Consider the following 228870-nt stretch of genomic DNA (forward strand, 5'->3'; position numbering starts at 1 on the left):
CTTACGCAGCGCCTCGGTCGGCTCGGTGCCCTTCATCAAGGTGACGTAGGCGTAGATGCCCTGGCCCTTGATGTCATGGGGATAGCCGACGACCGCAGCCTCGGACACGGCCTCATGCGCGACCAGCGAGCTTTCGACCTCAGCAGTGCCCATGCGGTGGCCGGAGACGTTGATGACGTCGTCGACGCGGCCGGTGATCCAGTAGTAGCCGTCGGCATCGCGGCGGCAGCCGTCGCCGGTGAAGTACTTGCCCTTGTAGGTCGAGAAGTAGGTCTGCTCGAAGCGGGCGTGATCGCCATAGACCGTGCGCATCATCCCCGGCCAGGACCGGATCAGGCAGAGGTTGCCCGACGTCTCGCCCTCCAGCGTCTTGCCGTCGGCATCGACGATCTCCGGCACCACGCCGAAGAACGGCCGCGTCGCCGATCCCGGCTTCAATTTGGTCGCGCCCGGCAGCGGCGTGATCAGGATACCGCCGGTCTCGGTCTGCCACCAGGTGTCGACGATCGGGCAACGGTCGCCGCCGACCACGCGGTAATACCATTCCCAGGCTTCCGGATTGATCGGCTCGCCGACGGTGCCGAGCAGGCGCAGCGAGGCGCGCGAGGTCTTCTTCACCGGTTCGTCGCCGCCCTGCATCAAGGCGCGGATCGCGGTCGGCGCGGTGTAGAAGATGTTGACCTTGTGCTTGTCGACGACGTTCCAGAAGCGGGAGTTGTCGGGGTAGTTCGGCACGCCCTCGAACATCAGCGTGGTCGCGCCGTTGGCGAGCGGCCCGTAGAGAATGTAGCTGTGGCCGGTGACCCAGCCGACGTCGGCGGTGCACCAGTAGATGTCGCCGTCGTGATAGTCGAACACATATTGATGCGTCATCGACGCGAACACGAGATAGCCGGCCGACGTGTGCAGCACGCCCTTCGGCGTTCCGGTCGAGCCCGAGGTGTAGAGGATGAACAGCGGGTCCTCCGCATTCATCGGCTCGCACGGGCATTCCGAGGTGACCATCTTGGCGGCGTCGTGGTACCAGAGGTCGCGCGAGGGATTCATGTCGACCCCGCCGCCGGTGCGCTTCACCACCACGACCCAGTCGACGCCTCCGGTCTTGGCGATCGCCGCATCGACATTGGCCTTCAGCGGCACCTTCCTGCCGCCGCGAAGGCCTTCATCGGCCGTGATGACCACCTTCGAATCGCAGTCCTTGATGCGCTGGGCGAGGCTGTCGGGCGAGAAGCCGCCGAACACCACCGAATGGATCGCGCCGATCCGCGCGCAGGCCAGCATCGCGTAGGCCGCTTCCGGAATCATCGGCAGGTAGATCGTGACACGGTCGCCCTTCTTGACGTTCCGCGTGCGCAGGATGTTGGCCATCTTGCAGACTTCGTCGTGAAGCTGGCGATAGGTGATGTGCTTCGACTCCGAGGGATCGTCGCCCTCCCAGATGATCGCGGTCTGGTCGCCACGCTTCTCCAGATGACGGTCGATGCAGTTCCAGGCGACGTTCAGCTCGCCGTCCTCGAACCATTTGATCGAGATGTTGCCGGGCGCAAAGGAGACGTTCTCGACCTTGGTGAACGGCTTGATCCAGTCGACCCGCTTGCCGTGCTCGGCCCAGAAGCCGTTGGGGTCCGATACCGACCGCGCATACATCTCGCGATATTTGGCATCATCGATATAAGCGCGCTTGGCCCAGTCAGCCGGCACGTCATAAATCTTCTCGGACATCATTTCCTCCACTCATTGCCGATCGCAAACGACGCGGTGGCAAGCCGTCTTGATCATTGCCGTAATAATTATGCGTGGCCGCGTTCTGGCCGGGCAAGGAAAAAGGACTGTCACCTTTGTCGCGCAGTAGCCGTCAGGCGCGTCCCCGACGGCTTTTGCATGTGCTAAGACGGCTTTACCGTAATCCATCGACGAGAGAAACCTATGCTCCATCGCGTAGCCCGGGTCACTGGTCTCTTGGTCGTAGTGATGTCGCTGGCCGCACCGCTTGCACGCGCCCAAACGGCAGCGCCGGCGCCCTCACCGGAGGCGCTCGCCGTCGCAAGGGAATTGGTGACAACGATCCACATGATGGATCAGTTCAAGGCGCTGATGCCGGCCATCATGAAGAGCATGAAGCCCGCGATCGTCCAGGGCCGCAGCGACGTCGACCATGACTACGACACCCTGACGCCGATGTTGCTCGCCGGCTTCCAGGCGCGGTTCAACGAACTGTCGGAAGCCGTCGCCATCATCTACGCCAGCAACTTCACGCCGGACGAGCTGCGAGGCCTGATCACCTTCTACAAAACCCCGGTGGGCCAGAAATTCCTGCAGAAGTCGCCTATCGTGACGCAGCAATCGCTGCTGGCCGGCCAGAAGTTCGGCCAGTCCGTGGCTGCGGAGATGCGGCAACGGATCATCGAGGAACTGCGCAAGAAGGGGCATGACCTCTGACCCGATTTCCGGGTCGGTCGCCGGCTCGAAATCGTCCTGCCGCGCCGCCGTGGTGCGTGGCTCAGGCTGTCAATTTCGCGTGCTGCGGCAGGCTGACATCAACGTTATCGGGCGAATGGCACCTATGAAAGGTAATTAGGAACCGTTTTGGGTGATTCGCGACTCGCAATATGGGCCGGGACCGCCTAAATGGCGTCCCCGGGGCCGGTGGCCCAACCGGAACGAAGCCAGAAGAAACGGCATTGCCGGGAGAACAGGAAGAACGAGGCGTCTTGAGCAGATGATGGATCAGCAGAACAGTGCGGCTGTGCGGCCCGTTTCCGCCGATCCTGCTGTCACCTTGGCCAAGGCGCTGGGCCAGTGGCCACCCAAACCGCAAGCAAAGTTGTCGCTGCGGGCAAAGCTGCAGTCGCCGAAGATCAAGTTCGACGCGCCCGCCGCCATCAAGACCACAGTAGAAGAGCTCGCGCGCGACCTCGGCTTAAGGCTTGGCGACCAGAACGAGTTGACCATCCGCCGCATCAAGCGCGGAAACGGCTATTCATTCATTCGTGCCAACGGCACCCGGATCCGCGACGCCCGCACCATCCGGCGACTGCACGCAATGGCGGTGCCGCCGGCCTATCGCCACGTACGCTATTCCAGCGATCCGAGCTCGCATCTGCAGGCGGTCGGCCGCGATGCCGCCGGCCGGCTGCAATACCGCTACCACGCCGACTGGGAAAAGGTCCGCGAGCAGCGCAAGGCGCATCGCCTGGCCAAGCTGGTCGCGGCGCTGCCCAAGATCCGGCGCAAGGTCTCGGCGTTCCTGTCCGGCGACGAGCCGACGCGCGAATTCGCGCTGTCGGCGGTGATTGAGCTGATCGCGCGCACCGCGATCCGGCCCGGCAACGAATCCTATGCCCGCCTCAACGGCACCCGCGGCGCCACCACCCTGCTGAAGTCCAATGTCACGTTGGAGGACGATTCCCTGGTGCTCACCTTCAAGGCCAAGGGCGGCAAGGCCGTGCGCAAGGAATGCGATGCGGCCAAGCTCGTGCGCGCGGTCGGCATTTTGCGCACCGTGCCGGGCAAGCGCATGTTCCAGTACTACGACCGGTCGGGCGTCGTGCGCGCGGCATCGACCACGGCGGTGAACGCGTTCCTGCGCGAGATCGCCGGCATCAAGATCTCGCTGAAGGATTTCCGCACGTTGATGGCGTCCGCGGTCGTCGTGGAATCGCTGTCGCGGATCACGCCGGCCACCAGCCAGCGCGGCCGCAAGCGCCAGGTGCTGGAAGCGATCCGCGCCGCGGCCGATCAGCTCTCCAACACGCCGGCGATCTGCCGCAGGAGCTACGTCCACGACACCATCGTCACCGCCTTCGAGGATGGCATCCTCGAGCGCTTCGCCGCGACGATGAAAGGCTACCGCACCCAGTCCAAGCGCGAGCAATTGCTGGCGCAGGTCGTCATGGCGGCGGGGGCATAACAACGTCTCATCATGCGCGGGCTTGACCCGCGCATCCATCAAGAAAGAGTCGTTGAACGATGGATCGCCGGGTCAAGCCCGGCGATGACGACAGCCTAAAGCCCGCCCATCTTGCAGACGTGCTTCCATTCCTCTGTCGTCACCGGCTGCACCGAGAGCCGCGAATATTTCACCAGCGCCATGTCGGCGAGCGTCTTGTCGGCCTTGATCGCGGCCATCGTCACCGGCGTCTTCAACGGCTTGTCGGCCTTGATGTCGACGCAGACAAACTTGCCGGTCTTGTCGGTCGGGTCGGGATAGGCCTCCTTGATAACCTCGGCGATGCCGACGATCTCCTTGCCCTCGTTGGAATGATAGAAGAACGCCTTGTCGCCCTTCTTCATGTTCACGAGGTTCTGCCGCGCCGTGAAGTTGCGCACGCCGGTCCAGGCCTCGCCCTTCGCGCCCTTGGCGACCTGCTGGTCCCACGACCAGACCGAAGGTTCGGATTTCACCAGCCAGTAATTCATGTCGCCACAACCTCTTAGTCATGGCCGGACTTGCTCCGGCCATCCACGTCTTCCTTCCGTGCCATTATTCAAGACGTGGATGCCCGCGACAAGCGCGGGCATCCAGAATGGCGATTATTCCTCCGCCTTGAACGGCCGCGTCAGCAGGCCCTCAATTGCCGCATCGATCGTCAGCCTGTTGCCGAGGATCGCCGCGACGGCTTTTGACACCGGCATATCGACGTTTTGCGAAGCGGCGAGTTCGATCAGCACCGGCGCGGTGAACGCGCCTTCGGCGAGCTTGCCCACCGGCGCGGCTTCGCCACGGCCGAGCGCGCGGCCAAGCGCGAAATTGCGCGATTGCGCGGTTGAGCAACTCAGGAGCAGGTCGCCCAATCCCGACAGGCCGGCGAGAGTTTCGGCGCGCGCGCCGCAGGCGCGGCCGAGGCGAGCGAGCTCGCTGAAACCGCGTGTGGTCAGCGCGGCGAGCGCGGAGGCGCCGAGGTCACGGCCGACCACGATGCCGGCCGCGATCGCCAGCACGTTCTTCGCCGCGCCGCCGATCTCGACGCCGCGCACGTCGGTCGTGTGGTAGGGCCGGAATGTCGCCGAGCCGAGCGCCTGCACCAGGTGCCGCGCCAGCGCCTCGTCCCTTGCAGCCAATGTCACCGCGGTCGGCAGTCCGCGCGCGACGTCGTCGGCAAAGCTCGGTCCCGACAGGATGGCGGGTATAGCCTGAGGCGCGGCTTCCGCGACCACTTCGGTCATGAACTTGTGGGTGCCGTGCTCGATGCCCTTGGCGCAGGCGATCACCGGCGTGCCCGGCTCCAAATGTGGCGCAAGATGACTGACGGCCGCGCGCAGATGCTGGGCCGGAGTCACGGCCAGGATGATGTCGGCGCGCGCGGCGGCCGCGATATCGGATGTCACGGCGACGGCTGGATCGAGCCGGACGCCGGCCAGCCGTGGATTGACCCGCGTCGCCTCAATCTGCGCCGCATGCTCGCTATTGCGTGCATAGAGCGTGACGGAGCGTCCCGCGCGCGCCGCGACACCGGCCAGTGCGGTGCCCCAGGCACCGGCTCCGATCACGCTGACTGAACTATGCCCTGGCATTGGAACCCGAGCTCAGCTGCGCTCCCTCGCCCCGCTCTTGCGGGGAGAGGGTCGGGGTGAGGGACTGCATCCGCAGATACCGGGCTGTCGAAACTCCCTCTCACCCGGATTGCTGTGCAATCCGACCTCTCCCCGCAAGCGGGGCGACGTAAGAAGGAATCTGCGGTGCACGCGGTCGGGCATCGTTCAATATCCGGCGCGGCTATTGGCGTAGCCGGCTGGCGCCTTGGCGTTGGCGTCGAGCAGCCAGCGTGCGCGGGGCGGCGCCTCCATCGTGTCGGTCAGTCCGATCGCCATCCGCTCGGCGCCGGTCCAGGCGATCATCGCGCCGTTGTCGGTGCAGAGCGCCGGCGGCGGAATGATCAATGTGGTCTGCGCGCGTGCCGCGACATCCTGCAATGCGTCGCGGATGGCGTGATTGGCGGCGACGCCGCCGGCCGCGACCAGCGCCCGCGGCGTGCCGAATTGCTCCTGAAAAAGCTTCAGGCCGACGCTCAGCCGGTCAGCGGTCGATTCCAGCACCGCGGCCTGGAAGCTCGCGCAGAGATCGCTGATGTCCTCCGGTTCCAACGGCGTCAGCCGGCTGGCCTCGTTGCGGACCGCCGTCTTCAACCCTGACAGCGAGAAGTTCGCATCCGGCCGTCCGAGCATCGGGCGCGGGAAGGCGAAGCGCTTCGGATCGCCGCCTTCGGCCGCGCGCTCGACCTGCGGCCCGCCGGGATAAGGCAGCGACAGCATTTTTGCGACTTTGTCGAAAGCCTCGCCCATCGCGTCGTCGACCGTGGTGCCAAGACGCACATATTCGCCGACGCCGACCACGGCGACGATCTGGGTGTGTCCGCCCGAGGCCAGGAACAGGCAATAGGGAAACGCCAGCGCGCAGGTGAGCCGCGGCGTCAGCGCATGCGCCTCGAGATGGTTCACCGCGATCAGCGGGGTGTCGTGCACCATCGCGATCGCCTTCGCGGTGGTCAGGCCGACGATCACGCCGCCGATCAGGCCGGGCCCGGCCGCGGCCGCGACCGCCGACAATTGCGGGTAGCCGACGCCGGCCTGCTTCATCGCGCTCGCGACGATGCCGTCGAGCAGGTCGACATGGGCGCGCGCGGCGATCTCCGGAACCACGCCGCCGAAACGGGCGTGCTCCTCGGTCTGCGAGCGCACGACGTTGGAAAGGATCCGCCCCGAACCGTCGCCCTGGCGCTCGACCACGGCGGCTGCGGTTTCATCGCAGGTGGTCTCGATCCCCAACACCAGCATCGGTCGTTCGTTACTCAATTGCGGCCCTTGTGCTACGAGCATGATCCGGAAAGCCGGAACCGGTCTCCCGATCCAATCCTGCTCAATTGCAAAGAAATGTCCCTTTCGGGGTAGCATTGCGAGGTCTTGAAGTGCAATCGGTAGCGAATCTCCATTTCGCGCGGCTGGAGCGCTGAACCGTGGCTGTTCTCGTCACGCGCCCACATCCCGACAATGAGGCGACGCTCGCCAGCCTGCGGGCGCGAGGCTTCGATGCTCTGGCGGCGCCGATGCTGCGCTTCGAGCCGTTGCCGTTTCATGACGATGACGGCGCGCATTATGACGCAGTCATCCTGACGAGCGTCAATGCGCTGCGCGCGATCGATCTCGCCGGTAGCCGGCTGTTGCGATTGCCGCTGTTCGCGGTCGGAGCCCACACCGCCGACGCCGCGCGGGCGGCCGGCTTCGGCCAGATCCTCGTGGCGAAGGGCGATGCCGTCGCGCTGCGCGATCTCGTGCTGGCGCAGGTCGAAGCCGGAGCGTTGAAGACTGCCGCCACGCTGCTCTATCCCGCCGGCGCCGACCTCTCGCGCGATCTCGCGGGCGAGCTTGGCAAGAAGGGATTGACCGTCGTCACCCGCACCACCTACCGGATGGCGCCGGTCGCAAGCTTTCCGGGCGAGGTCAGAGAGGCGTTCCTGGCGAACCGGATCACGGCGGTGCTGCACTATTCGCGCCGCAGCGCGCGGGCCTTCCTGGACGCGGCGCGCGCCGGCGGGCTCGAAATCTCGGCTTTGGCGCTGCCGCAATGCTGCATCTCGGCCGCCGTCGCCTCGGTGCTGCGTGACGCCGGCGCCACCCAGGTGGCGGTGGCGACACGGCCGGATGAGAGCGCGCTGCTGGACGCGCTGGTCCGCGCCTTGCGATCCTGACCCGGCCTAATTCTTTCGTCTGGTCATGACGTTAGCCATTTCCCAGTTTTTCGGATCGTGCTCTGAGAACCCAAGCCGATTCTGCTAGAATGTGCCGTCATTCGTTTTTTGAGGACCCTGCGATGGCTGAAGAGAGGCCCGAGGATACAGCACCGTCGCCGGATTCCGCCCGGCCCAAGCGCGCGCCGCCGACCATTGAACTCGAGGCGACCGAGGTCTCCAGCGAGGCCCCGAAGACGGAGCAGCCCGAGGCATCCGCCGATACGGCTGCGCCCGAAGCCCCACCCCGGCCCGAGCCGCGTCCCGAGACCGCTTCGGAAGCGCCGGTGTCCGAGCCGCCGCGGCCGGTCTCGCCCTGGGTGGTCGCACCGGTCGCCGGTGCGGTGGCCGCCGCGCTGGTGATCGGCGTCGGCTGGCTGCTCGGCTGGCCACAGGTGCAGCCCGCGTCACAGCTCAACACCGCGGCAATCGACGATCTCAGCGCGCGCGTCGCCGAGCTGGAATCAAAGGTCAATAGGCCGCCGGCGGCCGATCCGCGCCTCGAGGCACTGGATAAATCGATCGCGGCGTTGCGCAGCGAGCTCGCCGCCACGCGGGCGCAATCCGACAAGCTGGCGGCCGCCGCTACCGGCGCGAAGGCGTTGCCCGATCTGTCGGCGATCACCGCGCGCATCGACCGGATCGAGGGCGCAGTGAAAGCGCAGAACGCCGAGATCGCCAAGCAGGACAGCAAGATCGCCGACACCCGAGCCGAGGCGAAGCCGGCCGATGACACGCCGTTGCGCCGGCTCGTCGCCGCATCTCTGCTCGACGTCGCGGTCCGCCATGGCGATCCTTTCGTCGCTTCGCTTGCGGCCGCGAAAGCGCTCGCCGACGACCCGGATACCCTGAAGCCGCTCGACGCCTTCGCGGCATCCGGAGTCCCAAACGCAAACAAGCTCTGCCGAGAATTGATCGAAATCGTCCCCAAGCTCGCGCCGCCGGCGCAGGATGCGACGACGGGTGCAGGGTTGGTCGATCGGCTGGAGGCCGGAGCTTCCAAGCTGATCCGGATCGAGCGGACCGACGGCACCGGCACCGGCACGGATCGCGGCAGCATCGTCGCGCGGATGACCTCGGCCGCCGTGCACAACGATCTGGCGCGTGCCGAACATGAATTGAGGTCGCTGCCGCCGGCCGATCGCACCGCGGCGCAAGCCTGGATCGAGAGGGTGGACGCGCGGCGCGCCGCGCTCGACTCATCGCGAAAGTTCGCCGACAACGCGATGGCGGCGCTCGCCTCGGTCAATCAATAGGCCCTCGATGATCCGGATCATTCTGTTCCTGCTGTTGATCGCGCTTGCTGCAGCGGGCGCGGCCTGGGTGGCCGACCAAACCGGCGACGTCGTGCTGTCATGGGACCGCTGGCGTGTCGTGACGACGCTGCCGGTGCTCGTGCTCTGCATCGGCATCGTCGTGGTTGCAGCGATGGCGGCGTGGACGATCCTGCGCGCGCTCTGGAAGATGCCGGAAGGCATCCGCCGTGCCGGCCGCGAGCGCCGCCGCGCCCGCGGCCGCCATGCCATCACGCAAGGCCTGCTCGCGATCGGCCATGGCGACGCCTCTTCTGCCCGCATGCATGCCGACGTGGCGCGCCGCCATGCCGAAAACGATCCGCTGACGCTGCTCTTGCACGCGCAGTCGGCGCAGCTCGATGGCGACCGTGCCGGCGCGCAGCGCGCCTTCCGCGCGATGGCCGAGCGCGAGGATACGCGGCTGCTCGGCCTGCGCGGCCTCTTCATCGAGGCGCAGCGCGCCGACGATCCGGTCGCGGCGGTGATGATCGCCGAGGAGGCGCTGAAAGTGTCGCCCTCGTCGTCATGGGCTTCGCACGCGGTGCTCGGCTTCTGCTGCGCCAAGGGCGATTGGGCCGGCGCGCTGGCGATCCTCGACAACAATCAGTCATCGGGATTGATCGACAAGGCGACATACCGGCGGCAGCGCGGCGTGCTGCTGACGGCGCGCGCGCTGGAACTGGAGACGGTCGATCGCGATCTGTCGCGCGAGAGCGTGATGGAGGCGGTCAAGCTCGCGCCGACACTGATTCCGGCCGCGGTGCTCGCGGCCAAATTCGACAGCGAGGCGCATCAGGTGCGCCGCGCCATGCGCCTCGTCGAAACCGCCTGGCTGGCGCAGCCGCATCCCGATCTTGCCGACGCCTATGCGCATGTGCGCCTCGGCGATTCCGCACGCCAGCGCCTGGTCCGCGTCGAGACGCTGGCGGCCAAGACGGCAGGTCACATCGAAGGCGCGCTGGCGGTCGCCCGCGCGGCGATTGACGCGTCCGAGTTCGCCAAGGCGCGGGGGGCGCTGGAACCGTTCATCGCGGCGCCGACCCAGCGCGTCGCGCTGCTGATGGCCGAGATCGAGCGCACCGAGCATGGCGACAGCGGCCGGGCGCGCGCCTGGACCCTGCGCGCGGTGCGGGCGCTACACGATCCGGCCTGGACCGCTGACGGCTACGTCTCGGACCGCTGGCGTCCGGTCTCGCCGGTCACCGGCCGGCTCGACGCCTTCCAGTGGCAGACACCGGTGGCGGCGCTGCCGTCGGACAAGCCCGGTCCTGTCGATACATCGGCATTCGAGGAGGCGATGCTGGCCCCGCGCCGGGTCGAGCCGCCGGCGGAGGCGGGCAACGAGCCACCAGCGCCAAGGCCGGTCGAGCCGATCGAGATGAAACCCGCCGCGCCGGCCGCCCCAGCCGCGCAGGACAATGCCCCGCCCATGCCGGAGACGATTGAGGCCGACCCGGCCCCGGCTGAGCCCGCGCCGCCCGAATCAGCCCCATCAGCGCCAGCCCCCCTGTTCCGGTCCCGTACCGACCTGCCCAAGGCGGCGCCAGCGCCAGTTCCGGCCGTGATCCCCATCGTCCGCGCCCCTGACGACCCCGGGGTCGACGAGGATGGCGCAAGAGACGAATTTGCCGAGCAAATTGGCCCGCCCAAGGCCCAGATGGGCGGCTGGCGCGGATTTCTGTCACGTTTGGGAAGCTAATTCGCGGTTAGATAACCGCTGTGCGGTTAAATACCCGCGTTTTCCTTGCCAATCGAGGCCATGCCCGATATCAGGTGGCTGCCCTTCAGGGCAGTTGCCGAACGGTCCGCCGCAATAGCTCAGTCGGTAGAGCACGTCATTCGTAATGACGGGGTCGGGGGTTCGAATCCCTCTTGCGGCACCAGTCCTCAGACTTGTCCAGCCCGGAGACGGCTGGACGCAGGCTACTTTGCGTGGGGTTGTTTTCCACATTTTGGTGGAGGCCGCAGCCCGCCGGGCACGACGGCGCCTTTCTCGAAGGCGAATGGGCCTTTCCAGGCTGTCGCTCAAATTCGCGGGTTTGGTCCCAGCAGTGAAGATTGACTGACACGCTCTCCGTCACCGCTCAAAAAGGTCGAACCCGGCCAAGGTCGTCCGGCCGTGTCGGACCAGCAGAAGGTGGCTGTGATCAGAAAGCGAAAGCGCCCCCTGGATCGGATCCAGGGGCGCTGTTGCGTTGAGCGGATGGTCCTTGCGAACCGGTCGCCTTACTCCGCGACCGTCTGCACGACGTTGCCGATCGGGCGACCCGATGCGGTCGGTTTCTCGAGCTTGGTCATCATCGCATCGTATTCGGGCAGCGTTTCGAGCTGGGTCTTGGGCTTCATCCAGACCACCTTGTAGCCGCCCGCCTTCAGCCGGCGCAGCAGCGTCGGCAAGGCCTGCGCGGTGTGCTTCTGCAGGTCGTGCATCAGGATGATGCCCTTGCCCTGCTTCTCGAGCTTGGTCATCACATTCTGGATCACTTCGTCCGCACTCTTGGACTTGAAGTCGTTGGAATCGACGTCGACGGAGAACATCGCGATGTTGCGGGAGCCGAGATAGGCCGTGGTCGCCGGCGTGTGCGCCAGTGCCGGGAAGCGGAAGAACGGCGCGGGGGCGGTGCCCAGCGCGATCTTCACGGCGCTGAAGCCCTTCTCGATCTCGTCCTTGGCCTGCTGCTCGGTGATCTTCTTGCTCGCAAGATGCGCATGCGACCAGGTGTGGGCGCCGATGGTGTGGCCGGCGGCCAGGACCTGGCGGAGGATATCCGGATGATAGGTGGTGTGCAGGCCGATCGGGAAGAACACGGCTTTGGTGCACTCATCCGCCAACGCCTTGAGCACGGCGGGCGTGGTCGGCCACGGACCGTCGTCGAACGTCAGCACGACCTCCTTGTCGGTCAGGAAGTCGTACTGCTTGTATTGCAGGAAGCCGAAGCCCGGACCGCCTGACGTGTCGACCACGACAGTGCGGCTGACGCCGAGCGCGTCGGGATTAGTGCAGGCCTGCTTGCGTGCGGCCGCGACCGGTGCGGGCCCCGGCGCGGGCGCGGGGGCAGGTGCCGCCGCCGGCTGCGCCGCGGCGGTTGTGGCGTCGGCGCGCTTCGACAGCGCGGCGGTGACCTCGACATCGTCCTTGGCTGCCGCCTTCGCAGCCGCCGGCAGCGGATCGGCCGTGCGGGCAGCGACGGTTTGAGGGGGAGAAGCGTCGGCGCGCGGGGAGGAGGTCCAGAACCACACTCCGGCGATCGCAACCGCCGCTACAAGACTGGCCAGCATCAGGCCCAACGCATTACGCATTGCTACACACTTCCTAAGGACTCGGGATACGCCACAGCCGTAACGAGCGATTAATGCCAACAAGGTCTTAACGCGGTCCCAACAAGCCGCCGGGAGCGCAAGAAAAAGAGCGCCTTAGCCTTGCGTGATGATCGTCACAGTCGGGCGGCTGCCGCACGAGCAGGTTCGGACCGTCAAGCAAGGGGACCGCGCTTTGCGCCTGCGCCGCTTCAAGCTTCTTCGGTGCGTCGGAACGCTATAGAACCCAAGGCGTCGTATTCCTTAGAGGTTTTGAGAGATGACCAGATTTCTGCTTGCCTTCGTTCCGCTGGTCCTGATTGCGTCCGCCGCGTCGGCGCAGCAGGGGCATGATGCCTGCACGCGCGATGCAACCCGATTCTGCCGCGCCCATCTCAATGACGGCGATCAGGTCGTGCTGGCCTGCCTGAAGGAGCATCGCGGCCGCCTGACCAAGGCGTGCCAGCGGACGCTGGCCGAGCACGGGGAGTAACTGGTTCCGGGTTCATCGCTGACGCGATGCCCCGGAATGACGGCAGGGGGCTACGTACTGCTTCCCGCCGCGGTCGCGACCACCGGGATCACCTCGTTGGCGGCGCGGTCCGGCGTCTCCTCCTTCCAGCGCACCGATCCGAACGGACGCTCCAGCATCCGGCGCACCCGGATCGGCTCGGCGCCGATGTGGAAGCTGGCCGCCTTCTGGTGCAATTCGCGCTCGATCTGGGTGGCGCGGTTGCGCTGCCGCAGGAAGTCGAGCCAGGTCGGGCAGTGATAGCGCTCGGTCCAGAGCTCGGGATCGGCGATGTCGCGCGCGATCGACCAGCCATAGGCGCCGTTGCGCTGCCGGCTGAGCTGCACGTCCTGCATCACATTGTGGAAGGCGCGGGCGTTGTCCTGCGCCACGCGATATTCGATCTCGACCACCAGCGGCCCGCTGCGTCCGGTCAGTTGCAGACGCACTTCGGGATCGGCGAGTGCCTCGGTCGCATCTTCGTTGCGGGCGCCGACCGGCGGCATCCTGAGCCAGAGGCCGAGCAGCGGCGACAGCAGCATCAACCCGGCGGAGATCAATAGCGCGGTCTCGACGCCGGCCACGTCGGTGATGCGGCCCCAGCCCCAGCTTCCGATCGCGATGCCGCCGGCGATTGCGGCCTGGAAGGCGGCAAGCGAGCGGCCCGCGACCCAGCGTGGCGCCGAGAGCTGCACGCCGATATTGAACAGCGCCACCGCGAGCATCCATGCCGCGCCCGCGATCACCAGCGCGGCGGCCGTGATCACCGGCTCCTTGCTCAGCGCAACGCCGGCGATCGCGCCTCCCATCATCAGCGTGCAGGCGCGAATCGCGGCCTCGCCGCTGAGGCGGCGCCTGATCTCGCTGATGTTGAGCGCGCCGATCACCGCGCCCATGCCGAACGCGCCGAGCATGATGCCGTAGGTCTGCGCGCCGCCATGCAGGAGGTCGCGCGCGACCAGCGGCATCAGTGCGGAGACTGAGCCGCCGATGATGCCGGTGACCATGGTGCGGGTCAGCACGATCTTGATCGACGGCGAATTGGTGATGTAGCGCACGCCCGAGACGATGGCGCGGTTCAGCCGTTCGCGCGGCAGCCGCGACGGTTCGTTGACGCGATTCCACAGGAACAGCACGACCAGCAGCGGCAGATACAGCACGGCGTTGGCGGCGAACGCCGCAACGGCGCCGGCGGCCGCCACCACGATGCCGCCGATCGCAGGTCCGAAGCTGCGCGCGATGTTGTAGCTGATGCCGTTGAGCGCAACGGCGGCGGGCAGCGTTTCGGCCGGCACCTGCTCGCTGACCGAGGATTGCCAGGCCGGGCCGAACAGCGCCATGCCGCTGCCGACGACGAAGCACAGCGCGAGCAGGATATTCGGCGTCACCAGATTGAGCCATGCCAGCACCGTCAGCGTGGTGGCGCCGGTGAGTGCGATCGCCAGCGACACCAGCGCGACGACCCGGCGGTCATGCATGTCGGCGATGGCGCCGGCCGGCATCGAGATCAGCATCACCGGCAGCATCAGCGCGGTCTGCACCAGGGCGACCTTGTCGGCCTCCGGTGTCATCTGCGTCATGGCCCAGGCGGCGCCGACGCCCTGGATCAGGATGCCGAGATTGGAGAGAAGGCTGGCGAGCCAGATCCGCCTGAAGATTGAGTGCCGTAACGGTGCAGTGATACTGTCAGTGCGCGTCGACGGTGCGGTCATATCCGGTTCCGTTTGGCCTGCTATGGCTTGCTGATGATTCCGGCAGCATCAACTGATGCCTGCGAAAAGCGTGTCCTGTCCAGCAATTACGGTATCCATTGCGGACGTAAGGCACAGCTAAAGGCCTGAAAGGCTTGGGGAAGGGGACAATGGACCTGTCGCGGCGGACGATTCTGAAGGGGGCCGGCGCCCTGCCCCTGCTGGGGAGCTGTTTCGGTACCTCGGCCCTGGCGCAGACGGTGCCCGCGGCGCCGGGTGCCGATCTCCCACCGATCCTGTTCGTGCACGGCAATGGCGACCAGGCGCCGCTCTGGGTGACGACGATCTGGCGGATGGAATCCAACGGCGTGCGGCGCGAGCGGCTGCTCGCGATCAACTTCACCGATCCGCTGGCGCGCACCGACGACAAGGTCGAGCAGGCCAACCGCTCCTCGACGGACGACCAGCGCCGCGAACTCGGCGAGGCAATCAAGGAGCTGAAGCAGGCGACCGGCGCCGCGCGCGTCGCGCTGGTCGGCAGTTCGCGCGGCGGCTACGCGATCCGCAACTACATCAAGAATGGCGGTGGCGGCGATGTCAGTCATGCCGTGCTGTGCGGCACGCCGAACCACGGCGTCTATGCCTGGGACGAGGGGCTCGGCAACGAGTTCAACGGCCGCGGACCGTTCCTGCGCGCCCTGAACGACGGCGACAGCGAGGTGACCGCGGGCACCGCGTACCTGACGCTGCGCAGCGACGGGCTCGACAAATTCGCACAAGGCGACGGCCGCTTTGTCGGCAAGCCGGGTAAGCCGACCAATGTCACTGTTGATGGCCCGGCCCTGAAGGGCGCCACCAATCTGGTGCTCGGCGCGCTCGATCATCGCGAGACCGCGTTTCATCCGCGCGCCTTCCGCGAGATCTACAAGTTCATCGCGGGACGCGAGCCGTCGCGGATCGGCATCGTGCCGGAGGCGACGGTGAAGTTGAGCGGCCTCGTCACGGGCACGCCCGGCGGCGTGCCGACCAATCGTCCGGTGTCGGGCGCCTCCGTCGATATCTATCGTGTCTCGACAGAAACGGGCGAACGCATCGGCGGCCCGCTGCACAGCTCGCAGACGGGATCGGACGGTCGCTGGGGGCCGGCGCAGGTCGATCCCTCCTGGTTCCTCGAATTCGTGTTGACCTCACCTGATTCGGTGACGACGCACATCTATCGCTCGCCGTTTCCGCGCTCGTCGGACATCGTGCATCTGCGCGCGGCACGGCCGTTGCTGCCTGCCGATACAGGCGCAGGCGCCATCGTCATGATGTCGCGGCCGCGCGGCTATTTCGGCCTGCCGCGCGATGTCGTGCTGCTCGACGGCAAGGAGCCGTCGGATGTGAAGCCGGGCGTGCCGACGGATTCGGTGACGACGTTGCGGCTTCCGGTAGCCGAGGCCGGCCGTCCGGTGGTCGGCATCTTCAACGAGGAGCGGATCGTGGCGCGGGCCTGGCCGGCATCGGAGAACCGGATTGCGATCGCCGAGCTGACCTATTAGCTCTTGTTATGGTCCACGCCTTCACGGCGCCGGGATTGCGTGTCTGGATCTGACGTCGCGATAGACTGGAGCGAGGACCATGAGCATAGCCGAGGTCTACGACACGACAGTCACGCGGCGGCCGCTGGTGCCGCCGGCCCCGCCGCGCGCGCCCGACGACATGACCGCGTTCGGGCGGATGCGGGCGATGCGCAACTCGCCGATCGAGACCTGGGGCCGGCGCGCCTATGAGGACGACATCATCCGGGGCCGCTTCTTCGGCCGCAGCAGTTTTATTCTCAACACGCCTGATGCGATCCGGCATGTGCTGGTCGACAATTACGAGAACTACACCCGCACGCCAGCCGGAATTCGCGTGCTGCGCCCGATGCTGGGCGAAGGACTTCTGATCGCCGAGGGCCGCGCGTGGAAACATCAGCGTCGCACGCTGGCGCCGGCATTCACGCCGCGCGCCGTGATGACGCTCGCGCCCACCATGATCGCGGTGACCGACGAGACCATCGCCAAGCTGAAAGTTGCCAGCAGCGGCCCGGTCGATCTGCGCGAGACGATGCAGAGGATGACGCTCGAGATCGCCGGACGCACCATGTTCTCCTTCGGTATGGACCGTCACGGCGCGACGCTGCGTAACTTCGTGATGGAATACGGCGAAACGCTGGCCCGGCCGCACATGCTCGATCTGCTGCTGCCGCTTGGCTGGCCGAGCCCGCAGGATTTCCGGCGCGCCCGCTTCCGCAAGCGCTGGACTGCTTTCGTAGGCCAGCTAATGGCCGAGCGCCGCGCCGCCGGCAAGAACGACAACGCGCCGGCTCGCGACCTGTTCGACCTGATGGAGGCCGCTCGCGATCCCGAGACCGGCGAGGCCTTCACCGATGCGCAGCTCGGCGATCAGGTCGCGACCATGATCCTGGCCGGTCACGAGACGACGGCGACCGCGCTGTTCTGGGCGCTCTATCTGCTGGCGCTGGATCCCCCGACGCAGGAGCAGTTGGCAGCAGAAGTCAGCAGCGTGGCGGCAGCTGGCACGCTCGACATCGAGCGGCTGAAATTCACCCGCGCGGTGATGGACGAGACCATGCGGCTTTATCCGCCGGCCTTCCTGATCGCACGCGCGGCTGATGGTCCGGACACCATCTCGGGCCTGCCGGTCAGGAAGCATGACGTAATCCTGATCGCGCCGTGGCTGTTGCACCGGCATGAAAAGCTGTGGCGTGATCCAAACGCATTCGTGCCGGCGCGATTCATGACCGGCACGCCGCCCGATCGCTTCGCCTATCTGCCGTTCGGGGTCGGCGCGCGGGTCTGCATCGGTGCGCATTTCGCGCTGGTCGAGGCGACGCTCGCGCTCGCCAGGATCATCGGTACGTTCCGCGTCGCACTGGCGGACAAGGAGCCGGTGATGCCGATCGGCGTGGTGACGACGCAACCCAACCGCTCGCCGATGTTTGCGATCACGGCACGCTGAAAACCCTTGCGCGACACCTCCAAGATGCTCATCTAAGGCGCGATGAGTTCAGGTTGACCCGTCATCGTCTCCTTGCCTCCCTTTGAGCGCGTTCGTCCGGAAAGCCGCTTCGTATCTTTCCGGCTCATGCTTGAGGTCTCACCATGAGCGATACGCAGGCCCAATTCGCAGTCCTCAGGCAGACGGCCGATAGTGCCGTCGTCGATGCCATGCAGCAGCTGATCGCGGATGGTCATGATCGCGATCTCAATCGCATCAACCTGCTGGATTTCTCCCGCAGCACCGGACTTGATCAGGAGAAGGTGATCTCCGGCTTTCTGCATGCCTCGCGGCTCGGTCTGTTCGACATGAGCTGGAACGTGCTGTGTCCAGGCTGTGGTGGCGTGCTCGACGCCCACGCGACGCTGAAGTCGCTGCGCCACGACGACTACAATTGCGCGCTGTGCGCGGCGGGCTACGAGGCCTCGGTCGATGAACTCGTCGAAGTGGCTTTTACTGTCAGTCCGCGGGTCCGCCACATTGCCGCGCACGATCCCAATACGCTGCCGATCTGGGAATACTTCCGGCAAATGTTCTGGAGCTCGGGCATCGAGCTCGACGAGAGTTCGCTTTCGACGTTGATCAACGAGGTGACGCTGGAGGGGTTAGAGCTGCCGCCCGGTGAGAAGGCAATTCTGTCGCTCAATTTGCCCAACGAATTCGTCATTGTGTTTGAGCCGGTGACGCATTCGGCGCACTTCTTCGCCATTGAGGGCGAGCCCACCACCGAGCGTCAGCAGTTTTCGATCGCATTCAACAAGCTGCACGCACCGACCGGGACGTCGACGATGCGACCGGGGCCGCTGCGGCTCTCGCTGGAAAATCAGGCTGACGTCCGCGTGCTCCCGTCGGTCTGGATCGCAGGCGATCCGCTGCACAAGTTGCTGGGCAAGCGCAAGCCGATCCTCACGGCAAAGCGTATGTTGTCGAACCAGACCTTCCGCGACGTGTTCAAGGCCGACAATCTCAACGTGGACCAGCGGCTGAAAATCACCGCGCTGACTTTCCTGTTCACCGATCTCAAGGGCTCGACCGCGCTCTATGAGCGCGTCGGCGATCTCGCCGCGTTCGATCTGGTGCGCGCGCATTTCCATGCGCTGCTCGAGATCATCGCCTCCGAACACGGCGCGGTGGTGAAGACGATCGGCGATGCCGTGATGGCAACGTTCATCAAGCCCGAAGACGCGCTGTCGGCGGGCTTGCGCATGCGCGCCGCGATGAAGAAGCTCAATGCCGAGTGCGGCCGGGAGGACCTGATCGTCAAGATCGGCATTCATGAGGGCCCCTGCCTGGCGGTGATGCTGAACGAACGGCAGGACTATTTCGGGCAGACCGTGAACATCGCAGCGCGGGTGCAGAGCCTGTCGACGTCGCAGGAAATTCATCTGACCCAGCCGGTGATGGAATCGCAGGCGGTTGCCGGCATTCTGGATCGTGCGGCGATCAGGCCGATCCAGAAGGAGGCCGCGCTGCGTGGAATCGCCGACAAGCTCGTGGTGTACGAGATACCTTGAGCTGATTTTCACCGTCATTGCGGGGAGCGACCACGACGAATGGATTGCTTCGCTTCGGTCGCAATGACGGACACACTCGGGACATTGCCGAAACGTAATGCTTGTGCGGGAACCGGCGCCGATTGCGCCGGTTCTGTTTCCGCGCCATATAGTTTTTCATCAAGCCTATTCGACAGAGAGAGCGATGCTCGACGGACTCCGCCAATTCATTGCCGATATCGTGTCCCCCGACGCGCAGGCCGACCGGACCTTCGACGACAGCGACTACCGTCTGGCGGCCACTGCGCTGCTGGTTCACGTCGTGTCGCTGGACGGCGAGCCGACGGCGGTCGAGAAACGCAAGCTGCACAGCCTGATCGAGAGCCGTTTCCAGCTCGATCCCGGCACCGCCGACAAGCTGATCGCATCGGCCATGCGGGTCGAGGGCGAGGCCGTCGATCTCTATCACTTTACCAGCGTGATCATGCGCTCGGTGAACGAGGAGGGACGGCTGCGCATCGTCGAGATGATGTGGGAGTTGGTCTATGTCGACGGCCAGGTCAGCGAGTTCGAGGACAACGTGGTCTGGCGTGCCGCCGACTTGCTCGGCATTTCCTCGCGCGATCGCATCGATCTCAAGCATCGCGTCGCCGAGAAACAGGCGGCGCTGCCGAAGGGCCCGTGGGGCACGGCAGACGCGGCAACCTGACACGCCTATTGTGTCAACTCGGACATCATCACAGCAGCATCACAGATGACGAAACTTTAATGTCCGGTGTGATTTGCCGCGATCATGGGCGATCCGCTTGAAAATCCGGCGTTTCACTTGAAACTTGCGCGAGCTCCCTGTCGACAAGCTGACGGGCGGCTTGCTCCCACCGCATGCCTATGCTCTCGTCGCGACCGTTCGAGAGCTCTCTGCAATTTGAAATAAGAGTTTGGATCGTGACCGAGCGTGTGACGCTGATAACCGGGGCATCGGCGGGCATAGGTACCGAACTGGCGCGTGTGTTTGCATCGAACGGTCACCGTGTGGCGCTGGTGGCGCGGCGTGCTGATCGCCTGAAGGCGCTCGCCGACGAGCTCGGCGGCAAGGGCAGCGCGACGCCGATCGTGATTCCCTGCGACCTGCAAGAGAACGATGCCGGCGACAAGATCGCGGCGGCCCTGACCGAGGCCGGGGTCGAGATCGAATATCTCGTCAACAATGCGGGTTTTGGTCTGTTCGGCCTCGCGATCAAGCGCGACCGCGCCGAGCAGCTCAACATGATCGCGGTCAACGTCCGTGCGCTGACCGATCTGTCGTTGCGCTTTGCCGACCAGCTGATCCGTCATCGCGGTGGCATCCTCAATCTGGGCTCGATTGCCGGATTCCTGCCGGGACCCGGCATGGCCGTCTACTACGCCACCAAGGCCTATGTGCTGTCGTTTTCCGAGGCGCTGCGCCGCGAGCTGGCGCCGCAGGGCGTGCGCGTCACCGTGGTGTGCCCGGGTCCGGTGCCGTCGGAGTTCCAGGCGCGCGCCGGCTTTACGCCCGGATTCGATTCCGCCATCCTTGACGTTGCGCCGGCAGAGGTCGCCAGGCAGGCTTATCAAGGGCTGATGGCCAACAAGCGTGCCGTGTTGCCCGGACTCTTCATCAAGCTCGTGCCATTCCTGCTCCGCCTGTTCCCGCGCTCCTTCATCCTGACGGCTGTCGGCGGTTTTCAGCTCCGCAAGCGCTAGCCATCGTCGCGACGGTTATTCATGGCCCGCGACTTGCTTCGCGTGAGTGCGCAAGCTCACGCGATATTAAGAATTGCTTAGCTATGATCCTGCCTAGCGTGCCGAATCCCTAAGCAGAGACAATGTCGTTCCGGTCGGACCAAGCCAGTGTCGTGGTGCCCTTCGCAAATCGAAGGCCGGCCGCGGCCACGCCGGAGCCGGCCCCGATGCAGCCGATCCTGATCGTGCTGCACCAGGAGCCCCGGCCGGATCGGCAACGCCCTGCACGCGCTGGGCTACAAGCTGGACATCCGCCGCCCGCGCTTCGGCGACGCGCTCCCTGAGACGCTCGACGAGCACGCCGGCGCCGTTATCTTCGGCGGCCCGATGAGCGCCAACGATCTCGACGACTACGTGCGGCGCGAGATCGACTGGATCGGCGTGCCGCTGCGTGAGCAGCGGCCGTTCCTGGGCATCTGCCTGGGCGCCCAGATGCTGGCGCGGCAACTTGGCGCAAAGGTCGCGCCGCATCCGGAAGGGCGCGTCGAGGTCGGCTACTATCCAATCAGGCCGACGGCCGCGGGCCGTGCGCTTTGTCCAAACTGGCCGGCGCGCGTCTACCACTGGCACGGCGAGGGATTTCAATTGCCCGACGGCGCGGAGCTGCTTGCCTCGGGCGATGACTTTCCGATCCAGGCGTTCCAGTTCGACAATGCCTTCGGCCTGCAGTTCCATCCCGATGTGACCTACGCGATGATGCACCGCTGGACCACGCGCGGTTGCGTGCGCATGGATTCGCCGGGCGCGCAGCCGCGCCATCTGCATTTCGCCGAACGCGCGGTCTACGACGCCGCCGAGCGAGCGTGGCTGAAGCATTTCATCGACGGCTGGATCGCGGACACGCCGCGCACGATGATGCTGCAAGCCGCGGAATAGCCGCCGCGCGGAATATCGTATCGCGCATCGCGTGCGTTCTCATTCGACAGATGTGTTAGTGTTGCGCGCCGTGGCCGGTGTCGCAGCAATTCGCGCGTGCGCCGATAACAACAAACCACAGGGAGATCGCCGTGAGCTACGAACACATCCTCTACGACGTCAGCGACAGGATCGCGACCGTCACGCTCAACCGCCCCGATCGCATGAATGCGTGGACGGCGATCATGGAGCGCGACGTTCGCCGCGCGATGGAGGCCGCGGCTGATGACGACAATGTCCGCGTCATCGTGATCACCGGTGCGGGCCGCGCGTTCTGCGCCGGTGCCGACATGGAGGCGCTGAAGGGGATCGATCCCAACGAGGTCAGGCGCGGCGAGAGCATTCCGTTCGACATGAACCGTCGCGCCGACTGGCAGACGCGTTACGCCTATTATCCCGCGATTAAAAAGCCTGTGATCGCGATGCTCAACGGTGCCACCGCCGGCATCGGCCTGGTCCACGCGCTCTATTGCGATCTGCGCTTTGCGGCCGACAATGCAGTGTTCACGACGGCCTTCGCGCGGCGCGGCCTGATCGCCGAGCACGGCATCAGCTGGATGCTGCCGCACATCGTCGGCCACGCCAATGCGCTCGATCTGCTGATGTCCGCGCGGCGCGTGTCGGCCGAGGAGGCGCTGCGCATCGGCCTCGTCAACCGGCTCTGCACGCCGGACAGGCTGCGCGAGGAAACCTACGCCTATGCCCGCGATCTCGCCGATTTCGTCTCGCCGAGCGCGATGGCCACCATCAAGCGCCAGCTCTACGACGTGCCGTTCCAGACGCTGGCCGAAGCCACCATCGACGCCAACCGCGAGATGCAGATCGCGCTCAAGAGCAACGATTTCAGGGAAGGCGTCGCGAGCTTCGTGGAGAAGCGGCCGCCGCGGTTTACGGGGACGTGAGGGGAGGGGTCGAGAGCAGGAAGGCTTGCCTCGGCTCGCCGTCGCTCTGCGGGCCATGGCGGCCAGCGCCACGCGTTGGAGAAATGGAATGGGGGTGGTGAACTGGTCCGTCTTCGCCCTGCGGGCTACGCCGGACACCACGCTTCACCCTTCGGGCTCCGCGCGGCTGCGCCACGCGTAGCCCGAAGGGCGGAGCGTGGTGGAGCCAGGCGGGATCGAACCGCCGACCTCATCATTGCGAACGATGCGCTCTCCCAGCTGAGCTATGGCCCCATCGCAGCCGGGTTGTGCTGAGTATCCCGGCCGACAGTCGGGCGCCATTTACAGTCCGGCCCAAGGCCAAGTCAAGAACGGTTAAACTGCGGTTTTCGGCCCGGCGGCCGGGGAAGTTCCCTTGTTTGCGGGGGGATGAACCGATATCTAGAGCATGATCCGGACCCGGAAGGCCGCGCCAGCGCAAAATGCGTAGCGGTTTTCCAGAAAGATCATGCTCAAAAAAGAAGCGCGATGACGGTTCATTCCCAGTCTCGTCGTGCTTCAACTGACTGTCCCACCCGCGAGCCCCCACCACATGCGTGCTGTCCTCGACATCGTCATCATCGTCCTTGACCTCTATGTCTGGCTCCTGATCGCCTCCGCCATCCTGTCCTGGCTGGTGGCCTTCAATGTCGTCAACACGCGCAACCAGTTCGTCTCGGGGGTGGCCGAGTTCCTCTACCGGATCACGGAGCCGGTGCTGCGGCCGATTCGGAACGTGATGCCGAACCTGGGCGGGCTCGATATCTCGCCGATCATCGTGATCCTGATCATCATGTTTATCGAGCGGGTGATCATGTATTACATCTACCCGAACGTCATCTGACCCTTTTCGAGGGACCTCGTTGATGGACCCTTGGCGCTATTCCACCGAGGGCATCAGCATCTCGGTGCGCGTGACGCCGCGCGGCGGACGCGACGGCGTCGACGGGATCGAAACCCTGGCGAACGGCCGATCCGTGGTGAAAGTCAGGGTGCGCGCCATTGCCGAGGGCGGGGAAGCCAACCGTGCGGTGACCGAGCTGCTCGCCAAGGTGCTTGGCGTGCCCAAGGCCAGGGTGAAGATCCTGTCCGGCGCCACCTCGCGGCTCAAGCAGGTGGCCGTCGACGGCGACCCGAAAGAGCTTGGCGGGACCTTGCGGAAGGTGACCGCAACGCGAGAGACAAAGGACTGACATGACTGCCCGTATCATCGACGGAAAGGCCATCGCCGCCGAACTTCGCGCCCGTGTCGCTGACGAGGTTGCCCGGGTGAGGCGCGACCACCAGCTCACGCCGGGGCTCGCCGTCGTGCTGGTCGGCAACGATCCCGCGAGCGAGGTCTATGTCCGCAGCAAGCACACCCAGACCCAGGCCGCCGGCATGGCCTCGTTCGAGCACAAGCTGCCGGCGGATGTCTCGCAGGCCGATCTGCTGGCGCTGATCGAGCGGCTCAACCGCGATCCGCTGGTGCATGGCATCCTGGTCCAGCTGCCGCTGCCCAAATCGCTGCATACCGAAACCATCATCAATGCGATCGATCCCGCCAAGGACGTCGACGGCCTGCATCCGAGCAATGCCGGACGGCTCGCCGGCGGCCTCACGGCGCTGTCGCCCTGCACGCCGCTCGGTTGCATCATCCTGACCAAGAGCGTGCATCCGTCGATCGAGGGCATGAATGCGATCGTGATCGGCCGCTCCAATCTGGTCGGCCGTCCGCTGGTGCAGTTGCTGCTGAACCAGAACGCGACGGTGACGATCGCGCATTCGCGCTCGCGCGATCTGCCCGGGCTCGTTGCCCGGGCTGATCTCGTCTATGCCGCGGTCGGCCGGCCCGAAATGGTGCGGGGGAACTGGCTGAAGCCGGGCGCGACCGTGATCGATGTCGGCATCAACCGGCTTCCGGTGCCGGGTGGTAAGCCGAAGCTGGTCGGCGACGTCGCGTTCCAGGAGGCGCTCAATGTTGCCGGCGCGATCACGCCGGTGCCGGGCGGCGTCGGGCAGATGACGGTGGCGTGCCTATTGGTGAACACGCTGCGTGCAGCTTGCGCGATTCACGGCCTGCCCGCGCCGGCGGTGTGAGTGGGCTCCCTCGCCCCGCTCTTGCGGGGAGAGGGTTGGGGTGAGGGCTCTCTCCGCGAGCGGTTGACGGTTGAGGGACCTGTACCCCCTCGCCCGGATCGCATCTCACGATGCGATCCGACCTCTCCCCGCAAGCGGGGCGAGGTTCGCTACTTCTTCTTCGCCCGCTCAATCCCTTCCATGATCAGCTTGCAGGCTTCCTCGGCGTCGCCCCAGCGCAGCACCTTCACCCATTTGCCTTTCTCGAGATCCTTGTAATGCTCGAAGAAGTGCTGGATCTGCTGCAGCGTGATGTCGGGAAGGTCGCTGTAGCTCTTCACCTTGTCGTAGCGCTGGGTCAGCTTCGATGACGGCACAGCGATGATCTTCTCGTCGCCGCCGGCCTCGTCCTCCATCAAGAGCACGCCGACCGGGCGCACGCTCATCACCGCGCCGGGGACGATCGCGCGGGTGTTGATGATCAGCACGTCGCAGGGGTCGCCGTCGTTGGACAGCGTGTGCGGGATAAAGCCGTAATTGCCGGGATAGCGCATCGGCGTATAGAGGAAGCGGTCCACCACCAGCGTGCCGGCCTCCTTGTCCATCTCGTATTTGATCGGCTCGCCGCCCACGGGCACCTCGATGATGACGTTGACGTCGTGGGGCGGGTTCTTACCGGTCGATATGGCGTCGATACGCATGGATTGCTCCGCGTGGCCTTTTGGAAGTTGAGAACGTTGTGATTTTTTGTTTGGCGCAATCAGGGCGCGAAAGCAGCATGACCCCGGCTTGTCGCGGGGCAGGCTTTCGCGCGAAGCGCCCCGGCTGGTTTAGCCTTGCTGCAGCTGCGAGAGAAGCAGGATTTTCAGTTGGTCCAGGCGAAAGCGACCTTGTCGAGCGATTTGGGCCCGAATCGCTCCGATGAGCGCGCCACCATGCGGCCGCCCAGCGCACGATAAAACTCGGTCGCCGGCTCGTTGTCGGACAGCGCCCAGATCACCATGCTCTTCAGGCCGCTCTGGATCAGGTCGCGGCGCGCGGCGGTGAACAGGCGCCGGCCGAAGCCGAGACCCTGGAATTCCGGCCGCAAATAGAGCTCGTAGATCTCGCCTTCAAAGTGCAGGCTGCGGGCGCGGTTACGGCCGTAATTGGCGTAGCCGGCGATCTTGTCGCCGAACACCAGCACGCTGACGCGGCTGCCCTTGCGGATTGCGCTGTCCCACCATTGCGGGCCGCGACGGTTGATCAGCTTTTCGAGTTCGGCGCCGGGGATGATGCCCTGGTACGCCGAGCGCCAGGCTTCATCATGCGTAGACGCCACCGCGGCTGCGTCTGCAGCTTTGGCCGCCCGGACCTCGATCAGCGTTGTGCTCATGGCCATAATCAAAGCAAGTCGGACGGCCGCCTTCAAGGTCTATCCTTAATTATCGGTTAACCTGTGGGCTTTTTGCATCAGTGTCATGAAAACTTGTCTCGAAAGAGGACAGGGCGGCTGCCTCAAGCGACGGATTTGCCGATCCATCAACAGGCAAGGCGCGGCGGCGATGTATTGTGACAGCATCGGCGTTCGGGAAGACGCCACCGGACTGATTCGACGGCGGTATTTGCGCGGGTATCCGGCCGCTGCGGCGCGGTCGCACCAGTCAGCCGACGCTGCCATGGACGGCGCCGGAGTGGATTTCCGCGCGCGTCCGGCCTATGGGAGCCAAGTCCACCGGCTACCAGAAACGGGCGAGTGCTTGAAGTCCCAAGCATCCGAATTCGGGCGCGTGCCGCGTCCCGTCGCGAGCGGAAAACGATGACGCTCTATTTCCTGGTGAAATATCTCCATGTGCTCGGCGCCATCGTGATCCTCGGCACCGGGACCGGCATCGCCTTCTTCATGCTGATGGCGCATCGTTCAGGCGATGCCGCCTTCATCGCGCGCACGGCCGCGACCGTCGTGGTCGCGGACATGATCTTCACGCTGACGGCGGTGCTGCTGCAGCCGGTCAGCGGCGGACTGTTGATGATGCTGTCGGCAACGAGCCCGACCGAGCACTGGCTGCTGACGTCGCTTGCGCTCTACGCCGTGGCGGGGATGTTCTGGGTGCCGGTAATCTTCATGCAGATGGAGATGCGCGATCTCGCGCAAGCGGCGGTCGAGAAAGGTCACGCGCTGCCGCCGCGCTATTTTGCGCTCTTCCGCCGCTGGTTCCTGTTCGGTATTCCCGGCTTTGGCTCGGTGATGACTATCCTGTGGCTGATGATCGCGAAGCCGTTCTAAGCATGATCCGGAAATGTGTGCAGCGGTTTTCCGGACAGGATCATGCTCAAATGGGTTTTCCATGAGCGACCAGGCATCACGCAACATCCTCGTGCTTGGCGCGTCCGGCCTGATCGGCCGCTACGTCACGGATGATCTGAGAGCGCGCGGTTTCCATGCGGTCGGCGTCGCGCGGCATTTCTCGCCCGCGCAGAAAATGAGCGCGCTCGATCTCGAGCTGCCCGTGATGTCGATGGATTCTTCGGCGCTGGCGCAGCTGTTGCGCAGGCATGACGCCGATGTCGTCGTCAACTGCCTCGGCGTGCTGCAGGACGGCCCGCGCAGCGATACAAGTGCCGTGCATCGCGATTTCGTCGCGCGGTTGCTCGCGGCGATCCGCGACAGCGGGCGCGCCATCCGTCTCGTCCAGATCTCGATCCCCGGCGCAACCGATGAGGATCGCACAGCCTTCAGCACCACCAAGCGCGAGGCCGAACAGCTGATCGCGGCATCGGGAATTGCCTACGCCATCCTGCGGCCCGGCTTCGTGATCGCACCTGCGGCCTATGGCGGCAGCGCCATGCTGCGCGCGCTGGCGGCGCTCCCGGTCGACCTGCCGGCCGATAAGGCGGCGACGCCGTTTCAGCCGGTCGCGGTCGAGGACATCGCCGCGACCATCGCCTGGCTCGCCGCGCGCGATCTCGCGGATGAGCGCGTGCGCGCGGTGACATGGGACCTGATGCAGCCGCAGCCGATCTCGCTCGGCGGCGTGGTCGCGCAATTCCGCTGGTCATTCGGCACGGCGAAGCAGACGCGGATCGCGTCACCATCCGTCCTGATTGATCTCGGCGCCCGTCTCGGCGATCTCGCAAGCCGGCTCGGCTGGATGCCGCCGCTGCGGTCGACGGCGATCGCCGAGCTGCGCCGCGGCGTCAGCGGCGATCCCGCCGCATGGGCGACGGCGACAGGCATCGTGCCGAAGACGATCGCGCAAGGCCTCGGCGGACATCCTGCGACCATCCAGGACAAATGGTTCGCGCGGCTGTTCCTGATCAAGGCGTTGATCTTCGCAAGCCTCGTGCCGTTCTGGGTCGTCTCCGGATTCATCGCACTGTTCATCTCCTATGACGCTGCCGCCGGAATTCTGAACGCGCACCATTTCCCGCCCGTCCTGGTCGGGCCGATCACGGTGCTGACCAGCCTGATGGATATGAGCATCGGCGTCTTGATCGCCTTCCGGCGCACCGCGGCCTTCGGCCTGATCGCGGGCATCGTCGCCTCGCTCGGCTATATGGTGGGGTCGGCGATCCTGACGCCGGATCTCTGGATCGAGCCGCTCGGCGCGCTGGTGAAGACCGGCCCCGCGATCGTGCTGATGCTGGTCGCTTTGCTCATTCTGGATAGCCGATGACCGCCTGGCCCGACGACGACGTGATCCTCTACGACGGCGTCTGCGTCTTTTGCTCGCGCTGGATCCGCTTCGTCATCGCCCGCGACACGGCACGCCGCTTTCGCTTCACGCCGATCCAGTCCGACTACGGCACCCGGCTCGCCAAGGCTTTTGGCATCGACCCCGATGATCCCGACACCAACGCCCTGGTGCGCGGTGGCGTTGCGTATATGAAATCCGATGCCGCGCTGACCGTGCTGAGTCATGTGCCGGGATGGGAGTGGACACGCGTGCTGTTCGCCGTGCCAAAGCCGCTGCGCGATGCGGTCTACAGCCTGATCGCGCGTAACCGCTACCGTATCTTCGGGAAGTACGAGACGTGCTTCGTGCCGGATGCGGACATGCGGGCGCGGGTGCTGGAGTAGATTTCGTCGTTCCGGGGCGATGCGAAGCATCGAACCCGGAACCTCGAGATTCCGGGTCTGATCCTTTGGACCATCCCGGAGTGACGAGCGCAGCAACTATGATTTGCGTGGTGCCGCCAACACTTCCCTCGCCGCCCTCTCTCCGCTGTCCCTTGCCCCATGCGCGGTCGAGAAGAAGTGCGGCGAGGTCGCCTCGCCGGCGAAGAACAGCCGGCCGTCGAGCGGTGCGGCGAGCACGGCGCGCTTGTCGGCGTGGCCAGGCAGGGCGTGGGAATAGGAACCGCGGGCGAACGGGTCGTGCGACCAGCGGGATTCGCTGAGCGGCTTCAGCTTGCGGCGGAAGTCATTGCCGATGAAGGAGACGATCTCGTCGATGCTGTGCGCGGCGAAGGCGCCATCGCCAGCGTCTTCGAGTTGCTGCGCGAAGCGGCCGCCGAAGAAGCCTTCGATGCAGGGCTGGCCGAACGGGCGGATGTGATAAGTCCCCATCTCGGTGCGCATGGTGGCGCCGCGCAGATTGCCTTCCTTCGGCAGCGCCTCTGCGTCATCGAGCGCCACCGTCACCTTGTCGGCGAGACCGAGCGGCAGGCCGCGCGCGGCATCCACCTTGTCCGGCAGCGCGGGCGAGAAGCGGATCGCTTCGTCGGCGATCAAATTGGTCGGCACGGTGACGATCACTCTGTCGGCCTCGATCGTGCCGCGCGAGGTCTCGATGCGCACGCGCTTGCCCGCATGATCGATCAGCCTGACCGCACAATTCAGCGCCACCCGAACCTGCGCGCCATAGGCCGCGATCAGCGCGCCATAGCCGCGCCGTATCCGCCAATTGATGTTGGTGTCTTCGTAGGCATCGACATCGAGGATCGAGACCCGGTCGAGCTCGCAGCCGTTCACATAGGTCGAGATCGCATCGATCATCGGGTTCCAGCGGTTGCCGGGCTCGAGATAGATGTTGGCAGGCGCGTCCTTGCCGTCCTGCGCGGCCGCTTCGATGCGATCGTAGAATTCGTCGAGCGCAAGCGTGAATGCGTCGCGATCGGCCTGCGGAAACGCGTTGCCATAGGCGCGGTCGCGCCAGGGCGGCAGGTCCTTGTTGATCTCGAATTTGAGCCGCTCGGCTATACCGACGAAGCTGTTCTGGTCGGCCGAATGCAACCAGCCGCAGCCGACATCGAACACCACGTCGGGCGCGGCCTGAATCGTATAGGCCCGCCCGCCGACCCGGTCGCGGGCTTCCAGCACGATGGTGGAGAGGCCAGAGTCCTTCAGCGCATGCGCGGCGCCGAGGCCGGCGGCGCCGGCGCCGATGATGGCAACATCGACTGTGGAGGGAAGGGAACTCATGGTCCCGGCCTAGCACGTTCGCCGTCGGGCCAGAAGCCGTCATGCGCATGACTGTCATCACCCGCGCATGCGGGTGATCCAGTATTCCAGAGACAGCAAAGATAGGGCCGACAGGCCGCGGCGTACTGGATGCCCCGGTCAAGCCGGGGCATGACAGGTGTGCTTACGCCACCGCTTCCTTGGCCTTTTCCGCGCGCTTGCGGTCGTTCGGGTCGAGATGCTTCTTGCGCAGCCGGATCGACTTCGGCGTCACCTCGACGAGCTCGTCGTCCTCGATATAGGCGAGCGCCTTTTCCAGCGTCATCCGGATCGGCGGCGTCAGGCGCACCGCTTCGTCCTTCGAGGTGGTGCGGATGTTGGTGAGCTGCTTGCCCTTCAGCACGTTGATCTCGAGATCGTTGTCGCGGGTGTGCTCGCCGACGATCATGCCCTTGTAGACCTTCCAGCCCGGCTCGATCATCATCGGGCCGCGATCTTCCAGCTTGAACATCGCATAGGCCACCGCCTCGCCCTGATCGTTGGAGATCAGCACGCCGTTGCGGCGGCCCTGGATCTCGCCCTTGTAGGGGGCATAGCCGTGGAAGATGCGGTTCATGATCGCGGTGCCGCGGGTGTCGGTCAGCAGTTCGCCCTGGTAGCCGATCAGGCCGCGGGTCGGCGCGTAGAACACCAGCCGCAAGCGGTTGCCGCCGGAGGGACGCATCTCGATCATCTCGGCCTTGCGCTCGCTCATCTTCTGCACGACGACGCCGGAATGCTCCTCGTCGACGTCGATCACGACCTCCTCGATCGGCTCCTGCCAGCCGCCGGTGGTCTCGTCCTTCTGCAGCACGACGCGCGGGCGCGACACCGAAAGCTCGAAGCCTTCGCGGCGCATGGTCTCGATCAGGATCGCGAGCTGCAATTCGCCGCGGCCGGAGACCTCCATGGAATCCTTGTCGGCGGCCTCGACGACGCGCAGTGCGATATTGCCCTCGGCCTCGCGCAACAGGCGGTCGCGGATCATGCGCGAGGTCACCTTGTCGCCCTCGGTGCCGGCGAGCGGCGAGTTGTTGACGATGAACGACATCGACACGGTCGGCGGGTCGATCGGCTGCGCCGGCAGCGGCGTCTCGACGCTGGGGTCGCAGAAGGTGTCGGCGACGGTGCCCTTGGTGAGACCCGCGATCGCGACGATGTCGCCGGCCTCGGCCTCATCGAGCGGGGTGCGCTCGAGGCCGCGGAAGGCGAGGATCTTGGTCAGGCGGCCCTGCTCGATCAGCTTGCCGTCGGCGGACAGCACTTTCACCTGCTGGTTCGGCTTGATGCTGCCGGACGAGATACGGCCGGTGATGATGCGGCCGAGATAGGGGTTGGCTTCGAGGATGGTGCCGATCATCCGGAACGGACCTTCCTCGACCTTCGGCGACTCGACGTGGCGCACGATCAAGTCGAACAGCGGCTGCATGCCGAGATCCTTCGGCCCTTCCGGGCTGTCGGCCATCCAGCCCTGCTTGGCTGATCCATACAAAATCGGGAAGTCGAGCTGCTCCTCGGAGGCATCGAGCGCCGCGAACAGGTCGAACACCTCGTTGATGACTTCGGTCGGGCGCGCGTCGGGGCGGTCGACCTTGTTGATGACGACGATCGGCTTCAGGCCGATCTTCAGCGCCTTCGACACCACGAACTTGGTCTGCGGCAGCGGGCCTTCGGCCGCGTCGACCAGCACCAGCGCGCCGTCCACCATGTTGAGGATGCGCTCGACCTCGCCGCCGAAATCGGCGTGGCCGGGGGTGTCGACGATGTTGATGCGGATGTCTTTCCACTGCACCGAGGCGGCTTTCGCCAGAATGGTGATGCCGCGCTCACGCTCCAGGTCGTTGGAGTCCATGGCACGCTCGGTCACCTTCTGGTTCTCGCGGAAGGTGCCGGATTGCTGCAGCAGGCGGTCGACGAGGGTGGTCTTGCCGTGGTCGACGTGGGCGATGATGGCGACGTTACGAAGGTTCATGGCTCTTCTTCTGGTCGTGCAAAGGGTCGTGAGCGCGATCTCGCCGGACAACTCGGGCCGGCCGCTCGCAGACGTGGCCCGTCCGGGCCCGGATCACGCTCATACCTAAGAAATTTGACGGGGACGCATCGCCCCAAAAAGGAAGCCCGGCCAATGGACCGGGCACCTACCGCGTTGCGCTGCAATATAGTCAGAAAACGCTAAAAAACAACGGTTTGTTAGCGGTTCGGATGACTGAATTTCAAGACGGAACCGTGGATTTTGCGAGCTCCCCGGCGCGATTTTGGTGTCCCCTTGGGGCAGGACGCCCCCGCCGCTCCGAAAATGCCGCCCCACCGCGGGTTTCCAGCACGCCTTCGGCCTTGAAGCTCTGGATCGCCCGGCTGGCGTAGCTGCGGCCGGATTGTAGGGCTTCCGCTCGCAGCCGGCGCGTTCGTCGTCTACGATCCAAGCTGTCGGATTCGGCGAGGCCGAGGGCATCGGGAAGCCGCGATGGCGATCAGGACATCTGCCGCTGCGCCCGCAGCAGCGCTATCTCTCGGGCTGCTCCTCACGCCGCCGGTCGCAATGCATGCGATCGTCGATGTGGCTCTGTCGCTGGCCTCGGCCGCCATCAGTGATTTCGTGCCCCCAGCCATAGGTGAGCCGGTCGCACTCACGAGCAACCAATCGGCCGCACTCGAGACCTACGACAAGGCCCTGAAGGACTTCGAGTCGATCCTGCGCCAGCGCCGCGCACAGATCGATGCCAATCAACCGCTCCCCAACTTGCCGGGCCAGGCCCTCTACGTTGCCCGCATCGAAATGATGAGCGCATACAAGGATCTCACCGACGCGCTTCCGTCCAGAATCGGAAGGCCCAACAGATTCGGAATCCCCCCGGCATATTTTGACGCCGACAATGAGCCGCTGTTCGATGAGTACAGGAAGCTCTTTGACATCATGGAGGCCCCGCCCGCCAGCGCGCAAAGATCGGATACACCACTCAAGGACGTTGTCGATCTGGCGACTGCGATTGCGCGCGCCAAGGGCCTGGATACCGCGAATGCCGCCGCGGCGGGCCGTATCAGCCTCGGCCTTTTCTTTGCCGAGACGGGTGGCAAGCAAAATGCAGGAAATGCGCGCTCGAACACATACAAGGGGAGTCTGCAGACCGGTCCGTCCGAAGATCGAAGCGGTCGAAGGAAGTGGGCAGCCATAAAGGGATCAATCGCAGCCCTCGACCCTGCACTGAGCCGCCGCGACGACAAGGAAGAAGCGCGGGTCGGCAATCTGGATCATCGGTTCAATCACTGGACCGCCGTGCGAGACGCCCTCATGAACGCACACGCGGATATTTTCCCGGAGGTCCCGGCGATCCTGAAAGCCTTGCCTGACACGATCGATCAAATGAAGCTCTTTGAGCTTATCCAGATCATTCCCACGCCGACCAGGGCCGCACTCAGCTCGGGCAACCTCGTCGGCTACAGAATTTCCGATGCCAGGATCATGCGATACCTGCGGAACAACAGCATCTTCGCCTTCGGTCGGGCCGACAGGGCAAGGACATCCGCGACCTTCCGCGAAATCCTCGATGCCATGTGGCTTTTCAACGCCAAGTTTGAGCAAGCGCTTGCCAAATTCAAGGAGATCAAGGCGGGCAAGCAGGGCTGACATCGGCAGGTGCCAATCGGATCGCGTTTCGCTGAGGTGCTCGGGCGGTGCGTCACAGGGCGATCAGAGCGGGCCGAGGATGGCCCATCGCGGCTCGCAGAATTCCTTGACGGCGGCCGCGACGCTGCTGCTGATCATGTTCTGCCGTTCGGGCGAGTCCATCTCGAGCTCCTCGTCCCGGTTGATGATCGAGCCCGCCTCCAGCAACACGGCGGGCATCCGGGTCTTTCGCAGCACGATGAGCTCATCATAGCTGTAGACGCCGGTCTCCTTGTTCAGCAGCGGGTGCTGATAGCGACCCATGATGGGTTGCGTATATTGTTCGGCATAATGAAGCCCCTCGGCCTTTAATTCCTTGCCGATCAGTTCGGCGAACGAGAGGCTCGTCTTGAAGTCCGGATTGTCGCGGGAGACGAAGATGGAGTACCCGCTGAACCGATCGCTGTAATGGCTTTTCTTGCCCTCGAAATCCCAGTCCTCGAGCAATTTGTTGGGCACGGAGTCATGGTGGATCGACAGGAGGAGATCTGTGCGCAGATCATTGGCTGCGGCCACTCGTTTGAAGAGGCTGGGTCTGGCCTTGCCCTCAGTCACAAGGAGTCTGGTTTCGGCAAAGCCTTCGGCCTTCAATTTCTCGTCGATCAGCCGGGCAAGGCGCAGGTTGAAGATGTACTCGGCGACATTGCGAGCGCTGATCGCGCCCTCCGATTCAGCCGTATGCCCCACATCGAGAACCACCCGGAATGTCGAGGGATCGCATTTTGCCGAGGCCGGTTTGAGAGCGGAACGAGGCAGGACGGCCGGCCCGAGTGCGGCAAGCCGTGTAGCGTGGGGCTTTGGTGAGACGCTGTGCCTTGCCGACTTGGCCGGCCTTGCCGACTTCACGCGCTTTGGCGAGCCGGCGTGCTTTGACGAGCTCTTGAAGATACGCGGCAGCCAGCCGGCATCGCTGGCTTCGATCGGCAGCAGCACGAACACTGCTATGGCGACGACAATCAGGCGGCAAGGCCGAGATCCCGCGACGATGCCACCGAGCACACGAATGGACTCGCAGCGCCTCATGCTCCGCCCCTCCGGGCCCCCAGCATAACGGCTCTGATATCGATACCGGAACGGGCCGGTGACGTCCACCCCCGGTCAATCGCGTCGCCCTGGCCTTGGGTCAGGGCGTCCGGGAAAGGGCGCGGTTCCGTAGTGGATGCGAGCGGACTACACCGACTTCGGATCGAGCGTGATCGACCACAATTCGGCGTCGGCACGATCGCGCAGGCTCACCGTCATCTGTCCGCTCTTGCCGTCGATCTTGACGTGACCGAAGAACTGCATGCCGGCCGACGGCGGCAGGTTCTGGTTCGCTTCGCCCGGCGCCTTCACGAACTTCACTTCGGGGCCGAACGTGTTGTCGAGTTCGTTCGGACCGAACGTGCCGGCATGCAGCGGGCCGGAGACGAATTCCCAGAACGGATCGAACTCCTGGAACTGCGCCTTGTTCGGGTTGTAGTAGTGCGCGGCGGCGTAGTGCACGTCGGCGGTCAGCCACACCGTGTTGACGATTCCAGCGGTCTTGATGAAGCGCAGGATGTCGGCGATCTCGAGCTCGCGGCCGCGTGCCGGACCGTCGCCCTGCGCGAAGGCTTCCGAACCCTTCTTGTTGGCCGCGTCGTCATAGACGAGGAGGGAGAGCGGCATGTCGGAGGCGATCACCTTCCAGGTGGCGCGCGAGTTGAGCAAGCCGCGCTTCAGCCAGGCGAGCTGGTCGGGCCCGAGGAAATAGGCGTCGGGACCATAGGTCTCCTGCAGGTTCGGGCCGTTGGGGCCGCGATAGCTGCGCTCGTCGAGCATGAAGACGTCGAGCAGCGGGCCGTAGCTCAACGTGCGGTAGACCCGGCCCGGCTCGACGATGCTCTCGCGCATCGGATACATCTCGTGGAAGGCACGGGCCGAACGCGCGGCAAGCAGCATGATGTCGCGCTCCTTGTAGGCGTCGGGCAGTTGCTTCGACAGCGACCAGTTGTTCATCACTTCGTGATCGTCCCACTGCACGAAGATCGGCACTTCGGCATTGAAGGCGCGCAGATTCTCGTCGAGGAAATTATATTTGTGGGCGGCGCGGAATTCGTTGAGCGTCTCGGCGACCTTGGCCTTTTCCGGAATTGTGATGTTCTTCCAGATCTTGCCGTCGGGCTGCTTCTGCTCGGCCGTGACGATGCCGTCGGCATAGATGGTGTCGCCGGAATGCAGGAAGAAATCCGGCTTGTGCTTCTTCATGGCGGAGAAGGTGACCATACCGCCGTCATCGGGATTGATGCCCCAGCCCTGGCCGGCCACGTCGCCGCCCCACACGAAGGAGACGTCGCGGCGATCGCTTGGCGCGGTGCGGAAGCGGCCGATCACCGGCTCGCCTGCGATGTCGATGTGGGAGAGATCGCGGAAGCGAACGCGATAGAAGATGTCCTGGCCGGAGGGCAGGTTCTCCAGCAGCATCTTGGCGGTGAAGTCGCTCTCCGGCAGCGCTGCGATCGGCGGCAGCGTGCGCGCATCCTTGAACGATTCCGTGGTCGCGACCTCGACCATCATCTGCGACGGGCGATCGGCCCGGGCCCAGACCACGCCGCCGTCGACGCCGACGTCGCCGGACTGCACACCATGGGTGATCGCCGGCCGGTCGGCGCCGCGGGAGAGATAAGGCATCGCAATGACGCCGGCCCCGGTCGCTGCCGCGGTGGACAGGAAACGTCGGCGAGTGATCTTGCGCGAAAACCGGATCGTCATGGGGGCCTCCAGGAACAGGACGCGACACTGCGCCGCAAGCTGGCAAAGACCTAGAAAAATTCCATGACGGAGAGATTACAGGGAGTGGCTGCGCGCGGGAGAACTGCGACGTGCCTCGTGAGGTGAGCACGTCTGTCAGGCTCCCTCTCCCGCTTGCGGGGGAGGGTGGGGTGGGGGCTCTCTCCGCGAATGATGCCGCGGAGAGAGCCCCCACCCGCCGCGCTACGCGCGTCGGCCTAAGAGCGAGCTTCGCTCGTCTCGACCCCGCAAGCGGGAGAGGCGGAATGAGTTCGCGGAGAGGGAGTCGTCCCTTATGCCGAGCCCGCCGCGCGGAACTGGGTGGCGGCGCGCTGCAGGTTCTGCGGCATGCTCATCAACAGCGCCTTGCGGTCGGCGACCGCGTTGTGGAACTGCTCGAGCGCGATGTTGAACGCGGTCAGCGTGCCCTGTTCGATCGCGCCACGCTCGAAGCACACCAGCGTGTCGCGCAGGATGTCGTCGGCCTCCGCCTGCATCTGGTCGAGCTCATCGGTCGAATCGCTGCGCCGCGCAGCCTTCAGCATGTCCAGCAGGCGATCGCGCTGCGAGGTGTTGGTGTTGCGTTCGTCCTGCTTGAGATAGCCGGCGAACCACGCGCCGGCCGAGCCCATCGCCGAGAGCGCCATCAGGCTCCACCAGATGTAATCGCTGTAGCGGTCGAGGAAGGTCTTTTCCTCGCCATCGACGAAGGCGGCGGCGCCCGGATGCACCGGGATGACGGCGTCCTTGTCGGTGTCGGGGGTCTCGATCTTGGCGGCGAGCGGGAAATCGCTCTTCAGCGACTGCCGAATCGAGAACAATTGCCGCGTAAACGCTGCCACCGTCGATTCCGATAGGCCTTTGCGGGCGACGATGTGATGCGAGAAGCTGATGGTCTTGACCTCGTCCTCCGGCCGGTCGGCTGAGCCGAGCGAGCCGGCGGGGATTTCCGAGGCTTCATAGGCCGGATGGTTCTGCGCGATCGCCTCGGAGGCATCGATGGCGAGGAAGGTCGGCTCGTTGCCGTCATGGGCCGATGCCGCGATCGCGTCGATCGTGATCTTGCTGTTGGCGGGACCTGCGGCGAGATAGGCGTCGGCCTTCTGGTTGCGGATCGCCTCGACCGCCTCATTGACCGGGAACTGGACGATATCGACCTTCATCGGGTCGATGCCATATTGCACCAGGATCATCTTGAGCAGATTGACGTTGGCCTGGGTACGGCCAACGACGCCGATCTTGTGGCCGGCAAGCTGCGCGATCTTGGTGATCTTCGGGCCCTTCCGCCGCTTGCCTTTCGCCGCGGGTGGAACCCACATCACCACGACATTCTTGCGCAGCGTCGCAACCGCCTGCGCGTTCTTCGGCGCTTCGAGATCGCCGCGGATGATGGCGAGATCGGCCTTGCCGTCGGCGAGCACCTGCGCGCTCGCCGGAGCGCCATCGGTTTGCATCGGGCGAAGCTTGACCTGGCTATTCGCCTGGTTGTTGAAAGCCTGGGCCAGTGTCTGCACCAGCTTGACATCGTCGCTGTTGGGCGGGCCGACCGCGATGCGCAGCGTCACCGGCCGCATCGCGAAATAATAGCCTGCAGCCAGCGTGCCGATGATGGCGAGCACACCCGCGATCAGCACGAATGTCAGCCGTTGCCGCGCAGAACGGGGCGGCTTCGGCAATATGTCGGCGGGGCCAGTGCCGTTGGTCATCGATCTCGCAAACAAAAGCTTGGGGCTCAATCTCAAAAGGGCCGGCGCGCATACATCCCTGATTTGTAGCAAATTCCGGGGACGGCCGACGTTACATCTCCGTCATGGTTAGCAGCGGCGATAGGACGCAATTTCGGCCTTAATTTCGGCGTGGATCCCATCCCGCAGGCCGGCCGTTAGGTTAAGGTTGGGGCCAAACAGGAGGGCTGTCATGGTGGAATTGCTGTCGGCGGAAGCAAGGAAGGCCGCGCTCTGGGAATTGGCCGGCTGGGCGGAGATGCCTGGCCGTGCGGCCATCACAAAGACCTTCGTGTTCAAGGACTTCAACGAAGCTTTTGGCTTTATGTGTCGCGCGGCCCTGGTCGCGGAAAAGAACGACCATCATCCTGAATGGAAGAACGTCTACAAGACGGTCGAGGTCATGCTGGCGACCCACGAGGTCGGCGGGGTGACCAAACGCGACATCGAGCTCGCCAAGGCCATGAACGCGATCGCAAGGCAGCTCGGGGTGAGCTGACTTTGTCAGTCCTCATGGTGAGGAGCGCGGAACGCGCGTCTCTGGAGGATGCTGCACATCGCCAGGCGAACCATGAGGCCCAGGCCTGCATCCTTCGAGACGCCGCTTCGCGGCTCCTCAGGATGAGGGGTCAGGGCGTTGACGATGCAGCACGCCTTGCGGCGGCCGTCTGACATCACCAGATTCGCACCGAACGTCGCCCGACTGCTGCGCGGCGTCGAGGAGCCTTGCGATGGCATCGACCGAACACAGCGTGGGATTCGAGCCCGCCGATCGGCTGGCCCAGGATCGCGAAAGCGTGCGCCGCCGCTTCTGGATCAAGTTCAAGAAGGTGGTGGCGCGGCTGCCTTTCGCCGAGGATCTGCTCGCGGCCTATTACTGCGCCTTCGATCGCCAGACGCCGCGCCATGTGCAGGCGGCGCTGCTTGGCGCCATCGCCTATTTCATCCTGCCGTTCGACTTCATTCCCGACATGATGCCGATCCTCGGCTTCACCGACGATGCGGCGGTGCTCGCGACCGCGATCCGCATGGTGGCAAGCCACATCACGCCCGAGCATCGCGAGGCCGCGCGTGCCGCGCTGAAACGCGCCACGCTGAGCGAGGAGTAAGCGCCGCGTAGCCCGGATGAAGCCAACGGGGCGCGCGTTCGCGCGACCCGTTGGCTTTCATCCGAGGCTACGCGATCTCTTCTCAGCTTCCCGGATGCAGGATCACCTTGCCCATCGCCTTGCGGCCGGCGAGCACCTTCAGGGCTTCCGCGGTCTGCGACAGCGGGAAGGTGCGGTCGACATGCGATGAGATCTTGCCTTCCGCGGTCCACTGCACGAGCTTCTCGAGGTTCTTGCGGTTCTTCTCCGGATTCTGCCGCGCCCATGCGCCCCAGAACACGCCTCTGATGTCGCAGCCCTTCAGGAGCGCGAGGTTGAGCGGGATCTTCGGGATCTCGCCGGCGGCAAAGCCGATCACCAGGAAGCGGCCTTCCCACGCGGTCGAGCGCAGCGCAGCTTCGGCGTAAGCGCCGCCGACCGGATCGAACACGATGTCGGCGCCCTTGCCGCCGGTCAGCTTGCGCAGACCTTCCTTCAAATCTTCCTTGGCGTAGTTCAGCGTCAGCTCGGCGCCGTGCTGCTTGGCGAATTCGAGCTTCTCGTCCGACGAGGCGCAGGCGATCACCTTCAGGCCCATCAGTTTGCCGAGTTCGCAAGCGGCAAGTCCGGTGCCGCCGGCGGCGCCGAGCACCGCGAGCGTCTCGCCCGGCTTCGGGCTCGCGCGATCTTCCAGCGCATGCAGCGCGGTGCCGTAGATGATGATGATGCCGGCGGCGCGGTCATAGTCGAGATTGTCGGGGATCTTCACGATCGCATTCGCCGGCAGCGCGATCTTGTCGCGCGCGCCGTTATGGCCGCAGGACGCCACGACGCGGTCGCCGGGCTTGAGATCGGTGACGCCTTCGCCGACGCTCTCGATCACGCCTGCGACTTCCGCAGCCGGCGAGAACGGGAACGGCGGCTTGATCTGATACTTGCCCTGGATCATCAAGATGTCGAAGAAGTTCAGCGCAGCCGCCTTGATCGCGATCACGGCTTCGCCGGGACCTGCCACGGGATCCGGCACGTCAGCCAGCACGAGATCGTCGGGTTGACAGTATTGCGAGCAGAGGATGGCTTTCATGGACACACCTGATTTTCGGACACACAAAGGTTTCAGCGTTCTAGGCTGAGAGCTTCATGCCGGATTTACGGCGGAGCGACAATACAAGCGGAGGATCAAACTATGTTTGAAAAAGGCCTGCTGGCGAACAAGCGCATCCTGATCACCGGCGGCGGCTCCGGCCTTGGCGCTGCCATGGGGCGTCGCTTTGCCGAGCTTGGCGCCGAACTGATCATTTGTGGTCGTCGGCAGGAATTGCTGGAGGAGACCGCAGGAAAATTCCGCAGCGAATTTGGCGCGAAAGTCTCCACCGCGCGATGCGATATTCGCGATGGCGCGGCGGTTGAGGCGATGATGGACCAGATCTGGCAGGAGGCGCCGATCGACGTACTCGTCAACAATGCTGCCGCAACCTTCATCGCGCAGACCGAACATCTGTCATTCCGCGCGGCGGACGCGATCCTCGCTCCGACGCTGCACGGCACGCTGTATTGCACGCTCGCGGCCGGCCGCCGCTGGATCGAGGGCAAGCACAAGGGCGTGGTGCTCTCGATCCTTTCGACCTCGACCATCACCGGCCGCGCCTTCACTGTGCCGTCGTCGATGGCCAAGACCGCGGTGCTGGCGATGACCAAGAGCCTCGCGGTCGAGTGGGGTCCGAAGGGCATCCGCACGGTGGCGATTGCGCCCGGTGCGTTCCCGACGCCCGGCGCCACCGGACAGTTGCGTCCCGAGGGCCGCGGCGAGAGCTGGTCGCACCGCAATCCGCTTGGCCGCGCCGGCGAGCATTCCGAACTTGCCAACCTCGCGACCTTCCTGATCTCCGACCAGGCCGGCTACATCAACGGCGAGATGGTGGTGCAGGATGGCGGCTCTCACTTGCGCAGTTCCGGCGCGGAGGACCTGCTGCAATGGACCGACGCGCAGTGGGAGAAGCAGCGCGCAGCGCGCGCCAAGAGGTAACGCGCCGCTTCTGTGCCGCACGCTCGTCTCCTGGCGTAACTGCCTTCCCAAGAAGACGTTTCCCGGTTATCCATCCGAGCCGGCGGAGGGGAATCGCCGAGCCATCTTCCAGTCACAATGATGGGGGAACCAGTTGGCCGTGCGGCAAATACTGACATCGCTGGTTGCGGGTAGTCTGGTGTGCGGGATCATCTCGCTTGCACCGGCGCACGCTGCGCCGAAACAAACTGCGCCGAAGAAGGAAGCAGCCAAGCCCGCGTCGCCTGCCGCGGCTGCGGCCGGCGGTGCGGAGCCGACGCTGATCGGCCAATACGGCACCTGGGGTGCCTACACGGCTTCGCCGAACGGCAAGAAGGTCTGCTTCGCGCTCGCCAAGCCGTCGTCGTCGAAGACCAATCCGCCGAACAGGCCGCGCGATCCGGCCTATGCCTTCGTCTCGACCCGTCCGGCGGAAAAGGTCGTCAACGAAGTCTCGGTCATGATCGGTTACACGCTGAAGCCGGGCTCCGAATCGACGCTCCAGGTCGGCGGCGGGACCTACGCGATGTACACGCAGGGTGACGGCCTCTGGATCAAGAACGCGGCCGAGGAGGAGCGGATGGTAGAAGCCATGCGCAAATCGGGTGAGGCGACGGTGAAGGCTGTCTCGGCCAAGGGCACCGAGACCACCGATACGTTCTCGCTGAAGGGCCTGTCGCAGGCGCTCGACCGGCTGGCGCACGACTGCCGGCGCTAGAGCGTTTTCGAGCGAAGTGGACACCGGTTCGCGTGAAGAAGACGCGTCAAAACAAAAACCTAGAGCCTCGGTTCTGATCCAATCAGAACCGAAACTCTAGGCCGCCAGAGTCCGAATCAGCGTTGTTTATCGGCCGCAGAAGGCCTATTTGAGGGTTGGTTCCCCTCATGGGTGAGAAGGCATCAGGGCCATCTCAAGCCATGCGGCCCGGCCGATGGCCTCATTCTTCGAGACGCGGCGGAGGCGCCGCTCCTTAAGGGTGAGGATCGGAAATCCCACAAGCACAGACACGCGATGACCGCACAATCGATCGTTCAACATGCCACGGCCAATACGCTGGTCGAAAAGGTTCCGCTCGAAACCTATGTGCCGCCGGCCAAGCCGTCGCTGATCGGGTTGTCGCGTGCCGAGATCGCTGATCGCCTCGGTGAGGTCGGAGTTCCGCCGTCGCAGCGCAGGATGCGCACGCAGCAGCTTTGGCACTGGATGTATTTCCGCGGCGCCAGGAACTTCGCCGAGATGACCAACGTCTCGAAGGACATGCGCGCCGAGCTTGAGAAGCATTTTACCGTCGACCGTCCCGAGGTCGTCGCCGAGCAGATCTCCAATGACGGCACGCGCAAATGGCTGCTCAGGCTGCCGAGCGGCGACAAGCTCGAGAAGCCGCATGAGGTCGAGTGTGTCTACATCCCGGAGACCGATCGCGGCACGCTGTGCGTCTCCTCGCAGGTCGGCTGCACGTTGAACTGCGCGTTCTGCCACACCGGCACGCAGCGGCTGGTGCGCAACCTCACCGCCGGCGAGATCGTCGGCCAGGTGATGGTGGCGCGCGACCGGTTGAACGATTGGGCCGATCGCGAGAACGGCTCGCGCCTCGTCACCAACATCGTGATGATGGGCATGGGCGAGCCGCTCTATAATTTCGACGCGGTGCGCGACGCGCTGCTGATCGTCGCCGACAATGAAGGCATCGGCATTTCCCGCCGCCGCATCACTCTGTCGACCTCGGGCGTGGTGCCGAACATCAAGCGCACCGGCGAGGAGATCGGCGTGATGCTCGCGATCTCGCTGCATGCGGTGCGCGATGAGCTGCGCAACGAGCTGGTACCGCTCAATCGCAAATATCCGATTCAAGAATTGCTGCAGGCCTGCCGCGACTATCCCGGCGCGTCGAACGCGCGGCGCATCACCTTCGAATATGTGATGCTCAAGGGCGTCAACGATTCGCTCGATGACGCGAGGCTATTGGTGAAGCTGCTCAAGGGCATTCCGGCGAAGATCAATCTCATTCCGTTCAACCCGTGGCCGGGCACGGCCTACGAATGCTCGGACTGGGAGCAGATCGAGAAATTCTCCGAATTCATCTTCAACGCCGGCTATTCCTCGCCGGTGCGCACGCCGCGCGGCCGCGACATCCTCGCCGCCTGCGGCCAGCTCAAGTCGGAAACCGAAAAGCTCTCGGCGCGCGAGCGCCAGGCGCTGCGCGCGATGGCAATGACGGATTGAGCGTGTCCTCCATGCAATTCGTTATTGCGAGGAGCGAAGCGACGAAGCAATCCATGTCTCGGCAAGCTGTGCGATGGATTGCTTCGCGGAGCCTGTCATCGGGCGCGCGTTCGCGCGACCCGTTGGCTCGCAATGACGATGGAGGGTTGAGATGGCCCTGATCGGCCGCCTGTTCGTCGTCGCCTTCGCATTCCTGGTGGCTTGCCTTGCCGCCGGCATCATCGTGGTCGGCGCGGTGCTCTATCCCGAGATCAGCGATTTCGGCGCGCAGATCGACCAGAGCGCGATCAATATCGTGCTCGGCTTTGGCTTCATCTTCATTTCCGGTTTTGCGCTGCTGCCGGCGCTGATCATCGTGCTGATCACCGAGGCCTTCTACGTCAGGAGCGTGTTGGCCTATGCCGTGGGCGGCGCGCTGGTCGGCGCGGCCTGTTATCTCGGCCTGGTGCCGTTCGATCCCGACACTATGCAATTCCATGGCATCGTGCAGCGGCACATGGAGATCATGACCGGCGCCGGCATCGTCGCGGGCCTGGTCTATTGGCTGATCGCCGGCCGCACCGCCGGCGCCTGGCGCGAGCCGTCGCGTCCCTTGCCGCCGCCGCCGCTGCCGTCGCAAACGCCGCCGCAGCCGTGACCCACGTCCGGAGCTCATTCAACATGGATTCGAATCGGAGGGTAGCGGCTGAAATTCTCGAAAGCGTGCTGAACGCGAAGTCGGGCAAACTGTCCCTGTCGGAGCTCGAGAAGCAAATTCTCGCCCGTCTGCCGGCCGTTGACTCGACCTTCCCGAAAGCGACGCGCCAACTCCTGGATCACTTGGTGCCGAACGTCTTACGGACGCAGAACGAGAATGGTGCCGTAGCCCTCAATACTCCGCACCAATTTGACTTCGATGAAAATCAAGGTGTCGATGCCTTGTTTGACACGGCGGCAAATGCCCTTCGCACCTACTTGAAATGATTGCGCTACCTCATCCGCCTCGGCTAAACCGCGCGCCATGAACCGGACCGGACTTGTCATCGCGCTCGGGCTTGCGCTCGTCATCGGCCTCTTGTTCGGGATCTATCCTGAGCTCGACCTGAAGCTGGCGGCGCTGTTCTACGACAGCGCGCATAAGGCGTTCCCGCTAAAGGCAGACGGGCTCGCGGCGTTCGCACGCGATGCGGCGATGTGGATCGCCTGGGCGCTGGTGCTGCCGGCGATCGTGGCGATCGTGGCAAAATTCATCCGGCCGGACCAGCCAATGCTGATATCGCCCCGCGCGGCGGTCTTCCTGCTCACCACGATGCTGCTCTCCGCCGGCGTGCTCACCAACCTCACCTTCAAGAGCTATTGGGGGCGGCCGCGCCCGGTGGCGGTCGCCCAGTTCGGCGGCGAGCTTCCCTTTGTCGCGTGGTGGGATCCGCGCGGCGCTTGCGCCCGCAACTGCTCGTTCTTCTCCGGCGAGGGCGCGACCGCGTTCTGGACCTATGCGCCGGCGGCGCTGGCGCCGGCCGCTTGGCGGCCGCTCGCCTATGTCGGAGCCACCGTGTTCGGCGTGGTCACCAGCGTGCTCAGGATGGCCTTTGGCGGCCATTTCTTCACCGACGTGGCGATCGCGGGCCTTGTGTCCTTCCTGGTGATCTGGCTGTTCTATGCCCTGATCTACCGCTGGGCCGCCACTCGCCTGACCGACGAACAGGTCGATGCGGCGCTGACGCGGCTGGCCATGCCCGGCCACCGGCTGATGCAGCGCTGGCGCGGCCGCGAAAGCCGCGATTAAAGGCGTGCCCAGCCTTCCGAAATTTGATATTCGCCAGCTCCAAACACCCCTGATTTCGACCGATTGGACCGTTCCATGAGTACGATTCTGAAAAGCCTGCCCAAGGGAGAGAAAGTCGGCATCGCGTTCTCGGGCGGGCTCGACACCAGCGCGGCGCTGCTCTGGATGAAGCAGAAGGGCGCCCGCGTCTTCGCCTATACCGCCAATCTCGGCCAGCCCGACGAGGCCGATTACGACGCGATCCCGCGCAAGGCGATGGACTTCGGTGCCGAGAAGGCGCGCCTGGTCGATTGCCGCACGCAACTGGTCCATGAGGGCATTGCCGCGATCCAGTCGGGCGCCTTCCACATCTCGACCGGCGGCATCACCTATTTCAACACCACCCCGCTCGGCCGCGCCGTGACCGGCACGATGCTGGTCGCCGCCATGCAGGAGGATGGCGTCAACATCTGGGGCGACGGTTCGACCTTCAAGGGCAACGACATCGAGCGCTTCTATCGTTACGGCCTTTTGACCAATCCGAGCCTGCGGATCTACAAGCCCTGGCTTGACCAGCAGTTCATCGACGAGCTCGGCGGCCGCGCCGAGATGTCGGCGTTCATGACCGCGCACGGCTTCGCCTACAAGATGAGCGCCGAGAAGGCGTACTCGACCGACAGCAATCTGCTCGGCGCAACGCATGAGGCGAAGGATCTCGAGCAGCTCGACAGCGGCATCACCATCGTCAATCCGATCATGGGCGTGCCGTTCTGGCGGGCCGATTGCGACGTCAAGCCCGAGACGGTCGTCGTGCGCTTCGAGGAGGGCCAGCCGGTCGCGCTGAACGGCAAGACCTTCGCCGATCCGGTCGCACTGTTCCTCGAGGCCAACGCGATCGGCGGCCGCCACGGTCTCGGCATGAGCGACCAGATCGAGAACCGCATCATCGAGGCGAAGAGCCGCGGCATCTACGAGGCGCCCGGCATGGCGCTGCTGCACATCGCCTATGAGCGGCTGGTCACCGGCATCCACAACGAGGATACGATCGAGCAGTATCGCATCAGCGGTCTTCGCCTCGGTCGCCTGCTCTATCAGGGCCGCTGGTTCGATTCGCAGGCCTTGATGCTGCGCGAGACCGCGCAGCGCTGGGTGGCGCGCGCCGTCACCGGCGAGGTGACGCTCGAGCTGCGCCGCGGCAACGACTACTCGATATCAAACACCGAGAGCCCGAACCTGACCTATGCGCCGGAGCGGCTCAGCATGGAGAAGGTCGAGGACGCTCCGTTCACGCCGGCCGACCGCATCGGCCAGCTTACGATGCGCAACCTCGATATCGCCGACACCCGCGCCAAGCTCGGGCTCTACGGCAAGACCGGCCTGCTCTCGAGCGGCGAGGGCTCGCAGATCTTCCAGCTCGAAAGCGACAAGGGCTAAGGCGGCGGACACAAGCTCTCAGTCGTCCCTGCCTTCGCAGGGACGACAGCAGAGAGTTCGGCTACTTCACCCGCAGCGCATCCAGCAGCGAACGGAACGCGCGCGCGTAGTCGGTGCCGGCCTTGCCGATGTCGGGGCCGGCGGAGACGGCAACCGCGGCCTCCGTCACCGCCCCGAGCAGCAGCCGCGCCAGCGGCTCGATCGGCTGCTTGGCGATCACGCCGGCCTCCATCGCAGCAGTCAGCGCGTGCGGAAACTTGCCGCCGAAATGCTTGGCGTCGATCTCGCGCCAGCGCTCCCAGCCGAGCACGGCGGGGCCATCACGCAGGATGATCTGGCCGGTCGGGCCCTTGGAGCACGCCGCGAAATACCCTTGCGTGCCGGCCGCCATCGCGGCGAGCGGATCGTTCTCGGCGTGCGAGATGCGGTCGAGATCGGCGACGAGATCGACCGAGACCTGCTCGAACACCGCCTCGAACACCGCCTCCTTGGTCGCGAAGTGATGATAGACCGCGCCCTTGGCGACGCGCGCGCCGGCGGCGATGTCTTCCATCGTCGTCGCCGTAAAGCCGCGCTCGCCGAAGATGCGCCGCGCCGCCTTGACGATCGAAGCCCTGGTTTTCTCGCGCCGTTCGGCCTGGGTTGCCATGCTCTTTGTCTAGCGCAGTTCCAGAAACAAGCCAATTGACTTACCGACTATCAGTCAGTAAATACCGACCATTAGTCGGTAATTCGCGTGGTCCGGAGGCCGCGAACCGGTCTTCCTTCGCGACAGGCGCGAAGCGTTTGCGCGGCGACCATGCCCCGACAAACAGGGAGATCCCTCATGCCTTCACTCAAGACCTTGCAGGCCTTCGCCGATACGGTGGAATCCAACGATCATGTCGGCGCCATCACGAACTTCTACGCCGCCGATGCCCGCACGCAGGAGAATGACGGCGAATGGCGCGTCGGCCGCGAGGCGCTGGCGGCGCGCGAGGCCGCGGTGCTGGCGCAGGTCGCCGGCGTCAAGACCACGCGGCTCGGGCCGCTGCTGATCGACGGCGATCACTCCGCGATCTGCTGGCGGTTCGAGTTCACCGGCAAGGACGGCAAGGTCCGCAGCATGGAAGAGGTCGCCTGGCAGACCTGGCGCGGCGACGAACTGATCGAGGAGCGCTTCTTCTACGATCCGCAGCAGGTGGCGCGGTGAGGGGCCGCATCGGTGCTGCGCTCCCTCGCCCCGCTCTTGCGGGGAGAGGGTGGGGGTGAGGGGCTGTCTCCGCGAATATGGTGAGATAAGGACTCGCGGATAGTCCCCTTCCCCGGATCGCATCTACGATGCGACATAGCCGAAGCTCAGCTTCGGCGTTCTCTAGTGACGGCCGCCGAAGGCGGCCTATGCGTCTCCCCGCACGCGGGGCGAGGTAAGGAAAGCCGATTGCCTGTCGAGCAAACGTCTGCGCGCGAGCATCAAACAAAAAATGGCCGGGATCGCTCCCGGCCATTTCGCTTTGTTGCGCTTAACCGTCGGCTCAGCGCGGCGGTGCCGCGGCCGCTTGATCGCCGTTGAGCAGCGGGGTGATGCGGCGGACGGTGACGCGCCGGTTGATGCGGCTCGGTCCGTCAGTCTGCTCCTTCAGATACTGCTTGCCGTAGCCCTGCGACGTCAGGTTCTCCGCCGGCACGCCGAACTGCTGGGTCAGCAATTCGGCCGCGGCCTGAGCGCGGCGATCCGACAGCGACAGATTGTCGACGTCGTTGCCGACCGCGTCGGTGTGGCCCTCGATCAGGAACACCTCGCGCGGGTTGCGCTGGATCGCCCGGTTGAGGCCGTCGGCAATCACCTGCAGCTTCGCAGCCTGATCCGGCGGGATCGCCCAGGATCCGGTGTCGAAGTTGATGGTGTTGATGTCGATCGACGGCATCAACATGCGCACGTTCGGGCTGTAGCGGATCTCGTCGAGCGAATAACGTCGCTGGATCCGGTCCACCGGCGGCGCTTCCATGGTCTCGTAGATCACGTCGGGCGACGCATCCTCCGCGCTGACGATGTAGCGGTCATAGGGAATGCTGACCACCGGCGGCGGCGCGTCGACATAGAAGCCGCCGACCGCCTGCGGATCGCGGTAGGTGTTGTCGATGATCACGAGCTCACGCCCGCGGGGATCCCTGCGGATTCGCCGCAGCAGCTGACCGTCCGGACCGACCACGGTGATGATCTCGCTGCCGTCGGGACGGATCACGACGGTGCGGGTTTCGCCGCCGACGGTCTCAGTGCGGATGTCGCGGGCGCCGTAGCGGAAGCGATACAGATCGTTGCCGCGCACGTACTCCTGCCCGCTCGGATCGCGGATGATGATGCGGTCGGGCTCGGTGTAGATCGTGCGGCCGCCTTCGACGACCTCCTGCCGCTGATTGTGGAGGTCGGCGATGGTCGCGCCGATCACCGCACCGGCCACCACGCCTGCGCCGATGGCGAGTGGCGTCAGGTCACGCCGCGGCGGTGCTGGTGGTGGCGGTAGCGGAGCCGCAACCGCAGGCGCGGCCCGGAAGGCTGGCGCAACCGTCGGCGGGGCGTATTGCGCCCGGCCGGGCGGCGGCGCTGCGGCCGGAGAACCTGGGACGACAGTCGGGGCCGCGGCACCCGCCGGAAGCGGCGGCCGGGCCGGGCCGCCGGCCTGCGGGCTGGCCGGTGCCGTCGGCAATGCACCGGGACGCGCGGGCGGCGTCGCACCGGCCGCGGCCGGAGGCTGCGTGGGCAGGGTGCCCGGACGCGCCGGAGGCTGTCCGCCGGCAGTAGGCGGTGTCGTGGCCGAAGGTGTGGGCGCAGGCGCGGCTGCGGCGGGCGGTGTGCCCGGGGCCGGCCTTGCACCGGCCGGAGGTGCGCCCTGCGGGCGCGCGCCGGGGGCCGGAGCTGCCGGCGTCTGCGCGGCGGGCGGTGACGTCGGCAATGCACCGGGCCGCGCGCCAGGAGTCGCGCTTGGCGCCGGGCTCGGCGCGTGCGCCGGACCGGCCGCGGGCGGCGGCGTCGGAGCCGGCGCTGGCGGGGTCGGGCGCGCAGGCGCCGCTGCCGGCGGCGGTGTCGGAGACGGCCGCGTAGGTGCAGCAGCGGGCGGCGCTGGTGGGGTGGGATGTGCGGCCGCAGGCGGCGGGGTCGGAGCCGGCCGTGCCGGGGCGGCTGCCGGCGGAGTGGGGTGTGCGGGCGCGGGCGGCGTGGGGTGCGTGGGCGCGGGCGGTGCAGGCCGAGCGACCGGAGGTGCCGGCGGTGTCGGACGTGCCGGCGCGGCGGCAGGCGGCGGCGTCGGTCGCGCGGGGGCCGCGGGCGGGGGCGGCGCGGGATGCGGAGCCGCTGCCGGAGGCTGTGCCGGACGCGGTGCGCCGGCCGGCGGTGCCGGATGCGCCGGGCCGCCCGGTGTGGGGCGCGCCTTAGGCTTTCCGTCCGGTCCGACCTCTTCCCTCGGTTGCGCCTGCGCGACGACCAGCGGCGAGGTTTGTGCGTGCGACGCTGAGGCAGCGAACTGCATCACCGTCAGCGCAGTCGTGGCAAGCAGCACGAGACGAAGCTTTGTCATGTAGTGGAATCCCCGGCGAAAGGTCTGGGCAGGAAGGAAACGAGAGAGCCGAACAATTCGGCGGGACGATGAACGGCCAGCCGTTAGGCCGGATTGTGGCGGGCGACGAATCAGAGTCGAATTTTATTTCGACATCATAATGGGTTGCATGCGCGCTTGTTCATGGCGCATTCAGAAGAAACGCTCAGACGTATGAATATCCGCAACGGAACCTGGTCGGGCTGACGCTGCGCGGCGCTGCCGGTCGATCTGTCGCAGGCGGTGGGCTGGTCGGGCCGGGCGGCGTGGGGATCGGCAATTCATCAGGCATATCACCGGGAAGTTCGTCCGGCCGCGGCGGCTCGCCGGGCTCATGCACCGGCTCCGGCACTTCCGGGCGAGGGGTGCCGGGAGGGATTCCCGGCGGCGGTTCGCTCGGCGTGCCCGGCGTCGTCGGCGGGACCTCCGGCGGTTCGATCGGCGTCGACGTCGAGAGCTTGCGGGGATCGAGGGTGCCCGGTCGGCTCGTAGTCATCAATCGCTCCATGCATGTCGAAGCGACAACGGACGGCTTGCAGCGTCGTTCCTGATTCGTGCGGGGAACTCACTCCGGCATATGACAGACCGCCTCGATGTTGTGCCCGTCGGGGTCACGCACGAAGGCGCCGTAATAGTTGGGGTGATAATGCGCGCGAATGCCGGGTGGGCCGTTGTCCGTGCCGCCGGCCGACATCGCAGCCTGGTAGAACGCATCGACGGTGGCGCGATCCTTGGCCGATATCGCGATATGCACCGGCTTGTTCATCGCGCCTTCGCCGCCGATCCAGAAATCCGGCTTGCCGTCGGCGCCGAAGCCGGCCGCGGCATCGTGAACGGTCTGCTCCGCCGTCACTTCCATGATCAGGCTGTAGCCGAGCGGCGCCAGCGCGGTTTGATAGAACGCCTTCGCGCGCTCATAATCGGATACTGAAAAGCCGATATGGTCGATCATCGCGAGCCTCCCCTTGTTGTGGTGCAATTGCATCCTCGTTCTTGCTTCACCTCCCCTTGGAAAGGGGAGGTCGCTTTGCTCGTGAGAGCAAAGCTGGTGGGGATCTGCTCTCTCCGCAGACACCGTTCCCTGCGGCAGACCCCCATCCCAACCTTCTCCCTTTCAGGGGGAAGGAGAAGACAAGTCTGTCGTCCGGAGCGGGCCGACCTCGGCCGCGGGCAATCTCAGCTCCGCACCAGCAGCGTGTTGCTCCGCGTCCGGCCCTGTTCGACGTAACCGCGTGCGAGCATGTCCGCAACGCAGTCGCTGGTCCATTCATCCTTCGACAGATGCTCGATCACCACGGCGCGCGGCCACAGCGCCTCCGGGGCTTCCCGGAAGAAGCCGATGAGCACGCGGTCCTCGAAACCTTCGACGTCGATCTTGAGCGCGTCGACCCTGGTCGCGCCGGCCTCCTCGAGAATGCGTTGCAGCCGCAGCGACGGCACCTTGAATGCCTTGCCCGATGGGGTGCCGGTCACGATGTGGCTGGCACCGAGATTGTCGCCGTCGGTCTCGATCATCAGCTCGCCGTCGGTCGGACCGGCGGCGGCCGCAACCAGCCGCACCTGCGCGTAGCCCGAGGCCTGCGTGTTGAATTTGAGCCGCGCATGCGTCACCGGATGCGGCTCGATCGCGATCACCTTGCCCGCAGGCCCGACGTCGCGCGCCAGCGCCAGCGCGTAGGTGCCGACATTGGCGCCGAGATCGACGAAGGTGCCGCCCGCACCGACATGCCGGCGCAGGAATTCGAGTTCTTCAAGGTTGTAGTCCGGATTGAACAATGCGCCGCGCTCGGTCGCGCTTGCTTGGTGATAGAATCGGAACGATGCGCCCTGATACGGCACGTCGAGCGGCCCCGAACCGAACAGATTGACCAGCCGCGACAGCCAGGGGCGGAACGCGCCGCGTTTCAGTCCGGTGCCATGCGCCAGGCGGATGATCGCAGCCTGCGCCGCATTTGGCGCGAAGGCGCCGAACGGCGCGGGCGAAGTATCGTTGCTGGGGATCACGCGTGGCCCTCGTCAAAAGCGGCGCATGGATAGCCGGTTTTGGTCGCGACTCCAACGGCCGCTTCGCTTGACGGAGCCGGATGGAAGAGAAACAGCGTGCATGGGGGAGTTGACACCAGCGTTGTGCCGATTCACCTGTCATTCGGGGGCTCGACGCTACGTGTCGCCCGGAGTGACGGTGAGGTGAGCGCGTGGCTCAGGCTCCCTCCCCCGCAAGGGGGGAGGGAACCCGCCTGCCGGTGCCTTCCTGACATGCCAATCACTGATTTGCCCGACGGCGCAAGTCCCCGCATCGAAAATATTTCTGTTTTACAGAAATGCAACTCAGTCTATCATCCGCGCCGTCTCACCCGACACGAGGGGCGGATCGCGATCGTCACGAACGTGGTGTGGGATGCGGTGGACGCGGATTGCGCAACTGACGAGTGCGCATGAAGCGGACGGTGAAGTCGTGTGGTTCTGACGCCCCAGTGGCAGGTGTCTCCTCGCTAAGCACGCGAACGCGTCTTTGCGAAGACGGTGACAAAAAAGCCAAGTCTCGCCGGGGAGAGCACGAAGTAAGCCGTAAACCATCGTGCAGGGAAAGCCGGCGTGTTTTCCGGTTTCACCTGTGGTCCTACCCCCGGTGCTTTTTTTGTTGCACCGGGCCCATGGGTGCGATCGGCACCCGGCTTTCCCTGCGCCCTCTGGTCTTCAGGAGGGACGACGAGATGCAAGACTCGGACAAATCATGTCGCGAGAAGGTGGACGTATGACTCACAAGCCATGCAACACACGCGCTGTCGTCCCGGCCTTGCAAACCCCTCACGACGATGCAGGCGCCTGATCGCGCCGGACCGTCAGCGTTCGTCCGATCTTGTGCAGCATCTGCCTGAGCTGCTCGATCGAGTAGGGCTTTTGCAGCAGCTCGAAGCCGGAGCTGCCTTGCTGCGACAGCACTTGGCTGTAGCCGCTGGCGAGCACGATCGGCAGATTGAGCCCCAGTCGGCGGATTTCTTTCGCGAGTTCGATGCCGCTCATGCCGGGCATCACGACGTCGGTGAACACCATGTCGAAGCGGCTCGCGCCGGCCGCGAGTTCCTCCAGCGCGTGGACGGCGTTGTCGACCAGCACGGCGCTGCAGCCGAGTTGGGCCAGCGCGTCGGCGGCAAACTTTCCGACCTCGGGATTGTCCTCGACCACCAGCACCGAGGTGCCGTCCCGACCGGCCGGCGGTGCATCGTCAGCGAGCAGCGCTTGCGGGGAGCCGTTGCCGGTCACGCGCGGCAGGTAGAGCGTAAACGTGGAGCCCTTGCCGACCTCGCTGACAACGTCCACCTCGCCGCCGGATTGCTTGGCGAAGCCGAACACCTGCGACAGGCCGAGGCCGGTGCCCTGGCCGATCTCCTTGGTGGTGAAAAAGGGTTCGAAAATCCGTTCCAGCCGGTCCTGCGGAATCCCGACGCCGGTGTCGGCGACCGCCACTGCGACATGGCCATACGGACTGGCCGGATTCGTCGGGGCAGATGGCAATTTGTCCGCCTGCCGGACCGTGATCGTGAGCCGGCCGGCGCCATTCATGGCGTCGCGCGCGTTCACGGCCATGTTGATGATCGCGGTCTCGAACTGGCCGGGATCGGCGTTGACGAAATTGGGCTCGTCCGGCACCTGTGTGACGATCTCGATACGCGGCCCGATCAGTGCCGCGACCATCTCGCTGAGGGTCCGCACGCTCTGGCCGACGTCGAACATCTCGGGCTTGAGGGCTTGTCGGCGCGCGAAGGCGAGCAACTGGCTGGTCAGTCTGGCGGCGCGGTTCACGGTGTTGGAGATCGCATCGATGTAGCGCTGTCGCCGTGGCTCCGGCAGATCCGGCCGTCGCAACATGTCGACCGATCCACGGATGACGGTCAGCAGATTGTTGAAGTCGTGCGCGACGCCGCCGGTGAGCTGCCCCAGCGCCTCCAGCCGCTGACTGTGCCGCAGCGCCTCCTCGGCCTCGATGCGCCGGTTGGCCTCCTCGTACAGGCGCCGCGTTCGCCGCAAGGCGAGGCCGAGCAGGGCGAACAGCAGTGCAGTGGCCGGTACGCCGAAGATCAGATGCGGGGCCATGGTCGCGATCCAGCGCGCCCGGATCGCCGAGGTCTCCAGACCCGCGCTGACATAGACCGGGTATTCGGCAAGCCGTTGATAGCGAAGACGCCGCTCGATGCCGTCGGCCGGAGACTTTATCGTCATGGTGCCGGAGAGCGGGTGGGCGACGATGTGCTGCCCGAGCGGCCCGTTCGGCTCGTACCTGAAATCGTGGTGGACGGCGGGGAAGTGGGCCAGCACGGTGCCATCGATCCGGATCAGCGCGAGGAAGCTGCCGGGCTCGCGGCCAATCCGCGCATAAAAGTTCTCGAAATATTCGGGAAGGACCGAGGCCTGGATGATGCCGGCAAAACTGCCGTCGTCGTTGTTGCGGCCTCGGCTGACGCTGAAGAACCGAGATCCCTGGTAGGGCAGCCGCGGCGTCAGTACCTCGCCGATATAGGTGCCGATGTCGCCATCGGCATGCATCTGGAAGTAATCCCGGTCGGAGAAATCGATATCAGGGGGCGGGGTGACGAGGCTGTTGACCAGGGCATGGCCCCTGGCATCGAACACCCAGACCGATTTCACCTGGGGCAGCGTATCGGCGAGCCGGCTCAGCCGCTGGTGGAAACCCTGCTGATGCGCGACGATATCGGCATCGGACATGCCGCGGATGATCTCGGCGGTCTCGGACAGGCTGCGGTCGATGGTCTCGAACACCTTGAGCGCGTGCTCATGGGCGACGTCAAGCGTGCGCTCGATCTCCCGGTCGGCGGCCTCGTCGGTCGAGATCCAGGTCACCGCGGAAGCAAAAACAAACAATGCCAGCGGGAGGGCCAGCGACGCGGCCATCATCCATTGCAACAATCTCAGCGAATTGCGTTGTGCGGTCTGCAAGGGCGCTCCGGCTCCGCGCGAACCTTAACGCAAACCTTAGCGCGGGAGAACGACAAAACCCGACCCTCGGTTGCAGCCGCGCCGGTTTGTCGCCCTGCGACCGCGTACGGGGGCTGGAAATCGACGTGGATCGACAAATTGGTAGCCGATTTGCGTTCGCATCGCCCGGGGTGGTCGCGGATGGCGGTCGCGGGCGACGCGCTCGCCCCGCCAAGGTCGCACGGCGGGTGGTGCGCGCAGCCCTTCACGGCCCCGTTAGCCGTGGCCGGCGGCCCGGCGGTGAATCGACCGGGACGACGCGTATGGACGCAGTTTTTAGTGGTTCTAAAACCTGTCGCGGGCAAATGCTTGACCCTGTAACTACCTGCTGAAAAACAGGCCCCATGACACGCGATATGACACGTGATCCCAAAAGCTCCCACGACATCCGGCTCGGACGTGCAGGTCGCGGTTTTGTCGGCAAAATCATCAAGCTCGATGCCCCGCAGACCGGCTCGTCGCTCTCACCGCAGGAGCTGGAGCAGCGCCTGGTCGAGATGGGATTTGTGGAAGGCGCGCGCGTGGAAATCCTGCACGAAGGCACGATCCGGCGCGATCCGATCGCGGTGCGCGTCGACAACATCACGATCGCACTGCGCCGGAGCGAAGCCATGGCCGTGATCGTCGAATGACAACTGCATCCCTGCGCCTGGCGCTGGTCGGGGCCCCGAACACCGGCAAGACGTCGCTGTTCAACAGCCTGACCGGCAGCCGCCAGAAGGTCGCCAACTATCCCGGCGTCACCGTCGAGCGCAAATCGGGCAGCTTCGTCACGCCGGAAGGCCGCAGCGTCACCCTGCTCGATTTGCCCGGCACCTACTCGTTGCGCGGCCGCAGCCCGGACGAGGAGATCACCCGCGACATCGTGCTCGGGCGCTTCGAGGGCGAAGCGGTGCCAGATCTCGTGCTCTGTGTCGCTGATGCAACCAACCTTCGGCTGACGCTGCGGCTGGTGCTCGAGCTCAAGCGCATCGGCCGGCCGATGATCCTCGTGCTCAACATGATCGATATCGCCAAGCGCCGCGGCGTCGATATCAATCTGGAGCGGCTGTCGCAGGAGCTCGGCCTGCCGATCGTGACCTCGGTCGCCGTCCGCAAGGGCGGCATCGCCGACCTGCTCAAGCGGACCGACGAGTTCCTGGCCCGGTCGCATGAGACACACGCGGCCGGCCAATGGACCGCGCCCACGATCACCGACCTCAAGGCTGCGCAGCGCGAGGCGGACCGCATCATCGGCGCGAGCGTCAGCCTGCCGGCCAAGCCGGATACCCTGACCAACCGGATCGACGCCGTCGTGCTGCATCCGGTCTGGGGCCTGATGATCCTGGCGCTGATCCTGTTCGTGATGTTCCAGGCGGTGTTCACTTGGGCCCAGCCGGCCATGCAGTTGCTGTCGGATAGCTTCGCCGCGCTCGGGCAACTGATCCACGACGTGCTGCCCGAAGGCTGGGGTCTGTTCCAGAGCTTCCTGCAGAACGGCCTGATCTCCGGCGTCGGCAGCGTCATCGTGTTCCTGCCGCAGATCATGATCATCTTCCTGTTCATCCTGCTGCTGGAAGATTTCGGCTACATGGCGCGCGCCGCGTTCCTGATGGACCGCATCATGGGTGGCGCCGGACTGCACGGCCGCGCCTTCATTCCGCTGCTGTCTAGCTTTGCCTGTGCCATTCCCGGCATCATGGCGACCCGGGTGATCGACAATCGCCGCGACCGGCTGACCACGATTCTGATTGCGCCGCTGATGACCTGCTCGGCGCGGATTCCCGTCTACACCCTGATCATCTCCGCCTTCGTGCCGGCGAAGACGCTGTGGGGTTGGGTCAATTTGCAGGGGCTCGTGATGTTCGGCCTCTATGCCGCAGGCATCACCAGTGCGCTGACGGTGTCGGCGGTCGCGAAGTTCTTTCTGTGGCGCGACCATGCGCCGGCGCCGTTCATGCTGGAATTGCCCGACTACAAGGTGCCGCAGCTGCGCAGCATCGCGATCGGCGTGTTCACCCGCGCCAAGATGTTCCTGTATCGCGCCGGCACCACCATCCTCTCGATGATGGTCCTGATCTGGTTGCTGGCGTCGTTCCCGACCGCACCGGCCGGCGCCGAGGGGCCCGCGATCAATTACAGCTTTGCGGCGATGATCGGCCACGCGCTCGAGCCGCTGCTTCGGCCGATCGGTTTCAACTGGCAGATCGCGGTGGCGCTGATCCCGGGCATGGCGGCGCGCGAGGTCGCAGTGGCAGCGCTCGGCACCGTCTATTCGATCGAGGGCGGCAAGGAGGCGGCGGATGCGATCGGCCAGGTGCTGGCGCAGAAATGGACGCTGGCGACCGCGTTGTCGCTGCTGGTCTGGTACATCTTCGCGCCGCAATGCGCCTCGACGCTGGCGGTGATCCGCCGCGAGACCGGCAGTGCGAAGTGGATGGTGGTGACGTTCGTCTACATGCTCGCGCTGGCCTATGTCGCGAGCTTCCTGACCTTCAACCTGGCGCAGGCGCTCGGCCTCCATTAGGTAGGCAACCGAGTTCCGGCATCCGGCCCCGAGACCGCGATGGGTGCAGGCAGCGAAGCGAAGCAGTAGAATTCCTCCGAGGGCGTCCGAAGCGGCAGGCGCCTTCGCGTGTTCGCTGCGAGATCATGCAATGTCGACGTTTGGCCTGGAGCGGGTATTCTCGCCTCGAAATATCGCGGTCGTCGGGGGCAGCGCGCGCCCGTCGTCCCTGGGCGCGGCAGTGCTCAGAAACCTCAATGCAAGCGGCTTCGCCGGCGGGATCGCCATGGTCAATCCGCGGCATGCCGTCATCGACGGCGAACGCTCGTTTCCCGATCTGAAGTCGCTTTCCTTCGTTCCGGATCTCATCGTCGTCACGGCGCCAGCGGCGGCGATCCCCTCGATCATCGCGGATGCTGCCGCGGTCGGCGTCGCCGGCGCAGCGATCCTGTCGGCGGGCCTCGGTCACGGCGGGGGCTCGCTCGCCGAGACCGTCGCGCGGACGGCGCGCATGAGCGGGATGCGCCTGATCGGACCCAACTGCCTCGGCGTCATGGTGCCGCGCGCGAAGCTCAATGCGAGCTTTGCGGCGCACCGTCCAGCCGAAGGACATGTGGCCTTGATCTCGCAATCCGGCGCCGTCGCAGCAGCGATGATCGAGTGGGCGGCCGAGCGGCGGCTCGGCTTTTCCGGCATCGTCTCGATCGGCGACCAGCTCGACGTCGATGTCGCCGACCTGCTCGACTATTTCGCGCTGGATGACCACACCAGCGCGATCCTGATCTATCTCGAAGCCGTCAAGGACGCGCGCAAGTTCATGTCGGCGGCGCGCGCGGCGGCACGGTTGAAGCCGGTCATCGTCGTCAAGTCGGGGCGCATGGCGCACGGCGCGAAAGCAGCCGCGACCCACACCGGCGCGCTGGCCGGATCCGATGCCGTCTATGATGCAGCCTTCCGCCGCGCCGGTATGCTGCGTGTGTACGACCTGCGCGAGCTGTTTGATTGCGCCGAGCTGCTCGGTCGCGGCTTTGTGCCGCGCGGCAACCGTCTGGCGATCCTGACTAATGGCGGTGGTCTCGGCATCCTCGCGATCGATCGGCTGGCCGAGCTCGGCGGTGTTCCCGCGACGTTGACGGCGGAGACGATCACACGGCTCGACATGGTCCTGCCGCCGGGCTGGTCGCGCGCCAATCCTGTCGACATCTCGGGCGACGCCGATGCCGCTCGTTACGTGTCCGCGCTCGGCGCCTTGCTCGACGACGCGAACAGCGATGCCGTCCTGGTCGCGAACGTGGAAACCGCGGTGGCGCCGGTCGACGGAATTGCCGCGGCTGTGGCGCAGTGCGTTCGCGACCGCAGGGCAAAAAGAAGTGCCGTCGCCGCGTTGGTGCTTGCGGCGTGGGTCGGCGCCGATGATCGCACCGGGGCAACCTTCGAGGCCGCGCGCATCCCGCATTTCCCGACCGAGGACGACGCGGTGCGCGCCTTCATGTATCTGGTACGATATCGCGAGGCTTCCACGGCGCTTGCTGCAACTCCGCCGAGCATTGCATCGGTGTTCACGCCCGACACCTCGGCGGCGCGCCGAGTCGTCGCAAAAGCATTGTCGGAGGAGCGGGCCTGGCTCGATCCGGTCGAGATCGTTGCCTTGTTCGATGCCTACGGCATTCCGATCGTTCCAACGGTCGCCGCGCATGACCCCGAGGACGCAGCGAAGAAAGCAGCCCCGTTCCTGGCCAAGGGACTTGCGGTCGCGGTCAAGGTGTTCTCGCGCGACATCAGGCACACGTCCGATGTTGGCGGGGTCATCCTCGGCCTGCGTACGAAGGAAGCTGTCGTCGAGGCCGCCACGACTGTGCTGGCGCGAGCGCGCAGCGCGCGGCCGGACGCGAAGCTGCAGGGTCTCACGATCCAGCCGATGATCGTGCGGCGTGCGGCGCGCGAGCTGATTCTCGGCATCGCCGACGATCCGACCTTCGGTCCGGTGATCGTGTTCGGTCGCGGTGGCACCGCGGTCGAGGTGATCAACGACAAGGCGCTGGCGCTGCCGCCGCTCGACATGAATCTCGCCCGCGATCTGGTCGGACGGACACGGGTCTCGCGGCTGCTCGGCGCCTATCGCGGTGTGCCCGCCGTCCCGCCTGACGTCGTGCCGCTCACCCTCGTCAAGCTCGCGCAGATGGCCGCCGACATTCCCGACGTCGCCGAGCTCGAGATCAATCCGTTGCTGGCGGACGAGACGGGAGTGTTCGCGCTCGATGCGCGCGTGGCGATCCGCAAGCCTGCGCGACTGTTTGCCGGTCAGACCCGGCTGGCTGTCCGGCCCTATCCGTCGCAATGGGAGGGCGAGCTCGCGCTCAAGGACGGGTCGCGCGTCCTGGTGCGGCCGATGCGGCCGGAGGATGAACCCATGGTCCGGGCTTTCTTCAAGCGCGTGACCGCCGAAGACCTCAGGCTGCGCTTCTTCCACGCGATGAAGGAGTTCTCACATGCGTTCATCGCGCGTCTCACTCAGCTCGATTATGCGCGCGCGATGGCCCTTGTGGCGCTGGATCCGAACACCGGCGCGATGATGGGTGCGGTCCGGCTGCATTCGGACTCGCTGTACGAGAACGCCGAGTACGCCATCCTGCTGCAGTCCGATCTCAAGGGCAAAGGGCTCGGCTGGGCGCTGATGCAACTCCTGATCCACTATGCAAGGTCGGAGGGGCTGAAGCGTCTGTTCGGCCAGGTGCTGACCGAGAACACCACGATGCTGGGCATGTGCCGCGAGCTCGGGTTCACCGTCACGATGGATCCGGCCGATCACAGCATCGTCGATGTCATGCTCGATCTCGATCGGTTCATCGCCGATGCCGTCGGGGCGGACATCCTGATCCGATCCGGCGCGGATCAAAGCGGTGTGACGGCAACGGCCCGATAAGGATGTGCCGTCCGTCTCGCAGATGAAGACATATTCGCCGCGGCGGCAAAGACGGTGATGACAAGCTTTTTCCGTATCTTTCCTTAGGCATTTCGATCAACGCGAAGCCGCCTCTGGGCCTTCAACAGGACTGAAGAACTTCGTGTCAGGGTTTCTTCAGGCGAGCCGGATGCATCGATCCGGGGCCAGTCGAGCTGGCCGATGCTGTATTGTTCTTGCCGGGCGGCAACTTCACGCGTCGCGTCGGAAGCATCTGTGTCACGCGATGCGACTCGGTCGAGGCGGGTGGACAGATCTGCGTGCAGGAAGATCGGCCGAAAGTCGGCTTTCATCCTGCGCGCTTCCAGCTCGAGCGCGGACCGCTCGCTCTCGCGCAGGAAAGCCGCGTCAAGTATCACGGAGAATCCTTGCGCGATGATCTGCGCGGCGCGCTCGAACATCACCTTATAGACGCGTTCACTCACCTCGGCGCCATAGGCGCTCTCCGGCAACGCCGTGAGCGGGTCAACGTCGAACAGTTCCTTACGGATGACGTCCGAACGCAGGATGATCGCGTCAGGCGGCGGCTGCAAATGGCTGGCGGCGTCGCGCGCCAGCACGCTCTTGCCCGTTCCGGACATCCCTCCGATCGCAACCAGCGAGGGGCTTGCCGGGGTGATCAGCCGTTGTGCCAGCTCGAAATAGGATGTCGCCTCGGTCTTCCCCGCAACGTCGCGTGATTGTTCGCATTTGGTGAAGAGCACCTGGCTGCGAATCGCCGCCCGCATGGAAAGAAACAGCGAAAGCGATTGCAGCGCGGCGCCGTTGTCGCGCCAGGTTGGTTCGAGATAGCGATTGAACAGCCGGCCTGCTGCGCGCTGCGAACGAAAATGGATGAGATCCATCAGCGGGAAGGCAAGGTCGTAGAGAACGTCCGTGGTCGCCATCGCGGGATCGAATTCGATGGCGTCGAACAACACCGGCTTCTGGTTGATGAGGACGACGTTGCCGAGATGAGCGTCGCCATGACAGCGTCGGACGCATCCTGCTGAAGCCCGCCGTTCAAGCAGAGGCCGGCAGCTTGCCAGCCATCCATGGCTTCGTTCGTGCAACTGCTCGACGGCGCGACCTTCAAGTGTGGGCTGGCTGCGGAGCCTATCGGTGTTGCGGTCGATAATAGTGGCAATGGAGACAAGCCACGCGGCGCCGTCGGAAATCTCGGCGTTCTCATGCGATCGCTGGATCGTATCGGCCAGCGCATCACCGAGCTCTGGCCTGATCTCGCCGGCGGCAGCCAGATGATCGAGTGTGCAGCGTTCGTCGAACCGCGCCATCTCGACGGCCCACTCAAGCACGGGTCCGGCGCCGCCGATTTCGGGGCCGCTTGTTCCCTCGGTGATCGGGATGACCTGCCGGTAAAGCTCAGGAGTATAGCGCCTGTTGACGGCAAGCTCCGCCTCGCAGGCTCGCTTTCGCTTCTCCAGGGTCGAATAATCCAAGAACGGCAGTCGAACGGCCCGCTTGATCTTCAGAACGCGATCTGGCTCGAGGAAGACCACGGAGATATGGGTGTCGACCCGCTTCGCCGCGCCGCTACGAACGCGCTTGTCCATGAAGGCAAGCACCGCACGCTGGCCGTCCTCGCGGTCGTTTGTGCGGGTTGGCGCCGTCATGGTCGCAGCACAGCCGCGCCCACCAACCTGCCGTCGCGCAGCTGCGCCAGCGCTTCGTTGGCTTGATCGAGCGGAAAAGCCGTGATGTGCGTCTGGATATCGGCGTCGGCCCAGGCGCCTAGAAAATCAATGCCGTCCTGCCGTGTCAGATTGGCGACGGAGACGATCTGCCGCTCACCCCAGAGAATATCGTAGGGGAACGACGGAATGTCGGACATGTGGATTCCGGCGCATACCACGCGCCCGCCCTTGCGCACCGCGCGAAGTGCCTGCGGCACCAATGGTCCGACGGGCGCATATATGATTGCAGCGTCGAGCTCGACCGGAGGCTTGTCCTCCGACGCGCCAGCCCAACTCGCGCCCAAGGAAAGCGCAAGCGACTGAGCGTCATCGTCGCCCTTGCGGGTGAACGCAAAAATCGACCGGCCCTGCGACCGCGCGACCTGCGCCACGATGTGTCCGGCCGCGCCGAAGCCATAGATGCCAATGTTCTTGCCGTCGCCGGCCATCACCAGCGATCGCCAACCGATCAATCCGGCACAAAGGAGCGGGGCAAGAGCCGCGTCATCGCCACGCTCTCCGAGCGGGAAGCAATAGCGAGCGTCGGCAACGAGGTGGCTGGCGAAGCCGCCGTCGCGAGTGTAGCCGGTGAACTGCGGACGATCGCAGAGATTTTCCTGACCCGTGCGGCAATAGGGACAGACGCCGCACGTGCGGCCAAGCCACGGCACGCCGACGCGCATGCCGATCGCGAGCTCGGTGACGCCGTCTCCCAGCGCATCGATCCGGCCGACGACCTCGTGGCCGGGGATGATCGGGTAGGACAAATCAGGCAGCTCGCCATCGACGACATGGAGATCGGTGCGGCAGACGCCGCAGGCATCGACCTTGACGCGCACCTCGCCGGGGCCCGGAACCGGGTCAGGCCGCTCCTGAAGGACGAGAGGCGCACCGCGCGCCGCAAGCACCATCGCATACATAGCAACCCATCCGAAATCGTAATGGACGCAGTGTGAGCAGGCGATCGTCGCGAGCCTTGATCTCGGTCAAAACAGAGATTTTGGACCTCACCTTAAGGATATGGTCCATGAATTGGGTTCAGTCAGGAGAGAATGAATGACCGAAGCTACAGTTCCCGTTCACGTCGAACGTTCCGTGCCGCGCCAGTACGTCAGTCCGTCCGCGGTTCTGCGGCAGGAAATCGATCGGCTCTTCGACGGTTTAGTCGCAACCTTCCCGCGTTCGCCGGCAACAGCGTGCTGCCTCAAATGACGTTCGGCCTGCTGACGTAACCTGCTCTAACTGGAGAAGGCGCGGAACGCCGACTATTGAGCGGAGCCTGGTCGATCGATGGCCAGGCTCCGGCGCCTGCGGCAGGTCAGAGGCGGGTCAGATCTGCCGTTCGACCAGCTTGAACTTGAGCTCTGCGATCGCTTCCGACGGGTTGAGGCCCTTCGGGCACGCCTTGGCGCAGTTCATGATGGTGTGGCAGCGATAGAGGCGGAACGGGTCCTCGAGATTGTCGAGCCGCTCGCCGGTCGCTTCGTCGCGCGAGTCGGTGACCCAGCGGGTCGCCTGCAAGAGCGCGGCGGGGCCGAGGAAGCGTTCGCTGTTCCACCAGTAGCTCGGGCAGGAGGTCGAGCAGCAGGCGCACAGGATGCACTCATAAAGCCCGTCGAGCTTCTCGCGGTCCTCGTGGCTCTGCCTCCACTCCTTCTGCGGAGTCGGCGTGGTGGTCTTCAGCCACGGCTCGATCGAGGCATACTGGGCGTAGAAATTGGTGAGGTCGGGGACGAGGTCCTTGACGACAGGCTGGTGCGGCAGCGGGTTGACCTTCACTGCGCCGCCGGAGGCCACGTCGTGCATCGACTTGGTGCAGGCCAGCGTGTTCTGGCCGTCGATGTTCATCGCGCAGGAGCCGCAGACGCCCTCGCGGCAGGATCGGCGGAAGGTCAGCGTCGGATCGATGTGGTTCTTGATCCAGATCAGGCCGTCCAGCACCATCGGACCGCAATCGTTGACGTCGACATAATAGGTGTCGACGCTCGGATTCTTGCCGTCGTCCGGGTTCCAGCGATACACCTTGAATTCGCGCGTCTCGGTGGCGCCGGCCGGCTTCGGCCAGGTCTTGCCGCCTGAAATCTGCGAATTCTTCGGAAGTGCGAATTCAACCATGCTTGCTCGCCTTCGTTCTCAGTAGACCCGCGCCTTCGGCGGGATGTACTGCACGTCGTTGGTCATCGTGTAGTTATGCACCGGGCGATAGTCGATCGAGGTCTTGCCGCTCGGATCCAGCCACGCCAGCGTGTGCTTCATCCAGTTCTTGTCGTCGCGCTCGGGAAAATCCTCGCGGGCGTGCGCGCCGCGGCTCTCGGTGCGATTCGCCGCCGAGTCCATCGTCACGACCGCCTGCACGATCAGATTGTCGAATTCAAGCGTCTCGACCAGGTCGGAGTTCCAAACCAGCGAGCGATCGGACACCGAGATGTCGCCGACGCCGCCATAGACCTTGTGGATCAGGTTCTGGCCTTCCTGCAGCACCTCGCCGGTGCGGAACACCGCGCAATTGTTCTGCATCACGTGCTGCATGCTGTCGCGCAGCTTCGCGGTCGGCGTGGAGCCGGAGGCGTGGCGGAAATGGTCGAGCCGGCCGAGCGCGCGGTCAGCGGAATCCTTCGGCAGCTCAGCCTGCTTGGCGTTGGCGGTCAGCTTCTCGGCGCAGCGCAGCGCGGCCGCGCGACCGAACACCACGAGGTCGATCAGCGAGTTGGAGCCGAGGCGGTTGGCACCGTGCACCGACACGCAGGCCGCTTCGCCGATCGCCATCAGGCCCGGCACCACCGAATTGTCGTCGCCGTTGCGCTTGGTCAGGACCTCGGCGTGATAGTTCGTGGCGATGCCGCCCATGTTGTAGTGCACGGTCGGCACGATCGGGATCGGCTCACGGGTGACGTCGACATTGGCGAAGATCTTCGCCGATTCGGAAATGCCCGGCAGCCGCTCGTGCAGCACCTTCGGATCGAGGTGGTCGAGGTGCAGGAAGATGTGATCCTTCTTCTTGCCGACGCCGCGGCCTTCGCGGATCTCGATCGTCATCGCGCGCGACACGACGTCGCGCGAGGCGAGGTCCTTGGCGGACGGCGCATAGCGCTCCATGAAGCGCTCGCCCTCGGAATTGACGAGATAGCCGCCTTCGCCGCGCGCGCCCTCGGTGACGAGACAGCCCGAGCCGTAAATGCCGGTCGGGTGGAACTGCACGAATTCCATATCCTGCAACGGAAGACCGGCACGCAGCACCATCCCGCCGCCGTCGCCGGTGCAGGTGTGCGCCGAGGTACAGGAGGCATAGGCGCGGCCATAGCCGCCGGTGGCCAGGATCGTGGTCTGGGCGCGGAAGCGGTGCAGCGTGCCGTCATCGAGCTTGAGCGCGATCACGCCGCGGCAGACGCCCTGATCGTCCATGATCAGGTCGATGGCGAAGAATTCGATGAAGAACTCGGCCGCGTGGCGCAGCGACTGGCCATACATCGTGTGCAGCATGGCGTGGCCGGTGCGGTCGGCGGCGGCGCAGGTGCGCTGTGCCTGGCTCTTGCCGAAGTCGATGGTCATACCGCCGAACGGACGCTGGTAGATCCGGCCGTCCTCGGTGCGCGAGAACGGAACGCCCCAATGTTCGAGCTCATAGACCGCGTCGGGCGCGTTGCGCACCATGTACTCGATCGCATCCTGGTCACCGAGCCAGTCCGATCCCTTCACGGTGTCGTACATGTGCCAGCGCCAGTCGTCCTGATGCATGTTGCCGAGCGAGGCCGAGATGCCGCCCTGAGCCGCAACGGTGTGCGAGCGGGTCGGGAACACCTTGGTGATGCAGGCCGTGCGCAGGCCCGCTTCCGAGCAGCCGACCACGGCGCGCAGGCCGGCGCCGCCGGCGCCGACCACGACGACGTCGTAGGTGTGGTCCTGAATCGGGTAAGCCTTGCCGTTCGTGGCCGGGCCACCGTTGGTGGCCTTGCCGTTTCCTTCACCGGCCATGGGTTACACTCCCGACGACAATTTGAGGATTGCGTAGATCGAGGCCATCGCGACCACGAAGCAGAAGAAGTTGTTCGCCATCACGCTCGCGATCTTCAGCTTCTCGTTATGCACGTAGTCTTCGATCACGACCTGCATGCCGATCTTCATGTGCCAGGTGCTGGCGATGATGAAGAGCAGCAGGATGACTGCGATGGGCAGCGAGCCGAGGATTTGCGCCGCGCCGGCCTGGTTGCGGCCGAGCAGCATGATCACCACGACGATCACGGGGATGATCAGCAACGTCATGGCGACTGCCGTGAGGCGCTGACGCCAGAAGTCGCCCGTGCCGCTGTGCGAGGCGCCAAGGTTGCGGACGCGCGCCAGCGGCGTGCGCATCGAAGACGGGCCGCTCATCGTCCACCTCCGACAGCGTAGGCAATGATCCAGATGAGGACGGTGAGCGAGACGCCGCCGACCAGGGCGCCCCAGGTCAGCGCCTCGCGCTCATTGGCCTTGAACCCGTAGCCGAGATCCCAGACGAAATGCCGGATGCCGCTCAGCAGGTGGTGCATCAGCGCCCAAGTGTAGCCGAACACGATCAGCTTGCCGATGACGCTGCCGGTGAAGGCCTGGACGTTGGCGTAGGCGGTGGGACCGGAAGCCGCCGCAATCAGCCACCAGGCGAGCAGCAGCGTGCCGAAATAGAGCGCAATACCCGTGGCGCGGTGGACGATGGATAGCGCCATCGTCAGGCTCCAGCGATAGGTTTGTATATGGGGCGAAAGGGGTCGTTCGATCCTGGCGGTCATCGGCGGGCTTTATGTTGTGTGGGACCGCGGCCGGCCCATCGGGGAACGCGGTAGATAAATTCTATTTACGGAGTCGGACAGGTCCGTGCAACGCCCAAATAGCCTTCGGTCGAACCGAAGTTCATTGTTAGCGCAGCCGAAATCTGATTGATCCGCAGTCTGGTATACCAGTCCCTGTGTCAGGTGAACCAACAAATGAATCTAAATGTCTAAGCGCGAACCGGCGTGGATGCCCGGTTCCGAAGGCGTCGCCGCTCCGCCATCACTCGACCAGATAATCGACGAAAGCCCTGATCTTAGGCGACGCGAGCCGGGATGGCTCGAAGGTCAAATGCAGCTCCGTGGGCGCCGGTTCGTGCCCGATCAGCAGGCGTTGCAATCGCCCCGCGGCGAGATCGGACGCCACCTGCCACGACGGCACACGGACGATCCCTGCGCCGTCCCTCGCTGCGCAGGCCAGTGCATCCGGGCTATTCATCCAGAGCCCGGCGGATATGCGGATTTTGCGGCCCGCTGTGGTGCCGTCGGCGAAGCGCCACGCCGCGCTGCCGGGTGCGTCCGAGGATACGAGACAGTTGTGCCCGGCAAGATCGTCCGGCGTCTGCGGCGTGCCGCGCCGCCCGAGATAGTCCGGCGACGCGCACAAGATCATGCTGACGTCGCCGAGCCGGCGCGCGAAGATACCCTCTAATCCCCGAACGGGCTAATGCTCGCCTGGCCAGCCCTCGGGGCTGGCGCCCCAAGGATTGTGCGCCCCAAGGCTTGCGCCCTGTCGGCCGCAGAACAGTGAACGTTGCCCAAGGACATGATGGCCGGCCTCGATCCCAAGGAGCTTCTCGAACTCGCGCTGTTGCTGATCGCGGTGGGGGCGCTGTCCGGCTTTCTCGCCGGCGTGTTCGGTATCGGCGGCGGCGCGATCCTGGTGCCGGTGTTCTACGAGTGCTTTCGTCTCGCCGGCGTGCCGCTCGAGGTGCGGATGCCGCTCTGCATCGGCACATCGCTTGCGATCATCATCCCGACCTCGCTCAGTTCGTTCCGCGCCCATTATCGCCGCGGCGCGGTCGACATGGAGATCCTCAAGCGCTGGTGGCTGCCGATCGTGCTCGGCGTCCTGGCCGGCAGCGTCACCGCGCGCTTTGCGCCGGAGCGGCTGTTCAAGATCGTGTTCGTGATGGTGGCGTGGTCGGCGGCAGCGCGGCTGCTGCTGGCGCGCGAGACCTGGAAGTTCGGCGACGACGTGCCCAAGGGCTTTCTGATGCGGGTCTATGGATTCTTCGTCGGCCTGCTGTCGACGCTGATGGGGATCGGCGGCGGCCTGTTCGCGAACCTCCTGATGACCTTCTACGGCCGGCCGATCCATCAGGCGGTCGCGACGTCGTCGGCGCTCGCCGTGCTGATCTCGATCCCCGGCGCGCTCGGCTATGTCTATGCCGGCTGGCCCGTCGCGGCGCGCTTTCCCGACGTCGCCGCGCTGCAGCTGCCGTTCGCGCTCGGCTACGTTTCGCTGATTGGCACGCTGCTGGTGATGCCGACCACGCTCGTCACCGCGCCGCTCGGCGTGAAGGTCGCGCACGCGCTGTCGAAGCGGGCGCTGGAGGTGGCGTTCGGGACGTATCTGTTCATTGTCGGCGGACGGTTCGTGATCAGCCTGTTGAACGGTGCGTAGATGGGGTAACGGGCCGACGGATATAGCCGCCCGGCCGCTACGGCGCGATGTGGAAGCGCGCTCGCGTGCGGCTTTTCGGGCAGGCGGTCGTCCCTCAAACTGATGGTGTTCAAACGGAGTCGGGCGAGCCCGCTCCAAGCATCATTAAGGGACGACCATGTACCACTATGCAGGAATCGACGTGTCTTTGGAAAGCTCGAGCGTTTGCGTTGTCGATGGCGCGGGCAAGATTTTGCGGGAGGCGAAGGTTGCCAGCGAGCCGGAAGCGCTGATCGCCTGGTTCCGATCGCTGGGCCAGGCGATGGAGCGGATCGGACTGGAGGCCGGTCCGTTGTCGCAATGGCTGTACGCGGCGCTGCGCGCGGCCGGGCTTGCCGTCGAGCTGCTGGAGACCCGGCACGTCCGCGATGCCTTCAAGGCGATGCCGGTGAAGTCGGACCGCAACGATGCCCGCGGCATCGCCCAACTGATGCGGCTCGGCTGGTTCCGGCCGGTCCACTGCAAGTCGATTGAAGCGCAGGAGACGCGGGCGGTTCTGACGGCCCGCAAGCTGCTGCAGTCGAAGCTGCGCGACATCGAGAACAGCGTACGTGGCGTGCTGCGGGGCTTTGGCCTGAAGGTCGGCAAGACCACCGAGCGCACGTTCGCCAACCGGATCCGGGAGCTCGTCGCCGGCCACCCCGGACTTGAGCTGGTGGCGCAGGCCCTGCTCGAAGCCCATGCCGTGTTGCTGCGCGAGTTCAATGGCCTGGACAGACACACCCAGAGGCTCGCCAGATCGCATCCCCCGGCCAGGCTTCTGATGACAACGCCGGCCGTCGGCCCGATCGTGGCGCTCACCTATGCCGCCGCGATCGACGATCCGAACAGGTTCCGTTCCTCGAAGGCGACCGGTGCGCATTTTGGGCTCACCCCGAAGAAGTATCAGTCGGGGCAAACCGACTACACTGGCCGCATCAGCAAGATCGGCGACGCGTCGGTGCGGGAGGCGCTGTACCAGGCCGCCCACGTCATGCTGACCAAGCCGGTCAGGAACTGCTCGGCGCTGAAGAGCTGGGCCATGCGGCTTGCCAAACGTGCGGGCATGCGCAAGGCCAAGGTGGCGCTGGCGCGCAAGCTCGCAGTCATCCTGCATCGGATGCTGGCTGATGCGAAACCCTTCAATCCGATGGCCCACGCAACCTAACCAAGGAGCCTCAACCGATCTGGGCAGGCCACGACACCAGGCCTTCCCCGAGCGAAGTCCCTTTGCCGGGACGACGGATCCGGTCAGGCCGCCATCCGGGAAGTCGGTTCACAACCACGCTTCCGTAGATTGGCCGGCCGGCTCCTCAATGCACCCCATCAGGCGACGGCCACCGCGCCGATCCCGTACAGAAGCAAGTGCCCGGCAAGCGGACCACGCAAAAAGGGATTGACTAACCAAGGCCCGTTACAGAAGCCCGGATGGAGCCAACGGGTCGCGCGAATGCGCGCCCGATGACAGGCTCCGCGGAATCCGGGGTTCTCACGGATGGACAGGGCGGTCCCGGATTTCGCTTCGCTTCACCCGGGCTACGGCGCTAGTCCTTCAACCGCACTTCGCTGTGTCTCCACAACCGCAAATCGCCAATGCCTTCGATGCGATCGGAGTCGGAAAGCGCCCGGCTCCTCGCGGACGACCCGCGTCCCTCATGCCTTCGTGTAAATATCCTTATACTTATCGCGCAGAATGTTCTTCTGCACCTTGCCCATGGCATTGCGCGGCAATTCGTCCACGACGAAGACCCGCTTGGGCATCTTGAACTTCGCCAGCCGTCCGTCGAGCGCCTTCAGCACCGAGGCTTCGTTGACGTCGGCGCCCTTGTTGCAAACCAGGACGGCGGTGACGCCTTCGCCGAAATCGGCATGCGGCACGCCGATCACGGCCGATTCGACCACGCCCGGCATGGCGTCGATCTCGCTCTCGATCTCCTTCGGATAGACGTTGAAGCCGCCTGAGATCACCAGGTCCTTGCCGCGGCCGAGGATGTGGACATAGCCCTTGTCGTCGATCTTGCCGAGATCGCCGGTGATGAAGAAGCCGTCGTCACGGAACTCGGCCTTGGTCTTCTCCGGCATCCGCCAGTAGCCCTTGAAGACGTTCCGGCCCTTCACCTCGATCATGCCGATCGTCTCCGGCGGCAGCACCTTGCCGGTCTCGGGTTCGGTGACCCGCACCGAGACGCCGGGCAGCGCATGACCGACCGCGCCGGGTATGCGCTCGCCGTCATACGGGTTGGAGGTGTTCATGTTGGTTTCGGTCATGCCGTAGCGCTCGAGCACGGCGTGGCCGGTGCGGGCGAACCATTCGCGATGGGTGTCGGCGAGCAGCGGCGCGGAGCCCGAGATGAACAGCCGCATGTGCTTCGTTGACTGCCTGTTCAGGCCGGGATTCTGCAGCAGGCGGGTGTAGAAGGTCGGTACGCCCATCAGCACGGTGGCGCGCGCCATCAGCTTCAGGATCAGGTCCGGGTCGAACTTCGGCACGAAGATCATCGAGGCGCGGGCGAACAGCGTGACATTGCTCGCCACGAACAGGCCATGGGTATGGTAGATCGGCAGCGCGTGGATCAGCACATCCTTGTCGGTGAAGCGCCAATAGTCGACCAGCGAGTACGAGTTCGACGCCAGATTGTCGTGGGACAGCATCGCGCCCTTGGAGCGGCCGGTGGTGCCGGATGTGTAGAGGATCGCGGCAAGATCGTCGTTGCCGCGCTGCACCGTCGCGAAATCCTTGCCGGCCTTGTCGGCGGCCTCGGTCAGCGAGCCCTTGCCGCTGGCGTCGAGCGTCTCGACTTTGGCGCCGACCTTGGCGGCGATTGCCTTGATCCCTTCCAGCTTGGAGGGGTCGCAGACCACCACCGCCGGCTCGGCATCGGTGATGAAGTATTCGAGCTCGTTCAGCGTATAGGCGGTGTTGAGGGGCAGATAGACGCCGCCGGCGCGCACGGTGGCGAGATAGAGCACGAGGCCCGAAACCGATTTCTCGGTCTGCGCCGCGACGCGATCCCCCGGCTTGACGCCGCGTGACACCAGCACATTGGCCATCTGGCCGGCGCGGGCAATCAAATCGCCATAGGTGATGCGGCTGCCGTCGAGCTGCTCGATCGCAAGCCGATTGGGATCGTCGAGGCCGTCGAACAGGCGGGAAAACAGGTTGGCGTTGGCGGTCGTGTTCATGCAACATTTCCCGAGGGGCAAAGAGCCGGTAAATCACCAGTGCCGCCGATTTGAAGTTCCTAGACCGGGCGCCGCGAGTCCTAGCAGGAACTTCAAATCGATAAGCGGCACTAGAGTTAAATTAAGTTTGCTAGTGCCCCGTGAGCTTCCGAAGTTCGTGTCGGTGTTCGCCGCGGCGGATCACGAACTTCGGAAGCGGGGCACTAGATTTGGATTAGCAAAAACGCCCTTCGGAAAGCAACGGAGACAGTTTGCATGACAAAAAACGAGAAACGCGTGGCCTGGGTCACCGGCGGCGGCACGGGAATCGGCGAATCCGGGGCCGAATTCCTGGCTGCGGACGGCTGGACGGTGGTGGTCTCCGGCCGCCGCAAGGAAGAGTTGGACCGCGTGGTGACCAACATTACGAAGACGGGCGGCAAGGCGGAGGCCATCCCGCTCGACGTCAGCAACAAGGCCGACGTCAACAAGGCCGCCGAGGCGATCGTCGCCAGGCACGGCCGCATCGACCTCCTGGTCAACAGCGCCGGCATCAACGTGCCGAAGCGAAGCTGGGCCGACATGGAGTTGGAAGGCTGGGACAAGCTCGTCGAGATCAACCTCAACGGCGTGCTCTACTGCATGCGCGCGGTGTTGCCGACGATGCGCAAGCAGAAGGACGGCTGCATCATCAACGTCGCCTCCTGGGCTGGCCGCCATGTCTCGAAGATGCCGGGCCCGGCCTACACCACGACCAAGCACGCGGTGCTGGCGCTGACGCACTCCTTCAACATGGACGAATGCGTCAACGGCCTGCGCGCCTGCTGCCTGTCGCCGGGCGAGGTCGCCACCCCGATCCTCAAGCTGCGGCCGGTGGTGCCGAGCGAGGCCGAGCAGGCCAAGATGCTGCAGCCCGAAGATCTCGGCCGCACCATTGCCTTCGTCGCCAGCATGCCGCCGCGTGTCTGCATGAACGAGATCCTGATCAGCCCGACGCACAATCGCGGCTTCATCCAGACGCCGGCGAACCGGGATTAGGCGAGGCACCCTCACAACTTCGCAGCCGGATGGAGCTATTGGGCGTGTTCGCGCGACTCGCTGGCTCCATCCGGGCTGCAATCGGGTTCGGCCCCCACGATCACGCCTGACATTAGTTTCACGCATCACGATAAATTATCCGGCGAAACCGCTCGCAAAACCTCCCGTAGTTCGGGCCAACGACGACGCACTCGCCCATCACTCGTGTCGTCGTTGACCCTTTCATCCCGGCGGAGCCGCCGGTCACACCAATATCGGGAGACCTTCCATGTCCAAGCGTATTGCACTGTTCTCGGCCGCAGCCTTCGCCGCACTCGCGCTCACCGCAACCGTCGTCGTGCCGGTCAGCGCCGCGGAGAAGACCGTGATGGTCGGCGGCGCCGCGATGTTCCCATCGAAAAACATCATCCAGAACGCAGTGAACTCGAAAGATCACACCACGCTCGTCTCCGCGGTGAAGGCCGCGGGCCTGGTCAACACGCTGGAAGGCAAGGGCCCGTTCACGGTGTTCGCGCCGACCAATGCCGCGTTCAGCAAGCTGCCGGCCGGAACCGTCGACAATCTCGTGAAGCCCGAGAACAAGACGACGCTGACCAAGATCCTCACCTACCACGTGGTCCCCGGCAGGCTCGAGGCATCCGACCTCACCGACGGCAAGACGCTGAAGACGGCCGAGGGCGAGGAGCTCACGGTGAAGAAGCAGGACGGCAAGGTCTGGATCGTCGATGCCAAGGGTGGTTCTGCCATGGTGACGATCTCCAACGTCCACCAATCGAACGGCGTCATCCACGTGATCGATACCGTCCTGATGCCGGCGACGTAACACCCGACTGTCCTGTTTAATCCCGACAGGGCGTGTGGAACGGCGAGCCGGCGCCCCGCCCCGGCTCGCATTTTTGTGACCGTGATAGGCCGCGTACATCAAACTGATAACGCGCGTTTCTGTAACGGAGTGGCGGTTCCCGGCGTATAAGCCGATAATGACCTCGAGCAGAGAACCCCTAATGTCGAGCTTCGCCGTCACCGACGACCACGCAGACACCGCGGCGCCCGCGAAGGTCATCCAGCCCGTGTGGGTGCGCGTGCTGCACTGGATCAATGCGCTCGCCATGATCATGATGATCATGTCGGGCTGGCAGATCTACAACGCTTCGCCCTTGTTCAACTTCACCTTCTCCCCGAGCATCACGCTCGGTGGCTGGCTGGCCGGCGGGTTGCTGTGGCACTTCGCTGCGATGTGGCTGTTGATGGTCAACGGCCTGATCTATCTGATCCTCGGGTTCGTCACCGGCCGGTTCCGTCGCAAGCTGTTGCCGATCACGCCGGGTGGCGTGATTTCCGACACCAGGGCGGCGCTCACCTTCAAGCTGTCGCATGACGATCTCAGCACATACAATTACGTGCAGAAATTGCTCTATGCCGGCATCATTATTGTCGGCGTCGTGATCGTGCTGTCCGGCCTGTCGATGTGGAAGCCGGTGCAATTGTACTGGCTGTCGGTGCTGTTCGGCGGCTACGACATCGCGCGCTACGTTCACTTCACCTGCATGGCGCTAATCGTCGCCTTCCTGGTGATCCATGTCGCGCTCGCGGTGCTGGTGCCGCGGAGCCTGCGCGCCATGATCATCGGACGTTGAGGAGGACGTTATGGGTCGCATGCGCAAGCTTCTGATCCCCGGCGTCGACGAGAAACTGCTCGTCCGCGACGCCGTGAAAACCATGCCCGATCCGACGCGGCGCCGCTTCATCACGACCGGCGCGAGCTTCGGCGCGCTGACGCTGCTGACCGGCTGCGATGTTGTCGATTCGTCTTCGGCGGAGGAACTGCTGAAGAAGGTGTCGAAGTTCAACGACGCCGTGCAGGCCTGGATGTTTAATCCGGATGCGCTGGCGCCGACCTTCCCGGAGAGCATGATCACCAAGCCGTTCCCATTCAATGCCTATTACGATCTCGACGATGCGCCCGATATCGCGGGCCCGGACTGGAAGCTGGAGGTGCGCGGGCTGGTCGAGAACAAGAAATCTTGGACGATAGACGAGCTCTACAAGCTGCCGCAGGTCAAGCAGGTTACCCGGCTCATCTGCGTCGAGGGCTGGAGCGCGATCGGCAGCTGGACCGGCACGCCGTTGCGCGATTTCCTCAAGCTGGTCGGCGCCGACATGCGCGCAAAATATGTCTGGTTCCAGTGCGCCGACAAGGACGGCTACAATTCGCCGCTCGACATGCGCAGCGCGCTGCATCCGCAGACGCAGATGACGTTCAAGTTCGCCGACCAGATCCTGCCGCGCGCCTATGGCTATCCGATGAAGATCCGGGTGCCGACCAAGCTCGGCTTCAAGAATCCGAAATACGTCGTCTCGATGGAAGTCACCAACGACTACAAGGGCGGCTACTGGGAAGACCAGGGCTACAATTCGTTTAGCGGGAATTGAGGCGGCGAATAGCAAATGGGGAGTGGCGAATAGGAGACGCGTTTCTGTTCGCTACTCGCTATTCGCTGATTTCGGCCCGACCTTCCTCTGAAACGCGGACAACAGCGCTCCCAGCGCCAGCATCGCCGCCGAGACGTTCAGCGCGAATGACAGGCTGCCGACCGCATCGGTGATGGCGCCGACCACGATCGGGCCGAGTGTCTGGCCGATCCCGAAGGCGATGGTCATTGCGGCGATTGCCGTGGGCCATGCTTCCGGCGGGTAATTGAGGCGGACGAAGGCGGTGGTCGAGCTGACCACGGCAAAGAAGGCGACGCCGAACACCAGCGCCGAGATGGCGAGCAGCAGCGGTGAATGCCCGAAGATCGGCAGGCTGGCGCCGAGCGCGTTGACGCCGAGGATGATCGTGGTCGCGAGCCCGCCGCGGTCGAGCGCCAGCACGCGCCGCCAGACCCAGGGCGTCACGAAGGCGCTGACGCCGATCAGGCTCCAGAACGCGCTCTGCGCCACAGCGCCGCCGCCGCCGTCGCGGACGTAGGCGATCATGAAGGTCATGTAGGCGATGTAGCCGGCGCCGAACAGGAAATAGCTGGTGAGATAGATCAGGACCGGTGAGATCGCGAACTTCGTTCGCACGATGCCGCCGGCGATGGTGTCGGCGTGAAACGGCGCGAACCACAGCGGCAGGATCATGGCGACCCCGAGCAGCGTCATCGCCCACCATACGATCCACCAGGAGCCCGCGCCGAAGCCCTGCAGCACGAAGGGGGCGATCAGGCCGGACGACAGGATGCCGATGCCCGGTCCGGCGTAGAACAGGCTGATCAGGAAATTCGCGCGGTGCGGCCGCGATTGTGCGATGGTCGCCGCAAGCGTGCCGCCGCCGACAAAGCCGACCGCGGCGGCGAGGCCGAGCAGGAGGCGGGCGAAACTCAACACGACGAAATTGCCCGAGATGGCCGAGAGCGCCAGCGACAGTACGCAGGCGAGCGTCGACCAGCGCACCGATGTCGCCAGCCCGAAGCGCTGGATCAGGCGCGAGGCGAACAGTGCGCCGACCAGATAGCCGGCGGCGTTGATCGTGTTCATGAAGCCGGCGGCCGAATAGGACCAGGCCAGCGAGTCGCGCATGTCGGGCAGCACCAGCGAATAGGCAAAGCGGCCGATGCCGAGGCCTATGGTCGGTGCCAGCGACAAAATAAGGATCAGCCGCGCGGGATGCGCGTAGGATGGGGTGGGGGCTCTCACAAATCACTCCGGCAATGCCGGCATTGTGACAGGCCGCGCCGGTCCTGCCCAGCGCCTCGCGCCGCAACGGTGTGTTGCAGAACGGACAATCAGGCGACCAGCACCAGGGCCACGCCGATCACGGTCAACGCGGTTCCGGCGACGATCCGCATCGTGATCTCGATGTGCTTCAACGCCATCGCGCTCAGCGCCACGGTGACTAGCGGATAGACCGCGGCGAGCGGCGCCACCAGCGTGATCGGGCCGTTGCGGACCGCCGCGAACAGGCTGAGCGCGCTGAGCCCGTTGCTGATCCCGGTCATCGCGAACCAGAACCGGCCCTCGCGCGGGGCCTGCACCATGAAGCTGCCCTTGCGGATCCGCTGCACCATCAGCACCACCAGCGAGGACATGATGTAGCCGACCAGGCACGCCCAGAGCGGGCTTGGCCAGACCGCGAGCCCGAGCTTGGCGATCGGCGGCACGATTCCGCGCACCAGCGCGCTGGTGAGCGGCAGCAGCAGCGCCCAGCTCCGCCAATGGCCGAGGTCGCGCGGCCGGGTCACGGTGATGATCGCGGCACCCGCGACCGCGACGACGAGACCGATGAGCTGCTGCAGTTCCAGGGGCTCGTGCAGCAGGACCACGGCGGCGGTGACCGCGAACAGCGGCGCGAGATTGCCCAGCGTCGAGGAGGTGATGACCGGCCCGAGCGCCCGGTTCGACGCGAAGGTCAGGAACGTCAGCGACGCCGGGAAGAACAGGCCAATCGCCATGAAGATCGGCAAGCCGCGCCAGACCACCGGCTCGCCGTGCAGGATCAGCGGCGACAGCAGCACGAAGAGGAGGGTGAAGGAAGGCACGCTGATGGCGGCGCCCGACAGCGGCTCGACGGTGCGCAGGCCGAGTTGCGCCAGCACTACCCCGGCGCCGAGGAAAAGGGCCGAGGCAAAGGCGTAGAGGATGGCGGCGGTCATGAGGTCCGTCTTATTGGCTTCTTGGCAGGGCGCGGGTTGCTTCGGAGGCCATTTTGGCCCTGTACGGGGCGCCTTGCCAATCCGCGCGGGGCGTTTTAGCACTCGCGCCAGATTTTCTTTGCTCGTCATGCCCGGGCTTGACCCGGGCATCCATCTTCAAGGCTTCATCGAAGCGAGATGGATTGCCGGGTCATCTGTGCGAGGACGCGCTTCGCGCTTTTGCCCGGCAATGACAACAAACAGTTAGCTCGAGGTAACACCATGGCGACCCATAAACTGCTGCTTCTCCCCGGCGACGGCATCGGCCCCGAAGTGATGGCCGAGGTGCAGCGCCTGATCAACTGGCTGAACGCGCAGGGAATCGCGAAATTCGAGACCGAGCAGGGGCTGGTCGGCGGCTCGGCCTATGATGCCCACAAGGTGTCGATCTCGGAGGGCGACATGGCCAAGGCGCTGGCGGCCGATGCCGTGATCTTCGGTGCGGTCGGCGGCCCCAAATGGGACAGCGTCCCCTATGAGGTGCGCCCGGAGGCCGGCCTGTTGCGGCTGCGCAAGGACCTCGGCCTGTTCGCCAATCTGCGCCCGGCGGTGTGCTACCCGGCGCTGGCCGAGGCCTCCAGCCTGAAGCGCGAGGTTGTCGAGGGCCTCGACATCATGATCGTGCGCGAGCTCACCGGCGGCGTCTATTTCGGCGAGCCGAAGACCATCACCGATCTCGGCAACGGCCAGAAGCGCGCGATCGACACCCAAGTCTACGACACCTACGAGATCGAGCGCATCGGCCGCGTCGCCTTCGACCTTGCGCGCAAGCGCCGCAACAAGGTGACGTCGATGGAAAAGCGCAACGTCATGAAGTCGGGCGTGCTCTGGAACGAGGTCATGACCCAGGTGCACGCGCGCGAATACAAGGACGTCACGCTGGAGCATCAGCTTGCCGATTCCGGCGGCATGAACCTGGTGAAGGCGCCGAAGCAGTTCGACGTCATCGTTACGGACAATTTGTTCGGCGACATGCTGTCCGACATCGCGGCGATGCTGACCGGCTCGCTCGGCATGCTGCCCTCGGCCTCGCTCGGCGAGATCGACGCCAAGACCAGGAAGCGCCGCTCGCTGTTCGAGCCGGTGCACGGCTCGGCGCCCGACATCGCAGGCCGAGGCCTCGCCAACCCGATCGCGATGATCTCCTCGTTCGGCATGGCGCTGCGCTATTCCTTCGACATGGGCGATCTCGCCGACAAGGTCGATGCCGCGATCGCTGCCGTGCTCGCCAGCGGATTGCGCACCGCCGACATCAAGTCGGAAGGCACCACATCGGCAAGCACGGCGCAGATGGGTGAGGCGATCCTGAAGGAATTGCAGAAGCTGCACGCGTAACGGCAGTGTCGTCATTCCGGGTTCGATGCTTTCGCATCGCTGCGGAACGACAAAACCGAAATACAAAAATGGCCGGGGCAAGCCCGGCCATTTTCGTGTCAGCTGGTTGCTGAAATTATCAGTAGAGCGGGAAGGTCCGCGGATAGCCGCCGAGATCGGCCGGCGGGCTGAGCGGCTGGCGATCGATCGGACGGTTGTTGTTCTCGCGCGCAAACGACGGGTAGCCGACGTCCGGCGGGTACGCGTAGTCGTTGAATTTGCGGTCGCCCGGCAACACTTCGGTACCGGCATCGAGCCATGAGCGGGTGGTCACGTAAACGCGGGTGCGGGGGCCCTGCTGGTAGACTCGGTTCGGACCTTGCGGGCCGTAATAGTGGCGACCGTCGCGGTCATAGCGCTGCTGCTGACGCTTGGTCGGGGCCTGTGCGCTGGCCGAGGTCACGCTGAGCGCGGTTGCGGTGACGGCAGCCGCAGCAAGCAACACCACGAGCTTGTTCGCGGCAGGAAATTTCACGGTCATCGCATCCTCGTCATTGCGGCCCCGCTTGGGGCTGGCGCGTCGCCAAATCGATTGGAACACATTGTAGCCGCGATGGCTGGGCCGTCACTAGGTCAATTGCGCCACACCGTCAGACATAATGCGGACCGCGAGGCAAAAGTTTCATGAAAACCAGTGTCTTGCCACGGTGCCGCCATCAAAGCGCGCCGTGCAACCTCGGGTTTTCGCTGCCCATGACCCAGTCGGACGACAGGGCAGGCGGGCCGGAGGTAACGCAGTCGCTCCGCCTCAGCTCGGCATGCGCGAACAGCCCGGCGAGCTTCGGGTCGTTGCCCGCGGTCAGCAGGGTCAGCCGGTTCAGCATGCAGCTCACCACGGCGCGCTGGGCGGGCAGGCTGGCGCCCTGGCAGGTCCAGCCGGAGATCCGGACATTCGGCGCGTCGACCTGCTTGAGGAAGCCAAGGCAGGCGCGGGTGCCATCCTTCGGCTGGGGGCGCAGCAGCGTCACGCCGCCGAACTTGCTGTCGACGATGCCGGCGGCTGCGAGCCCGCGGTCGCCATTCGGGTCCAGGCGCGCCGCGATCCCGGCAATAGCCGGGTCCGCGACCTTGCTGCCGGCGCGGTAGACCTCGAGCTCGGCGACCGGCCTCTGCGCAGCATCGGCCCAGCGGAAAACGTCCTTGCGGCCGCCCTCGGGATGCCGGAAGACTTGGTAAGTCTCTGTTTTGTCAGGTGGATCGAGCCGGCTCATGGCAAAGGCCGGGGCCGATCGATCGGCCCAGCTCCAGCTCGCGGCCGCCGGCTCCATTGCCGTTGCGTCCGGCAGTTGCTGCCATAGATAGACGCCGAGACCACCGAGCAGGGCGAGTGCTGCCACATAGGCGAACAGTCGGGAGAGCGTGGCGTAGACCTCGTCGACGAAGCTCGTCAGTGCTGATGGGATTCCCGTATGATGGGGGGCGGCCGGATCGGCCCGAAACAAACGCATCAAAACGCTCAAACGCTACGCAAACGTTGTCTTGATGGGGTTTCTCGCATAGAAGCGCTGCCTCTTCCCTTTCCGCATGTAGCGTGGGAACGGGCATTTTTCGTCGGAGAGTGAACGATGGGTTACAAAGTCGCGGTGGTCGGTGCGACCGGCAATGTCGGGCGGGAAATGCTCAACATTCTCGACGAGCGCAAATTCCCTGCCGACGAGGTCGTCGCGCTGGCGTCACGCCGCAGCGTCGGCGTCGAGGTCTCCTATGGCGACCGCACCCTGAAGGTCAAAGCCCTCGAGCATTACGATTTCTCCGACGTCGATATCTGCCTGATGTCGGCCGGCGGTTCGGTCTCCAAGGATTGGTCGCCGAAGATCGGTGCGGCCGGTGCTGTCGTGATCGACAATTCCTCCGCCTGGCGGATGGACCCGGACGTGCCGCTGGTCGTGCCCGAGGTGAATGCGGACGCCGCGGCCGGCTTTACCAAGAAGCACATCATCGCCAACCCGAACTGCTCCACCGCGCAGCTCGTCGTCGCGCTGAAGCCGCTGCACGACAAGGCCACCATCACGCGCGTCGTGGTCTCGACCTATCAATCGGTGTCCGGCGCCGGCAAGGATGCGATGGACGAACTGTTCTCGCAGACCAAGGCCGTCTACACCAACGACGAGCTGATCAATAACAAGTTCCCAAAGCGCATCGCCTTCAACGTCATCCCCCACATCGACGTCTTCATGGAAGACGGCTACACCAAGGAAGAGTGGAAGATGATGGCGGAGACCAAGAAGATCCTTGATCCCAAGATCAAGCTCACCGCGACCTGCGTGCGCGTTCCGGTCTTCGTCGGCCACTCCGAAGCCGTCAATGTCGAGTTCGCCAATCCGATCACGCCGGACGAGGCGCGCAACATCCTGCGCAATGCGCCGGGCTGCCTCGTGATCGACAAGCAGGAGCCGGGCGGCTACGTGACGCCCTATGAGGCCGCCGGCGAGGATGCGACCTATATCAGCCGCATCCGCGAGGACGCGACCGTGGAGAACGGCCTGTCGTTCTGGTGCGTCTCGGACAATCTGCGCAAGGGTGCGGCGCTCAACGCGGTGCAGATTGCGGAAGTCCTGATCAACCGCAAGCTGATCAGCGCGAAGAAGAAGGCGGCGTAACTGGCGAACCCGTAGCAGCGAATGGACGTCTGCGCCACTCGCTGCTCGCCATTCGCTATTCGCCCCGCTCCAGCGCGTCGCGCACGCTGATGAATTCCTTCGCGACCCGGTCGAGCACGAACAGCGAACCCTCGGCGACGCCGAAATAGGCGCCGTGCAGCTGCATCTCGCCGCTCTCCACCCGGTCGCGGACGAACGGGAAGGTCATCAGGTTCTCCAGCGAGCGGAACACCGCGGCCTTCTCGATGCGGACAACGAAGTCCTGCATGCTTTCGTGGTCGCGTTGCTCGACCACTTCGCCCGGCTTGATGAACATCTGCATCCATTTGCCGATGAAGTCGCCAGGCGTGAGCGGCTTGATCTTGTCGACGAAGGCGCGGATGCCGCCGCACTGCGCATGGCCCAGCACCACGATATGCTTCACCCTCAGCACGGTCACGGCATATTCCAGCGCAGCCGAGACGCCGTGGGCGTTGCTGTCGGGCTGATAAACTGGAACCAGGTTGGCGATGTTCCGGACCACGAACAACTCGCCGGGTCCGGCATCGAAGATCACCTCCGGCGAGACGCGAGAGTCGCAGCAGCCGATCACCATAGTCTCGGGAAACTGGCCGCGTTCCGATAGCTCCCGGTATCGCGACTGCTCAGTCGGCAACCGCTGGGTCGCGAAGGTCCGGTAGCCGTCGATCAACTGCTTCGGAAAGAGCTTCATGCCCTCTGCCTAACCACATGGAGGTGACCGGAACAAGACTTTCGGTTGGGAGCCCGAAATGGTACGGCAGGGTTCAAACTACGACGCCGTGCAATGCCTAGACAGTAGTCTGTTGCCGAGCCAAAGCCGTCAGGAGATGCCGATGACCCGTCCGCGCCGCAGCCTGTTGTTCATGCCCGGATCGAACGCGCGGGCGCTGGAGAAGGCCCGCACCCTGCCGGCGGACGGCATTATCCTCGATCTGGAGGATTCGGTTGCGCCGGACGCCAAGGCCGTGGCCCGTGAGCAGATCGCCAAGGCGGTCGCCGCCAAGGGGTTCGGCAAGCGCGAGGTGCTGATCCGCGTCAACGCGCTCGACACGCCCTGGTGGGTCGACGACATCGGCATGGCCGGCAAGGCGCAGCCGGACGGCATCCTGGTCCCCAAGATCTCCACGGTCGACGATCTCAACGCCGTCGCCGGTCGCCTCAACGACGTCAATGCCCCGGCCTCGATCCGGGTCTGGGCCATGATCGAGACCGCACGCGCGGTGCTCGACGCCGACAAGCTCGCCGCGGCATCGAAGGATTCCGAGGTCAGGCTCGCGGGCTTCGTGTTCGGGCCCAATGACATCGCGCGCGAGACCCGGATCCGGATGAAGCCGGGCCGCGCGGCCATGATCCCGATGATCACGCATTGCATCCTGGCGACCCGCGCCCACGGTCTGGAAATCCTTGACGGGCCCTACAGCGACATCGGCAACATCGACGGCTTTGCCGAGGAGTGCGCGCAGGGACGCGATCTCGGCTTCGACGGCAAGACGCTGATCCATCCGAGCCACATCGACGCCTGCAATGCCATCTTCACGCCGCCCGAGGCCGAGGTCGCCGAGGCGCGCAAGATCATCGCGGCTTTCGAGAAGCCGGAGAATGCGTCGCGCGGAGCGATCCAGCTCGACGGCCGCATGGTCGAGCGCCTGCACGCCGAGATGGCAAAGCGCACCATTGCGATCGCGGACGCGATCACCGCGATGGGGCATTAGCCGATCGGTGATCTTGCCTTCTCACCTTGTAAGGCAGGGCAATCGCATATGCCGATCATGCTGCGCGCTCGGTGCGCGCGGCTTGGTCGGCCTCCCCACAAACTCGTCATGCCCGGGCTTGTCCTGGACAAGCCCGGCCATGACGATGTGAAAACTGCGCCGCGTTACACTCCGAACTTCTCCGTCGCCCAGGCATACAGGCTGCCGGGGCGCGGCGCCTGCTTGGCGCGCCCCTTGCCCGAGATGTGCAGGCCGATGATCTCCGGATCGTTCAGGTACCTGGAAAAATCCATCGGCTCGAAGAACAGTCTCGGCTCGGCGTGGACGGCGTAGAACGATCGCTTCGGCAGCGCATGCTGCAATTCGTTCTCGCGGCGCACCAGCGCGGTGAGCGCAGCCGGGCCGTAGATCGCAATGCGAATATCGGAGACGCGGTTCGATTTGCCGATCAGCCGGTGCATCGCAAAGGTCAGGCGGTGGCGCAGCGCCAGCCAGTCCGGCGTGAGTTCGTCCTGTGCCATCAGCGCTTCGAATGCGCGCACGATCGGATCGTCCGGCGGGAAATACAGCACGGAATTGCCGATCTGCCGCGGGCGTTCCCAGGCAAAATACGGCTTTGCAGGATCGAGCTCGACGGGTCTCAGCAACAGCACATCGGCGTCCAGCCAGAGGCCGGCGCGCTGTGTCATCAGCCGCATGCGGAAGAAGTCGCTGAATTGCAGGATGGTCCAGTCGCGCCATGAACCGTCAGGCTGCGGCGGGCGCAGCTTCTCGGCGAACGCATGCGGCAGCACCGCCTCGGCTTCGGCGTTGCCGATGCCGTCGGGCAGGCCGGGAATCGGATCGAAGCTGTAGACGGTGACCTTGTGCCCGGCCGCCAGCTGCGAGCGCAGGCAGGTCTGGCGCAACGCATCCATCGGGCCGTGCCAGAAGGTGACGACGTCAGGCAACATGTGCGGCAGCTATAAGCAGTTTTGCGTTGAAGACAAACCGACAAAGAAAAACCCCGGCGCCGACAGGCACCGGGGGCATGATGAAAAGGCCGCGCCTCAAGCCCAGGCGCGCTCCTTGAGCTTGGACTCGTAGGCGTCGATCGAGCTCTTCTTCTCCATCGTCAACCCGATGTCGTCGAGGCCGTTGATCAGGCAGTGCTTGCGGAACGGGTCGATCTCGAACTTCACCTTGCCGCCGTCGGGACCGCGGACCTCCTGGTTGGGAAGGTCGATGGTCAGGGTCGCATTGGCGCCGCGCTCGGCATCGTCGAACAGCTTGTCGAGGTCCTCCTGCGACACGCGGATCGGCAGGATGCCGTTCTTGAAGCAGTTGTTGTAGAAGATGTCGCCGAACGAGGTCGAGATCACACAGCGAATGCCGAAGTCGAGCAGCGCCCAGGGCGCGTGCTCGCGGCTCGAGCCGCAGCCGAAATTGTCGCCGGCGACCAGCACCTTGGCGTTGCGATAGGCCGGCTGGTTGAGGACGAAATCAGGGTTTTCGCTGCCGTCGTCCTTGTAGCGCTGCTCGGAGAAAAGCCCCTTGCCAAGGCCGGTGCGCTTGATGGTCTTGAGGTACTGCTTCGGAATGATCATGTCGGTGTCGACATTGATGATCTTCAGCGGCGCCGCGACGCCTTCCAGCGTGGTGAACTTGTCCATCGATGCACTTCCCGGTCAAAAAATGAGGGATACGGGCGGGATGTGTATCGCGAATGTGACAGCGGTAAAAGGGCCATTTCTGCAGGCCTAGCCCGCTTCCGCCTCAATCGCCTCCATATCGGCGTCCGACAGGCCGAAATGGTGGCCGATTTCATGGATCAGCACGTGGCGGACGATATGGCCGAGCGTCTCGTCATGCTCCGCCCAGTAGTCCAGGATCGGCCGCCGGTAGAGCCAGATCAGGTTGGGCAGCCGGGCGACGTCGCCAAAGCTCTGTTGCGGCAGGCCGACCCCCTGAAACAGGCCGAGCAGGTCGAACTCGCTCTCGGCCTGCATCTCGTCGAGCACCTCGTCAGTCGGGAAATCGTCGACGCGGATGATCAGGCCCTCGCAGAGGGTCCGGAACGTGTTCGGCAGGCGCTCGAAAATCTCGTGCGCCATCGCCTCCATTTCGGCGAGCGAAGGGGCTTTGGCTGTGGTCCACATGACACTCCTTTAGCGCGAGTGCCGCCGGCGGCGCCAGCGCAGTTGACCTTGGCGGCCCAATGGGAGACCGTGCGGCCCAATAACGGGGTGGCGTGATGAAACGGATCGTGGCGACAGCGCTGTTGGCGACATCAGTCGGGATTTGGCTTCCGGGAGCGGCGGCGCAAGCGCAGACCGCTCAGGCCGATGTGCGCGTGGCCCAAGCGGCGCCGGCGGCGGCGGGCAGCACAGTTGTCGTCGGGCGTCGCCGGCTGCGGCGCGTACCGATCTATCGGCCCGAGCATTGGGAACCGGATGTCATTCCACGCTACAATCCCGGTCCGAATGCCGTGCGCGAGTGTACGGCGACCTATGTGCAGGAATATCGGCCGAGCGGCACCGTGATCACGCCGCGCATGAACTGCTTCTGGCGGCCGGGCTAACGCGTCTTGGTGCGAGCCGGATACCGGCTAGCGCGATGATGCGAAAAATCATGCGTCCGTAAGGAACCCGCCTCGGGGCCGCGGCATTCATGATCGTGGCGCAGTCATTCATTCTCCATTCACGTCATCCGCACTCTGCTTGCGATCTGCGTCGCGGCAACGGGGCTCGATTCTATCAACTCCATCAGCGAATCGTCGTTGCAGGACGTGACATCCAGGAATCGAGGAGACAACTCATGAAGGTGACGAACGTTCTGGGGCTCGCGGCTGTCGGTGCCGTGCTGGTTTTGGCGGCGCCGACCGAGCGCGCGCAAGCGCTCACGCTCGCTACGCCAGGTGCGGCCGCAACGGTTCAGGACGACTCAAGCCAGATGACCACACAAGTGCACTGGCGCGGGCGCGGATGGCATCGCGGGTGGTATCGTGGGCATCATCGCGGCTGGTATCGTCGCCACTGGCGCCGCTGATCGCGCGGCGTATCAGCGCAGTTGAGACACGGGCCCGTGAGCAGCGGGCCCGTTGTCGTTCTCAGCCATGAAACCGGCAGATTCGAGCGACCCAGATGATGTTCATCGAAATCTGCAGGAGTTGATCATGATCAGATGGATCGGTGTTGCCGTTGTCGCAGGCGTGCTCGCGCTTCACGCGCCGGTATCGGCGGCTGCCGCCGCGCCAGCCAAGTCGCAACCGGCCGCGCAACAACAGGGTGCGGGCAAAGCGACGGACCTCAGCGCACAACGCCATCATCGCCGCTACCATCGCCACCACTTTCACGGCTACCGGCCCTATTATGACCGGCCGTACTACCGACCCTATTACCGGCCGTATCCTTATTACTACGGACGGCCCTACTACTATCGGCCCTATCCGTATGCTGCGCCGGCGCCGTTCACCTTCGGCTTCGGATTCGGCCCGTTCTGGTGATGCAGGCGCTATTGCTGCCTGCGTAGCAGGAGACGGAAGGCAGGAGCAGTTCCGTTCGATCGGAACTGCTCTTGCTGATCAAGATCGTTCGGCGAAGACTGAAGAAAGCCGGTGAATTGGATCAGGGCGTGAAGCCTTTGACCAGCAGCACCATAGCCTGCACGCCGGCTTTGCAGTTCCTCTCGGACTTTTCGTCGCACGCGCGTTCATGGCGCATTCACTTGGGCATTTCTAGCGTCACGGGAGCGACTGCAACGAACGCAATGAGACCGGCTGCGATGCGGCGCGGTTCTGATTGCTGTTGTCAGGGAGGTCCAGAGATGAGGGAGAGATATTTGCGGCGCGGATTGGTGCGCCGTCTCGGTGTCGCAGCGGCCGCGATCTTCACGTTGTCGATCGCCTCGCAGCAGCGCGCAGAAGCGCTGTCACTGGCGAGTCCAGGCACATCGCCCGCGGCGAAGTCTGCAGCAGACGGAACGACGATTCAGGTTCGGCATGGCGGCTTCCATGGCGGCGGAGGTTTTCATGGCGGTGGCTTCCGCGGCGGTGGTTTCCATGGAGGCGGTTTCCACGGTGGTGGCTTCCGCGGCTTTCACGGCGGCGGCTTTCGTGCCGCGCCGGCGTTCCATGGCGGCTATCGCTATGGCGACTTTCATCGCCACTATGGCGGCTACCACCGCTTCTACGGCGGCGGTTATCGCTACGGATACCGGCCTTACTATCGCCGGCACTTCCATCACCGGCGTTTCTTCTATGGTCCGTCCTACTACTATCCGGCCTACTATCATCACCGCCGTTGCCGGGTGATCTGGACCTATTACGGGCCGCGCCGGATCTGCCGGCCGTGGTGGTGGCATCGCCGTCACTATTGGCGGCCCTACGGCTATTGGTGAGGGTTGAAATGACAGCGGGCGCCAAACGGCGCCCGTCTTGTTAAGTCATGCGATCCGCGCTTAGTCCCAGTTCTTCAACTTCCAGGACTTGATCTTCCAAGGCGTCAGGTTTTCCATCCGCCACTGCGTCCAGCGCTCCGGCGGCCAGTGGCTGAGACGTGAGGTCTGCTTCACCTCAGGCAACGGATCGATGATGCGCGGCGCGGCGCGGCGGCGCTTCTGCCGCGTCGCCTCGCTGATCATATCGACGAATTCGCGCTTCTCGGCCACGTCCGGCTCCTCGCGAAGCTGATCTTCGCAAGGAGCCAGTGTGCGTAAGGTGCGTTAACGGGCCGTTTCCGAAACGGCTCCAGCTTGAAGCAAGAGCCGCAGCGAAACGCCAGCGTTTAGCGCCAGTCGCGGACGTCGACGAAGTGTCCGGCGATCGCGGCGGCGGCGGCCATCGCCGGCGACACCAGGTGGGTGCGGCCCTTGAAGCCCTGGCGGCCCTCGAAGTTGCGGTTCGAGGTCGAGGCGCAGCGCTCCTCCGGCTTCAGCTTGTCCGGGTTCATCGCGAGGCACATCGAGCAGCCCGGTTCACGCCATTCGAAGCCGGCCTTGATGAAGATCTCGTCGAGGCCCTCGGCTTCCGCCTGCTCCTTCACGATGCCCGAGCCCGGCACGATCATCGCGTTGACATTGGCGTTGACGGTCTTGCCCTCGGCGATCTTGGCCGCAGCGCGCAGGTCTTCGATGCGGCCGTTGGTGCAGGAGCCGATGAAGACGCGGTCGAGCTTGATGTCGGTGATCTTCGTGCCCGCCGTCAGGCCCATATATTTCAGCGCGCGGTGCTTGGAGATGCGCTTGGCCTCGTCCTCGATCTTGTCGGGATCAGGCACAAAACCGGTCACCGAGATGACGTCCTCAGGGCTCGTGCCCCAGGTGACGATCGGCGGCAGCTTTGCCGCGTCGAGCCGGATCTCGTGGTCGAAATGCGCGCCCTCGTCGGAGCGCAGCGTCTCCCAGTAGCGCATCGCGGCGTCCCAGGCCGCGCCCTGCGGCGCCTTCGGGCGGCCGCGCAGGAAGTCGAACGCCTTCTGGTCCGGCGCGACCAGGCCGGCGCGCGCGCCGCCTTCGATCGACATGTTGCAGACCGTCATGCGGCCTTCCATGCTCAGCGCACGGATCGCCTCGCCGGCATATTCCAGCACGTAGCCGGTGCCGCCGGCGGTGCCGATTTCGCCGATGATCGCGAGGATGATGTCCTTGCCCGTGACGCCATCCGGCAATTTGCCGTCGACGATCGCGCGCATGTTCTTCGCCTTCTTCTGGATCAACGTCTGCGTTGCCAGCACATGCTCGACCTCGGAGGTGCCGATGCCATGCGCGAGCGCGCCGAACGCGCCATGCGTCGAGGTGTGGCTGTCACCGCAGACGATGGTGGTGCCGGGCAGCGTGAAGCCCTGCTCCGGGCCGATGACGTGGACGATGCCCTGACGCTTGTCGAACTCGTTGTAATATTCGATGCCGAAGTCCCTGGCGTTCTCGGCGAGCGCCTTGATCTGTTCGATGCTCTCGGGGTCGGGATTGGGCTTGGTGCGATCGGTGGTCGGCACGTTGTGGTCGACAACGGCGAGCGTCTTCTCGGGCGCATGCACCTTGCGTCCGGAGACGCGCAGGCCTTCGAACGCCTGCGGCGAGGTCACTTCGTGGACCAGATGGCGATCGATATAGATGAGGCAGGTGCCGTCCTCGGCTTCGTGGACCAGATGGTCGTTCCAGATCTTGTCGTACAGCGTGGTCGGTTTGGACATGAGCGTCAGCTCCAAGGGCAACTCAGTGAGAAATTCGATGATGGGCGGCTTGAGCGCGGCGACGCGCGAGCAGGCGAAAGCGTCCGGCAGCGTTACGCTGCGGGCGTAAGCTCCGACGTCGCCGACGTTGCAAAGCGTCCGAAAAACCGGCCGGGCAGCCGCGAGCGATCGTCGATCACGACGCGCTGGCAGGGCTGGCTAGCTTGATCCGGAACCATTCTAAATTTCTAACACAGGGCAAAGCCCTGCGACAATCAATCGATGCGCGGGGCGCCCCTGTCGTCATTGCCGGGCTTGACCCGGCAATCCATCGATCCTGAGCACGGCGTTCTCATGATGATGGATGCGCGGGTCATCCCCGATCAGGTCGGGGACAGGCGCCCGCGCATGACGAGTTGGAGCTGTCCACCAGATAGGTATGCCGCAACAAAAAAGCGCGGGGTGAGCCCGCGCTTTTGATCACATCGGATTCTTGTTCTGACGCGTTTTCTTCACGCGAACCGGTACCCACTTCGCTCGAAAACGCTACGAGGCGGATGGATTACTCGTTGACGGCCGCGGCGCGGTCCTGCTTCTCGACGATGCGGGCCGACTTGCCGCGCAGGCTGCGCAGATAATAGAGCTTGGCGCGACGCACCTTGCCGCGACGGACCACCTTGATCGAGTCGATCATCGGCGACATCACCGGGAAGACGCGCTCGACGCCTTCGCCGTAGGAGATCTTGCGCACGGTGAAGCTCTCGTTGAGGCCCGAGCCGGAGCGGCCGATGCAGACGCCCTCATAGGCCTGCACGCGGGTACGCTCGCCTTCGACCACCTTCACGTTGACGATGACGGTATCGCCGGGTGCGAATTCCGGGATCTCCTTGGTGGCGGAGAGCTTGTCGAACTGCTCTTTTTCGAGCTGCTGAATAAGGTTCATTGAAATCTCCATCGGCGGCGCGCCCAGCCTTTGGCGGGCTGCGCAAACGTCCATCTATCCTGCGCGTGTGCGGATTTGCGCGCTCCTATAAGGCAAAGCACAGGGTTTGTCACCCGTCTGTCGTGCTTTTTGTCCGCCCCGGCGCGGCTTTTTGGCCGGCCTTTCTGGCCCAGAGATCCGGCCGCCGGGCCTGGGTCAGGGCCTCGGATTGGGCCAGGCGCCAGGCCGCAACCTTGGCGTGATCGCCGGAAATGAGGATTTCCGGGATCTGGCGGCCCTCAAACTCCTGCGGGCGGGTATATTGGGGGTATTCCAGTAGTCCTTCGGAGAAGCTCTCATCGGTTCCGGAGGCCTGCTTCCCCATCACCCCCGGCAACAGCCGAACACAGGCGTCGATCAGCGCCATCGCGGCGATTTCGCCGCCCGACAGAACGTAATCGCCGATCGAGACCTCCTCGAGGGCGCGGGCCTCGATGACACGCTGGTCGATGCCCTCGAAGCGGCCGCAGACGATCAAGGGGCCGGGCCCCGCCGCAAGCTCAATAATCTGAGCCTGGGTCAATGGCCGACCGCGGGGGCTCATCAGGATCCGCGGCCGGTCCGGCGTGACAGCGGCGGCATCGATCGCGGCGGCCAGCACGTCGGCGCGCAGCACCATGCCCGGGCCGCCGCCGGCCGGGGTGTCGTCGACGCTGCGGTGCTTGTCGGTGGCGGAAGCGCGGATGTCGCGCGCCTCCAGCGCCCAGAGGCCGCCGGCCAGCGCCCGCCCGGCCAGGCTCACGCCGAGCGGCCCCGGAAACATGTCCGGGAACAGGGTCAGCACGGTCGCGCGCCAGGGTGCGGGGTGGGATGTCATGGCCTCTGGTTACGGCACCACGGCTGTGAGGTCGAGGCTCTGCATCATCGCGGCCGCGTCTACCGCGCGGCGGAAGTCGGCGAGCTTGAACGTTGCTACGTTGATCTTGCGCAGATCCAGCAGGCCTTCGGCGGCGAGGCCAGCAAGCTGCCCCGGCGCGGTCCGGTCATACATGAACTGCCCGACCACTTCCCAGTCGTTGGCAAGCATCTCGCGGAAGGAGAGCTCGAGCGGCACCTCGGCGCTGCCCATCAGCACCATCCGGCCGCCACGACGCAGCGCGCGCAGGCTCGACAATGTGGTCGACGTGCTCTTGGCGGCGCCGAGCAGATCGAGCGCGACGTCAGCGGTGCCGCCCGCGGCGCGGCGGATGATCGGCAGGTCGCTTGTCGCGTCGCCGGTGACGACAGCGGGAATGACGCGCGGTCCGAAGGCATCGCGCAATTGATCGAGCGCCGCCTGCTTGCGTCCGACCGCAACGACGCGGCCCGCACCCATCGCGACCGCGAGCATCACGGCGCCCGAGCCGAAATAGCCGGTGGCGCCGTTGATGATGATGGTTTGCCCGCCGCGCAGGCCGGAGCGCTGTAATCCGCCGAACGGCACGATCAGCTTCGCCAGCCCAATCAGCTCGGTTGCCGGCTTGTCGTCGAGATTGGCGAGCGGCGTCACGCAGGCGGCCGGCCAATGCGCTGTTTCCGCGAACACGCCGTCGCGCCAGCGCGCCTGCAGCGCCAGCGCCTCCGGCGTCGTCACCGTCGCGGTGAGGCCGATCAGGATCTGCGGCGGATCGCGGTCCGGCACGTCGCCGCGCAGATGCGGGCTCAGGAATACACGGTCGCCGCTTTGGACATGCGTGACGTTCTCGCCGGTCGTGACGACGCGCGCGATCGCGTTGGTGCCGGGCACGAACGGCATCGGCGGCAGGCTGTAGGGCAAGGCACCCGACAGCAGTCTGTTGGTGTAGGACAGCACCATGCCGGCTTCGATGCTGACGACGACGCCGTCGGGCGCGGGCTTCGGCGTCGGGACGTCATCGAAGCGAAGATCATTGTGTGCGTGCAGCCGCCAGGCTTTGTGCGTGCTTGTCATTCTGGTGCGTTCCCGTTGCTCGTCCCGGGCAAGGGAGGCAGGACCCGGGACACATTGTCGCAACAGTCCATGTATGACGAAACCGGGACAGTGCCAGCCGGCGGGAGTTTCGTCACGCCGCCGACGGATCGTCGCCGTCGATTTCCTGCGGCAGCTCGATCACCACGCGCCCGCCGGCGAGATCGACGGTCGGCACCACGGCATTGGTGAAGGGAAGCAGCATCGTCGCGCCCTGCGGCGGGGCAATCTCGATGATGTCGCCGGCGCCGAAATTATGGATCGCGATCACCTTGCCGAGCGGCTGCTCCGCGGTCGTCACCGCGGCAAGCCCGATAAGGTCGGTGTGGTAATACTCGCCGTCGTCGGTCTCGGGCAACCGGTCGCGCGGGACATACAGTTCGAGGCCGTTAAGCCGCTCGGCCTCGTCACGCGTGGCGACGCCCTTCAGCGTCACCACCAGATGGTCCTTGGCTTCACGCACATGCGTGACCTCGAACTGGCGGGTGCCGTCTTTGGTCAGCAGCGGGCCGTAATCCTGCACGGCCAGCGGGTCTTCGGTGAAGGTCCATAGCCGGACGGCGCCGCGCACGCCATGCGCAGCGCCGATACGGGCGACGCAGACCGGTGCAGCCACCGCGGTCGCCGTTCAGCTTATGCCTTGGCGGCGGCTTCGGCCTGCGCCTTGCGCTCCTTGCGCGGCACGGCCTTCTCGGGGTTGTTGCGCGCCTTGCGCTTCACGACGCCGGCGGCATCGAGGAAGCGGGTCACGCGATCCGACGGCTGCGCGCCCTTGGCGAGCCAGGCCTTCACCTTGTCCATGTCGAGCTTCAGGCGCGCCTCGCTGTCCTTCGGCAGCAGCGGATTGAAGTGGCCGAGACGCTCGATGAAGCGGCCATCGCGAGGGAAGCGCGAGTCGGCGACGACGACGTGATAGACCGGACGCTTCTTGGTGCCTGCGCGAGCGAGGCGGATAACAACGGACATCTAGTTCTCCTTCAAAATACGATGTGTTCGTTTGATTGGCATTCCGCGTCGCGCAGGCCGCATGCGAACCGTCGCGACGAATTCCTCATTTCTTCTTGCCCGGGAAGCCGCCGAGGCCCGGCAGCGTCGGCTTGCCGCTGAGGCCGGTCAGTCCCGGCAGGTTCGGCAGGCCGCCGCGCAGGCCGGCGGGTAAATCCTTCGGCAGGTTCGGCAGGCCGCCACCGGCGCCGCCCTGCATCTTCTCGGCGAGCGCCTTCATCTCCTCGGGCGAGGGCGGCTTCATGCCGCCGCCAAAGCCCATCGCCTGCGCGATGCCGGCGAGCGGGCCGCGCTTGCCGGAGCCCATGGCCTTCATCATGTCGGCCATGTTCCGGTGCATCTTCAGGAGCTTGTTGACGTGCTCGACGCTCTGGCCGGCGCCGGCCGCGATACGCTTCTTTCGACTCGCCTTCAGGATGTCCGGGTTCTTGCGCTCCTGCCGCGTCATCGAATCGATGATCGCGACCTGGCGCTTGATGATCCTGTCGTCGATGCCGGCAGCGGCGATCTGGTTCTTCATCTTGGCGATGCCGGGCATCATGCCCATCAGGCCGCCGATGCCGCCCATATTCGCCATCTGCTGCAATTGCTCGCGCATGTCGTTGAGGTCGAACTGACCCTTGCGCATGCGCTCGGCGGTGCGCGCGGCCTTCTCGGCGTCAATATTTGCGGCCGCCTTCTCGACCAGCGAGACGACGTCGCCCATGCCGAGGATGCGGCCGGCGATGCGGCTCGGGTGGAAGTCCTCCAGCGCATCGGTCTTTTCGCCGGTGCCGATCAGCTTGATCGGCTTGCCGGTGACCGCGCGCATCGAGAGCGCAGCGCCGCCGCGGCCGTCGCCGTCGACACGGGTCAGCACGATGCCGGTGAGGCCGACGCGCTGGTCGAACGAGCGCGCGAGGTTGACCGCGTCCTGGCCGGTGAGGGAATCCGCGACCAGCAGCACTTCATGCGGATTGGCGGCGGCTTTGATCTCGGCCGCCTCCTTCATCATCTCTTCGTCGAGCGTGGTGCGGCCGGCGGTGTCGAGCAGCACCACGTCGTAGCCGCCGAGCTTACCGGCTTCGAGCGCGCGCCGCGCAATCTGCGGCGGCATCTGCCCGGCAACGATCGGCAGCGTCGGAATATCGAGATCGCGGCCGAGCACAGCGAGCTGCTCCATCGCCGCCGGGCGGTAGACGTCGAGCGAGGCCATCAGCACCTTGCGCTTGTCGCGCTGGACCATGCGGCGGGCGAGCTTCGCGGTGGTGGTGGTCTTACCGGAGCCCTGCAGACCGACCATCATGATCGGAACCGGGGGCACCGTGTTGATGTCGATGGTCTGTCCATCGGAGCCGAGCGTGGCGACGAGCTCGTCATGGACGATCTTCACCACCATCTGGCCGGGTGTCACCGACTTGACGACGGTGGCGCCGATCGCCTGCTCGCGGACCCTCTCGGTGAAACTGCGGACCACTTCGAGCGCGACGTCGGCTTCGAGCAGCGCGCGGCGCACCTCGCGCATCGCGGCATCGACGTCCTTTTCGGTCAGCGCACCGCGCCCCGTCAGACGATCGAGAATGCCACCAAGCCTTTCCGACAGATTGTCGAACAATGCCGTTGTCCTTTGCCTAAGCAGGCGCCCAGATCACATCATCGCCCGCGGGGGTGATGACGACGTAAGAGGTCTCGACGGATCGCCAAGGGGATTACCAAGCGGATCGTCAAGACGATGGTCCAAACACTTTCGCGCCCGAGGGCGCATCGCGCTGTCGGGCGTTGACCTCCGGCCTCCAGGACCGGTCGGCGGGTCGAAAAGACGGATCTTTCCGAGAAAGTGGCCGCGTTAAACGCTGCCGGGAGCGGAAAGTCAAGGAAAGTTTGCACGTCCACGGCTCGGGACAAACGATAAGGCACTGAAAACACGTTGTTTTCTTGCGCTGGTTCCGAATCCGGCATTGCCACCCATATAGACGGGGCCGCCCATCTGGCCATTTCGGAACCCCACTTGCCATCACCCGTCGCCGTCTTCTCGCTACCCTGACCGGAGCCGCCGCGGCGATCGGTGTTCCATCCATCTGGATCTCATCAATGAAAACCTATGACGGCCCCATCTCCGATCATTTTGACGGCCGGTGTTTCTTCGATCCCGACGGCGCGCCACCGAAGGCGCTCGGCGAGTTGCTGCGCTGGCAATTCGGCGGCGGCCGGCAGCGCTTCGTCTGGCCGGATTGGGTCCCGAGCCCCTACGCCGATACGCCGCCGCCCCGCGTCGATGGCGGCAAGGTGCGGTTATGCTTCGTCGGGCATGCAAGCTGGCTGATCCAGACGGGAGGCCTCAACATCCTGGTCGACCCCGTGTGGTCGATGCGCGCTTCGCCGTTCCGCTTTGCCGGGCCGAAGCGGCACAATGATCCCGGCATTGCCTTCCAGAAGCTGCCCAGGATCGATGTCGTGCTGGTGTCGCACGGCCACTACGATCATCTCGACGTCGCGACGCTGTCGAAGCTCGCCAAGACGTTCGGGCCCCGCGTGGTGACGCCGCTCGGCAACGACATCACGATGCGCGAGGCCGATGCCGCGATCAAAGCTGAAGCGTTCGACTGGCATCAACGCGTCGAGCTCGGCAACGGCCTTGCCGTGACCCTGGTGCCGACGCGGCACTGGTCGGCACGCGGCCTGTTCGATCGCAACAGGGCGCTGTGGGCGAGCTTCGTGCTGGAGACGCCGGCCGGCAAGCTCTACATCGTCTGCGATTCCGGTTACGGCGACGGGCGGCATTTCCGCCGCGTCGCCGAGGCGCACGGCCCGTTGCGGCTCGCGATCCTGCCGATCGGCGCCTATGAGCCGCGCTGGTTCATGCGCGACCAGCACATGAACCCGGAAGATGCCGTGAAGGCGCTCGCCGATTGCGGTGCCGCACAGGCGCTGGCGCACCACCACGGTACATTCCAGTTGACCGACGAGGCGATCGACGCGCCGCTGATCGCGCTCGGTAAAGCGCTGGACGCGGCAAAAGTGCCGCGCGAAAAATTCGCAGCGTTGAAGCCCGGGCAGGTGTTCGAGATTCAGCGCTCTATCGGATTAGATTGAACAGCGACTGCGAAAGCGCTGCGGCCCTTCTCCCGCTTGCGGGGGAGGGCTGGGGTGGGGGTCCTCTCCACGAGTCGTATCGTAGAGAGAGCCCCCACCCGGATCCCGCAAGCGCAGGGCAATCGCATATGCCGTTTATGCTGCGCGTTCGATGCCTGTGGCTTAGTTGGTCTACCCACAAACTCGTCATGCCCGGGCTTGTCCAGGCTTGTCCCGGGCATCCACGTCCTTCTTCACACGGAAAACCAAAGACGTGGATGGCCGGGACAAGCCCGGCCATGACGACGCGGAAACGCCCGCCCCAGAAGTGTGCGGAGGTCATATGCGATTGCCCTGCCCGCAAGCGGGAGAGGTGCAACGAGCCCGTGTCGCCTGGTCGATTCAACCAAACTCATCCCGCTCTAGCGTCGTCCCGGCCTGCACCGGCATTACGGGAATTACTTCTCCTTGATCGCCCAGGAAACGCTCACATTGACCGTGAGTGCTTCTTCGCCCTGCGCGACTGGCGTCGGTGCCGCGAACCCGGCCGTGGCCATCCTGGCGCGGAACGTCGGTCCCGGCGCCGAGCCGACTTCCGCGATATCCAGGGGTGCTCCGAGCGTGACGCCCGCGGCCTTGGCGTAAATCTCCGCTTTGCGGCGGGCGTCGGCGATGGCCTTTTCACGCGCCTCATCCCGCAGCTTCGAGGCCTGCGATACCGAGAAACTGAGCCCGCCGATGTCATTGGCACCGGCGCCGACCAGCACATCGATGATCCCCGCGACCTTGCTCACATCGTGCAGCTTGATCGTGACGCGGTTGCTCGCGTGATAGCCGACGATGCTCGGCGGCGTGGCCGGGGACGGCGCCGGACGGTTGGCGAATTGCGGCTGCAGCGACAGCCGTGACGTCTGATAATCCTTCTCCGCGATCCCGGCGCCTTTCAGCGCGGCCAGCACCTTGCCCATCGTGACATTGTTGGCCTCGGCGGCCTCGCGTGCGGTTTTGGCGTCGGTGGTGACGCCCGCGTCAAGCTGCGCCTGGTCCGGCGGGGCGGAGACGGTCGCCTCGCCGGTGACCGAAATCGCCGGCGGAAAGTCATTGTCGGCCAGTGCGGGCGCAGCCAGCAGCGTGGTCGCGATCAGGGTGGCAGCGAAGGGCAGGCGATGGGTCATCTGGCTCACTTTAGGGGTACGTAGACGTTGATCACAAGCTTGTCTTCGGCGGTCTTCAGGGGATCTGTCATATATTCTTCGATGAAGGTGTCCTTGGCTTCGAGCTTCTTGTCGTCGAGGTGATTGGTGATCGCCTCATAGGTGTTGTCCATGTTGTCGTAGGAGCCGCGATGCACGAACTTCAGCGACTTGCCCTCGGGTGAATTGCCCATGCTCATGTTCCTGCCCAGGTTCTTCACGTCCTGATCGACCGGAATCTCGGCGATGAAGGTGAAGCCGGTGTCGTCGGTCGAGGTGTAGACGATCATCGGATTGCCCGATGCCCTGACGCTCTGCTTGTCGAGCAGCGCGGTGAGGGTCTTGAAGGCATCGATCAGGGTATCGAAGGCCGAATCCCAGTTGGCGGTGCCCTTCAGCATGACGACCTTCTTCGGCTCCAGCGTGATCGGCTCGCCGAACGGGTCGGCGGTCTGTACCGGCGCGGCGGGCGGCGGCGCCGGAGTCTGGGAGGCGGCGGGGCTGTCAGCCGGTGATTTGGTTTCGGCCGGCGGCGGGACCGGGGTCGCCGGTGCGACCGGGGTCGCGGGTGCGACCGTGGTCGCCGAGGGCGCGGGGGTTGGTGCCGGGCTCGCCGCGGGCGCGGGCGTGGCCGCCGGCGACTGGGCGGGCGCCGGGCTTGCCAGAGCGATCGCGGCCAAAGGCAGCAGCGCGACCAGGGCCGCGCGGAACGTGCTGATACAGTTCATTCGGTATTCTCCATCCCCATACCCAGACGGCCGCTTGATCTGTCCCGGCGCACGGTCCGCAAGGTGCGGTATTCCTAACACGCAAGTTCTGCTTTCGTCCCATGACAGATGCGTCATAGGAGCTATCCATGCTGGTGCTCCAATTCCGAAGTTCGCAAGCATGTACGGCAGCCACTGTGCGAACTTCGGAATTGCAGGAGCACCAGCAAGCAATTGTTTCCAGTGCGGTTTCGAATTTGAAGCTCCTACCAGAGCCTGCGGAGCCACCGTAGGAGCTTCAAATTCGCCGCACTGGCCAATCAGCCACCACTCGCCATATAAGCGGGCAGAAATTGGGAAATTCCATGAGCGCGCTCGCCAACCACGTATTCGCCAAGATGAACGGCATCGGCAACGAGATCGTCGTCGTCGACCTGCGCGATTCCAAGGCGCAGGTTTCGGCGGAGGAGGCGCGTGCAGTGGCTTCGCCCTCCGGCGGCGTGCCCTATGACCAGCTCATGGTGCTGCAGGCGCCGCGGCTCCGGGGCACCGAGGCGTTCATCAAGATCTTCAACAATGACGGCTCGGAGGCCGGCGCCTGCGGCAACGGCATGCGCTGCGTGGTACGACGCGTGTTCGAGACAACCGGCCAGACCACGGCGACGTTCGAGACCCGCGCCGGCCTGCTCAATTGCTGGCAGGGCCCCGCGCCCGATCTCTACACCGTGGACATGGGTGCGCCGAAGTTCGGCTGGCAGGACATTCCGCTCGCCGAGGAATTCCGCGACACCCGCTACATCGAGCTGCAGGTCGGGCCGATCGACAATCCGGTGCTGCATTCGCCGTCGGTGGTCAGCATGGGCAATCCGCATGCGATCTTCTGGGTCGAGGACGTCAACGCCTATGACCTCGAGCGGTTCGGACCGCTGCTGGAAAATCATCCGATCTTCCCGGAGCGCGCCAACATCACGCTCGCCCATATCGTCGACCGCGACCACATCACGATCCGCACCTGGGAGCGCGGCGCGGGCCTCACCAAGGCGTGCGGCTCGGCGGCTTGCGCGACGGCGGTCGCGGCGGCCCGGCTGAAGCGCGCCAACCGCATCGTCGAGATCACGCTGCCCGGCGGCAAGCTCGGCATTGAGTGGCGCGAGCGCGACGATCACGTGCTGATGACCGGCACTGCCGAGTTCGAATATGAGGGCCGCTTCGATCCGGCGCTGTTCGCCGGCGTCGCCTAGAGCATGATCCGGAAACGTGGAAACCGGTTTTCCCTCGCGACAAACGCGAAGCGTTTGCGCGGAGATCCAGCTCAAACAGGGAGCTAAAGCGCGATGACAATTCAACTCAATCTCGTCGCGCTTTAACGGCCATGAGCGTCGACGTCGTCACCTTCGGCTGCCGTCTCAACGCGTACGAGTCCGAAGTGATTCGCCGCGAGGCGGAGCAGGCGGGTCTTGCCGACACCATCGTCATCAATAGCTGTGCCGTCACCAACGAGGCGGTGGCGCAGGCCCGGCAATCGATCCGCAAGTTGAAGCGCGAACGCCCGGCGGCGCGCATCGTCGTCACCGGCTGCGCGGCCCAGACCCAGGCCGAGATGTTCGCCGGCATGGCCGAGGTCGATCGCGTCGTCGGCAATGACGAGAAAATGCGCGGCGAGGCCTGGCGCGCGACGCGCGCGGCGTTCGACGCGCCGTTCGGCATCGAGAGAAGCGAGAAGGTCGCGGTCGCCGACATCATGGCGGTGACCGAGATGGCGCCGCATCTGCTCGACGGGTTCGAGCGCGGCCTGCCGCGGGTGTTCGTACAGGTGCAGAACGGCTGCGACCATCGCTGCACCTTCTGCATCATTCCCTATGGCCGCGGCAATTCGCGCTCGGTGCCGATGGGCGCGGTGGTCGATCAGGTCCGCGCGCTGGTCGCGCGCGGCCATGCTGAGATCGTGCTGACCGGCGTCGATCTCACGAGCTATGGCGCCGACCTGCCTGCTACACCCAAGCTCGGCCAATTGGTGCGGCAGATCCTGCGCCATGTGCCCGAGCTGAAGCGGCTGCGCATCTCTTCGATCGACTCGGTCGAAGCCGACCGCGACCTGCTTGACGTCATCGCCGATGATTCGCGGCTGATGCCGCATCTGCATCTGTCGCTGCAATCCGGCGACGACATGATCCTCAAGCGGATGAAACGCCGGCATTCGCGAAAGGACGCGATCGATTTCTGCGCGCAGGTCCGCAGGTTGCGGCCGGACATCGCGTTCGGCGCCGACATCATCGCGGGCTTCCCGACCGAGACCGAGGAGATGTTCACGCGCTCGCTCGATCTGGTCGAGGAATGCGAGCTCACCTTCCTCCACGTATTTCCGTATTCGCGGCGTCCGGGCACGCCGGCCGCGCGAATGCCGCAGGTCGACGGCGGCGCGATCAAGGAGCGCGCGAAACGCCTGCGTGCGGCAGGCGAGGCCGCGCTGCTCCGGCGGCTGGCGGCGGAGGTCGGCGCCACGCGCGACGTGCTGATCGAAAGCAACCGGCAGGGCCGCACCGAGCACTTCCTGCCTGTGGCGATCGACGGCGATGTGCCGGGCCTGGTGCGGCGGCTCATGATGACCGGTCACGACGGCGCGCGGCTCGTTGGATCGTGCGGCGACGATGAGGACGGGTGCGAAGCAGTACGTCTCGGAGCGCTCATGATAACAGGCATTGAATCAAACGAGGCGTGCGACGAACGGAGATCGCGCGAGAGGCATCAAAATTCGTTAAAATAGCTTGTGAAACGTTTTGTGACGATAGGTGCGGCAGGCCGTCACACGGCCATCGTTCTAATGAGCAAGTCTGGACCGTTGCTTGACGATGTCGAATAATTGGCCGTGATTTGGCGGTGGCCTCCCCGGTCCCCAGTCCTCTCACAAACGAGATCTACTCCCATGACACAGGTGGGTGCCTTCGCGCAGAAGGTCGGACGGTTTCTGCATAAGGATGTGCCGCCGACGCTGGTCAAGGAGCCACGCAATGATCAGGAGCACCGCACTCATGCGCAATCCCTCGCACAAGGGCTTGCCACCTGCGCCGGCCGCACAGCCGGACGATAGCTCGACTTCCGAGCGGCGCGCCGCCAATGTTGAGATGGCGCGGGTGCTCAAGACGAAGCCGCTTCGCATCGCCTCCGATTCCCAAAGCGGCGCCATCGCTTATTGGAAGCACGAGCCGCTGCACGACATCGTCGAACCCATGGCCGATCACGTCATCATGACTTATCCCGCCGGCTCACAGGCGCTGGAGCGGCGCACCGGAAAATCGGCTGCAACTGGAACGGCGCGTCCCGGCGTCGTGACGATCATTCCGGCCGGCTCTACTTCCCGATGGGACATTCACCGGCCCATCCATGTCGTTCAGCTCTACCTTCCGCAGAGGACGCTTCTGCGTATCGCCAGCGAAGCCAACACGGCAAGCCCTGGCGACCTCCTGGAAAGAACCGGGCATCCCGACGCCATCACGTCCCGCCTGCTCCTGAGCGCTGCGGACTCGCTCGAAGGCAACGCCACGCTGGACACACTGTTCAGGCAGCAACTGACGGATCTTCTCGCCACGCGCCTCTTGGCCGCTCATGCGGGCGTGCCGGCCACGCTGCAGCCGACCATCGGCGGCCTTTCGCCAGCGATCCTGCGCCGGGCGATCGAACGCCTGCGTTCGGACAGCGATGCAGATGTTTCGCTCTCAGTGCTTGCGTCCGACGCCGGTCTCTCGCGCTTCCATTTCTGCCGGTCCTTCAAGGAGAGCACCGGGCTCTCGCCGCATGCCTGGCTGCGCCAACACCGGCTCGAGCAGGCCATGAACATGCTGCGGGAGACCGACGAATCAGTCGTCTCGATCGCCGTGGCGCTTGGCTATTCCTCGCAGACCGCCTTCGCCGCGGCATTCAAGAAGCTGACAGGCGAAACGCCGAGCGATTGGCGGAGGCGCATGCGTTAGCAGCAATCTCTCTATAGGGACCGCAACCGCTCCGGGGCAGCCGAATATCTGGTTCGCTAAATATCGCAGTGTCGACACCATGCGGACGGAGACAAGCGATGGACTGGAAACACCTTGCAATTGCACCGCGACGGAAAGCCGTCGCGACGGCGCTCATGTACGGGCTCTCACTGACTATGCGTTTCACCTCGCCAACAGCCGAAGAAGCGCCGGCACAAACCGCGCCAAGCGCCAATCCGGCGACTTCAATCCTGATCAATCATGGTTGGCCCAGGAAATCTACGGTGCCGGTAGTCCTGCGCGGCTGGCCATTGGGCCCGAGAAGCTGTCACGCGGCATGTGAAGACCAGGCGCTGCTTTCCTCGCTAGCGAACTGCACCGCGCCGTAAGGATCCGGCGGTCTCGTTTCACCTCTTCGCGTCATCGTCGATCGCAACAGGCTCTGCCGACATAGGGCGGCGGCGATGACGCGCGTGCGTTCCGAGCAAATCAAACCCAGGAGTAAACCACATGCGACTGCTCATCATTGGCGCCGGCTTCGCCGGCATGTACGCCACCCTCTCCTCGGCCCGCCTGCGCGACATTCAGGGCGTTTCGCCGGAAGAGCTCGAGATCGCGCTCATCGCACCTGAGCCGATGCTGGTGGTCCGCCCGCGGCTCTATGAGCCGAAGCCGGAAACCCTGACGGCGCCGCTGCTTGATGTCCTCAAGGCGATCGACGTCGACTACATCCCGGGCAGCGCCGAGACGATCGACACCAAGGCTCAGTGTGTGCAGATCTCGACTCCCAAGGGCGCGCGAAAGACAATGTCCTACGACCGTCTGGTGGTCGCCACCGGCAGCCGCCTCTTCCGCCCCAACATTCCGGGCCTGGCCGAGCACAGCTTCAGCGTCGACTCGCTTGATGACGCAATCGCGCTCGACAAGCATCTGCACAGTCTGGCCGACCGCCCGGCCGTCAATGGGCGCGATACGGTCGTCGTCGTCGGCGGCGGCTTCACCGGCATCGAGGCGGCAACCGAGCTGCCCGCGCGCTTACGCGAAATCTTCGGCAAGGATGCCAAGACGCGCGTGATCATCGTCGACCGCAACAGCGCGATCGCTCCCGACATGGGCGAAGGCCCCCGCCCCGTCATCGAGGAAGCATTGCGCAAGCTCGGCGTGGAGACCCGGCTCGGGGCCGGCGTTGCCTCGCTCGACAAATCGGGCGTCACCCTGTCGACCGGCGAGCACATCGAATCCGAGACAGTGGTCTGGGCGGCCGGCATTCGCGCCGCGCCGTTGACGGCGCAGATTCCCGCCGAGCGCGACAATTTCGGCCGGCTGCTGGTGGATCGCGATCTGCGCGTGCTGGGTATCGCCGGCGTCTTCGCCACCGGCGATGCCGCCCGCGCCGCCTGCGACGACGACGGCAACTACGCACTGATGTCGTGCCAGCACGCCACGCGGATGGGCGCCTTTGCCGGCAACAACGCCGCAGCGGAGCTGCTCGGCGTTCCGACCAAGCCCTACCACCAGAAGGCTTACGTCACGTGTCTCGATCTCGGCGAGGCGGGCGCGCTGTTCACGCGCGGCTGGGAGCGCAATGTGGAGATGGTCGGCGACGTCGCCAAGAAGACGAAGCAGGAGATCAACACCGTCTGGATCTATCCGCCGAAGCCCGAGCGCGCCGCTGCGCTCGCGTCGGCTGATCCGGAGCGCGTCACCGATCTCTGAACACCAGCATTGACTGCGCTTCCCACGCGGGAAGCGCGGCCCTCCCTCCAAGATCGAACAGGAGTTTTCAAAGATGAATCAGATCATCCGCAACGCTCAACAGGAGAAAACCATGAGCCTGGAATACACCTCACGGCCCGGCAGACCGGGACTGGAAGAGTTGGTCCCGTCGCGCTACGCGCTGCGGGTCGGCGAGATTGACGTGCTGGTGGTCAGCGATGGCGTGCTACCACTCCCAACCGCAATGTTGGCACACAACGCCGACCCGGCCACCCGGGCGGCCTGGCTGAATGACATGTTCCTGCCGCCGGACGCTTTCGACTGGGCGCTGAACGCGGTCGTGGTGCGTAGCGGCGGTCGGACCATCCTCATCGACGCTGGACTAGGGGGCGACCCGGACTTGCACTTGCCGCGGGCCGGGCAGTTGATCAAGCGACTGGACGCCGCCGGCATTGATCTTGCGTCCGTGACCGACGTGGTGCTGACCCACATGCACATGGACCACATTGGCGGGCTGCTCGTCGACGGGGTGAAGGACCGGCTGCGTCCGGACCTGCGGATCCACGTGGCGGCCGCCGAGGTCAAATTCTGGGAGTCGCCCGATTTCTCCCACACCGCCATGCCGCCGGGGTTCCCGGACGCGCTTCGGTTGGCCGCCAAGCGGTTCGCGAAAGAATACCACAACCAGCTGCGGCAGTTCGATGAGGAGCACGAGGTGGCGCCGGGTGTCGTCGTCCGTCGCACCGGCGGCCACACCCCCGGGCACAGCGTGGTCCGCCTGGCGTCCGGCGGCGACGCGCTGACGTTCGCCGGCGACGCGGTGTTTACGGTCGGGTTCGAGCAACCCGACTGGCACAACGGCTTCGAGCACGACCCCGAAGAGGCGGCGCGCGTTCGGGTCCGTCTTTTGCGGGAGCTGGCGGAGACCGGCGAGATGTTGGTGGCCACTCACCTGCCATTCCCGTCTGTCGGTCGGGTCGCGGTGGACGGCGACGCGTTTCGTTGGGTGCCGGTCTTCTGGGACTACTGACCGCGCGTTGGGTTAGAGCCGAACCAGGGCGCGTACCCATGGCGTTAATGTGTTCACGCCCTGGTTCAATACTTCGCAACCACTGAGCCGATGAAATCGAAGCGATAGTTTGTGCCCGCTTTGACCACTTCGAACTTTACAGCGATAAGTCGAACCGACCATGCAGAACGAAAAAGTCGTGATCATAACGGGCGGCAGTTCCGGCATCGACCGAGCAGGCCGCACTCCGTTTCGCCAACCAGGGCGACCAGGTGCTCATTACCGGCCGCCGCGCCGGCCGATTGCGTGCGGTACGTCGACGACGAGCTTTTTAGTCTGCCTCTTAATGGATTTTTGTAGCTTGGCGCCACACAACTCCAGATATGACATTCGCGGAATTTCTCGCAGCGGCCTTTTGGCCCATGGTTGCGCTTTTTGCACTCCTGCTGACCGTGACCAAGGACCCCGTTCTGTATCGCTACATGTCGCCGCGCTCTACGGTTCTTGTGCGCTTGTGCGAGCGAAGACGAGACCTGCGACAAATTAACCCGACGGGCAAATTTCCGCTTCGCGATTGACCCAACTCAGCGGTCTAATGCCTCCATCTCACCCGCTTGAGGGGCGCTTCGCGATCGTCACGAGTGTTGCGGTGAGATGCGGTGGACGCGAAGCGTGCGATCGACGAACGCATGCAACGCGGACGGTGAAGTCGTGTGGTCTTGACGCCCCAGTGGCAGGTGTCTCTTCGCAAGACGCGGAACGCGTCTTTGCGAAGACGGTGACAAAAAAGCCAAGTCTCGCCGGGGAGAGCACGAAGTAAGCCGTAACCCATCGCGCAGGGAAAGCCGGAGTGTTCTTCGGTCTCACCTGTGGTCCTACCCCTGTGCTTTTTTTGTTGCACAGGGCCCATGGGTGCGATCGGCACCCGGCTTTCCCTGCGCCCTCTGATCAAGCGGGCGAAACGAAGAGCAAAACTCGGGCAAATCATGTCGCGAGAATGCGGCCTCACATCCTCTTAGTCGTCATGCCCCGCGCATGCGGGGCATCCAGTACGCCGCGGCCTCTCGGTTCAAGCCCTGACGTCTCTGGAATACTGGATCACCCGCATGCGCGGGTGATGATACTGAGCAAGCTGTTTGACAGTTGAATCAGAAACTCGCCGTCGAAGCCTTCGCGGAGCCTGTCATCGGGCGCGCATTCGCGCGACCCGTTGGCTCGCAACGACCGTGGAGAGAGCTGCGGATCGTACGCATCGCACCGCGAGAATGCGCGCTCGCATCCTCCCGGTGGTCATGCCCCGCGCACGGGGCATCCAGTACGCTGCGGCCTCTCGATCAAGCCCTGACGTCTCTGGAATACTGGATCACCCGCATGCGCGGGTGATGACACTGAGCAAGCTGTTTGACAGTTGAATCAGAAATTCGCCGCCGAAACCTTCGCGGAGCCGGTCATCGGGCGCGCGTTCCTGCAATAACGACAGTTGCAGTCGTTTTGGGTTCCTGCTGTCGCCGCAAGATCCGCCGGCGCAACGATCACTCCCCGTTCCAGCCGCAGGCCTTGAGCCGCTCGCGCATGTGCGCCGGCGCCGGCGCGACTACCTGCACTGGCTCCTTGTTCCTGGAGATCGGGATTCCGATCTCGCGGGAGTGCAGGTGCAGGATCGGCTCGCCGAAGCGCGGGCCGTTGCCGTAGATATTGTCGCCGACCATCGGCCAGCCTGCGGCGGCGGAATGCACCCGAAGCTGATGGGTGCGGCCGGTGACCGGCTCCATCGCGAGCCAGGTGAGACCCTCGCCGCGCCCCAGCACTTTCCAGTTGGTGACGGCCTTCTGCCCGTCCGGGTCCGGCTTCTGCCACCAGCCGCGCTCGGCGTTGAGTCTGCCGAGCGGCAGGTCGATGGTGCCTTCGTCTTCGGCGGGGCCGCCCTCGACCACGGTCCAATAGGTCTTCGAGATCTTGCCGTGCTTGAACAGCAGCCCGAGCGAGGCGGTCGCCTTGCGGTGGCGTCCCAGCACCAGACAGCCGGAGGTATCCTTGTCGAGCCGATGCGCCAGAACCGGCGGCCGCGGCAGGCCGAACCGCAGCGCGTCGAACGATGCCTCCAGATTGGGCCCGCCCTTGGGGCCGCGATGCACCGGCAGCCCGGCCGGCTTGTCGATGACCAGCATCAGCCCGTCACGGTGGAGCACCCGCGCCAGGATTTCTTCCGCGCTCAAAGAGGGAACATCGATCAATTCGTCGAGACTTTCGTTTGCGAGGCGAAACGGCTAACACACCTGCACCATGAACGATACTCCGGGAACAAAACTGAGCTGGTGGCAGCGGCTGAAGGGCGGCCTGAGGCGGACCTCCGGTGCGCTCGGGACGGCGGTCGCCGATCTCGTCATCAAGCGCAAGCTCGATCGCGCCATGCTCGACGACATCGAGGATGTGCTGCTGCGCGCCGATCTCGGCACCGAGGTCGCCGTGCGCATCGCGGATGCGGTCGGCAAGGGACGCTACGACAAGGCGATCTCCGCCGACGAGGTGAAGGAGGTGGTCGCGACCGAGGTCGAGAAGGTGCTGTCGCCGGTGGCGAAGCCCCTCGAGATCGACACCTCGAAGAAGCCGTTCGTCATCCTCGTCGTCGGCGTCAACGGGTCCGGCAAGACCACCACGATCGGCAAGCTCGCCGCGAAATTCTCCGCCGAGGGCCGCAAGGTGATGCTCGCCGCCGGCGACACGTTCCGTGCCGCGGCGATCGAGCAGCTGAAAGTCTGGGGCGAGCGCACCAAGTCGCCGGTCATCGCCGGCGCGCAGGGATCGGATTCGGCGAGCCTCGCCTTCAGCGCGCTGACCGCGGCGAAGGAGCAGCAGCGCGACGTGCTGCTGATCGACACCGCCGGGCGGCTGCAGAACAAGTCCGAGCTGATGAACGAGCTCGAAAAGGTCGTGCGCGTGATCAGGAAGGTCGATGCATCGGCGCCGCACGCGGTGCTGCTGGTGCTCGATGCCACGGTGGGACAAAATGCGCTGTCGCAGGTCGAGGCATTTCATCGTACGGCGGGCGTCACCGGCCTGGTGATGACCAAGCTCGATGGCACCGCGCGTGGCGGCATCCTGGTCGCGCTGTCGGAGAAACACAAGCTGCCGGTGCATTTCATCGGCGTCGGCGAAGGCGTCGAGGACCTCGCGCCCTTCACGGCGAAGGATTTTGCCAAGGCGATCGCCGGAATCGAGTCTTAAGGTTCCCCTCGTCATGCTACGCGGGGCGGGGCATCCAGCACGCCGCGCCGCGGACTGGAAACGAGGTCTCTCGGAATACCGGATCGCCCGTGGTCGCGGGTGATGACGGCAACAAAGGTTAGGTGATGGACAAGACCCAGCCGCATCCGCTGTTCAAACTCGCCACCGAACTCGGGCCGCTGCTCGTGTTCTTCATCGCCAACGCGAAGTACCATCTGTTCGTCGCGACCGGCGCATTCATGGTCGCGATCGTCGCGGCGATGATCGCATCCTACGTGGTGACCAAGCACGTGCCGATCATGGCGCTGGTGACCGGCGTGATCGTGCTGGTGTTCGGCACGCTGACGCTGGTGTTGCACGACGAGACCTTCATCAAGGTCAAGCCGACCATTATCTACGGCTTGTTCGCGGCGGTGCTCGGCGGAGGGTTGCTGTTCGGCCGCTCCTTCATCGCCGTCATGTTCGACCAGATGTTCAACCTGACGCCGAAGGGCTGGCGCATCCTCACGCTGCGCTGGGCGCTGTTCTTCGCCGGCATGGCGATCCTGAACGAGACCGTCTGGCGCACGCAGACCACGGATTTCTGGGTGAACTTCAAGGTGTTCGGCGTGACGCCGCTGACCATGATCTTCGCCATCGCCCAGATGCCGTTGACCAAGCGCTACCACCTCGAGCCGGTCTCGCTGGAGGCCAGCGAAGCCGAGGCGGGCGATGTGCGGAAGGGCTAGCTGCCCGCCGCGAGCGCCTTCTCGATCTCGGCCTTGAGCACGGTGTCGACGTTGTCCGGGGTCACCGGGCCGACCAGCTTGTAGACGATCTTGCCCTCGTGCCCGACCACGAAGGTCTCGGGCACGCCGTAGACGCCCCATTCGATCGAGGCGCGGCCGTTGCCGTCGACGCCGACGATGCCGAATGGATTGCCGTAGCGGCCGAGGAAGCGCCGGGCGTTGTCGGGCGTGTCCTTGTAGTTGATGCCGATGATCTGGAAGCGCTTGTCCTTGCCGAGGTCGGTCAGCAGCGGCGCCTCGTCGTGGCAGGGCACGCACCAGGACGCCCAGACATTGACCACGCTGACCTTGCCCTTGAACACGGTGGGGTCAAGGCCCGGCACAGGTGCGCCGTCCTTCACCAGGCCGTCGAGCGCGGGCAGTGGGGTCTGCGGCGCGGGCCGGCCGATCAGCGCCGACGGAATCTTCGAGGGATCGTCGCCATAGAGCCGCAGCAGGAACAGGCCGGCAAGACCGAGGAAGATGATCAGCGGCAACGCCACCAGCCAGCGCCGGCCCTGCGGTGGGGAGTCCGTCGCCTGTTCGCTCATCGGACATCTCCAGTGCTGCGCCCGGAGCGGCGTGTCACGCCGCTGGCCTCGATCTCCTTCAGGCGGGCCTGCTGCCGGCGATAGTCGGCGGCGATCCAGATGATCAAGAGCAGCACGACCGCCGTGACCACCGCGTAGGACGTCACGATGAAGGGGGCGTAGGGTCCGAGCGACATGGTCAGGCCGCCCCAATTTCTTTTGACGCGTCTTCTTCACGCGAACCGGTGCCCACTTCGCTCGTAAACGCTATGCGGCTGGCTTGCATCATCTGCAAGCTGCGCACGCGGCGGCGCAGGATCTCGTTGCGCATCGCCGCCAGATGCAGCGTGACGAACAAGAGCGAGAAGGCGAGCGCCATCACCAGCAGCGGCCACAGGAACGCCTTGTCGAGCGTCGGCCCGCCCATGCGGAACACGGAGGCCGGCTGATGCAGCGTGTTCCACCAATCGACCGAGAACTTGATGATCGGGATATTGATCGCACCGACCAAAGTGAGGACCGCCGCCGCCCGCGCCGCGCGCGAGGGATCCTCCACCGCGCGCCACAGCGCCATCAGGCCGAGATACATCAGGAACAGGATCAGCACCGAGGTCAGCCGCGCATCCCACTCCCAATAGGTGCCCCACATCGGCCGGCCCCAGAGCGAGCCGGTGACCAGCGCGAGAAAGGTGAAGGCGGCACCGATCGGTGCCGCGGCCTTGGCCGCGACATCCGCCAGCGGATGGCGCCACACCAAGGTGCCGAGCGCGGCCACGCTCATGACGCTCCAGACGAACATCGACAGCCAGGCGTTCGGCACATGGATGAACATGATCTTCACCGTGGCGCCCTGCTGGTAGTCGTCGGGCGCCATGGCCGATTGATAGAGGCCGATCGCGAGCAGGATCGCGGTCGCGCCCGCCAGCCACGGCAGGATGCGTGCGGTCAGCGCCAGAAACCTGGTCGGGTTGGCAAGGTCGATCAGCGTCATGGCACCCTGATAATCGTCTGATGTGTCGCAGGCAATTGGCCGAATTCCCCTCGTCAAGAATTGATCGAACGCTACCTCAGTCCAGCCCGTGCCGCAGGCTCGCGGCCGCAGCAAATGGGCCGATTACGAAGCTGACGAGCGACAGCGCGCAAAGGATCGAGAACGGCGTTCCGAACGAGAGGGGCCCCGATATCGCCGCCTGAGAGGCCGCCACGCCGAAAATCAGCACCGGAATCGATAGCGGCAGCACCAGCACCGCCAGCAACAGTCCGCCGCGATGCAGCGTCACGGCCAATGCCGCGCCGATCATGCCGGTGAAGGTCAGCGCCGGCGTTCCCGCAAGCAGGGTCAGCGCGACCGCCAACGTCGCGGCGCCGTCGAGATTGAGCAGCAGGCCGAGCACAGGCGTCGCCACGATCAGCGGCAGGCCGGCGGCGAGCCAATGCGCCAATGCCTTGGCCGCGCAGGCGAGTTCCAGCGGCATCCGGCTCATCACGATGAGGTCGAGCGAGCCGTCGTCGTGGTCGGCCATGAACAGGCGATCGAGGGTGAGCAGGCTCGCCAGCAGCGCGCCGAGCCAGAGGATCGCCGGGCCGAGCCGCGACAGCAGCGCGAGATCCGGTCCCACCGCGAACGGCATCAGCACCGTGACGGTGAGGAAGAACAGCACGCCGATCAGCGCACCGCCGCCGACGCGAAGCGCGATCTTGATATCGCGGCGGATCAACGCGGCGAGGGCGGTCATTGGACGCCTCCCATCCGCAGGTCGCGTGATTCGAGTCCGAGCGGCATGTGGGTCGCGGCCATGATAATCCCGCCGCCGCCGAGATGATCCCGCATCAATCCGACAAACAACTCCTGGCCGGCCGCATCCAGCGCTGACGTCGGCTCGTCGAGCAGCCAGACCGGCCGCCGCACCGAGAGCAGGCGTGCGACCGACAGGCGGCGGCGCTGGCCGGCGGAAAGATAGGCCGCCGGCAGATGTGCGGCGTGATCCAGCGCCACGGCGGCGAGGCACTGTTTGGCATCCTCCGGCTTGCCGCCGAGGAACTCGCGCCAGAACGACAGATTCTCAAGCACGCTGAGCGCCGGCTTCAGCGCGTCGCGGTGGCCGAGATAATGGGCCTGCTCGGGCAGGCTCAGCTCGGCCTCGCCGCCTTCCAGTGCGATCGCGCCCTCGGCGGGAACCAGCAGCCCCGCAATGACGCGCAGCAGCGACGTCTTGCCTGAGCCGTTCGGGCCTGTGACGGCGATGACCTCGCCGGAGGAGGCCGAAAAATCCAGGCCGGAAAATACCTCGCGGCCGCCACGCACGCATTTCAGATTTCGTCCCGAGAGCCGCATGTTTCTCCTTGTCACAGCCCTCTGAAATCTTTGGCTACCGCGTGAGAATTTTTGGGTCGCGCAACGCTGTCGCACGCTTGTCGATGTGGCGGTGCTTCTAGAAAGATTCTATAAGCCCGGAACTTGATGCAGCACACACAGTTGGCGGCCGCAAGCCATCAGGCCGATCCTCACGGCCGGCGCGGTCGACGGTGTTTAAATACCTTTCCTGGGTATAACTGAGAATTGGGATTCCTCGCATGACCTCGCTCGACAGCTTCAAATGCCGCAAGACCATGAAGGTCGGTGGCAAGACCTACGTCTATTACAGCCTGCCCCAGGCAGAGAAGAACGGACTGAAGGGCATTTCGAAGCTGCCATACTCGATGAAGGTTCTGCTGGAGAACCTGCTGCGCAACGAGGACGGCCGCACCGTCAAGAAGGACGACATCGTCGCGGTGTCGAAGTGGTTGAGGAAGCGCCAACTCGAGCATGAAATCGCCTTCCGTCCGGCGCGCGTGCTGATGCAGGACTTCACTGGCGTTCCGGCCGTGGTCGATCTCGCAGCAATGCGCAACGCGATGCAGAAGCTCGGCGGCGATGCCGAGAAGATCAATCCGCTGGTGCCGGTCGATCTCGTCATCGACCATTCGGTGATCGTCAACTTCTTCGGCGACAACAAGGCGTTCGCAAAGAACGTGGTCGAGGAATACAAGCAGAACCAGGAGCGCTACGAGTTCCTGAAGTGGGGCCAGAAGGCGTTCTCGAACTTCTCGGTGGTGCCGCCCGGCACCGGCATCTGCCACCAGGTCAATCTCGAATACCTGGCGCAGACGGTGTGGACCAAGAAGGAGAAGATGACGGTCGGCAAGAAGACCGGCACCTTCGAGGTCGCCTACCCCGACTCGCTCGTCGGGACCGACTCGCACACCACGATGGTTAACGGCCTCGCCGTGCTCGGCTGGGGCGTCGGCGGCATCGAGGCCGAGGCCTGCATGCTCGGCCAGCCGCTGTCGATGCTGCTGCCGGAAGTCGTCGGCTTCAAGCTCAAGGGTCAGCTCAAGGAAGGCGTCACCGCGACCGACCTCGTGCTCACGGTCACCCAGATGCTGCGCAAGCAGGGTGTGGTCGGCAAGTTCGTCGAGTTCTTCGGTCCCGGCCTCGACTATCTCTCGGTCGCGGACAAGGCGACCATCGGCAACATGGCGCCCGAATACGGCGCGACCTGCGGTTTCTTCCCGGTCGACGCCGCGGCCATCGACTATCTGAAGACCTCGGGCCGCAAGGCCGATCGCGTCAAGCTGGTCCAGTCCTACGCCAAGGCGCAGGGCCTGTTCCGCACCGCCAAGTCGGCCGATCCGGTGTTCACCACCACGCTCACGCTGGATCTCGGCGACGTCGTGCCGTCGATGGCCGGACCGAAGCGTCCCGAAGGCCGCATCGCGCTGCCGGCGGTCGCGTCCGGCTTCGCTACCTCGCTGGTCAACGAGTACAAGAAGCCCGATAGTGAATCGAAGCGCTTCGCAGTCGAGGGTCGCGATTTCGATCTCGGCCATGGCGACGTCGTGATCGCCGCGATCACCTCCTGCACCAACACCTCGAACCCGAGCGTGTTGATCGGCGCCGGCCTGTTGGCGCGCAACGCTGCCGCCAAGGGCCTGAAGGCCAAGCCGTGGGTGAAGACCTCGCTCGCGCCGGGCAGCCAGGTGGTTGCCGAATATCTCGCCAATTCCGGCCTGCAGAAGGATCTCGACAAGGTCGGCTTCAACCTGGTCGGCTTCGGCTGCACGACCTGCATCGGCAATTCCGGGCCGCTGCCGGAGGAGATTTCGAAGTCGATCAACGAAAACGGCATCGTTGCCGCTGCCGTGCTGTCGGGCAACCGCAACTTCGAAGGCCGCGTCTCGCCGGACGTGCAGGCCAACTATCTCGCCTCGCCGCCGCTGGTGGTCGCGCATGCGCTCGCCGGCACCGTCACCAAGGATCTCGCGGTCGAGCCGCTCGGCATCGGCAAGGACGGCAAGCCGGTGTTCCTGAAGGACATCTGGCCGACCGCCAAGGAGATCAACGCCTTCATGAAGAGGTACGTCACGGCGACGATCTTCAAGAAGAAGTACGCCGACGTGTTCAAGGGCGATACCAACTGGCGCAAGATCAAGACCACCGAAAGCGAGACTTATCGCTGGAACATGAGCTCGACCTATGTGCAGAACCCGCCTTACTTCGAAGGCATGAAGAAGGAGCCCGATCCGATCACCGACGTGGTCGATGCGCGGATCCTTGCGATGTTCGGCGACAAGATCACGACCGACCACATCTCGCCGGCCGGTTCGATCAAGCTGACCTCGCCTGCCGGCAAGTTCCTGAGTGAACACCAGGTGCGCCCCGCCGACTTCAACCAGTACGGCACACGCCGCGGCAACCATGAAGTGATGATGCGCGGCACCTTCGCCAACATCCGCATCAAGAACTTCATGCTGAAGGGCGCCGACGGAAATATTCCGGAAGGCGGATTGACCAAGCACTGGCCCGACGGCGAGCAGATGCCGATCTACCACGCGGCGATGAAATACCAGCACGACGGCGTGCCGCTGGTGGTGTTCGCCGGCGCCGAATACGGCAACGGCTCGTCGCGCGACTGGGCTGCGAAGGGTACCCGCCTGCTCGGCGTGCGCGCGGTGATCTGCCAGAGCTTCGAGCGCATCCATCGCTCGAACCTGGTCGGCATGGGTGTGCTTCCACTCACCTTCCAGGAGGGCACCTCGTGGTCCTCGCTCGGTCTGAAGGGCGACGAGAAGGTCACGATCCGCGGGCTCCAGGGTGATTTGAAGCCGCGTCAGACGTTGACCGCGGAGATCACTTCAAACGATGGCGCCAAGAAGGAGGTCCCGCTGCTCTGCCGTATCGATACGCTCGACGAGCTCGACTACTACCGCAACGGCGGCATTCTGCATTATGTGCTGCGCAAACTCGCCGCCTAACGCGGATTTGTGATCAATGGCTCACTGCTTAGTGAGTAGCGGCTAAAAGGAAGGCGGCCTATGAAAAGGCCGCTTTCTCGCGTTTGGGGCGCGCAGTCCAGGGACAACTCCATGCTCCGTACAAATACGGATGGAAATCATCACGACTGGTTCGCAGTATGACAGCGATGATGGCCTATAATCGTGTCTCGCGCTGGTCCAGCGCGCTTGGTATCTGCGCAATCGTCGCGATCCTCCGCCCCGCTCACGCCGATCCGCGTGCTGTTGTCGAACTCTTCACCTCGCAGGGATGCTCGTCCTGTCCGCCCGCGGACAAGATCATCGGTGAGCTTGCCAAAGATCCCAGCGTCATCGCGCTGAGCATGCCGATCGACTATTGGGACTATCTCGGCTGGAAGGATACGCTGGCCGATTCGCGTTTCAGCGCACGTCAGAAAGCCTATTCGCATATGCGCGGCGATCGCGATGTCTACACGCCGCAGGCCGTGATCAACGGCTCGGCGCATGTGATCGGCAGCGATCGCGCCTCCATCGAGAGCGCGATCAAGGACACCGACAAGAGCGCCGGCGTGATGTCCGTGCCGGTGTCGATGACGCTGACGGGCAAGCAGATCAATGTTTCGGTGGCGGCGTCCAAGTCGCCGGCAGCATCGCGTGGTGAAGTCTGGATCTGCTCGATCTCGAAATCGGTGCCGATCTCGATCGGGCGCGGCGAGAATCGCGGCCGCGAGATCACCTACCACAATGTGGTGCGCAATCTGCTGAAGGTCGGCGACTGGAACGGTTCGTCAGGAAGCTGGACCGTGCCGCTGGAGAACATCACGCGTGACGGCGTCGATGCTGCCGCGGTGTATGTCCAGGATGGCAGTCGCGACAAGCCGGGCCCGATGCTCGGTGCGGCGTTCACGTCACTGCATTAAGGTGCACAGCATTATCGCGGAGGTCAGCGTCACGCTTTGTGTGAACGCAGGCCTCCGGATCGAGTGCTAACGCGCGCCGTTTCTCGGAGACATCGGCACCGATATCCATCCTGAAATCTGTTGAGGCGAAGGCTGTCAGACGCTGCGCGTTCGTTTCGATCGCGCATGAGGAAGCCCAAAAACAAAAAGGACCAACTTTCGTTGGCCCAGTGTTGGGGATCAACTCCCCTGCGTACAGGCCCGATCCCGACGGCCCCGGGGGGCTGGGGGCTGAGGAATCCGGAACCGAAAGGACCGGGCCAACGCAGGGCTTCCTTTTTGCAGAGCAGCGGGGCAGGCGATGGGCGGAAGTGGGGCAGCAATATGATTCTTCTAACGTTCCTGTGACTCTTTTTTGGACAGTCTTTTGGACAATCCGTCGCGCTCCGACACGGTTTCCGCCTGATTGCATCGAGAATGGCCCCTTGCGGTGCCCCTCGCTTAGCGCGATCATGTCAGTCTCGTGACGATCCCGAAGAGGGGGCACTGACCTTCGGAACAAGGTCGTCGCCGAGATGACAGGAGGCGCTCGATGAGTTTGATGTCGGAGGACACAGATCCGAGCGGGAGTCGCGCCGTGGCGCGCCCCGCCGCTGCGGCCCCTCAGCCCAACCGCGTGACATTCAATCGACTTGAACTCAACCGCATCCTCAATCTCTATGGCCGCATGGTCGCCGATGGTGAGTGGCGCGATTACGCGATCGACTTCCTGAAGGACCGTGCGGTGTTCTCGGTGTTTCGCCGAGCCTCCGAAGTGCCGATCTACCGGATCGAGAAGGACCCGCGCCTCGCGCGCAAGCAGGGCATGTACAGCGTGATCTCGGCGACAGGCCTGATCCTGCGCCGCGGCCATGAGCTCGAGCGCGTGCTGCTCGTGATCGACCGCAAGCTGGCGCTGGTCTAGGCGCGTCAATTCGCGGCTATTGTAGCCCGGATGAGCGTAGCGACATCCGGGGACGATCTCGCCAAGCGGATGCGACTTCCCCGGATATCGCTACGCTCATCCGGGCTCCGAATCCCATACCCCCGGCTCGTCTAATCCGCCGGCACCGTTGCGCCGCCTTCGCCGAGTTCGCGCTGCATCATCACGGTGTCGAGCCAGCGGCCGAACTTCAGGCCGAGGCTGGGATGCGTCCCGATCATCTGGAAACCGCATCTGCGATGCAGGCCGATCGAGCCGGCATTGGCGGAATCGCCGATCACGGCGATCATCTGCCGGAAGCCACGCTCTGTGCATTCGGCGATCAGGCGCTCCATCAGCTGCAGGCCGACGCCGCGGCGATGGACCGCAGGATCCAGATAGACCGAGCTCTCGACCGTGAAGCGGTAGGCGGGGCGTGGCCGGTAGGGGCCGGCATAGGCATAGCCGACCACGCGGCCCTCGTGCACGGCGACGAAATAGGGAAAGCCGCCATCGATCAGCGCCCTGTAGCGGCGGGTCATCTCGGCGAGGTCGGGCGGGATCAGCTCGAACGTGGCGGTGCCGAAGCGCACCGCCTGCTCATAGATCGCGGTGATGGAGGGAAGGTCGGCTTCGGTGGTGGGCCTGACCTCTGTTCGGGCCATTTCTGCATCGGACATGGCGCGACACTATTTTTGCTCCGCGCAAAAGAAAAGCCCCGGCCGTTGGGCCGGGGCTTCGATCTGTCCGATCGGCGTTGCGCGTCAGTCGCGCTGGCCGAGGAGCTGCAAGAGCAGCGTGAACAGGTTGATGAAGTTCAGGTAGAGCGAGAGTGCACCGGTGATCGCCGCGCGCTCTGCAATCGCGCCGCCCTGCGAGGCGTAGCCGTAGATGTAGTCGTTCTTCAGCCGCTGGGTATCCCAGGCGGTGAGGCCCGCGAACACCAGCACGCCGACCACCGACACGATGAACTGCAGCGCTGAGCTCGCCAGGAACAGGTTGACCAGGCTGGCGATGATGATGCCGATCAGGCCCATGAACAGGAACGAGCCCATGCCGCTCATGTCACGCTTGGTGGTGTAGCCGTAAAGGCTGAGCGCACCGAACGTCGCTGCGGTGATGAAGAACACGCGCACGATCGAGGTGTGTGTGTACACCAGGAAGATCGACGAGAGCGACAGGCCCATCAGCGCCGAGAACACCCAGAACAGCATCTGGGCGGTCGAGGGTGCCAGGCGGTTGATGCCGGCCGAGATGACGAACACCATCACCAGAGGGGCGAGGATGAACAGCCACTTCAGCGGGCTGACGAACATCGCGTAGCCGAACTGCGTCAGATAGGCACTGCCAAACTTCGCGACGGCGGCGGACGGATCGCCGGTCACCGCAGCCATATAGACTCCGAGCGCGGCGAGGCCGGTGATGGCCAGGCCGATGCTCATGTAGTTGTAGATGCGCAGCATGTAGGCGCGCAGACCGGCGTCGACGGCCGCAGCGTCAATGCGCCCGGCGGCCCGGCCGAAAGGAGAAGCGTAGTTACGGTCTAGGTCCGACATGGTCGAATTCCCGTGGTTGGTCCCGGTGGAGCGCAAGGGATTTGCGGCGCCGGTCGTAAATCTATCTCAGATGGCGCGGTTTGCGGAACATTAATTCCGTGTCATCAAACCGATCATCCGACCCGGTTGGTATGTGGGAAATTAACACATCCGACGCAAGCTTCCACGCGCGGCTGAATGTCGCTCTGATATGGCATTCATAGGGAAAAGCGCCGTTAGCGGCTGCTACATATTGTCACAAATTCCGCAGCACCGAAGCGGGTTTCTGATTGAGTGCGAGCAGTGTTCCGGCCAAACCCAATCCGACGGTGACGACGAGCGCGGCGACCACGACCAGCATGGCGCTCCCGGCCTGCCAGATGAAGCTCAGCGTCATCAGCCGCGTGACGATCAGCCAGGCCGCGATCGAGCCGGCGATGACTCCGAACGCGGCGGTTGCAAAGCCGATCAAGAGGTACTCCAGCGCGTAGGCGCCGAGCAGTCGCGCCCGCGTCGCGCCGAGCGTCTTGAGGATGACGGCGTCGTAGACCCGGTGGCGGTGGCCGGCGGCGAGCGCTCCGCCCAGCACCAGGATGGCGGAGATCAGCGTCACGGCGCTGGCGCCGCGGATCGCCAGCACAAGGTTGCTGACCACGCTGCCGATCGTTTCCAGCGCCTCGCGGACCCGCACGCTCGTCACCATCGGGAAGGCGTCGGCGACCTGCTTGATGATGCGGGCGTCATCGGCGGAGCCCGGATGTGGTTCCGTCAAGGTCGCGACGTGGCTGTGCGGTGCGCCCTTGAAGGCATTCGGCGAGAACACCAGCACGAAGTTGATGCCGAGCCCTTGCCAGTCGATATTGCGTAGATTGGCGATCTTCGCCGGGACGTCGCGGCCGAGCACGTTGACCACGATCTGGTCGCCGATCTTCAAGCCGAGCCCGTCGGCGATCTTCTTCTCCATCGAGACCAGCGGAGGCCCGCTATAGTCCGGCCCCCACCATTCGCCCTCGACGATCTTCGAGCCCTTGGGCACTTCCCCGGTATAGGTCAATCCGCGGTCGCTCTGTAGCACCCATTCCGAATCGACGGTGGGATTGAGCTGGTCGGCTTTCACGCCGCGGGCGGCGACGATGCGTCCGCGCAGCATCGGCACGTCCTCGACCGTCGAATCCGGGGAGATCTGCTTGAGGAAGGCGCCGAAGCGGTCGGCTTCGGTGGAGGGGATGTCGATGAAGAAGAACGACGGCGCCCGCTCCGGCAACGCAGCCAGGAATTGACGGCGCAGATTGCCGTCGATCTGGGTGATGGTGACGAGCACCGCGAGCCCGAGGCCCAGCGACAGCACGACCGACGGCGTTAGCGCCCCTGGCCGATGGATGTTGGCGATCGCGAGCCGCAGCATGGTCATGCGGCTGCGTGGCAGCCGCCGGGCCACGGCCATCAGCAGTTCGGCAATTCCACGCAACAGCAGGAACACCGCGATCGAGGAGATGACGAATACGGTGGCAACCCGCTTGTCATAGGACAGCCCGATGGCGACCGCGATCAGCAGGGCAATCACGACCCCCATCAGTGCGAGATAGCTCCAGCGCGGACGGTGCCATTCGCTGGCGACGGTCTCGCGGAATAGCGCCGCCACCGGCACGTCGTGGACCCGGCCGAGCGGCCACAGGCCGAAGGCGAGCGCGGTGAGCTGACCATAGATGAAGGCGAGCGCAAGCTCATCCGGATGCACGGCCGGCACCACCGGCAGCGGCAGCAGCGTGCCGAACAGGCCGACGATTGCGAAGGGCAGCGCGGCGCCGAGCGCAAGGCCGATCACCGAGCCAATTCCGGCGAGCACGACCACCTGGGTGAGATAGATCGTGAAGACGTCGCGGCCGGTGGCGCCGAGCGCCTTGAAGGAGGCGATGACGTCGCGGCGGCGGTCGATATGGCTCTTCACGGCATTGGCGACGCCGACGCCGCCGACCAGTAGCGCGGCAAGGCCAACCAGGGTCAGGAACTGCGTGAAGCGGTTGATGTTGCGTTCGAGTTGCGGCGAGGCATTGCTACGGCTGCGGACTTCCCAGCCCGCCTCAGGCGCCGCGTTGCGCGCGCCGTCGATCAATGCGGTGGTGGCCCGATCGTCGTTGGCGCCGTCGGGCAGCTTCACCCGGTAGATCCAGCGCACCAGGCTGCCCGGCTGCAACAGGTCGGTGGCGCGCAGGCTGGCTTCGCTGACGAGAAACCGCGGGCCGAGGCCGACGCCGGCGGCGAGCTTGTCCGGCTCGGCCGCGATCACGCTGCGGATCTGGTAGGTCGCGGTGCCGACGGTGACGCGGTCGCCGAGCGTGAGGTCGAGCCGTGCGAGCAAGGTCGAATCGACGGCCGCGCCATAGGCGCCGTCGCGCTCGGCGAGGAGATCGGCGAGCGGCATGTTCGGCTCGAGCGTCAGTTCGCCGAGCATCGGATATTTGCCGTCGACCGCCTTGAGCTCGACCAGCGCCAGCTTACCGTCATTGCTGCGCGCCATCGCGCGGAGCTTGGCTGCGACCGAGACCTCGCCGCGCGTGCGCAGGAACGCAACCTCGCTCGGCTCGGCCTCGCGCGAGATCAACGAGAACGCGACGTCGCCGCCGAGCAAGGTGCGACCTTCGCGCGACAGGCCGTCGCCGAGGCTCGCGGCGACCGAGCCGACGCCGGCGATCGCCATCACGCCAAGCGCAATGCAGGCGATGAAGACATAGAAGCCGCGCAGGCCGCCGCGCAGTTCGCGCATCGCGTAACGGAAGGCGAGCGACGATGCGCGGCCCTGCACCGCGACTTCGGACGCGACGCTCATGTCGCGGAGTGCCCGTCGATCCGGCCCGAGCGCAGCCGCACGACGCGATCGCAGCGCTGCGCGAGCGAGATGTCGTGCGTCACCAGCACCAGCGTCATGCCGCGCTCGGTGTGCTTGCTGAAGAGCAAGTCGACGATCTGCTTTCCTGTCGCCTCGTCGAGATTTCCGGTCGGCTCATCGGCAACGAGGATCGCGGGATCGGGCGCGAGCGCGCGCGCGATTGCGACGCGCTGCTGCTCACCGCCGGAGAGTTGCGTCGGATAGTGATGCAGGCGTTCGCCAAGGCCCACCGATTGCAGCTCCTGTGCGGCGCGCGTCGCCGCATCTGCACTGCCGGCGAGTTCGAGCGGTACCGCGACGTTCTCGAGTGCCGTCATGGTCGGGATCAGGTGGAACGACTGGAAGACGATGCCGACCTGGCGGCCGCGGAAGCGCGCAAGCGCATCCTCGTCGAGGGCATTGAACGACGTGCCGTTGACGACCACTTCTCCACTGTCAGGACGTTCGAGCCCCGCCATCACCATCAGCAAGGTCGACTTGCCCGAGCCCGACGGGCCGATCAGGCCGATGGCCTCGCCCGCTGCCACACGAAGGCTGATATCTTTCAGGATATGAACCCGTGCCGCGCCGGTGCCGAGCGAGAGATTGACGTTCTTGACAGAGATGGTGTCCGGCTCGACGCCGGTCAGGGAAGAGGATTCGATGAGACTGTCCATGGTTCGGTCATATGGCACTTCCGCCGCTGCGGTCGAGGGCCGGTTGGGGATCTTCGTGCACATACTCGTGTTGCTTATGGGCTTGATGACGGCGGCAAGCGTGCAGGCGGCGGATCCCGCGAAACCGATCAAGATGGTGGTGCTGGGTGACTCCTTAAGTGCCGGCTATGGCCTCCCGGCTGCGGCGGCTTTCCCGGTTCGCCTGCAAAAGGCCTTGGATGCCAAGGGGATAAAGGTCGATATGATCAATGCCGGGGTGTCCGGCGACACCGCCTCGGGCGGTCGCGACCGGGTGGACTGGTCAGTGCCTGATGGAACCGATGCCGTGATCCTCGAGCTTGGCGCCAACGATGCCCTGCGTGGCACCGATCCCGCCGTCACCCGCGCCGCGCTGTCCGACATCATCACAAAGTTGAAGGCGCGCAAGATCGCAGTACTCTTGTGCGGCATGCTCGCGCCGCCGAATTACGGCAGCGACTATGCGGCCAAGTTCAACGCCATCTATCCCGATCTCTCGAAGTCCTTCGGCGTGCCGCTCTATCCGTTCTTTCTCGATGGCGTCGCCGCCGACGCCAAGCTCAACCAGGCCGACGGCATGCATCCGACAGCCGACGGAGTGGATATCGTCGTGAAGAACATCCTGCCCACGGTGGAGGCATTTCTCAGTGCACTATCGGGGCAACGCAGTTGAAAGTGCAGGCCCTGCTGCGCATGATGACGTAGGTTTACGAGCTGTTAACGCATCATGCTTCGCAGAGTCATATAACTCGGGTACAAAGAGACGTCGGTGATTCGTCACCGGGTCGTAACAGGGCGCGGGCTCCCAAAACTCGCGCCACCGCATCGAGGATTATTGCGATGCCGCGTCTGTTCACTGGACTGGAAATCCCGGCCGATATCGGCCAAACCCTCTCCAGCTTGCGTGGTGGCCTTCCCGGCGCACGCTGGATCGATCCCGAAAATTATCACGTCACCCTGCGTTTCATCGGCGATATCGATGGCGTCTCAGCCAACGAGATCGCCATGATGCTGTTTCGGGTGAATCGCAAACCGTTCGAGGTGAAGCTGCAGGGCTTGTCGAGCTTCGGCGGACGCAAGCCGCGCGCGGTGGTTGCCTCCGTCGAGCCGAGCCGGCCGCTGATAGAGCTGCAGGCGGAGCTCGAGCGCTTAATGCAGCGGATCGGGCTTGATCCCGAGGGGCGCAAATTCACGCCGCATGTGACGCTCGCGCGATTGCACGATGCGTCGAGCCAGGACGTGGCGGATTATCTTTCCGTCCGCGGCTACTTCCCGAGCCGCACCTTCATGGCGGATCGCTTCGTGCTGTTCTCGTCGCGTGCGTCGACCGGCGGCGGCCCCTACGTGGTCGAGGATTCCTACGCGCTCTGCGCGTGAGATAACCGCCGGTTCTGGGCGCCCGGCCGGCTCGTCCGCTCGGCCGGGGTGCGCAAGGGCGTGCTCCTGCATAGCCGTCGCCAAAATTCGCGGCTTGCAATTTTCCGCGAGGTAGGGCCGTAAGATGGCTCATGCTCTCCACCTCGCCCAGTTCCTTCCTTGACCACTACAAGGCCCTGGTCGCCTCCGGCGCGATCGAGGCTGATTCCGCGCAGGCGCGCGCCGCCGACGCGTTTGGTGCGCTGGACGAGCGGCTCGCGAGCTACAAGCCACAGCGCAAGCAGAGCCTGTTCGGCCGGCTGTTCGGCGGCGACAAGGACGAGAAGCCGCCGTGCGGGCTCTATGTCCATGGCGAGGTCGGCCGCGGCAAGACCATGCTGATGGACCTGTTCTTCCAGCAGAGCCCGATCGAGCACAAGCGCCGCGCGCATTTCCACGAATTCATGGCCGAAGCGCATGAGCGCATCTACGGCTATCGCCAGCAGATTGCGTGCGGCGAGATCGACGAAGCCGATGTCATCGCGCTCACCGCGCAGGCGATCTTCGACGAGGCCTGGCTGCTCTGCTTCGACGAATTCCATGTTACCGACATCGCGGATGCGATGATCCTCGGGCGGCTGTTCGCAAAGCTGTTCGATCTCGGCACCGTCGTGGTCGCAACCTCGAACGTCGCGCCGGAGGACCTCTATAAAGGCGGCCTCAACCGTGCGCTGTTCCTGCCGTTCATCAAGCAGATCTCCGACCATATGGACGTGCTGCGGCTCGATGCACGCACCGACTTCCGGCTGGAGAAGTTGTTCGGCGTAAAGATGTGGCTGATGCCGCCGGATGATGAGGCCGACGAGGCGCTCGACGCAGCGTGGCGCAAGATGACCGGCAATGCGCCGTGCAAGTCGCGCGACATCGCGATCAAGGGGCGCACGCTGCACGTGCCGTGTTCTTCGAATGGTGTCGCGCGCTTCAGCTTCGCGGATATCTGCGAGAAGCCGCTTGCTGCCTCCGATTACCTGCGGCTCGCGCACGACTACCACACGATCCTGATCGACCATATACCGGTGATGGATTATGCCCAGCGCAACGCAGCCAAGCGCTTCATCTCGCTGATCGACACGCTCTATGACAATGCCGTGAAGCTGATGGCCTCGGCCGAGGCCAACCCGGTGTCGCTCTATCTCGCGACCGACGGCATCGAGGCGATGGAATTCAAGCGCACTGCGTCACGTCTGATCGAAATGAGCTCGGAATCCTACCTGGCGTTGCCGCACGGTCGGAAAGACTCGTCGGCGAGCGGCACATCGACTGGTCTGGTCGAGACCTGAATACAGCCTCGAGCGCGCCCGTTCCGGGCAACTTTTCGTGCGCCCGCACGGTTATCGCTGGCATGCCTGATCGAATTCCGGGCAGGGGCGACAATTGGGCAGGCCGCGACTTGAACGTATCATTCGAAAGGGATAACCACCCTTCCAACCGACTTCTCTCCCTCCTGCTACCAGTTCAAAGGACTGATTTCCCATGGCACGCGACAAGATTGCTCTGATTGGCTCCGGACAGATCGGCGGAACGCTGGCGCACCTCGTCGGCCTCAAGGAACTCGGAGATGTCGTGCTGTTCGATATCGCCGAAGGTGTGCCGCAGGGCAAAGCGCTCGACATCGCGCAATCGTCGCCGGTCGACGGGTTCGACTCCAATCTCTCCGGCGCCAATTCCTATGAAGCGCTCGACGGCGCCAAGGTCTGCATCGTCACGGCCGGTGTGCCGCGCAAGCCCGGCATGAGCCGCGATGACCTGCTCTCCATCAACCTCAAGGTCATGGAGCAGGTCGGCGCCGGCATCAAGAAGTACGCGCCCGACGCGTTTGTCATCTGCATCACCAACCCGTTGGATGCGATGGTGTGGGCGCTGCAGAAGGCTTCGGGCCTGCCGCACAAGAAGGTGGTCGGCATGGCCGGCGTGCTCGACTCCGCGCGCTTCCGCTATTTCCTCGCCGACGAATTCAACGTCTCGGTCGAGGACGTCACCGCCTTCGTGCTCGGCGGCCACGGCGACACGATGGTGCCGCTGACGCGCTATTCGACCGTTGCCGGCATTCCGCTGCCCGACCTTGTCAAGATGGGCTGGACCTCGCAGGCGCGCGTCGACGAGATCGTCGATCGCACCCGCAACGGCGGCGCCGAGATCGTCAACCTGCTCAAGACCGGCTCTGCCTTCTACGCGCCGGCTGCGTCCGCGATCGCGATGGCCGAGAGCTATCTGAAGGACAAGAAGCGCGTGCTGCCCTGCGCCGCCTATCTCAACGGCGAGTATGGCGTGAAGGACATGTATGTCGGCGTGCCGGTCGTGATCGGCTCCAAGGGCGTCGAGCGCGTCGTCGAGATCGAGCTGGCCGGCAAGGACCGCGAAGCCTTCGACAAGTCGGTTGGCGCGGTGCAGGGCCTGGTCGACGCCTGCAAGAAGATCGCGCCCGACCTGCTCGGCAAGTAATCTGGCTTGGCAATGGCCCGATAGGCGTTTTCAATCGCCTGTCGGCGCAAGGTTATGAATTTCCGGCGGATTTTGTAGTTGCACGAGCCTTGGTATATGGTATGCCAGTCTCAAGGCTGACGCGAGTTCGATGAAGTTCGCCGCAAGAGGGTTTGGGAGCGTCTCTCCATGAATATCCACGAATACCAGGCCAAGGCACTGCTGCATCAATTCGGCGTGCCGATCTCGCGCGGCGTGCCGGTGCTCAAGCCGGAGGACGCCGATGGGGCGGCGAAGCAGCTTCCCGGACCGATCTGGGTGGTGAAGAGCCAGATTCACGCCGGCGGCCGTGGCAAGGGCAAGTTCAAGGAAGCATCCGCCGGCGACAAGGGCGGCGTCCGCATCGCCAAGTCGGTCGCCGAGGTCGACGAGTTCGCCAGGCAGATGCTCGGTGCGACCCTGGTCACGGTGCAGACCGGCCCGCACGGCAAGCAGGTCAACCGCCTCTACATCGAGGAAGGCTCCGACATCGACAAGGAGTTCTATCTCTCGATCCTGGTCAACCGCGAAACCTCCGAAGTCTCGTTCGTGGTTTCGACCGAGGGCGGCGTCAACATCGAAGAGGTCGCGCACGCGACGCCGGAAAAGATCGTCTCGTTCTCCGTCGATCCGGCGACCGGCATCATGCCGCACCACGGCCGTACCGTCGCCAACGCGCTGAAGCTGACCGGCGATCTTGCCAAGCAGGCGGAAAAGCTGACTGGTCAGCTCTATGCCGCCTTCGTCGCCAAGGACATGGCGATGCTGGAAATCAATCCGCTCGTCGTCACCAAGCAGGGTCAGCTCCGCGTGCTCGACGCCAAGGTGTCGTTCGACAGCAACGCGCTTTATCGCCACCCCGACGTGCTGGCGCTGCGCGACGAGACCGAGGAAGACGCCAAGGAGATCGAGGCGTCGAAGTTCGACCTCAACTACGTCGCGCTCGACGGCAATATCGGTTGCATGGTCAACGGCGCCGGCCTCGCCATGGCGACCATGGACATCATCAAGCTCTACGGCATGTCGCCGGCGAACTTCCTCGATGTCGGCGGCGGCGCCAGCGTGGAGAAGGTCGCGGCCGCGTTCAAGATCATCACCGCCGATCCCAACGTGAAGGGCATCCTGGTCAACATCTTCGGCGGCATCATGAAGTGCGACGTGATCGCCGAGGGCGTGGTCGCCGCGGTGAAGCAGGTCGGTCTCAAAGTGCCGCTGGTCGTGCGTCTTGAAGGCACCAATGTAGAGCAGGGCAAGAAGATCATCCGCGAAAGCGGTCTCAACGTGGTCCCCGCCGACAACCTTGATGATGCCGCACAGAAGATCGTGAAAGCCGTCAAGGGAGGCTAACGATGGCCGATCATCTCGACGCTCCGTCACCGCTGGAAGAACACCGCAGGCTCGCGGTCTTCGCGGGCGAGTGGAGCGGCGAAGAGGTGGTCCACCCGTCGCGCTGGACCGCAGGTGGTCCGGCGACCTCGCATGTCAGCGCGCGCGTCGCGCTCAACGGCTTCTACCTGATCCAGGACAGCGTGCAGACGCGCGAGGGCAAGGAGAGCTTTGCCACCCACGGCGTCTTCACCTACGACCGCGAAGAGCGGACCTACAAACTGTTCTGGCACGATTCGCTCGGCTACTACCCGCCGTCGCCGGCCTCGGGCGCCTGGATCAACAAATCGCTGATCCTGGTGCGCGGCTCGCTGCGCGGCAACGCCCGTCACGTCTACGAGGTCGTCGACGACAACACCTACAACATGAAGATCCAGTTCTCGCCCGACGCGGAAGGATGGGCCGACGTGCTCACCGGCGTGTACCGGCGTATCCACTAGAGCATAGAGTCCTCACTGCTCGTCTCGCGAAAGCATCACGAACCATGTCCATCCTGATCGACAAGAACACCAAGGTCATCTGCCAAGGCTTCACCGGCAAGAACGGCACCTTCCATTCGGAAGCGGCGATCGCTTACGGCACCAAGATGGTCGGCGGTGTGGCGCCGGGCAAAGGCGGCTCGACCCATCTCAACCTTCCGGTGTTCGACACCGTCGCGGAAGCGCGCGACAAGACCGGCGCCGACGCCAGCGTGGTCTATGTGCCGCCGCCGGGCGCGGCGGATGCGATCTGCGAGGCGATCGATGCGGAGATCCCGCTGATCGTCTGCATCACCGAAGGCATCCCTGTGCTCGACATGGTGCGCGTGAAGCGTTCGCTGTCGGGATCGAAGTCGCGGCTGATCGGACCCAATTGCCCGGGCGTGATGACGGCCGGCGAGTGCAAGATCGGCATCATGCCGGCCAACATCTTCAAGCCCGGCAGCGTCGGCATCGTCTCCCGCTCCGGCACGCTCACTTACGAGGCGGTGTTCCAGACCACCCAGGAAGGCCTCGGCCAGACCACCGCGGTCGGCATCGGCGGCGACCCGGTCAAGGGCACCGAGTTCATTGACGTGCTGGAGATGTTCCTGGCCGACGAGAAGACCAAGTCGATCATCATGATCGGCGAGATCGGCGGTTCCGCCGAGGAGGATGCGGCCCAGTTCCTCCGGGACGAGGCCAAGCGTGGCCGCAAGAAGCCGATGGTTGGCTTCATTGCCGGTGTTACAGCACCTCCCGGTCGCCGGATGGGCCATGCCGGCGCCATCATTTCCGGCGGCAAGGGCGATGCCGGTTCCAAGACCGCGGCGATGGAAGCGGCGGGGATCAAAGTGTCGCCGTCGCCGGCCCGGCTCGGGCACACGCTGGCCGAGATGTTGAAGTAACCCATCCGGCGCGACAATTTCCCTCGTCAAGCGTTATCTCGTCGAGGCGTGCTTTCCGGAATTTCGGTTCCGGGAAGCGTGAACGGGGCGATTTGCCGCCAAAGGTCGCATATTTATAAGTTCTGAAAATATATTCATTTCTTAGTTCTTTTAGGCAGGAATATCCAACCTAGATAGGGTAAAGGGTATCCCAACCAGCCGGCCCCTCTTCCAGACCGGCACTTGCGCCGTCTTTGACGCGCGAACCGAAAAAATCACCAGGACTGCCTCATGTCTCGCCAGGACGCGAACGCCGCTTTTGCCCTTTCATCGTTTTTGCAGGGCACCAACGCCGCCTACATCGATGACCTCTATGCCCGCTACGACCAGGATCCAGGATCGGTCGATGCCGAGTGGCAGGAATTCTTCAAGAGCCTGAGGGACGTCCCTGCCGACGTCCAGAAGAACGCCGACGGCGCTTCCTGGGGCCGCGACAATTGGCCGGTGACGCCGCGTGACGAGCTGACCTCAGCGCTCGACGGTAACTGGGCGGAGGTCGAGAAGGCGGTCGGCGCCAAGCTCGCCGCCAAGGCCCAGGCCAAGGGCGCCGAGCTCTCGGACGCGGAGGTCCTTCAGGCGACCCGCGATTCCGTCCGCGCGTTGATGCTGATTCGCGCCTATCGCATGCGCGGCCATTTCCACGCCAAGCTCGATCCGCTCGGCATCGAGGCGCCGCGCGATCGCGAGGAACTCGATCCGCGCTCCTACGGCTTCACCGAGGCCGACTTCGATCGCAAGATCTTCCTCGATCACGTGCTCGGCCTCGAATACGGCACGCTGCGCGAGATCGTTCAGATCTGCGAGCGTACCTACTGCCAGACGCTCGGCGTCGAATTCATGCACATCTCCAATGCCGCGCAGAAGGCGTGGATCCAGGAGCGCATCGAGGGGCCGGACAAGGAGATCAGCTTTACCCCCGAAGGGCGCCGCGCCATCCTCAACAAGCTGATCGAGGCGGAGGGTTTTGAGAAGTTCTGCGACCTCAAGTTCACCGGCACCAAGCGCTTCGGCCTCGACGGCGGTGAATCCCTGATCCCTGCGCTCGAGCAGATCATCAAGCGCGGCGGCAATCTCGGCGTGAAGGAGATCGTGGTCGGCATGCCGCATCGCGGTCGCCTCAATGTGCTGACCCAGGTGATGGGCAAGCCGCACCGCGCGCTGTTCCATGAATTCAAGGGCGGCTCGGCCAATCCGGACTCGGTCGAAGGCTCGGGCGACGTCAAGTATCACCTCGGCGCCTCCTCGGACCGCGAGTTCGACGGCAACAACATCCACCTGTCGCTGACCGCAAACCCGTCGCATCTCGAGATCGTCGATCCCGTGGTGATGGGCAAGGTTCGCGCCAAGCAGGACCAGCACGGCGATCCACCCGACATGCGCATCTCCGTCCTGCCGCTCTTGATGCATGGCGACGCGGCGTTCGCGGGTCAGGGCGTCGTGGCGGAATGCTTCAGCCTCTCCGACCTGAAGGGCTACCGCACCGGCGGATCGCTGCACTTCATCGTCAACAACCAGATCGGCTTCACCACCTATCCGCGCTATTCGCGCTCGTCGCCGTATCCGTCCGACGTCGCGAAGATGATCGACGCGCCGATCTTCCATGTGAACGGCGACGATCCGGAAGCGGTGGTGTTCGCGGCCAAGGTCGCGATCGAGTTCCGGCAGAAATTCCACAAGCCGGTCGTCATCGACATGTTCTGCTACCGCCGCCACGGCCATAACGAGGGCGACGAGCCGGCGTTCACCCAGCCGGTGATGTACAAGCGCATCGCCTCGCATCCGAGCACCCTTGAGATCTATGCCAAGCGGCTGGTCGCCGATGGCGTGCTCACCGAGGGCGAGGTCGATAAGGCCAAGGCCGATTGGCGCGCACGGCTCGATGCCGAATTCGAGGCCGGCGCCGGCTACAAGCCGAACAAGGCCGACTGGCTCGACGGCAAGTGGGCGGGCTTCAAGATCGCCGACCAGGAAGAGGACGCCCGCCGTGGCGTCACCGGCGTCGACGTTGCTGTTCTGAAGGACATCGGCCGCAAGATCACCAAGGTGCCGGACGGTTTCCGGGTTCACCGCACCATCCAGCGCTTCCTCGACAATCGCGCCAAGGCGATCGACAGCGGGGTCGGCATCGACTGGGCGACCGGCGAGGCGCTGGCGTTCTGCTCGCTGCTCCAGGAAGGCCATCACGTGCGCCTGTCCGGCCAGGACTCCGAGCGCGGCACCTTCTCGCAGCGTCACTCGGTCCTGATTGATCAGGAAGACGAGAGCCGCTACACGCCGTTCAATCACCTCGGCGGCGACGACACCGGCCATTACGAAGTCATCAACTCGCTGCTCTCGGAAGAGGCGGTGCTCGGCTTCGAGTACGGCTATTCGCTGGCCGAGCCGAATGCGCTCGCGATCTGGGAGGCGCAGTTCGGCGACTTCGCCAACGGCGCGCAGGTCGTGTTCGACCAGTTCATCTCATCCGGCGAACGCAAATGGCTGCGCATGTCCGGCCTGGTCTGCCTGCTGCCGCATGGCTACGAAGGGCAGGGGCCGGAGCACTCCTCCGCTCGCCTCGAGCGCTATTTGCAGATGTGCGCCGAGGACAACATGCAGGTGGTCTATCCGACCACGCCGGCGAACTACTTCCATGTGCTGCGGCGCCAGCTGCATCGCGAGATCCGCAAGCCGCTGATCCTGATGACGCCGAAGTCGCTGCTGCGTCACAAGCGCGCCGTGTCGCGGCTCGACGAGCTCGGCAAGAACGCCACCTTCCATCGCATTCTGTACGATGACGCGCAGATGCTGCCGGACGAGAAGATCAAGCTGAAGTCGGACGACAAGATCCGTCGCGTCGTGCTGTGCTCCGGCAAGGTCTATTACGATCTCTACGAGGAGCGCGAGAAGCGCGGCATCGACGACATCTACCTGATGCGTATCGAGCAGCTCTATCCGGTGCCGCTGAAGGCGCTGGTGCAGGAGCTCGGCCGCTTCAAGAACGCCGAAATGGTCTGGTGCCAGGAAGAGCCCCGCAATATGGGTTCGTGGCACTTCATCGAGCCCTATCTCGAATGGGTGCTGAACCAGATCAACGCGACGAACAAGCGTCCGCGCTACGCCGGCCGTCCGGCATCGGCGGCGACCGCGACCGGGTTGATGTCGAAGCACCTGGCCCAGCTCAAGGCGCTGCTCGACGACGCACTGAACTGACGAGCTTCACTCCAGCCATGCCCCGCGAAAGCGGGGCATTCGGTACTCCGCGTATCCGGCAGAAGCACTGTCGTCACGGAGCCCCGGACCGTCCGCCCTGGCGCACGGTGGCCGCACAAGTCTTATGACCGCAGGGTTATCGAGGAAAAGACCATGACTGAAATTCGCGTTCCAACGCTCGGCGAATCCGTGACCGAGGCCACCATCGGCCGCTGGTTCAAGAAGGCGGGCGATGCCGTCGCGGTGGACGAGCCGCTCGTGGAGCTGGAGACCGACAAGGTTACGATCGAGGTTCCGGCGCCGTCGGCGGGAACGCTTGGCGAGATCATCGCCAAGGACGGCGAAACGGTCGCCGTCGGCGCATTGCTCGGCCAGATCAATGACGGCGCGGCCCCGGCCAAGCCTGCTGCGGCCGCCGCACCCGCCAAGGCGGCGGCTCCAGCCGCGCCGACCGCCGCCCCGGCTCCTGCCGCTGCGCCGAAGGCGCCGCCGGCGGATGCGCCGCTTGCGCCCTCCGTTCGCAAGCTCTCGGCCGAGAGCGGTATCGACGCCTCCACCGTTCCCGGTTCGGGCAAGGACGGCCGCGTGACCAAGGGCGACATGCTGGCTGCGATCGAAAAGGCGGCCTCCGCGCCCACCCCGGTCTATCAGCCGGCTGCCGCCGTGCAGGTGCGCGCTCCGTCGCCGGCCGACGATGCCGCGCGCGAGGAGCGCGTGAAGATGACGCGGCTGCGCCAGACCATCGCGCGCCGTCTCAAGGACGTGCAGAACACTGCCGCGATGCTCACGACCTTCAACGAGGTCGACATGACCAACGTCATGGTGCTGCGCGCGCACTACAAGGACGCGTTCGAGAAGAAGCACGGCGCCAAGCTCGGCTTCATGGGCTTCTTCACCAAGGCCGTCGTGCAGGCCCTGAAGGATATTCCGGCCGTCAACGCCGAGATCGACGGCAGCGACCTGATCTACAAGAACTACTATCACATCGGCGTCGCGGTCGGCACCGACCGCGGCCTGGTGGTGCCAGTCGTGCGCGACTGCGACCACAAGTCGATCGCCGAGATCGAGAAGGGAATCGCCGACTACGGCCGCCGCGCCCGCGATGGCCAGCTCAAGATCGATGAGATGCAGGGCGGCACCTTCACCATCACCAATGGCGGCATCTACGGCTCGCTGATGTCGACGCCGATCCTCAACGCGCCGCAGTCCGGCATTCTCGGCATGCACAAGATCCAGGAGCGGCCGATGGTGGTCGGCGGCAAGATCGAGGCACGCCCGATGATGTACCTGGCGCTGTCCTACGATCACCGCGTCATCGACGGCAAGGAAGCGGTCACCTTCCTGGTGCGCGTCAAGGAGAGCCTGGAGGATCCGGCCCGCCTGGTGCTGGATCTCTGAGGTCAGGACGCACGCGATGCCCGATCGCTTCGGGCATCGCGATTGGATCTTCACTCACACACGCTTGGAGGTTGACGTGATGGACAAGGTCGTTGTCATCACTGGCGGCAGCCGCGGCATCGGCCGCGCCGCCGCGCTCGCGGCGGCTGCGCGCGGCTATCGCGTCGTCGTTGGCTACGCTTCCAACCAGACGGCGGCCAACGAGGTCGTTGCCGCGATCGAGGCGAAGAACGGCAAGGCGATCGCGGTGAAGTGCGACGTCGGCAGCGAGCAGGACATCCTGGCGCTGTTCAAGGCCGCTGACGGGTTCGGGACGCTCGGCGCGCTGGTCAACAATGCCGGTATCGTCGGCCCGTCGATTCGCGTCGAGGACATGACCGCCGAGCGCATCGCGCGCATGATGGCGGTGAACGTCACCGGCAGCATCCTGTGCGCCCGTGAGGCCGTGAAGCGGATGTCGACCAAGAGGGGCGGCAAGGGCGGTGTGATCGTTAACCTGTCCTCGGTCGCAGCCAAGCTCGGCTCGGCCAACACCTATGTCGACTACGCAGCGTCCAAGGGTGCGATCGATACCTTTACCATCGGCCTCGGTCATGAGGTCGCCGATGAAGGCATTCGCGTTGCGGGCATTCGCCCCGGTCTGATCGATACCGAAATCCATGCCTCGGGCGGCGAGCCCGACCGCGCGCATCGGCTTGCGCCCATGGTGCCGATGAAGCGCGTCGGTACATCAGAGGAAATCGCCAATGCCATCGTTTGGCTGATCTCGGACGAGGCGTCCTATGTCACGAGCGCGACCCTCGACGTGTCGGGCGGTCGCTAGAGCATGATCCGGACAAGCAGGAACCCCCTCTCCGAAAAAGTCGTGCTCCACTAACTGTCACAGAGTTTAGCTACAGGACTTCCATCATGGCTTCTTACGATCTCGTCGTCATCGGCACCGGACCCGGCGGTTACGTCTGCGCGATACGCGCAGCGCAACTCGGCATGAAGGTGGCCGTCGTCGAGAAGAATGCGACGCTCGGCGGCACCTGCCTCAACGTCGGCTGCATGCCCTCGAAGGCGCTGCTGCATGCCTCCGAGATGTTCGAGGAAGCCGCCCACTCCTTCGCCAAGATGGGCGTCAGCGTCTCGGCGCCAAAGCTCGATCTTCCTTCGATGATGAACTTCAAGCAGCAAGGCATCGACGGCAACGTCAAGGGCGTCGAGTTCCTGATGAAGAAGAACAAGATCGACGTGCTCAAGGGCACCGGCAAGATCCTCAGTGCCGGCAAGGTCGAGGTCTCCGGCGACGGCAAGACCGAAGTCGTCGAGACCAAGAACATCGTGATTGCCACCGGGTCTGACATCGCGCGGCTGAAGGGAATCGATATCGACGAGAAGCGCATCGTGTCGTCGACCGGCGCCCTGTCGCTGGAGAAGGTGCCGGAGAAATTGCTGATCATCGGCGCCGGCGTGATCGGGCTCGAACTCGGCTCGGTCTGGCGCCGCCTCGGCGCGGATGTCATGGTCGTGGAATTCCTCGACCGCATCCTGCCCGGCATGGATGGCGAAGTGGCAAAGCAATTCCAGCGCATGCTGGAGAAGCAGGGCTTCGTCTTCAAGCTCGGCGCCAAGGTCACCTCGGTCGATACCTCGGGCAAGACATTGTCGGTGAAGGTCGAGCCGGCCGCGGGCGGCGCGGTTGAAGCGCTCGAAGCCGATGTGGTGCTGGTGTGCATCGGCCGCGTGCCCTACACCGAAGGCCTCGGGCTGAAGGAAGCCGGTATTGCGCTCGACAATCGCGGCCGTGTCGAGATCGATTCGCACTTCTCGACCAATGTGAAGGGCATCTATGCGATCGGTGACGTCGTTGCCGGACCGATGCTGGCGCACAAGGCGGAAGATGAAGGCGTTGCCTGCGCGGAGATCATCGCGGGTCAGGCTGGCCACGTGAATTACGACGTCATTCCAGGCGTTGTGTATACCACGCCGGAGGTGTCGTCGGTCGGCAAGACCGAGGAAGACCTCAAGCAGGCAGGTATCGGTTATACCGTCGGCAAGTTTCCATTTACCGCCAACGGCCGCTCCAAGGTGAACCAGACCACGGACGGCTTCGTGAAGGTTCTCGCAGACGCGAAGACCGATCGGGTGCTTGGCGTGCACATTGTCGGCCGCGAAGCCGGTGAAATGATCCATGAAGCCTGCGTGCTGATGGAATTTGGCGGATCGGCGGAGGATTTGGCGCGCACATGCCACGCCCATCCGACCCGCTCGGAAGCCATCAAGGAAGCCTCGCTTGCGGTGGGCAAACGCGCCATCCATATGTGATCGATGTCCGGCGCCGGCCGGGGTCGAGATCATCTAGATGTTGCGTCGCCTATTACAGCCGTTCTGGGTCCTGCTTGCGATCATTTTCCTGATCGAAGCATGGCTGTGGGACCACCTCGAGCCGATCGTGGCGCGCATGGTGGCAGCGATTCCGCTGAGCGCGTTCAAGCAATGGTTGGCCGAGCGGGTCGATTCGCTGTCGCCGGCGATGACGCTGATTGTGTTCATCGTCCCGGTCATCCCGCTGTTTCCGCTCAAGCTGGTCGGCCTGTGGCTGTTCACGCACGAATATTGGCTGGGCGCGATCTCGACCATTCTGTTCGCGAAATTCCTCAGCGTCGGCGTCACCGCCTTCATCTTCGACGTGACGCGGCCGAAGCTGATGGAGATGCCGTGGTTCGAGGCGCTCTATCATTTCGTGATGGCGATGCGCGCCAAGGCCACCGCCATCGTCGAGCCGATCAAGCAGCGTATCCGCGAGGTCCTGCGCGGCAATGGTGACGGATGGACGGCGCGCACGCTCCGTCTGATCGCGCGCTTCCGCAAGAGCGTGCAACAGGCGCGCTAGACGTTCCGCGCAAGTTGCTCGACCGTCCTCCTCAGGGCGACGGTGAGAGAGCCGGGGCTCTGCGGTTCAATGCAGCGGCAGCAAATGCGGCTGGAAGATGCCGAGCGCGGTCATCACGATGCCGGCGAGCGTCACGAGGCCTGACACCCAGGCCAGCGCGATCATGCCCGTGATGATGGTCGCGGACGCCAGCACGATCGCGATCTGGAAGGCGGCGGAGGCAAGTTCGAAGTGATGATACTTCGCCGTCGCCTCGTCGCGCTCATGCTCGGCGTGCTTGGCGCGCTCGGCCAGCTGCTCGGTGCCTTCGCCGGTTTCCGGCTCCGAGCGATAACGCGCGGCGGTCTTCTGCCATTCGTCGATCTGCTTCTGCAGCGTTGCCTTGGTGGCGTCGTCGGCCGTGCCGCCGAGGCTCAGCTTGCCCTGCTCGGCCGCGGTCTGCAAGGTGGTGCGGCGAATGCTCTTGGCCTGGAAGAAGGCCCAGAGGTTGGAGGCCTCGACATTCTTGCTGATCGTTTCGGTCTGTGCGCCCTTGCCGAGCGTTTCCGAGAGGGCCAGGCACAATGCGATCACGGCGATCAGAAGTGCGATCTTCTTGTTCTCGCTGGACGCATGCTCGACATGCTCCGCGTGCTCCATACTTTCATGTGCGCTCATGATTCCCCCTCCGGGTGAGACCGGTACACGATTGCCGAATGCGGCCCGCAACGCAAGGGGCGCGCCGTTTGTGGCGGGCGTATGAATTTGAACGGCGTCGGTGGGGTGACCGAAACAGTCTGCGTCACATTTGAAGGCAGCCCGCCGCCTCACCCGCGCGGATGCGCCGAGCGATACACTTCGAGCAGGCGTTCGCTGTCGATGCCGGTGTAGATCTGCGTGGTCGATAGCGAGGCGTGGCCGAGCAATTCCTGGATCGCGCGCAGGTCGCCGCCGCGGCTGAGCAGATGCGTGGCAAAGGAGTGCCGCAGCGCGTGTGGCGTTGCGCTGTCGGGCAGGCCGAGCGCGCCACGCAGCCGCTCCATCGTAAGTTGGATGATGCGCGGGCTTAGGGGGCCGCCGCGCGCGCCGACGAACATCGGCCCGGTCGGATTGAGCTGATGCGGGCAGATCGCCGCGTAGTCCGCGATCAGCTGCAGCACGTTCTGCAACACCGGCACCATGCGGGTCTTGTTGCCCTTGCCGGTGACGATGAGCACGTCGCCTTCGCCCGGCTTCGGCACGTCGCGGCGTTTCAGTCCGAGTGCCTCCGAGATGCGCAGGCCCGAACCATAGAGCAGCGCCATGACCGCCGCGTCACGGACGAGGATCCAGGTCTCGCGGGCTTCGCCGGCGCGCTCATCGGCGTCGGCGAAACGTTTTGCCGCTTCGATGTGGATCGGTTTCGGCAGGCTTTTTGCGATCTTCGGCGCACGAATGGCCGAGAGCGCGCCGACCTTGCCTTTGCCCTCGCGTTCCAGGAAGCGCCCGAACGAGCGCAAGCCCGCCAACGCCCGCATCAGCGATCGCCCGCCGATCTCGTCGGCGCGCCGCATCGCCATGAAGGCGCGGACATCGCTGGCCTCCAGGGCGGCGAAACCCGCGAGCGTCACCTGCGCGCCCCAATGCCCGGCCAGGAAGGCCAGGCATTGCCGCACATCGCGGGCATAGGCCTCGAGCGTCTTCGGCGACAGCCGCCGCTCGGCGCGCAGATGCGACAGCCAGCGCGTCATCTCCTGCGTGACGCTTGCGTCGGCGCAGTCGAGCTCGAGCGGCTGGGTCACCGGCTCCGTGCTTGCCTGGTTTGTTTTGGTCATGACGCTATTGGCGTTGCGATTCCCTTGATTATATCGCACCGGTTTCGTTTACCGTTCGCTAACTGGCTGGGGCGGCGCTAGCCTGCCGCGGCTCAAAGATCGATTCTCGGATGGACCACGCGACGCGCAGCAGTACGACTTCGACATCGACGACGCGCGTCGTCGACGTGCTGGTGCCTGTCGCGCTGAATCAGACCTATTCCTACCGGATTCCGCGCGGTATGGCGCTGGCGCCGGGCGATGTCGTCTGCGTTCCGCTGGGGCCGCGCGAGGTCGTCGCGGTCGTGTGGGCCGAGAACGCGAATCCCGATCCGCGGCTGCACAATCGGCTCAAGGACGTCAGCGAGAAGCTCGACATCCCGCCGCTGAAAGCGGAACTGCGCCAGCTCGTCGATTGGGTGTCCAACTACACATTGTCGGCCCGCGGCATGGTGCTGCGGATGACGCTGCGCATGGGCGAGAATCTCGGGCCCGAACGCACCCGTCTCGGCGTGCGCCTGGTCGGCGAGGCGCCACGGCGCCTGACGCCGGCGCGCCGGCGGGTGATCGAGGTGCTGTCGGACGGCCTGCTGCATGGCAAGTCGGAGGCGGCGCGGGAGGCCGGCGTCAGTTCGGGCGTAATCGACGGCCTGGTCGACGAGGGCACGCTGACGGTCGAGGCGATGCCGCCGCCGCAGGCGCCGCCGCCTCCGGACCCATCCTACGCGCAGCCTGATTTCTCGCGCGAGCAGCGCAGCGCTGTCGACGTGATGCGGACGCTCGCCGCAAGCGGCAGCTTTCATGTCGCGCTGCTCGACGGCGTCACCGGCTCCGGCAAGACCGAAGTCTATTTCGAGGCGATCGCCGAAAACATCCGCCGCGGCAAGCAGTCGCTGATCCTGATGCCCGAAATCGCGCTGACCGGCCAGTTCCTCGACCGCTTCGCGCAGCGCTTCGGGGTGCGGCCGCTCGAATGGCATTCGGAGCTGACGCCGCGCACGCGCGCGCGGAATTGGGCGGCGATCTCGGAGGGCAAGGCGCCGGTCGTGGTCGGCGCGCGTTCGGCGCTGTTCCTGCCCTATGCCGATCTCGGCCTCATCGTCGTCGATGAAGAGCACGACCAGGCCTACAAGCAGGACGACGGCGCGCATTATCACGCCCGCGACATGGCGGTGGTGCGTGCGCATATCGCCAGGATCCCGATCGTGCTGGCCTCCGCCACGCCGTCGGTCGAGAGCGAGGTCAATGCGCGCAAGGGGCGCTACCAGCGCGTGGCGCTGCCGTCGCGGTTCGGCGGCCAGCACATGCCGCATATCGAGGCGATCGACATGCGGCGCGCGCCGCCGCCGCGCGGCCGCTTCATCTCGCCACCGCTCGCCGAGCAGATCCGCCATGCGATCGAGCGGCGCGAGCAGGCGCTGCTGTTTCTCAATCGCCGCGGCTATGCGCCGCTGACACTGTGCCGCGCCTGCGGCCATCGCTTCGCCTGCACGATCTGCGATGCCTGGCTGGTCGATCATCGCTTCCGCCAGCGGCTGGTCTGCCATCACTGTGGCTTCTCGATGCCGCGGCCGAACATCTGTCCACACTGCGCGGCCGAGGAATCGCTGGTCGCCGTCGGTCCCGGCGTCGAACGGCTGCAGGAGGAGGCGGCGAGCATCTTCCCGGAGGCCCGCACCATGGTGCTGTCCAGCGATCTCATCACCTCGATCGAGACCATGCGCAGCGAGCTGAACGAGATCGCCGAGGGGCGCGTCGACATCATCATCGGCACCCAGCTCGTAGCGAAGGGGCACAATTTTCCGCGGCTCAATCTGGTTGGCGTCGTTGATGCCGATCTGGGCTTGAGCAACGGTGATCCACGCGCGGCCGAGCGCACGTTCCAGCTTTTGAACCAGGTGGTCGGCCGTGCCGGCCGCGAGCAGGGGCGCGGTGTCGGCTATCTGCAGACGCACCAGCCGGAGCATCCCGTCATCAAGGCCTTGATCGCGAACGACCGCGAGGCGTTCTATGCCAGCGAGATCGAGATCCGGGAACGCACCGGCTATCCGCCGTTCGGCCGGCTGGCGAGCCTGATCATCTCGGCCGGCGATCGTCCCACGGCAGAAGGCTTCGCCCGCAAGCTCGCCGCGGTCGCGCCGCTCGACGAGCGGATCCAGGTGCTCGGTCCCGCCGAGGCGCCGCTTGCGGTCATCAAGGGCCGCTATCGTTTTCGTCTGCTGGTGAAGTCGCTGCGCAATGTCGACCTGTCGCAGTATCTGCGCGAATGGCTGGCCGCGGGTCCCAAGACCAAGGGCAATCTGAAGCTCGAGGTCGACGTCGATCCGCAAAGCTTCCTGTGAAACGAAGAGCCTGCCGTCATTCGCGACGGCAGGCCTGATCGGCGCGGAACAAGATCCGCAACCGTTACGCTACGCAACGCTTACCGAACACTGTGAACGGAAGGTGGCGTGGTGGACGCCTCAGGAGATGACCTCGGCGGTGACGCGGCCGACGCCGGCACCAGTGAGGCCGATGGCGCGAGCTGCGCCGGTGGAGAGGTCGAGCACGCGGCCACGAACGAACGGGCCACGATCATTGATGGTGACGACGACGCTGCGGCCGCCATGGGTGACGCGGAGCTTGGTGCCGAACGGCAGCGAGCGGTGGGCCGCGGTCATGGCGTTCTGGTTGAAGCGCTGGCCGGAAGCGGTGCGGCTGCCGGACTCGTTGCCGTAGAAGGAGGCCATTCCCGAGAACATGCGGCCGCCGGTCGGCTGGGCAATCGATGCGTTGGCGTCGCGCCAGGCGGAGGTTTCGGCGCGGGCGTGGTGATGATGGTGATGGCGGTAATGATGATGCCTGGACTTCGCGGACGCCTCCGTGACGCTGCCCCCGACCAGGAGAGTGGCGGCGACAACAGCGAGCGCCGTGCGCGACTGGGTTACCCCACCCAGCGCCTTCTTCATATTTCGCATTGATTAAGACCCTCAGACAGTATTGCCACAAGCGTGGCAAGTGGAACCCCCATCCCTTCGTTGACCAGGGCCGTTTGGTTTCGCAATGAGGCACGAATTGGGCAGTAAATCCGGATTGTCTCCGGTTGAAATATCTTGTTACCGCTTTAGGGTATTCCAGCGAGGTTCCGTAATCTTGTTCTTTAACCAATTTTTAAAGAGTTAAATACTCACGAATACTGTTTAGCGGTGCTGAAGTAAGTTTTGAGTAAGTATTCGCCAAATGGAACACGCGCCGGTGATCGGTTCCGTGCGCAGCCGCGCATGGACCCATGCAAATTTTTGCTGGAACCAACTCAGGCTTGGCGAACCGTCGGTGGCCGGAGCGGCAAATTCCCGCGCGCAGAATTTCCTGATTCGGCTTGCGCGGACGGGGGCAGGCGCGTGTGCGACAAGGCAGCACCGGCCTATGCCGTCATGTTGCACCTGTGCGATTGCTATGTTAGCAAAGCCGCGATTTTAACGGTCCTGGCACGTCCCGTGTCGGTCGAAAATCGAAGTCCCGCTTGAATTCCAAGGGCTTGGATCGCTAGGCGCTGCTTTCGGTGGCGACGGTTTTTCCCTTGCGAGTTTGACAGCAAAAAAGAGCGAGCTCGTGGCTGCTGAAGATCCGTCCGTTTCGGGAGTGTCCGGTCGTTATGCAACGGCCTTGTTCGAGTTGGCGCGCGACGAAAAATCCGTTGATGAAGTGAGGGCCGATCTCGACAAGTTCGATGCTCTGCTCAACGAGAGTGCCGATCTCAAGCGGCTCGTGCGCAGCCCGGTGTTCTCGGCGGACGCGCAGTTGAAGGCGCTGACCGCAGTGCTCGACAAGGCCGGTATCTCGGGCACCTCCGCAAAATTCCTCAAAGTGCTCACCGCCAATCGCCGGCTGTTCGCCGTTGCCGATGTGATCCGCGCCTATCGCGCGCTGGTGGCGAAATACAAGGGCGAGGCGACTGCCGAAGTCACCGTCGCCGAGCAGCTCAGTGACAAGAATCTCGACGCGCTGAAGGCCGCACTGAAATCGGTGACGGGCAAGGACGTCGCGCTCAACGTGAAGGTCGATCCCTCCATTATCGGTGGCCTGGTGGTCAAGCTCGGTAGCCGCATGGTGGATGGTTCGCTTCGCACCAAACTCAATTCGATCAAGAACGCGATGAAAGAGGCAGGCTGATGGACATCCGCGCCGCGGAAATTTCCGCGATCCTCAAGGACCAGATCAAGAATTTCGGCCAGGAAGCCGAGGTTACCGAAGTCGGACAGGTGCTGTCGGTCGGTGACGGTATTGCCCGCGTCTACGGTCTCGACAATGTCCAGGCCGGTGAAATGGTCGAGTTCGAGAACGGCACCCGCGGCATGGCGCTCAACCTCGAAACCGACAACGTCGGTATCGTGATCTTCGGCGCCGACCGCGAGATCAAGGAAGGCCAGACCGTCAAGCGCACCCGCTCCATCGTGGACACGCCGGTCGGCAAGGGTCTGCTCGGCCGCGTCGTCGACGCGCTCGGCAACCCGATCGACGGCAAGGGGCCGATCCAGGCCACCGAGCGCAAGCGCGTCGATGTCAAGGCGCCCGGCATCATTCCGCGCAAGTCGGTGAACGAGCCGATGGCGACCGGCCTGAAGGCGATCGACGCGCTGATCCCGATCGGCCGCGGTCAGCGCGAGCTGATCATCGGCGACCGCCAGACCGGCAAGACCGCGATCGCGCTCGACACCATCCTGAACCAGAAGCCGCTCAACGCCCAGCCGGACGAGAACCTCAAGCTGTACTGCGTCTATGTCGCGGTCGGCCAGAAGCGCTCCACCGTCGCCCAGTTCGTGAAGGTGCTCGAGGAGCAGGGCGCGCTCGAATACTCGATCGTGGTCGCGGCCACGGCATCCGATCCGGCTCCGATGCAGTACATCGCGCCGTTCACCGGCTGCACCATGGGCGAATACTTCCGCGACAACGGCATGCACGCCGTGATCATCTATGACGACTTGTCGAAGCAGGCCGTCGCCTATCGCCAGATGTCGCTGCTGCTGCGCCGTCCGCCGGGCCGCGAAGCCTATCCGGGCGACGTGTTCTATCTGCACTCCCGCCTGCTCGAGCGCGCCGCCAAGCTCAACAAGGAGCATGGTTCGGGCTCGCTGACCGCGCTGCCGGTCATCGAAACCCAGGCCAACGACGTGTCGGCCTACATTCCGACCAACGTGATTTCGATCACCGACGGCCAGATCTTCCTGGAGACCGATCTGTTCTTCCAGGGTATCCGTCCCGCGGTGAACGTCGGTCTGTCGGTGTCGCGCGTCGGCTCGTCGGCGCAGACCAAGGCAACCAAGAAGGTCGCCGGCAAGATCAAGGGTGAGCTCGCGCAATACCGCGAAATGGCGGCGTTCGCGCAGTTCGGCTCAGACCTCGACGCCTCGACGCAGCGCCTGCTCAACCGCGGCTCGCGCCTGACCGAGCTGTTGAAGCAGCCGCAGTTCTCGCCGCTGAAGATGGAAGAGCAGGTCTGCGTGATCTGGGCCGGCACCAACGGCTATCTCGATCCGCTGCCGCTCAACAAGGTGAAGGCGTTCGAGGAAGGTCTGCTGTCGCTGTTGCGCGGCAAGAACGTCGAGATCCTCAACGCGATCCGCGACAGCCGCGACCTCTCCGACGACACCGCTGCCAAGCTGAAGTCGGCGGTCGAAGGCTTCGCCAAGACGTTTGCATAACAATGGGGCCGTCGCCCGGCTCGCCGCCGGGCGTGACGAACGGAGGCTTGCGATCTGACCCTGGCGGTCGGATCGCCGGGGTGAACGAAGAATGGCGTCACTGAAAGACATGCGGGTCCGCATCGCCTCGACCAAGGCGACGCAGAAGATCACCAAGGCCATGCAGATGGTCGCAGCCTCGAAGCTGCGCCGCGCGCAGAACGCCGCAGAAGCGGCGCGGCCCTATGCCGACAAGATGGACGCGGTGATTTCCAACATCGCCGCCGCAGCCAACGGTTCGCCGGGTGCGCCGACGTTGCTGGCCGGCACCGGCAAGGACCAAGTCCATCTCCTGCTGGTCTGCACCGGCGAGCGTGGCCTGTCGGGTGCGTTCAACTCGTCCATCGTACGCCTGGCGCGCGAGCGGGCGCAGTCGCTGATCGCGCAGGGCAAAGAGGTCAAGTTCTTCTGCGTCGGCCGCAAGGGCTATGAGCAGCTGCGCCGGACCTTCGAGCGGCAGATCGTCGAGCATCTCGACCTGCGCTCGGTGCGCCAGCTCGGTTTCGTCAATGCCGAGGACATCGCCAACAAGGTGCTGGCGCGGTTCGAGGCCGGTGAGTTCGATGTCTGCACGCTGTTCTACTCGCGCTTCAAGTCGGTGATCGCGCAGCTTCCGACCGCGCAGCAGATCATCCCGCTGGAGGTCAACGCGCCCGCGGCCAATGCGGCTCCCTCCACGTCCTACGAATACGAGCCGGAGGAGGACGAGATCCTCACCCGCCTGCTGCCGCGCAACCTCGCGGTGCAGATCTTCCGCGCATTGCTGGAGAATAACGCCTCGTTCTACGGCGCGCAGATGAGCGCGATGGACAACGCGACCCGCAACGCCGGCGAAATGATCCGCAAGCAAACCCTGATCTACAACCGGACCCGCCAGGCCATGATCACGAAGGAGCTGATTGAAATCATCTCCGGCGCCGAGGCGGTCTAAGGCAGATTTTCGAAGGAGAACAGTCCATGGCTACAGCAGCCAACCAGATCGGTCGCATTACCCAGGTCACGGGTGCCGTGGTCGACGTGCAGTTCGAAGGCCACCTTCCGGCGATTCTCAACTCGCTCGAGACCAAGAACGGCGGCAACCGCCTGGTGCTCGAGGTCGCGCAGCACCTCGGTGAGTCGACCGTGCGCACGATCGCGATGGACACCACCGAAGGTCTGGTTCGCGGCCAGGAAGTGACCGACACCGGCGCGCCGATCCGGGTGCCGGTTGGTGAAGGCACGCTCGGGCGCATCATCAACGTCGTCGGCGAGCCGATCGACGAAGCCGGCCCGATCAAGTCCGAAGGCCTGCGCGCCATCCATCAGGACGCGCCGACCTACACCGACCAGTCGACCGAAGCCGAGATTCTCGTCACCGGCATCAAGGTCGTCGACCTGCTCGCGCCCTACGCCAAGGGCGGCAAGATCGGCCTGTTCGGCGGCGCCGGCGTCGGCAAGACCGTGCTGATTCAGGAACTGATCAACAACGTCGCGAAGGCGCACGGTGGTTATTCCGTGTTCGCCGGCGTCGGTGAGCGCACCCGCGAAGGCAACGACCTCTATCACGAGTTCATCGAATCGAAGGTCAACGCCGATCCGCACAATCCGGATCCGAGCGTGAAGTCGAAGTGCGCGCTGGTGTTCGGCCAGATGAACGAGCCGCCGGGCGCCCGTGCCCGCGTCGGCCTCACCGGTCTGACCGTCGCCGAGCACTTCCGCGATCAGGGCCAGGACGTGCTGTTCTTCGTCGACAACATCTTCCGGTTCACCCAGGCGGGCTCGGAAGTGTCGGCGCTGCTCGGCCGTATTCCGAGCGCCGTGGGTTATCAGCCGACGCTCGCGACCGACATGGGCGCGCTGCAGGAGCGCATCACCACCACCCAGAAGGGCTCGATCACCTCGGTGCAGGCGATCTACGTGCCGGCCGACGACTTGACCGACCCGGCGCCCGCCACGTCCTTCGCGCACTTGGACGCCACCACGGTGCTGTCGCGCGCGATCTCGGAAAAGGGCATCTACCCGGCGGTGGACCCGCTCGACTCGACCTCGCGCATGCTGTCGCCGCTCGTCGTCGGCGAAGAGCACTATCAGACCGCGCGCTTGGTTCAGCAGATCCTGCAGCGCTACAAGTCGCTGCAGGACATCATCGCCATTCTCGGCATGGACGAATTGTCGGAAGAGGACAAGCTGACGGTTGCCCGCGCCCGCAAGGTCGAGCGCTTCCTGTCGCAGCCGTTCCACGTCGCCGAAGTGTTCACCGGTTCGCCGGGCAAGTTCGTCGACCTCGCCGACACCATCAAGGGCTTCCGCGACCTCTGCCAGGGCAAGTATGACCACCTGCCGGAAGCGGCCTTCTACATGGTCGGCACCATCGAAGAAGCCGTCGAGAAGGGCAAGAAGCTCGCCGCCGAGGCGGCGTAAGCAAGCGATTGGCGAAGCGGGAGTAGCGAATAGCGGTATCGCTCGCTTCTCCCTCCGCCGCTACTCGCTATTCGCTATTCACTACTCGCAGGGTCACCATGGCTACCTTCCACTTCGATCTCGTCTCTCCCGAAAAGCTCGCTTTCTCCGGCGAGGTCGATCAGGTTGACGTCCCCGGCGTGGAAGGCGATTTCGGCGTCCTCGCCGGACACGCTCCGGTCGTCGCCGCGGTTCGCCCGGGCATCCTGACCGTCACCACGGCGGGCAAGCGCGAGAAGGTCATCGTGCTCGGCGGTCTCGCCGAGATGTCGGACAAGGGGCTGACCGTGCTGGCCGACGTCGCGACCGCGATTGCCGATCTCGATCGTGCGAAGTTCGCAGAGACGATCAACGAGATGCAGGAAAAGCTCGCCGAGAAGGAAGGGTCCGAGCTCGATCATGCGATCGAGCGTCTAGATCACTTCAAGAGCATCCAGAACGAACTCAACACGACGGCGATGCATTAGGCCGTCTCCGGCCGCTCATCGCCTTACAAACTTGAATGAGTACAGCGCTCGCCAGATCCTGGCGGGCGCTGTTGCTTGTTGCACTTGAGCATGATCCGGAAAAGTGTGAAGCGGTTTTCCGAAAAGATCATGCTCAAACAAAGAGCTAAAGCGCGATGATGATTCAACCTGATCTCATCGCGCTTTAGCCCGCGAACTCCGCAAAGCGCGCGGCGACGGCGCGATAGACGTCGCGGCGGAATGGGACCACGAGATCGGCGACGCGGTCGAGCCGTTCCCAGCGCCATTGATCGAACTCGGCCGGCTGGCCGTTGCGCGGCGTCAACGGGTCGATCTCGTCATCGCGCCCGGTGAAGCGGAGCGCGAACCACTTTTGCCGCTGGCCGCGGAATTTCGCCAGCCGGTGCGATGCTGGTCCGTCATAGGGCGGGAATTCGTAGGTCATCCAGTCGGTCTCGCCGAGATAGTCGGCGCCGACCGCCCCGGTCTCTTCCCAGAGCTCGCGCATGACGGCGTCGCGCGGATCCTCGCCCGCATCGATGCCGCCCTGCGGCATCTGCCATTCGAGACCGGGCAGCACGATCTCCGGACCGTCATCCTTGAATCGACGGCCGATCAGCACGCGTCCTGCGGGGCTGAACAGTGCGATGCCCACGTTGGGGCGATAGGGCTTGCTTGATGACATGACGGTGGTCGTGCCGGCCGGTTACTTCGCCGCCAGGGCTGCGAATTCCCTCACCACGCGCTCGTAGACCGGTCGCTTGAACGGCACGATCAGTTCGGGGAGGTTCTTCATCGGCTCCCAGCGCCAGGAGATGAACTCCGCCTTGTGCCCGCCGCCGGGATTGGCAACGTTGATCTCGTTGTCCTTGCCGGTGAAGCGCAGCGCGAACCACTTCTGCCGCTGGCCGCGATAGCGACCTTTCCAGGCGCGGCCCGCGACGGTGCGCGGGATGTCATAGATCAGCCAGTCGGCGACCTCGCCGAGCTTCTCCACAGATCTGATGCTGGTCTCCTCATAGAGCTCGCGCTTGGCAGCCTGAAACGTATCCTCGCCGGGATCGACGCCGCCTTGCGGCATCTGCCAGACATGGGCCTCGTTAACATGTTCTATGCCGCCGGCGCGGCGTCCGATGAAGACCAGTCCCGCCGCATTCAGCAGCATGATGCCGACGCAGGTGCGATAGGGCAGGTCTTCATAACGTGCCATGCCGCCGATACCTCGCATATCCCGGGGCCGCCCGACCCGGCCCCCCGGCAAGGTCTAAAGCTGCACCAACAGATTGATCTTTAGCTCGATTTTGATTTCAGCATCGCCGTTGTCAATGGCACAAGCATGATACCCTTGGAGTCCAGCGTCTTGATCCAGGCGCCGAGTCGCTCGATCGAGACCGGCAGGGCCGAGGCGACGCCGACGGCGGTGCCGCGTTCCTTGGCGAGCGTCTCCAGCTTGACCAGCGTGCGGTCGATCTCGGCGGAGGTTGGCACCGCGTCGATGCTGAAATCGGCCTTGGCGAACGGCACGCCCTGGCTCGTGGCCAGCGCCGGGGCGACGCTGCGGGGGGTGGAACCATCGTCGAAATAGCCGAGGCCGCGCTTGGCCGCCTCGCGGATGATCGGCAGCATCACGGGATCGGTCGCAACGAAGCGTGCGCCCATGAAGTTGGCGATCCCGGCATAGCCTTGCAGACGGCTCAGGTGCCAGTAGAAGCGGTCGAGGTTCTGCTCGCCGTTGAGCGTGGTCAGCAGGGTCTGCGGCCCGGGATCGTTGTCGGGGTAGTCGAACGGTTCCATCGGGATCTGCAGCAGGATCTCATGGCGCTGCGTTCGGGCGCGCTCGGCGAGCTTGCCGGGGTCGGCCCCATAGGGCGTGAAGGCCAGCGTCACGGCTGGCGGCAGCTTCATGATGGCTTCGGTCGTCTTGGCGGCGCCGACGCCAAGGCCGGCGACCACGACGGCCACCACAGGCATCCTGGCCGCCTTGGCGCGGTCGGCGTCGGCCGCATAGACCGTGAATGGCTTCAGGCCGTCGGCGACCACCGGGATCATGCCGTAGCGGGACTTTTCGAGCAGACGCGGGTCGGCGCCGGTCATCGCGGGGGCGGGTGTGTCGCCATTGGCCGTGTCGCTCGGATCGCCACCGCCGATCACCACGTCCTGGCGCTTGCCGCTCGAGCCATCGATGATCGTGACCGTCTTGACGTCGCCGGCAGCGGCCGGCGGCTTGGCGGTGGATTTGGCCGCGGGTTCGGCGGCCTGGCTGGCCGCGGAATGCTTGTCATCCGCCGCGGCGGGCGGCGCCTTGCGCAGCGCGATATGGGCGATTGGCTCGCCGCCAAGCGGGTTGTCGTTGAACAGTGCAATGCCGACGAAGGCAACCAATAACAGCCCCAGCAGCGCGGCGAGCGCCTGCATCGCCGTGAAGGGCAGGCGGAACCGGCGCGATTTGCCCACGGTGTTCTGCCCAAGCGGCGTGCTCAGTTCGTCGGCCGCCTCTGCCATCGTCCTCCCCGAATCAACAGCGCGAACGATAGCACGATGCAGTGCATTCCCGCGCACTGCGCCGACCCGTCAAAGCACGGTGCGGGCGCCGGATGGTCGGTCCCAAAAGCAAAAAGGGCGACCCGAGGGCCGCCCTTTCGCCGAATCGATCGATCGGATCAGTTCGCGGCCTTGCTGGCCGGCTTGTCGACTGCGGCCTTGTCGCCGGGCGCAGGCGCCGCCGGCGCGCTCGAGGTCGACTTGATGCCGTGCAGGAGGTCGTCGGCCATCTTCAGGGCCTTGTCGTCCTTGGCGTCCGGCGGCACGTAGGACTGCGAGCCGGTTTTCTCGTCGCCATCGTTCGTCTTCAAATGGCCGCGGAGCGAGGCCTCGCCCTTGGTGTCGGTCCGTGCCTTCAGCTCGTCCGGCACGTCCTGCAGCACCTCGATATCGGGCACGATGCCCTTGGCCTGGATCGACTTGCCCGACGGTGTGTAGTAGCGCGCGGTGGTCAGGCGCAGCGCGCCGTTGCCCGAGCCGAGCGGGATGATGGTCTGCACAGAGCCCTTGCCGAACGAGCGCGTGCCGACCAGCGTCGCGCGCTTGTGGTCCTGCAGCGCGCCGGCGACGATCTCGGAAGCCGACGCCGAGCCGCCGTTGATCAGCACGATGACCGGCTTGCCCTTGGTCAGGTCGCCCGGATGAGCGGTGCGGCGCTGCGTCTCCTCGGCGTTGCGTCCGCGGGTCGAGACGATCTCGCCGCGCTCCAGGAAGGAGTCGGACACAGTGACCGCCTCTTCAAGCAGACCGCCTGGGTTGTTTCTGAGGTCGATGATGTAGCCCTTCAGCTTGTCGCCGATCTGGTTCTGCAGATTGGCGATCTCCTTCTTCAGGCCTTCGGTGGTCTGCTCGTTGAAGGTGGTGATGCGGATATAGGCGATGTCGTCGGCCTCGACGCGCGCGCGCACCGAACGGACGCGGATGTTGTCGCGCACCAGCGTGACGTCGATCGGATTGTCCTGGCCCTTGCGGATGATCCTGAGCTTGATCTTGGTGTTGACCGGGCCGCGCATCTTCTCGACCGCCTGGTTGAGCGTCAGGCCCTGCACGGCCTCGTCGTCCAGCGTGGTGATGATGTCGTTGGCCATGATGCCGGCCTTCGAAGCCGGGGTGTCGTCGATCGGCGAGACGACCTTGATCAGCCCGTCTTCCATCGTGACTTCGATGCCGAGCCCGCCGAATTCGCCGCGGGTCTGCACCTGCATGTCGCGGAAGCTCTTGGCGTCCATGTAGCTGGAGTGCGGATCGAGGCCGGACAGCATGCCCGAGATGGCGGATTCGATCAGCTTGCTGTCGTCGGGCTTCTCGACATAGTCGCTGCGCACGCGCTCGAACACGTCGCCGAACAGATTGAGCTGGCGGTAGGTATCAGACGTCGCGGCGCGCGCGCTCGATCCCATCAGCACAGCACGGGGCTGCGTGACGAAAAGCGTCAGTGCCGCGCCGGTGGCGGCGCTGAGGAGAATTACAGAAGTCTTGCGCATCATCCGCGAACCTTTTCGCCTTCATTTGCGGCCCACCATGGACCTGGATCGATTGGAGTGCCGTCTTTCCGGAACTCGACATAGAGCACTGGCTGGCTCGCATTGGTCGCGAGAATGGATGCGACTTGGGATGTCGAGCCCATGGTCGCTACCGGCTCCCCCGTAAGTACAAACTGGCCGATGTTAACCGAAATGTGCTCCATCCCGGCGATCAGGACATGATACCCGCCCCCGGCATTGAGGATCAAGAGTTGTCCGTAGCTGCGGAAAGGGCCTGCGTAAACAACCCAGCCGTCACACGGGCTTGTGACCTGCGCGCCGGCCTTGGTCGCCAAAGAAATGCCTTTTTGTACGCCGCCCGCGCCATCGGAACCGCCAAAATCGCGAATCTTGGTGCCGTTCACGGGGTACGAGAACAGCCCCTTGGCCGAGGCGAAGGCGACCGCCGGACTCATCCGGGCCGGGTTCTTGAAGGCCTCCAGATTCGGCTTGCCGTTGACGGTCGCCGGCGCGCCCTGGAGATTGGCCGTGGCGGCGGCCTTGGCCGCGCTCTTCAGATCCTGCTCCATCTTGGCGATCAGGCCTTGCAGGTCGTCGACCTGCTTCGACAGCGCGATGGCGCGGGTGCCCTCGGCTTCCATGTCCTTCTCGGCCGCGGCCTGCTGTCGCTGCCGCTCGTCGACCAGCGCCGTAAGGCGGGTCTGGTCCTCCTTGAGCTTGTCGCGGTCGCGTGCCAGCGCGTCGCGCTCGGTCGAGATGGTCTTGCGGAGCGCGACCAGCTCGCCGAGGTCGGTTGCAAGCTTCTCGGCGCGGCCGCGTAACTCCGGCACCACCGCCCCGAGCAGCATCGCGGTGCGCAGCGATTGCAGCGCGTCCTCGGGCCGCACCAAAAGCGCCGGCGGCGTCCGTCGCCCCGCACGCTGGAGTGCGGCGAGCACTTCGATGATCTCGGCGCGGCGCGAATCGAGCGAGGCGCGGATGTCGCGCTCGCGGCCGTCGAGCGGCTGCAGGCGCGCCTCGGCGTCCGCGATCCGCGTCTCGACGCTTCGCACCTGGCCGGCGATGTCGATCAGCTGCTGGTTGAGCTTGCTGCGGTCCTGGCCGATTGCCGCGATCTCGGCCTTCAACTTCTCCTGCAGCTCGGTCGCCTTGCGTTGCTGCTCGCGTGCGGCCTCGAGCTCCTGTTCACGCTGCTTGATGGCGTCGGGCGATGCCGTCGTCACCGCGGCCTGTTGCTCCGGCAGCGCGGCTTGCGCGTGCACCGGCGAGAGCGGGCTCGCGGCGAGCATGACGATCGACAGCAGCTGCGATACGGGCAGCCAGGCGCGACACGCAGCGCCGAAATACGAAACCATGTCCCGCCTGTGTTGCATCCAGTTTTTGTTCAGCGCTATCGACTGTTCGTTACGGCATTCATGCGCGGTGATAGGGGTGGCCGGCCAGAATGGTGGCGGCCCGATAAATTTGTTCCAGGAGCATGACGCGGACCATTTGATGCGGCCAGGTCGCGGAGCCGAATGCAATGCGTAACGAAGCCTTGCGCTGCAATTCGGGCGAAAGTCCGTCGGCGCCGCCGATCACGAAGACAGTATTTGCGATTCCCTCGTCGCGCCAGCGGCCGAGCTGCCGGGCGAAACTTGCGCTGTCGACGCTCTTGCCGCGTTCGTCGAGCGCGACCAGCACATGCTTTTCCGGGACCACCGCGGCGATGGCTGCGGCCTCTTCGGCGATGCGCGCATTGGCGTCACGTGCGCGGCTTTCCGCAATGTCATGGATATCGAGGCCGCGAAAGCCGAGCTTGCGGCCGATATCGTCAAAGCGCGCGCGATAACGCTCGGCGAGCTCCCGTTCCGGGCCCGGTTTCAGACGGCCGATGCAGATCACAACGAGGCGCATAAAAGCGTTTTCCGGCAAAGTGGAAACCGGTTTGCCGCAGAAAACGCGTCAAGCCTGACACTCGCGCGCCCTGAGGCGCGCGTGCAGACTAGCTGCGCTGCTGCCGATTCGCATCGGCTTCGATAAGCCTTAGACCGCCGCGACTGCCGGGTTCTGAGTCCACAACCGCTCGAGATTGTAGAACTCGCGCACCTCGGGTCTGAACACGTGCACGATCACGTCGCCGGAATCGATCAGCACCCAGTCGCAATTGGGCAAGCCCTCGACGTGAATGCTCTTGACGCCGTTTTCCTTCAGGCCCTTCGTCACATTTTCCGCGATCGCACCGACGTGCCGGTTGGCCCGGCCCGAGGTGATGATCATGTAATCGGAATATGCGGATTTGCCGCGAAGGTCGATTGTGACCGTCTCTTCCGCCTTCATATCCTCGAGGCGGGAGAGGATCAGGCTCAGCGTCTTGTCGGCGCCGGGTTGCGCCTGCAAGGCCGCGGTTTTCGTCGATGTTTTACGCGCAGTCTTGGGAACCTTGGGTAAAACAGACTTGGACAATACAGATGTGGCCAGGGACCATTCCTTTCACTGTATCGCGGGTGCCGAATCCTCGGCGCCCACACACCATACTACGCATGTGGGGTTAATGGTTTCAATATTCCAGTAACCCTCTTGTGCTTCACGCCGTCCTCCAGCTCCCGTCAGGGTTCCGAAGGCCGGTCGAAGACAGCTTGGATTTCATGCCGGTCAGGAATACCCAGGCCGGGGCGCGCTGATCGGCCAGCCGCGTCGCCTGGTTCTCGGGCAAGCGGTAGCGCGCGAGCGCCTGTGCTGCCGGTGCGGCAAGGGCGCGGAAACTTTGGGGCGGGCGGTCGATCACGGCAATCGGCACATCGGAGGCGATGCGCCGCCAGTCTTTCCAGCGGTGGAACTGCGCGAGGTTGTCAGCGCCCATGATCCAGACAAAGTGCACGCCGGAGACGCGGCGGCGCAAGTGGATGATTGTGTCGACAGTGTAGCGCGTACCAATGACAGCTTCGAGACAGCTGATGTCGATGCGCGGATCATCGGCAACGCGGCGCGCAGCGTCGGCGCGTTCGGCAAGCGCACGCAGCCCGTCATGGTTCTTCAGCGGATTGCCCGGCGTCAGCAGCCACCAGACGCGATCGAGCTGCAATCTCTTGATCGCGAACAGGCTGATGGCGCGATGCGCCGCGTGGGGCGGATTGAACGAGCCGCCCAGCAGCCCGATCCGCATGCCGTTGGTATAGAACGGCAGCGCCTGGGCTGCGGGGTACGGCACGGTCGAAGCTTGCTGCAATGGTCTACCGTGCGCGTGGGACAATGATCACGGCCGCGTCTGCCCGGTGCCGTGGACGCGGTACTTGAAGCTCGTCAGTTGCTCGGCGCCGACCGGGCCGCGGGCGTGGAATTTGCCGGTGGCGATTCCGATCTCGGCGCCGAAGCCGAACTCGCCGCCGTCGGCGAACTGGGTCGATGCGTTGTGCAGCACGATCGCGGAGTCGACCTCGCTCAGGAATTTCTCGGCGGCCTTGGCGTCCTCGGTCACGATCGAATCGGTATGGTGCGAGCCGTGGTCGTGGATATGCGCGATCGCATCGTCGACACCATTGACGACGCGGGCTGCGATGACGGCGTCGAGATATTCGGTGTTCCAATCCTCATCGGACGCCGGTTTGACGCGCACATCGACCTTCTGCACGGCGTCGTCGCCGCGAACCTCGCAGCCGGCGTCGAGCAGCATCTCGACCAGCGGCTTCAAGCTGCTCGCCGCGGCGGCCCGATCGACCAGTAGCGTCTCGGCCGCGCCGCAGACGCCGGTGCGGCGCATCTTGGCGTTCAGCACGATCGACTTCGCCATCTCGAGATCGGCGCCGGCATCGACATAGACGTGATTGACGCCTTCGAGATGCGCGAACACCGGCACGCGTGCTTCCTCCTCGACGCGTGCGACCAGGCTCTTGCCTCCGCGCGGCACGATCACGTCGATGCCGCCATTGAGCCCCGACAGCATCAGGCCGACCGCAGCGCGGTCGCGCGTCGGCACCAGGGTGATCGCGGCTTCGGGCAAGCCGGCTTCGCGCAGGCCCTGCACCAGGCAATCATGGATTGCGCGGCAGGAGCGGAAGCTGTCCGAGCCGCCGCGCAGGATCACCGCATTGCCCGACTTCAGGCACAGCACGCCGGCGTCGGCGGCGACGTTGGGGCGGCTCTCGAAGATCACGCCGATCACGCCGAGCGGCACGCGCACGCGCTCGATCGTCATGCCGTTCGGCCGCTGCCAGCGCTCGGTGACGGCACCGACCGGATCGGGAATCTCGCGCACGGTCGCAACCCCATCGGCCATGCCGTCGATGCGCGCCTGCGTCAGCGTCAGGCGGTCGAGGAGCGCCGAGGTCGTGCCGGCGGCGCGCGCCTCCGCGACATCCTCGGCATTGGCGGCAAGGATGGCTGCCGCGTTGGCGCGGATCGCGCGTTCGATCGCGGCGAGTGCCCGGTCCTTCTGCTCCGGCGGCGCCAGCGCCAGCACGCGCGCGGCGGCGCTCGCCTTGGCGGCGAGATCGGTCATCAGGGCGGAGAGATCGGCGTTGCCGTCGATCGCCTTCAGAGGCGTGGTCATGGACGTCCCAGCTTCTATGTGAGCATCATCTCTTCGGAAAACCGGTTTCCACTTTTCGCTAACGCGGCCGTTCTGGTCCGGATGATGCTCTAACGTCATATTCTAGCATGGCAATTGAGGGGTTGGCGAGGCGCGGAACCGGCATGGCAGATGGGCGGCCGACCGCCGGCAGGTCGGCCAATGGCCTATTTGGCCGGGATTGGCCCGGCCGGGCCGACCACGAGATCGTCGCGATGGATCATCTCGGAGCGGCCGCTGGTGCCCAGAATGGCCATCACCTCCGGCGAGGAATGGCCCTTGATCCGCTCGGCCTCCTCGGCGTCATAGGCGACCAGGCCGCGGCCGATTTCATGGGTGTCGGGGCCGCGCACCACCACGGCGTCGCCGCGGGCGAACTGGCCGTCGACCCGGATGACGCCGGCCGGCAACAGGCTCTTGCCGGCGCGCAGCGCATTCACGGCGCCGGCGTCGATGGTCAGCGTGCCCTTCGGCTCCAGCGAACCCGCGATCCAGCGCTTGCGCGCGGTGACGGGATTGGCCGGGGTCAGGAACCAGGTGCAGCGGCCGCCGTCGGCGATCGCCTGCAAGGGATGCTCGATCTTGCCGGAGGCGATCAGCATATGCGTGCCCGCGGTGGTCGCGATCTTGCCGGCCTCGATCTTGGTGGTCATGCCGCCGCGCGACAGCTCGGATCCGGCAGAGCCCGCCATCGCCTCGATCTCCGCGGTGATGCTTTCGACGACCGGGATCAGCTTCGCATCGGGATCAACCGCCGGCGGTGCGGTGTAGAGGCCGTCGATGTCCGACAGCAGGATCAGCAGGTCCGCGCTCGTCATGGTGGCGACGCGGGCGGCGAGGCGATCATTGTCGCCGTAGCGGATCTCGTTGGTGGCGACCGTGTCGTTCTCGTTGATGACGGGCACCGCGTGCCATTCGAGCAGCTTTGCGATCGTCGAGCGCGCGTTGAGATAGCGGCGGCGCTCCTCGGTGTCCTGCAGCGTGACCAGGATTTGCCCTGCGCCAATGCCGTGACGGCCGAGCACCTCCGACCAGATCCGCGCCAGCGCGATCTGCCCGACCGCGGCGGCGCCCTGGCTCTCCTCGAGCTTCAGCGGTCCGCGCGGCAGCTTGAGTCGGCTGCGGCCGAGCGCGATCGAGCCCGACGACACCACCATGACCTCACGGCCTTCCTTATGCAGCCTGGCGATGTCGTCAACCAGCGCCGAAAGCCACGCCGCGCGCACCTCGCCGGCCTCCGAATCGACCAGCAATGATGAGCCGACCTTGACGACGATACGGCGAAAATTCTTGAGCGCGGGGCGTTTCATGGGTTCGGTCTAGCAGGAAGGTGGAAGCAATACGCGCCACAACGTGGCTTGGGAAGTGCAAGGCTTGTTCGACCTTGTCGTTCAACCCTGCGGCACCGGCGTCGCCCACGGCTCCGCCTCGCCCTTGGCCTTGCTGGACACCGGCGCCTCGCCGATCACCTCGACGAGTGCGCCAAGCGCGTCCTGCACACCTGTGCCGGTGGCCCCGGACAGCAGCAGTGGCGTCTTCTTCGCCGCCCGCTTCAGCCGGTCCTTCTGCTTCTTCAATTCTTCCGGCGCGACCGCGTCGATCTTGTTCAGCCCGACGATCTCGATCTTGTCGGCCAGATGGCCCTCATACGCTTCGAGCTCGGTACGCACGGTCTTGTAGGCCTTGCCGGCATGCTCGCAGGTCGCATCCACCAGGTGCAGCAGCACGCGGCAGCGCTCGACATGGCCGAGGAAACGGTCGCCGAGGCCGGCGCCTTCATGCGCGCCTTCGATCAGCCCGGGAATGTCGGCCAGCACGAATTCGCGGCCGCCGAAGTTCACCACGCCGAGCTGCGGGTGCAGCGTGGTGAAGGGATAGTCGGCGATCTTCGGCCGCGCCGCACTGACCACCGACAGGAAGGTCGATTTGCCGGCGTTGGGCAGACCGACGAGACCGGCATCGGCAATCAGCTTCAGCCGCAGCCAGATCCAGCGCTCTTCGCCCGGCGCGCCGGGATTGGCGTTGCGCGGTGCGCGATTGGTGGAGGATTTGAAATGCGCGTTGCCGAAACCGCCATTGCCGCCCTTGGCGAGCACGAATTTCTCGCCGAGCTTCGTAAAGTCGTGGATCAGCGTCTCGCGGTCTTCGTCGAACACTTGGGTGCCGACCGGCACCTTCAGCAGGATCGGCTTGCCGTTGGCGCCGTGGCGGTCCTTGCCCATGCCATTGCCGCCCTTCTGCGCCTTGAAGTGCTGCTGATAGCGATAGTCGATCAGCGTGTTCAGGCCGTCGACGGATTCGATGATGACGTCGCCGCCGCGACCGCCATTGCCGCCGGAGGGGCCGCCGAACTCGATGAACTTCTCGCGCCGGAACGCGACGCAGCCGTTGCCGCCGTCGCCGGAGCGGATATAGACCTTCGCTTCATCGAGGAATTTCATGATCGTTACTAGTTAGGGCAGGGCGGTCGCGGCGGCAACCCGGAAGCGCCCTGACTTCGGCAAAAAGCCTTAATTGTCGGGCCTTCTTGCGGCCTCTCGGCGCTAACCCGGGCGCCGCCGCACCAAGAACTTCTGCACCCCCTCCAACACCAGTTCGCGGCGCTGGTTGTGCACGGTCGAGCGCAGCGTCACCACGCCGGTGGTGCGGCCCGGGGCGAGCTCGATCACTTCCAGCGCCGGATAGATGGTGTCGCCGGCATAGACCGGTTTCAGGAACTTGCTCGACTGCTCGAGGAAGCCGATCAGCGACTCCTCCACCACATAGGGAAACAACCCCGCGCCCGGCGCGGTGTGCACCAGGGTCTGGAAACCATGCGCAAGCAGGTCCGGCATGCCGCGCGCGCGGCAATATTCGACGTCATAGTGGATCGGATGGGTGTCGCCGCTCGCGGTCTGGAATGCGGCAAACACGGCGGAGGTTTGGGTCCGGCTCGGAATCACGAAGCGCTCGCCGAGCACAAAATCCTCGAACCAGCGCTGCGCGGTCACCATGCGATGTTGGGTGGGGTCGAACTCGGTCATGCGGCGTTTTCCTGCACTGTTTCCTGAATGGCTGACCCACCGGTAGCGCAGGCACCGGACTGCGACAATTGGTGCGATCGCAACCCCCGGGGTTGTCCTGCGCGGCCACCTCGCTAAAACCGGCAACAAGAGCGGCCCGACTCACACGCGGCGGCGACAAGAGCAAGATGAGCCTGTTCGCAAAACTGTCCTCCTACGACGATCGATCGGCGCGGCTCGCCGGCATCGGCCTGATGCTGCTGTCGATCTTCATGTTCTCGTTCGGCGACGCGATGGGCAAATTCATCGTCGCGACCTACTCGGTCGGGCAGCTCCTATGGCTGCGCGCCTGCGCGGCGTTGCTCGTGCTGCTGCCGATCGTGTGGCAGCGGCGTGCGGATTTTCTGCATCTCGAGCGCCCGTGGCTGCAATTGCTGCGCGTCACGCTGTCGACGCTGGAGGTCGCGGCGTTCTTTCTGGCGACCGTCTATCTGCCGCTCGCCGACGTCATCACCTACTATCTGGCGTGCCCGATCTTCGTCACCGCGCTGTCCGGCCTCGTGCTCGGCGAGCATGTCGGCTGGCGGCGCTGGACTGCGATCCTGATCGGCTTCTGCGGCGTACTGATCGCGCTCAGGCCATCGACGCAGACGGTGAGCTGGCCCGCGCTGATTGCGCTCGGCGGCAGCACCTCGTTCGCGCTGCTGATGCTGATCACCCGCTCGCTGCGTGCGACGCCCGACATCGTCCTGACGACGTCGCAATTTTGCGGCACGTTCGTCCTGGGCGCGGTGCTCTCGCCGATCGGCTGGGTGACGCCGACCGCTGGCAGCCTGGTGCTGTTCGCCGCCGCCGGCCTCATCTCGGTCGCCGCGCTGTTCTGCGTCAACCGCTCGCTGAAGCTCGCACCGGCCAGCGTCGTGGTGCCCTACCAATATTCGATGATCGTGTGGGCGGTGATCTTCGGCTTCGCGGTGTTCGGCGACGTGCCGTCATGGGCCACGATCTTCGGCGCCGCGATCATCATCGCAGCAGGCCTCTACATCTTCCTGCGCGAGCAGCAGCTCGGACGCGAGGAGCCTGCGGTGAATCCGCCGGCGTGATCGAGTGGCCTCGGCATTGAGCCGAGGCCACGATGTTGGCGGCGAAGAACTATCCGTGCCGGCGCGTCGAATTGTTCCAGTTCTTCAGCGACGCCCAGACGCTCCGCGAGAGACGGAAGCAGTCGACCGGGCTCGACGAGCCGAGCGCCTCGAAACGATGCAGCTCGACGCCGCTCCACTGGAAGCCGCACTTCTCGAGGATGTTGCGCGACGACGGGTTCACCACCCGCGCGCCGGAGATCAGGTGGTCGAGGTCGAACTCCTCGAAGAAGTAATCGATCACCGCGCGAGCGGCCTCGGTGCCGAAGCCCTGGCCCCAATGGTCGACGCCGAGCCAGTAGCCGAGCTCCGGCGTGATCCCGTCGCGCCAGTCGATGCCGACCATGCCGATCGGCGTGTGATTGTTCTCGATCAGGAAAGCCGTTTCGCGTCCGCGTTCGGCGAGGGCTCGCACGAAGTCGATGGCGTCGTCCTGGCTGTAGGGGTACGGCAGGCGGCGGGTGTTCTCGGCGATGCGGCGATCATTGGCGAGGCGAGCAATTGCTTTTACGTCCGCGAGAGTCGGCTTGCGCAATGTCAGCCGTTCGGTCTCGAGGACGCAAGCTCTTGCCTCACGCAAGGTCGTCGGCGTCGGGATTTCCTGCAACATGTCGGGCTCCTGTGATGCGAAAAAATGTTACGCAACGCTTGGAACGTCACACGTGATCGAACCGGAACACGCGCAACAAAAAAGGGAGGCCGGTTATCCCGCCTCCCCTGGAGCCCTTTGCGACTCCGCCGGTTCAACAGGACCCGGCGGACTTGTGTTTGTCCACCGTCTACTTGGCCGCTTCCGCCATCGGGATAACCGATACGAATGTGCGGCCGTTGGCTTTGGCACGGAACTCGACATGACCCTCGATCTTGGCGAAGAGAGTATGATCGGTGCCCATGCCGACATTAAGGCCGGGATGCCAGGTGGTGCCGCGCTGACGCGCGATGATGTTACCGGGGATCACGCGCTCGCCGCCGAACGCCTTGATGCCAAGGCGCTTGCCCTTGGAATCACGTCCGTTGCGCGATGAACCGCCTGCTTTTTTGTGAGCCATAGCCCGTCTCCGACTTCGCTTTGATCTCTAGATCAATTCCTTGACGGAATCATTTCACATTTTGTCACGCTTCAATTCGTGAAGCGCGATGATCACTTCTTCTCGCTTTTGGCGGCGGCCTTCTTGGCCGGAGCCTTCTTGGCGGCCGGCGCCTTCTTCTTGGCCGCCTTGGGTGCGGCGTCCTCGCCATCGGCGGGCGCTGCGACCTTTTCCCTCTTCGGCCGCGGGCCGATGGTCGGCTTGGCGTTATCGGCGAGGATCTCGGTGATGCGAAGCACCGTCAGCTCATCGCGGTAACCGCGCTTGCGGCGTGAATTCTTGCGGCGACGCTTCTTGAACGCGATCACCTTGGCGCCGCGCTTGTGCTGCAGCACTTCGGCTGCAACGGAGGCGCCTGCCACGGTGGGCGTTCCCAGCACCGGCGTGTCACCGCCGAGCACCAGAACTTCACCAAGCTGCACGATCGTGCCGACGTCGCCGGCGATCTTGCCTATCTCGAGTACATCATTCGGAACGACACGGTACTGCCGGCCGCCGGTTTTGATGACTGCGAACATCGTTTGATTCCTTCGTGTTCGATCCCGGCCTCGGACGCATCCGGGCCGGCTTCTTGTTCAGTCGGGTTTAGGGTACGTGTCTCGCGCGAAACGGGCACAAGTCCGCACAAATTCGCACAAAGACAAGCGGCGCGAGAAATCCTCGCGCCGGATGCGGGGGACTTATAGCCGCAAATCGCGGAGAGTCAAGGCAAAGCAGGGCAAAAACCGGCCAAAAATGAAGGGTTTGGCGTCATTTTGGCCCTCCGGGCGCCGCTTTAGGACCGCAACCCGGATGTGAAATCAACGAGTTCCTTGAGGCCCGGAGCCAGCTTCGCTTCCGGGCGCCCTGGCGCGGTAAGGTTGACCGGTTAGGTTAAGATCGGCTTGGCGTTGCCGATTCCGGGCGGGTTGCTACCGTCCCCATGTCGCTCCGCCGGCCAGCGAAGCCGCACTTCCAAGCCGGCAATTTTCAAGCAGCGGCAAGGGACCGCCAGTATTTTTGTCGCGTCTGGCGGTCCCACCCGCCGTTCTACCTCCAATTGATTCGACCGAAGAAGCCCGCGATCTCGGAGGCCGCGCGGTCGGGGTGCTCACGATGCGGAAAATGCCCGACGTCGGGAAACATCTTCAGGTCGAGATGAGTGAAGGTTTCGCCGAGCCGGTCGGTCCAGGCATAGGGAAACAGCGGATCGTGCTCCGCCCAGCGGATGCAGGTTGGCACCGCGATAGGCGGCAGCGCCAGGGCCTCGCCCTGCATCATCTTCACGCGTGCCGCATGCGCCGCGCGGTAGTGGGCGAAGCCGCCGGCGAGGTTACCCGGCTTGAAGAAGTTGTCGGTGAAGGCCTCGAGCACGTCATCGAAGGCGGCCTTGCGATGCGACCAGTTGCGCAGGAAATGGCCGATATAGGTCCGGCAATTCTCGCGCGTCGCGCCGACCAGCGCTGGTGCCATCTCCATCTGGTGGAACGATTGGTACCAGATGTGGTTCAGCCGGTCGGGCGCAGCCATGCGGGCACCGATGCCAGGGTAGACAAAATCGAAGAAGAACAGGCCGGCGATGCGCTCGGGCGCCTTGCGGGCCAAGGGCTGCATCACCGCGCCGCCGACGTCATGGCCGACGACGCCGGCTTTCGCTATGCCGAGCGCGTCCAGCAGCGCCAGCATGTCGTCGGCATGTTGATCGGGGCCGTAAGGTCCCGCGGGCTTGTCGCTGTCGCCGAAGCCGCGCAAATCGGGCGCGATCAGCGTGAAGCGGTCGGCCAGCCGGGTCATCACCGGCTTCCAGGTCAGCCAGAATTCCGGCCAGCCGTGCAGCAGCAGCAGCGGCCTGCCCTTGCCGGTCTTTGCGACGTGGAACGCCGCGCCGTTGGCTCGAATCGTCACATGCTCCATGGCCAGCTCCTGTTCTGCCTCGCGACACCGTGCGACCTGATCAGTGCTGTGACGCTAGCGCTTTGTTTCCACGCGCTTTCTTCAGGCGGGTCGCGAATTTCACAGTCCGGCGACGCCGTGACGGAAATATTATTGCAGCGCCTTGTCTGGCCCGCCATCCTCGCCTAGAACACGCCCCGACCGCGGGTGGCGCAAATCACCCGGGCCACTGGAGAGGTGGCAGAGTGGTTGAATGCACCGCACTCGAAATGCGGCATAGGTGCAAGCCTATCGGGGGTTCGAATCCCTCCCTCTCCGCCATATGCGCCGTTGTCCGGCCCGGAGACATGGGTAACGGAACGTACCTAAGACACGGGTGACAGCCTCGTGCCGACGGACGGTAGAGGTAGCTTCGAATCGATCGGACGGTGGGGGCGCGCTCAGAAGGGGACTAGGTCGTCCATGTCGAGTCGATAGAGTTTCTTCTCAATGCTCTCCACCAACACTTTCATCATGTCAGCGGTTTCTTGGACGTAGCTTTTTGTGAAGACTTCAAGTCGCTTGCCTTCGCTATCCCAGCCGTTCCGATGCACACAATCGTGGCGATACTCGATCGCTTTGAACAGCCTCTCTTTGTCAGCGCCGAGAAGGTCAAAAAGGTCGACGTTCGCTGCAATGTTGTACAGCGCGCGTACCTTCGGAATATTGTGATAGACGATTGACCGCAGATATAGGAGCACTTCCGAGTGAACGAGTTCCTTGCCTGCTGCTATTTCGGCAAGCGTGAATTTCTTGCTGGACAGGTCCTTATCGGAAGCTAGGAGCTTCTTCAGTGCTTCGGCGTCTTCCGACACGAGATTGATGAGCGTGTCCGAAAGATACGCTTCTAGCGCGCCGACCTGCTGTGCGAAGACCATCCGATTGACAAGGTGAGCACCTTCTCCACCGTGCTCGGCTAGTAATTCACCGGTGTGGTGGTAGGAATCCAAAAATACTGCTCGTGGATTATCTGGCGCGTCGTAGTCAACCCAATCCTCGTCATCGGGGGCATACTGCGCAAGTTCCGCCTCAACCGTTATGTTGCCGAAATCGTCGAGCGTGATGTCACAGCTGCTTACGGTGTTGAAGCAGTGACCATTGAATACGTTCTTGCATTTTGGGCACGCGACCTCCACGGATCCTTCGGAAACGTTGTCAGAAGCACGCTCAGCTTCAAAGCTGGGTTCTGGAACGGCTACCGTGGTGGAGACGTGGCGCTTGCAATTGGGGCAAACAAATCGAGCGATTGTTTCAAAGCGGTGGTTTGTCATTTTTTGTTTGGATCCGCATGACGATATCCGCGAAATTCCCGTCTCTAATGAGTACGCGGGTGCGATCCTTCACGCAAACAGGACGTCGCGGTGAACGCCAAAGCGCTTGCGGCAGATAGGGCTGCGATCAATGTACGCTATTGAACGGCACACGTCAGCTGGGTCTGAAGAGTGCCGCTGGATTTGTGGTCTTTAGCCTTGAGTAGACATCAAGCGCATATGCATCTGTCATTCCAGCAATGTAGTCACAAATCAACCTGCTTCGCATCTCTTCACAGTTGCCGAACGCGCGAATCGCGCGTAGGCGATCGCGCCAGTCATTAGGCAGAAGCTCGCCTTCGACGTCCTTATAAAAGCAGTCAAATAAATCATGAACTATCTGCTTGCCACGATACTCGATCAGTTTTAGCCGAGGGCTCTTTATATGGAGCTCATACGTTAGGTGCTTCAGAACGTCGATCTCAAAGCGAACCTCATCCTCAAAGTCGTACGTGGAGTAACCCCGATCGCCTCGTGGCTCACGACCAGCAGCGCTCCGTCATAGGCGCGCAATCCGGCTTCGACCGCTTCCATGGATTCGATGTCGAGATGGTTGGTCGGCTCGTCGAGGATCAGGAGCGGCGGCGGCGTCGCGCCACCCAGGACGCAGGCGAGGCCGGCGCGGAGCAACTGACCGCCGCTGAGGCGGGAGACGATCTGCAGCGCTGCATCGGCCCGGAACATGAAGCGCGCCAGCGCGGCGCGGCATTCGTTCTCCCCGGCATTCGGATTGATGCGCCGGAAGTTGTCGAGGATGGAGGCCTTGGCATCCAGCAGGCTGACCGTTTGATCGAACATCGCAAAGCGGTTCACGACATGCACCGTGCCGCGCGACGGCAGCAGATCGCCGGTGATGAGCCTGAGTAGTGTCGTCTTGCCCGACCCGTTGGGCCCGACGATCGCGACCCGCTCCGGTCCGACGATGGAGAGTGTGACGTCGCGCAGGATCGGGCTCTCCGCGGTGTAACCGAGATCGGCGGCTTCGATCCGGAGCACCATCCTGCCTGTCGGCAGATCCGTCGGCGGCAATCGCACCGAGAATGGTTGAAGGACTTCGATGCGCTGACGCGCCGCGGTGGCGAGCTGAAGTGCTTGGGCGCGCTTGCGCTCGGCGAGGCGCGCGTTCTCGCCGCCGGTGTCCTCGCTGCGATCCTTGCGCAGGCCGGCGGCGATGCGCGGCATATCGCCCTTTGCGCGCTTCCGCTGGCCCGCGCCGTCCTTGCGCGCCTTCCGTTCAGTCGTTTCTCTTTCCTTGCGGTCGATCTCGGCTACGCGCTTTTCGGCGCTCGCCAGGTCGTGCCGGGCCGCGGCGAGCTCGACCGCCTTGCGGTTGGCTCCAATTGCCGCCGTAGCGTCTCGCTTCCAGCGACGTCAGCTCGACGATCGCATCCATGGTCTCCAGCAGCGCGCGGTCGTGGCTGACAATGATCGCGCCTCGACGCCAGTTGGCGAGCTGGTCGACCACGGCCTTGCGTCCCTCGCGGTCCAGATTGTTCGTGGGCTCGTCCAGCAGCAGAAAGTCGGGGTCTGCGAAAATGAGTGCAGCGAGGCGCGCCCTGGTGGCCTGTCCGCCGGACAGGCTCGCCACGGGCACGTCGAGAACATCGTCAAGTCCGACGCGGCCGAGCGCGGATGCAATGCGGGCGTCCAGCGTCCAGTCGACCTCCGCCAGCTCTTCGGTGGTCGCATTGCCCTGTTCGGCGCGGCGCAGTGCGCCAAGTGCGTGGCGGGCAGCGAACAGATCGATGACGCACTCGTCGTGCTTTACTTGAACCGTCTGGAGAAGCAGTCCGACGCGGCCCCGCACCGAGGCCGTGCCGGATTGTGGTGGACGTTGCCCGGCGATGAGGGCAAGCAGGCTCGTTTTCCCGATGCCGTTGCGGCCGACAAGCCCGGTCCGTTCGGGTCCGAAGCTCAGGTCGATGTTGGAAAGAAGGATCCGGCCGTCAGGCGCGGACAGGGTCAAATTCGAGAGCGTGATGGATGCAGGCATGGTGATGGATGTCCCCGTGGGCAAGGCTGGTGGGCGTTGCTGTCCGGATGAAATCCATGGCCGTCGGCATCCTCTCGGATTGATGATGGAGGTGATCTAGTCGCGTGTTGATTTGGGATCAAGGCCGGAACTGAGTTGCTTCGGCCACCCGGGCTGGCACAGACGCTCGCGTCCCTTCGTCACGCCGCCGCCGTGGGCTAGGGCCGTTCAAATCAGGCCGCTTTTCTGCCGCGCTTACCTAACCCGAAAGGGGTAGGTGAGGGGCCTCCTTGCGAGGGAATGGTATTCGAGTGTCCGAGAGCGCTATCGTGACCCATGAGAGTAGGCCAAGGAATGGGCCAAATCACCATGCCACAGGTGATTGTGGAGGGGGCGGGAAATCCAACAACCGTCATCCTCATCGATGAGGTGCACGCTTGCGGTATCGCAGGCGGCTCGAACAATGGGCAGCTCGCCTGGAGGCCGACGCCGCGCCCGTCTGGATGGGCGCGAGCCGCGCCCCTGTGCATCATCGCAACTCTGCTCGCGTCGACATGGGCATCGCAAGCGCTGGCGTCAGGCGAAGCCTGGCAAGCGCAGATGCGCCCGAGCGACGACAGATCGGTACAGCTGGCACAAGCAACGAGCAGCGAGCCGAACGGGTCGCAGCCGGTCGCCGAGCAGGAGCGCCAGAGAGCGGAGATGCTGGCGCGCGAACTCGCCGTCGTCCGGCACGATCTCGAGATGCTACAGGCGCGGTTGAAAGAGGCGGGCCAAGAATCGGCTCGAGCCAGGCAGGCCGCCGACAGCGAAATCGCAGAATTACGCAAATCCCTGCAGCGGGAGCGCGAGGGCGTCGACCGATCAATGTCGGCGGCGGGGCGCAGCGCTGCCGAGTTGCGCAAATCGATGATGCGCGAACGATCCGAACGGATGGAGCGGGATATTGCCAGAATGCGCGGCAATGCCGACCCGCGGGCCTCGCCGGCAGCCACGGCGAAAGACGAAGCAAGACAGGCGACCGATAGCGGCATGGCAGAGCTAAAGAGATCCCTGCAACAGGAACGCGAGCGAGCCGGCCGGCTGGAGCAGGATCTCGCGGCGGCAAGGCGCGAGGTTGAAGCGCAGACCGCACTGGCGGCGAAGGCACGCGCCGAAGCGGCCGAGGTAAAGCGGGCAGGGGAGAGTAGCGCAGCGGAACTGCAGAAATCTCAGCAAAAGGAGAGCGAAAAGTCTGCGCGGCTGGAGCAGGATCTCGCGGCAGCGCGGCGCGAGGTTGAGACGCAGACCGCACTGGCGGTAAAGGCGCGCGCCGAAGCGGCAGAAGTAAAGCAGGCTGGAGAGAGCGGCGCGGCGGAATTGCAAAAATCCCTGCAAGAGGAGCACGAGAGGGCGGAGCGGCTGGAGCAGGATCTCGCGGCAGCGCGGCGCGAGGTCGAGACGCAGACCGCACTGGTGGTGAAGGCCCGCACCGAAGCGACCGAAGCAAAGCAGGCGGGAGAGAGCGGCACGGCGAAGCTGCAGAAATCCCTGCAAGAGGAGCACGAGAGGGCGGCGCGGCTGGAGCAGGATCTTACGGCAGCGCGGCGGGAGGTCGAGACGCAGACCGCACTGGTGGTGAAGGCCCGCACCGAAGCGACCGAAGCAAAGCAGGCGCGAGAGAGCGACACGGCGGAGCTGCAAAAATCCCTACAAGAAGAGCGCGAGAGAGCGGCGCGGCTGGAGCAGGATCTCGGGGCGGCGCGGCGCGAGGTCGAGACGCAGACCGCACTGGCGGTGAAGGCGCGCGCCGAAGCAACCGAAGTAAAGCAGGGAGAGCGCGGCACGGCGGAGCTGCAGAAATCCCTGCAAGAGGAGCACGAGAGAGCGGCGCGGCTGGAGCAGGATCTTACGGCAGCGCGGCGCGAGGTTGAGACGAAGGCCGCGTTGGCGGCGAAGGCGTACGCCCAAGCCACCGCGGTAAAGCAGGAAGGAGAAGGCGGCACGGCGGAACTGAAAAAATCCCTGCAAGAGGAGCACGAGAGAGCGGCGCGGCTGGAGCAGGATCTCGCGGCAGCGCGGCGCGAGGTTGAGACGAAGGCCGCGTTGGCGGCGAAGGCGTACGCCCAAGCCACCGCGGTAAAGCAGGAAGGAGAAGGCGGCACGGCGGAACTGAAAAAATCCCTGCAAGAGGAGAGCGAGAGAGCGGCGCGGCTGGAGCAGGATCTCGCGGCGGCGCGGCGCGAAGTCGAGACGCAGACCGCACTGGCGGCGAAGGCGCGCGCCGAAGCGACCGAACTGAAGCAGGCAGGAGAGGGCGGCACGGTGGAGCCGCAAAAATCTCAGCGAAAGGAGAGCGAGAGGGTGGCGCGGCTGGAGCAGGATCTCGCGGCAGCGCGGCGCGAGGTCGAGACGCAGGCCGCGTTGGCGGCGAAAGCATACGCCCAGGCGACCGAAGTAAAGCAGGCGGGAGAGAGCGGCACGGCGGAACTGAAAAAATCCCTGCAGAAGGAGAGCGAGAGGGCCGGCCAGCTGGAGCAGGATCTCGCGGCAGCGCGGCGCGAGGTCGAGACGCAGACCGCACTGGCGGTGAAGGCGCGCGCCGAAGCCAGTGAAGCAAAGAAGGTCGGCGAAAGCGGCACGGCGGAACTGCAAAAGTCCTTACAGAAGGAGAGCGAGAGGACGGCGCAGCTCGAGCAGGAGCTTAAAGCCGCTCGGCGCGAAGTTGAGACGCAGACGGCATTAGCAGCCAAGGCGGGTGACGAGACTGCGCGGCTGAAGCAAGGGGCAGAGCAAGGCGCTGCAGAATTGCGCGCGTCGTTGCAGCAGGAGCGCGGGCGGGTCGCGGGGCTGGAGCAGGAACTCGCCCTCGCGCGGAGCACGAAGGACATGCCGGTCGCCGGTCAGGTTGCGCAGGCCAAGCAGGTCGAGACGGACGCGGCAAAGCCGGGCGCAGCAGAAACGGTGGCCGTCGCCAACGCGCGCGGACAGCCTCGGGGGAATCCAAAGGGCGCCCAGGACACGGCAAGATTGGTGGCCCGCGCGAGCGTGTTGCTTGGGCAGGGCGATATCGGCTCGGCGCGGATCGTGCTCGAGCGCGCCGCTGAGAACGGCAATGCTCAGGCGAGTTTCATGCTCGCCGAAACCTACGACCCGCTGATTCTGCCTCAATGGGGAACGTATGGGACGCGCGGCGATGCGCCAAAAGCGCGCGCTCTCTACGCGAAGGCCGAGGCCGGCGGAGTCAAGGAGGCGAAACAGCGGTTCGACGCGCTGCGCCAATAGCACAGAAGGAGCTGATCGATGAACAGGTGTCCTGCAACGCATCCGCTGCTTTTGCTTGCGGCATTGGCTCTGCTCCAGTTCGTTCAGCCGTCCCCCGTGGATGCGCAAACGAAGAACGTCCCGATACATGCCGCGCGGGCAGTGCGGCAGGAGCCGCCAAACCCGAGAGCGGCGATCAACGCCTGGACGGTCGGTCTGGCCGGAGGTCGCATCGAGGGCGCGCCCATTCGTCTTGCCGCAGAGATGGCTCGTGTGGTCGATGACGGTGACAACATGCATGTTCTGCCGGTCGTGACGCGGGGACCCACGGAAAATCTCAACTCGCTGCTCTATCTGCGCGGCATCGACGCGGCGATCATCAATTCCGACGCGCTCGACGAGTACAAGAGCCAGGTCCCGGATATCCAGCACAGGCTTGCCTACGTGCTCAACCTGTTCCCGTCTGAATTGCACGTGTTCGTTCGGCCGGAGATTGCCAGCCTGAACGACCTCGTCGGCAAGAAGGTGAACTTCAATACCCTGGGCACCGCCGCAGCCTATTCGGGGCCGCTCATCTTCAGCCGTCTCGGTCTGGACGTCGAAAAGACGTTCATCCCGCATCAGGTCGCACTGGAGCAGATGCGCAAAGGCGAGATCGCGGCGGTCGTGTTCATTACGTCGAAGCCGGTCGATGCCTTCTTGCGCGGGCGCTGGGATCCTGGCTTCAAGTTTCTGCCGGTCCCATACGGAAGCAAGCTGGAGGACTACTATCTTCCAGCGGCTCTGGATGCGACCGATTATCCAAACCTGATCAGGTCGGGCGAACGCGTGGCGACGATTGCCGTGCCGACAGCGCTTGTCGCCTTCAATTGGCGGACCAATTCGAACCGGTTTGAGCGGGTCGCGCGCTTTGTCGATCATCTGTTCTCACGGATCGACAGGCTGCAGGCGCCCGGTTTCGATCCGAAATGGAAATCGATCAATCTCGCCGCGACCGTTCCCGGGCTTACGCGCTTCCCTGCGGCGCAGGCATGGCTCGATGGCCACACGCGCGCAGCCCGGGCATCGCAATGACAGAGCAATGATCGTGATTGTCCTTCCGATCTCAATCGCACTCGCGGCCGCTATTGTGCTGGCGCAGGGATCGAACGATCTGCTGGGCCAGCTTCGTGCCTGCTCCGCGATGGAGCGCGCGGACCGCCTGGAATGCCTCGATCGGCTGTCCCATGCCGCCGCGCCTCCGGCGATTTCTGCGCCGGAGGACGGCTGGATTGTCAGCCAGACGACGTCGCCGCTGGACTATACGCCGATCGCAACCGCCACGATTTCATCGCGCGAAGCTGCAGCCGGCTCGACTATGCAGCTCTCGATCCGCTGCCGCGGTGGACGCACCGAACTGGCAGTCGCGGGACCTGCCCTGCCTGGCCGCGGCGACGGCTATGTCCTTTCCTACCGCGTGAACGGCGGTCCTCCGGTGCAACTCGCGGGCAATGCGCCGGCATTCGGGGGCGGCATCGCGTTCGCCGGCGATGTGGTCGGGTTGTTGCGATCGCTCCCGGGTGAGGGAGAACTCGACATCCGCCTCCAGCCCCGGATGGGAGCCACCAGAGAAGGAACGTTCTCCCTGACCGGGCTGGAGAAAGTACGGGCGAAGATAGAGGCCGTGTGCAAATGGCCACATGCCGTAGCAAGGCCCAACGACCGATAATGCGCGGAAACTTTCCTCGATAGGAGGCGGACCATGACCAGATTTTTGTATATTGCGAGGATGGCGACGATCGGCGCTATCACTCTTATGGTTACCACGTGGCCGTCTGCTGCGCAGGAAGCCATGCGACCGTTGGCGCTGACGCCGACACTCCATCTCGCCGCGTCGCAGGCGAACGCCAGAACTGCGACGTCGCACGCCGCCGCACAGCTGCACAAGCAGAGAGCTGCGCGCGTCGCGCCGCCCGCTGCGGGGAAAAAGCTGCATCGCCTGGTGCTGCAAGTGAATACCAACGATCCCGCCGCGATGAATCTCGCGCTCAACAACGCAACGAACGTCACGCAATATTACAAGAATCTCGGCGAGAAGGTGGAAATCGAGGTGGTCACGTTCGGGCCCGGCCTGCACATGCTGCGCAACGACACGTCGCCGGTAAAGGCCCGCATCGAGGAGATGGCCTTGAGCACGCCGGAAGTTTCGTTCAAAGCCTGCGGCAATACCCAGGAGAACATGCACAAGGCCGAGAACAGGGACATTCCGATCATTCCGCAGGCGCAAGTGGTCAAGTCGGGTGTCGTGCATGTCATGGAGCTTGAGGAGCAGGGCTGGACCTACGTCAAGCCGTGAGCCGGCGCAGGGCCGGTGCAATCTGGGTGGCAACCATCATGCGGTGACGTGCATTTCAAACCGAGGCGTCTCCCGTAATCCACCGCCGCACTCGCGGCGTTTCGATGCGCCACTATGGCGCGACCCTTCCTATAGCGGTCTTGTTACGCCGCGGCAGCCACCGACCAGCGATCGGGGTCCGGCGTGTGACCGATCAGAGCGAGGCCGCAGGCGATCGATTCGAACTGGTCGGCCGATGTCAGCCGCGCTGCGCCAAAGCGCTCGGCGAACAGGCGCTGCACCGCCGGTACGAATGACGTGCCGCCGGTCAGGAACACCTTCTCCACGTCGGGGGCGGTGATGCCGGCCTTGGCGAGCGCTTCGTCGACCGTCGCTCCGAGCCGTTCGATGTCGTCGGCGATCCAGGCCTCGAAATCGTTGCGCGTGACGGTCGCGCCGATATCGATGCCCTCGCGCGCGAAGCGGAACTCGACGCTGTCGCGCGTTGACAGCGCGACCTTGGTGTCGGACACGGCGCGATAGAGCGCGAAGCCGAGATCGTGGTCGACGATGGTAATGAAATCATGCAGCGGGGCGGGATCGAGCGCGGTGCGCGCGAGCTGCTGCAACTCGCGCAGGTCGCCATTGCCCTTCATCATCGCGAGCTGATGCCAGCGGGCCAGGCTCGAATAATAGTGATTGGGAATCGGAAGCACCTTGTCGAACGAGCGGTAGTTGGTGCCCTTGCCGAGCCGCGGCGAGACGATGTGGTCGACGATGCGGTAGTCGAAGGTGTCGCCGGCGATCCCGACGCCGGCGTGTCCCAGCGGTTCGGCGCGCAGCACGCCGCCCGAGCGCGAGAAGCGCATGACCGAGAAGTCGCTGGTGCCGCCGCCGAAATCGGCGACCAGCACGGTGGCGTCGTGATCGAGGCTGCGCGCGAAGGAGAACGCGGCGCCGACCGGTTCGTAGACATAGCGCGCGTGGCCGGCCCCAAGCCGCTCGAACGCGGCCCTGTAGCGCTGCATCGCGAGCTCGTCATTGGGATTGCCGCCGGCGAACCGCACCGGCCGCCCGACCATGATGGTCGGCGCGCCGAGATCGAAACCGTCGCCGGCATGGCGCGCCAGTGTGCGCAGGAATGCCGCCAGCAGGTCCTCGAACTTGTAGCGCTGCCGGAAGATCTGCGTGGTGTTGAACGCCGAGCTTGCCGCAAACGTCTTGAACGACTGGATGAAGCGGTGAATGGTGCGCCCCTCCAGGAACTGCTCGATCGCCCACGGGCCGCCCTCGGCGCGCGGATGCAGGCCGCTGCCCGGCCGCTCCTCCCAGAAGCACAGCGCCGACACAAAGACATTGTGCGTCCGGCCGCCATGGTCGAAACGGATGGCCTCGACGCGGCCGTCGCCATCGGACAGCGCGACCACGGTGTTGCTGGTGCCGAAATCGACGCCGATCGAGACGGCGGGCGGGGCGCTCGACATGTCATGCTCTGATTGTGATGTGAAAGGGGGCGGACGTTTAGCGGCTTTGGCCGCGCTTGCCAACCCATGCAAGATGCCGATGCCGGCATGGCCAAGCGATTGGGGCTGTGACGCAAAGGTGACGGATGTTGAGCGAGTCTTGAATCGACGCGCGCTTCCCGTTCTGCGCAGGCGCTGCTCTATACCATCAGGTTTCACAGTCCAGCATGGCTCGCAGGAGAAGCGGAATGACACTGAACCCCACGGCTGAAAATTATCGTGTCGCGGTCAACGCTTACGAGACTGGTCGGCCCAGCTATCCGGCTGATATCGTCGCCGCGCTACCGCTTCAGGCCGCACGTTGTGTCGTCGATCTCGGCGCCGGAACCGGCAAGTTCACTCGCCTCCTGCTTCCGCATTTGTCTTCGACCGCCCGCCTGATCGCCGTGGAGCCCGTGCCGGAGATGTCGGCCAGGTTGGCGAAGGAAGCGACGGTCGAGGTCATCAACACGCGCGCCGATGCGATCGGCCTGGAAACGGGAAGTGTCGACCTCGTCACCTGCGCCCAGGCCTTCCATTGGTTCGATAATGAGCCGTCGGTCGCCGAGATCGCGCGGCTGCTGCGTCCGGGCGGAACGCTGGCGTTGGTCTGGAACAACAGGGATGACCGCATGCCGTGGGTCGACGCGTTGTCCCGCATGATCGAACACTACGCGGGAGACACGCCCCGGCAACGGACGGGACGCTGGCGATGGATCTTGATGGATCCGCGCTTCGTGCTCGAGAAGGAAATCGTGCAGGAGCATCCGCATCGGATGCTGCGGCAGGATGTCTTCCAGCGCGTCGCATCGACGAGCTATGTCGCCAATCTTCCGGACGCGGAGAAGGCGGCACTTCGCGACAAGACCGACGCCATCCTACGCGAGGCCGGTCTCGGCGACGCTGATGAGGTGGTGTTTCCCTACGTCACGCACCTCTATTTGTTGAAGCGGGTCTAGACCGGCTCACGATCAGGCGATCGTGCGGTGAATGCTCACCGACCGGGCGCGATCTTCCACTTTCCGTCTGCGCCACGCCGCAGTGCCGGGTCGCCAATGCGGATATGCTTGGCGAGGAAATCGATGAAGGCCCGCACCCGCGCCGGCAACGGGCCGGCGTGACCGACATAGACCGCGTGGATGTCCTCGCGGTCGCCGGGATTGAGGGTCTGCAGCACCGGCACCAGGCGCCCGGCCTCGATGTCGGGGCCGATGTGGAACAGCGCGAGCCGCGCAAGCCCGATGCCGCCGAGCGCAAGCTGGCGCGCGGTCTCGCCATCGCTGGCGCGTGCGACCGGCGGCGGCAGTGCCTCCTCGATCCGCTCACCCCGGCGAAATGGCCAGCCACGGATGCTGCGTGGAAAGGTCCAGCCGATGCCGCGATGGCCGGTGAGGTCGGCCGGCGTCTTCGGCGTGCCGAAGCGGGCAAGATAGGAGGGGGCGGCGACAACAGCCATGCGGCTGGTGCCGAGCTTGCGGGCGATCAGCCGCGAGGCGCCGAGCGGTCCGACGCGGATCGCGACGTCGGCACGCTCCTGCATCAGGTCGACCAGCGTGTCGGTCAGCACGATGTCGAGCGTGATGTCGGGATGCTCGCTCATGAAGCGCGGCAGCAGCGGCATCACATGCAGCGTGCCGAACGGGATGTTGCTGTTGACGGTGAGATGGCCGCGCGGCACGCAGGAGGCGGCTTCGCGTTCGGCCTCCTCGATGTCGGCGAGGATGCGCTGGGCGCGCTGGTAGAAGGCCTGCCCTTCCTCGGTGAGCTGAAGCTTCCGGGTGGTGCGGTTGACGAGCCTTGTGCCGAGCCGCGTCTCGAGCCGGGAGACCAGCTTGCTGACGCCGGAGGGTGTCAGGCGCAGGCTGTTCGCCGCGGCGGTGAAGCCGCCGAGATCGACGACGCGGACGAAGACGTCCATCTCGCCAGAGCGGTTGGTGTCGCGGGCCATATTGAATTCACATCACAAATGATTGGATCGGGGCCATTCTAATCCTTTTGGAACCGGACCGCTATGTCGCATCGCGGAATCCTCATTCGACCCGGAGCGACGCATGCCTGCTGCTGTTCTTGCCCTGACCGCCGGTGCCTTCGGCATCGGCACCACCGAATTCCTTATCATGGGGCTGTTGTTGCAGGTCGCCGCTGACATGCAGGTCTCGGTCTCTGCGGCGGGCCTCCTGATTTCCGGGTACGCGCTCGGCGTGTTCGTCGGCGCGCCGATCCTCACGCTGGCGACGCGGCGAATGCCGCGCAAGGCGGTGCTGCTGGCGCTGATGGCGATCTTCACGCTCGGCAACGCGGCCTGCGCGCTGGCGCCCAACTATGCCCTCTTGATGGCGGCGCGCATCCTCACCTCGCTCGCGCACGGCACCTTCTTCGGAGTCGGCTCGGTGGTGGCGATGAGCCTCGTCGCCGAGGACAAGCGTGCGTCCGCGATCGCCACGATGTTCATCGGCTTGACGGTCGCTACCTTGCTGGGCGTGCCGTTTGGCGCCTGGTTCGGCCTGATGCTCGGATGGCGCGCCGCGTTCTGGGCGGTGGCTGCGATCGGCGTCATCGCCTTCGTCGTGCTCGCCGTGCTGGTCCCCGGCCATGTCGGAGCTAAGGACAAGCCAGCGCCGCTGCGCGAGGAGCTCGCCGTCCTTGGCCGCCCGCAGGTCCTGCTTGGGCTGGCGATGACGGTGTTCGGTTTCGGCGGCCTGTTCGCGGTCTTCACCTATGTGCAGCCCATCCTGACGCGGCTCACGGGATTCTCGGATGCCGCCGTCTCGCCGATCCTGCTGGTATTCGGCGCAGGCCTTGCGATCGGCAACGTCGCGGGCGGGCGGCTTGCCGACAAGGGAGTAGCGCGTGCGCTGCTCGTGACGCTCGGCGGCCTCGCCGTCGTTCTGGTGGTGCTCGCTGCTGTGGTCTCGATCAAGGCGTTGGCCGTGGCGCTGCTGTTCGTACTCGGCATCGCCGCGTTCGCGACCGTCGCGCCGCTGCAGCTTCGCGTGCTCGAAGCCGCCGGCGCGGAAGGGCGGACACTGGCATCGAGCCTCAATATCGCGGCCTTCAATCTCGGCAATGCGCTCGGCGCCTGGGCCGGCGGCGTGACCATCGATCGTGGCCTCGGCCTCGGCGCGCTGCCGCTGGTGGCCGCGGTCATCACCGCGATCGGACTGCTGCTGGCGCTGTGGAGCCTGCGCCTCGATCGTCCCGCCGCTCTGGCGGCGCAGTGCCCGGCGGAATGAACAGGATCAAAGGGAGTCCAATCATGGAATATCGCAATCTCGGCGCCTCCGGTCTGAAAGTGCCGGTGCTCAGCTTCGGTACCGGCACGTTCGGCGGGCAGGGACCGCTATTCTCGGCATGGGGGCGGAGCGGTGTCGACGAGGCACGCCGGTTGATCGACGTCTGCCTCGACGCCGGCGTCAACCTGTTCGACACGGCCGACGTCTATTCCAACGGCGCGTCGGAAGAGATTCTCGGCGCCGCGATCAAGGGGCGCCGCGACAAGGTGCTGATCTCCACCAAAACCGGCCTGCCTATGGGCGACGGTCCGTCTGATGCCGGCACGTCGCGCCATCGGCTCGTCGCCGCGGTCGACGCGGCCCTGCGGCGGCTGGGCACCGACTATATCGACCTGCTGCAACTCCATGCGTTCGATGCCTTCACGCCGATCGACGAGGTGCTGTCGACGCTCGATGCGCTCGTACGCGCCGGCAAGCTGCGTTATGTCGGCGCCTCGAATTTTTCCGGCTGGCAGTTGATGAAATCGCTTGCGTTTTCCGAGCGGCACGGCTGGCCGCGTTACGCGGCGCATCAGGTCTATTATTCGCTGGTCGGCCGTGACTATGAGTGGGAGTTGATGCCGCTCGCGCTTGACCAGCATGTTGGCGCGCTGGTCTGGAGCCCGCTGGGCTGGGGCCGGCTCACCGGCAAGATCAGGCGTGGCCATCCGCTGCCGAAGCAAAGTCGCCTGCACGAGACTGCGCAGTTCGGACCGCCCGTCGACGACAAGCAGCTCTACGCGATCGTCGACGCGCTGGACGCGGTGGCCGCTGAGACCGGACGCAGCGTGCCGCAGATCGCCATCGCCTGGCTGCTCACACGTCCCAGCGTGTCCTCGGTGATCATCGGCGCGCGCGACGAAGCGCAGCTCCGCGACAATCTCGGTGCGGTCGGGTGGTCGCTGACACCGGATCAGATCGCGCGTCTCGACAAAGCGAGCGCAGTGATGCCGAGCTATCCGTACTATCCTTATCGCATCCAGGAGGGCTTTGCGCGGCTGAATCCGCCGCCGGTGTAAGCCTGGCTCGCTTCCAGAATCTCGGTGATCAATCCGGCGGCCTTGATTCCGGTCCCGGTGATGATGACGACAGTACGCTCGGCCGGACGGATCGCGCCGCGCTCCTTGAGCACGTCGAGCGCGGCGGCAGCAGAGGCCGAGGTCGGCTCGACGAAGAGGCCGGTGCGCGCCAGCCGCTTCAACGCGTCGATGATCCTTTTCTCGGGGATAGCGACCGTGCCGCCACCCGTCTCCCGGAGCGCCGCGATGATCTGCTTCAGGCGCAGCGGATGCTTGATGGCGGTGCCCTCGGCAATGGTCTTGCGCACCTCGCGATTGACAGGCGTGTCGAGGCCGGCGGCAAAGCTGGCATCGACCGGCGAGCAGTTGAGCGGTTGCGCGGCGAACAGGCGCGGCAGGCGCGTGATCTGTCCGGCCGCGAGCAGCTCCTTAAATCCGATGTAGCAGCCGAGCATGCTGTTGCCCGCGCCGACCGGCATGATGACGTTGTCGGGCACCGAGTAGTTGAAGTCTTCCCAGATCTCGTAGGCCAGCGACTTCGTGCCCTGGAGGAAGAACGGCTGCCAGTTGTGACTGGAATAGAAGGTCCGCTTCGACTGCCGGATCGCTTCCGCCTCGGATTCCTCGCGCGGGCCTTCCACCAGCTGGACCTCGGCGCCGAAGGCGTGCATCTGCGCCACCTTCATCGGCGACGTCGTGGCGGGCGCGAGAATCTTGACCCGCATCCCGCCGGCAGCGCCATACGCTGAGACGGACGCACCGCCATTGCCGGAACTGTCCTCCAGCACCGCATCGACGCCGAGCTGACGCAGGAAGGATAGCATCACCGTGGTGCCGCGATCCTTGAAGCTCGCAGTCGGATTGAACCATTCGAGCTTGAAGTGAGGGCGCAGCTCGCTCCACTCCTTTTCGACGACAGGCGTGCAGCCTTCGCCCATCGTGATCGGTTGCTTGATATCGACGGGCAGCGAGGCCCGGTAACGCCACAGCGACCGCGTGCCGCGATCGATGTCGTCGCGGGAGATGCCGGGCAGCGGCGTCACCAGCAGCGGCTTGCCCTCGTCCGAGCACCAGCGCGGCACATCCAGCGAATAGAGTTTTCCGTTGAGCGGGTCGATATAGCTGGGTGACGGCATGTCATTGGATCCTGAATGCGGGCGTCATGCCTCACGCCGCGCCGGTCTGCTTGATCAGATAGGTCCTTGCAAAGTCGAGATACCAATCCAGGCAGCCTGGATTGGCCATCGCGTCCTTGTTGATGACCTTCTCCAGGGGGTGGCCGAGCAGCAGCTTCTTGATCGGCAGCTCCTGCTTCTTGCCCGACAGTGTGCGCGGAATTTCAGCCACCGCGAAAATGTCGTTGGGCAGGAAGCGGCGCGACAGTCCGGCTTCGACCGCCTTGTTGATCCTGGCCTTCATCGCAGTATCCAGCGCAATGCCCTCGCGCAGCACCACGAACAGCGGCATGTAGCTGTCGCGGCCGAGATATTCGAGGTCGACGACCATGGAATCGAGCACCTCGGGCAGCGCCTCGATCGCGGAATAGAGCTCACTGGTGCCCATCCGCAGACCGTGGCGGTTGATGGTAGCGTCGCTGCGGCCGTAGATCACGCAGGAGCCGTCAGGATTGATCTTGAGCCAGTCGCCGTGGCGCCACACTGGCCCGCGGCCGCTCCCGTCGAAATTGTCCGGATAGGTCTCGAAATAGCTGGCGCGATAGCGCGCATCGCCCGGATCGTTCCAGAACCGCAGCGGCATCGACGGCAGCGGCTCGGTGCAGACAAGCTCGCCGACCTCGTCGATCACGGCGCGGCCCTGCTCGTCGAAGGCTTCCACCGCGCAGCCGAGCAGGCGGCACTGCATCGTGCCCGGCGTCTGCGGCAGCTCACGGTTGCCGCCGATGAAGGCGCCGGCGAAATCGGTGCCGCCGGAGATGTTCGCCCACCACATGTCGGCCTGCGCGGCGTTGCCGTTGATATTCGCGAGCGTGGCGAAGCGGTCGTTGAACCAGGCTTGCGTGTCGGCACTGAGCGGCGATCCGGTCGAGCCCAAGGTACGCAACTGCGAGAGGTCGCCGACTTCCGCGAGATCGATCTCCGCCTTGGTGCAGTTGGCGAAGAATGCCGCGCCCGCGCCGAAGAACGTCGCCTTGGCGTTTGCGACGAAGCGCCACAGCGTGGTCCAGTCCGGCTTGTCCTTGGAGCCGCCCGGGCTGCCGTCGAAGATGCAGCAGGTGGTGCCGTTGAGCAGGCCGTTGGTCTGGCAGTTCCACATGATCCAGCCGGTCGAGCTGTACCAATGGAAGCGTTCGCCGAACGAGTTCTGTTGGTAGCTGCAGCCGATGTCGTTGTGCAGCGTCGAGAGCGGCAGCGCCACCACGATCACGCCGCCATGGCTGTGCAGGATCGGCTTCGGCAATCCGGTCGTGCCCGAGGAATAGACGATCCAGAGCGGATGGTCGAACGGCAGCCATTCCGGCTCGAACGCGTCGATCTCGGCGCTTTGGCCTGCGAGGATGGACGACAGCTGCGTGTCGGAGGCGGCCGTCTCGCTATGCAGGATGACATGCTGCACCGTCGGCAGCGCGCGCCGCAATTCGTCGATGACCGGCCGCCGGTCATGGCGCCGGCCGGCATAGGTCACGGCATCGCAGGCGATCAGCACCTTCGGCTCGATCTGCTTGAAGCGGTCGATCACCGCAGGCGCCGCCATGTCGGGCGCGCAGACGCTCCAGATCGCACCCAGGCTCGCGGTCGCGAGAAACGCGATGATGGTCTCCGGGATGTTCGGCAGGTAGGCCGCGACGCGATCGCCGCTTCGCACGCCGTTGGCCTCCAGATGCAAGGCCAGCGCGGCCGCCTTGCGCCGGAGCTCCGGCCAGCTCGTCTCCATAAGCTTGCCGTCTTCGCCGCTCGAGACGAGGGCCGGCAGCCCCGCGGCATGCGCCGGCTCGACATGGCGAAACACCTGCCGCGCATAGTTCACCGAGGCGCCGGGAAACCACATCGCGCCTGGCATCTTGCGGCTCGCGAGCACGGCCGCGTGCGGCGTCGGCGATTGGATGTCGAAATAGTCCCAGATGCTTTGCCAGAAGCCGTCGATGTCGGTGACCGACCAGCGCCGCATCTCCTCGAAATTCGTAAACTCAAGGCCGCGGGTCTGTTTCAGCCATTGGCGGTAAAGGGCCATTTGCGGGACGTAAGGTGCTGTCATGGGCGATTCCGGGTTTTCTTGTCGTGCCTTGCTGCCGTATCTTGGCGTTCGCGGCGGCCGCGTGCGGCATCTCTAACATAGGCGTGCAAGCGCGGGGAACGCAGTTCCGGCGGCAGGCGCGCCAGCATATTCTTACCGCTATTTCAGCATGCTATGCGGGACCTGATTCAGTGCGCAGGGCCAGCACATGCAGATGTCCGTCGGCGAACTCTTTATCCTCGGCTTCTATGGCAAGGTCATCCCCGCCTGGCTGAAGGATTTTGCCATGCGCTTCGGGCTCGGCGGGGTGATCCTGTTCGATTACTCCTGCCAGACCCGGCAATACGACAACAACATCGCTTCGCCCGCGCAACTGCAGGCGCTGTGCGCCGAGATCGCGTCGCTGCCCTCACGCCCGCTGGTCTTCATCGATCAGGAGGGCGGGCTGGTGCGCCGACTCAAGGAGAGCCTCGGCTTTCAGCCGCTACCGAGCGCGAAGGATTTCAATCTGCTCGCCACCGAGGAGAAGCGCAAAATCCTGGCCGCAAGCTATGGCGAATTGCGCCGGCTTGGCGTCAGCTACAATTTTGCGCCGGTGATCGATGTCGACTACAACCCTGACAATCCGAATATCGGCCGGATCAAGCGCTCCTACTCGGCCGACATCGCCGAGGTCGAGGCCAATGCGCGTCTTGTCGACGCTGCGGCGCGGCAGGCCCGGGTCGGCCTCTGCCTGAAGCATTTTCCTGGGATCGGCGGCGCAAAGGTCGATTCGCATCTGGAGTTCATGGACATTTCCGATGCGCTGCGGCCGGAGCAGGAGGAGCTGTTCTATGCGCTGGCGCCGCAGACCCATGGCGATGCCGTGCTGGTCAGCCACGCGATCGTCCGGCCGTGGGACACCCGCAATCCAATGACGTTGTCATCCGTCGGGATCGACCGGCTGCGTCGGCGCCTGCCCGAGACGCTGCTGATCACCGACGACATGCAGATGCAAGGATTACAGATGGCGCTTGGCACGCACGCCGCCAGCCTGCAGGCGATCGGCGCCGGCATGGACATGGTCTGCATCGGCAACAATCTGTTCGATCAGGAGCAGGAGATGGCCGCCATCGCCGAGGCGATCGTGGCGCGGATCGCTGAGGGCACGCTCGATCAGCCCAGCATCGGGCAGTCCATTGAGCGGGTGCGACAGCGCAAGGCACTGCTCGCCTGACTGTGCGCCAGCGAAATTCAGCGGGGGCACGGCGAGGAGCGGAACCAATCTTCCTGACCGCGATTTAACGTAGACGCTCATCGGGGCTCAACAACCATGAAGATGCTCAAGCGTCTCTTCGGATTGACTTGGCTACGCCGTGTCGCGCGCAAATCGGCCGATTTCCCGCCTGCTTCCATCGATCCAGACGAATTCACGCGCCTGCTTTGCAGCGGGCGCACCGAGGATCTGCGGATTCTGGCCAGGAAGCTCAGCCAACCCTCGCGGGCGCACGCATAGCGGACGGGTCGCGCCCGGCCGTGGACGCCGGCTCTGATCGATCAGGGCTGGCGAACCCGGCGCGCGGCCGTCTGCAGTCGAGCGGAGAAATCGCCTCACTTCGCCTTTTCGTGATTGGCCATCCCGACCGCCTTGTAGTCATAGGTCGGATAGAACTCGGTGTGATAGGCGCCCCAGGCATTGTTCTCGATGACGCGGTTGACCTCGCGCAGCCGTGATGCGGGCAGCCGCAGCGTTACCACTTGGCCAATTCCCATCATCACGTACCAGCTCACGACCTCGATGCCTTCCGGCGGAAACGCCTTGTAGAAGCCCTGCCGCTCGAGCTGGGCGTTCAATTCGCTCAACGGCCGCGACTGGTCATGCTTGAAGAAGATGGTGACCATGACAGCGTTGTCGGGCGTCGGCGTCGCATTGCCGGTCGGCGGGGTCTGGGCTTGCACATCGGCCCCCAATACCAGTGCGGCGGTCAGCGCGACCATCGCCATCCAGGATCCGTTTCGTCCTCGCATCGTCGCTGCCTCCTTGCTGGGGTCTTGCGGGCTATCCGAGGTGGCGGATCATCGCGGCGGCCCCGTGGTGAGGCTGTAAATTGACAATCGCCTGACCCGGTTCCTCCGGCCTGCCACGGCCCTCTCGCGCGCTGCATCGTACGGAGACCCCGCCCCGAATGCGGAGCGACGCGATCCGCATCACGGCACGAATCGCGGCCGGATCGAACGTCGGATGCGGCGATCGGGTCTTTCGGAAAGGTAAAAGCGGGTCCGTGAAACTACCGCGGTTGAGGCAGGCGTCGTCCCGTAAAAATATTGTAATTCGACTCAAATATGCGAGATTCGTTGCCAATCGGCGGTGATCTGCCTCTGCTTGGCCTGCCGGAACCGTAGATCACAGTTGCATCGTCCGTATTTCTACGGGGTTCCGCGTTAACGCAGACACAAGTTCACCTTCGGTAAACCATACTTATGACGCAACACGACAATCGAGCCGAGGCCCGCCTCCCGACATGGATCGACGAGGCCATGCCGCTCGAGACCCCGCCGCTTGAGACCCAGAAGGTCGCCCCGCGAGCGCAGGTCACGGAGGAGGCTGGGGCCGCGATCGTCCGCCAGTTCAATGGACCCGTGACGGCGCTGCTGCTCTATATGAATGAGCTCAAGCAGCACAGCCATCAGTTCGCGCAGACACCCGGCAACGGCATTTACTTGCGGCAGGTCATCGAGAACGCACTCGAGCAGACCGAACGCGTGTCGGCGATGCTGAAGCAGATCTCCGATCTCTATCCGAATGCCGTGCCGGCCGCCGACTTCAAGCCGCTCCGCGCTGACAAGCCGATACGATCCTGTTCGCCCGAGGTGATGTTCGCGCCGGAGGCCGGCCGTAAGCCCTTGACGAAGCGCGAGCGCGAAGTGCTCAGCCTGATCAGCGACGGCTATTCCAACAAGCAGGGCGCGCTGCGCATGAACATCAGCCCGCGGACGTTCGAGAGCCACCGCGCCGAAGCCATGCGCAAGCTCGGTGCGCGCAACACCGCCGACCTCGTCCGCAAGGCTCTGCTGTACACCGCCTGAGCGCCTTCGCCGCCACAGGTGGCGGCGAGAAACGGCTCGCATGCTCCGGGCTGCGCGTGCACACCGGCTGTCTTGCCGGAGACCGCCGCGGCGTGGCGGCGACTGGTGTCTCAGAGATAATCCTCTGCCGGAATGTGCATACGCGGCGTCGGCCGCGTCTTCGGCGCCGCGGCCGTCCGCTCTTCCGGAATGATCGTGATCACCCACATCGTCCCGACGTCACCCTTGCCTTCGACAATCGACCGCACGCGGCCGGTGATCGTCGCGCCGCCGAAGTGAACGGTGGCGGATCTGCCGCTGAACTGCGCAATACGGAGACGCCTGGCTTCCTTGTGGTCGGTCGTTTGATACGTGAACATCGGCTCCCCCGCGCGTCCACGCACTGTGTGGATTCAATGTTATCCGACGGTGAAAATCGTGAGCCGTAGAAGTACGGCGTCGCGAGACGGTCACTTGTTGAAAGTCTCCTGACCATGGAGCAGCTGCGCGTACCGGGTCTTGACCGTGGCGTAGCACTCGCACGTGGTCTTGATCAGCCCGTCGAGATTGATGATCTCGATGTGACCGCGGCTGTAGTGGATGAAGTTCGCCTGCTGCAAGGTGTGGGCTACCAGCGACACGCTGTTGCGTCGGGCGCCGATCATCTGCGCTATCGATTCCTGCGTCAGGACGAACTTGTTGCTGCAGGCGAGATCGCGCGTTTGCAGCAGGCATCGCGCCAGCCGCGACTCCACGGTGTGGGCAGCGTTGCAGCCGGCAGTCTGCTGGATCTGCGCGTAGACGGCGAGCCCGTGCCGCGTCAGCGCTGCGCGAAATGTCGGGCTCAGCCCGGCCGCCTTCCGCAAGGCCTCGACCTCGATCGTCGAGGCGACGCCCGGCACCAGCACCACCGCGCTGTTCAGCGTGGGAGCCTCGCCGAGCCCGGCGAACGCACCGAAGATGCTGTCGCGGCCGACCATCGCGACCTGCACGTGCTCGCCTCGGGCGAGCTTGACCACCAGCGAGATCACGCCCTTGTGCGGCAGATATGCGCGCTTGAGCATCTCGTCGGCTTCGATCAGCACCGTATCCGCAACCAGGTCGACGGTTTGCAGGTGCCGCCGGATCAATTCGAAATCGTTCGCCGACAGTGACGACAGGAAACCGTTAGGTGATCGCGAAGCCGTATCCAAAGCAACCTCCAGCCTGCCGGCAAAGCTTGTCTCTGGCACCGACGCGCGCAGTCGTACGCGCCCGCAACCTATCTTGGCACGTCTTGAGTTTAATAAAAATAGGTCTATTGCCGCATACTGTTGACCGCTGCGTCTGGGCTCGTTGCTCGCTCGCGCGATCAATCCTCGGACCCAACCCATTGCGCGGCATACGCCTTGACCGTCGCGTAGCACTCGCAGGCAGCCTTCTGCAAACCGTTGACATCGGTGATTTCGATATGTCCGCGGCTATAGCGGAGGACGCCGGCCTGCTGAAATCCATGCGCGACGATCGAGACGGCATTGCGCCGGACACCGATCATCTGCGCCAGCATCTCCTGGGTCAGCGGCAACGCCTCGCTGCCGCACAGGTCGCGTGCGCGCAGCAGCCATCGCGACAGTCGCGCCTCGACCGGATGCGACACGTTGCACGCCACGGACTGCTGCGCCTGTGCCATCAACGCCTGCTCATGGAGAGCGACCAGGGTTCGAAACGCGACTCCGCGCTCGGCCGCCTCGCGGAAATCCTCCGCCCGCAGCATCGAAGCCGTCCCCGGGACCGCGACGATCGCGTCCGTGAGCAGCGGGCGGCTGTGAAGCGCGGCGACCGCTCCAACGACGCCGTCGCGGCCGATCGTCGCGATCTCGACCGACTGTCCGTCGGACAAATTGACCATCAGCGAAATGATGCCGCCGTGCGGGAGATAGACCCGCTGCACCGGCGTGCCGGCGTTGGCTAGCACAGCGTCCTTGGTCAGTTCGACGGTTTCGAGAAGCGGGTGGAGTTGCGCGAACTCTGCCGCAGGCAGCGCTTGCAACAAACGATTGGGCGGACGCGTTACCGCAGACATTGGATCTCCTGCCGAGGGCGGGAGCACTACGGTCTCACATCACCTACTCTTGGCGTTTGGAACGGCAGCGAACATAGCCGGCCTGCGCAATTTTGCACAAGAGTTGCGGTACTCACTTTATACACCTAGACGGTAGAAAGTTGCGATTGGCTCGCGTTTTGCGCGAAGAGCGCATGCCTACGGCTGGCGAACGGTTTCGCCATTTCCGTGGCATTGTTGATTTTCTGTTAACGCCGTCGCTTGTCCCAACGACACGAGTCCGATCGCACTTCGATCGATCGGTCGAATGGCGCGAAAGCCCGCACGCTGTACGCAATCTTTGGTGACTTGGCGTGCGTTCGGGCGCCGCTTGAACGCCCCTATATCGCAGGGCACAGGTTCCCCATGGACTGACCTCGCGAGCGCTCTTCTGGGTATTAGTACGGAGGAGCTCTTTAACGAACGGGTAGCGCGGACGGGCCAGTGTCACACGGTCGCCGTGTGAAACTTGCGGCGTCGCGTCAATCGTGCTCATCCAGAAGGGTATCCAGTATGTCCGGCATCGTCCTTTCGGCTTCGGTCCGCCAGAATCTGCTTTCGCTGCAGTCGACCGCCGATCTGCTCGCCACCACGCAGAACCGCCTTGCCACCGGCAAGAAGGTCAACACTGCGCTCGACAATCCGACCAACTTCTTCACGGCGCAGTCGCTCGACAACCGCGCCAGCGACATCAACAACCTGCTCGACGGCATCAGCAACGGCGTGCAGGTGCTGCAGGCCGCCAACACCGGCATCACCTCGCTGCAGAAGCTGGTCGACAGCGCCAAGTCGGTCGCCAACCAGGCGCTGCAGGCCGCCGTCGGCTATTCCCAGAAGTCTTCGGTGTCGACCGCCGCGATCACCGGCGCGACTGCTGACAACCTCCTCGGCACAACCACCTACAGCAACGCCCAGCTTACCGGCTCCGTCGTCAACAACAACTTGTCGACGCCCGCTGCGATCACGTCGGCCACCAAGCTCGTCAGCGCGGCCAACTCCGACACCTTGGCGGCGACGCCGACCGGCGTCCTCACCGTGAACGGCAAGACGATCACGTTCTCGACGGCGCAGACCACCTCGACCACCGACGCGTCCGGCAACGTCACCCTCGGCACCGGTGCGGGCAGCACGCTGACCGTCGGCGACCTGCTCACGGCGATCGACGGCATCACGGGTGCGGCCACCGCCTCCTCCGTGTCGGGCGGCAAGCTCCAGATCAGCACCGGCACCGCCCAGGATCTCGTGATCTCCGGCACCGGCACCTCGCTGACCGCCTTCGGCCTGACCGCCGGCACCACCGCGCGCACCGCGAGCACCCCGCTGGGTGGCCTGATCCTGACGATCGGCGCGACCGGCAACGGCACCGCCACCAACATCACCTTCGGCACCGGCGCGGGCCAGGTGAAGTCCCTCAACGACCTGAACACCGCGCTTGCGGCCAACAACCTGCAGGCCTCGCTCAGCTCGGCCGGTGCGCTCACCATCAGCACCACCAACGATGCCGCCTCCGCGACCATCGGCACGATCGGCGGCACGGCAGCCGGCGCCGGCAAGCTGTTCAACGGCCTGGCGGGCAGCGCCCCGGTGCAGGATCCGACCGCGCTGGCCAACCGTGCCAACCTGGTCGACCAGTACAACAACATCCTGGACCAGATTACCACGACGGCCCAGGACGCGTCGTACAACGGCATCAACCTGCTCAACGGCGATCAGCTCAAGTTGACCTTCAACGAGACGGGCTCCTCGACGCTGAAGATCCAGGGCGTGACCTTCAATGCCACAGGTCTCAACCTCACCAAGCTGACAGCCGGAACCGACTTCCTGGACAACGCTTCGGCCAACGCCACGCTGAAGACGCTCAACACCGCGAGCGGCCAGCTGCGGACCCAGGCGTCGACCCTCGGCTCGAACCTGTCGATCGTGCAGATCCGTCAGGACTTCTCGAAGAACCTGATCAACGTGCTGCAGACCGGCTCGTCCAACCTGACGCTGGCCGACACCAACGAGGAAGCGGCGAACAGCCAGGCGCTGTCGACCCGCCAGTCGATCGCGGTGTCCGCGCTGGCGCTGGCCAACCAGTCGCAGCAGAGCGTTCTGCAGCTGCTCCGCTAAGCGCTGCCGCGACAGGCATCGATATGAAGGCGGCGGAGAAAACTCCGCCGCCTTTGTCTTGCGCGCCTTCCACCTGGAGCGCGGTGCGCGATCGCGCCGACGTGCGCGTGTCGCGTCATGGCATGCTGCGGCCAGGCTTAACAGCCGCTTGTTGCAATTTGATTCAATTCGCGGCGCTCGCCGGACGTTGTTCTACCTGCGCGAGTAGTAAGTGTCTGTTCTTTCGAGCGCGGCCGAGGCCGCAGAATGCATCTCCCAACTCCTTGAAATGCCTCATGGTCCGTATTTGCACGGACAGCAAAATTAACGTCGCCGTGAAGTTGGCGAGGTTATCGATAGGCGGCGACCATTCCGTAGCACTTTGAGGGCCGATTCCGATGGACGATTTGTTGCGCGAGTTCCTGACGGAGAGCAGCGAGAGCCTGGACACGGTCGACAACCAGCTGGTGCAGTTCGAGCAGGATCCGAACAACGCCAAGATCCTGGATAACATCTTCCGCCTGGTGCACACGATCAAGGGGACCTGCGGCTTCCTCGGGCTGCCGCGGCTGGAAGCGCTGGCGCATGCCGGCGAGACCTTGATGGGCAAGTTCCGCGACGGCATGCCGGTGACCGCCGAGGCGGTGACGCTGATCCTGTCCTCGATCGACCGCATCAAGGAGATTTTGGCCGGGCTCGAGGCCACCGAGGCCGAGCCCGCCGGCACCGACCGCGACCTGATCGATCAGCTGGAAGCCATGGTCGAGCGCGGCATGGCGGCGATGGCAGATGAGGCGGCGGTGCCGGTGGTCGAGGCGCCGCCGATGCAGCCGGCGGTGACCGCGGGCACGCTGGTGGCGCAGACGCTGGAGCGGCCGCTGCGTCCGGGCGAGGTCTCGCTCGACGAGCTCGAGCGCGCCTTCCGCGAGACCGCAACCGAGGTGGCGGTGCCGGCGCCCGTGGCCAGGCCCGCCGCGGCGCCTGCGGTTGAAGCCGCCGAGGCCGCGAAGAAGCCGGCGCGCAGGACCGCGGCCGCCGAGGCCGAGGTCGAGGGCGGCGACAAGATCGCCCACCAGTCGATCCGGGTCAATGTCGACACCCTCGAGCACCTGATGACCATGGTCTCCGAGCTGGTGTTGACCCGCAACCAGCTCTTGGAGATCTCGCGCCGCAACGAGGACACCGAGTTCAAGGTGCCGCTGCAGCGGCTCTCCAACGTCACCGCCGAGCTGCAGGAGGGCGTCATGAAGACGCGGATGCAGCCGATCGGCAACGCCTGGCAGAAGCTGCCGCGCATCGTCCGCGACCTCTCCGGCGAACTCGGCAAGCAGATCGAACTCGAGATGCACGGCGCCGACACCGAGCTCGACCGCCAGGTGCTCGACCTGATCAAGGACCCGTTGACGCACATGGTGCGCAACTCCGCCGACCACGGCCTGGAGACCCCGGCCGAGCGGGCAGCGGCCGGCAAGGGCGAGCAGGGCACGATTCGCCTCTCTGCCTATCACGAGGGCGGCCACATCATCATCTGCATCGCCGACAATGGGCGCGGCCTCCACACCGAGCGGATCAAGGCCAAGGCGCTCTCGAACGGCCTCGTCACCGAGGCCGAACTCGAGAAGATGACGGAAGCGCAGATCCACAAGTTCATCTTCGCGCCGGGCTTCTCCACCGCCGCGCAGGTCACCTCGGTGTCCGGCCGCGGCGTCGGCATGGACGTGGTGCGCACCAATATCGACCAGATCGGCGGCACCATCGACATCAAGAGCGTGGCCGGCGAGGGCGCCTCCGTCACCATCAAGATCCCGCTGACTTTGGCGATCGTCTCCGCTTTGATCGTGGAGGCCGGCGGCGACCGCTTCGCGATCCCGCAGCTCTCGGTGGTCGAGCTGGTGCGGGCCCGCGCCAACTCCGAGCACCGCATCGAGCGCATCAAGGACACCGCGGTCTTGCGGCTGCGCAACAAGCTGCTGCCGCTGATCCATCTCAAGAAGCTGCTCAACATCGACGACGGCGCGACCACCGAGGCCGAGCACGGCTTCATCGTGGTGACCCAGGTCGGCAGCCAGACCTTCGGCATCGTGGTCGACGGCGTGTTCCACACCGAGGAGATCGTGGTCAAGCCGATGTCGACCAAGCTGCGCCACATCGACATGTTCTCCGGCAACACCATTTTGGGCGATGGCGCGGTGATCATGATCATCGACCCCAACGGCATTGCCAAAGCGCTCGGCGCCTCCGGCTCGGCGGCCCATGCCGTGGCCGACGACAGTGCCGCTTCGCATGCCTTAAGCGGCGAGCAGCTGACCTCGCTCTTGGTGTTCCGCGCCGGCACCAGCCAGCCCAAGGCGGTGCCGCTCGGCCTCGTCACCCGGCTCGAGGAGATCGCCACCGACAAGATCGAGCTCAGTAACGGCCGCCACATGGTGCAGTACCGCGAGCAGCTGATGCCGCTGGTGCAGATGAAAGGCGTCCAGGTGCAGACGCAGGGCGCGCAGCCGATCCTGGTGTTCGCCGACGACGGCCGCTCGATGGGGCTCGTGGTCGACGAGATCATCGACATCGTCGAGGAGCGGCTCAACATCGAGGTCGCGGGCGCGCAGGACGGCATTTTGGGCTCGGCGGTGATCAAGGGCCAGGCCACCGAGGTGATCGACGTCGGCCACTTCCTGCCGATGGCGTTTGCCGACTGGTTCTCGCGCAAGGAGATGCGGCCGTCGGCCAGCGCGCAGTCGGTGCTGCTGGTCGACGACTCCGCGTTCTTCCGCAACATGCTGGCGCCGGTCCTGAAGGCCGCCGGCTACAAGGTGCGGACCGCGCCAAATGCGCAGGAGGGGCTCGCCGCGCTGCGCTCGGGGCAGGCCTTCGACGTCGTGCTGACCGACATCGAGATGCCCGAGATGAACGGCTTCGAGTTCGCCGAGAGCATCCGCTCTGACCACAATCTGACCGGGCTGCCGATCATCGCGCTGTCGGCGATGGTGTCGCCGGCGGCGATCGAGCGCGGCCGGCAGGCCGGCTTCCACGATTACGTCGCCAAGTTCGACCGTCCCGGGCTGATCGCGGCGCTGAAGGAGCAGACCGCCGAGATCCGGAAAGCGGCCTGACGGGACCCAGGGAAACAGGAGCGATGACCAGCAAGAGCGAAGCGAGCGAAGGCATCATGGCCGAATACATCACCGCCGTGATCGGCGGGCAGCTGTTCGGGCTGCCGATCTCGCGGGTGCAGGACGTGTTCATGCCGGAGCGGCTGACGCGGGTGCCGCTGTCGTCGGCGGAGATCGCCGGCGTGCTCAACCTGCGCGGCCGCATCGTCACCGTGGTCGACATGCGCGCCCGGCTCGGCCTGCCCCGGGCCGGCGACGGCAAGGCGATGATGGCGGTCGGCGTCGACCTGCGCGGCGAATCCTACGGGCTGCTGATCGACCAGATCGGCGAGGTCCTGCGGCTGCCCGAGGCGGGCCGCGAGGACAACCCGGTCAACCTCGATCCCCGCATGGCCAAGCTCGCCGGCGGCGTCCACCGTCTCGACGGCCAGCTCATGGTCGTCCTCGATGTCGATCGCGTGCTCGAATTGATGCCAGACGCCAAGGCTGCTGCGTAATACGCTGGCCGCGAAGACGGCTGGTTCAACAAGGAGGCAAACACATGAAGACATGTCTTGTTGTCGACGATTCCGGCGTGGTGCGGAAGATCGCACGCCGCATCCTCGAAGGAATGGATTTCACTGTTATCGAGGCCGAGGACGGCGAGAAGGCGCTCGAGGCCTGCAAACGCGGAATGCCGGACGCGGTGCTGCTCGACTGGAACATGCCCGTGATGGACGGCTTCGAATTCCTGGTGCAGCTCCGCCGGATGCCCGACGGCGATGCACCGAAAGTGGTGTTCTGCACCACCGAGAACGGCATCGATCACATCTCGCGTGCGCTGCATGCCGGCGCCAACGAGTACATCATGAAGCCGTTCGACAAGGACATCGTCACCGCGAAGTTCCAGGAAGTCGGACTGCTTGCACTCGATCTGCCCACCGAAGCCTGACGCCAGTTTCATCTTTTTTGCCCTTGCGAGGCTCCAGTGACGCCCCCCGACTATGAGTATCTGCGTAAGCTCCTGAAGGATCATTCAGGGCTCGACCTGTCCGCAGACAAGCAGTACCTGATCGAAAGCCGCCTGCTTCCGCTGGCGCGCAAGTCCGGTTTGTCCGGCATCCCTGACCTGGTGACGAAGATCAAGGGCGGTTCGTCCTCGCTCGTCGTCCAGGTGGTCGAAGCCATGACCACCAACGAGACCTTCTTCTTTCGCGACAAGGTGCCGTTCGATCACTTCCGCAACACGATCATGCCGGAGCTCCTGAAGGCGCGTGCCGCACGCAGGAGCGTCCGGATCTGGTGCGCCGCGGGATCGACGGGTCAGGAGCCCTATTCGCTGGCGATGTGCCTGAAGGAGATGGGCGCAGTACTGGCGGGTTGGCGGGTCGAGATCATCGCGACCGACCTGTCGCAGGAGGTGCTGGAGAAATCGAAGGCCGGCATTTACAGCCAGTTCGAGGTGCAGCGCGGACTGCCGATCCAGATGCTGGTCAAGTACTTCAAGCAATCGGGCGAGTTCTGGCAGATCAATCCTGAGTTGCGCACGATGGTGCAGCACCGCCAGCTCAACCTGCTGCACGATTTTTCCCAGCTCGGCGCCTTCGATGTGATCTTCTGTCGCAACGTGCTGATCTATTTCGATCAGGACACCAAGATCAACGTCTTCAACCGCCTCGCCAGATCGATGGAGGCCGACGGCTTCCTGGTGCTGGGCGCCGCCGAAACCGTGGTCGGCCTGACGGACGGATTCAAGCCGTTCCCCGAACGGCGCGGCCTGTATCGGCCGAGCGGCGCGCGGACGTCGGCGGCAGGAGCCGTCCTGCCGAGGGTCGCCGCCATGGCAGCGAGGCTTTGACCATGACGGAAGATGGCAAACTCGTCGAACGCGTCACGTTCAGCAGGGGCTTTGATGTCTGCATCATGGCCATCGACGGCACCTGGCGGCGCGACTGCCGGCTCGACGCCATCTCCGACACGGACGCAGCCCTCACAGTGGAAGGTTCCATTCAGGGGCTCAATCTAAAGGAGTTTTTCCTGCTGCTGTCGTCGACCGGGCTCGCCTATCGCCGTTGCGAACTGATCCGTGTCAACGGCACCGAACTGGACGTCGGCTTCCTCAAGGGCAAGCCGAGCAAGAAGCGATCAGCCTCCGGCGAAGCCGTCCGGGTCGGGGCCTGACCTAGCCCGCGCGTTCCGTCAAATCTGCCATCATCCCGAACTGAGCGCGGAACAGATCGCGATCTTATGTGTTGGAGCGCCAATGGCGCAATCTGCGTGACAGCCGTCCGCCGCGGCGCGGTCGTTTCCGGACCGGCGGATGAGTTCAGGATGCGTGTCGGGGTCTCGGAGTCGAGCAGCCGACCAAGCGCGGCACCGAGGCCAACGTCACAGGCTTTCAAGGCAGTGGATGCGACCATATAGCGTGGCATAACATCGTCCAGGACGAAGATGTTGCTGGCGGCGTCCTGCTCGGCGAGCAGGGCTTCACGCGCAATCACGGACTCGATCAGCCGTAGGCTCGCCTGGACGTGCCCGATCAGACGCAACCAGGTCCGCCACAATCATGTTGTAGGGATCATTGCCTTCGTCCGAGCACGCCGCAACGTTATCCGCCGCTGCATTTCTCATGCATGTTTCTCCACGACCTCCACTTTTAGGGAATGCGGTGCTACTTGTGCGTTAAGCGGACGTCCCGTACAAATACGGGTCCATTGATCGATACGGTCGAGAGATATCTTGTGGGGCTAAGCACCACGCTTCACCACTGATGGACGATGCACATGGCTGAGAATGGCGTTCCCCGCGGGGAGATTTTCGTAGTCGACGACGATCCTGCCGTTCGCGAGACGCTTTCCGTGGTTCTGTCGACAGCCGGTTACAAGGTGATCTGTTTTGCGGACGGCGCCGCGCTGCTTTCCGTTGCGCGAAGCAGGACGCCGGCGTGCATCCTGCTCGACGTGCACATTCCCGGCAAATCGGGTCTCGACATCCTGAAGGAACTGCACGGCGAGGACTATCCGGCGCCGATCTTCATGATCTCGGGGCAGGGCGATATCGCGATGGCGGTCAGCGCCATCAAGAACGGCGCGCTGGATTTCATCGAGAAGCCGTTCCGCGGCAACGAGATCGTCGCCCGGTTGAATGAAGCGATCGAGGCCTACACAAGGCGCCGCACCGAGACTTCGGCGTCGCGCATCGCCTCGCTGCATTTTCCGGGGCGCGAGCCGCTGACCCGCCGCGAGCGCGAGGTGCTCGAGCAGTTCACTTCAGGCGCGTCCAACAAGGAGGCCGGACGTCATCTCGGCATCAGTCCGCGCACCATCGAGGATCACCGCGCCAACATCATGAAGAAGCTCGGGGCGCGCAACGCCGCCGACCTCGTCCGCATCGTGATGACGGCACAGCGCCAAGCCTGATTTCCGCGCAACCTTCGAGAATTGCCGCGCTGATTGAAGCAGAGCCGGCATCCGCGAGCTCACATCCATAGCGCGATGAGATTAGGTTGAATCGTCATCGCGCTTTAGCTCTTTGTTTGAGCATGATCTCCGCGCAAACGCGTTCCGCGTTTGTCGCGAGGGAGAACCGCTTCACACTTTTCCGGATCATGCTCTAATCGGCGAGCGCCTTGCGGATCATCGCCGCGAGTTCCGACTTGCGATAGGGCTTGGGTAGCAGCAGCACGCCTTCGTCCAAGCGCCCGTGATGGATGATCGCATTCTCGGTGTAGCCCGAGGTGTAGAGGACCTTGAGGTCGGGCCTCATCCTGAAAATCCGTTCGGCAAGCTGGCGGCCGTTGAGCCCGGGCATGATCACGTCGGTGAACAGCAGATCGAAGGGCTTGCGGGCCTCGACGATCGCGAGCGCTTCATTGGCATTCGCGGCCTCCAGCGTGACATAGCCGAGACCGTGCAGTTGTGCGAGCACGTAGTCGCGGACCAGCTTGTCGTCCTCGACCACCAGGATCGTCTCGTGGCCGCCCTCGAATTCCAGCGCCGCCGCCTCCTCGGCCGCGACCCCCGTGCCGGAAGCCGCCGGAAGATACATGCGGATCGTCGTTCCGTATCCGTGCTCGCTGTAGATCTTGATGTGCCCGGCGGACTGCTTGACGAAGCCGTAGACCATGCTGAGGCCGAGCCCGGTGCCCTTGCCGGGGCCCTTCGAGGTGAAGAAGGGATCGAACACCTTGTCGAGCATGTCGGCGGCAATTCCCGTCCCCGTATCGCTCACTGCGATCATGGCATAGGGACCGGGCCGCACATCGCCATGCGAGCCGGCATAGCTCTCGTCGAGCACGACGGATGCCGTCTCGATCGTGAGCCGGCCGCCCTGCGGCATGGCATCGCGGGCGTTGAGCGCGAGGTTGAGCAGGGCGTTGGCGAGCCGATTGGGATCGACGACCGCCAGGCACGTCTCGTCCTCGAAGGCCGACTGGATCTCGACCTGCTCGCCCAGCGTCCGGCGCAGCAGCTTGGTGGTGTCGATGATCAGTGCGTTGACGTCGATCTCGCGCGGCTCGAGCGGCTGCTTGCGGGCGAACGCCAGCAGTTGCTGGGTGAGATCGGCGCCGCGCGACGCGGCCTCGTCGATCATCCGCGTGATCGCCGCGAGCTGCGGCTGGTCCTTTACGGCGTCGGCCAGGATCTCGATCGTCCCGGTGACGACGGTGAGGATATTGTTGAAGTCGTGCGCGATGCCGCCGGTGAGCTGGCCGACCGCTTCCATCTTCTCCGACTGCCGGATCCGATCCTCGGCGGCGATCTTTTCGGTGAGATCGCGGATGAAGCCGTTGAACACGAATCCATCGCGGGTCTTCAGTGCCGAGATGCTCAGCTCGGCGGTGAATTCGCTGCCGTCACGGCGCCGGATCTGCGCCTCGCGGCGGGGTTGGCGCACCCGTTCGCCGCCGGAGCTCAGGAATCCGGCGAGCGCCGTCCTGAGCGGGCCGTCCGGCCGGCCCATCAGGTCGAAGACGTTGCGGCCGATCGCCTCCTCGCGGGTCCAGCCGAAGATCGTCTCCGCCTGGGTATTCCAGTCGCGGATGATGCCGAACTGGTTGATCTGCACGAAGGCGTCGAGCGAGCCGTCGATGATGCCCCTCGCGAGCTGCGCGCTCTCGCGCAGGCTTTCCTCGGACTTGCGGCTCTCGGTCATGTCGTACGCCGACTTGACGATGCCGATAATGGCGCCCGACAGCGCCTTGATCGGCGCGGTCGAGAGCGACACGTCGACCGTGCTGCCGTCCTTGCGCAGGCGCACGGTCTCGCTTTCCTCGATCCGTTCACCGCGGCGGATCCCGCGAATGATATCGTCGATCTCGGTGCGCCGGTCCGGGGGCACGATCAGGGAGATATGTCGGCCGACCGCCTCGTCGGCGCTGTAGCCATAGAGCCGCTCGGCAGCCGGGTTCCAGCCGGTGATGATCCCCTCGAGCGACATCGTGATGATGGCGTCGTTCGAGGATTCGACAGCCGATGCGAACAGGTACTCGCGCTCGGCATGGTGGTCGCGCGCCGCCTCGGTGCGGCGATGCTCGGCGGCCTCGCGCTCGAGCGCCACCGTCTTGGCGTTGGCCTCGTCCATCACGCGGACGAAAGCGCGCGCCAGCACGCCGGTCTCGCCGCCGGCGTCGACCGGAATCGCCGCGGTGCCCTTTTCGCCGACGCGCTCGACGGCGGCGGTCAGTCGCGTGATCGGCCGGGTCAGCGATCGCGCGATCAGCCAGGCCAGGACGCCCGCGCCGAGCACCGCCAGCAGGCCGACCTGGATCGAACTGTTGCGGATCGCCATCGCTGGCGCCATGAAAACGGTATTGGGAACGGCTTCGATCACCGCGATCCATTGATGTCGGGCCAGCGTGGCCGGCGCGAGCGCGATCCCGATCCATTGTCCGGCGGGATCGCTGCTCATGGTCGAGGTGCTTTGCGTGGCTCCGCTCGCGGCTGACAGCGCAGGCATGTCGCGCTGCCAACTCGCCGGCCGGCCAAGCTGGGCGCCGAATTCGCGGCTGCGGCCAGGGTTCACGAGATAATTGCCGCTCGCGTCGACCACATAGGCCTGTTCGCCGGGCCGCACCGAGGCGCGAACGCGCTCGAGCACCGGCCGCATGTCGATATTGACGATGACGATCCCGAACGGCTTGCCGTCAGGCGCCGCGACCGGCTTGGCGACCATCATGGTCGGCGCCGGCGGCGTGTCGATGACGCCAGCCTCCTCGTTGAGGCGGATTGGAGAGACGTAGATGCCGTCGGCTCCCAGATTGATCGTGTCGCGGAAATAGGCGGCGTCGCCGACCTGCTTCAACTCCGCCTGCGGCACGATGCGGGCGGTACCGTTCGGACCGGAGCGGTCGACACGGACGAGTTCGCGATGACCGTCCGCAACTCCGATGAAGCGGAGTGAATAGGCGGGCTTCAGCGCCATCTGCACGGCGAGCCGGCCTTCCAGGCGCTCGCGCCACACCGCCTCCGTGGTGCGGTCGACAGGATCGATCCCGCCATTGAGCCGCGCGCGCATCAAGCCGTCGACGGCGGCGAGGTTATGGAACGTCGTGATGTCGGCGGGCGCGCTCTGGACGTACGCCTCGAGGGCAGCCGCGGCGAAGCGCGATTGCGCCTCGATCCGGTCGAGGACCCGCGGGATCAGGGCCTGCTCGAGGCTGCGATAGCTCAGCCATCCGACCGCGGAAACCGCGATCGCTACGAGCGCGATCATTGCGATGGCGAGTCTGCTGGTCAGCGTCATCGGCGCGGTCGCAGCTTTCCGCTTGTCCGGGCGCGCGAGGTGATGGGCCACCCGATACTCATGCGAATCCGCGGCCGGTTGCACTGCCGTTCCCCGCGCCCGGATGTGTGCTCTCGCCCGCCTCGAACTGTTCCTGCAGGCGAAGGATCCGCTTGACCGTCATGTTCAGTGAAGTCCGCCTCCTGATCGACGGGCTAGGACACCCCAGCCAAATTCGAGTATATGCACCGCGACCGATTTATAAGCCCTTTCCGGCAACCGAAACACTAGCCTATGCAGGCGACCTCGACAGATATGGGGCCCCGATCATGACGCAAAAGAACAAGACCCCCGGCCAACTGCGCAGCGCCCGCTGGTTCGCGCCCGACGATTTGCGCGCCTTCGGCCATCGCTCCCGCGCGATGCAGATGGGCTACGCGCCGGAGGAGTGGCGAGACCGGCCGGTGATCGCGATCATCAACACCTGGTCGGACGCGCAGCCCTGCCACATGCACTTCAAGAGCCGGGTCGACGACGTCAAGCGCGGCGTGCTGATGGCCGGCGGGTTTCCGCTGGAGCTGCCGGCGCTGTCGCTGTCGGAATCGCTGTTGAAGCCGACCACGATGCTCTACCGCAACATGCTGGCGATGGATGCCGAGGAGCTGCTGCGCGGCCACCCCGTCGATGGTGTGGTGCTGATGGGCGGTTGCGACAAGACCACGCCGGCGCTGCTGCTCGGCGCCACCAGTATGAATCTGCCCGCGATCTATCTGCCGGCCGGCCCGATGCTGCGCGGCAACTGGAAGGGCCGCACGTTGGGTTCCGGATCAGACGCCTGGAAATACTGGGACGAGCGCCGCGCCGGCAAGATCTCCGACAAGGACTGGGTCGACATGGAGGCCGGCATCGCCCGCAGCTACGGCACCTGCATGACCATGGGCACGGCCTCGACCATGACCGCGATCGCAGAGGCCATCGGCATGACGCTGCCGGGCGCGTCGTCGATCCCCGCAGCCGACGCCAACCACATCCGCATGAGCTCGGAGGCGGGCCGCCGCATCGTCGAGATGGTGTGGGAGGATCTCACCCCGCAGACAATCCAGACGCGAAGCGCATTCGAGAACGCGATCACGGTCGCTATGGCGATGGGCTGCTCGACCAACGCCATCATCCATCTGATCGCGCAGGCGCGCCGCGCCGGGCAGGACATCTCCCTCGAGGATTTCGAGAAGGCGAGCCGCACGGTGCCGGTGATCGCCAATGTGCGGCCGAGCGGCAACCGCTATCTGATGGAGGATTTCTTCTATGCCGGCGGGCTGCCCGGTCTGATGAGCCGGATCAAGGACCACCTGCATCTCGACTGCATGACCGTGTCGGGCAAGACTCTCGGCGAGAACATCGCTCACGCCGAGGTCTACAACGACGACGTCATCCGCACCGTGGCGAACCCGATCTACAAGGAGGGCGCGCTCGCGGTCTTGAAGGGCAATCTTGCGCCCGATGGCTGCGTGATCAAGCCGAGTGCCTGCGATCCGCGTTTCCTCAAGCACACCGGGCCGGCGCTGGTGTTCGACGACTATCCGTCGATGAAGAAGGCGGTCGACGATCCCGATCTCGACGTCACCGCGGACCACGTGATGATCCTGCGCAATGCGGGCCCGCAGGGTGGGCCGGGCATGCCGGAATGGGGCATGCTGCCGATCCCGACAAAGCTCGTGAAGCAGGGCGTGCGCGACATGGTGCGGCTGTCGGATGCGCGGATGAGCGGCACCAGCTATGGCGCCTGCATCCTGCATGTCTCGCCGGAATCCTATATCGGCGGCCCGCTGGCGCTGGTGAGGAACGGCGACCTGATCACGCTCGATGTCGCTGCGCGCACCATCAATCTCGATGTGCCGGAGGCGGAGCTGGCGAAACGCCGCGCGGAATGGAAGCAGCCGGAAAGGCGCTTCGAGCGCGGCTATGGCTGGATGTTCTCCAAACACATCAAGCAGGCCAATGAGGGCTGCGATTTCGATTTCCTCGAAACCGGCTTTGGCAAGCCGGTGGGCGAGCCGTCGATTTACTAGAGGCCGTCGTTGCAAGGCACTCGCGTCGGCGAACAAGCTATGATGCGCAATTGCGCACCTGAAAATTTCGAGGTTCCGGGGTTCACGTTTCGCGTGCCCCGGAACGACAACTGGGACCAAGCACCATGTCAAAACTCAGCGACACCACCCGCAACAAGCTGAAATCCGTCTCCACCGCCACGGTGGCGACCGCGCTGTTCAAGCGCGGCTTCCGCATCCAAGCCATCCAGGACGTCCACCCCTTGAGCCCCAGTCAGCCGACCATGGTCGGCGAAGCCTTCACGCTGCGCTACATGCCAGCGCGGGAGGACCTCAACAAGATCGATGTGTTCCGCGACCGCTCGCATCCGCAGCGCAAGGCGATCGAGGATTGCCCGGCCGGCAGCGTGCTGGTGATGGACAGCCGCAAGGACGCGCGCGCCGCATCCGCCGGCGCGATCCTGGTGACGCGGCTGATGAAGCGCGGCTGTGCCGGCGTCGTCACCGACGGCGGTTTTCGTGACGCGGCCGAGATCGCCAGACTCGGTTTCCCCGCGTTCCACCACCGGCCGAGTGCGCCGACCAATCTGACGCTGCACCAGGCGATCGAGATCAACGTTCCGATCGGCTGCGGCGACGCGCCGGTGTTTCCCGGCGACGTGATCCTCGGCGACAGCGACGGCGTCATCGTGATCCCCGCGCATCTCGCCGACGAGATCGCCGATGAGACCTTCGAGATGACCGCATTCGAGGATTTCGTGACCGAGGAAGTCCACAAGGGCCGCGGCATTTTCGGGCTCTATCCGGCGACCGACGAGCAGACGCTGAAGGATTTCGCGGTCTGGCGGAAGGCGAAGGGAAGGTAGCTGTCGTTACGCACTTCGCCGTCGTCCTGGCGAAAGCCAGGGGACCCATAACCACAGGGACGAGTTTGGCGAAGGCCGGCAATGATCTATCGTCCCGCGGTACACGCACCGCGCGTCATTGATGGATCACGCGGTATGGGTCCTGGCTTTCGCCAGGACGACGGTAGGGAGGCGGGCGCAAGGTAGATTGCTGCTCTTAGCATTACAGTTGCATCTTCCTGAAGGTTCTGAATCTATGGGCGACCATGATTCGGGATCTGATGATTGGTGGCGCGTCGGTTGAGGATACGCTGACGCTGTGGGCTTCGTCGTTGCGAGATGCCAAGCAACGCATCCGTCCGCTGTTTACGCAAGAGCGGGTCGCGGCCTCGGCGGGGCAATTTCTCGACGGACTGTTGGGCAACGAGCCGCGCAAGACGGGTTGGATGCGGGCGGAAGCGGCTGGCGATCCAGGCCCGTGGCGCCAGCAGGCGATTCTGGGTCGGGGGCAGTGGGATGCCGACGCGCTGCGCGATATTGTACGTGAGTACGCGCTGGAAACGCTGGGTGACGAGGACGCGGTTCTGGTCATCGATGAGACCGGCTTTTTGAAACAGGGCAAGGCCTCGTGTGGGGTCGCGCGCCAGTACACTGGCTCGGCGGGCAAGATCACCAATTGCCAGATCGGAGTGTTTGCCTCCTATGTGTCGCGGCATGGCCATGCCTTCATCGATCGGGCGCTCTACCTGCCAAAGGAATGGACGGACGAACCCGCTCGCCTGAAGGCCGCACATGTCCCGAGCGATGTGAGCTTTGCGACGAAGCCCCGGATCGCGCATCAAATGATCGCTCGCGCGATCGCCGCAAAGGTGCCGTTCTCGTTCGTAGCAGCGGACAGCGTGTATGGCACGGGAGCGATCGAAACCCTGCTGCGCAAGGCGGGCAAAGGCTTGTTCTGGGGGTTGCTTCCAATCACGTGTTCTATTCCTGGGGCAAGCAGCAGCCTGTCGCCGGCACTGCCTCTACGATCGCGCAGAGCCTTCCCAAGAAGGCCTGGCGCCGCCTGCCGTCCGGCGAAGGAACCAAAGGTCCGCGCTGGCACGACTGGGCCTATCTTGAGCTGGCCGATCTCGACGCCGGCGAATACAACGACGACCTTGCCGGGGAATGGACCCGAGGTCTTCTGATCCGCCGCAATATTGCCGACAACAGCTTAGCCTTCTTCTCCACATGGTGCCCCAAGGGCACGTCCATGCAGAAGCTGGTATCCGTGGAAGGCCATCGCTGGGCCATCGAAGACAGCTTCGAAACCGCCAAGAACGAGCTCGGTCTTGATCACAACGAAACCCGCTCCTGGCATGGCTGGCATCGCCATGTCTCACTGGTCATGCTTGCCTTCGCCACGATGGCCGTCATCCGTCATCGGGCCAACACCGGAGCATTGCTTAAAAAAACGCGACCGCGGCCCCGACCGAAGCATCGTTCTTGATCCGCTGGTCGATCCAGGAAATCCGCCGCATCGCCATGAAGCTCGCCCAGCGGCGCATCCCGCATGCCCACATCCTCGCATGGTCATCCTGGCGCAGGGCTCATCAAGCCAACGCGCGCAAAGCGCATCTCAAGCAAAAATTACAACTGTAATGTTAGCCCGGATTTCGCTTCGCTCCATCCGGGCTACCAAGAGGCACTCTGAGGGTTACACCTCGGCCTTCTCCGCCAACCCGACCGCCCACAGCGCAAATGCGTAGACGATCGCGACTTCGTCGAGGCGGTCGAAGCGGCCGGAGGCGCCGCCATGGCCAGCGCCCATGTTGGTCCGCAGCAGCACCGGTCCGCCGCCCGTCATGGTGGCGCGCAGCCGCGCGATCCATTTCGCTGGCTCCCAGTAGGTGACGCGCGGATCGGTCAGCCCGCCCATCGCGAGGATTGCGGGATAATGCTTCGCGGAGACATTGTCGTAGGGCGAGTAGGACATGATGGTGCGAAAATCCTTCTCGCTCTCGATCGGGTTGCCCCATTCCGGCCATTCCGGCGGCGTCAGCGGTAGCGTGTCGTCCAGCATCGTATTGAGCACGTCGACAAACGGCACTTCGGCCACGATGCCGGCGAACAGTTCGCCGGCGCGATTGGCGACCGCGCCCATCAGCATGCCGCCCGCCGAGCCGCCATGGCCGACGATGCGCTTCGCGCCGGTGTACTTTGCATCGATCAGCGCGCGCCCAGCAGCGGCGAAATCGTCGAACGTGTTGGGCTTTTCCTCGCGCTTGCCGTCGAGATACCAGCCCCAGCCCTTGTCGGCGCCGCCGCGGATATGCGCGATCGCATAGACGAAGCCGCGGTCGACCAGCGACAGCCGGTTGGCGGTAAACGACGCCGGCATCGCCATGCCGTACGAGCCATAGCCATAGAGCAGCAAAGGCGCCTTGCCGTCGCGGACAAAGTCCTTGCGATGCAGGATCGAGACCGGAACCCGCGCGCCGTCATGGGAGGTCGCCATGATGCGCGTGGTGACGTAGTCGGCCGGGTTGTGGCCGGACGGAATCTCCTGACGCTTGCGCAGCACCCGCGTCCGCTTCGCCATGTCGTAGTCATAGACTTCCGAAGGCGTCGTCATCGACGAATAGGAGAAGCGCAGGTTCGTGGTCTCGAACTCATAGCCGCCCATCGTGTCGAGCGAATAGGCCGCTTCGTCGAACGCGATCGCGTGCTCCTCGCCGCTCTTGATGTCGCGGATGACGATCGCCGGCAGGGCGTTGGCGCGCTCCAGCCGCACCATGTGGCCGGCATAGAGCTCGACGTCGAGCACGTAAACGCCTTCGCGATACGGGATCAGGTCGCGCCAGTTGGCGCGCTCTGGAGACGCGAGCGGCGCGGTCACCACCTTGAAGTCGATGGCGTCATCGGCATTGGTGAGGATGTAGAGCTCGTCGCCGCGGTCGGCGATCGAATATTGCACGCCTTCCTCGCGCGCAGCGACGAGGCGCGGCGGCGCGTCCGGATTGGAAAGGTCGATCAGCCGCTGCTCCGAGGTCTCGTGGTCGCCGCCGGCGATCACGCAGAAGCGGCCGCTCGAACTTTCATGCAGATGGGTGAACCAGCCGGGATCCTGCTCCTCATAGACCAGGATATCCTCCGCCTGCCTGGTGCCGAGCCGGTGTCGCCACACCTGCATGGGGCGGTGATTGTCGTCGAGCTTGACGTAGAAGAAGCTGTTCGAATCCTTGGCCCAGACCACGCCGCCGTCGGTCTCCTCGACGCAGTCGTCGAGATCGCCGCCGGTCGACCAGTCGCGCACGCGGATGGAGAAATATTCGGAGCCCTTGGTGTCGGCGCTCCAGGCGTGCAGCCGGTGATCGTCGGAATGCCGGCTGCCGCCGAACTTGAAATATTTGTGGTCCTTCGCCAGCGCGTCGCCGTCGAGCACGATATGCGTGTCGCCGCCGTCGCGCGGCGTGCGGCAGAACAGTTCGTGCTGGCCGCCCTCGCGGAACTTGCGGAAGTAGGCGAACGGGCCGTCCGGCGACGGCACGCTGGAATCGTCTTCCTTGATCCGCCCGCGCATCTCCCTGACGAGCCGCTTCTGCAAGCCGTCGGTGTGGCCCAGCAGGGTCTCGGTATAGCCGTTCTCTTCCTCCAGATATTTGCGGATATCGGGATCGAGGATCGAGGGATCGCGCAGCACCTCCTGCCATTTCGGATCCTTGATCCACGCATAGTCGTCCGTCACCGTGATGCCGTGAGTGGTGAAGGTGTGTGGCCGGCGCGGCGCGACGGGCGGGGGTTGCAGAGGTGTCTTGATAGCGGCTTCGGTCACACGATCCTCATCATGCAGGGGGTTCCGCCTTATATCGGGATGAATGTGGCGATTGCCAGATGGGCGAGCGCCCGGTTTCCGTCGTCATTGCGAGGAGCGAAGCGACGAAGCAATCCATTCTATCCCCGAGGGGAACGATGGATTGCTTCGCTTCGCTCGCAATGACAGCGGTTAGACCTACGTGTTCCTTAGCCTCGCCCCGGCATTGCCGCCGGACATCGGGATCTGGTTCACCGCCAGCACCACGGCGAAAGTGATCACCAGCATCGCGATGCCGAGCACCGCGATCGCGGCGAGGTCGCCGCCTTCGTTGAGGTCGTAGATCAGGACCGACAGCACCTTGGTCTGCGAGGTGAACAGCACGATCGCCGCCGACAGTTCCCGCATCACGCCGATGAAGATGAAGCACCAGGTCGCGATCACGCCGGTGCGCAGCAAGGGTGCGGTGATCTGGCGCAGCGCCTGCAGCCGGGTCGCGCCGAGGATGCGGCTGGCTTCCTCGAGCTCAGGGTGGATGGTCGCGAACGCGGCCTGCAATTGCTGATAGGCCGAGGGTAGATTGATGGTGAGGAACGCAAGCAGCAGGATCCACAGCGTGCCGTAGAGCACGAAGGGCGGGCGCGTGTAGCTCAGGAACAGGCCGACACCGAGCACGATGCCGGGCACTGCGACCGGCGCGGTGGCGAGGAAGGCGAGCAGGCGGTGGCCCGCGATCACCCGGCGCGTGGTGACATAGGCGATCACGAGCGCGAGGATGGTGCCGATGGTCGCGGTCGCGGTGCCGAGGATCACGGTGTTCTTCAGCGCGAGCTGGGTCGAGGACAGCTCGGTGAACACAAAGACGATGTTGTGCAGGGTCAACGTCGACGGTGTCACCAGCGTGGTGGCGTTCGGCGAGAGTGCGGCGTTGAGCAGCGCCAGATAGGGTAGGAACACCGGGTTGAGCAGCACCACGAGGCAGAAGCTGAGTGCAACATAGCGCCAGCCGCGTAGCTCCACCCGGCGCGGCGCGCCATATTTGCCGCCGATCACCGAATAGCTGCGTCGGCCGAGCAGGAATTTCTGCCCCTGCAGCAGGAGGATGGTGAGCAGCAATAGCGGCACGGCCGCGGCGGCGGCGAGCTCCAGTTTCGGCGGATACTGGAACAGGCTCCAGATCTTGGTCGTCATGGTGTGGAAGCCGGCTGGCAGCGCGAGGATCGCGGGCGAGCCGAACAGCGTCATCGCCTGCAGGAACGCGATCAGCGCGCCCGCGACCAGCGCGGGCAGGGCGAGCGGGATCGTCACCCGCCGCGCCGTGGTCCAGGCGTTGCCGCCGAGGATCGCGGAGGCGTCCTCCAGCTCGCCCGGCATGGTGTCGAGCGCATTCGCCACCAGCACAAACACGAACGGGAAGGTGTAGCAGGAGATCACGAAGATGATCCCGGTCAGCGAATAGATGTTGAACAGCGCGTCCGCGTCCTCGCCCGCGAACAGCCGGTAGAGCTGGTTCAGCAGCCCCGAATTCGGCGCCGCCAGCAATTCCCAGGCGATCGCGCCGAGGAACGGCGGCGTCACGAAGGACGCCGTCACCAGCGCGCGGATGATCTGCCGGCCCGGCATGTCGGTGCGCGACACGAGCCAGCTGATCGGCGCCGCGACCATGCAACAGATCACGGCCGACGTGACTGCGATAATCGCGGTCGTCAGCAGCGGATCGAGGAAGTCCGGATTGCTGAACAGGGTCGCAAAGTTCTGCAGCGTGAGGTGCCGGTCCTTGTCGGTGAAGGCGAACACCACAAGCCATGATAGCGGCAGCAGGATCAGAAGCATCAGCACGGCCGCGAACAGCCAGAGGACGAGCCGCGTCCAGTCGATGCGGGGCTTGGTGACGGGGGAGGAGGTGGTCATGTTGTCCCCGCTTGCTGAGCTGAGCTCCCTCGCCCCGCTCTTCGCGGGGAGAGGGTTGGGGTGAGGGGCTGCCTCCGCGGGCACCGAATGCGCGGAGACTCCCCCTCACCCGCCGCACATCTTGCGATGCGCGGCGGCCTCTCCCCGCAAGCGGGGCGAGGCACCCGCGAGACCCAGCAGTTCTTCGTCGACTTCACCGGGCAGCACTCGGTGCATGCGCAGGTACAAAGGAAGCCGGCCAGCCGGTCGGCGAACGGCAATGAATTAGGGACATCGCGTCTGGAAATTTGCTTCCGCATCGCGTCCCTCCGTTTCTTGTTATCGGCTGAGCGCCCGGCAGCGCTCTGGCGGCAGCGTCAGCCAGACCTCGCTGCCCTTGTCGACCGCGGTCTCGGTTGGCGTGGTGACGCGCAACGACGTGCCGTCCTCTGTCTCCACCATGTAATCGCGATTCATGCCGAGATAGACCTGCCGCGTCACCGTGGCCTTCAGCGTGTTCTGCGGCGAGGCGGACGCCTGCGTCGACAGCTGGATCTCATGCTGACGGATCGCGACCGGCACGGTCTGGCCGGCCACGAGCTTCGCGCCGATCACCTGCAGCGTCGCGCCGGCAAACGCGACATGGCTCTCGTCGCGCGCGGTGCCCCTGATCACATTGGCTGCGCCGATGAAGCGTGCGACGAACTCGGATTCGGGGCGCGCGTAGATGTCTTCGGGCGTGCCGAGCTGGTCGATCTTGCCGGCATTCATCACCGCGATCAGGTCGGCGGTGGTCATCGCCTCCGACTGGTCGTGGGTGACGTAGACCGTGGTGTAGCGATATTCGTCGTGCAGCCTGCGGATCTCGAAGCGCATCTCCTCGCGCAAATTGGCATCGAGATTGGACAACGGCTCGTCGAGCAGCAGCGTCTCGGGGCCGACGATCAGCGCGCGCGCCAGCGCGACGCGCTGCTGCTGGCCGCCGGAGAGTTCGCCGGGATAGCGCTGCGCCAGCGGTTCGAGCTTGGTCGTCGCCAGGATCGCGGCGAGCTTCTTGGCGATGGTGTCCCGATCGGCCTTGCGCAGCCGCAACCCATAGACGATGTTCTCGGCGACCGTCATGTGCGGCCACAGCGCGTAGCTCTGGAAGATCATCGACATGTTGCGCTGCTCGGGCGGCAGCGTGCGCACCTTCGAGGAGACCACGCGATCACCCACGCGGATTTCGCCGTCGGACGGCTCGAGGAAGCCCGCGATCAGCCGCAGCGTCGTGGTCTTGCCGCAGCCGGATGGCCCGAGCAGGCAGACCAGTTGCCCATGATCGATCGTGAGGGAGACATCATCGACCGCGACAAACGATCCGAATTGCTTGACCAGGCCGCGTAATTCCACCGACGCCAAGCGGTCCCTCCATTCTCGTTATTTCGCAGGGATCAGTGCCCGGCTGTTGCCGGCAGTAAAGCGGAAAATGATGACAGCGAAAAGTGTCGATGCTTCCTCAGCAATGCGTCACGCGCAATCCGTCATCCCGAGATGTGAGCCTGGCGGCGCAATTGCGCCGCGCCGCGGCCTCCTCAGGATGACGGGTCGAGCATGTGCGTCCGCGACGTCGGACCCGCGGCGGATAGTTTACGCCTTTACGTTCTCGCCCAGCCACTGCACCGCGGCGTCGGTTCCGCCCTTGCCGTGCGGAATCTGCAGGGCGTTGAGCGCGACCTCGACGACGCCGAGTGTGCCCAGGACCATCGGTGCGTTGACGTGGCCCATATGCGCGATGCGGAAGGCCTGGCCTTGCAGGTCGCCGATGCCCGTGCCGAGCACCACGCCGCATTTCTCCTTGGCATAGCGCTGGATCGCGGTGGGGTCGGCGCCCTTCACGGTCACGGTCGTCACCGTGTTGGAACGCTCGGCGGGCTCGGTGATGTTGAAGCCGAGCACCTGTCCCTCGGCCCAGACGGCGACCGCGCGACGTACCGCCTCACCGAGCAGCCGGTGCCGCTCGAAAGCATTCTCCAGCCCTTCGGCGTGCAGCATGTTGATCGCCTCGCGCAGTGCGAACAACAGGTGCACCGGCGCGGTGCCGGCATATTTGCGGTAGTGCTCGCTGCCTTCGCGTTCGGTCCAGTCCCAATAGGGTGTGCGCAAATTCGCCTTCTTGTGCACGTCCCACGCGCGGTCGTTGGCGGCGACGAAGCCGAGACCGGGCGGGGTCATCAGCCCCTTTTGCGAGCCGCTCATCGCGACGTCGATACCCCATTTGTCCATCTCGAACGGCGTGCAGCCGAGCGAGGCCACGGTGTCGACCATGAAGAGCGCGGGATGACCCGCGGCCCTGATCGCCTTGCCTATCGCCTCGATGTCGTTGTAGGCGCCGGAGGCGGTGTCGACCTGCACCGCGAGGATCGCCTTGATGGCGTGCTCCTTGTCGCGCCGCAGCCGCGCCTCGACCTCGGCGGGGCGGATGGCACGGCGCCAGTCGCCCTTCAGCACCTCGACCTCGGCGCCCATCGCGGCCGCCGCCATGCCCCAGCCGATCGCGAAGCGGCCGCTCTCCAGCACCAGCACCTTGTCGCCGCGCGACAGCACGTTCGAGAGCGTCGCCTCCCAGGCGCCGTGGCCGTTGGAGATGTAGATGTAGGATTTGCCCTTGGTGGCGAACAGCTTCGAGAGATCGCGCAGCAGGCCTTCGGTCAGTTCGACCATCTCGGTGGAGTAGATGTCGAGGGCCGGGCGATGCATCGCCTGCAGCACCTGATCAGGCATCGTGGTGGGCCCGGGGATGGCCAGAAATTCCCGGCCCGCGCGAACGGTCATCTTCTTGTTCCTTGGGTAAAACGCGCAAATCAAGCGTGTGAGGGATCAGGTGAGGAAGATATGCGATCAGGCCCGCGATTGCGAGCATGGCGAAGCAATCCAGAGCTTCGAAAAGTGCGGGACACGGCTGCCCTATTTGCCGATCGCGTCGACGACGGCGTGCCAGACCTGGTCCTTGAATGCGGTCGCGGCCGGGCTTGGGATCTGTTCGACCGTGCCATGATGCTTCTTGCAGGCCTCGACCAGGCGCAGCACCCAGATTTCGCCGTCGGTGTAATAGAGATCGCCGCCGCCGTTGCGGCCGGCGAGCGTCGGACCGATCCCGGTGACCTGATATTTCGCGGTGACCAGACCGGCGGATTCCAGATCGGTTGCGAGCAGCGCGCGCTCGGCGTCGAGGTCGGGCGCGATGTGATGAGTCACCGCGCCGGTGTAGTGGCTGACGCCGACGCTGCGGTCGAGTGTCGCGGCGCCGAGCCACACCGGGCGCTTCTCCTCGCCTGACGCGAGCACCTTCCAGAAGCGCACATGGTTGCGGCGATCCGCGCTCGATCCGACCGGCTTCTCGAAGGCGAGGTCCTCGCGCCGGCCGAGATAGAACAGGTTGCTGACCGGCGCGTCTTTGTAGGGTCGATCGAGCAGCACGCTGCCGACGATCTCGATCGAGGATTTCAGCGTGATCCGATCGGCGGGATACCATCCTGCCTCATGCATTGCGCAGACCACATCGGTGAGATCGCCGATCAGGCCGACATTCAGGGGATCGCCGGGAATGCCCTGCGCGGTGCGCGTCACCATCGGCAGATCAGCGAGGCCCTTCTGGTGCTCGTAATGCTTCCAGAGCTCCGGCAGCACCAGATAGGCCGCGATCAGATAGGTCGCGAGCACGAACAGCAGCGCCATTGCGACGCGCCGGATGCGGTGGCGCCTGTGCGCCGCGTGCGGGGCGAGCTCGATGTCGGTCACGGCGTTGGCCTGATGCAATCCATCCGCGGGCTTTCTTCACCTCTCCCGCTTGCGGGGGAGGTCGCATTGCATCGCAGATGCAATGCGGGTGGGGGCTCTTTCCGCAATGCGATTCGTAGAGAAAGCCCCCACCCCCGCCCTCCCCCGCAAGCGGGAGAGGGGGTGCGCCGTCGATGCGGCCAGAAAGCACTCGCATCTATCAAGCTGTCAGCGCCGCGTCTCGCGGCAGCCGGCGGCCTCGGCCTCCTCGACCGAGCAGAACCAGCGCGTGCCCTTGCTGATCTTCATCTCGATCCGTGCGTACCAGCGGCTGGTCGGCTTGTGATAGATGCACTCGCCGGAGTGGTTGACGTTGCCCTTGATGGTGCAGTCGGGCGAGGGCGCGACTGGGCCGGAGGCCGACGCGAGCAGGATCGCGTGGGCGCTGTCCGGCACCTTCGCGGCGCCGAGCACCGGCGTCTTCTTGTTGCGCACGCGCCAGTCCCACGGCGCGATGAAGGCGCCCTGCCACATCCCGGCCTTGGCCTCGCGCGCCGCCTTCTGGTCCGGCTCGTAGTCGTGCGAGATGTGGGGGTTGGCCAGCGCCCAGCCGCTGCCGACCAGCCATTTCTGGATGTCCTCGCCGTCGACCTGGCAGCGCGCGATGGTGCGGCCGCGACGATCGACCGAGCGGGCATGGCAGGTCCAGCTCTTGTTGCCGGCATGCTTGACCAGCGCGTCGCGCGCGGCCACGCCGCAGGTCCAGCGCTCGCCCTTGGTGTTGAGGCAGAGCTGGTCGGTCGACGGCGCGTCGATGCCGCCGAGCCGGATGCGGACGCTGCCGATCATCACCTGGTCGCCGTCGCGGATCTTCGGCACGCCGGTGATGTCGGCGGCGTGCGCCAGCGTCGGCAGCGACAACAGCAGGCCAGCGGTGAGCAACGTCTTGAGCATTGGCAATCCCGGCGCGGACTTGAGCGTTCAAATCTCATTGCCCACGGATTGTGCGGGCAATTGGGCAGCGGTGCCAGTGGCGTTGTGTTGCAGCCGGTTTCAACTTCACGTCATCCCCCTACGAATGAGCCATTCGCCTCCTCGACGGTCCGTAGGATGGGTAGAGCGCAGCGAAACCCATCATCTGTCCCCGTGCATCGATGGGTATCGCTTCGCTCCACCCATCCTACGAGGCAGCCATTCGCTTCCGCGCCAGCGCCAGGGCCATCAGCACGAAGGCCGACGTCACCTCCGGTCCGCCGACCAGGATGCGCGTCGGCGTCTTCATCTTGTTCCACTCATAGGCCCTGTAGGGGCCGCGGCGGCCGCCTTCGCCGATGGTCTGCACGATGCAGTGCAACGCCGGCGTGAAGCTTGCGACCTCGGCGTTGAGATGCGCCAGCGCCATCAGCGCGAGCGCGGCGTCGAACGGGTTCATCTCATGGGTGATCAGCTCGTTCATGACGTAGCCGAGCACGCGGGCGCGGATCAGCGCGAACACGTTGCCGGGATCGATGACGCGCTGGGCTGCGAGCGGCAGCGCGATGAAGGCGGCGTAGCAGCGGCCGAAATAGGCCGAATAGAGCTCCGGCAGATAGTAGATGTGCGAGCGCGGATGTTTGAACGCGCCGCTCTCGACCAGCCGCTTCTGGAATGCGATGATGCGATGCAGGGTCTCCAGCCGCTGCGGCGTCTCGATGATGTTCCAGCGCTTAAGGTTGCGGAACGAGACCTCGAGGATGTCGAGGTTGAGCGTCGGATCGAGGTCGTTGCCGTAGGGCCGGTCGCCGTCGAGATTGTCGATCCAGGTGACGACGCCGCCCTCATAATCGATGTTATCGTTCAGCGGCACGGTGACGCGCGGCTCGTTGGCGCCGGAGCGCACTTGGTAGCCGCGGTAGAAATCCACCAGCGGCTGGGCGAGGATCGGATCGTCGGCTCCCGCCTGCGTGGCGGCGGAGAACGAGCACGCCGTGGTGTCGCAGTCGGGCACATAGATGCCGAAGCCGAGATCCTGCTTGATCTGGGCGAAGAAGCGCGAGAAGCGCGGATGCCGCCCCGGCGCCAGCGCGGTGATCACCTTCACAACCGAGCCGTCATGCGACGGCACCTCCTCGGCGCTGGTCTTCAGGCAGAAGTCCACCATGTCGGAGATCGCGCGCCGCGCAGCTTTGGTCTGATCCGACGACGCGAGCCCGGTCTCGAGGAAGCCGAGCAGGGCCTCGGTGAAGAACGCGTCGTAATAGGCCGAGCGATGGCGGATCTGCACCGGCTCCCACATCGGCTCGGCGATGCCGCGCCACGGCGGATTGATCAGCGCGCGCGCCGGCGAATGCGCGATGAAGATGCGGGCGAGTGAGAACAGCAGCGTCGAGTTCTTGTAGCCGCGCGCGTTCAGGCCGGTGAGCGCCATCAGCATCTCGCGCCCGCTTATGTCGGCATCGCCGAGCAGGTTGAACGCGGCATAGGTCGGGATGAAGCCGCATCTCGCGAAGGAGCGCAGCAGATGCGCGCCGCAGCTGCGGATCACCCGGTCGATCTCGGCCATGTCAGGTGCGCGCCCCGGCGCCGCGGCGGCCGGCGGCTGCGGGTGGCGCACATCGATGCCATCAATCAGCTCGGCGACGGGAGCGCCGATCGCGGCCCAGTCCGGCGTGGCGTCGTCGCGGGCGGCGGTCAGCGCCGCGCGCAGCCGGTCAAGCCGCGCGGGATCCTTCAGCGCCGGGACGCCGGTGCGGCGGAGCAGCGGCCGCAGCGCCGGATTGCCGAGCGCGGTCCGGTAAAACTGTCCCAGATGGGCGTCGCCGCCCTGGTATTTCAGCAGCAGGGGGTCGCAGACGTCGTACAGCGACGGGCCGTCCTTTTTGGCCGTCAGCGCCCGGCACGCCGCCCCCGCGATCCTGTGAAAGCCCATGAAACTCTTTCTCAAGGAACCGGTTAACGCCGTCATGGCAGACGATGTTTCCGTGGTCCGCCCCAAAAGCCCGCAAGCCTTTGGGAAGGCTACATGAATCCACGAGAAACTCAAATGTGACCGAGGTCACGTAACGGCTGGCGGACGCCGTCAATAGTCGCGTCCGATCGGCCCCATGCGCCAAACGGGTTGCTCCCGGCGCCCGCTCGGGTTAAGGGTTTGTTTGTTGCGATGCCGCAAATAGAGCTGAACTCACCGGCACACACGTAAGCAACCCCATTAAACCTGACCGGATCGAACGCGACTAACTGGCGCGGCCATGTTGAGCGCCTTGGGATGAGGATTGGGACTAGGAACGCCATGAACCTTAGGCAGCTTCGCATTTCCCGCCGCACCATTGCGGTCGCCGTGGCGCTGGCAGGCACGGTGTCGCTGGCGATCGGCGCCCATGCCGCGCTGAACAAGCGTTCGCTCGACGCCGCCAAGGCTGTTACCACCGAGCAGGCCACCGGCGCCGTCACCACCGGCGCGTCCCATCTCGCGCTGATCATCGGCAACGGCCATTACCCGGACGCCTCCGCGCCGCTCGCCCAGCCGATCAACGACGCCCGCACGCTGTCGGCCGCGCTGCGCCACGACGGCTTCGATGTCGACGTCGTCGAGGACGCGACCCGCGACGACATGGTCCGCGCGGTCGAGCGGATGAAGGCCAGGATCCGCCCCGGCACCGTCGTGATGCTGTTCTTCGGCGGCTACGGCGTGCAGGTCGGCCGCGAGAGCTACATGATCCCGGTCGACGCCACGATCTGGAAGGAATCCGACGTCAAGCGCGTCGGCGTCAGCGTCGAATCCGTGCTCGATGCGATGAACGAGCAGGGCGCCAAGACCAAGCTCGTCGTGCTTGATGCCTCCAGGCGCAATCCCTACGAGCGCCGCTTCCGCGCCTATTCGCACGGGCTCGCCCCGATCAGCCCGCCGGAGAATACGCTGGTCTTGACCTCGGCCGCGCCGGGCAAGGTCGCCGACGATTCCAGGACGGCGAACAGCGTGCTGGTGTCGGAGCTCCTGACCAATCTCAACACCCAGGCCGGCGTCGAGGCCGCCTTCAACAAGACCCGCATCGCCGTGTCTCGTGCCTCGGAAGGCGAGCAGGTGCCGCAGGTGTCTTCGTCGCTGCTGGAAGACGTCAAGCTCGGCGGCTAGGGCCGGCTCTTTCCCCGAACTCCGCGTCGCCTCTCCCGCTTGCGGGGGAGGCCGTATTGCATCGATAGATGCAATACGGGTGGGGGCTCTCTCCTCAATATGACTCGTGGGTAGACCCCCACCCCGGCCCTCCCCCGCAAGCGGGAGAGGGAGCCAGACAGCCGTGCTCACCTCATGCCGTCCGCTGTCGTCCTCTCACTTCGCGTCCGCCCCCTCAGCCACCGGCCGCACCGGATCGCCCTCGCGGAGCAGCGCGCCGGCGCGGGCGACCACGATCTCGCCCTCCTGCACGCCGTCGCGGATCTCGACCTGGCCGGCCGACATCAGCCCGGTCTCGACCCGCCGCGTCTCGACGCGGTCGCGCCGCACCACCTGCACCACGGTGCCGGCGGTGGAATAGAGGATCGCGGTCAGCGGCACCGCGACGCCGCAGCTCTGCCCGGTCTTGATCTGCGCGCGGCCGCTCGAATTCACCAGCAGCCGCCGGTCGGTGGCTAGCGCGATGAACACCTGGCCGAGCTGGCTGTTCGGCTCGACCGTCGGCGCGATCAGCCGCACCTTGCCGTCGATCTCGCCGGCGCCGAGCACGGTGACCCGCGCGGTCTGGTCGGTCTTCAGCCTGGTGATGTCGCGGGTCGGCACCATGCCGACCAGGTCGTACTCGCTCCTGGTGGTGATCGTGAACAGCGCCTCGCCCTTGGCGGAAGCCGGCGCGCCGACGATCGCCGTGGAGGCCGAGACCGTGCCCGCCACCGGCGCGGTGAGCTTGATCGCATTGGTGCCGTCGGTCAGCCGCGCCAGCTGCTGGCCCGCGGTGACGGCATCACCGGGATCGGCCATCACCTCCGCCACCTTCAGCCCAAACCGATCAGGCCGAATCTGCTGCTCGTCGCGCGCCGTCACGAGGCCCGAGACCTCGACGATATTGTCGAAGCAGTATTTCGCAGCCTTCAGCACGGTGACGGCGGCGCCCTTCGGCATCGCCTCCGTGTTATCAGCGGCCAGCGCCGGCTGCGCTGCGAGCAGGAGCAGCGCGACGGCAGCTAGAGTCGAAGAGCGCGAAAAGCGTGGCGGCATCGGCGGACATTTCCCAAACATGCGCTCCCTTGACTAGCAGATGGAGAGCCGAGCAACCAGCGCAGAGGCTGCTGCTGTGGCCGCTTGCTTTCGCGTGAGTGCGACCCTTGAGGCGCATGATCTCGATCCGTGACGCGATTACTGTTGCGCAACTCACGGAGCGCTCGCAGCACAACTCGGTGCAGTCAATTTTCGGACTTCTGCTTTTCAGAATTTCTCTTGACTCCTCCCCCAACTCAGCTCTACAACTCCCGCCGTCCCGCCCGGCAAGAGGGGCGTATCGCGATCGTCACGAACGTGCGGCGGGATGCGATGGACGCTGGCGGCGCGACCGACGAATGCGCAGGCCGGCGGACGGTGAAGTCGTGTGGTTCTGGCGCCCCAGTGGCAGGTGCCCCGTCCGCTTGACGCGAACGCGTCGCGCGGAGGGCGGTGACAAGCAAGCCTAGTCTCGCCGGGAAGAGCACGAAGTAAGCCGTAACACCATTGCGCAGGGAAGGCCGGATGATCCGGTTGAACCTGTGGTTCCTAACTCCTGTGCTTTCCTATTGCACAGGAGGCCGCGGGTGCAATCGGCGCCCGGCCTTCCCTGCGCCCTCCGATTTCTTGAGAGGGTGATCTGGTCGCACAGCTCGGGCGCATCGCGTCGCGAGGCCGCGCACTCACATCCCGCGCTGTTTGAAAATCGAATCGGACTAACGCACGATCCGCTTCACGCGGCGCGCGAGCTTCGGCCGGGGCGCGGATGAGGCAGGCGCCGCATCGCTCGCCGCTTCGGCGTCGCGCGCCTCGCGGAGCGCACGCAGCCGCTCCATGTTCTTGCGCACGGCGAGCGCCTCGCGCTCGACCTCGGCCATCGCGCGCGCGCCCTCCTCGGCCGCAAGCCGCTGGCGGTCGGCCCTCGCAAGGCTTGCGGGCGACAGGTTCGGCTTCCTGGCGGTCATCGGCATCCTTTCAAAAGCGTATTCTCGGCGCAAACGCCGCGCCCGTCCCGGGCAACGGCGGGACGCAGTGTTCCGGCAGATCACGCACAAGAAGACATGCCGCAACCCGCCCAATCCGTGGGGATCGAGCGGGTCGCCACGTCATCCCAGTACATCCGTGGAATGACGATACGGCATAATCCGGAAAACCGCGTCGCGGCTTTCCAAACGGATCATGCCCACGCAACGGGCTTAAACCAGCGTGAGATTCTCGGCGCTGGTCTTGCCGCGCATCTTGTCGGTCTTCACTTCGAACGAGACCTTCTGTCCCTCGGCAAGGCCGGACAAACCGGCACGCTCGACCGCGCTGATGTGAACGAACACATCCTTGCTGCCATCGCTGGGCTCGATGAAACCAAAGCCCTTCTGGCCGTTGAACCACTTCACAGTACCTGTCGGCATCTCTCTTCTCCAAAACGCGCATATGCGCATGTGTTGCGCAAGATTGCGCGTCATCGATTCAACTCACGATGTTCTTTGGAAAAGGGCCGCTCTGACCATTCAACAAGGCACAACGGCTAATCGAATTCCATCAATATACACATCTTTTCCGCGAATACAAGGTGCGGGCCGGCGCGGGTTCCGCTCACTCCGCCGCCGTTGCCTTCGCGCTCGGCTCGCCCTTCCAGCTGAGAATCTCCGCGGCGAGGATCGCGGGGGATTAAAACCCTTGTGCGGGACTGTCAGCGGTTGAACAGCTGCCGCAGGATGTCGTTCATCGCCGGATTGTCGCCCCGCTGGTCAGGATCGGGCGGCGACGGTGGCGGGGCGGGATCGGCGCTGCGGCCTTGAGTCGAGCCTTGGTTTCCGCGTGTTGCATTACCTTGGTTCAAGGTGGAAAGCCCCTGCTGCAGCAGATTGCCGATGGCCTCGCCAAGCTGTCCGCCGAGCGGGTTGTTCTGGCTCTCGCCGCCGCCTTGGGCCTGGCCACCATTGTTGGGCTGCGTGGTGCCGTGGCCGCCCTGCACGCCGTTGAGGAGGTCGGAGAGCCCGCTGAGGCCGGCGCCACCAGGCCCGAACAGGCCCTTGCCCATCTCCTTGAGCCGGGCATAGGCCGCCTCGGGGTTGTCGAGGATGCCTTGCATCTCCGGATAGATCCGCGGGCCCGCCCACGGCCCCTCGATCATCACGGGAATGCCGAAGCCGACCGGATTGCCGGCGCGGCCCTGGCCCTCGGTGGTCATCACGAGCTGCGGCTCGACGCGGAAGGTGATCTGCCTGGTGTTGAGGTCGATGGTGCCGGCCCCGGTCATCTTCACCAGCGGGCCGACCAGGTCGAGATCGGTGGTGACGGCCTGGCCGTTGTCGATCTTGAAGGAGGCCGAGAGCTGGCTGAGATCGGTCGACAGCTCCGCGCTCTCCTGCCAGCCGGACAATGGGCTGGCAGTGAGGTTGCGGATCATCTGCGCGACGTTGAGGCCGAGGATCTTGCCGTCCTGGAACGCGGCCAGCGCGGTGCCGCCGAGACCGGCGACGATGGCGCGTTCGCTTCCGCCTTGCGAGTGCAGGTCGAGCTTGGCCTCCATGCGGCCGTCGAGCTTGTCGAACCCGGCAAGGTTCTTCAGCACCGGCAGCGCGCGGACGCCGTTGAGATCGAGCCGCAGCGCGTAGTTGGGATTGTTGGTGGTGGCGTCGATGGTGAGGTCGCCGTTGGCGTTGCCGTCATAGGCGCCGAGATTGCTGAGCCGGCCCTTCAGCACGCCGCTCGCGAGCGAGGCATCGATTGCCGCCGGCGCGAAGCGGCCGTCGCCGATCACGAGCTCCGCCGCCGAGATGCGGGCCTGCGCGTCGACATAGTTGAGCACTTTGAGGTCGATCGGCGCGTTGCTCCAGGGCTCCGACGCCGTGCCGGGCTGGCTCGGCGTCGTGGCGATCGAAATTCGCCGGAAGTCGAGATCGAGCTTCACCAGCGGCTTGTTGCTGGCGAAATCGACCGTGGCCCAGCCGGTGAAGCCGCCGTCGCCGAGCGTGCCGGACACGCCGTTGAACATCATCACCGTGCCGTTCAGTCGCAGCTCGACATTGGCCTTGATCGCCGCGGGCAAGAGGCCCGGCGCATCGATGTTGAATTCGGTCGGCACGTTCTGCCGCTCCAGCGGCGGCGGAGGCGCGGTGGCGCGGATCTCGAACTTCAGCGGCTTGTCGCTGGCGCGCGCGTTGCCCGTGACCACGAGCTTTCGGTCGGCATCGACCGTCACGTCGGCATTGACCGTCTCGATCCGGTCCTCGACATGGTCATGGACATTGGAGAGCACGATGGTGCCGCCGGTGATGCTGACGTGCCTGACCGACACAGTGCCCGTGTCGTCGGACGAGGCGGATTGCGCCGGCGGATTGTTGTCACGCGTCCGCTCGCGCTGCAGCGGCAGGTTGACCACGGGCCTGACGATGACGAGGTCGGTGATCTCGGGCCGGCCCGACCAGAGGCTCGACAGCGTCGTCTCGGCCTCGATGCTATCAGCGGCGAAGCGGTTGTTGACGTCGCGCTGCTTCGGGGCCTGCAGCACGACGTCGTTCAGCGTGACGTGAACCGTCGGCCAAAGCGCGATCCTGGCGCTGCCATTGATCGCGACCTTGTAGCCGGTCTCACGCTCGATCCGCTCCGCGATCGCCGAGGTCAGGAAGCCGGACGGGATCCCGAACGCCCCGAGCAGCGCGATGATCACGGCCGCGGCGGCGATCGCAGCCCCGGCAAATTTCAGTGCTCTCATGTCGTCATTCCAGACCGGGCAAGCGGCATCGGTTCGGTTGCATCGGACGGACAAGGCCGACCAACCGGGATTATCCCCGAAACGGGAGTTGGCTCCAACCGCCGGAAAAATAATCCGTCACCAGCATGAACTTATGTGACCTCTGACACACTCCCATGAGGGGGAACTTTGCTAACCGGCGTTGCCGGACCGCTGGGATTTGATCTGGAAGGCAGTACCATGAGCAAACAGGCCGAATTTGCGGTCATTTTGAAGATGAACCCGATGTTCGCGGATCTGGGCGCGGACGAATTGCAGCGGCTTTCGGGCCTTTGCCACACCCAGCAGCTCGCGACCGGAGAGGTGCTGTTCCAGAAGGGCGATCCCGGCGACGCCCTGTTCGGGGTTCGCCGCGGCCAGATCCGGATCGAGACCGGCGCCTCCAACGGCAGCCGGCTGACGCTGAATCTCATGGGACCCGGCGATCTCTTCGGCGAGGTCGCGGTCCTCGACGGCCAGGACCGCACTGCGGACGCGACCGCGGGCGAGCCCAGCGAATTGTTCGTGCTGCGGCGGGAGGACTTTGTCGGCTTCCTCGAGCGCGAGCCGAAGGTCGCGGTGCGGCTGATCGAACTGTTGTGCCAGCGCATCCGCTGGCAGGGCGAGCGGATGGAGGAATCCGTGCTGCAGCCGCTGCCGGTGCGGCTGGCGCGGCGGCTGTGCGCGCTGGCCGAGGATTTCGGCTCCGAGGTGCACATCTCGCAGGAGCAGCTCGGCATCTTCGTCGGCGCGGCGCGCGAGAGCGTCAACCGGCAGCTCCAGAGCTGGCGCAGGGACGGCATTCTCGACCTGCAGCGCGGCCGCATCCTGTTGCAGAACATGCCCAAGCTGACCGCGGTGGCGCGCAACGATTAAACGGCATTGCAATGCGTGCGGGATGATCGAAGTGTCCTGCGCGTTCTGCTTGCGTAAGGACGTGTGCGATTGCCCAAAAGACATGCTTGCGGGAACCGGTCGCGGCCGCTTTCATCATGATGCGGGTCCTTGGGGTGACACCCAGCCTTGCTGGCCTCACACCATCCATCTGCAAACCCCTGCGGTCCTCCCGTTGACCGCAGGGGTTTTGCTTTCAGCGCCGCCGCGATTGCGCCATCATTCCGCCGCAGGCGAGATCGCGTCCGGCGGTCCCTTGGATGGAGGCATGGATTGATCGTCGTTCGGGGGGAGCTCGTGGTCGGCGTGCGAGACCACGAGCCGCTTGCTGAAGCGCCAGATCAGGGCGCCGATGTCGTCCATCACCATGAACATCGCCGGCACGAACACCAGCGACAGCAGTGTCGAGAACAGGAGACCGCCGATCACCGCGAGCGCCATCGGCGAGCGGAACTCGCCGCCGGCGCCGAAGGCGAGTGCGGACGGCGTCATGCCTGCAACCATCGCGATGGTGGTCATCACGATCGGACGGGCGCGCTTCATGCCGGCGTCGATCATCGCCTCTTCGCGTGTCTTGCCGCCGCGGATCGCCTCGATGGCGAACTCGACCAGCATGATCGCGTTCTTGGTGACGATGCCCATCAGCATCAGGATGCCGATCCACACCGGCGTGGTGAGCTGCTTGCCGGTCAACAGCAGCGCCCCGATCGCGCCGCCGATCGAGAGCGGCAGCGAGAACAGGATGGTGATCGGCTGCAGGAAGGTGCCGAACAGCAGCACCAGCACCGCATAGACCATCATCAGGCCGGCGGTGATCGCGGTGGCGAAGCCGTCGGACAGCTCGTTGAGGCTTTCGGCGTCGCCGGACGGGCTGACCTTCACGCCCTTGGGCAGGCTCTTCATGACCGGCAGGTCGTAGATCAGCTTGGTGGCGTCGCCGAGCGCGGCATTGCCGACGAGGTCAGCAGCCACCGTGGCCTGCCGCTCGCGGTCGTAGCGGTTGATGCTGGTCGGGCCCTGGTCGAGCTTGATGTCGGCGACGACCGACAGCGGCACGCCGCCGCGCTCGCCATGCTGGCCGAGGGGCACCCGCAGCTGTTGCAGCATCTTCAGGTCACCGCGCGCATTGTCCTCGAGCTGCACGCGGATCGGCACCTGGCGGTCGCCGGCGTCGAACTTGGCCAGCGCCGGGCCGACGTCGCCGATGGTGGCGACGCGGATGGTCTGCGACAGGCTCTCGGTCGAGACGCCGAGCCTCGCGGCGAGTTCCGCGCGCGGGTGGATGCGCAGCTCGGGCCGGTCGAGCGCGGTCTCCGAGATCACATTGGCGATGATCGGGATCCGCTTCATCTGCGTCGCCAGCTCGCTGGCGACGTTGTTGACGATGTTGCTGTCGGTGCCGGTGACGACCAGCGAGATCGCGCGCAGGCCGTTCTCGTCGAGGAACCAGAACCGGATATCCGGCACGTTCTCGAGCTCCTTGCTGATCGAAAGCTCGAGCTGGCGCTGCGTGATCTTGCGGTCGGCCTTTGGCGTGTAGTTGATGATCAGTGCGGCGCGACGCACCTCCTGGGTGCCCGGCGGCACCCGGCCGCCGTCGACGAACACGCTTCGTACCTCGGGCCGCCTGCGCAACCGCGCCACGATCTCCTCGGTGACCTTCTCGGTATAAGCAAGCTGCGAGCCCGGCGGCAGCTCCATCGCGAGCAGCGAGCGTGCGGTGTCCTGCGCCGGCAGGAAGCCCTGCGGCAGCAGCGTGATGCTCCAGATCGATGCAGCGAAGATCGCAAAGCCGATCAGCACGGTGACGTAGTGGTGCTTCACCGACCAGGTGACGAGGCTGTGGTAGCCACGCAGGATGCGGCCCGGCGGCGGCTCGTCCTGCGAATGATGCTTGAGGAAGTAGGCGGCCAGCATCGGCGTGACGAAGCGCGCGGCGAGCAGCGAGAAGAACACCTGCACCGAGACGGTGATGCCGAACTGCTTGAAGAATTGCCCGGCGACGCCGGACATGAAGCTCGCGGGCGCGAAGATCGCGATGATCGTCAGCGAGATCGCGATCACCGCAAGGCCGATCTCATCGGCAGCTTCAAGTGCGGCACGATAAGGCGTCTTGCCCATCCGCATGTGGCGGACGATGTTCTCGATCTCGACAATGGCGTCGTCGACCAGGATGCCGGTCGACAGCGTGATGGCGAGGAAGGAGACGAGGTTGAGCGAGAAGCCGAGGATGTCCATCGCCCAGAACGCCGGGAAGATCGACAACGGCAGCGAGACCGCGGCGATGATCGTGGCTCTGATGTCGCGCAGGAACAACAGCACGATGATGACGGCGAGGATCGCGCCCTCGAACAGGGTCGAGATCGCCGCTTCGTAATTGCCCTTGGTGAACTCCACCGAAGTGTCGATCAGCTTGAGGTCGACGTCGGGATAGGCAGCCTTCAGGGCGTCGATGCGCTTCTGCACGGCGGCCGCGACCACCACGTCGCTGGCGCCCTTGGAGCGCTTGATGCCGAGCGCCACCACCGGCTCGCCGTTGAAACGGGCGAAGGTGCGGCGGTCGGCGATGGTGTCGGTGACGGTGCCGAGGTCGTCGAGCCGCACCTCGCCGCCGCCGAACAGCGGGATCATGGTGCCGGCGAGCTCGTTCAGGGTCTTGGCGCCGGCGAGTGTGCGGATTGCCTGGTCGTTCTTGCCGATCTCGGCGCGGCCGCCGGCGAGATCGACATTGCTGCCACGCAGGATCTGGCTGACATTGACAGCGGTGAGGCCGACGGCCTGCAACTTGTCGGGATCGAGCGAGACCAGGATCTCGCGCTCGACACCGCCGATGCGCTCGACCTGCGCGACGCCGCGCACGCCCTGCAGCGCGCGCTTGACCACGTCGTCGACGAAATAGGACAACTGCTCCGGCGTCTTGCCGGGCGAGATCGCGGCATAGGTCACGATCGGCAGGCCGATCACATCGACGCGCTGGATCAGCGGCTCGGTGACGTTCTGCGGCAGATTGGCGCGCACGCGGGTGACTGCGTCCTTGACGTCGTTCAGCGCGCGGTCGGTGTTGGTCTCCAGCGCGAACTGGATCGTGGTGACCGACAGGCCGTCGGTGATCGACGATGAAATATGGCGTACGCCCTCGACGCCGGAGACGCCGTCTTCGATGGTCTTGGTGACCTGCGATTCAAGTTCCGAAGGTGCTGCGCCGAACTGCGAGACCGCAACCGAGATCACAGGAATGTCGGCGCTCGGCAGCCGCGTCACCGCGAGCTTGGTGAAGGACACCCAGCCCAGCAAGAGCAGGATGATCGAGAAGACGATCGAGGGAAGCGGGTTCCGGATCGACCATGCCGAGATGTTCAAAGCCATTAGCGTGTCCGCGTACGATCGAGGTCTTCGGCAAATATCGTCTTGATCTGGTCGCCGTCATGCAGCGAGGTGCCGGCGTCGGCCACGACGATTTCGCCGACGTCGAGACCCTCAAGGATTTCGGTCGAGGTGTCGGACGTCAGCCCGACGCGGACCCTGCGCGTCTCGATCGTATTGCCCTTCACGACCTGCAGCGTCAGGCGGTCGATCGCGGTGCGCGGCACGGCGACGCCGCAGGAGCGCTTGGCGTCGATATTGGCGCGGGCAAACATGCCGACCTTGAGCGTGGGGTTGTTGTTCAGGGAGATGCGGACATGCCCGAGCTGGGTGGTGCGGTCGATCTGCGGCGAGATCAGGCGCACCTTGCCGACCATATCAGGCGCATCGTCCCGGCTGATTCGCACCGTGGCGCCCGGATTGAGCTTCAGGAGCTGGAAGCCCGGCACCTCGGCGTCGAGCTCGATCTCGTTGTTGACGGAGATCTTGAACATGGGAGGGGCCTGCGGCGAGGCCGGCGCGCCGACCGCGGTGCGCACCTCGGTGACGAGCCCGGTCGCCGGCGCACGCAGCACGATCGGCTTGGTATTGCCCTGGGCGGCCTGCTGCGGCGGCGGAGTCAGTCGCGCCAGTTCCTGGCCCTCGGTGACGGCGTCGCCCTCGCGAACCAGGACCTCGGTGACCTTGGAGCCTTCCTGGTCGACATTCACCTGCGCCTCGCGGCGCGGCACGATGAATCCGGTGACGCGGACCATGTCGGAGAAGCAGGCATTGGTCGCTTTGGTCACGACCACCAGCGCCTGGCCGGGCGTCTCCTTCGCTTCCGGGTGGGAGCGGAGCTCGAACGAATAATAGGCGATGCCAAGGGCGACAAGGACGACCGTTCCAAGCGCTGGCCTGAGGTACTGAGGAAAATTCATCGCCGGATCAACCCAGAACTTGGCGCGTCGCATGCGCCTGTCGAAACCTCATCCCGCTCGTCACCTCGCTGTCCGGGTGCGCGCAGTCCCGGTATCCATTCTTTCGGATCATGCTCTGACATCATGTGAGGCGGGTCACTCGGGCTTGCTTTCACGTTTGCCTTTTCGTTTGCCTCTTCGTTTGCCTTGGGCTTGCCCCAAATGCAAATGCGTCCCGCCGGGGTGCGGGACGCATTGTAACCGCAAAAATATGGCATGCCACGCCCATCACTTGGACGCGGAGGCCTTGTTTTCCATGTTCACGACCTGCACGCGGCGGTTCACTTCCGACGGCGTCTGGCTCGGGTCCTTCAGCTTGCTCTTGCCATAGCCGACCGTGACGCGAACGACAGCGCGGCGCCGATGGTCGTGATCGAAACGACGGCGGCCAGATGTCCGGACGGCTTGAACATGGAGTCCCTCCTGCGCGCTACGCGCGTTTCCAAATAACGACCGAAATCGATTAGCCGGCGCGAGGCACCCGCTGTTTGGTCGAGCAATTCAGCCGGCGGTTCGAGGTCGGCCGCGGCCGGCGCCGATTTGCCTCGTCACTTCACGCCGTACTCGGCGAACTCCTTCACGATATTCGGGTCCATCGCCTTGGCGTTGGCGATGTCGAGATCGCCTTCCGCGATCGCGCCGTTGCGTTTCTTGGCGAGGCCCCTTCCGTACAGCGACGACGTCAGGCGCGGATTGATCTTCAGCGCCGCGTCGAAATCGGCGATCGCATTCTTGTTCTGCCCGCCCTTCAGGTTCATCAGGCCGCGGCTGTCGAGCGCATCGACAAAGTTCGGACGCAGCCGCAGCGCCTCGTTACAATCCTTCAGCGCGGCCTGCAGGTCACCGATCACGGTGCGCACCCAGCAGCGGTTGTTATAGGCCTCGACATCCTTGGGGTTCAGCCGCAGCGAATTGGTGAAGTCGCTGATTGCGAGCTGGTAGGCGCCCTTGCTGGCATAGACCTGGCCGCGGCGATACAGCGCCGCCGCATCGTCCGGATTCTTGTCGAGCCGGTCGCTCAGACCCTTGATCGTTGGATCGTCGGCAAGCGCGAGTGCGGCCGGGCTGGTCGGGGTCGGCGAGGGCTCGATCACCGTGGGCGCCTGAGCGGGCGGTGGCGGCAGGGTGATCTCGGCCTGCTTCGGTGGTGCCGGCGGCGGTGGTGGCGCCGGGGTTGGCGCTATCGCGGTCTTAACGGGCGGTGCCGGCGGAGCCTGTGCGGGCTGCGATGCTGGTGTGGGCTGTGGTGCCGCCACCTCGGCCGTAGGCGCGGCAGGCGGCAGGCTCGCAGGCTGCGGCGCGCCGCCCGGGATGAAGGAGAAATCCTCAGCCAGCGACGACGAAATCCACGGCACCTGCTCCTGGCGCGAGGCCCGGGTGACGCCGACGCGGGTGCGGTTCAGCGTCTCTTCCGCCATCAGGCCGGGGGTGCGGATTTCCTTCAGCAGCTCCCGCACGAACAGGCTGTGATCGCTGCCATTGTCGGAGACGACCGACGACAGCGCCGCCGAGTACATCACCAACGTTCCGTTGGGGGCGATCACCGGGGCAAGGCCCGCCGAAAAGCTGCGGAAGCGGCGCTCGAACGGATTGCGCCTGCTAGCGTCGATCAGGGCGATCTTGACGCCGGCGCCGCGGCTGTTGATCTCGCCAAGCACGGTCTCGAGGCTGATGCCGTCGCGGCGAACGTCGGGCTCGGCCCAGATCTGCGCATCGACCGGGATCATGTAGCTTTGCCGGTTCGATTGGATGCCGTAGCCCGAGAAGAAGATCAGCGCCACCGAGCCCGGTTTGATCTTGGCGTAGAGCTTGTCGAAGGCGCGGCGCATGCCGTCGCCGGTCAGGTTCTCGCCGATATCGACGGCGAAGCCGTCGCGCTTGAGCTCGTCGGCGACATCGCGCGCGTCGTTGATCGGCTCCTTTAGCGGCGCGTCGGCGTCCGGATATTTGGCGTTGCCGATGACCAGCGCGAAACGTTCACCGGCTGCGAGGGATGGGGCTGGCAAGGCGATCGAAAAAATCAACGTGGCGAGCAAGGCAAGGCGGATTTTCATGATCGCGGCAATCCAGATCGCGGCATTCCAAACAAAAAGGCGCCGACTCCAGCTCGCGCCTCGGCGACCTTACTCTACGGAAAAACCATTATCAAACCAGCGCCAAACCCCGTCAACGCCTCGCCGCGGCGTCGTTGATCGCAACAGTTGTGCAGGCCGGAACGCAATCGCCGCGGTCATGGCGCCATCGTCATCCGCGCATGGTGCAAGTTCCGGCGAGAGGATAATGTGATAGCTCTCACAGAGGCCGCGGCCGCTCCGTCACGCGCCTGCCACTCTGCGTGCGCGGTTTGACCTTTGCGCGGAGCGATGGCTTTGTGTGCGGGACGGCAAGCCACTCAAACAAGAGCGAAACCGATGGGAAACGCCTACGAAATCTACGCCCTGCGCTATGCGACGATGTCGCCGCGCACGCCCAACATGAACTTCCTGGCGCCTGATCCGCACGACACCACCGCGCAGGATCTCGATTACTTCGTCTGGCTGATCCGCGGCCACGGCCGTGACATCTTGGTCGACACCGGCTTCAACGCCGAGGAAGCCAAGGCGCGCGCCCGCAAGCTGACGCTCAACCCGGTCGACGCACTGGCCGGCTTCGGTGTCAGCGCCGATGCGATCCGCGACGTCATCGTTACGCATCTGCACTACGATCACGCGGGCAATCTCGACCGCTTCCCGAACGCCCGCTTCCATCTGCAGGAGCGCGAGATGAGCTACGCGACCGGCCGGTGCATGTGCAACGGCATGCTGCGCCATCCGTTCTCGGTCGAGCATGTCACGCAGATGGTGCGCCATGTCTATGGCGAGCGTGTCACCTTTCATTCCGGTGACGGCGAGATCGCGCCCGGCATCACCGTGCATCGGGTCGGTGGCCACTCCGACGGCCTGCAGGTGGTACGGGTCGAGACCGCGCGCGGCCCTGTCGTGCTGGCGTCCGACGCCGCGCATTACTATGCGAACCTGCACAGCCGCAGCCCGTTCCCGATCGTCTACAACGTCGGCGACATGGCGCAGGGCTGGGAGACCGTCGAGCGGCTCGCCGGCCATCCGGACCGATTCATTCCCGGGCACGATCCGATCGTGAGCGAAATCTATCCGCGCGCCAGCGACAAGGTCGATGCGTTCGCCTTGCATCTGGCCCCGTCGCGGTCGTTTGCGAAGTAGGCGCTAGAGCAAGATGAGTTTGGATCGAATCGGTTCGGCCGCGGATTCGCTTCACCTCTCCCAAGGGAGAGGTGAACCTCCGTTGCCGCTCCAGCTCAACCTAATCTCATCACGCGCTAGCGTCGCTAACGGAGTCGTTGCGCGGGCATGAAGGGTTGAGAGCAGGGCGAGCGGCAGAACTCGCCTAATACGCTTCCTTGGCGTCGGCCTCTTCGCTGGTCTGCACGAGATCGAGGCTTGCCTCGATCTTGCCGAGCAGGTGTCCGAGGTCGCGGCGTTCCTGCGCCGAGAGGCAGGAGAGAATCTCCTGCTCCTTGCGCAGCAGGCGCGGGATCAGCTCTTCGTACAGCGCCTGCCCCTTCTTCGTCAGTCGCAGGCGGAATTCGCGGCGGTCGTCCTCGTTCTCGACGCGCTCGACAATCTCGCGCTCCATCAGCGCCGAGACTGCGCGGCTGATGGTGGATTTGTGCGTGCGGGTGCAGTGCGCGATGTATTGTGCGCTGCAGGGGTCGGCGCGAAAACCAAGCGTTGCGAGCACGCGCCACTCCGGTATGTCGAGGCCATAGCGCGCCTGATATTCGCTCGACAGCGCCGAGCTGACCTCGGCCGAAAGCCGGTTCAGCCGGAACGGCACGAAGTGGAACAGATCAAGCCGCTTTTTCCCGGGGGCGGTATCGTCGCGCAGATCGCCGTCCAGCGCGCCGCGTGCGCGCACCGGAGGCTGGCTTGCAGAGGTCCTGGCCAAAAATCCCTCCAATTTGAGTTGACGACGGGCCCGACTGGGAGTTTAAGATAGTTGCAAGTGAGACTAATTTAGCAAGATCGCGCGCCGGTCGCAAGCTTGTCATGGAAGTCCACGGCCAAAGGCCGGCGCGGAAGGAAACATCCAGGGTCACGCTATGGCACAAGCCAATACGGCACAGGCCAAAACCCAGTTCGGCTACCGCCGCCATCCCGACCAGGACCGGTCGGGCGCCAGTGTAGCGGAACACCCTGTCGTGATCGTCGGCGCCGGCCCGGTCGGGCTGTCGCTGGCGATCGATCTCGCGCAACGCGGCCAGCACGTGGTGCTGCTCGACGATGCCGATCGGATCGGCGAGGGCTCGCGCGCGATCTGCTTTTCGAAACGCTCATTGGAGTTCTGGGATCGTCTCGGCGTCGGCGACCGCATGGTCGACAAGGGCGTGGTGTGGAGCGTCGGCCGGATCTTCCACGGCGACGCGCAGCTCTATCAATTCAATCTGCTGCCTGAGGAGGGCCACAAGCGGCCGGCCTTCATCAACCTGCAGCAGTTCTATGCAGAGGCCTATCTGGTCGATCGCGTCGAGCAACTGCCCGGGATCGATCTGCGCTGGCGCAACAAGGTGGTCGCGCTGGAGAGCCGCAACGATTGCGTCGCGCTGACGATCGCAACCCCCGACGGCGCGTACCAGGTGCGCGCGACTTTTGTCATTGCCTGCGACGGCGCCCGCTCGTCGCTGCGGCAGATGGTCGGCGCGGAGTTCGCGGGTCAGGTGTTCGAGGACCAGTTCCTGATCGCCGACGTCAAGATGACCGCGGCGTTCCCGACCGAGCGCTGGTTCTGGTTCGATCCGCCGTTCCATGCGGGGCGCTCGGCACTGCTGCACAAACAGCCGGACGACATCTGGCGGATCGATCTGCAGCTCAATCCGGATGCCGATCCCGTCGCGGAGAAGCGGCCGGAGAATGTGCGGCCGCGGATCGAGCGCATGCTCGGGCATGACAATTTCGACTTCGAGTGGATCTCGCTCTACAAGTTCCAGTGCCGGCGGATGGCCAAGTTCATCCATGGCCGGGTGATCTTCGCGGGCGATTCCGCGCATCAGGTCTCGCCGTTCGGCGCACGCGGCGCCAATTCCGGGCTCGAGGATGCCGAAAACCTGGCGTGGAAGCTCGATCGCGTGCTGCGCGGGCGTTCGCCGGAAGGGTTGCTGGAGAGCTATCACATCGAGCGCAGCGCGGCGGCGGACGAGAACATCCGCGAATCGACGCGCTCGACCGATTTCATGGCGCCGGCAACCCGGCAGGAGGCGCGGCTGCGCCAGGCGGTGCTCTCGCTCGCCAAGGAAACCGAGTTCG

Annotated in this window: 199 protein-coding genes, 3 tRNA genes and 4 pseudogenes (2 of these 206 only partly in view); 103 read left to right on the forward strand and 103 right to left on the reverse strand. The window is 64.8% G+C overall.

The window, feature by feature from the left end:
- Positions 1-1722, reverse strand: partial view of an acetate--CoA ligase gene (acs, locus tag MTX19_RS01385; RefSeq protein ID WP_280982130.1) — the 5' portion only. Its footprint begins 231 nt before the window's first position; 1722 of the gene's 1953 nt are visible here — the first part of the coding sequence; its start codon is at positions 1720-1722; its stop codon lies beyond the left edge, outside the window.
- Between the two features lie 204 nt (positions 1723-1926).
- Between acs and MTX19_RS01390 the strand changes: the two genes are divergently transcribed.
- Positions 1927-2439, forward strand: coding sequence for a DUF2059 domain-containing protein (locus MTX19_RS01390; protein WP_280982131.1), 513 nt, complete (start codon positions 1927-1929; stop codon positions 2437-2439).
- A 280-nt stretch (positions 2440-2719) separates the two neighbouring features.
- Positions 2720-3910, forward strand: a complete 1191-nt coding sequence (locus tag MTX19_RS01395; RefSeq protein WP_280982132.1) for a DNA topoisomerase IB — start codon at positions 2720-2722, stop codon at positions 3908-3910.
- 95 nt (positions 3911-4005) lie between these two features.
- Here the strand turns inward: MTX19_RS01395 and MTX19_RS01400 are convergent, their stop codons facing one another.
- The 3 genes from MTX19_RS01400 to tsaD all read right to left on the reverse strand — a co-directional run bounded on the left by MTX19_RS01400 (position 4006) and on the right by tsaD (position 6774).
- Positions 4006-4419, reverse strand: a complete 414-nt coding sequence (locus MTX19_RS01400; protein WP_280982133.1) for an EVE domain-containing protein — start codon at positions 4417-4419, stop codon at positions 4006-4008.
- 114 nt (positions 4420-4533) lie between these two features.
- Entirely contained in the window at positions 4534-5514 is a 981-nt protein-coding gene (locus tag MTX19_RS01405; protein WP_280982135.1) for an NAD(P)H-dependent glycerol-3-phosphate dehydrogenase, read from the reverse strand.
- A gap of 186 nt (positions 5515-5700) precedes the next feature.
- Positions 5701-6774, reverse strand: coding sequence for a tRNA (adenosine(37)-N6)-threonylcarbamoyltransferase complex transferase subunit TsaD (tsaD, locus tag MTX19_RS01410; RefSeq protein ID WP_280982136.1), 1074 nt, complete (start codon positions 6772-6774; stop codon positions 5701-5703).
- 179 nt (positions 6775-6953) lie between these two features.
- Between tsaD and MTX19_RS01415 the strand changes: the two genes are divergently transcribed.
- The 4 genes from MTX19_RS01415 (at position 6954) to MTX19_RS01430 (ending at position 10902) form a co-directional block, all read left to right on the forward strand.
- Positions 6954-7685, forward strand: coding sequence for a uroporphyrinogen-III synthase (locus tag MTX19_RS01415; protein WP_280982137.1), 732 nt, complete (start codon positions 6954-6956; stop codon positions 7683-7685).
- A gap of 122 nt (positions 7686-7807) precedes the next feature.
- Positions 7808-8980 (forward strand): hypothetical protein, encoded by a 1173-nt coding sequence (locus tag MTX19_RS01420; protein WP_280982138.1) that lies wholly within the window; start codon positions 7808-7810, stop codon positions 8978-8980.
- A 7-nt stretch (positions 8981-8987) separates the two neighbouring features.
- Positions 8988-10718 (forward strand): heme biosynthesis HemY N-terminal domain-containing protein, encoded by a 1731-nt coding sequence (locus MTX19_RS01425; protein ID WP_280982139.1) that lies wholly within the window; start codon positions 8988-8990, stop codon positions 10716-10718.
- 108 nt (positions 10719-10826) lie between these two features.
- A tRNA-Thr gene (locus MTX19_RS01430) sits at positions 10827-10902 on the forward strand.
- A gap of 343 nt (positions 10903-11245) precedes the next feature.
- Here the strand turns inward: MTX19_RS01430 and MTX19_RS01435 are convergent.
- Positions 11246-12319, reverse strand: a complete 1074-nt coding sequence (locus MTX19_RS01435) for a polysaccharide deacetylase family protein (RefSeq protein ID WP_280982140.1) — start codon at positions 12317-12319, stop codon at positions 11246-11248.
- Between the two features lie 277 nt (positions 12320-12596).
- Between MTX19_RS01435 and MTX19_RS01440 the strand changes: the two genes are divergently transcribed.
- Complete coding sequence (locus tag MTX19_RS01440; RefSeq protein WP_280982141.1) at positions 12597-12809, forward strand: hypothetical protein; 213 nt, start codon at positions 12597-12599, stop codon at positions 12807-12809.
- Between the two features lie 50 nt (positions 12810-12859).
- On the opposite strand, the gene MTX19_RS01445 is transcribed toward MTX19_RS01440, so the two are convergent.
- Positions 12860-14539 (reverse strand): MFS transporter, encoded by a 1680-nt coding sequence (locus MTX19_RS01445; RefSeq protein ID WP_280982142.1) that lies wholly within the window; start codon positions 14537-14539, stop codon positions 12860-12862.
- A gap of 149 nt (positions 14540-14688) precedes the next feature.
- On the opposite strand from MTX19_RS01445, the gene MTX19_RS01450 reads away from it, so the two are divergent.
- The 7 genes and pseudogenes from MTX19_RS01450 to MTX19_RS01480 all read left to right on the forward strand — a co-directional run bounded on the left by MTX19_RS01450 (position 14689) and on the right by MTX19_RS01480 (position 22637).
- Positions 14689-16059 carry a hydrolase gene (locus MTX19_RS01450; RefSeq protein ID WP_280982143.1) on the forward strand — a complete coding sequence of 457 codons (1371 nt, stop codon included), beginning with the start codon at positions 14689-14691 and terminating at the stop codon, positions 16057-16059.
- Positions 16060-16138: 79 nt separating this feature from the next.
- Positions 16139-17524 (forward strand): cytochrome P450, encoded by a 1386-nt coding sequence (locus tag MTX19_RS01455; RefSeq protein WP_280982144.1) that lies wholly within the window; start codon positions 16139-16141, stop codon positions 17522-17524.
- A 143-nt stretch (positions 17525-17667) separates the two neighbouring features.
- Positions 17668-19077, forward strand: a complete 1410-nt coding sequence (locus tag MTX19_RS01460; RefSeq protein WP_280985801.1) for an adenylate/guanylate cyclase domain-containing protein — start codon at positions 17668-17670, stop codon at positions 19075-19077.
- 184 nt (positions 19078-19261) lie between these two features.
- Positions 19262-19765 (forward strand): TerB family tellurite resistance protein, encoded by a 504-nt coding sequence (locus tag MTX19_RS01465; RefSeq protein WP_280974866.1) that lies wholly within the window; start codon positions 19262-19264, stop codon positions 19763-19765.
- Positions 19766-20001: 236 nt separating this feature from the next.
- Entirely contained in the window at positions 20002-20781 is a 780-nt protein-coding gene (locus MTX19_RS01470) for an SDR family oxidoreductase (protein WP_280985802.1), read from the forward strand.
- A gap of 206 nt (positions 20782-20987) precedes the next feature.
- Positions 20988-21696 (forward strand): annotated as a pseudogene (locus MTX19_RS01475) (glutamine amidotransferase).
- Between the two features lie 131 nt (positions 21697-21827).
- Positions 21828-22637: an enoyl-CoA hydratase gene (locus tag MTX19_RS01480; RefSeq protein ID WP_280982145.1), complete on the forward strand. Its 810-nt coding sequence runs from the start codon at positions 21828-21830 to the stop codon at positions 22635-22637.
- Positions 22638-22834: 197 nt separating this feature from the next.
- On the opposite strand, the gene MTX19_RS01485 is transcribed toward MTX19_RS01480, so the two are convergent.
- A tRNA-Ala gene (locus MTX19_RS01485) sits at positions 22835-22910 on the reverse strand.
- A gap of 298 nt (positions 22911-23208) precedes the next feature.
- Between MTX19_RS01485 and MTX19_RS01490 the strand changes: the two genes are divergently transcribed.
- From MTX19_RS01490 to MTX19_RS01500, 3 genes are read left to right on the forward strand one after another with little or no spacing between them, the layout of a single operon-like run.
- The gene (locus tag MTX19_RS01490; RefSeq protein ID WP_280974870.1) at positions 23209-23499 is read left to right on the forward strand and encodes a YggT family protein; all 291 of its coding nucleotides are present in this window, start codon (positions 23209-23211) and stop codon (positions 23497-23499) included.
- A gap of 22 nt (positions 23500-23521) precedes the next feature.
- Positions 23522-23848, forward strand: coding sequence for a DUF167 domain-containing protein (locus MTX19_RS01495; RefSeq protein WP_280982146.1), 327 nt, complete (start codon positions 23522-23524; stop codon positions 23846-23848).
- Between the two features lies 1 nt (position 23849).
- On the forward strand, positions 23850-24734 hold the full coding sequence (locus MTX19_RS01500; RefSeq protein ID WP_280982147.1) for a bifunctional methylenetetrahydrofolate dehydrogenase/methenyltetrahydrofolate cyclohydrolase: 885 nt from the start codon (positions 23850-23852) through the stop codon (positions 24732-24734).
- 149 nt (positions 24735-24883) lie between these two features.
- On the opposite strand, the gene ppa is transcribed toward MTX19_RS01500, so the two are convergent.
- Positions 24884-25414: an inorganic diphosphatase gene (gene ppa / locus MTX19_RS01505; protein ID WP_280982148.1), complete on the reverse strand. Its 531-nt coding sequence runs from the start codon at positions 25412-25414 to the stop codon at positions 24884-24886.
- 164 nt (positions 25415-25578) lie between these two features.
- Positions 25579-26088 carry a GNAT family N-acetyltransferase gene (locus tag MTX19_RS01510; RefSeq protein WP_280982149.1) on the reverse strand — a complete coding sequence of 170 codons (510 nt, stop codon included), beginning with the start codon at positions 26086-26088 and terminating at the stop codon, positions 25579-25581.
- 423 nt (positions 26089-26511) lie between these two features.
- Here MTX19_RS01510 and MTX19_RS01515 point away from each other — a divergent pair, with 423 nt between their 5' ends.
- The 3 genes from MTX19_RS01515 (at position 26512) to MTX19_RS01525 (ending at position 28773) form a co-directional block, all read left to right on the forward strand.
- Positions 26512-26979, forward strand: a complete 468-nt coding sequence (locus tag MTX19_RS01515) for a DUF2269 domain-containing protein (protein ID WP_280982150.1) — start codon at positions 26512-26514, stop codon at positions 26977-26979.
- Between the two features lie 61 nt (positions 26980-27040).
- The gene (locus tag MTX19_RS01520; RefSeq protein ID WP_280982151.1) at positions 27041-28369 is read left to right on the forward strand and encodes an SDR family oxidoreductase; all 1329 of its coding nucleotides are present in this window, start codon (positions 27041-27043) and stop codon (positions 28367-28369) included.
- Positions 28366-28773, forward strand: coding sequence for a thiol-disulfide oxidoreductase DCC family protein (locus MTX19_RS01525; protein ID WP_280985803.1), 408 nt, complete (start codon positions 28366-28368; stop codon positions 28771-28773). The genes MTX19_RS01520 and MTX19_RS01525 overlap by 4 nt, the downstream gene beginning before the upstream one ends.
- A gap of 96 nt (positions 28774-28869) precedes the next feature.
- On the opposite strand, the gene MTX19_RS01530 is transcribed toward MTX19_RS01525, so the two are convergent.
- Both MTX19_RS01530 and typA read right to left on the reverse strand, forming a co-directional pair.
- A complete protein-coding gene (locus tag MTX19_RS01530) occupies positions 28870-30117 on the reverse strand; it encodes an NAD(P)/FAD-dependent oxidoreductase (RefSeq protein ID WP_280982152.1) in 1248 nt (415 codons plus the stop codon).
- A gap of 163 nt (positions 30118-30280) precedes the next feature.
- Entirely contained in the window at positions 30281-32107 is a 1827-nt protein-coding gene (gene typA, locus MTX19_RS01535) for a translational GTPase TypA (RefSeq protein ID WP_280982153.1), read from the reverse strand.
- A gap of 492 nt (positions 32108-32599) precedes the next feature.
- Here typA and MTX19_RS01540 point away from each other — a divergent pair, with 492 nt between their 5' ends.
- Positions 32600-33760: a hypothetical protein gene (locus MTX19_RS01540; protein WP_280985804.1), complete on the forward strand. Its 1161-nt coding sequence runs from the start codon at positions 32600-32602 to the stop codon at positions 33758-33760.
- Positions 33761-33823: 63 nt separating this feature from the next.
- On the opposite strand, the gene MTX19_RS01545 is transcribed toward MTX19_RS01540, so the two are convergent.
- The 3 genes from MTX19_RS01545 to MTX19_RS01555 all read right to left on the reverse strand — a co-directional run bounded on the left by MTX19_RS01545 (position 33824) and on the right by MTX19_RS01555 (position 38256).
- Complete coding sequence (locus MTX19_RS01545) at positions 33824-34732, reverse strand: N-acetylmuramoyl-L-alanine amidase (protein WP_280982154.1); 909 nt, start codon at positions 34730-34732, stop codon at positions 33824-33826.
- Between the two features lie 237 nt (positions 34733-34969).
- Entirely contained in the window at positions 34970-36532 is a 1563-nt protein-coding gene (locus tag MTX19_RS01550; protein WP_280982155.1) for an alkaline phosphatase D family protein, read from the reverse strand.
- Between the two features lie 311 nt (positions 36533-36843).
- Positions 36844-38256 carry a TAXI family TRAP transporter solute-binding subunit gene (locus MTX19_RS01555; RefSeq protein WP_280982156.1) on the reverse strand — a complete coding sequence of 471 codons (1413 nt, stop codon included), beginning with the start codon at positions 38254-38256 and terminating at the stop codon, positions 36844-36846.
- A gap of 211 nt (positions 38257-38467) precedes the next feature.
- Between MTX19_RS01555 and MTX19_RS01560 the strand changes: the two genes are divergently transcribed.
- Positions 38468-38773, forward strand: coding sequence for a 4a-hydroxytetrahydrobiopterin dehydratase (locus tag MTX19_RS01560; protein ID WP_280974881.1), 306 nt, complete (start codon positions 38468-38470; stop codon positions 38771-38773).
- 232 nt (positions 38774-39005) lie between these two features.
- A complete protein-coding gene (locus MTX19_RS01565; protein ID WP_280974882.1) occupies positions 39006-39383 on the forward strand; it encodes a YkvA family protein in 378 nt (125 codons plus the stop codon).
- Between the two features lie 82 nt (positions 39384-39465).
- Here the strand turns inward: MTX19_RS01565 and MTX19_RS01570 are convergent, their stop codons facing one another.
- On the reverse strand, positions 39466-40446 hold the full coding sequence (locus MTX19_RS01570) for an NADPH:quinone oxidoreductase family protein (protein WP_280982157.1): 981 nt from the start codon (positions 40444-40446) through the stop codon (positions 39466-39468).
- Between the two features lie 102 nt (positions 40447-40548).
- Here MTX19_RS01570 and MTX19_RS01575 point away from each other — a divergent pair, with 102 nt between their 5' ends.
- From MTX19_RS01575 to argG, 7 genes are all read left to right on the forward strand, one after another.
- A complete protein-coding gene (locus tag MTX19_RS01575; RefSeq protein WP_280982158.1) occupies positions 40549-41388 on the forward strand; it encodes an SDR family oxidoreductase in 840 nt (279 codons plus the stop codon).
- Between the two features lie 133 nt (positions 41389-41521).
- Positions 41522-42124 (forward strand): invasion associated locus B family protein, encoded by a 603-nt coding sequence (locus MTX19_RS01580; RefSeq protein ID WP_280982159.1) that lies wholly within the window; start codon positions 41522-41524, stop codon positions 42122-42124.
- A 294-nt stretch (positions 42125-42418) separates the two neighbouring features.
- Positions 42419-43630 (forward strand): 23S rRNA (adenine(2503)-C(2))-methyltransferase RlmN, encoded by a 1212-nt coding sequence (gene rlmN, locus MTX19_RS01585; protein WP_280982160.1) that lies wholly within the window; start codon positions 42419-42421, stop codon positions 43628-43630.
- A 151-nt stretch (positions 43631-43781) separates the two neighbouring features.
- Entirely contained in the window at positions 43782-44267 is a 486-nt protein-coding gene (locus MTX19_RS01590) for a hypothetical protein (protein ID WP_280974887.1), read from the forward strand.
- 23 nt (positions 44268-44290) lie between these two features.
- Positions 44291-44593, forward strand: a complete 303-nt coding sequence (locus MTX19_RS01595) for a hypothetical protein (RefSeq protein ID WP_280982161.1) — start codon at positions 44291-44293, stop codon at positions 44591-44593.
- Between the two features lie 37 nt (positions 44594-44630).
- Positions 44631-45395, forward strand: coding sequence for a phosphatase PAP2 family protein (locus tag MTX19_RS01600; RefSeq protein WP_280982162.1), 765 nt, complete (start codon positions 44631-44633; stop codon positions 45393-45395).
- Positions 45396-45470: 75 nt separating this feature from the next.
- Positions 45471-46808, forward strand: a complete 1338-nt coding sequence (gene argG, locus MTX19_RS01605; protein WP_280982163.1) for an argininosuccinate synthase — start codon at positions 45471-45473, stop codon at positions 46806-46808.
- A 61-nt stretch (positions 46809-46869) separates the two neighbouring features.
- Here the strand turns inward: argG and MTX19_RS01610 are convergent, their stop codons facing one another.
- A complete protein-coding gene (locus MTX19_RS01610; RefSeq protein WP_280982164.1) occupies positions 46870-47457 on the reverse strand; it encodes a TetR/AcrR family transcriptional regulator in 588 nt (195 codons plus the stop codon).
- Between the two features lie 177 nt (positions 47458-47634).
- Between MTX19_RS01610 and MTX19_RS01615 the strand changes: the two genes are divergently transcribed.
- A complete protein-coding gene (locus MTX19_RS01615; protein WP_280982165.1) occupies positions 47635-48000 on the forward strand; it encodes a nuclear transport factor 2 family protein in 366 nt (121 codons plus the stop codon).
- Between the two features lie 322 nt (positions 48001-48322).
- Here MTX19_RS01615 and MTX19_RS01620 read toward each other — a convergent pair whose 3' ends face one another.
- The 5 genes from MTX19_RS01620 to MTX19_RS01640 form a co-directional block, all read right to left on the reverse strand.
- Entirely contained in the window at positions 48323-50362 is a 2040-nt protein-coding gene (locus MTX19_RS01620) for an OmpA family protein (protein WP_280985805.1), read from the reverse strand.
- Between the two features lie 184 nt (positions 50363-50546).
- The gene (locus MTX19_RS01625; RefSeq protein ID WP_280982167.1) at positions 50547-50876 is read right to left on the reverse strand and encodes a hypothetical protein; all 330 of its coding nucleotides are present in this window, start codon (positions 50874-50876) and stop codon (positions 50547-50549) included.
- Positions 50877-50945: 69 nt separating this feature from the next.
- The gene (locus MTX19_RS01630; protein WP_280982168.1) at positions 50946-51332 is read right to left on the reverse strand and encodes a VOC family protein; all 387 of its coding nucleotides are present in this window, start codon (positions 51330-51332) and stop codon (positions 50946-50948) included.
- 224 nt (positions 51333-51556) lie between these two features.
- Positions 51557-52384: an FkbM family methyltransferase gene (locus MTX19_RS01635; RefSeq protein WP_280982169.1), complete on the reverse strand. Its 828-nt coding sequence runs from the start codon at positions 52382-52384 to the stop codon at positions 51557-51559.
- A gap of 804 nt (positions 52385-53188) precedes the next feature.
- Positions 53189-55336: a hybrid sensor histidine kinase/response regulator gene (locus MTX19_RS01640; RefSeq protein ID WP_280982170.1), complete on the reverse strand. Its 2148-nt coding sequence runs from the start codon at positions 55334-55336 to the stop codon at positions 53189-53191.
- 395 nt (positions 55337-55731) lie between these two features.
- On the opposite strand from MTX19_RS01640, the gene MTX19_RS01645 reads away from it, so the two are divergent.
- From MTX19_RS01645 to MTX19_RS01655, 3 genes are all read left to right on the forward strand, one after another.
- Entirely contained in the window at positions 55732-56007 is a 276-nt protein-coding gene (locus MTX19_RS01645; RefSeq protein ID WP_280982171.1) for a FeoA family protein, read from the forward strand.
- Positions 56004-57881 carry a ferrous iron transporter B gene (locus tag MTX19_RS01650; protein ID WP_280982172.1) on the forward strand — a complete coding sequence of 626 codons (1878 nt, stop codon included), beginning with the start codon at positions 56004-56006 and terminating at the stop codon, positions 57879-57881. Before MTX19_RS01645 ends, MTX19_RS01650 begins: the two co-directional genes overlap by 4 nt.
- 130 nt (positions 57882-58011) lie before the next feature.
- Entirely contained in the window at positions 58012-60783 is a 2772-nt protein-coding gene (locus MTX19_RS01655) for a bifunctional acetate--CoA ligase family protein/GNAT family N-acetyltransferase (RefSeq protein WP_280985806.1), read from the forward strand.
- Positions 60784-60866: 83 nt separating this feature from the next.
- Here the strand turns inward: MTX19_RS01655 and MTX19_RS01660 are convergent, their stop codons facing one another.
- The 7 genes from MTX19_RS01660 to MTX19_RS01690 form a co-directional block, all read right to left on the reverse strand.
- On the reverse strand, positions 60867-62435 hold the full coding sequence (locus MTX19_RS01660) for a bifunctional aminoglycoside phosphotransferase/ATP-binding protein (protein WP_280982173.1): 1569 nt from the start codon (positions 62433-62435) through the stop codon (positions 60867-60869).
- A complete protein-coding gene (locus MTX19_RS01665) occupies positions 62432-63415 on the reverse strand; it encodes a zinc-dependent alcohol dehydrogenase family protein (protein WP_280985807.1) in 984 nt (327 codons plus the stop codon). Before MTX19_RS01665 ends, MTX19_RS01660 begins: the two co-directional genes overlap by 4 nt.
- Before the next feature lie 409 nt (positions 63416-63824).
- Positions 63825-64610, reverse strand: a complete 786-nt coding sequence (locus MTX19_RS01670) for a succinate dehydrogenase iron-sulfur subunit (protein WP_280982174.1) — start codon at positions 64608-64610, stop codon at positions 63825-63827.
- 18 nt (positions 64611-64628) lie between these two features.
- A complete protein-coding gene (sdhA, locus tag MTX19_RS01675) occupies positions 64629-66467 on the reverse strand; it encodes a succinate dehydrogenase flavoprotein subunit (RefSeq protein ID WP_280982175.1) in 1839 nt (612 codons plus the stop codon).
- Between the two features lie 3 nt (positions 66468-66470).
- Positions 66471-66845, reverse strand: a complete 375-nt coding sequence (gene sdhD / locus MTX19_RS01680; protein ID WP_280978335.1) for a succinate dehydrogenase, hydrophobic membrane anchor protein — start codon at positions 66843-66845, stop codon at positions 66471-66473.
- A 14-nt stretch (positions 66846-66859) separates the two neighbouring features.
- The gene (gene sdhC, locus MTX19_RS01685) at positions 66860-67258 is read right to left on the reverse strand and encodes a succinate dehydrogenase, cytochrome b556 subunit (protein ID WP_280982176.1); all 399 of its coding nucleotides are present in this window, start codon (positions 67256-67258) and stop codon (positions 66860-66862) included.
- Between the two features lie 262 nt (positions 67259-67520).
- A complete protein-coding gene (locus MTX19_RS01690; protein ID WP_280984659.1) occupies positions 67521-67940 on the reverse strand; it encodes a substrate binding domain-containing protein in 420 nt (139 codons plus the stop codon).
- A gap of 123 nt (positions 67941-68063) precedes the next feature.
- Between MTX19_RS01690 and MTX19_RS01695 the strand changes: the two genes are divergently transcribed.
- Together MTX19_RS01695 and MTX19_RS01700 are read left to right on the forward strand one after the other, a co-directional pair.
- Positions 68064-68924 (forward strand): sulfite exporter TauE/SafE family protein, encoded by an 861-nt coding sequence (locus MTX19_RS01695; RefSeq protein ID WP_280984660.1) that lies wholly within the window; start codon positions 68064-68066, stop codon positions 68922-68924.
- A gap of 157 nt (positions 68925-69081) precedes the next feature.
- Entirely contained in the window at positions 69082-70110 is a 1029-nt protein-coding gene (locus MTX19_RS01700) for an IS110 family transposase (RefSeq protein WP_280982097.1), read from the forward strand.
- A gap of 485 nt (positions 70111-70595) precedes the next feature.
- On the opposite strand, the gene MTX19_RS01705 is transcribed toward MTX19_RS01700, so the two are convergent.
- The gene (locus MTX19_RS01705) at positions 70596-72125 is read right to left on the reverse strand and encodes a malonyl-CoA synthase (RefSeq protein WP_280982177.1); all 1530 of its coding nucleotides are present in this window, start codon (positions 72123-72125) and stop codon (positions 70596-70598) included.
- Between the two features lie 255 nt (positions 72126-72380).
- On the opposite strand from MTX19_RS01705, the gene MTX19_RS01710 reads away from it, so the two are divergent.
- The 4 genes from MTX19_RS01710 (at position 72381) to MTX19_RS01725 (ending at position 75575) form a co-directional block, all read left to right on the forward strand.
- On the forward strand, positions 72381-73142 hold the full coding sequence (locus tag MTX19_RS01710; RefSeq protein WP_280985808.1) for an SDR family oxidoreductase: 762 nt from the start codon (positions 72381-72383) through the stop codon (positions 73140-73142).
- A 268-nt stretch (positions 73143-73410) separates the two neighbouring features.
- Positions 73411-73965 carry a fasciclin domain-containing protein gene (locus MTX19_RS01715; RefSeq protein WP_280982178.1) on the forward strand — a complete coding sequence of 185 codons (555 nt, stop codon included), beginning with the start codon at positions 73411-73413 and terminating at the stop codon, positions 73963-73965.
- Between the two features lie 181 nt (positions 73966-74146).
- Positions 74147-74779 carry a cytochrome b/b6 domain-containing protein gene (locus tag MTX19_RS01720; protein ID WP_280982179.1) on the forward strand — a complete coding sequence of 211 codons (633 nt, stop codon included), beginning with the start codon at positions 74147-74149 and terminating at the stop codon, positions 74777-74779.
- Positions 74780-74789: 10 nt separating this feature from the next.
- A complete protein-coding gene (locus MTX19_RS01725; protein WP_280982180.1) occupies positions 74790-75575 on the forward strand; it encodes a molybdopterin-dependent oxidoreductase in 786 nt (261 codons plus the stop codon).
- A 51-nt stretch (positions 75576-75626) separates the two neighbouring features.
- Here MTX19_RS01725 and MTX19_RS01730 read toward each other — a convergent pair whose 3' ends face one another.
- Complete coding sequence (locus MTX19_RS01730) at positions 75627-76823, reverse strand: YbfB/YjiJ family MFS transporter (protein WP_280982181.1); 1197 nt, start codon at positions 76821-76823, stop codon at positions 75627-75629.
- Between the two features lie 89 nt (positions 76824-76912).
- Positions 76913-77779 carry an EamA family transporter gene (locus MTX19_RS01735; RefSeq protein ID WP_280982182.1) on the reverse strand — a complete coding sequence of 289 codons (867 nt, stop codon included), beginning with the start codon at positions 77777-77779 and terminating at the stop codon, positions 76913-76915.
- A gap of 261 nt (positions 77780-78040) precedes the next feature.
- On the opposite strand from MTX19_RS01735, the gene leuB reads away from it, so the two are divergent.
- Positions 78041-79153 carry a 3-isopropylmalate dehydrogenase gene (gene leuB, locus MTX19_RS01740; protein ID WP_280982183.1) on the forward strand — a complete coding sequence of 371 codons (1113 nt, stop codon included), beginning with the start codon at positions 78041-78043 and terminating at the stop codon, positions 79151-79153.
- Between the two features lie 118 nt (positions 79154-79271).
- Here leuB and MTX19_RS01745 read toward each other — a convergent pair whose 3' ends face one another.
- Complete coding sequence (locus MTX19_RS01745) at positions 79272-79673, reverse strand: hypothetical protein (protein ID WP_280982184.1); 402 nt, start codon at positions 79671-79673, stop codon at positions 79272-79274.
- Between the two features lie 175 nt (positions 79674-79848).
- Positions 79849-80640 carry a hypothetical protein gene (locus MTX19_RS01750; RefSeq protein ID WP_280982185.1) on the reverse strand — a complete coding sequence of 264 codons (792 nt, stop codon included), beginning with the start codon at positions 80638-80640 and terminating at the stop codon, positions 79849-79851.
- A gap of 117 nt (positions 80641-80757) precedes the next feature.
- Here MTX19_RS01750 and MTX19_RS01755 point away from each other — a divergent pair, with 117 nt between their 5' ends.
- Entirely contained in the window at positions 80758-81792 is a 1035-nt protein-coding gene (locus tag MTX19_RS01755; RefSeq protein ID WP_280982186.1) for an aspartate-semialdehyde dehydrogenase, read from the forward strand.
- A 55-nt stretch (positions 81793-81847) separates the two neighbouring features.
- Here the strand turns inward: MTX19_RS01755 and MTX19_RS01760 are convergent, their stop codons facing one another.
- The gene (locus MTX19_RS01760; RefSeq protein ID WP_280982187.1) at positions 81848-82504 is read right to left on the reverse strand and encodes a carbonic anhydrase; all 657 of its coding nucleotides are present in this window, start codon (positions 82502-82504) and stop codon (positions 81848-81850) included.
- Between the two features lie 142 nt (positions 82505-82646).
- Here MTX19_RS01760 and MTX19_RS01765 point away from each other — a divergent pair, with 142 nt between their 5' ends.
- Complete coding sequence (locus MTX19_RS01765; RefSeq protein WP_280982188.1) at positions 82647-83525, forward strand: CoA ester lyase; 879 nt, start codon at positions 82647-82649, stop codon at positions 83523-83525.
- 164 nt (positions 83526-83689) lie between these two features.
- On the opposite strand, the gene MTX19_RS01770 is transcribed toward MTX19_RS01765, so the two are convergent.
- The 3 genes from MTX19_RS01770 to MTX19_RS01780 form a co-directional block, all read right to left on the reverse strand.
- A complete protein-coding gene (locus tag MTX19_RS01770; RefSeq protein ID WP_280982189.1) occupies positions 83690-84478 on the reverse strand; it encodes a hypothetical protein in 789 nt (262 codons plus the stop codon).
- Between the two features lie 96 nt (positions 84479-84574).
- Positions 84575-85177: a 3-isopropylmalate dehydratase small subunit gene (gene leuD, locus MTX19_RS01775; protein ID WP_280982190.1), complete on the reverse strand. Its 603-nt coding sequence runs from the start codon at positions 85175-85177 to the stop codon at positions 84575-84577.
- Positions 85178-85264: 87 nt separating this feature from the next.
- Entirely contained in the window at positions 85265-85663 is a 399-nt protein-coding gene (locus MTX19_RS01780) for a metallopeptidase family protein (protein ID WP_280982191.1), read from the reverse strand.
- Between the two features lie 95 nt (positions 85664-85758).
- On the opposite strand from MTX19_RS01780, the gene MTX19_RS01785 reads away from it, so the two are divergent.
- The 4 genes from MTX19_RS01785 to MTX19_RS01800 all read left to right on the forward strand — a co-directional run bounded on the left by MTX19_RS01785 (position 85759) and on the right by MTX19_RS01800 (position 87902).
- Positions 85759-86085, forward strand: coding sequence for a hypothetical protein (locus tag MTX19_RS01785; protein WP_280982192.1), 327 nt, complete (start codon positions 85759-85761; stop codon positions 86083-86085).
- A gap of 236 nt (positions 86086-86321) precedes the next feature.
- Entirely contained in the window at positions 86322-86552 is a 231-nt protein-coding gene (locus MTX19_RS01790; RefSeq protein WP_280982193.1) for a hypothetical protein, read from the forward strand.
- A 127-nt stretch (positions 86553-86679) separates the two neighbouring features.
- Positions 86680-87009 carry a hypothetical protein gene (locus MTX19_RS01795; RefSeq protein ID WP_280982194.1) on the forward strand — a complete coding sequence of 110 codons (330 nt, stop codon included), beginning with the start codon at positions 86680-86682 and terminating at the stop codon, positions 87007-87009.
- A gap of 320 nt (positions 87010-87329) precedes the next feature.
- Complete coding sequence (locus tag MTX19_RS01800; protein WP_280982195.1) at positions 87330-87902, forward strand: hypothetical protein; 573 nt, start codon at positions 87330-87332, stop codon at positions 87900-87902.
- Between the two features lie 60 nt (positions 87903-87962).
- Here MTX19_RS01800 and MTX19_RS01805 read toward each other — a convergent pair whose 3' ends face one another.
- The 8 genes from MTX19_RS01805 to ffh form a co-directional block, all read right to left on the reverse strand.
- On the reverse strand, positions 87963-88172 hold the full coding sequence (locus MTX19_RS01805) for a hypothetical protein (protein WP_280982196.1): 210 nt from the start codon (positions 88170-88172) through the stop codon (positions 87963-87965).
- A gap of 116 nt (positions 88173-88288) precedes the next feature.
- On the reverse strand, positions 88289-89695 hold the full coding sequence (gene leuC / locus MTX19_RS01810; protein ID WP_280982197.1) for a 3-isopropylmalate dehydratase large subunit: 1407 nt from the start codon (positions 89693-89695) through the stop codon (positions 88289-88291).
- A gap of 541 nt (positions 89696-90236) precedes the next feature.
- Positions 90237-90617: a 50S ribosomal protein L19 gene (rplS, locus tag MTX19_RS01815; RefSeq protein ID WP_280974958.1), complete on the reverse strand. Its 381-nt coding sequence runs from the start codon at positions 90615-90617 to the stop codon at positions 90237-90239.
- A 109-nt stretch (positions 90618-90726) separates the two neighbouring features.
- Positions 90727-91473 (reverse strand): tRNA (guanosine(37)-N1)-methyltransferase TrmD, encoded by a 747-nt coding sequence (gene trmD, locus MTX19_RS01820; protein WP_280985809.1) that lies wholly within the window; start codon positions 91471-91473, stop codon positions 90727-90729.
- Between the two features lie 9 nt (positions 91474-91482).
- Positions 91483-92565, reverse strand: coding sequence for a zinc-binding dehydrogenase (locus MTX19_RS01825; protein WP_280982199.1), 1083 nt, complete (start codon positions 92563-92565; stop codon positions 91483-91485).
- A gap of 112 nt (positions 92566-92677) precedes the next feature.
- Positions 92678-93199 carry a ribosome maturation factor RimM gene (gene rimM, locus MTX19_RS01830; RefSeq protein WP_280982200.1) on the reverse strand — a complete coding sequence of 174 codons (522 nt, stop codon included), beginning with the start codon at positions 93197-93199 and terminating at the stop codon, positions 92678-92680.
- Positions 93200-93216: 17 nt separating this feature from the next.
- Complete coding sequence (rpsP, locus tag MTX19_RS01835) at positions 93217-93549, reverse strand: 30S ribosomal protein S16 (RefSeq protein ID WP_280974962.1); 333 nt, start codon at positions 93547-93549, stop codon at positions 93217-93219.
- A gap of 85 nt (positions 93550-93634) precedes the next feature.
- A complete protein-coding gene (gene ffh, locus MTX19_RS01840) occupies positions 93635-95182 on the reverse strand; it encodes a signal recognition particle protein (RefSeq protein WP_280982201.1) in 1548 nt (515 codons plus the stop codon).
- A 476-nt stretch (positions 95183-95658) separates the two neighbouring features.
- Here ffh and MTX19_RS01845 point away from each other — a divergent pair, with 476 nt between their 5' ends.
- Positions 95659-96660, forward strand: coding sequence for an MBL fold metallo-hydrolase (locus MTX19_RS01845; protein WP_280982202.1), 1002 nt, complete (start codon positions 95659-95661; stop codon positions 96658-96660).
- A gap of 437 nt (positions 96661-97097) precedes the next feature.
- On the opposite strand, the gene MTX19_RS01850 is transcribed toward MTX19_RS01845, so the two are convergent.
- Together MTX19_RS01850 and MTX19_RS01855 are read right to left on the reverse strand one after the other, a co-directional pair.
- Positions 97098-97814, reverse strand: a complete 717-nt coding sequence (locus MTX19_RS01850; protein ID WP_280982203.1) for an SIMPL domain-containing protein — start codon at positions 97812-97814, stop codon at positions 97098-97100.
- Positions 97815-97819: 5 nt separating this feature from the next.
- On the reverse strand, positions 97820-98560 hold the full coding sequence (locus MTX19_RS01855) for a GyrI-like domain-containing protein (RefSeq protein ID WP_280982204.1): 741 nt from the start codon (positions 98558-98560) through the stop codon (positions 97820-97822).
- A gap of 344 nt (positions 98561-98904) precedes the next feature.
- On the opposite strand from MTX19_RS01855, the gene dapF reads away from it, so the two are divergent.
- The 5 genes from dapF to MTX19_RS01880 all read left to right on the forward strand — a co-directional run bounded on the left by dapF (position 98905) and on the right by MTX19_RS01880 (position 105253).
- Positions 98905-99780, forward strand: a complete 876-nt coding sequence (gene dapF / locus MTX19_RS01860) for a diaminopimelate epimerase (RefSeq protein WP_280982205.1) — start codon at positions 98905-98907, stop codon at positions 99778-99780.
- A gap of 131 nt (positions 99781-99911) precedes the next feature.
- Complete coding sequence (gene mtaB / locus MTX19_RS01865) at positions 99912-101303, forward strand: tRNA (N(6)-L-threonylcarbamoyladenosine(37)-C(2))-methylthiotransferase MtaB (RefSeq protein WP_280982206.1); 1392 nt, start codon at positions 99912-99914, stop codon at positions 101301-101303.
- A gap of 244 nt (positions 101304-101547) precedes the next feature.
- Positions 101548-102507, forward strand: a complete 960-nt coding sequence (locus tag MTX19_RS01870) for an AraC family transcriptional regulator (protein WP_280982207.1) — start codon at positions 101548-101550, stop codon at positions 102505-102507.
- A 510-nt stretch (positions 102508-103017) separates the two neighbouring features.
- Entirely contained in the window at positions 103018-104223 is a 1206-nt protein-coding gene (locus MTX19_RS01875) for an FAD-dependent oxidoreductase (RefSeq protein ID WP_280982208.1), read from the forward strand.
- A 73-nt stretch (positions 104224-104296) separates the two neighbouring features.
- On the forward strand, positions 104297-105253 hold the full coding sequence (locus MTX19_RS01880) for an MBL fold metallo-hydrolase (RefSeq protein ID WP_280982209.1): 957 nt from the start codon (positions 104297-104299) through the stop codon (positions 105251-105253).
- 1511 nt (positions 105254-106764) lie between these two features.
- On the opposite strand, the gene MTX19_RS01885 is transcribed toward MTX19_RS01880, so the two are convergent.
- On the reverse strand, positions 106765-107466 hold the full coding sequence (locus tag MTX19_RS01885; RefSeq protein ID WP_280982210.1) for an RNA pseudouridine synthase: 702 nt from the start codon (positions 107464-107466) through the stop codon (positions 106765-106767).
- Between the two features lie 49 nt (positions 107467-107515).
- Here MTX19_RS01885 and ftsY point away from each other — a divergent pair, with 49 nt between their 5' ends.
- Both ftsY and MTX19_RS01895 read left to right on the forward strand, forming a co-directional pair.
- A complete protein-coding gene (gene ftsY / locus MTX19_RS01890) occupies positions 107516-108457 on the forward strand; it encodes a signal recognition particle-docking protein FtsY (protein ID WP_280985810.1) in 942 nt (313 codons plus the stop codon).
- A gap of 125 nt (positions 108458-108582) precedes the next feature.
- Positions 108583-109185, forward strand: coding sequence for a septation protein A (locus tag MTX19_RS01895; protein ID WP_280982211.1), 603 nt, complete (start codon positions 108583-108585; stop codon positions 109183-109185).
- Here MTX19_RS01895 and MTX19_RS01900 read toward each other — a convergent pair.
- The 5 genes from MTX19_RS01900 to ccmA all read right to left on the reverse strand — a co-directional run bounded on the left by MTX19_RS01900 (position 109182) and on the right by ccmA (position 112089).
- A complete protein-coding gene (locus tag MTX19_RS01900) occupies positions 109182-109775 on the reverse strand; it encodes a DsbE family thiol:disulfide interchange protein (protein WP_280982212.1) in 594 nt (197 codons plus the stop codon). The two genes, MTX19_RS01895 and MTX19_RS01900, sit on opposite strands and share 4 nt — an antisense overlap.
- The gene (gene ccmD / locus MTX19_RS01905; RefSeq protein WP_280982213.1) at positions 109772-109951 is read right to left on the reverse strand and encodes a heme exporter protein CcmD; all 180 of its coding nucleotides are present in this window, start codon (positions 109949-109951) and stop codon (positions 109772-109774) included. Before ccmD ends, MTX19_RS01900 begins: the two co-directional genes overlap by 4 nt.
- Before the next feature lie 2 nt (positions 109952-109953).
- A complete protein-coding gene (locus tag MTX19_RS01910) occupies positions 109954-110745 on the reverse strand; it encodes a heme ABC transporter permease (RefSeq protein WP_280982214.1) in 792 nt (263 codons plus the stop codon).
- A gap of 76 nt (positions 110746-110821) precedes the next feature.
- Positions 110822-111490, reverse strand: coding sequence for a heme exporter protein CcmB (gene ccmB / locus MTX19_RS01915; protein ID WP_280982215.1), 669 nt, complete (start codon positions 111488-111490; stop codon positions 110822-110824).
- A complete protein-coding gene (ccmA, locus tag MTX19_RS01920) occupies positions 111487-112089 on the reverse strand; it encodes a heme ABC exporter ATP-binding protein CcmA (protein WP_280982216.1) in 603 nt (200 codons plus the stop codon). Before ccmA ends, ccmB begins: the two co-directional genes overlap by 4 nt.
- Positions 112090-112328: 239 nt before the next feature.
- On the opposite strand from ccmA, the gene acnA reads away from it, so the two are divergent.
- The 3 genes from acnA to MTX19_RS01935 all read left to right on the forward strand — a co-directional run bounded on the left by acnA (position 112329) and on the right by MTX19_RS01935 (position 116912).
- On the forward strand, positions 112329-115049 hold the full coding sequence (acnA, locus tag MTX19_RS01925; protein WP_280982217.1) for an aconitate hydratase AcnA: 2721 nt from the start codon (positions 112329-112331) through the stop codon (positions 115047-115049).
- Positions 115050-115207: 158 nt separating this feature from the next.
- The gene (locus tag MTX19_RS01930) at positions 115208-115969 is read left to right on the forward strand and encodes a DUF1223 domain-containing protein (protein WP_280982218.1); all 762 of its coding nucleotides are present in this window, start codon (positions 115208-115210) and stop codon (positions 115967-115969) included.
- Positions 115970-116540: 571 nt separating this feature from the next.
- Positions 116541-116912, forward strand: coding sequence for a DUF2794 domain-containing protein (locus tag MTX19_RS01935; protein WP_280982219.1), 372 nt, complete (start codon positions 116541-116543; stop codon positions 116910-116912).
- A gap of 131 nt (positions 116913-117043) precedes the next feature.
- On the opposite strand, the gene MTX19_RS01940 is transcribed toward MTX19_RS01935, so the two are convergent.
- The 4 genes from MTX19_RS01940 to MTX19_RS01955 all read right to left on the reverse strand — a co-directional run bounded on the left by MTX19_RS01940 (position 117044) and on the right by MTX19_RS01955 (position 121987).
- Positions 117044-117574, reverse strand: coding sequence for a GNAT family N-acetyltransferase (locus MTX19_RS01940; protein WP_280982220.1), 531 nt, complete (start codon positions 117572-117574; stop codon positions 117044-117046).
- A 99-nt stretch (positions 117575-117673) separates the two neighbouring features.
- A complete protein-coding gene (locus MTX19_RS01945) occupies positions 117674-118465 on the reverse strand; it encodes a Bax inhibitor-1/YccA family protein (RefSeq protein ID WP_280974981.1) in 792 nt (263 codons plus the stop codon).
- 235 nt (positions 118466-118700) lie between these two features.
- Positions 118701-121271 (reverse strand): ABC transporter permease, encoded by a 2571-nt coding sequence (locus tag MTX19_RS01950; RefSeq protein WP_280985811.1) that lies wholly within the window; start codon positions 121269-121271, stop codon positions 118701-118703.
- Positions 121268-121987, reverse strand: coding sequence for an ABC transporter ATP-binding protein (locus MTX19_RS01955; protein ID WP_280985812.1), 720 nt, complete (start codon positions 121985-121987; stop codon positions 121268-121270). The genes MTX19_RS01950 and MTX19_RS01955 overlap by 4 nt, the downstream gene beginning before the upstream one ends.
- A gap of 55 nt (positions 121988-122042) precedes the next feature.
- On the opposite strand from MTX19_RS01955, the gene MTX19_RS01960 reads away from it, so the two are divergent.
- The 12 genes from MTX19_RS01960 to MTX19_RS02015 all read left to right on the forward strand — a co-directional run bounded on the left by MTX19_RS01960 (position 122043) and on the right by MTX19_RS02015 (position 136140).
- Entirely contained in the window at positions 122043-122678 is a 636-nt protein-coding gene (locus MTX19_RS01960) for an arylesterase (RefSeq protein ID WP_280984661.1), read from the forward strand.
- A 167-nt stretch (positions 122679-122845) separates the two neighbouring features.
- Positions 122846-123382 (forward strand): RNA 2',3'-cyclic phosphodiesterase, encoded by a 537-nt coding sequence (thpR, locus tag MTX19_RS01965; protein ID WP_280974984.1) that lies wholly within the window; start codon positions 122846-122848, stop codon positions 123380-123382.
- A gap of 131 nt (positions 123383-123513) precedes the next feature.
- Entirely contained in the window at positions 123514-124701 is a 1188-nt protein-coding gene (gene zapE, locus MTX19_RS01970) for a cell division protein ZapE (RefSeq protein ID WP_280982221.1), read from the forward strand.
- 193 nt (positions 124702-124894) lie between these two features.
- Positions 124895-125863, forward strand: coding sequence for a malate dehydrogenase (gene mdh, locus MTX19_RS01975; RefSeq protein ID WP_280982222.1), 969 nt, complete (start codon positions 124895-124897; stop codon positions 125861-125863).
- Between the two features lie 168 nt (positions 125864-126031).
- Positions 126032-127228 (forward strand): ADP-forming succinate--CoA ligase subunit beta, encoded by a 1197-nt coding sequence (gene sucC / locus MTX19_RS01980; protein WP_280982223.1) that lies wholly within the window; start codon positions 126032-126034, stop codon positions 127226-127228.
- Positions 127229-127230: 2 nt separating this feature from the next.
- Positions 127231-127707: a DUF1579 family protein gene (locus MTX19_RS01985; protein WP_280985813.1), complete on the forward strand. Its 477-nt coding sequence runs from the start codon at positions 127231-127233 to the stop codon at positions 127705-127707.
- 44 nt (positions 127708-127751) lie between these two features.
- On the forward strand, positions 127752-128633 hold the full coding sequence (gene sucD / locus MTX19_RS01990; protein WP_280982225.1) for a succinate--CoA ligase subunit alpha: 882 nt from the start codon (positions 127752-127754) through the stop codon (positions 128631-128633).
- A 270-nt stretch (positions 128634-128903) separates the two neighbouring features.
- Entirely contained in the window at positions 128904-131864 is a 2961-nt protein-coding gene (locus MTX19_RS01995) for a 2-oxoglutarate dehydrogenase E1 component (RefSeq protein WP_280982226.1), read from the forward strand.
- A 153-nt stretch (positions 131865-132017) separates the two neighbouring features.
- Complete coding sequence (gene odhB, locus MTX19_RS02000) at positions 132018-133262, forward strand: 2-oxoglutarate dehydrogenase complex dihydrolipoyllysine-residue succinyltransferase (RefSeq protein ID WP_280982227.1); 1245 nt, start codon at positions 132018-132020, stop codon at positions 133260-133262.
- Positions 133263-133338: 76 nt separating this feature from the next.
- The gene (locus MTX19_RS02005) at positions 133339-134085 is read left to right on the forward strand and encodes an SDR family oxidoreductase (protein WP_280982228.1); all 747 of its coding nucleotides are present in this window, start codon (positions 133339-133341) and stop codon (positions 134083-134085) included.
- Positions 134086-134171: 86 nt separating this feature from the next.
- Positions 134172-135572 carry a dihydrolipoyl dehydrogenase gene (gene lpdA / locus MTX19_RS02010; protein WP_280982229.1) on the forward strand — a complete coding sequence of 467 codons (1401 nt, stop codon included), beginning with the start codon at positions 134172-134174 and terminating at the stop codon, positions 135570-135572.
- A 37-nt stretch (positions 135573-135609) separates the two neighbouring features.
- A complete protein-coding gene (locus MTX19_RS02015; RefSeq protein ID WP_280982230.1) occupies positions 135610-136140 on the forward strand; it encodes a hypothetical protein in 531 nt (176 codons plus the stop codon).
- A gap of 66 nt (positions 136141-136206) precedes the next feature.
- Here MTX19_RS02015 and MTX19_RS02020 read toward each other — a convergent pair whose 3' ends face one another.
- Both MTX19_RS02020 and MTX19_RS02025 read right to left on the reverse strand, forming a co-directional pair.
- Complete coding sequence (locus MTX19_RS02020) at positions 136207-136797, reverse strand: DUF4337 domain-containing protein (protein ID WP_280982231.1); 591 nt, start codon at positions 136795-136797, stop codon at positions 136207-136209.
- Positions 136798-136946: 149 nt separating this feature from the next.
- A complete protein-coding gene (locus tag MTX19_RS02025) occupies positions 136947-137933 on the reverse strand; it encodes a tyrosine recombinase XerC (protein WP_280982232.1) in 987 nt (328 codons plus the stop codon).
- 110 nt (positions 137934-138043) lie between these two features.
- Here MTX19_RS02025 and MTX19_RS02030 point away from each other — a divergent pair, with 110 nt between their 5' ends.
- Entirely contained in the window at positions 138044-140254 is a 2211-nt protein-coding gene (locus MTX19_RS02030; protein ID WP_280985814.1) for a primosomal protein N', read from the forward strand.
- Between the two features lie 120 nt (positions 140255-140374).
- On the opposite strand, the gene MTX19_RS02035 is transcribed toward MTX19_RS02030, so the two are convergent.
- Positions 140375-140869 (reverse strand): septal ring lytic transglycosylase RlpA family protein, encoded by a 495-nt coding sequence (locus tag MTX19_RS02035; protein WP_280982234.1) that lies wholly within the window; start codon positions 140867-140869, stop codon positions 140375-140377.
- Positions 140870-141503: 634 nt separating this feature from the next.
- On the opposite strand from MTX19_RS02035, the gene MTX19_RS02040 reads away from it, so the two are divergent.
- The 5 genes from MTX19_RS02040 to MTX19_RS02060 all read left to right on the forward strand — a co-directional run bounded on the left by MTX19_RS02040 (position 141504) and on the right by MTX19_RS02060 (position 146538).
- Complete coding sequence (locus tag MTX19_RS02040) at positions 141504-142064, forward strand: F0F1 ATP synthase subunit delta (protein ID WP_280982235.1); 561 nt, start codon at positions 141504-141506, stop codon at positions 142062-142064.
- Positions 142064-143593, forward strand: coding sequence for a F0F1 ATP synthase subunit alpha (gene atpA / locus MTX19_RS02045; protein ID WP_280974999.1), 1530 nt, complete (start codon positions 142064-142066; stop codon positions 143591-143593). Before MTX19_RS02040 ends, atpA begins: the two co-directional genes overlap by 1 nt.
- A gap of 91 nt (positions 143594-143684) precedes the next feature.
- Positions 143685-144563 carry a F0F1 ATP synthase subunit gamma gene (locus MTX19_RS02050; protein ID WP_280982236.1) on the forward strand — a complete coding sequence of 293 codons (879 nt, stop codon included), beginning with the start codon at positions 143685-143687 and terminating at the stop codon, positions 144561-144563.
- Between the two features lie 26 nt (positions 144564-144589).
- Positions 144590-146032 carry a F0F1 ATP synthase subunit beta gene (gene atpD / locus MTX19_RS02055; RefSeq protein WP_280975001.1) on the forward strand — a complete coding sequence of 481 codons (1443 nt, stop codon included), beginning with the start codon at positions 144590-144592 and terminating at the stop codon, positions 146030-146032.
- Positions 146033-146130: 98 nt separating this feature from the next.
- Positions 146131-146538 (forward strand): F0F1 ATP synthase subunit epsilon, encoded by a 408-nt coding sequence (locus MTX19_RS02060; protein WP_280975002.1) that lies wholly within the window; start codon positions 146131-146133, stop codon positions 146536-146538.
- A 184-nt stretch (positions 146539-146722) separates the two neighbouring features.
- Here the strand turns inward: MTX19_RS02060 and MTX19_RS02065 are convergent, their stop codons facing one another.
- The 12 genes from MTX19_RS02065 to MTX19_RS02120 all read right to left on the reverse strand — a co-directional run bounded on the left by MTX19_RS02065 (position 146723) and on the right by MTX19_RS02120 (position 158132).
- A complete protein-coding gene (locus MTX19_RS02065; RefSeq protein WP_280985815.1) occupies positions 146723-147223 on the reverse strand; it encodes an RNA pyrophosphohydrolase in 501 nt (166 codons plus the stop codon).
- Positions 147224-147244: 21 nt separating this feature from the next.
- Entirely contained in the window at positions 147245-147748 is a 504-nt protein-coding gene (locus MTX19_RS02070; RefSeq protein ID WP_280982237.1) for an RNA pyrophosphohydrolase, read from the reverse strand.
- An 80-nt stretch (positions 147749-147828) separates the two neighbouring features.
- Positions 147829-149040: a divergent polysaccharide deacetylase family protein gene (locus MTX19_RS02075; RefSeq protein ID WP_280982238.1), complete on the reverse strand. Its 1212-nt coding sequence runs from the start codon at positions 149038-149040 to the stop codon at positions 147829-147831.
- Between the two features lie 158 nt (positions 149041-149198).
- Positions 149199-150566, reverse strand: a complete 1368-nt coding sequence (locus MTX19_RS02080) for a S41 family peptidase (protein WP_280982239.1) — start codon at positions 150564-150566, stop codon at positions 149199-149201.
- Positions 150563-151918, reverse strand: a complete 1356-nt coding sequence (locus MTX19_RS02085) for a peptidoglycan DD-metalloendopeptidase family protein (RefSeq protein ID WP_280985816.1) — start codon at positions 151916-151918, stop codon at positions 150563-150565. Before MTX19_RS02085 ends, MTX19_RS02080 begins: the two co-directional genes overlap by 4 nt.
- Before the next feature lie 58 nt (positions 151919-151976).
- The gene (gene rlmH, locus MTX19_RS02090) at positions 151977-152459 is read right to left on the reverse strand and encodes a 23S rRNA (pseudouridine(1915)-N(3))-methyltransferase RlmH (RefSeq protein ID WP_280982240.1); all 483 of its coding nucleotides are present in this window, start codon (positions 152457-152459) and stop codon (positions 151977-151979) included.
- A 129-nt stretch (positions 152460-152588) separates the two neighbouring features.
- Positions 152589-152942: a ribosome silencing factor gene (rsfS, locus tag MTX19_RS02095; RefSeq protein ID WP_280975009.1), complete on the reverse strand. Its 354-nt coding sequence runs from the start codon at positions 152940-152942 to the stop codon at positions 152589-152591.
- 187 nt (positions 152943-153129) lie between these two features.
- Positions 153130-153753, reverse strand: coding sequence for a nicotinate-nucleotide adenylyltransferase (locus MTX19_RS02100; RefSeq protein WP_280982241.1), 624 nt, complete (start codon positions 153751-153753; stop codon positions 153130-153132).
- A 45-nt stretch (positions 153754-153798) separates the two neighbouring features.
- On the reverse strand, positions 153799-155091 hold the full coding sequence (locus MTX19_RS02105) for a glutamate-5-semialdehyde dehydrogenase (protein ID WP_280982242.1): 1293 nt from the start codon (positions 155089-155091) through the stop codon (positions 153799-153801).
- Between the two features lie 185 nt (positions 155092-155276).
- The gene (gene proB / locus MTX19_RS02110) at positions 155277-156419 is read right to left on the reverse strand and encodes a glutamate 5-kinase (RefSeq protein WP_280982243.1); all 1143 of its coding nucleotides are present in this window, start codon (positions 156417-156419) and stop codon (positions 155277-155279) included.
- 81 nt (positions 156420-156500) lie between these two features.
- A complete protein-coding gene (gene obgE / locus MTX19_RS02115; protein WP_280985817.1) occupies positions 156501-157550 on the reverse strand; it encodes a GTPase ObgE in 1050 nt (349 codons plus the stop codon).
- A gap of 102 nt (positions 157551-157652) precedes the next feature.
- A complete protein-coding gene (locus MTX19_RS02120; RefSeq protein WP_280982244.1) occupies positions 157653-158132 on the reverse strand; it encodes a MaoC family dehydratase in 480 nt (159 codons plus the stop codon).
- 167 nt (positions 158133-158299) lie between these two features.
- On the opposite strand from MTX19_RS02120, the gene MTX19_RS02125 reads away from it, so the two are divergent.
- Positions 158300-159214: a DMT family transporter gene (locus tag MTX19_RS02125; protein WP_280982245.1), complete on the forward strand. Its 915-nt coding sequence runs from the start codon at positions 158300-158302 to the stop codon at positions 159212-159214.
- 49 nt (positions 159215-159263) lie between these two features.
- On the opposite strand, the gene MTX19_RS02130 is transcribed toward MTX19_RS02125, so the two are convergent.
- The 4 genes from MTX19_RS02130 to MTX19_RS02145 all read right to left on the reverse strand — a co-directional run bounded on the left by MTX19_RS02130 (position 159264) and on the right by MTX19_RS02145 (position 162234).
- Positions 159264-159863, reverse strand: a complete 600-nt coding sequence (locus MTX19_RS02130; RefSeq protein ID WP_280982246.1) for a GNAT family N-acetyltransferase — start codon at positions 159861-159863, stop codon at positions 159264-159266.
- A 169-nt stretch (positions 159864-160032) separates the two neighbouring features.
- On the reverse strand, positions 160033-160302 hold the full coding sequence (rpmA, locus tag MTX19_RS02135; RefSeq protein ID WP_280982247.1) for a 50S ribosomal protein L27: 270 nt from the start codon (positions 160300-160302) through the stop codon (positions 160033-160035).
- 92 nt (positions 160303-160394) lie between these two features.
- Positions 160395-160859 (reverse strand): 50S ribosomal protein L21, encoded by a 465-nt coding sequence (rplU, locus tag MTX19_RS02140; protein WP_280982248.1) that lies wholly within the window; start codon positions 160857-160859, stop codon positions 160395-160397.
- Positions 160860-161370: 511 nt separating this feature from the next.
- The gene (locus tag MTX19_RS02145) at positions 161371-162234 is read right to left on the reverse strand and encodes an alpha/beta hydrolase (RefSeq protein WP_280982249.1); all 864 of its coding nucleotides are present in this window, start codon (positions 162232-162234) and stop codon (positions 161371-161373) included.
- 210 nt (positions 162235-162444) lie between these two features.
- Here MTX19_RS02145 and MTX19_RS02150 point away from each other — a divergent pair.
- Positions 162445-162534: transfer RNA gene (locus MTX19_RS02150), tRNA-Ser, on the forward strand.
- Between the two features lie 119 nt (positions 162535-162653).
- On the opposite strand, the gene MTX19_RS02155 is transcribed toward MTX19_RS02150, so the two are convergent.
- Together MTX19_RS02155 and MTX19_RS02160 are read right to left on the reverse strand one after the other, a co-directional pair.
- Positions 162654-163523 carry a hypothetical protein gene (locus tag MTX19_RS02155; RefSeq protein WP_280982250.1) on the reverse strand — a complete coding sequence of 290 codons (870 nt, stop codon included), beginning with the start codon at positions 163521-163523 and terminating at the stop codon, positions 162654-162656.
- Positions 163524-163970: 447 nt separating this feature from the next.
- Positions 163971-165555: pseudogene (locus MTX19_RS02160) on the reverse strand (ABC-F family ATP-binding cassette domain-containing protein).
- Between the two features lie 333 nt (positions 165556-165888).
- Here MTX19_RS02160 and MTX19_RS02165 point away from each other — a divergent pair.
- From MTX19_RS02165 to MTX19_RS02180, 4 genes are read left to right on the forward strand one after another with little or no spacing between them, the layout of a single operon-like run.
- Complete coding sequence (locus MTX19_RS02165; RefSeq protein WP_280985818.1) at positions 165889-168798, forward strand: hypothetical protein; 2910 nt, start codon at positions 165889-165891, stop codon at positions 168796-168798.
- 18 nt (positions 168799-168816) lie between these two features.
- On the forward strand, positions 168817-169851 hold the full coding sequence (locus MTX19_RS02170; RefSeq protein WP_280982253.1) for a TAXI family TRAP transporter solute-binding subunit: 1035 nt from the start codon (positions 168817-168819) through the stop codon (positions 169849-169851).
- Between the two features lie 7 nt (positions 169852-169858).
- Positions 169859-170485 carry a hypothetical protein gene (locus MTX19_RS02175; RefSeq protein WP_280982254.1) on the forward strand — a complete coding sequence of 209 codons (627 nt, stop codon included), beginning with the start codon at positions 169859-169861 and terminating at the stop codon, positions 170483-170485.
- A gap of 60 nt (positions 170486-170545) precedes the next feature.
- Positions 170546-171112 carry a DsrE family protein gene (locus MTX19_RS02180; protein ID WP_280982255.1) on the forward strand — a complete coding sequence of 189 codons (567 nt, stop codon included), beginning with the start codon at positions 170546-170548 and terminating at the stop codon, positions 171110-171112.
- Between the two features lie 143 nt (positions 171113-171255).
- Here MTX19_RS02180 and MTX19_RS02185 read toward each other — a convergent pair whose 3' ends face one another.
- On the reverse strand, positions 171256-172575 hold the full coding sequence (locus MTX19_RS02185) for an Hsp70 family protein (protein ID WP_280982256.1): 1320 nt from the start codon (positions 172573-172575) through the stop codon (positions 171256-171258).
- Positions 172576-172802: 227 nt separating this feature from the next.
- Between MTX19_RS02185 and MTX19_RS02190 the strand changes: the two genes are divergently transcribed.
- Positions 172803-173552 carry a class I SAM-dependent methyltransferase gene (locus MTX19_RS02190; RefSeq protein ID WP_280982257.1) on the forward strand — a complete coding sequence of 250 codons (750 nt, stop codon included), beginning with the start codon at positions 172803-172805 and terminating at the stop codon, positions 173550-173552.
- Between the two features lie 35 nt (positions 173553-173587).
- On the opposite strand, the gene MTX19_RS02195 is transcribed toward MTX19_RS02190, so the two are convergent.
- Positions 173588-174541 (reverse strand): LysR family transcriptional regulator, encoded by a 954-nt coding sequence (locus MTX19_RS02195; protein WP_280982258.1) that lies wholly within the window; start codon positions 174539-174541, stop codon positions 173588-173590.
- A gap of 103 nt (positions 174542-174644) precedes the next feature.
- Here MTX19_RS02195 and MTX19_RS02200 point away from each other — a divergent pair, with 103 nt between their 5' ends.
- Both MTX19_RS02200 and MTX19_RS02205 read left to right on the forward strand, forming a co-directional pair.
- Entirely contained in the window at positions 174645-175826 is a 1182-nt protein-coding gene (locus MTX19_RS02200) for an MFS transporter (RefSeq protein ID WP_280982259.1), read from the forward strand.
- A 23-nt stretch (positions 175827-175849) separates the two neighbouring features.
- The gene (locus MTX19_RS02205) at positions 175850-176884 is read left to right on the forward strand and encodes an aldo/keto reductase (RefSeq protein WP_280982260.1); all 1035 of its coding nucleotides are present in this window, start codon (positions 175850-175852) and stop codon (positions 176882-176884) included.
- Here MTX19_RS02205 and MTX19_RS02210 read toward each other — a convergent pair.
- Complete coding sequence (locus MTX19_RS02210) at positions 176836-178020, reverse strand: threonine synthase (protein ID WP_280982261.1); 1185 nt, start codon at positions 178018-178020, stop codon at positions 176836-176838. The two genes, MTX19_RS02205 and MTX19_RS02210, sit on opposite strands and share 49 nt — an antisense overlap.
- A 31-nt stretch (positions 178021-178051) precedes the next feature.
- Positions 178052-180097: an acetoacetate--CoA ligase gene (locus tag MTX19_RS02215; RefSeq protein WP_280982262.1), complete on the reverse strand. Its 2046-nt coding sequence runs from the start codon at positions 180095-180097 to the stop codon at positions 178052-178054.
- A 187-nt stretch (positions 180098-180284) separates the two neighbouring features.
- Here MTX19_RS02215 and MTX19_RS02220 point away from each other — a divergent pair, with 187 nt between their 5' ends.
- Together MTX19_RS02220 and MTX19_RS02225 are read left to right on the forward strand one after the other, a co-directional pair.
- Positions 180285-181292, forward strand: a complete 1008-nt coding sequence (locus MTX19_RS02220) for a glycoside hydrolase family 3 N-terminal domain-containing protein (RefSeq protein ID WP_280982263.1) — start codon at positions 180285-180287, stop codon at positions 181290-181292.
- A 96-nt stretch (positions 181293-181388) separates the two neighbouring features.
- Entirely contained in the window at positions 181389-181571 is a 183-nt protein-coding gene (locus tag MTX19_RS02225; RefSeq protein ID WP_280982264.1) for a hypothetical protein, read from the forward strand.
- A 95-nt stretch (positions 181572-181666) separates the two neighbouring features.
- On the opposite strand, the gene MTX19_RS02230 is transcribed toward MTX19_RS02225, so the two are convergent.
- Positions 181667-182059, reverse strand: a complete 393-nt coding sequence (locus MTX19_RS02230; RefSeq protein WP_280984662.1) for a hypothetical protein — start codon at positions 182057-182059, stop codon at positions 181667-181669.
- Positions 182060-182593: 534 nt separating this feature from the next.
- Here MTX19_RS02230 and MTX19_RS02235 point away from each other — a divergent pair.
- Complete coding sequence (locus tag MTX19_RS02235; protein WP_280982265.1) at positions 182594-183142, forward strand: LuxR family transcriptional regulator; 549 nt, start codon at positions 182594-182596, stop codon at positions 183140-183142.
- Positions 183143-183252: 110 nt separating this feature from the next.
- On the opposite strand, the gene MTX19_RS02240 is transcribed toward MTX19_RS02235, so the two are convergent.
- The 3 genes from MTX19_RS02240 to MTX19_RS02250 form a co-directional block, all read right to left on the reverse strand.
- Positions 183253-183501 (reverse strand): hypothetical protein, encoded by a 249-nt coding sequence (locus MTX19_RS02240; protein ID WP_280982266.1) that lies wholly within the window; start codon positions 183499-183501, stop codon positions 183253-183255.
- 90 nt (positions 183502-183591) lie between these two features.
- Entirely contained in the window at positions 183592-184314 is a 723-nt protein-coding gene (locus MTX19_RS02245) for a Crp/Fnr family transcriptional regulator (protein ID WP_280982267.1), read from the reverse strand.
- A gap of 158 nt (positions 184315-184472) precedes the next feature.
- On the reverse strand, positions 184473-185183 hold the full coding sequence (locus MTX19_RS02250; protein ID WP_280982268.1) for a Crp/Fnr family transcriptional regulator: 711 nt from the start codon (positions 185181-185183) through the stop codon (positions 184473-184475).
- A 531-nt stretch (positions 185184-185714) separates the two neighbouring features.
- Between MTX19_RS02250 and MTX19_RS02255 the strand changes: the two genes are divergently transcribed.
- From MTX19_RS02255 to MTX19_RS02285, 7 genes are all read left to right on the forward strand, one after another.
- Positions 185715-187313, forward strand: a complete 1599-nt coding sequence (locus MTX19_RS02255; RefSeq protein WP_280985819.1) for a flagellin — start codon at positions 185715-185717, stop codon at positions 187311-187313.
- Between the two features lie 377 nt (positions 187314-187690).
- Positions 187691-190399, forward strand: a complete 2709-nt coding sequence (locus tag MTX19_RS02260) for a hybrid sensor histidine kinase/response regulator (RefSeq protein WP_280980905.1) — start codon at positions 187691-187693, stop codon at positions 190397-190399.
- Between the two features lie 23 nt (positions 190400-190422).
- A complete protein-coding gene (locus tag MTX19_RS02265) occupies positions 190423-190896 on the forward strand; it encodes a chemotaxis protein CheW (RefSeq protein ID WP_280985820.1) in 474 nt (157 codons plus the stop codon).
- A 44-nt stretch (positions 190897-190940) separates the two neighbouring features.
- Complete coding sequence (locus MTX19_RS02270) at positions 190941-191330, forward strand: response regulator (RefSeq protein ID WP_280982271.1); 390 nt, start codon at positions 190941-190943, stop codon at positions 191328-191330.
- Positions 191331-191366: 36 nt separating this feature from the next.
- The gene (locus MTX19_RS02275) at positions 191367-192236 is read left to right on the forward strand and encodes a protein-glutamate O-methyltransferase CheR (protein WP_280985821.1); all 870 of its coding nucleotides are present in this window, start codon (positions 191367-191369) and stop codon (positions 192234-192236) included.
- Between the two features lie 2 nt (positions 192237-192238).
- The gene (locus MTX19_RS02280) at positions 192239-192559 is read left to right on the forward strand and encodes a PilZ domain-containing protein (protein ID WP_280982272.1); all 321 of its coding nucleotides are present in this window, start codon (positions 192239-192241) and stop codon (positions 192557-192559) included.
- A gap of 602 nt (positions 192560-193161) precedes the next feature.
- Positions 193162-193797 (forward strand): response regulator, encoded by a 636-nt coding sequence (locus MTX19_RS02285; RefSeq protein WP_280975045.1) that lies wholly within the window; start codon positions 193162-193164, stop codon positions 193795-193797.
- 193 nt (positions 193798-193990) lie between these two features.
- Here MTX19_RS02285 and MTX19_RS02290 read toward each other — a convergent pair whose 3' ends face one another.
- Positions 193991-197173 carry a PAS domain S-box protein gene (locus MTX19_RS02290; protein WP_348638377.1) on the reverse strand — a complete coding sequence of 1061 codons (3183 nt, stop codon included), beginning with the start codon at positions 197171-197173 and terminating at the stop codon, positions 193991-193993.
- Positions 197174-197430: 257 nt separating this feature from the next.
- On the opposite strand from MTX19_RS02290, the gene araD reads away from it, so the two are divergent.
- From araD to MTX19_RS02310, 4 genes and pseudogenes are all read left to right on the forward strand, one after another.
- The gene (gene araD, locus MTX19_RS02295; RefSeq protein WP_280982273.1) at positions 197431-199170 is read left to right on the forward strand and encodes an L-arabinonate dehydratase; all 1740 of its coding nucleotides are present in this window, start codon (positions 197431-197433) and stop codon (positions 199168-199170) included.
- Between the two features lie 125 nt (positions 199171-199295).
- Complete coding sequence (locus MTX19_RS02300) at positions 199296-200015, forward strand: ribonuclease activity regulator RraA (RefSeq protein WP_280982274.1); 720 nt, start codon at positions 199296-199298, stop codon at positions 200013-200015.
- A 245-nt stretch (positions 200016-200260) separates the two neighbouring features.
- Positions 200261-201483: pseudogene (locus MTX19_RS02305) on the forward strand (IS701 family transposase).
- On the forward strand, positions 201480-201635 hold the full coding sequence (locus tag MTX19_RS02310) for a hypothetical protein (protein ID WP_280978692.1): 156 nt from the start codon (positions 201480-201482) through the stop codon (positions 201633-201635). The pseudogene MTX19_RS02305 and the gene MTX19_RS02310 overlap by 4 nt, the downstream one beginning before the upstream one ends.
- Positions 201636-201690: 55 nt before the next feature.
- On the opposite strand, the gene MTX19_RS02315 is transcribed toward MTX19_RS02310, so the two are convergent.
- The 7 genes from MTX19_RS02315 to MTX19_RS02345 all read right to left on the reverse strand — a co-directional run bounded on the left by MTX19_RS02315 (position 201691) and on the right by MTX19_RS02345 (position 212344).
- Positions 201691-203808 (reverse strand): S9 family peptidase, encoded by a 2118-nt coding sequence (locus tag MTX19_RS02315; protein WP_280982275.1) that lies wholly within the window; start codon positions 203806-203808, stop codon positions 201691-201693.
- A 177-nt stretch (positions 203809-203985) separates the two neighbouring features.
- The gene (locus tag MTX19_RS02320) at positions 203986-205698 is read right to left on the reverse strand and encodes an iron ABC transporter permease (RefSeq protein WP_280982276.1); all 1713 of its coding nucleotides are present in this window, start codon (positions 205696-205698) and stop codon (positions 203986-203988) included.
- Between the two features lie 318 nt (positions 205699-206016).
- Positions 206017-207069, reverse strand: a complete 1053-nt coding sequence (locus tag MTX19_RS02325; RefSeq protein WP_280984665.1) for an ABC transporter ATP-binding protein — start codon at positions 207067-207069, stop codon at positions 206017-206019.
- A gap of 237 nt (positions 207070-207306) precedes the next feature.
- Positions 207307-208491 carry an aminotransferase class V-fold PLP-dependent enzyme gene (locus MTX19_RS02330; RefSeq protein ID WP_280985822.1) on the reverse strand — a complete coding sequence of 395 codons (1185 nt, stop codon included), beginning with the start codon at positions 208489-208491 and terminating at the stop codon, positions 207307-207309.
- A 132-nt stretch (positions 208492-208623) separates the two neighbouring features.
- Complete coding sequence (locus MTX19_RS02335) at positions 208624-209394, reverse strand: LssY C-terminal domain-containing protein (RefSeq protein ID WP_280984666.1); 771 nt, start codon at positions 209392-209394, stop codon at positions 208624-208626.
- 270 nt (positions 209395-209664) lie between these two features.
- Positions 209665-210390: a thermonuclease family protein gene (locus tag MTX19_RS02340; RefSeq protein WP_280982277.1), complete on the reverse strand. Its 726-nt coding sequence runs from the start codon at positions 210388-210390 to the stop codon at positions 209665-209667.
- Between the two features lie 226 nt (positions 210391-210616).
- Entirely contained in the window at positions 210617-212344 is a 1728-nt protein-coding gene (locus MTX19_RS02345) for a hypothetical protein (RefSeq protein ID WP_280982278.1), read from the reverse strand.
- Positions 212345-212704: 360 nt separating this feature from the next.
- Between MTX19_RS02345 and MTX19_RS02350 the strand changes: the two genes are divergently transcribed.
- Complete coding sequence (locus MTX19_RS02350) at positions 212705-213547, forward strand: caspase family protein (protein WP_280985823.1); 843 nt, start codon at positions 212705-212707, stop codon at positions 213545-213547.
- 195 nt (positions 213548-213742) lie between these two features.
- Here the strand turns inward: MTX19_RS02350 and MTX19_RS02355 are convergent, their stop codons facing one another.
- From MTX19_RS02355 to MTX19_RS02370, 4 genes are all read right to left on the reverse strand, one after another.
- Positions 213743-214624, reverse strand: coding sequence for an HlyD family efflux transporter periplasmic adaptor subunit (locus MTX19_RS02355; protein WP_280982279.1), 882 nt, complete (start codon positions 214622-214624; stop codon positions 213743-213745).
- A gap of 695 nt (positions 214625-215319) precedes the next feature.
- Positions 215320-215568 (reverse strand): hypothetical protein, encoded by a 249-nt coding sequence (locus MTX19_RS02360; protein ID WP_280982280.1) that lies wholly within the window; start codon positions 215566-215568, stop codon positions 215320-215322.
- A 231-nt stretch (positions 215569-215799) separates the two neighbouring features.
- Positions 215800-216009, reverse strand: coding sequence for a cold-shock protein (locus MTX19_RS02365; RefSeq protein WP_280982281.1), 210 nt, complete (start codon positions 216007-216009; stop codon positions 215800-215802).
- A gap of 281 nt (positions 216010-216290) precedes the next feature.
- Complete coding sequence (locus tag MTX19_RS02370; protein ID WP_280982282.1) at positions 216291-218318, reverse strand: AsmA family protein; 2028 nt, start codon at positions 218316-218318, stop codon at positions 216291-216293.
- A gap of 219 nt (positions 218319-218537) precedes the next feature.
- Between MTX19_RS02370 and MTX19_RS02375 the strand changes: the two genes are divergently transcribed.
- Complete coding sequence (locus MTX19_RS02375; protein ID WP_280982283.1) at positions 218538-219212, forward strand: Crp/Fnr family transcriptional regulator; 675 nt, start codon at positions 218538-218540, stop codon at positions 219210-219212.
- A 237-nt stretch (positions 219213-219449) separates the two neighbouring features.
- On the opposite strand, the gene MTX19_RS02380 is transcribed toward MTX19_RS02375, so the two are convergent.
- The 4 genes and pseudogenes from MTX19_RS02380 to MTX19_RS02395 all read right to left on the reverse strand — a co-directional run bounded on the left by MTX19_RS02380 (position 219450) and on the right by MTX19_RS02395 (position 225606).
- Complete coding sequence (locus MTX19_RS02380) at positions 219450-222596, reverse strand: efflux RND transporter permease subunit (protein ID WP_280982284.1); 3147 nt, start codon at positions 222594-222596, stop codon at positions 219450-219452.
- Positions 222596-223513 carry an efflux RND transporter periplasmic adaptor subunit gene (locus MTX19_RS02385; RefSeq protein ID WP_280984667.1) on the reverse strand — a complete coding sequence of 306 codons (918 nt, stop codon included), beginning with the start codon at positions 223511-223513 and terminating at the stop codon, positions 222596-222598. The genes MTX19_RS02380 and MTX19_RS02385 overlap by 1 nt, the downstream gene beginning before the upstream one ends.
- Before the next feature lie 267 nt (positions 223514-223780).
- A pseudogene (locus MTX19_RS02390) lies at positions 223781-223894 on the reverse strand (OmpA family protein); the annotation flags it as partial.
- Positions 223895-224100: 206 nt separating this feature from the next.
- On the reverse strand, positions 224101-225606 hold the full coding sequence (locus MTX19_RS02395; protein WP_280982285.1) for a caspase family protein: 1506 nt from the start codon (positions 225604-225606) through the stop codon (positions 224101-224103).
- 357 nt (positions 225607-225963) lie between these two features.
- Here MTX19_RS02395 and MTX19_RS02400 point away from each other — a divergent pair, with 357 nt between their 5' ends.
- Positions 225964-226770, forward strand: coding sequence for an N-acyl homoserine lactonase family protein (locus MTX19_RS02400; protein ID WP_280982286.1), 807 nt, complete (start codon positions 225964-225966; stop codon positions 226768-226770).
- 184 nt (positions 226771-226954) lie between these two features.
- On the opposite strand, the gene MTX19_RS02405 is transcribed toward MTX19_RS02400, so the two are convergent.
- Positions 226955-227467: a MarR family transcriptional regulator gene (locus MTX19_RS02405; RefSeq protein ID WP_280984668.1), complete on the reverse strand. Its 513-nt coding sequence runs from the start codon at positions 227465-227467 to the stop codon at positions 226955-226957.
- A gap of 202 nt (positions 227468-227669) precedes the next feature.
- Between MTX19_RS02405 and MTX19_RS02410 the strand changes: the two genes are divergently transcribed.
- Positions 227670-228870 carry the 5' portion of an FAD-dependent oxidoreductase gene (locus tag MTX19_RS02410; RefSeq protein ID WP_280985824.1) on the forward strand. It continues 428 nt past the right edge of the window, so the window shows 1201 of its 1629 coding nt (coding positions 1-1201); the start codon lies at positions 227670-227672; its stop codon lies off the right edge, out of view.

This window comes from Bradyrhizobium sp. ISRA464, from assembly GCF_029910095.1.
Taxonomy (GTDB): domain Bacteria; phylum Pseudomonadota; class Alphaproteobacteria; order Rhizobiales; family Xanthobacteraceae; genus Bradyrhizobium.

Bases quoted from the DNA above. Each gene is read 5' to 3' on its own strand.
- MTX19_RS01390 (WP_280982131.1), top strand. From the start codon at position 1,927: ATGCTCCATCGCGTAGCCCGGGTCACTGGTCTCTTGGTCGTAGTGATG.
- MTX19_RS01395 (WP_280982132.1), top strand. From the start codon at position 2,720: ATGATGGATCAGCAGAACAGTGCGGCTGTGCGGCCCGTTTCCGCCGAT.
- MTX19_RS01400 (WP_280982133.1), bottom strand. From the start codon at position 4,419: ATGAATTACTGGCTGGTGAAATCCGAACCTTCGGTCTGGTCGTGGGAC.
- MTX19_RS01405 (WP_280982135.1), bottom strand. From the start codon at position 5,514: ATGCCAGGGCATAGTTCAGTCAGCGTGATCGGAGCCGGTGCCTGGGGC.
- tsaD (WP_280982136.1), bottom strand. From the start codon at position 6,774: ATGCTGGTGTTGGGGATCGAGACCACCTGCGATGAAACCGCAGCCGCC.
- MTX19_RS01420 (WP_280982138.1), top strand. From the start codon at position 7,808: ATGGCTGAAGAGAGGCCCGAGGATACAGCACCGTCGCCGGATTCCGCC.
- MTX19_RS01425 (WP_280982139.1), top strand. From the start codon at position 8,988: ATGATCCGGATCATTCTGTTCCTGCTGTTGATCGCGCTTGCTGCAGCG.
- MTX19_RS01435 (WP_280982140.1), bottom strand. From the start codon at position 12,319: ATGCGTAATGCGTTGGGCCTGATGCTGGCCAGTCTTGTAGCGGCGGTT.
- MTX19_RS01440 (WP_280982141.1), top strand. From the start codon at position 12,597: ATGACCAGATTTCTGCTTGCCTTCGTTCCGCTGGTCCTGATTGCGTCC.
- MTX19_RS01445 (WP_280982142.1), bottom strand. From the start codon at position 14,539: ATGACCGCACCGTCGACGCGCACTGACAGTATCACTGCACCGTTACGG.
- MTX19_RS01450 (WP_280982143.1), top strand. From the start codon at position 14,689: ATGGACCTGTCGCGGCGGACGATTCTGAAGGGGGCCGGCGCCCTGCCC.
- MTX19_RS01455 (WP_280982144.1), top strand. From the start codon at position 16,139: ATGAGCATAGCCGAGGTCTACGACACGACAGTCACGCGGCGGCCGCTG.
- MTX19_RS01460 (WP_280985801.1), top strand. From the start codon at position 17,668: ATGAGCGATACGCAGGCCCAATTCGCAGTCCTCAGGCAGACGGCCGAT.
- MTX19_RS01465 (WP_280974866.1), top strand. From the start codon at position 19,262: ATGCTCGACGGACTCCGCCAATTCATTGCCGATATCGTGTCCCCCGAC.
- MTX19_RS01490 (WP_280974870.1), top strand. From the start codon at position 23,209: ATGCGTGCTGTCCTCGACATCGTCATCATCGTCCTTGACCTCTATGTC.
- MTX19_RS01495 (WP_280982146.1), top strand. From the start codon at position 23,522: ATGGACCCTTGGCGCTATTCCACCGAGGGCATCAGCATCTCGGTGCGC.
- MTX19_RS01500 (WP_280982147.1), top strand. From the start codon at position 23,850: ATGACTGCCCGTATCATCGACGGAAAGGCCATCGCCGCCGAACTTCGC.
- ppa (WP_280982148.1), bottom strand. From the start codon at position 25,414: ATGCGTATCGACGCCATATCGACCGGTAAGAACCCGCCCCACGACGTC.
- MTX19_RS01510 (WP_280982149.1), bottom strand. From the start codon at position 26,088: ATGAGCACAACGCTGATCGAGGTCCGGGCGGCCAAAGCTGCAGACGCA.
- MTX19_RS01515 (WP_280982150.1), top strand. From the start codon at position 26,512: ATGACGCTCTATTTCCTGGTGAAATATCTCCATGTGCTCGGCGCCATC.
- MTX19_RS01520 (WP_280982151.1), top strand. From the start codon at position 27,041: ATGAGCGACCAGGCATCACGCAACATCCTCGTGCTTGGCGCGTCCGGC.
- MTX19_RS01525 (WP_280985803.1), top strand. From the start codon at position 28,366: ATGACCGCCTGGCCCGACGACGACGTGATCCTCTACGACGGCGTCTGC.
- MTX19_RS01530 (WP_280982152.1), bottom strand. From the start codon at position 30,117: ATGAGTTCCCTTCCCTCCACAGTCGATGTTGCCATCATCGGCGCCGGC.
- typA (WP_280982153.1), bottom strand. From the start codon at position 32,107: ATGAACCTTCGTAACGTCGCCATCATCGCCCACGTCGACCACGGCAAG.
- MTX19_RS01540 (WP_280985804.1), top strand. From the start codon at position 32,600: ATGGCGATCAGGACATCTGCCGCTGCGCCCGCAGCAGCGCTATCTCTC.
- MTX19_RS01550 (WP_280982155.1), bottom strand. From the start codon at position 36,532: ATGACGATCCGGTTTTCGCGCAAGATCACTCGCCGACGTTTCCTGTCC.
- MTX19_RS01555 (WP_280982156.1), bottom strand. From the start codon at position 38,256: ATGACCAACGGCACTGGCCCCGCCGACATATTGCCGAAGCCGCCCCGT.
- MTX19_RS01560 (WP_280974881.1), top strand. From the start codon at position 38,468: ATGGTGGAATTGCTGTCGGCGGAAGCAAGGAAGGCCGCGCTCTGGGAA.
- MTX19_RS01565 (WP_280974882.1), top strand. From the start codon at position 39,006: ATGGCATCGACCGAACACAGCGTGGGATTCGAGCCCGCCGATCGGCTG.
- MTX19_RS01570 (WP_280982157.1), bottom strand. From the start codon at position 40,446: ATGAAAGCCATCCTCTGCTCGCAATACTGTCAACCCGACGATCTCGTG.
- MTX19_RS01575 (WP_280982158.1), top strand. From the start codon at position 40,549: ATGTTTGAAAAAGGCCTGCTGGCGAACAAGCGCATCCTGATCACCGGC.
- rlmN (WP_280982160.1), top strand. From the start codon at position 42,419: ATGACCGCACAATCGATCGTTCAACATGCCACGGCCAATACGCTGGTC.
- MTX19_RS01590 (WP_280974887.1), top strand. From the start codon at position 43,782: ATGGCCCTGATCGGCCGCCTGTTCGTCGTCGCCTTCGCATTCCTGGTG.
- MTX19_RS01595 (WP_280982161.1), top strand. From the start codon at position 44,291: ATGGATTCGAATCGGAGGGTAGCGGCTGAAATTCTCGAAAGCGTGCTG.
- MTX19_RS01600 (WP_280982162.1), top strand. From the start codon at position 44,631: ATGAACCGGACCGGACTTGTCATCGCGCTCGGGCTTGCGCTCGTCATC.
- argG (WP_280982163.1), top strand. From the start codon at position 45,471: ATGAGTACGATTCTGAAAAGCCTGCCCAAGGGAGAGAAAGTCGGCATC.
- MTX19_RS01610 (WP_280982164.1), bottom strand. From the start codon at position 47,457: ATGGCAACCCAGGCCGAACGGCGCGAGAAAACCAGGGCTTCGATCGTC.
- MTX19_RS01615 (WP_280982165.1), top strand. From the start codon at position 47,635: ATGCCTTCACTCAAGACCTTGCAGGCCTTCGCCGATACGGTGGAATCC.
- MTX19_RS01620 (WP_280985805.1), bottom strand. From the start codon at position 50,362: ATGACAAAGCTTCGTCTCGTGCTGCTTGCCACGACTGCGCTGACGGTG.
- MTX19_RS01625 (WP_280982167.1), bottom strand. From the start codon at position 50,876: ATGACTACGAGCCGACCGGGCACCCTCGATCCCCGCAAGCTCTCGACG.
- MTX19_RS01630 (WP_280982168.1), bottom strand. From the start codon at position 51,332: ATGATCGACCATATCGGCTTTTCAGTATCCGATTATGAGCGCGCGAAG.
- MTX19_RS01645 (WP_280982171.1), top strand. From the start codon at position 55,732: ATGACACGTGATCCCAAAAGCTCCCACGACATCCGGCTCGGACGTGCA.
- MTX19_RS01650 (WP_280982172.1), top strand. From the start codon at position 56,004: ATGACAACTGCATCCCTGCGCCTGGCGCTGGTCGGGGCCCCGAACACC.
- MTX19_RS01655 (WP_280985806.1), top strand. From the start codon at position 58,012: ATGTCGACGTTTGGCCTGGAGCGGGTATTCTCGCCTCGAAATATCGCG.
- MTX19_RS01660 (WP_280982173.1), bottom strand. From the start codon at position 62,435: ATGACGGCGCCAACCCGCACAAACGACCGCGAGGACGGCCAGCGTGCG.
- MTX19_RS01665 (WP_280985807.1), bottom strand. From the start codon at position 63,415: ATGTATGCGATGGTGCTTGCGGCGCGCGGTGCGCCTCTCGTCCTTCAG.
- MTX19_RS01670 (WP_280982174.1), bottom strand. From the start codon at position 64,610: ATGGTTGAATTCGCACTTCCGAAGAATTCGCAGATTTCAGGCGGCAAG.
- sdhA (WP_280982175.1), bottom strand. From the start codon at position 66,467: ATGGCCGGTGAAGGAAACGGCAAGGCCACCAACGGTGGCCCGGCCACG.
- sdhD (WP_280978335.1), bottom strand. From the start codon at position 66,845: ATGCGCACGCCGCTGGCGCGCGTCCGCAACCTTGGCGCCTCGCACAGC.
- sdhC (WP_280982176.1), bottom strand. From the start codon at position 67,258: ATGACCGCCAGGATCGAACGACCCCTTTCGCCCCATATACAAACCTAT.
- MTX19_RS01695 (WP_280984660.1), top strand. From the start codon at position 68,064: ATGATGGCCGGCCTCGATCCCAAGGAGCTTCTCGAACTCGCGCTGTTG.
- MTX19_RS01700 (WP_280982097.1), top strand. From the start codon at position 69,082: ATGTACCACTATGCAGGAATCGACGTGTCTTTGGAAAGCTCGAGCGTT.
- MTX19_RS01705 (WP_280982177.1), bottom strand. From the start codon at position 72,125: ATGAACACGACCGCCAACGCCAACCTGTTTTCCCGCCTGTTCGACGGC.
- MTX19_RS01710 (WP_280985808.1), top strand. From the start codon at position 72,381: ATGACAAAAAACGAGAAACGCGTGGCCTGGGTCACCGGCGGCGGCACG.
- MTX19_RS01715 (WP_280982178.1), top strand. From the start codon at position 73,411: ATGTCCAAGCGTATTGCACTGTTCTCGGCCGCAGCCTTCGCCGCACTC.
- MTX19_RS01720 (WP_280982179.1), top strand. From the start codon at position 74,147: ATGTCGAGCTTCGCCGTCACCGACGACCACGCAGACACCGCGGCGCCC.
- MTX19_RS01725 (WP_280982180.1), top strand. From the start codon at position 74,790: ATGGGTCGCATGCGCAAGCTTCTGATCCCCGGCGTCGACGAGAAACTG.
- MTX19_RS01735 (WP_280982182.1), bottom strand. From the start codon at position 77,779: ATGACCGCCGCCATCCTCTACGCCTTTGCCTCGGCCCTTTTCCTCGGC.
- leuB (WP_280982183.1), top strand. From the start codon at position 78,041: ATGGCGACCCATAAACTGCTGCTTCTCCCCGGCGACGGCATCGGCCCC.
- MTX19_RS01745 (WP_280982184.1), bottom strand. From the start codon at position 79,673: ATGACCGTGAAATTTCCTGCCGCGAACAAGCTCGTGGTGTTGCTTGCT.
- MTX19_RS01750 (WP_280982185.1), bottom strand. From the start codon at position 80,640: ATGCGTTTGTTTCGGGCCGATCCGGCCGCCCCCCATCATACGGGAATC.
- MTX19_RS01755 (WP_280982186.1), top strand. From the start codon at position 80,758: ATGGGTTACAAAGTCGCGGTGGTCGGTGCGACCGGCAATGTCGGGCGG.
- MTX19_RS01760 (WP_280982187.1), bottom strand. From the start codon at position 82,504: ATGAAGCTCTTTCCGAAGCAGTTGATCGACGGCTACCGGACCTTCGCG.
- MTX19_RS01765 (WP_280982188.1), top strand. From the start codon at position 82,647: ATGACCCGTCCGCGCCGCAGCCTGTTGTTCATGCCCGGATCGAACGCG.
- MTX19_RS01770 (WP_280982189.1), bottom strand. From the start codon at position 84,478: ATGTTGCCTGACGTCGTCACCTTCTGGCACGGCCCGATGGATGCGTTG.
- leuD (WP_280982190.1), bottom strand. From the start codon at position 85,177: ATGGACAAGTTCACCACGCTGGAAGGCGTCGCGGCGCCGCTGAAGATC.
- MTX19_RS01780 (WP_280982191.1), bottom strand. From the start codon at position 85,663: ATGTGGACCACAGCCAAAGCCCCTTCGCTCGCCGAAATGGAGGCGATG.
- MTX19_RS01785 (WP_280982192.1), top strand. From the start codon at position 85,759: ATGAAACGGATCGTGGCGACAGCGCTGTTGGCGACATCAGTCGGGATT.
- MTX19_RS01790 (WP_280982193.1), top strand. From the start codon at position 86,322: ATGAAGGTGACGAACGTTCTGGGGCTCGCGGCTGTCGGTGCCGTGCTG.
- MTX19_RS01795 (WP_280982194.1), top strand. From the start codon at position 86,680: ATGATCAGATGGATCGGTGTTGCCGTTGTCGCAGGCGTGCTCGCGCTT.
- MTX19_RS01800 (WP_280982195.1), top strand. From the start codon at position 87,330: ATGAGGGAGAGATATTTGCGGCGCGGATTGGTGCGCCGTCTCGGTGTC.
- leuC (WP_280982197.1), bottom strand. From the start codon at position 89,695: ATGTCCAAACCGACCACGCTGTACGACAAGATCTGGAACGACCATCTG.
- rplS (WP_280974958.1), bottom strand. From the start codon at position 90,617: ATGAACCTTATTCAGCAGCTCGAAAAAGAGCAGTTCGACAAGCTCTCC.
- trmD (WP_280985809.1), bottom strand. From the start codon at position 91,473: ATGACATCCCACCCCGCACCCTGGCGCGCGACCGTGCTGACCCTGTTC.
- MTX19_RS01825 (WP_280982199.1), bottom strand. From the start codon at position 92,565: ATGACAAGCACGCACAAAGCCTGGCGGCTGCACGCACACAATGATCTT.
- rpsP (WP_280974962.1), bottom strand. From the start codon at position 93,549: ATGTCCGTTGTTATCCGCCTCGCTCGCGCAGGCACCAAGAAGCGTCCG.
- MTX19_RS01845 (WP_280982202.1), top strand. From the start codon at position 95,659: ATGAAAACCTATGACGGCCCCATCTCCGATCATTTTGACGGCCGGTGT.
- MTX19_RS01850 (WP_280982203.1), bottom strand. From the start codon at position 97,814: ATGACCCATCGCCTGCCCTTCGCTGCCACCCTGATCGCGACCACGCTG.
- MTX19_RS01855 (WP_280982204.1), bottom strand. From the start codon at position 98,560: ATGAACTGTATCAGCACGTTCCGCGCGGCCCTGGTCGCGCTGCTGCCT.
- dapF (WP_280982205.1), top strand. From the start codon at position 98,905: ATGAGCGCGCTCGCCAACCACGTATTCGCCAAGATGAACGGCATCGGC.
- mtaB (WP_280982206.1), top strand. From the start codon at position 99,912: ATGAGCGTCGACGTCGTCACCTTCGGCTGCCGTCTCAACGCGTACGAG.
- MTX19_RS01870 (WP_280982207.1), top strand. From the start codon at position 101,548: ATGATCAGGAGCACCGCACTCATGCGCAATCCCTCGCACAAGGGCTTG.
- MTX19_RS01875 (WP_280982208.1), top strand. From the start codon at position 103,018: ATGCGACTGCTCATCATTGGCGCCGGCTTCGCCGGCATGTACGCCACC.
- MTX19_RS01880 (WP_280982209.1), top strand. From the start codon at position 104,297: ATGAATCAGATCATCCGCAACGCTCAACAGGAGAAAACCATGAGCCTG.
- ftsY (WP_280985810.1), top strand. From the start codon at position 107,516: ATGAACGATACTCCGGGAACAAAACTGAGCTGGTGGCAGCGGCTGAAG.
- MTX19_RS01895 (WP_280982211.1), top strand. From the start codon at position 108,583: ATGGACAAGACCCAGCCGCATCCGCTGTTCAAACTCGCCACCGAACTC.
- MTX19_RS01900 (WP_280982212.1), bottom strand. From the start codon at position 109,775: ATGAGCGAACAGGCGACGGACTCCCCACCGCAGGGCCGGCGCTGGCTG.
- ccmD (WP_280982213.1), bottom strand. From the start codon at position 109,951: ATGTCGCTCGGACCCTACGCCCCCTTCATCGTGACGTCCTACGCGGTG.
- MTX19_RS01910 (WP_280982214.1), bottom strand. From the start codon at position 110,745: ATGACGCTGATCGACCTTGCCAACCCGACCAGGTTTCTGGCGCTGACC.
- ccmB (WP_280982215.1), bottom strand. From the start codon at position 111,490: ATGACCGCCCTCGCCGCGTTGATCCGCCGCGATATCAAGATCGCGCTT.
- ccmA (WP_280982216.1), bottom strand. From the start codon at position 112,089: ATGCGGCTCTCGGGACGAAATCTGAAATGCGTGCGTGGCGGCCGCGAG.
- acnA (WP_280982217.1), top strand. From the start codon at position 112,329: ATGACCTCGCTCGACAGCTTCAAATGCCGCAAGACCATGAAGGTCGGT.
- MTX19_RS01930 (WP_280982218.1), top strand. From the start codon at position 115,208: ATGACAGCGATGATGGCCTATAATCGTGTCTCGCGCTGGTCCAGCGCG.
- MTX19_RS01935 (WP_280982219.1), top strand. From the start codon at position 116,541: ATGAGTTTGATGTCGGAGGACACAGATCCGAGCGGGAGTCGCGCCGTG.
- MTX19_RS01940 (WP_280982220.1), bottom strand. From the start codon at position 117,574: ATGGCCCGAACAGAGGTCAGGCCCACCACCGAAGCCGACCTTCCCTCC.
- MTX19_RS01945 (WP_280974981.1), bottom strand. From the start codon at position 118,465: ATGTCGGACCTAGACCGTAACTACGCTTCTCCTTTCGGCCGGGCCGCC.
- MTX19_RS01950 (WP_280985811.1), bottom strand. From the start codon at position 121,271: ATGAGCGTCGCGTCCGAAGTCGCGGTGCAGGGCCGCGCATCGTCGCTC.
- MTX19_RS01955 (WP_280985812.1), bottom strand. From the start codon at position 121,987: ATGGACAGTCTCATCGAATCCTCTTCCCTGACCGGCGTCGAGCCGGAC.
- thpR (WP_280974984.1), top strand. From the start codon at position 122,846: ATGCCGCGTCTGTTCACTGGACTGGAAATCCCGGCCGATATCGGCCAA.
- zapE (WP_280982221.1), top strand. From the start codon at position 123,514: ATGCTCTCCACCTCGCCCAGTTCCTTCCTTGACCACTACAAGGCCCTG.
- mdh (WP_280982222.1), top strand. From the start codon at position 124,895: ATGGCACGCGACAAGATTGCTCTGATTGGCTCCGGACAGATCGGCGGA.
- sucC (WP_280982223.1), top strand. From the start codon at position 126,032: ATGAATATCCACGAATACCAGGCCAAGGCACTGCTGCATCAATTCGGC.
- MTX19_RS01985 (WP_280985813.1), top strand. From the start codon at position 127,231: ATGGCCGATCATCTCGACGCTCCGTCACCGCTGGAAGAACACCGCAGG.
- sucD (WP_280982225.1), top strand. From the start codon at position 127,752: ATGTCCATCCTGATCGACAAGAACACCAAGGTCATCTGCCAAGGCTTC.
- MTX19_RS01995 (WP_280982226.1), top strand. From the start codon at position 128,904: ATGTCTCGCCAGGACGCGAACGCCGCTTTTGCCCTTTCATCGTTTTTG.
- odhB (WP_280982227.1), top strand. From the start codon at position 132,018: ATGACTGAAATTCGCGTTCCAACGCTCGGCGAATCCGTGACCGAGGCC.
- lpdA (WP_280982229.1), top strand. From the start codon at position 134,172: ATGGCTTCTTACGATCTCGTCGTCATCGGCACCGGACCCGGCGGTTAC.
- MTX19_RS02015 (WP_280982230.1), top strand. From the start codon at position 135,610: ATGTTGCGTCGCCTATTACAGCCGTTCTGGGTCCTGCTTGCGATCATT.
- MTX19_RS02020 (WP_280982231.1), bottom strand. From the start codon at position 136,797: ATGAGCGCACATGAAAGTATGGAGCACGCGGAGCATGTCGAGCATGCG.
- MTX19_RS02025 (WP_280982232.1), bottom strand. From the start codon at position 137,933: ATGACCAAAACAAACCAGGCAAGCACGGAGCCGGTGACCCAGCCGCTC.
- MTX19_RS02030 (WP_280985814.1), top strand. From the start codon at position 138,044: ATGGACCACGCGACGCGCAGCAGTACGACTTCGACATCGACGACGCGC.
- MTX19_RS02035 (WP_280982234.1), bottom strand. From the start codon at position 140,869: ATGCGAAATATGAAGAAGGCGCTGGGTGGGGTAACCCAGTCGCGCACG.
- atpA (WP_280974999.1), top strand. From the start codon at position 142,064: ATGGACATCCGCGCCGCGGAAATTTCCGCGATCCTCAAGGACCAGATC.
- MTX19_RS02050 (WP_280982236.1), top strand. From the start codon at position 143,685: ATGGCGTCACTGAAAGACATGCGGGTCCGCATCGCCTCGACCAAGGCG.
- atpD (WP_280975001.1), top strand. From the start codon at position 144,590: ATGGCTACAGCAGCCAACCAGATCGGTCGCATTACCCAGGTCACGGGT.
- MTX19_RS02060 (WP_280975002.1), top strand. From the start codon at position 146,131: ATGGCTACCTTCCACTTCGATCTCGTCTCTCCCGAAAAGCTCGCTTTC.
- MTX19_RS02065 (WP_280985815.1), bottom strand. From the start codon at position 147,223: ATGTCATCAAGCAAGCCCTATCGCCCCAACGTGGGCATCGCACTGTTC.
- MTX19_RS02070 (WP_280982237.1), bottom strand. From the start codon at position 147,748: ATGGCACGTTATGAAGACCTGCCCTATCGCACCTGCGTCGGCATCATG.
- MTX19_RS02075 (WP_280982238.1), bottom strand. From the start codon at position 149,040: ATGGCAGAGGCGGCCGACGAACTGAGCACGCCGCTTGGGCAGAACACC.
- MTX19_RS02080 (WP_280982239.1), bottom strand. From the start codon at position 150,566: ATGATGCGCAAGACTTCTGTAATTCTCCTCAGCGCCGCCACCGGCGCG.
- MTX19_RS02085 (WP_280985816.1), bottom strand. From the start codon at position 151,918: ATGGTTTCGTATTTCGGCGCTGCGTGTCGCGCCTGGCTGCCCGTATCG.
- rlmH (WP_280982240.1), bottom strand. From the start codon at position 152,459: ATGCGCCTCGTTGTGATCTGCATCGGCCGTCTGAAACCGGGCCCGGAA.
- MTX19_RS02105 (WP_280982242.1), bottom strand. From the start codon at position 155,091: ATGACCACGCCTCTGAAGGCGATCGACGGCAACGCCGATCTCTCCGCC.
- proB (WP_280982243.1), bottom strand. From the start codon at position 156,419: ATGAAACGCCCCGCGCTCAAGAATTTTCGCCGTATCGTCGTCAAGGTC.
- obgE (WP_280985817.1), bottom strand. From the start codon at position 157,550: ATGAAATTCCTCGATGAAGCGAAGGTCTATATCCGCTCCGGCGACGGC.
- MTX19_RS02120 (WP_280982244.1), bottom strand. From the start codon at position 158,132: ATGACCGAGTTCGACCCCACCCAACATCGCATGGTGACCGCGCAGCGC.
- MTX19_RS02125 (WP_280982245.1), top strand. From the start codon at position 158,300: ATGAGCCTGTTCGCAAAACTGTCCTCCTACGACGATCGATCGGCGCGG.
- MTX19_RS02130 (WP_280982246.1), bottom strand. From the start codon at position 159,863: ATGTTGCAGGAAATCCCGACGCCGACGACCTTGCGTGAGGCAAGAGCT.
- rpmA (WP_280982247.1), bottom strand. From the start codon at position 160,302: ATGGCTCACAAAAAAGCAGGCGGTTCATCGCGCAACGGACGTGATTCC.
- rplU (WP_280982248.1), bottom strand. From the start codon at position 160,859: ATGTTCGCAGTCATCAAAACCGGCGGCCGGCAGTACCGTGTCGTTCCG.
- MTX19_RS02145 (WP_280982249.1), bottom strand. From the start codon at position 162,234: ATGGAGCATGTGACGATTCGAGCCAACGGCGCGGCGTTCCACGTCGCA.
- MTX19_RS02155 (WP_280982250.1), bottom strand. From the start codon at position 163,523: ATGACAAACCACCGCTTTGAAACAATCGCTCGATTTGTTTGCCCCAAT.
- MTX19_RS02165 (WP_280985818.1), top strand. From the start codon at position 165,889: ATGGGCCAAATCACCATGCCACAGGTGATTGTGGAGGGGGCGGGAAAT.
- MTX19_RS02170 (WP_280982253.1), top strand. From the start codon at position 168,817: ATGAACAGGTGTCCTGCAACGCATCCGCTGCTTTTGCTTGCGGCATTG.
- MTX19_RS02175 (WP_280982254.1), top strand. From the start codon at position 169,859: ATGATCGTGATTGTCCTTCCGATCTCAATCGCACTCGCGGCCGCTATT.
- MTX19_RS02180 (WP_280982255.1), top strand. From the start codon at position 170,546: ATGGCGACGATCGGCGCTATCACTCTTATGGTTACCACGTGGCCGTCT.
- MTX19_RS02185 (WP_280982256.1), bottom strand. From the start codon at position 172,575: ATGTCGAGCGCCCCGCCCGCCGTCTCGATCGGCGTCGATTTCGGCACC.
- MTX19_RS02190 (WP_280982257.1), top strand. From the start codon at position 172,803: ATGACACTGAACCCCACGGCTGAAAATTATCGTGTCGCGGTCAACGCT.
- MTX19_RS02195 (WP_280982258.1), bottom strand. From the start codon at position 174,541: ATGGCCCGCGACACCAACCGCTCTGGCGAGATGGACGTCTTCGTCCGC.
- MTX19_RS02200 (WP_280982259.1), top strand. From the start codon at position 174,645: ATGCCTGCTGCTGTTCTTGCCCTGACCGCCGGTGCCTTCGGCATCGGC.
- MTX19_RS02205 (WP_280982260.1), top strand. From the start codon at position 175,850: ATGGAATATCGCAATCTCGGCGCCTCCGGTCTGAAAGTGCCGGTGCTC.
- MTX19_RS02210 (WP_280982261.1), bottom strand. From the start codon at position 178,020: ATGCCGTCACCCAGCTATATCGACCCGCTCAACGGAAAACTCTATTCG.
- MTX19_RS02215 (WP_280982262.1), bottom strand. From the start codon at position 180,097: ATGACAGCACCTTACGTCCCGCAAATGGCCCTTTACCGCCAATGGCTG.
- MTX19_RS02220 (WP_280982263.1), top strand. From the start codon at position 180,285: ATGCAGATGTCCGTCGGCGAACTCTTTATCCTCGGCTTCTATGGCAAG.
- MTX19_RS02225 (WP_280982264.1), top strand. From the start codon at position 181,389: ATGAAGATGCTCAAGCGTCTCTTCGGATTGACTTGGCTACGCCGTGTC.
- MTX19_RS02230 (WP_280984662.1), bottom strand. From the start codon at position 182,059: ATGGCGATGGTCGCGCTGACCGCCGCACTGGTATTGGGGGCCGATGTG.
- MTX19_RS02235 (WP_280982265.1), top strand. From the start codon at position 182,594: ATGCCGCTCGAGACCCCGCCGCTTGAGACCCAGAAGGTCGCCCCGCGA.
- MTX19_RS02240 (WP_280982266.1), bottom strand. From the start codon at position 183,501: ATGTTCACGTATCAAACGACCGACCACAAGGAAGCCAGGCGTCTCCGT.
- MTX19_RS02250 (WP_280982268.1), bottom strand. From the start codon at position 185,183: ATGTCTGCGGTAACGCGTCCGCCCAATCGTTTGTTGCAAGCGCTGCCT.
- MTX19_RS02255 (WP_280985819.1), top strand. From the start codon at position 185,715: ATGTCCGGCATCGTCCTTTCGGCTTCGGTCCGCCAGAATCTGCTTTCG.
- MTX19_RS02260 (WP_280980905.1), top strand. From the start codon at position 187,691: ATGGACGATTTGTTGCGCGAGTTCCTGACGGAGAGCAGCGAGAGCCTG.
- MTX19_RS02265 (WP_280985820.1), top strand. From the start codon at position 190,423: ATGACCAGCAAGAGCGAAGCGAGCGAAGGCATCATGGCCGAATACATC.
- MTX19_RS02270 (WP_280982271.1), top strand. From the start codon at position 190,941: ATGAAGACATGTCTTGTTGTCGACGATTCCGGCGTGGTGCGGAAGATC.
- MTX19_RS02280 (WP_280982272.1), top strand. From the start codon at position 192,239: ATGACGGAAGATGGCAAACTCGTCGAACGCGTCACGTTCAGCAGGGGC.
- MTX19_RS02285 (WP_280975045.1), top strand. From the start codon at position 193,162: ATGGCTGAGAATGGCGTTCCCCGCGGGGAGATTTTCGTAGTCGACGAC.
- araD (WP_280982273.1), top strand. From the start codon at position 197,431: ATGACGCAAAAGAACAAGACCCCCGGCCAACTGCGCAGCGCCCGCTGG.
- MTX19_RS02300 (WP_280982274.1), top strand. From the start codon at position 199,296: ATGTCAAAACTCAGCGACACCACCCGCAACAAGCTGAAATCCGTCTCC.
- MTX19_RS02320 (WP_280982276.1), bottom strand. From the start codon at position 205,698: ATGACCACCTCCTCCCCCGTCACCAAGCCCCGCATCGACTGGACGCGG.
- MTX19_RS02330 (WP_280985822.1), bottom strand. From the start codon at position 208,491: ATGACCGTTCGCGCGGGCCGGGAATTTCTGGCCATCCCCGGGCCCACC.
- MTX19_RS02335 (WP_280984666.1), bottom strand. From the start codon at position 209,394: ATGGCGCTGCTGTTCGTGCTCGCGACCTATCTGATCGCGGCCTATCTG.
- MTX19_RS02340 (WP_280982277.1), bottom strand. From the start codon at position 210,390: ATGCTCAAGACGTTGCTCACCGCTGGCCTGCTGTTGTCGCTGCCGACG.
- MTX19_RS02345 (WP_280982278.1), bottom strand. From the start codon at position 212,344: ATGGGCTTTCACAGGATCGCGGGGGCGGCGTGCCGGGCGCTGACGGCC.
- MTX19_RS02350 (WP_280985823.1), top strand. From the start codon at position 212,705: ATGAACCTTAGGCAGCTTCGCATTTCCCGCCGCACCATTGCGGTCGCC.
- MTX19_RS02355 (WP_280982279.1), bottom strand. From the start codon at position 214,624: ATGCCGCCACGCTTTTCGCGCTCTTCGACTCTAGCTGCCGTCGCGCTG.
- MTX19_RS02360 (WP_280982280.1), bottom strand. From the start codon at position 215,568: ATGACCGCCAGGAAGCCGAACCTGTCGCCCGCAAGCCTTGCGAGGGCC.
- MTX19_RS02365 (WP_280982281.1), bottom strand. From the start codon at position 216,009: ATGCCGACAGGTACTGTGAAGTGGTTCAACGGCCAGAAGGGCTTTGGT.
- MTX19_RS02370 (WP_280982282.1), bottom strand. From the start codon at position 218,318: ATGAGAGCACTGAAATTTGCCGGGGCTGCGATCGCCGCCGCGGCCGTG.
- MTX19_RS02375 (WP_280982283.1), top strand. From the start codon at position 218,538: ATGAGCAAACAGGCCGAATTTGCGGTCATTTTGAAGATGAACCCGATG.
- MTX19_RS02380 (WP_280982284.1), bottom strand. From the start codon at position 222,596: ATGGCTTTGAACATCTCGGCATGGTCGATCCGGAACCCGCTTCCCTCG.
- MTX19_RS02385 (WP_280984667.1), bottom strand. From the start codon at position 223,513: ATGAATTTTCCTCAGTACCTCAGGCCAGCGCTTGGAACGGTCGTCCTT.
- MTX19_RS02395 (WP_280982285.1), bottom strand. From the start codon at position 225,606: ATGAAAATCCGCCTTGCCTTGCTCGCCACGTTGATTTTTTCGATCGCC.
- MTX19_RS02400 (WP_280982286.1), top strand. From the start codon at position 225,964: ATGGGAAACGCCTACGAAATCTACGCCCTGCGCTATGCGACGATGTCG.